We start from the raw sequence: 230,686 nt of genomic DNA on the forward strand, positions 1-230,686 counted from the left end.
CAGCAGCCAGGGCCTGCCGCCGCCGAAGGACCGGGCCCGGTCGGCGCCGAAGGCGGTGTCGGCGGCGGCGTCCTGGCCCGGCGCGCACGGGTAGTGGTCGATGCCGACGACGTCGACCTCGCGGCCGAAGGACCACAGGTCGAGCACCTGGTAGCCGGGAAGCATCAGGTTGGTGGTGATCGGCCGGTCAGCCGTGGTGCGGGCGCGGATCGCGTCGCGCTGCTCGCGGTAGGCGGCCAGCGCCTCGTCGGACCAGAAACGCCGGTAGTCCAGGGCGAGTCCGGGATTGCGGTGCCACTGGGTGGCGCGCGGCGGCAGGACCTCGTCCCAGGAGGCGTAGCGCTGGCTCCAGAAGGCCGTGCCCCAGGCCTCGTTGAGCGCGTCGAGCGTGCCGTGCCGCGCGCGCAGCCACCTGCGGAAGCCGGCCGCCGCGTGGTCGCACCAGCAGACGGTGGCGTATTCGTTGTGGACGTGCCACATCGCGACCGCCGGGTGTTCCCCGTAGCGCTCGGCCAGCGCGGTGGCGATCCCCAGCGACGCCTGGCGGTAGGCGGGGGCTGCCAGGCAGTACGTGTCGCGGCTGCCGTGCGTGAGGCGTACGCCCTCGGCGGTGACCGGCATCGCGTCGGGGTGGGCGAGGGTGAACCACGGCGGGGGCGACGCGGTGGGCGTCGCCAGGTCGACGGCGACACCGCCGGCGTGCAGCCGGTCCAGGTGCGCGTCGAGCCGGCCGAAGTCGTAGCGGCCCTCCTCGGGTTCGAGCAGCGCCCAGGAGAAGACGCCGACCGTGGCGAGGTTGACGTGCGCCCAGCGCATCAGCAGGCCGTCCTCCTTCCAGACGGCCTCGTCCCACTGCTCGGGGTTGTAGTCGCCGCCGAAGGCGAGCCGCCCGCCGAGCCGTTCGGTGAGCCCGCGGGTGTGCTGTCCGGTCACGACTCGTCCGCGGTGATCGGCAGCACCGCGCCGTCCCGCAGGAACAGCGGGATGCGGTCGAGCGGCGCCGCCGCGAGCACCGTCGTGCCGCCCTCGTGGGCCGCACCGGTCCACGCGTCGGTCCAGCGCGCGCCCGCGGGCAGGTGGACCTCCCGCTCCCGCGCGCCCGCCGTCACCACGGGCGCGACCAGCAGGTCGGGCCCGCACAGGAAGGAGTCGGCGGCTGTCCAACTGCCCTCGTCCTCGGGGAAGTCCACGAAGAGCGGCCGCATCGGCGGCAGTCCGCTCTCGGCGGCGGTCCGCATCTGCTCCATCAGGTAGGGGCGCAGCCGCTCCCGCAGCAGCAGGTAGCCGCGCAGGATGCCGTACGCCTCCTCGCCGTAGGACCACACCTCGTTGGGCAGGCCCGTCATCGACGGTTCCAGCACCTGCTCGGGGCCGCGGAAGCCGTGCAGCCGGAAGAGCGGGCAGAAGGCGCCGTATTGGAACCAGCGCACCAGCAGTTCCCGGTAGGCGGGGTCGTCGGGGTCGCCGCCGTGGAAGCCGCCGATGTCGGTGGTCCACCAGGGGATGCCGGACATCATCACGTTCAGGCCGGCGGCTATCTGGGTGCGCAGCGACGCGAAGGTGGTGGCGATGTCGCCGGACCACAGCGCGGCGCCGTAGCGCTGGGCGCCCGCCCAGGAGGAGCGGTTGAGCGAGACGACCTCGGTCTCGCCGGCCGCGCGCAGGCCGTCCCAGACCATCCGGGCGTTCTCCCGCGGGTAGAGGTTGCCGACTTCGAGCCCGGGACCGGCGTGGTAGCGCAGGTTGGCCGGGTGGCCGGGCTTCAGCTCGGGCTCGCACGCGTCGAGCCAGAAGACCTTCACGCCGTGCGCCAGGTAGTTGTCCCGCAGCCGGTCCCAGACGTACGCGCGCGCCTCGGGGCTGGTGGCGTCGTAGAAGGCGACCTGCGCCGAGTAGGCGCCGAGGCCCTTGTCCGGCCAGTCGGCGTGCGCCAGCGGGCCGTATTCGGTGCCGACCAGCAGGCCGCTGTCGCCCATCGGGTGGTAGTTCTCGCTGGCCGGGCTGACCGACGGCCACACCGAGACCATCAACCGCACGCCCATGGCGGTGAGTTCGTCGACCATGGCCTGCGGATCCGGCCATTCCGCGGGGTCGAAGCGCCAGTCGCCCAGGTGCGTCCAGTGGAAGAAGTCGCAGACGATGACGTCGAGCGGCAGGCCGCGCCTGCGGTATTCGCGGGCCACTTCCAGGAGTTCCCCCTGGGTGCGGTAGCGCAGCTTGCACTGCCAGAAGCCTGCCGCCCACTCGGGCAGGACGGGGGAGTGGCCGGTGGCGTCGGCGTAGCGCCGCAGGACGTCGGCGGGGCGGCCGGCGGTGACCCAGTAGTCGATCTGCCGGGCGCTGTCGGCGACCCACCGGGTGCCGGTCGCGGCCAGCTCCACCCGGCCGATGGCGGGCGAATTCCACAGCATGCCGTAGCCGCGGCTGGAGACCAGGAAGGGGATGGTGACCTCGGCATTGCGCTGCACCAGGTCGATGACGGCGCCCTTCTGGTCCAGCATGCCGTGGGTGTGCTGGCCCAGGCCGAAGAAGCGCTCGCCGTCGTAGGCGCGGAAGCGCTGTTCGAGGCGGTGGTAGCCGTTGCCGGTCGCGGTGTGCAGGCGCGGGCCCGGCCACCAGAAGTGGTGCGGCTCCTCGGCCAGCAGCTCGCTGCCGTCCGCGGTCCGCAGACACGTCAACCGGCCCGCCGCGGCCGGCAGGTCGGGGGTGAGACGCCCCTCGGTGCCGGCGTCGACGCGTACGGTCAGGCCGCCGTTGACCAGCGTCGCGGTGTGGTCGCCGATGGTGATCACGGGCCCGCCGCCGGGAGCCGGGGCCTCCGGCAGCAGCGCGCCGGGCAGCCCGTCGAGCAGCTCGCCGCCCGCGACGGCGCGGACCCGCACGGCGTCGGGACCCCATGCCTCGACGCGCAGGGTCTCGCCCCTGGCCCGCCACTCCAGGGCGTGGCCGAGATCGCGGAAGAAGGTGGGCATGCGGCGGCTCCCGGTGCGGCTCGGTGAGAGGTGGAGGGGGATCTGCGGGCAGGACGGGTCGGCGGGCAGGCGGGTCAGCGGACCGGCGCGGGGCCGCTGCTCTCGCGCGGGGTGAGCACCGGGGTGAGCAGGCTGACCTCGGCGGTGGGCCGGTCGTCGAGCCGGTCCATCACCAACGCCACGGCCTGCCGCCCGAGTTCGTGCGCCGGGCCGGTCACCGCGGTGAGCCGCGGCGAATACTGCTCGGCCAGCGGTTCGGGGCACAGCGCGACCACCGAGGCGTCCTCGGGCACGACCCGGCCGCTGGTGCGCAGCAGGCTCAGCAGCGGGCCGATCGCGCCCTCGTTCTGCACCACGAAGCCGGTCGTGGCCGGGCGGTCGGCGAGGATGCGGGACAGCGCGCCGGCAGTGCTCTCGTAACTGCCCTCGCAGGGCCGGTGCAGCACCCGCAGGCCGCGCTGGGCGGCCCGTTCGCGGAAGCCGCTCAGCGTCCGCTCGGCATAGCCCGCGTGCCGCTGGTAGACGCCGGGCGCGTATCCGATGAAGGCGATGTCCTGGTGGCCGAGGTCGGCGAGGTGCTCGGCGCACAGCGCGCCCGCCCCGGCGAAGTCGTGGTCCACGCAGGCCAGTCCGCGGGTGTCGGCGGGCAGGCCGATCAGCGCCGCGTGCGTACCCGTCTCGCGCAGCACCGGGATGCGGGCGTCGTCCAGCTCGACGTCCATCAGGATCACCCCGTCGGCCAGGCCGCTCGCGGCGACCCGGCGCAGGCCCTCGGGGCCCTCGTCGTTGGTGAGGAGCAGCACGTCGTAGCCGTGGCTGCGGGCCGCCACCGTCACCGCGATGGCGATCTCCATCATGATCGGCACGTAGACGTCCGTCCTGAGCGGGACGACCAGCGCGATGATGTGCGACCGCTTGCCCGCCAGCGCCCGGGCGCCTGCGTTGGGGTGGTAGCCGAGCTCGCTGATCGCCTTCTCGACCCGGTCCCTTGTCGGGGTCGAGATCGAGCGCTTGCCGCTGAGGACGTAGCTCACGGTGCTCGCGGAGACGCCCGCGTGCTTGGCCACCTCAGCCAGTGTCACCATGCTGGTGAACCCTTCGTTCGTGCCGCAGTTCGGTTCTGTGGGGCCGGCCCCGTCACGCAGCGGGGGATGGGCGTGCGGGACCGGCCCTGTCTGTGGGGGGTTCAGCCCTTGATCGCCCCGGTAAGCATGCCCTTCGCGAAGTGCTTCTGCATGAAGGGGAAGACGAGCATGATCGGCAGCAGGGTGAGCACCACGACCGCCATCTGGAGCGACAGCGGCGCCGTCTGCGAGTGGCCCGACACGCCGAAGCCCGAATTCACCTGGCCCGGCATGTTCATACCCAGGTTGACGTATTCGTACAGCACGTACTGGAGCGGCCACTTCTGGCTGTCGGCCGGCATGTAGAGCATCACGTTGAAGAAGGTGTTCCAGTAGCCGACCGCGTAGAAGAGGGTGATGACCGCGGTGACCGCGCGCGAGGTCGGCAGCACCACCGACCACAGGATGCGCCACTCGCTCGCGCCGTCCATCCGTGCCGCGTCGATGAGTTCGGCCGCGGTGCTCGAATAGAAGCTGCGCAGCACCAGGATGTTGAAGACGCTCACCGCGCTCGGCAGGATCAGCGACCAGTACTTGCCGTAGCCGCCCAGCTCGCTGACCACCAGGAAGGTCGGGATCAGGCCGCCGCTGACGAACATCGTCAGGACCAGCAGCATCAGCAGGAAGCGGTGGCCGAGCGAGCGGGAGCGCGACAGGCCGTAGGCGCACAGCACCGAGACGACCATCGAGATGGCCGTGCCGACCACGGTGATGGCCAGGGTGACCACCAGCGCGCGGCGCACCGGGCCGCCGCTGAGCATCGTCGTGTACGGGTCGAGGGTGATGCCGTCGGGGACCAGGACCAGGCCGCCGGCCCTGTTGATCGAGCCCGGGGTGGAGATGCTGGTGAGCACCACGCAGTAGACCGGGACGATGATCAGCAGCACCACGGTGCCCAGCGTGAGGCCCTTGGCGGTCTGGCCGACCGCGGTGGGCGGCTCCTCCCACGCGGGCCGGTCGGGGTTGCGCGGGCGGCCGCGCCCGCGGACGGGGGGTGCGGTGAGGGTGGTCATTTCCGGTACAGTCCGTCCTCGCCGAAGCGGTGGGCCAGCTTGTTGGCACCCCAGATGAGCAGCAGCGAGATGACGCTCTTGAAGATGCCCGCGGCCGCGCCGTAGCTGTAGTTCTGGGTGCCGATGCCGTAGTAGAAGGAGAAGGTGTCCAGCACGTCGGCGGCGTCGTGGCCGACCGCGAAGCGCTGGATCAGCAGCTGCTCGAAGCCGACGGAAAGGGCGTTGCCCAGCCGCAGCACCAGCATCAGCACGATGACGCTGCGCATACCGGGCAGCGTGATGTGCCACAGCCGCCGCCAGCGGCCCGCGCCGTCGGACGCGGCGGCCTCGTAGAGGTTCTGGTCGATCGCGGACAGCGCGGCCAGGAAGACGATGATCCCCCAGCCGGCGTCCTTCCACACCACCTGCGAGGTGACCAGCAGCGAGAAGGTGTGCGGGTCGGTCATGAAGTCCCAGGTGCCCGCGTCGTGCCGGCGCAGGAACTGGTTGAGCAGGCCCGCGCCGCCGATCATCTGCTGGAAGAGGGTGACGACCAGCACCCAGGAGTAGAAGTGCGGCAGGAAGGTGATCGCCTGGATCACCGACCTGATACGGGAGTTGAGCACCGAGTTGAGCAGCAGCGCCAGCAGGATCGGGATCGGGAAGAACAGCACCAGCTGGACGGCGCTGATGTAGAGGGTGTTCTCCATCGCGTGCCAGAACAGCGGGTCGCCGAACAGCTGGCGGAAGTTGGCCAGGCCGGCCCACTGGCTGTTGCCGATGCCGTCCAGCGGGTCGTAGTACTGGAAGGCGGTGATGGTGCCGACCATCGGCAGGTAGTTGAAGACCAGCAGCAGCCCCACGGCGGGCAGCGTCATCAGGATCAGCGACTTGTCGCGGCGCAGCCGCACCCGCCAGTTGAACCGGTCGACGCGTGGCGTCGTGCCCGCCGTGCTCGCGGTCGTACGGCCGGCACCCCCGTCGCCGGCCGGGCCCCCGCTCCTGTCCTGCTCGTCCTCGTCCTCGCCCTGCTCGGCGACGGTCGACACCATCGTTCCCTCCTCGGTGACGCGTCCGGCCTGACCTACTGGCCGGTGCCGAGCTTGTCCATGACGGTGGTCTGGTACCACTGGACGAGGGCGTCGCCGCCGCCGCTGCCCTTCCAGGTGCTGAGCGCGTCCTGGTAGGCGGAGACCGGCTTGATGCCGTGGTAGACGTCCTTGATCGTGTCCTCGACGGCCTGCGCGGCGTCGGCGGTGGCGTAGCGCTGCGGCACGGTGATGTTCATGTTCCAGAACACCGGCTTGTACGCGTACGTCGCCGCGAGCGCGTTCCAGGCGCAGCGGTCCTTGGTCACGTCCGGGTAGTCGGGGTTGGAGATGACGTTGACCGGGGTGGCGAGGAAGGGGAAGGTCTGCGCCTGCACGTTGGCGAGGCCCGACTTGGTCGGCGTCGGGCCGTTGGCGCCCATCGTGTAGTCCGTGCCCTCGACACCGAAGTTGACCAGGGTGTATTCGGCGCTGCCGTAGGGGGCCGCCAGGTAGTTGGCGATCCGCAGGCACTCCTCGATCTGAGCCGGCTTGAGGTTGGCGTTGAGGTAGCTGAACTCGCCCGCCGAGGCGTTGAGGAAGAGCCGCGGCGGCTTCGTCCCGTCGGCGGAGAAGGGCTTGAAGGACTCCCGGCGGTAGCTCTTGTCCGCCGCGCCGCCGGCCAGCGCGTCCGCCTCGTTCCAGGCACCGGTGCCGTCGGCGGTGATCAGGACCTTGCCCGCGTAGAAGCGGGTCTTGGCGTCGTTGTTGTTGCCGGCCAGCGCGTCAGGGTGCACGTAGCCCGACTTGGCCACCTTGTAGCACCAGTTGAGCGCCTCGATGAATTCGGGCTGCTCGTATTTGTGCACCAGCTTGCCGTCGGTGACGGTGAACTTCAACGAGAAGTCGAACATCTGGAAGATGTACGGCCACAGGTCGTCGAAGGCCCACACCCCGCCCTTGGCGTCGGTCAGTTCCTTGCCCAGGTTCAGCAGGTCGTCGCAGGAGGTGATGTCGTCGGCGTTGATGCCCTTCGACCGGAAGACGTCACCGCGGTAGAAGTACTGGCCCGGCAGGCCGAAGCCGCTGGCGAAGCTCGGTATGCCGTAGAGCTTGTCCTGCCACATGCCGGCCGTCCAGGCGCCGGTGGGCTGCGCGGCCAGGTTCGGATACTGCTTGGCCTTGTCGCCGGCCAGGTAGGGCGTGAGGTCGGCGAGTTGCGTGCCGCACAGCTCGCCGACCTTGAACTGCGAATTCCACCAGCCGGGCAGCTGCACCCAGTCGGGCAGCTTGCGGGCCGCGGTCAGCGTCGGGATGGTGTTGGCGTAGGTGACGCCGTTGGCCGGCTTCATGGTCAGCGTGGCGCCCAGGGCTTTGTTCACGGCCTGGTAGAAGGCGTTGCCCGCCGCCGGGATGGTGCCCCACAGCGGGGTCAGCGCGGTGTAGCGGCCGCCCGCGCCCGGCACTTCGGGCACCGACTTCACCGGGCTCGCCGGATACTTCAGGAAGCCCGGGTCGGTCACCGCGCTGCCCGAACCGGTGGCCGAGGGGATGTCCGCCTGCACGGCGGTGTTCGCGACGTACGTGGGCAGCGCGGCCGCCGCGCCCTTCTTGCTGTTCGTGCCGCCCTTGCGCCGGGTCTCGCTGTTGCCCCCACCTCCGCCGCACGCGGACAGCAGCGGGGACACGGCGGCGGCGCCTGCGACGGCGACCGCGCCGCTCACAAAGGATCTGCGGTTCAACTCGATGCTCATGATGGGGCGGCCCTTCGCCTGAGAGGTTCCGTGACGAGCGTCGTGCAGGTGGGGGAAGTCCTGGGCGTCGCAGCGACGGATGCCGTCCACATCAATCGAAGCGCTTCGACGTTGCGGCGAGACTAGCCACGGCCTATCGGTTCGACAAGTGGTTGCGCAGAAAGAATTCACGGCTGGGGAAGGTGCCCTGGTGGGACCATATGACCTGGTCAGACTGGGGAGTTGGGAGTCGGAACCGTTTCCGGGCGACGTAACGATCATTCCCGGTGACATGGTTGACACGGCCGTGATTCCCATGTCAGCGTCGAAGCGTTTCACCATCCGGTGGGGGTGCCGGGCGTCGGTGCGGTCCTTGTCCGGGTCCCGCACCACCGGTGGCCCGCGCCTCGCGTGTCCCGCACCGGCCGCGTACCGCCGCGTGCCCGGCCGCGAACGTCCCGCCTGTCCCGCCCGCCCGTGCCAAGCGCCGCCAAGCGCCGGCCCAACGCCGCACTCTGCAAGGGGTTTCCCGCTGTGAGTACCGTCTCCGTGCCCGCCGAGCTGCCCGCCGAGCCGCCCGTGGACCAGCTGCCCTTCCGCGACCCCGCCCGCCCGCTGGCCGAGCGCGTCGACGACCTGCTGTCCCGGCTCACGCCCGACGAGCGGATCGCGATGCTGCACCAGTACGGTCCCGCGATCCCGCGGCTCGGCGTGGAGCCCTTCCGCACCGGCACCGAGGCGCTGCACGGCGTCGGCTGGCTCGGCACCGCCACCACCTTCCCGCAGGCCGTCGGCCTCGGCGCGACCTGGGACGACGAGCTGCTGCACGCCGTCGGCACCGCCACCTCGACCGAACTGCGGGCCTTCCACCAGCACCGCAAGCCGGCCCTGGGCACCGGGCGGCACAGCCTCCAGGCCTGGGCCCCGGTGGTCAACCTGCTGCGCGACCCGCGCTGGGGCCGCAACGAGGAGGGCTACTCCGAGGACGCCCTGCTGTCCGCGAGCCTCGGCGACGCCTTCTGCCGCGGCATGTCCGGCGACGACCCCGAGCAGCTGCGCACCGCCCCGATCCTCAAGCACTTCCTCGCCTACAACAACGAGGACGAGCGCTACACGACGTCGTCCGGCGTACGCCCGCGGGTGCTGCACGAATACGACCTCGCCGCTTTCCGGCCGGCCGTCGCCACCGGTTCTGCCACCGGCGTGATGGCCGCGTACAACCTCGTCAACGGCCGCCCCTGCCACGTCAGTCCGCTGCTGGAGAGCGAACTGCGGCGCTGGGCGCTCCCCACCGGCCACGAGCTCTTCGTCGTCAGCGACGCCGAGGCGCCGTCCAACCTGGTCGACCTGGAGCACTACTTCGACGACCACGCCGCCTCGCACGCCGCCGCCCTCAAAGCCGGCATCGACTCCTTCACCGACCACGGCGAGGACACCCGCACGACCTTCGGCCGGATCAGCGAGGCCCTCGCGCGCGGGCTGCTCACCGCGGACGACGTCGACCTGGCCGTACGGCGGCAGCTGTCGATCCGCTGCCGGCTCGGCGAGTTCGACCCGGGGCGGGGGCCGTTCGGCGACACCCCGTGGGAGGTGGTGGACTCGCCCGAACACCGGGCGCTGGCGCTGCGCGCGGCGACGGAGTCGATCGTGCTGCTCAAGAACGCCGGCGCCGGTGCCGCGGTGACCGGGCGTACGGAGAGCGCGCCCGCAAGTGCGCGGCCCCTGCTGCCGCTTGCCGTCGAGGGGCGGCGGGTCGCGGTTGTCGGGCCGCTCGCCGACAGCCTCTTCGAGGACTGGTACAGCGGCACGATGCCCTACCGGGTCACCGCGGCGGACGGCCTGCGCGCGGCCGTCGCCGCCCGCGGCGGGGAGACCGTCGTGGTCGAGGGCGTCGACCGCATCGCGCTGCGCGCCGCGTCCACCGGCGGGCTGCTCACCGCGGGCGCCGACGCCCGCCTCGCCGTGGCCGACACCGAAGTCGGCGACGACGCGGCCCAGTTCGACCTCTTCGACTGGGACCTCGGCGTCCTGACCCTGCGCAATGCGCGCACCGGCCGCTACGCCGGGCTCGTCGACGCCGACCAGTCGCTCGCCGCCGACCGCGTCCAGCCCGCCGGCTGGGACGTCCACGAGACCTTCCGGCTGGAGCCGGCCGGCGACGGCAAGGAGGCGCTGCGGTCCGTCTGCACGGGCCGCTACGCCGTGGTCGACCCGGCCAGTGGCGCGGTGGCCGTCACCGCACAACACGCCGCGGACGCCGAGCACTTCACGCGTACGGTCGTACGTGACGGCGTCGCCGAGGCCGTCGCCGCCGCCGCGGGCGCCGACGCCGTCGTGCTCGTCGTCGGCAACGACCCGCACATCAACGGCCGCGAGACGCAGGACCGCGCCGGAATCTCCCTCGCGCCCGCGCACGAAGCGCTGTTGCGGGAAGTCGTCGCCGCGCGGCCCGAGACGGTGCTCGTCGTCATGAGCAGCTACCCCTACGCCGTCGACTGGGCCGACGCCCACGTCCCCGCCGTGCTGTGGACCTCCCACGGCGGCCAGGAGACCGGCCGCGCCCTGGCCGCGGTGATCCTCGGCGAGGCCGACCCCGCGGGCCGGCTGCCCCAGACCTGGTACCGCGGCGACGACGAGCTGCCCGGCCGGCTCGACTACGACATCATCAAGGCCGGCTGGACCTACCAATACCACCGCGCCGCCCCGCTCTACGCCTTCGGCCACGGCCTGTCCTACACCGACTTCGCCCTCACCGACCTCGCGCTCTCCCACATCCGCACCCCGCAGGACGGCACACTGACGGCGACCGTCACCGTCACCAACCGCGGGGCGCGCGACGGCACCGAGACGGTCCAGCTCTACGTACGGGCCGTGGCCGCGACCGGTTACGAGGCGCCGCGCCTCCGTCTGGCCGGCTACCGCAAGGTGCGCCTCGCGGCGGGCGCGTCCGCCTCCCTCAGCTTCCCGCTGGCGGCGGCCGAGGCGCTGGCGCACTGGTCGGTGGCGTCGGGCTCGTTCGCCGTCGAGGCCGGCGCGTACGAAGTCCTGGCGGGGCGCTCGGCCGCGGACCTCCCGCTGTCCGCGACCCTCACCGTCGACGGGCCCGCGCCCGCGCCGCGCGGGCTCGGCGCCGTGGTCCGGGCGGTGGACTTCGACGACTACGCCGACATCGAACTGGTCGACGGCGACGCCGTCGCGCCCTCCGCCGCCTCGGCCACGCTGCACTACCGCGCCCTCACCCTCACGGGCGCGCGCTCCTTCACCGCGGAGGTCTCCTCCCGCACCTCCGCGCCCCCCGCCGACCTGGAGGTCTGGGCCGGCCCCACCCTCCTGACCACCCTCCCCGTCCCGCCCTCCGCCTGGACGACGGTCTCCACCCCCCTGTCCGCCCCGCCCGGTGTCCACGAGGTGCGCCTTGTGCTGCGCGGCGAGCAGCGCGTGCGAAGCTTTCGCTTCGAGGGTTAGCGGGATCGGGGCGCGAGCAGCCGTCGACGGCTGCACGTCGTCACCGGCCGTGGGGGGCTGTTGCTGTCGCCTCCGGACCGCCGGCCGGTGGTGGGCCTGTCGCGCAGTTCCCCGCGCCCCCGAGTGGCTCGGCTCTGCCGCAGAGGGCACCCACCAGGGGCGCGGGGCTGCATCTGATCTGCGGCCGGGGCCGCGTGGGCGCGACCAGCCCTCGACGGGCTGTACTTCGTCACGGGCCGTGGGGGGCTGCTCGGTCCGTGCCGGGCCACCGGCCGGCGGGGGTGGCCGGGTCAGGGGACGAGGCAGTAGGGGACGTTCGCCGGGAGGGTGAGGGAGCGGGTGGTGCCTGGCCCGCGGTCGTACGCCGAGGGGTCAGGCGCCGGGGCGGGCCAGGAGCAGCTCGGTGTTGTGGTCGGCGGAGGCGCCGAGCTTGGCCGCGGGGGTGGCGTAGGGGTCGTTGTACGACAACTCGCGGTAGTGGGCGGCCAGGCCGCGTTCCGAGATGTCGGCCGCGTCGGTGGCGTAGGGGGCCGAGGACTCGATCAGGGTGGTGAAGAGGGACAGGGTGCCGTCGGCGTTGTCGGCGACCTCGATGATCCGGGCGTGCTGCGGGTAGTCCACGTGGGAGGCGGTGTTGATCTCCCAGAAGGAGCGCTCGGCGACGGCGTGCGCGTGCGGGGTGATCTGGTTGGCGTGGGTGTGGCCGTTGACCCAGGCCAGCACGTTCGGGTAGCGCTGGAGCAGGGAGACCAGCTCGGCGCCGGTGTGGCGGCCTTCGAAGAGGTGGTAAGGGTCGGGCAGCGTGTTGCCCATCGTGGTGCTGGTGTGGTGGCTGAAGATCAGCACGTACTGGTCCTGCGAGCCGCGCCGCACCACATGGCCGGCGGAGTCGTACCAGTGGGTGCTGTACGACTGGAGCACCGACTCCAGCCAGTTCAGCTGCGCGGTGCCGATCGAACCGTCCGCCCATCCCGCCCGGTTGGTGGTGTCCAGGCTGATGCCGAGGACACCCTCGGAGACCGGGAAGGTGTAGTAGAGCTTGCCGCTGGAGGCCGCGGCCTGCGTGAAGCCGTGGCCGTACGGACCCGCGCCGGTGTAGGCGGAGTCGAGGTGGGCGGCGGCGAACTGCTGCGGTGTGAAGGGGGCGCGGCGCGGGTCGGGGGTGATGTGGCGTACCGGGGCGCCGCCGGTGAGGAGCCGGGCGAGCAGCGCGACCGCGGCGGCCGGGTCGTGCTGGAGCGCGTCGGCGAGCTGCGCGGCGGTCGCCGCGTCGACGCCCTCGATCTTGCTGCCGCCGGTGTAGAGGGACGAGAGCAGGCCGAGGTCGGGCAGGGTGCCCTCGATGCTGTCGTCGTGGTTGCCGACCGTGGTGTACCAGGGGGTGCGCAGGCCGGCCGCGGTGAAGGGGCGGCCCGCGGCGGACAGGAAGCCGGGGATCTGCGGGAAGCCCGCGGTCTTGTACTTGTCCTGGAAGGACGACTCGGGATTCCAGTAGTTCGCGGACCCGGAATTCTGCACGCCCTCGTAGCGGGTCGGGTCGCCGGTCGACGGGGTGATGGCACCGCCGCTCATCACCGAGAGGTACCAGTCGAGTTCGACCAGCTCGTGGTTGTCGGTGTTGTCGCCGGTCGCCATCACCAGCGAGAACGGGTTGCCCGTGTAGGGGCCGCCCGCCAGGGAGTTGACGCGGTCGACGAGAGAGGCGGCGCCGCGCACGGTCAGCGTCTCGTGCGGGCGGTGCGCCGAGTCGATCGAGCCGGCCAGGTATTCGAAGCGGACCGGCGACTCGGTGTCGGCCAGGTGCAGGTCGGTGAACTGCACGAAGGAGGCGAGCCCGGTCCGCCGGTCGTCGCGCCCGGCGGCGCCCGCGGCCAGCTCGGAGCGCACCACGAGCGGCCAGCCGGGTCCGGCCTGCAGCCGTACGTACGGACCGGGTCCGGTGGGTGTCGCGACCTGCTCCAGGGTGGTGCCCGCGACGCGCACGGCACGCGCGGCGGTGGCGGCGAGCGCGCGGTCGTAGGCGGCGGCGGAGGCGTACGGGCTGTCGGCGAGGGTCAGCCCCGCGGCGACTGCGGCGGCTCCTGCGACGAACTGGCGCCTGCTGTAAGAGGGCATGCCAATCTCCTGACGCGGTCGGTCGTCCTACCGGCTGGTAATGAGACGTGCGTCAGCATCATGGCAGCCGCTGGACGTGGCGTGAACACGTCGTAACGAAGCGGCGGCGGCAGGCCTTACGCCTGCCGCCGCCCCGGGAGGGGAATCGGCTACTCCAGCGTCCCGTTGAGCAGGGCCGCCGCCGCGCACTGCGTCGGGGCCGCGGCGGCACCCGCCGGAGTGCCCGGCCGGCGGCAGGACACGGTGATCGTCACCTTCTGGCCCTCGGCGGCCAGGATCGCCGAGGCCCAGTGGAAGTCCAGGTCGCGGAAGTTCTCCAACGCCGGTGCCAGCACCGTCCTGCCGCCCACCGAGATGGTCAACGTGCCCGAGTCGCCCTGTGGGTTCTCCAGCAGCAGGTCGGTCATCCGCAGCGTCTTGCCGGGCGGCACCGGGTACGAGGCGCTGCCCGTACCGCCGCTCCCCGCCCCCGCCGTGAGCCGGGTCGAGAACAGCTGGGCGCTCGACGGGGCGTCCGGACCCTGACCGGGGGCGGCGGGCGTCGGCGTCACACCCAGCTTCTCCAGGCTCTTCGTCGCGCCGTCCGCCGCGTTCTTGGCGTCCTGCGCCTTCTGGTCGGCGCTCGCCGCCCGCGTCGCGGCCGTCGCCACCGGGCCCTTGACGGCCTCCTTGGCGGCGCTCCGCACCGCCGGCCGCAGCAGCCCGTACCAGATCCCGAGCAGGATGCCCGCGAGTGCCGCCACCGCGACCAGCGCCCGCAGCAACGTGCCGCTCAGCAACGGCTGTTGCGTGTACGTGCCGTCCAGTACGACCGGCTCGACGGCCACCTCCCGCGAAGCGGGCGTCACTGTCAGCTGGAAGGCGTGCGGCACGGCGACCCCGCGCCACAACCGCCGCTTCGCCCGCACCGGGACCTGGACGAAAGCGGCCCGGCCCGGGTCCACCCGCGTCGGGGCCGACGGGAGGCCGAAGGCCAGCGCCTGCGAACGGTCCGTGCCCGTGAAGCCCACCGCCACCGGGTGGTTGCCCCGGTTGTCCACCGCGACCTGGAACCGCGCCCGCCCGCGCGCCTGCACCATCTTCGGCGACAGCTCCGCGCCGACCTCGGCGTACGGCAGCACCTCCAGCGTGCCCTCCGGCACCGTCGCGGTGTCCGGCCGCTCCTGCGGCAGCACCCGTACGGCCAGCGGCAGTTCGCCGGGCGGCACGGTGGTGTCCCGCGGTGGGCTCGCCACCAGCGTGACCTGGCCCGCGGTGTTCGGATACAGCGACAGCTCAGCCGGCTCGACCACCGTCCACGCGGCGGGCGCCCCCAGGACCTCGAAGGTGTACGCCTCGACGATGGTGCCGTTGTTGCGCACCTCCAGGACGATCCTGGCCTGCTCCCCCGGAAGCACGGGGACCGCGGCCGCGTCCAGATGAGCGGATGTGGTCATGGCAGGACCGTAGAGACACCGCCGACCGCTGACCGGCACCGGAGGGACACCCTCGGGGGCAGGCTGCGCTGCCCGTTGAGTCCATGTGAAGTGCCTGCTGACTGCCCCGGTGTTCACTGGTACCGCGATCCGGTGTGCGAAGGGGCACCCCGGATGCCCGGCTTGACCGGCCGGTGGGGGCAAGGGGGACACAACACATGCAATTCCAGGGGGGTAGCGGTGCCGTGCGGATTCCCGTCCGGCTGACCGCGCAGGACCCGATCACCCAGGCGGGGCTGGCCGGCCAGCTCAGAACCCGCCACGAACTGCGGCTGCTCGGGGAGGGGGAGGACGACGAAGCCATCGACGGCGTCATCGCCGTCTTCGCGGCGGACCGCGTCGCCGAGACCGAACTCCAGGTGCTGCGGCGCTTGCAGCGCGGCGGCGAGGGCCGAACGGTGCTGGTAGCGACGGAGTTGGACGACAGCGGCCTCGTCGCGGCCGTCGAATGCGGTGTCGTCGGCGTCGTGCGCCGCGCCGACGCCTCGGCGCAGCGGCTCGCCGACACGATCACCGCGGTGGCGCGGGGAGAGGGCAGTGTGCCCGCGGACCTCCTCGGGCGGCTCCTCGACCAGGTCGGCCGCCTGCAACGCCAGGTGCTCGACCCGCGGGGCCTGGCCTTCACCGGCCTGTCCGCCCGGGAGATCGACGTCCTCCGCCTTGTCGCCGACGGCAAGGACACGGCGGAGATCGCCAGGACGCTGGCCTTCTCGGAGCGGACGGTGAAGAACATTCTTCACGACGTGACGACGAGGTTGCAGTTGCGGAACCGGTCCCATGCGGTGGCTTACGCGATGCGCATGGGTTTCATCTGAGAGCACGCCCTCACCGGGCCGAGGTATCGATCCCGGCGGTCAGCTCTTTCACGACGGCCCGTCGTGGCTTGGCTCGCAGTTCTCCCCCAGGGCTTCGCCTGGGGGTACCACGCGAAGCCCTGGGGGAGAACTGCGCGACAAGCCACCCACACAGCGCAACTGTGGAATCCGTAACAGCCGCCCGCAGGGGCTGGCTGCCCGTTGGGGCAGTGGGGGGTACCCCAAGTGGTGCCCCGGGCTGGGGTGATGGAGGGGCGGGGGGAGGGCGAGGGTGGGGGGAACTGTCGGGGGAGAGGGCGGGGCGGGTGGTGGGAAGAGTCAGGGCGCCGCGACTGGCGGCACTGCTGCCGGTCGCCGGACTGATCGCCGCAGTGGCCATCGCGGTGACCGGCGGGTCGAGAACGGCATCCGCCGACCCGGCCGCACCGGCCGACGACCCCGGCCGGCTGGCCTACGTGGCGAACGGCGTCCACCACAGCCTCCAGGTGGTCGGCCCGAACAGGGACCTGAGCCCCTACCTCCCGGAGGGACTTGCCGGGGAGGACTGCCAGCCCTCGGCCCGCGGCGACGACATCGTGTGGGTCAGCGACCGCTCCGGCGACGGCCAGGGCATCTACCGGCGTACGGGCGGCGGCCCGGTGACCACCGTGCTGCTGCGCCCCGGTTGGAGCGTCATCTCGCCCAAGCTGTCGCCCGACCGGCAGTGGGTCGCGTTCGGTTCGCTGGAGGACCCGAACGGCGACCGCCGGTGTGCGGGCAACCGCGTCGAGCCGGAGGGCATTTCGCTGTGGGTGGTGCGTACCGACGGCACGGATCTCAAGAAGGTGGCCGAGCGCGGGGGTTCGCCGGACTGGTCGCCGGACGGCAGCCGGCTGGCGTACACCGACGGCGGTATCGCGTACACGATCCCCGCCGCGGGCGGTGCCCTGCCGCAGCGCGTCTCGCCGACGGACGCCGGCACGGTGTCGACCCCCGCGTGGGAGCCGAACGGCGACCGCATCGCCTATGTCGCCGAGGACACGGCCGACGACACGCAGGAGCTGGCGGTGGCGCCGGCGAGCGGCAACGGCGGGCAGACGGTGATCGCGGAAGGCGAGTGGCCGGGCGCGGAGCGCGACGTCGAATGGTCGCCCGACGGCTCGCGGCTGGCCTTCCTGTCGGGCCACTTGTACGTCGTCGACCCGGCCGAGGACTGCGACGGCGCCTGCGAGCCGTCCCCGCTGCTGCCGGACACCGTGGACGAGGGCTGGGCCTTCCAGGACGTGACCTGGTACACACCGGCGGGCGGCGAGCCCACCCTGCTGATCGGCCGGCAGGACACGCGCAACGCCATCGAGGGTGTCCGCGCGCACACCCCGGTCGACCGGTTGCTGCTGCGGCCCGCCATCGGTGACGAACTCGACGTGGACGAGCCCGCCTACTCGCCCGACGGGCACCAGATGGTCTTCACCACGCGGAAGCCCATCGCGGGCACCGCCGTCCGCCTGTCGTCGCTGATGCTCGGACCCGCCGACCGGCTGTCCGAGGCCGTCGTGGTGAACACCGGGTTCGGCACACCGCAGAACTACGGCAGGGCCGCCTGGTCGCCGGACGGCACGAAGCTGGCCGTCGCCCACTGGGGCAACCAGTCCGACGCCCCGGCCAGTACGGACGCGTCGATCTCCGTCTTCGACGTGTCCGGCGGCGCGGCGGCCGCCCGCCTGCTCTTCACCGTGCCGTGGCCCGCAGTACCCGACGGCTACGCGGGCTGCACGACCGACGACCGCGACCCGGCGTGGTCGCCGGACGGCGGCCGGATCGCCTTCTCCCGCTACCGCGACTGCTGGAAGGTGATCATCAAAATCGCCCCCGGCGACTCCGGGCGGAAGGCCGCGGCGACCAGGTCGCCGAGCGGCAGCAACACCTCGCCGGAGAGCGCGAGTTCGCCCGCGCGCGCCTCCGTGGCCGCGCCCGTCGCGGCGCCGGCGCTGGCGCCGGACAAGGAGGTCCGGCACATCTGGACGGTCGACGCGACGAACGGCGCCTACCTGTACGACCTGACGGCCAACGCCTGCCGCTCCGAGTGCGAGGTGCAGGACGTGCGCCCCGCCTACCGCCCGGACGGCAGTGGTGTCGCCTTCACCCGGCGCGGCGACGCCAACCCGCCGACATCGGGGTCCCCTTCGCCGTCCGGCGGATTCGTCCGGCCACGGCTCGCCGAGGCGGCTCCCGCGGTCGCCGCGTCCGGATACCCGGACAGCATGGTGCTGTTCGTCCGCACGGACGGCGACGGATGCCGCGGCCTGGTGCCGGTGACCGCGGACTGCCCGCTCGTGCCGTCCCGCCCGGCGCCCGGCGCCCCGCTCTTCAACGCCGACGACGCGGCCTGGTCGCCGACCGGTGACCGGCTGGCGGTCGACGCGGAGTCCTGGCTGGGCGACCGCAACGGCGAGACGATCGCCGTGCTCGACCCGGCCACCGGCACCGGCGAGGTGCTGCCGAGCACGCACTTCGCCTCCCAGACCAAGCCGACCTGGCAGGCCGGCGCCGACCTGACGGTCACCATCGCGGGTCCCACCGTGCCCGTCGTCACCGGCGACACCGCCGAGATCACCCTGCACGTCACCGACAACGGCATCGCCGACGCGGTCGGCGCGACAGCCGACATCACGCTGCCCGCGGGCCTGGTCGCGGTCGGCGACGCCGTCCCGACCCAGGGCACCTGCACGGCCGCGGCCACCGGGCCGCACTGCGACCTGGAGGACATACCGGTCGGCCAGAGCGTCGACGTCAAGGTGACGGTACGTGTCACGGCCGCCGGTACGTTCACGGTCGCCGGCACCGCGGCCAGCGGCCTGCTCGACCGCAACCCGCAGGACAACTCCGCCTCCGTGGCGGTCGTCGCGGCAGACCCGCTGAAGCCCGACCCGGCCGTGACCGTCACCGTGACCCCGCCGAGCGTGCTCACCGGCGACCCCGCGACCGTCGTCTACACCGTCACCAACCGCGGCGACGGACCCGCCACCGGCGTCGAGTTGACCATGTCGCTGCCGCCGGGCGTCACGGTCGGCAGCGCCAATCCGGCCTGCCCCAACCCCACCTGCGCCCTCGGCGACCTGGCGGCCGGCGCGACGACCACCGTGACCCGGGTCGTCACCTCGGCAACAGCCTTGAGCGGCAATGCCGTCGGGACGATCAGCTCGGAGTCGACCGACGCGGACCCGGCCAACAACACGGCGACGGCGCCGCTGACCGTACGCGACCGGCCGGTCGTCACCACCCCGCCGACGATCACCCCGCCGGCCACCACCCCGCCGGCCACCACCCCGCCGACGACCACGCCCCCCGCCACCGCGCCGCCCGCGCCGCGAAGGAACGCCGACCCGGCGGTCGGCCTGACCCTGTCACCGTCCACCGCCTACACCGGCGGCACCGGCACCACCGCCCAGGTCACCGTCCGCAACCTCGGCAAAGGCAAGGCCACCGGGCTGACCCTGGCGCTCACCGCACCGCCCGGCGTGGTGCCCGACGCGGCCTCGCTCTGCGCGACCGCGGCAGGCTGCCCGATCTCCGACCTCGACCCGGGCGCCTCGACCACCGTCACGGTCGTGCTGGCAACCCCCGGCGCCCTCACCGGCATCGTGACCGCCAACCTCAGCACCACGGGCAGCGACACCGACACCCGCAACGACACCGCGACCGCCGCGCTCACCGTCCGGGCACCCGCGGTCGTCCTGAACCCGGCGGTCGGCCCGCCCGGCGCGGTCACCCAGGCGCTCGGCCACGACTTCCCGCCCGGCGCGGTGCTCCAACTGCGCTGGAGCCAGGGGGTGACGGTGGCCGCGGCACCCGTGAAGGTCGCCGCGAACGGCACCTTCAGCGCGCCCCTGCTCGTCCTCGTCCAGGACACCCTGGGGCCACGGCAGTTGCTCGTCACCGACCTGGCGGCGGTGCCGCGCTTCGGCGAGGTGCGGGCCGACTACCTCGTCGTACCCGGAGTGCTCCAGCCGTCGCACTTCAAGTGGCGCCGATGATCCACGAGGTGGACGACTCCCTGCGGGAACTCGTCAGGGCCGCGCTGGGCACCCCCGAGATCGAGGTCGTCTTCGACGCGCCCACCCGCGACTGGGCGGCCCGCCGCAACGCCCCCACGGTCAACCTCTACCTCTACGACATCCGCGAGGACCTGCGACGCCGCTCCCGCGGCCGGCGCAACGTCTACGACGAGCAGGGCGCCGTCGTCTCCCGCACCCTGCCGCCGCGCTACTTCACACTGTCCTACCTGATCAGCGCCTGGACCCAGCGCCCCGAGGACGAGCACCGCCTGCTGTCCTCCCTGCTGCACTGCTTCCTGCGCCACGACGCCCTCCCGGCCGCAGGCCTGGGCCCCGAACTGTCGGCCTCCGGCCTGCCCGTCCCGGTCACCGTCGCCCTCCCGCCGCCGGAGGACCGCGCCTTCGCCGACGTATGGGCGGCCCTGGGCGGCGAGTTGAAGCCGTCCCTCGACCTGGTCGTCAGCGCCCCCGTCACCGCCGCCCCCCTCTACGACGCCGGGCCCCCCGTCGGGGAAGGCGGCATGGTCCTCCACCTCGGCGACGACCCGACTCCACCGCAGCCGTCGCCGCCTGCGGTACGCGCTGACGGCGCGGTGCGGCGCCGGCGGAAGAGGTGAGCGCTCCCGTGCGGGGCGCCTCGGGCGCCGGACTCGGAAGCGAGAGCCGGGTGTCCGGGGACGCGGGCCCGGGGACGGACGGCGGTGACGCCGGGCTCGACCACCTCATGGCGCGGCTCGCGCTCGTCGAGCAGCGGGTGCGGCGGGCCGTGGCCGCCCGCAGGGCGGGGGACCCCGAGCCGGACGATCCCTTCCGGGGGATCTACCTGTCCGACGACGCCGTACGCCGGCTGCTGGACGACCCGGCGGCCGTACCGGAGCCCGACCCTTCCGACCGCGAGCGGCGGGCCGAACTCGACGCCCGCGCCGCCGCCGACCCCACCCTGCGACTCGTCTCCCTGGAGCGGGACTTCGGGCTGCTGCCGCTCGACACCGAACTGCTGCTCATCTCCCTCGCACCCGATCTCGACCGCCGCTACGAGCAGTTGTACGGCTACCTCAACGACGACGTCACCCGCCGCCGCCCCACCGTCGGCCTCGCGCTCGGCCTGTGCGGCGTCCCCCCGGCCTCCGCGGGCGCCCGCGCCCGCCTCGCGGCCTCCGCACCGCTGCCGGCCCGCGGCCTGCTGGTCGTCGAGGACCGCGAACGCCCGCTCCTCAGCCGGGCCTTGCGCGTACCCGACCGGGTCAGCGCGCACCTGCTCGGCGACGACACGCCCGACCCCGGGCTGCTCGACCTGCTCGCACCGCTGCACCCCGCCGCCGCACCGCCCGGCCACGAGGAGCCCGCGCGGCGGCTCGCCGCCGTACTGCTGCGCGGAGTCGGACCCGTCTACCTGCGCGAAGCCCCTGGCGGGGCCGCCCGATCGCTCGGCGCGCAAGCGCTGTCCGCGGCCGGGCTGACCGCCTACGGCCTCGACCTCGCGCGGCTCGCGAGCCGCGCCGACCCGGCGGAAGCGGTCGCCGCGGCCGGACGGGAAGCCGCCTTCGCCCGCGCGGGCCTGGTCGCCGCACCCGTCGAAGCACTCGCCGAACGTCCCGAACTCCTGCGGGTGCTCGCCGCGTTGCCCGTCCCCGTGATCCTCGCCGGGCGCGCGTCCTGGGACCCCGCGTGGGCCGACCGGGTCCCGCTGCTCGCCGACGCCGTACGCATCGGCACCGACGCCCGATCCGCCCTGTGGCGTACCGCGCTCGCGGCCACCGCCCCCCAAGGCGCCACCGGGCTCGACACCGTACGCCAGGACGCCGCGGCCGTCTTCCTGCTCTCCCCCGAACAGGTCGAACGCGCCGCCCGCACCGCCCACCAGCAGGCCCTGCTCTCCGGCGGCCCCCTCACCGACGCCCACCTCCTGCAAGGCGCCCGCGCGCAGAACACCTCCGGCCTCGAACGCCTCGCCCGCCGCATCGAACCCGCCGTCGGCTGGCCCGACCTCGTCCTCCCCCCGGCCGTCCTGTCCCGCCTCCACGAACTCGCCGCCCGCGCCCGCCACCGCGACCGCGTACTCGGCGACTGGAGCATGCGCCCGGGTGGCGGCCGCGGGCGCGGCGTCATGGCCCTCTTCGCCGGCGACTCCGGCACCGGCAAGACCATGTCCGCGGAAGTCATCGCCGGCGCGCTCGGCCTCGACCTCTACACCGTCGACCTCGCGACCGTGGTCGACAAATACGTCGGCGAGACCGAGAAGAACCTCGAACGGATCTTCACCGAAGCGGCCGGCGTCAACGCCGTCCTGCTCTTCGACGAGGCCGACGCCGTCTTCGGCAAGCGCTCCGAGGTCAAGGACGCGCACGATCGCTACGCGAACGTCGAAAGCGCGTATCTGCTCCAGCGGATGGAGAGCTTCGACGGCCTCGCCGTCCTGGCCACGAACCTCCGCGCGAACCTCGATGAAGCCTTCACCCGGCGGCTCGACCTCGTGGTCGACTTCCCCCTCCCCGAGGCCGACCAGCGCATCGCGCTGTGGGACCGCTGCCTCGGCCCCGCCGTGCCCCGCCGCCCCGACCTCGATCTCGCCTTCTGCGGGCGGTCCTTCGAACTCGCCGGCGGCGACATTCGCTCCGCGGCGGTCACCGCGGCGTATCTTGCCGCGTCAGCGGGGCGGGGGGTGGGGATGGCGGAGCTTGTCGCGGCCGTCGCCCGCGAATACCGCAAGCTGGGGCGCTTGTGCCTTCCGAACGAGTTCGGCCCGTACATGTCCTACACCTAGCCCCCTGCGGCGGCGCCCCTACGAGCTCACCCGCGCCCAGGTGTTGGGCTTGCCTCGCAGTTCTCCCCCCGAGCTTCGCCTGGGGTACCCCCACGCGCCCCTGGGGTGCTTCCCCTTGCGGTGCGTTGCTTCCCTGCGGCCCGGTGGGGGCTGGTCGCGCAGTTCCCGCGCCCCTGGGTGGCTGCCTCGTTCTGTTGCGTTCACAGGTGCGGTCCGCTGTGGCGGGGCGCGCAGTTCCCCGCGCCCCTTTTGGCCTGCGTCCTCTTACGTCCGGCCTTCGCCCCTGGTTTTTCAGGCGCGCGGGGAACTGCGCGCCCGCCGGAGAGGCGGGGAAGAAAGCAACGCCACCGCAAGGGGCAATCACCCAGGGGCGCCTGGGGGTACCCCCACGCGAAGCTCTGGGGGAGAACGGAGCGACCAGCCGCCCACCCAGCGGCACCGTGGGAAAGGCGAAGGCACCCCGCAGGGGGTGGTGCCCGAAGGGGCGGGGAGGGGTGCCCCGGGTGGGGTGGTCGGGTGCGGGTGGGGGGTGGGAACGTGGGAGCCAGGCGGAGCGAGGGGGCACGCGGATGCGCGGGCACGAGCACGAGCAGCAGGCAGAAGGCGAGTTCGCGGCGCCGCGCCAGGCGGAGGCGGCCGTCCCGGACGCGCTGCTGATGAAGGCGGCCGCGAGCGGCCGCACGGACGTACTGGGCGCAGGCGGCATGCTGCGGCTCCAACGCGCGCTGGGCAATGGCGCGGTGACGGCCCTGGCCGAGGACGAGAGCCCGGTCCACGACGTGGTCGGGAGCGGCGGCAGGCCGCTGGAGCCCGAGGTCCGCGGGGACATGGAGGCCCGCCTCGGGCAGGACTTCGGCGACGTCCGCATCCATACGGACAGCGCCGCGCACGAGTCCGCGCAGTCGGTCAACGCCCACGCGTACACGGTGGGTTCGCACGTCGTCTTCCAGCGGGACGCGTACGACCCCGGCTCCCACCAGGGACGTACGACGCTGGCGCACGAGCTGACGCATGTCGTGCAGCAGCGCAGCGGACCCGTGGACGGTACGGACGCCGGCGGCGGTGTGCGGGTCAGCGATCCGTCGGACCGCTTCGAGCAGGAGGCGTCGGCGACGGCCGCGCGGGTGGTGCAGCGCGAGGAGGAGCCCGTCGAGGAGGAGCCGCTGCCTGAGTGACCTCGGCGGCACGGCGTCGGCCTGCCCGAAGGGGCACGCTCGGGTTCCCCCCGGGCCGTCCGGGAGGCCGTGCCCCGCGCCGGAGGCGGGCGGCACGCTTGGGCGGGCCAGTGCTGTCCCAGGGGAGGACCGAGGATGCCGTCGTACAAGTCGCCGGGCGTCTATGTCGAAGAGGTCGAGGCCGGGTCGCGGCCCATCGAGGGCGTCGGGACGGCCGTCGCCGCCTTCGTCGGCCTCGCCGCGGACGGTCCGTACAACGCGGCGACGCTGGTGACGAACTGGAGCCAGTTCACCCGGACTTTCGGCGACTTCGTGGACGGGGCGTATCTCGCGCACGCCGTCTACGCCTACTTCCTCAACGGCGGCGGGACCTGCTACGTCGTGCGGATCGGCGAGCCCGCCGACGACGCCGACAGCGGGGCCGCGCCCGCCAGGTCCGCCAAGTCCCGTGGCAAGTCGGCCGCGCCGCTCCCCGCCGGGCCGCGGGCAGCGCTCGGCGGCTTCCAGGTGGCGGCGGTCGAGGGCAGTGGCGAGGGCCTGACCGTCGAGGTCGCGGACGCCGGCGGCGAGGGCGCGGCGGAGGACACGTTCACGCTGGTGGTGCGGCGCGGCGAGCAGACCGAGGAGACCTTCGAGGTCTCGGCCAAGCGCAGCCAGCGTACGTACGTGGTCTCCGTCGTGCGTGAGAAGTCCCGGCTGATCGTGGTCGAGGAGCCCAGCGGCACGGCGACGGTGGCCCGCCCCGACAACCAGACGGTGGCGCTGCCGCCCCCGTCGGCCGGCGCGGTGGTGCCCGCCACGCTCACCCCGGCGGAATACGTGGGCGATCCGGCCGACCGCACCGGCTTCGCGGGCCTTGAGGCGGTCGACGAGGTCACCATGCTCGCGGTCCCGGACCTCATGAGCGCGTACGAGCAGGGCGCGTTGGACGCCGAGGGGCTCAAGGCCGTGCAGCTGGCGATGATCGCCCACTGCGAACTCATGGGCAACCGGGTGGCGATCATCGACCCGCCGCCCGGCCTCAGCCCGCAGGAGGTCAAGGACTGGCGCCTCACCGGCGCGGGCTACGACTCCAAGTACGCGGCGCTGTACTACCCGTGGGTCAAGGTCGCCGACCCCTCCACCGGCCGGAACCGCTTCGTCCCCCCGAGCGGCGCGATGGCCGGGGTGTGGGCGCGCAACGACGACACCCGCGGGGTGCACAAGGCGCCGGCCAACGAAGTGGTGCGCGGCGCGGTGGAGTTGGCCGTCCAACTCACCAAGGGCGAGAACGACCTGCTCAACCCGATCGGCGTGAACTGCATCCGCGCCTTCCCCGGCCGCGGCATCCGGGTGTGGGGTGCGCGGACCCTCTCCAGCGACGACGCCTGGCGCTACCTCAACGTGCGCCGGCTCTTCAACTACCTGGAGGAGTCGATCCTGCTCGGCACCCAGTGGGTGGTCTTCGAGCCGAACGACGACGCGCTGTGGGCCCGTATCCGCCGCACGATCTCGGCGTTCCTGGTCAACGAGTGGCGCAAGGGCGCGCTCTTCGGCCTCACCCCCGACGAGGCGTTCTACGTCAAGTGCGACCGCGAGACCAACCCCGCCGAAGGCATCGACGCCGGCGAAGTGGTCTGCGAGGTCGGCATCGCGCCGGTCAAGCCGGCCGAGTTCGTGATCTTCCGGCTCGCCCAGTTCTCCGGCGGGACCAGTCTCGTCAACGAGTGACAGCGCGGCGGCAGTCCGCGGCGAGTGACGGCAAACCCGGTTACACGGAAGGCAGGTAGGCGTTCATGGCACTCCCCGACCTCGACACCTCGGTAGGCCACTCCTTCGGCCTGGAGTTCGACGGCGTCGTCATCAAGCAGATCACCGAGGTGACCGGCCTGAAGATGGAGCAGGACGTCATCGAGCTGAAGCAGAACACCAACGACGGCAAGTACGTCATCAAGAAGCTGCCGGGCCGCCCCAAGGCCGGCGAGGTCACGCTGACCCGCGGACTCACCTCCGACCAGAGCTTCGAGAAGTGGATCAAGGACTCCCGCTTCGGCAAGATGGCCGACTCCCGCAAGGGCGGCGCGATCATCGTCTTCGACTACGAGGGCAACGCGATCAAGCGCTACACGCTCGTCAACGCCTGGCCCAAGAGCCTGGAGATCGGCTCGCTCAAGGCGGGCGACACCAGTGTGCTCACGGAGAAGGTCGTCCTGACCTACGAGTCCATGGACGTTGCGTGAGGCACTGATGCGCCGCCAGATGACCGCCCCACCGGACGTGGACCTCGCGGAGGCGGCGGCCGGGGACATCGCCGCCGCCTCGGCAGCCGAACCCGAGGTCATGCGGACCGAGTTCGCCTTCCGGCTGCCCCGCGGATACGTGGACGACGCGGGCCACGTCCACCGCGACGGCGTAATGCGGCTGTCCACCGCCCGCGACGAACTCGTACCGCTGCGTGACGACCGCGTCCGCGAGAACCCGGCGTACCTCTCCGTGGTGCTGCTCGGCCGGGTCGTGGTGCGGCTCGGCACCCTGCGAGAGGTCCATGCCGGGGTGATCGAGGACATGTTCGCCTCCGACCTCGCCTTCCTCCAGGACTTCTACCGCCGCATCAACGCCGAGGGCCACACCCGCGCCGAGGTGACCTGCCCCTCCTGCGCCACCGCCTTCGCGGTCGACCTGGCGGGTGAGCGCCTGGGGGAATCGTGACGTACGCGACCGACCACCTGTACGAGGACGTCGCGTACGTCGCCTACCACTTCCACTGGCCGCTCGACGCGATCCTCGACCTGGAGCACGCGGAACGGCGACGCTACGTCGCCCAGATCGCCCGGCTCAACCAGCTCGCCGGGGGGCGATGACCGGTGTTCGGGCGGTGGGGGAAGCGAGGGGTCGCCGAGGGAGTGCCAACGCCCGCGTCGGCGGATGCGGTTCGTCCTGCCGCGGGCCCCGCACCTGTTCCCGCGCCGGTGCCCCCGCGGGGGGAGTGGCGCGGACTGGCCGTCCAGCGGCTGACCTTCGGCACGCCCGAGCTGATCTCCGCGCCCGAGGCGTTCGCCGCCGGGCTCGGCACATGGCAGAACCCCTCGCTGAGCGGCGAGTTGGGCCACGCGGTGACACCGACCGCCCCGGCCGGGCTCATCTCGGGCGTTGCCGAGGTCGCGCCACCTGTGGCGCCGCCGCTCGATCCGGCGGTGACGTCGTTCGCACCACGCGCGGCACCGACGCCCGTACGGCCGAGCGCGCCGGAACCGCGGTTGACCGCAGCCCGGTTGGTGGACCTCGACCTGCCGGTACGGGCGCTGGTGCCGGTGACGGCGTCGGTGCCGGAGGCACCGGAGGAGGCCCCGCAGGGGCCGGAGCCTGCTGCGAGCCCGCCGGAGTCGGTAGTCGTCGGTCCTGCTGCCGGGCCGGAGGTGCTGCCGGTGGCGGTGGGACCTGCCGCTGAGCCGCAAGCAGCCCCCGTACAGCGGTCGGTGGTGGCGCCGCTGGTCGGTGGGTCGCCGCCGTTGAGGCCGGGCGGTGAGGCGCCGACGTCCGCGCCCTCCCCGCCGCCCGCGCCTTCCCCGGCCCCGGACTCCTCTCCCGCGCCCGCCCGGCCGCTCGGACTCGGGGCGCCGCTCCCGTCGGCGCCGCCCGTCGTCCAGCGCGTACGCCCCGAGGGCCCGACCCCGCGACCCGGCTTCGTGGGCGAGCCGCTGTCCGCGGTGCCGCCCACTGCTGCGGCCGCGCCCGAGGCGCCCGGCGGCGACGTATCCCCGCCCCTGCCCGGTGAGGTGGTGGCGCCGCTGGTGGGCGACGCGGTGCTGCTGGTCCAGCGGCAGGTCGCGAAGGGTGCGGAGGCTGTCGAGCCGGTGCCGTTCTCCGATGGCGGTGCGGTGGCGGGGCCCGTGCGAGCCTTCGCGTCCGCTCCGGGCGGGGACGTACCGCCGTTGCCGTCCGGTGGGGTGGTGGCGCCGCCCGTCCAGCGGCAGGTCGTGGAGGGCGGGACGGCTTATCCGTCTCCTACGGACGGCCGAGTGGACGCCCCGGGTGGGGACCTGCCGCCGCCGGCGAACGGTGAGGTGGTGGCGCCGCTGGTGGGTGACGCGGTGCCGCTCGTCCAGCGGCCGGCGGTCGGTGGCGGGATGCCTGTCCTGCCCGCTCCGGGCAGCCGGGCGGACGCCCCGGGCGGGGACATGGCGCCGCTGGTCCAGCGACTGGTGCCGGACGCTGGGCCCGGCCCGGCTGTCGGGGCGCCCGTATCGCGGCCGGCTGTCGATGGACGGGCGGCCCTCCCGCTCGCTCCCGGCGGCCCGGCGGTCCGGTCCGTACAGAGTGCGGCCGTGCCGTCCGCCGCGCCGCCCGTGACCGTACCCCCGGCGGCGGAGCCGGTCGCCGGTGAAGCCGACGCCGGGCCGCCGACCGTCCAGCGGGTCGGGCTGCTCGGTGAGCGGGGGCTTGAACTGCGTGCCGCGCCGACGCCGCGTGAGCCGGAGCGGCGGGCGGAAGAGCCGCCTGTCGTGCCCGTCGTGTGGAAGCGCCCCGGTCAACCCGCCCAGCCCGCCGGGGGGTCGGCGGATGCGCCCGTGCAGCGGCTCGCGGAAGAGCCGGCGACCGTGCCGCACTTCGTCCCCGCCGCGCAGGGGCCGGGTGCCGTACCGCTGGTGCAGCCTGTCGGGACGTCCGGGCCGGGTGCGGCCTCGGTGGCTCAGCGTCTCGGGATGCCCGGCCCGGGTGCCGCCACGGTGGCACAGCGCGTCGGGCCGCCGACCGTACCGGGCCGCGCCTCCGGCGCGGGGAGCGTCGCGCCGCCGGCCGCCCACGGCTCGCTGCCGTTCGTGCAGCGGCTCGGCGGGCAGACCGTGACACCACCGGCCGCCGCGCGCACCGCCGGTGCCGGGGACCTCGCCGTCGCGGCCGGGATCGCCTCCCGCGGGGCGGACGGGTCCTACGTCTTCGCGCCGCCGCCCGCGCCCGCCCCGACCGTCCAGCGCGAGCCGGACCCACCGGCGCCAGAAGCCGTACCCGCACCCGCCCCCGCACCGCAGCCGCCGGAAGCGGCACCCGCGACGACGGCCGCTCCCGCGGCGCCGCAGGCCCCGCCCGAGAACACCGACGAGTTGGTACGCCGCCTGCTCGCCCCGCTCACCCGCCTGTTGAGGGCCGAGTTGCGGCTCGACCGCGAACGCGCGGGCATGCGCCTCGACTCTCGCCACTGACACAGCCGACGCCGAACCCGAAAAGGAGCAGTCCATGGCCACCCCCGCAGCAGACGCCGACCCGGCGGTCAGCGTCTGCTTCATCGTCGAGATCGACGACTTCAGCCTGGGCGCCTTCAACGGCTGTGAGGGGCTGGGCTGCGAGGTCGTGATGGAGCAGCGCGAGGAGGGTGGCAACAACGGCTACGTGTGGCAACTCCCGTCGCGTATCAAGTTCTCGAACATCAAGCTGACCCGGCCGGTGACCAAGGACACCGAGAAGGTGACGCGGTGGATCGCCAGCATGGTGTCGGGGGTGACCCGCAAGACCGGGCACATCAGCGCGATGACGGTGGACGGGACCGTCGTCGCCCGCTGGAGCCTGATGGACGTCGTGCCGGTGCGCTGGCAGGGCCCTTCGCTCAGCGTCGACACCCCCAAAGTGGCCACCGAGACCCTGGAGATCGCCCACCACGGCTTCCTCGCCACCGACTGACCCCTCCACCCCGCCCCCCTTGACCCCGTCCCGACGCGAAGGAGAGCCGTACGATGCCGCCACCGTCCTCACCCGTCGCCTTCTCCGCCGCCGCGCCGGGAGGCGCGGGCTCGGCGGCCGGGGCGCGGCCCAAGCTGGAGCGCGCGTATCTGGAGCTGCGGCAGCCGCCCGCCGACGGCGGCAGCGGGACGCCGGGGCCGCAACTGGGACGGGTCGACTTCCAGTTCAACCCCAAGGAGCTGACGCTCGCCAAGTCGGCGAAGTGGGAGCGGAAGACGGCCCGCGGGGCGAGCCGGGCCGGGCCCGCCGAATACACCGGGCCGGAACCGTCGAAGCTCACGCTGGAGATGTTCTTCGACGCGACCGAGGGGCAGAGCGACAAGGTCGTGAAGACGGTCGAGCAGCTGTTCTCCTGCTGCGTGCCGACCGACCAGACGCAGGACAAGAAGAAGGGCACCCCGCCCTTCGTGATCTTCCACTGGGGCAGCCTCACCGGCTTCGTCGGCTACATCAGCCAGGTGCAGGCGAAATACACCCTCTTCACGGCGGGCGGGCTGCCGATCAGGGCGGTCTGCCAGGTCACGATCGAGGAGCTGGCATCCCAACTGCCCGGCCAGAACCCGACGTCGGGTGCGCTCACCGCGCGCCGGGTGCACAGGGTGGTGGACGGGGACACGCTGCCGATGCTGGCCTTCCGCGAGTACGGCGACCCGGCCGCATGGCGGGACATCGCCGAGGCGAACGGCGTGGACGACCCGATGCGGCTCGTCCCGGGCAGCTCCCTGCTGCTGCCCGGCGCCGACGAGATCAGCGCCTGACCACCCCCAACCGCCAGTCGAGGAAGCGAGGAAGAGCGGACCATGGCCGGAGAGACCTTCGCGAACGTGCTCACGGTGGAGGCGGCGGGCCGGCCGCTGCCGCCGGACATCGCGGCGCTGCTGGTCTCCGGCTACGTGGACGACAGCGTGCGGCTGCCGGACCTGTTCGTGCTGCGCTTCCGGGACCCGAACCACCAGGTGCTGGCGAAGACCGGGCTGACGATCGGCTCCCCGCTGAAGATCTACGCGACCGCCGGTGACGACCCGCAGCGCCAGCTCCTGGTGTCCGGCGAGGTCACCGCGCTGGAAGTGGACCTGGACGCCACCGGCACCTTCACCGTCGTGCGCGGCCTCGACCACTCGCACCGCTTCCTGCGCGGCCGCAGGGTCGCCGGCTACCGGCAGATGACGGCGTCGGACGTGGCCGTGCAGGTCGCCCGCAGAGCCGGACTGCCGGTCGGCGAGGTCGACGCGACGGCCACCGTCTATGAGCACCTGGCCCAACCGGGCATCAGCGACTGGGAGTTCCTGCACCGGCTGGCCGATCTGGCGGGCGCCGAGGTGTCGGTGGCCGACGGCCGCTTTCTCTTCCGCGATCCGGCGCGGGCCGCGAAGGCGCCGAGCCCGGCCACGCGGCCCGAATCGAGCCCGTACGTGCTGGAATTCGGGCGCAATCTGCTCCGCTGCCAGGTCGCGGTGACCGGGGCCGACCAGGTGGCACAGGTCGAGGTGCGGGGCTGGGACGTCACGGCGAAGGCCGCGGTGGTGGCGCGGGCGGCCGCGGGCGGCAGCGACCGGCTGGCGCTCGGCATCACCCCGCGCCAGGCGGCGCAGCCGTTCGGCGAGGCGGTCTTCCTGGCCACCGACACCCCGTACGGCACGCAGGCCGCGGCCGACCAGGCGGCGCGGTCGCTGGCGGGCGACCTGGCCGGCTCGCTGGCCGAGTTGGACGCGGTCGCGATGGGCATCCCGAAGCTGCGGGCGGGCACCGCGGTCACGCTGTCGAACGTCGGGCCGCCATTCGAGGGGAAGTACACGATCTCTTCGAGCCGCCATGTCTTCGACCCCGACGTCGGCTACCCGACCTGGATCACGGTCGGCGGGCGCTCCGACCGCTCGCTGTACGGTCTCGCGTCCGGCGGGGGGCGCGGCGGCGGTCCGGGCTCGGCCGACCGGATCGGCGGGCTGGTCAATGCCACCGTGACCGACACCCGCGACCCGGAGGACCGGGGCCGGGTCCGGCTGGCCTTCCCGTGGCTGTCCGACGACTACGTCAGCGACTGGGCGCGCACGGCGGGGCTCGGCGGCAAGGGCGGCGGCGGTGTCTTCGGCCCCGAGGTCGGCGACGAGGTGCTCGTCGGCTTCGAGCAGGGCCGCGTCGACCAGCCGTACGTCATCGGCGGTCTCTACAACGGCCGGGACCTGCCGTCCGCGCACGACGTCCCGCTCACCGACCCGACCAGCGGCGCGGTCAACCGCCGCTCCCTGGCGAACCGTTCAGGCGACCGCTTCGAGCTGCTCGACGCGGCGGGCGGTGGACCGCAGGGCGTACGGCTGTCCACCGGGGACGGCAAGGTCACCCTGCACCTGGACCGGCAGGCCACCAAGGTCGTGCTGCACAGCGACGGTTCCGTCGAGGTCGAGGCGAGGGAGAAGGTGACGGTGAAGGCCGAGCAGGGCGTCAGCGTCGACGCGGGCAGCGGAAAGCTGGAGCTGACCGGCGACTCGGTCAAGGTCACCGCCCGCAGCGGCGTGCAAGTCGACGGCGGGACGGGCGCCTTGCAGCTGCAGACGCAGGGGCAGGTCGCGGTCAAGGGGGTCAGCGTGGGTGTCGAGGGCAGCGCGAGCACCGAGATCAAGGGCGGTGCCACCCTGTCGATCAGCGCGGCCCTGGTGAAGATCAACTGACGGCGGTGCGCGAGGCGTTCGTACGGCCGCCGCCGTCGCCCGTCACCGAGGGCGGGGACCAGCAAGTCGAACAGTGGTGGGAAACAGACCAAGAGGAGCGGTAGGAACGATGCCCCCAGCAGCGAGAGTCGGCGACCCGACCGGACACCCCGGTGTGCTCAGCGCGCCCGGAGTGCCGACCGTGCTGATCGCCGGGATGCCCGCGGCCGTCGTCGGCACCCTGCACATCTGCTCCTTCCCGCCGCCGGCCGTGCACCCGCCGACCCCGGTGCTGCCGCCGGGCTGCCCGACGGTACTGATCGGCGGCATGCCGGCCGCGCGGATGGGCGACCTGACCGGCTGCGGCGCCCCCGTCATCATGGGCGCCATGACCGTGCTGATCGGCGGGTGAGCTGCCGGTGGGAGCGGAATTCATCGGCGCGGGCTGGGCCTTCCCGGCCCGCACCGACCCGACGGGGGCGGTCGCGCTGGTCAGCGGGCGGCGCGAGATCGAGGAGAGCATCCGGCTCATCCTGGCCACCGCGCCCGGCGAGCGCCCGATGCGCCCGCTGTTCGGCTGCGCCATCCACGACTACGTCTTCGCGCCCGCCGACGCCGCGACCGCAGGCCAACTGGCCTACGAGGTGCGGATGTCGCTGGAGCGCTGGGAGCCGCGGATCGAACTGGCCGAGGTCGCGGTGAGCTTCGACACCGCCGACCTCGGCAAGCTCTACATCGACATCCGCTACTCGGTGCGCGGCACCAACGACCCGCGCAACCTGGTCTTCCCCTTCTACGTGATCCCCTCCCACGAGGACCAGGCCCAGGGCTCCGACGCGCCCGCGGTGAGCGGCGGTGAGCGGTGATGGCGCTGCCGCAGCCCAACCTGGACGACCGGCGCTTCCAGGACCTGGTGGACGAGGCCAAGCGGATGGTGCAGCAGCGCAATCCGCAGTGGACCGACCACAACGTCTCCGACCCGGGCGTCACCCTCATCGAGACCTTCGCGCACATGGTCGACCAGCTCATCTACCGGCTCAACCGGGTTCCCGACAAGCACCATGTGGCCCTGCTCGAACTGATCGGGCTGCGGCTCTTCCCGCCGGTCGCGGCCCGCACCGACATCACCTTCAAGCTGTCGGCGCCGCAGACCACGGTGGTGCCGGTGCGCGAGGGCACCGAAGTGGCGACCGGGCGCACCGCGACCGAGGAGGCGGTGGTCTTCACCACCACCCGCGAACTCCTCATCGTGCCGTGCGAGTTGGCCGCGCTCGCGGTACGAGCCGGCGCCGGGCCCGGCTCAGGCTCCGGTGGCGCGGCCGGTCAGGACGGCCGGCCGGCCGTGGACCGCACCTCCGAACTCGCCGACGGGCGGGGCGTGCCGTGCTTCTCCGACGTGCCGGTGCCCGGCGACTCCCTGCTGTTCGGCCTGTCGGCCGCCGCACCGTCCTGCCTGGTCGCCCTGCGTCTCGACTTCCCCGTCAAGGGACACGGCGTGGACCCCGACCACCCGCCGCTGGTGTGGGAGGCCCGGACCGCCGAGGGCTGGACCGCGTGCGAGGTCGAAGCGGACGGCACCGGCGGCTTCAACCGGCCGGGTGACGTCCTGGTCCACCTCCCCGACACGCACATCGCGGCGGCCGAGGGCGGCCGCAGGGCCGGCTGGCTGCGGGCCCGCGTGCTGCCGGTGGACGGAGTGCGCCGGCCGTATTCGGGCACCCCGCAACTGCTGTCCGCGACCGCCTTCACCATCGGCGGCACCGCACCGGCCGCGCACGCCGAGAGCGCCGCCGCCGAGGTCGTCGGCCGCTCCGAGGGTGTCCCGGGCCAGACCTTCACCGTGTCCCGGGCACCCGTCGTGACGGGCCACGAGCCCTTCACCGTCGAGACGTCGACCCCGCAGGGCGTCCACCAGTGGTCCGAGGTCGAGCACTTCGACGGCTCAGACGCCGGCGACCGGCACTTCCGGCTCGACCGCAGCACCGGCGAGATCGCCTTCGGCCCCGCCGTCCGGCAGACCGACGGCACCCTGCGGCAGTACGGAGCCGTGCCGCCGCAGGGCGCCACCGTGCGGGCGCTGCCGTATCTCACCGGCGGCGGCAGGCGCGGCAATGTCGCCCCCGGCGCGCTCAAGGTGCTGCGCTCCTCCATCCCCTACATCGGCCCGCCCGCCAACCGCCGCGCGGCTTCGGGCGGAGTCGACGGCGAGGACGTCGCCAACGCCCGGCTGCGCGGGGCTCTCGCCCTGCGCACCCGGCAACGTGCCGTCACCGCCGAGGACTTCGAATACCTCGCCCGGCAGGCCGCCCCCGAGATCGCCCGGGTGCGCTGCGTCGCCGCCGAATCCGGCCCCGAAGCGGGCGCCGTACGCGTCCTGCTGGTGCCGTGGGCGGAGGACGACGGGGCCGGACGGCTGGCCTTCGAACAGCTGGCTTGTGCGGAGGAGTTGGTAAGCCGGGTGTGCGAACGGCTCGACCGGCAGCGCGTCATCGGCACCCGCCTGGTGGTCGAACCGCCCTTCTACCAGGGCGTCACCGTCGTCACGACCCTCCGCGCCACCCCTGCGTCCGCCCCCGCCCTGGTCCAACAGGCCGCCGCCACCGCCCTCTACCGCCACCTCAACCCCCTCACCGGCGGCACCGACCGCAAGGGCTGGCCCTTCGGCCGCGCCGTCCAGTCCGGCGAGGTCTTCGCCGTCCTCCAACAGGTCCCGGGTGTCGAATTCGTCGAAACCGTCCGCCTCTTCCCGGCCGACCCGGCCACCGGCCGCCGCGGCGACCCCGTCGACCGCATCGACCTCCCCCCGGGCGCACTGGCCTTCTCCTACGACCACCAGGTGCGGGTGAACGCGTCATGAAGGCGGGGGGTGGGCTGCCCGTACCAGGGCTGGGCGCCCGGCGCCGCCCGGCGGGCGATGCGCTCGCCTTGGTTCCGGGACACACCCCGTGAGCCGGCCGGAAGGGCGGCGGTTGGTGCCGGGGCTGGCGACTCGGCATCCGCTCGGGCGGCAACTGCCCGCCGTCTACGCCGGGGACCTGGTCATGCAGGGCATCACCGGGGGCCTGGACGATGTCCTCGCGCCCGTGCTGTGCACCCTCGACAACTTCCCCGCCTACCTCGATCCCGCCCTCGCCCCCGACGACTTCGTCGCACTGCTCGCCGCATGGGTCGGCGCCGACGCGGAAGCGGGCGCGGGCCGCGAGGCGGTCGCCGGAGCCGTCGGCACGCACGCGGTGCGCGGCACCTGCGCCGGGCTGGCCGAGGAGATCCGGCTGGCCTTCGGCGTCACCGCGGAAGTGGACGACGGGGTGGCGGCGTTGGCGTCCACCACCGCGCTGACCCCGCTCCCGCCCGGCGCGACCCCCCACCTGGCCGTACGCGTCCGCACCGCCGAACCGGCCGCCTTCGACACCAGGGCGCTCACCGCGCTGGTCGCACGCAACCGCCCGGCCCACGTGCCCTTCACGGTGGAGGTGCTGGGGCCGGCCGGCTGACCCGTTCGCCCGAAAGGGCACGTCCGGTGGCCCGGCGGCTGCCCCGGCGTGACTGGCAGCGCGGCCCGCCCGGTCGCGACGATGGGCCCGGCACGTGCGGGTGGGGGAAGGGGCGTACCAGTGGTCGAGTGCACGGCGTGCGGGCAGCGCTGCGAGCGTGGCGAGCAGTTCTGCGGGTCCTGCGGGGCGTATCTGGACTGGTCGGCCGAGACCGCGGCCCCGGCCGCGCCGGTTGCTGCCGCGTCGGCCGCCCCGGCGCCGAGCCCGCCTCCGGTCGTCGCCGCTCCGGAGGAGCCGGTCGTGGCCCCCGTACAGCCGCGGGCGGCCGGCCCCGTACCGCCACCGCCGCGGCCCGCGCCCCGGGCGCCCGAGGAGCCGCCGCCCGCACCGGGCGAGCTGGTGTGCGGGCAGTGCGGCGCCGGCAACGTCCCGACCCGCCGCTTCTGCCGCCGCTGCGGCACGTCACTCGCCGACGCGCCCGCCGCCCCCCGGCTCTCCTGGTGGCGCCGCCTCACCACCCGCACCCCCCGCGAGGCGCCCGCCGCGGGCACCCGGCCCGCGCCCGGCCGCTGGCGCCGGATGCGGCGGCCGCGGCTGCTCATACCGACGCTCATCGTCGTGCTCGGGCTCGCGGCGTTCGGCTTGCGCGGGCAGATCGGCGGGGCCACGGACAAGGTGCGCGACCGGGTCGCGAAGGGGTCGCAGATCCACGCGGTAAGGGTCACCGCGTCGACCTCCGCCCCCGGGCACCCGGCCGGGCTCGCCGTCGACGGCACGACGGACCGCTACTGGGCGCCGGCCTCCGGCGGGGCCGGGGCGGGGCAATACCTCGAAGCGACCTTCGACCAGCCCTTCCGGCTGCTCGACGTCGTCATCCACCCGGGGGCCTCCCCGGTCGAGGAGCAGTTCCTCAAGCAGGCGCGGCCGCACGACGTGCTCGTCACGACCACGGACTCCCACGGCGCGTCCACCCCCCACGTCCTCCACCTCACCGACACCCCCGGCCCCCAGAGCTTCCACCTGGCGGTGAGCGACGTGACCCGCATCCGCCTCACCCTCCAATCCGCCTACGCCCCGACCCCTTCCCGCCACGTGGCGGTGGCGGAGGTCGAATTCTTCAAGCGCTGACCCCGCAGGGGCACCGTGGAGGCCGCGACGGCGGCGAACCGCGGGCGGGGGGTCAAACCCCCGTCAAGCCGCGCGGCGGCACATCGAGGGTCGCGAGAACGCGGGCGTGCCGCACGGCCGCCTGATGCGCGGCAGCAGGATCACCGGCTTCGCGGTGCGCGGTGATCAGGAGGCGCCAGATCGCGTCCTGGAAGGGGTCGACGGAAAGGCCCGCGTCCGCCGCGGTGGCGGCCGCGGCGGGGCGGCCGCGGGCGAGTTCGACCTCGGCGAGGGTGTGGGCGGCCCGCACCGCCAGGGAGCGGTAGTGCTCGCGGAGGGGTACGACCCACTCCGCGGGCCCGTCCTCGGGAAGCAACTCACCGGTGTAGAGCCGCAGCGCGAGGTCGAGCGCGTCGGCGGCCTGCTCGGTGCCGGCGGCGCCGTGCGCGGCGGCGCGCAGCCCGGTGGTGACGGCGGCCTCGAAGCGCCGCACGTCGCAGGTGCCACCGGGCGCCAGCGCGAGCATGTACGCCTCGCCGGAGCGGATGAGCAGCCGGGTGCGCCCCCGGTCGGCGCCGGGTTCGAGGAAGGTGCGCAGGGCGGAGAGGGCGACCTGGAGGCCGCGGGCGGCGGTGCGTTCCGGGCTGTCGGGCCACAGCGCGGCCATCAGCCTTTCCCGGTGGACGGGTTGGCCGGCGTGGACGGCGAGCAGCCGGGCCAGCGCGCGAACCCGCGGCCTGGTGCTGCGCCAGTCCAACTCCCGGTCTCCGAAGGTCGCTTCGAAGCGCAGGAAGCACCGCAGGTGCAGTGTGGGCGGCGGGCCGCTGTCGGAGGGTGGCAGCAGGGTGGGCAGGGAGGGTCCGGGCGGTACGACGGGGACGGGCGCGGCCCGCCGCCGTACGTGTTCGCGCAGCAGCGGCACGCAGTCGTAGCGGCCGTCGGCCCGCCGGCGTACGAGCCCGTAGGCGGTGTCGAGTTCGTCGAGGGTGCCGGTCCCGTCGTCGTGCAGCCAGCGGCCGGGCGATGTGCGGCAGACGCGTTCGAAGCCGCGGGTGAGGTCGGCGGGGAGCACCCCGAGGACTTCCCGGTCGAGGTAGCCGCGTACGGCCGCGGAGGCGAGGGTGGTGTCGGCGAGGGCGGCGGCGCCGCGCCCGGCGAGGCGGGGGAGTTGGGCGCACATCCGCAGGGCGACGGGCCAGCCCTCGGTGAGCCGGGTGAGCGCTTCGAGCCGCCCGCTGTCGGCGCCGCCGGGCGCGGACGCGATCAGGACGCCGCGGATCTCGTCGGCGTCCAGGGCGAGTTCGCGCGTGGTGACGACGACGGCCCCTGACAGTTCGTGCCGGGCGAGGTTGATGGCGGGGCGGCGGCGGCCGGCGAGCACGATACGGAGGTTGACGGGGGCGAGCAGTGCCATTTCCTCCAGCGCCGCTTCGACGGGGCTGCCGTGGATGAGGTGGGCGTCGTCCACGACGAGCAGGACGGGGTTGGGCCGTTGCTCGATCGCGGCGAGGACCGACTCGACGGACCCGGCGGTCTCCCATGGCGCGACCTCGGGACCCAGCCCGGGTCCGCTGCCGAGGAGTTGGCGCATGACACGGTTGATCAGGGAGCCGGGGGCGTGGGCGCCGCGGTGCGGGCGCCAGGTGAGGACCTGGCCGGCGTGGGCGGAGGAGTGCTGGGCGAGCAGTATCGACTTGCCGTAACCGGCCGGGGCCACCACGAGGGCCAGCGGCGCGGCCTGCTCTGCCGCGAGGAGTGCGACGACTCGGCCCCGCACCTCGGGGGTCGGGGCCGGTAACTGACCAGGACTCGGCGCTGGTCCTCGGTGGGTCACGACGGTGCGCTCCTTCCCGTGCCCGGGCCAGGACGGAGAGGATGGGGCAAACAGTGAAACAGTGCTCACTGTAGGGAGCGACGGGGTCACCCGCTAGCCGAATCCCCAGGTATGCCCCGCTTGTTCGCCCGCGGGTCACGAAATGCGGAGACCCGGGACCGCCTACCGGACCCCCAGTGCAACTGCGGTACGGAGACGGCCGGGGCGGGAGCCGATTCCCAGTACGGTGCAGCGTATGTGACGGGGCGACGGATGGCAGTGGCTCCGACCCCGGCGAAAGGGATGCGCGCATGTCCGAGGACCTGACCCCGGCGTACGGGGACGACGGCGAGGGAGGCGGCGGTCAGCCGCCGGTGACCGACACGGGCGTCGCCCATTCCGCGCGGGTCCTGGACTACGTGCTCGGCGGCACGGACAACTACCCGGCCGACCGCGAGGCGGCCGAGCGGATGCTGAACGGCTGGCCGCAGCTGCGGACTTCGATGCGGGAGAACCGCAGGTTCATGCACCGGGCGGCCCGTTACGCCGCCGAGCGGGGCCTCGACCAGTTCCTCGACATCGGCACCGGCATCCCGACCTCGCCGAACCTGCACGAGATCGTGCAGGCCGTCACCCCGTCCGCCCGGGTCGTCTACGTCGACAACGACCCGATCGTCTTCACCCACGCCGCCACCCGGCTGGCCGGCACCCCCGAGGGCCGGATCTCCTACCTGCTCGCGGACATGGGCGACCCGGACACGATTGTGCAGGCGCCCGAGGTGGCCGGAACCCTGGACCTGGACCGGCCGGTGGGGCTGTCGATCATCGCGGTGCTGCAGTTCGTGCTCGACGCGAAGGCGGCGTACGAGCTGGTGCGCGGCTACCTCGACCGGCTGGCGCCCGGCAGCATGCTGACGATCACCACGGCCACCTCCGACACCGCACCGGTGCTCGCCGGCTCGGTGGCGGCCGAATACACCAGGCGCGGCCTCCCGGTGCGCGACAGCACGCGGGCCGACGTCGAGCCGTTCTTCGAGGGCCTCGAACTGGTCGACCCCGGGGTCACGTTGATCCACCGCTGGCGCCCGGAGCCGGGCACCGCGGGGCTGGTGGACGACTCCGAGGTCGCGATGTACGCGGGCGTGGCCCGCAAGCCGTAGCCCACGGCCCCCGACGACAGCGGCCCCGGCTCAGCGCCGGGTCGCACCCCGCAGGGACAGGGCGAGCAGCGCGACGACCGCCACCGGCGGCAGCCACCACGCGTTGACGCCCGCCGCCACCAACCCCGCGGTGGCGCCCAGCGCGAGGACGACGCCGAGCGCGATGCGCCAGTCGTCGCCGACCACGAAGTCGTACCAGAAGGCGCAGAAGGCGCGCAGCCGCCGCGTCATGCCGCCGCTCCCGCCGGGTCGTGGCGCCGCAGCAGCGCGGCGCTGCCCGCCGCGAGGGCGGCGACGGCCGGGACGATGACCAGCAGGGACACGTCCGCGCCCGGCCAGTCCGCGCCTGTGCCCTCGGTCGACCAGAACAGGCCGAAGGCGGTGAGCATCGTGCCGACGGCGAATTTCATCGTGTTCTCCGGCACCTTGGCGAGCGGCGCCCGCACCGCGACGCCGACGCCCGCGACGACCGCCACCGCGGCCACCGCGCCCAGGACCGCGACCGGCACGTCACGCTGGTTGGTGCCGAACGTGACCACGATGAAGGCGACTTCGAGCCCTTCGAGGAAGACCCCTTTGAAGGACAGCGTGAAGGCGTACCAGTCGTGTACGACCCCGCGCCCGCCCGCACCGGCCGCCTCGGCCGCGGCGACCTGCTCGGCGTAGCGGACCTCCTCGTCGTGCAGCGCCTTGCGCCCCGACGCGCGGAGTACCGCCTTGCGCAGCCACTGCAGGCCGAAGACCAGCAGCAGCCCGCCGACCGCCAACCGCAGCCCGCCCAGCGGGATCAGCCCGATGGCCGGGCCCAGCGCACCGACGGTGGCCGCCAGTGCGACGAGCGCCGCGCCCGTGCCCTGCAAGGCCGACCCCCAGTGCCGGCTGGTCCCGGCGGCCAGCACGATGGTCAGCGCCTCGACGGCCTCCACCGCGCACGCCACGAACACCGTCGCGAACAGCACCCAGGCACTCATCCGCGCCCCCGTCCCGTCCCGGCACCGCTGCCGGGGCCGCCGTCTACAGCCCTGTAGGACATCCGGCCCCGAGTGTGCCACGACGGGGCCCGCGGGTCGCCACTCTCTGCACGGGGTCGTCGCCGTCGTGGCCGGACCCTGCCGGTCGAGCGCGAGGGGTTCAGTACCCCGCCGGCGGGCCTTCCTGCGGGCCGAGTGTCGGCTCGAAGGCGGCGGTGTAGCGCGCGAAGTGCTCCTTCCACGCGTCGGCGGCGGGGGCCGGGCCGGTGAGCCGGGCGAGGCAGACCTGCCAACCGGCCGCATTGCGCGCGGCGATGGGCGATTCCAGCTCGTCGGTGAGGACCAGCCGCGTACGGCCGTCGGACTCGGGGGTCAGGGTGAAGCGCAGCGTCTCGTCACCCCAGGTGTAAGCCAGTACGTGGGGCTCGTCGGCCTCCAGCACGACGCCGGTGAGCGTCGGGCCGCCCTCGAAGGGGAAGCTGATGGCGGCACCGGGCTTCCAGGCGTCGGTGATCACCCCGCACGGGAACCAGGCCTTCAGCTCCTCGGGATCGGTGATCGCCTGCCAGACCGCTTCCGGCGCCCTGGCCAGGACCCTTTCGAAGCGGACGACGGCCTTGGCGCCCTCGGTGCTCAGCGTGGCGTCGCCGCGGATGGTGGGGTCGTTCATGACGGTCCTTCCTCCAGATGGCGTTCGAGCCGGTCGAGGCTCTCGTTCCAGAGCCGCCGATACGGGGCCAGCCAGGCGTCCAACTCGGCCAGCGGCTCGGCCCGTATCCGGTACAGCCGCCGCTGGGCGTCGACGGTGACGGTCACCAGCCCCGCGTCGCGCAGCGTCCGCAGATGCTTGGAGACCGCGGGCTGACTCAGCCCCAGCCGCTCCACCAGCTCGCCGACGGGCCGCTCCCCGTCCTTGAGGAGGTCGAGTATCCGTCGGCGATTCGTATCGGCGAGCACTGCGATGAGGTCGCCTGCCGGGGTGCTCATGGGCCCAATATGCCTCCGGGGCTATATGCCTGTCAAGGTATATAGTGCCGCCTGCCCCGCCGGGCCGTCTCCGCGAGGGCCCGGCGGATGGGTGAGAGGGGTCGTGAGCCGGCCTACTGCCCGAGTGCGGGCTCTCGGCGGCGTGTCAGACCGGCACCACCATGATGATGCAGCGGTCGGGCGAAACCGCCACGGGTGCCGTGATCGCCGTGTAGTCGGCGGGGCGGACCCACGTGGCGTACTCGGCAGTCGAGTTGGGGGTCGATATCGCTGACTGCGGCACTTGACGTGCCATTGGCATATGCGGGAGGCTTACCGCCGTGGGGAGCGTGGGGTCGACCGTCATGGCTGTGGCGGCGTGACCGGTGGCCGTCCATGCGAGGCAGGCCATGGCCGAGACGGTCATGGTCTGTGACACCTTGTTCATGATGTCCTTTTTATGTAATGGGACAGAGCGGGAGTCACGCTACCTTCGCCTAAAGCGGTCTGCAAAAGAATCGTTTCTGCTGCACCTGAGGCGATAAGATGTCACGTGCGCATGTGTCTGACACGTGACTTCGGCTGTGACCGCGGCCGGGGTCAGTCCGTCAGGCCGTCCTTCAGTTCCGCCAGGCGGCGCCTGATGGCCGCGCTCTCGCGGTGTCCCTGGGCCTGTGCCGCCTCGAATGCGTGGCGCAGCAACGTATAAGCCGTGCGCGGGGCGCCGGACGCGAGATGGACTTCCGCCAGGAGAATCTGCGCCTCCACGACTTCGTCCAGGTCGCGTATTCTCGTGGCCGTCGCCACGGCAGCGGAGAGGTGTTCCGCGGCGGCGGCGAGCCGGCCCGCGTCGAAGTCGATCCTGCCCAGGCCCCGCAGGGCCTCCGCGACCTGGTGTGCCGCGCCGATGTCCCGTGCGACCTGGAGGGCTTCGGTGAGGCAGCCGACGGCCGCCGCCGGCTCGCCGTGCTTCCCGTGCGCCACGCCCATGCTGATGAGCGTGTCCGCCTGGCCCTTCCTGTCGGCCAGCGAACGGAAGACCGGGAGCGCGGCGCGGCACAATTCGAGAGACCTCCCGGTGTCTCCGATTTCGGTGAGGACATCGGCGAGGCTGCCCTGCGCGATGGCCTGTTCGTGCCGGTGCCCGGAATTTCCCAGGCGGACGATGGCCTCCTCGAAAGCGTCGCTCGCCTCTGTGAGATTTCCGGTGCGCGACAGCCAATTTCCGATATTCACCAGGGCGCCCGCCGCCCGCCTTTCGTCGGCGGTTTCCACGAAGCCGGCGCGCGCTTTCTGGAAATGTTCGAGAGCGAGGTCGTTCTCGCCGAGATGGAGCCGGGCCACGCCGATGTTGTTGTGCAGCCGGGAAAGGAACCACACGTCTCCCGACGCTGCTTTCAGGGTGAAGGCCCGCTGGAAATGGTCAAGGGCGATCGTCAGTTCGCCGCGGTGCCACTGGAGCGCGCCGACCGCACAGAGCGCCTCCGCCTCGGCCGCGGTGTCGCCCGTCGCGCGGGCGATGTCGAGCGCGCGCCGGCAGGCGTCGGCCGCGCCCTCGTACCGGCCCGTGTTCGCGAGCGCGTCCGACAGGCCGAGCAGCGCCCGGCACAGGTCCGGTCGCGCGCCGTGCTCCGACCAGTGGGCGACGGCCCGTTGCAGCACGTCGACGGTGTGCTGCCAGTAGCACTCGGCGTTGAGGAAGCCGGCGACGCCGAAGGCGAGCCGGGCGGCGAGGTCGGGGTGGCCCTGGGCCACGGCGAAGCGCTCGACGGACAGGATGTTCTCGCGCTCGCTCGCCAGCCAGGCCGCGGCGGACTCGGCGTCGGGCCATGTCGGAATGCCCGCCGGGTAGTTGGCCGCGGGAACGGCCCCGCGCAACCTGCGCGGATAGGCCGTCCGGTCGGCCTGGCCGACAGCCTGGACGTAGAAGGTGATCAAGCGGAGGGCGATCTGGCCGCGAAGGTGCTCGTCGTCCTCCGCGGTGACCAGATGGTGGGCGTACTCGTGGAGAAGATCGTGGTAGGTGCACCGGTCGGGAACGGTCTCGCGCAGGAGTGCGTACGCCAGCAGGCCTTCCATGACGCGTTCGGCCGCGTCCGGCGAGGTATTCAGGATTGCGGCGGCGACCGGAATGGTGATGTCCGGTCCCGGGTGGAGGCTGAGCCGGCGGAATGCCTGGCGTTGCGCTTTGGTGAGCGTGCGATAGCTGAGGTCGAAGATACGGGTGAGGTCCCGGTCCGCGGTGTCGTGGATTTCGTTGAGGCGCCCGGGGCGGGTCAGGCGGTCCTGCACGGTGGCGAGCGTCCAGACGCCGCGCGCCTGGAACCGGCTGGCGATCAGCTCAAGGGCGAGCGGCAGCCTGCCCAGCAGGTCCACGACGCGGCCGACCGCATCGAGGTCCCGGGTGCGGTCCTCCCCGGCGAACCGGCGGAAGAGCGCGACCGCGTCCGCTTGCGGCAGCACGTCCAGTCGCACGCAACGGGCCGCCGGCAGGCCGGTGATGTGGCGGCGGCTGGTCAATATCACCAGCGACGCGGTGTCGTGCGGGAGCAGCGGGCGGACCTGGTCCGCGTCCACGACGTCGTCCAGGACGATGACGGCCCGGCGCCGGGTCAGCATCGAGCGCCATAATTCGGCCAATTCGTCCACGTCGACCGGGATGTTGTCGGACGGCGTCCCGAGCAGCCGCAGCAGGGCGGTGAGGGCCTCGGCGGGAGTCAGCGGCTCCTGGAGCGCGGAGTGGGCGCGCAGGTCCAGGTAGAGCTGCGAATCCGGGTAGCGGTCGGCGAGCCGGGCGGCCGTGTGGACGGCCACGGCCGTCTTGCCGATGCCGCCCATGCCGCTGACGGATTCCAGGGCGACGACCGGGCCGTCCACCGCGGTGGCGAAGGAGTCGGTGAGGGTGCGCAGTTCCTCGTAGCGGCCGATGAGCGGCGGCTGGCCGGGCAGATTCCGCGGTGCGTGGTCCCCGGCGGCTTCCGGGCGGGGCAGCAGGGTGGCCCGCAGCGGCGTCCCCGACGCCACCGGGGCGGAAGCGGCGGCGGCCGTGTGTACGAGGTCGGCCACGGGGACGTGGTTGAGCACACCCATGTGGAGACGTTCCAGGGCGGGTCCCGGGCGGGCGCCGTACTCCGCCATCAGCACCCGCCGCGCCCTCTCGTACACCCGCAGCGCGTCGGCGTAGCGCCCGCTGCCGTAGTAGGCGAGCGTGAGATGGCCCAGCAGGGTCTCGTCGTCGGGGTGCTGGGCTGTCAACGCGGCAAGCTCGGGGGCGAGTTCCCGGAAGCGGCCGAGGCGCAGGTCGACGGCGGTGCGGGAGACCGCGGCCGCGAGGCGGCGCTCGGCGAGTGTCCCGCGTACGGTCTCGGCCCACAGGCCCGGCAATCCGCTGAGGGCCTCGCCCTCCCACAATTCCTCCGCCCGCCGGAAGACTTCGGCCGCGCGCTCGTCCTCCGCGGTGCCGGCGGCGGCATTCACCAGGCGCTGGTAGCGGTGCCAGTCGACGGCTTCCGGGTCGGCTTCGAGGGTGTAGGTGTGCGAGCGGCTGACGATCCGCGGGGCGTGCGGGGCGGTGCCGGCTCGGAGCAATCGGCCCCGCAGCCGGGAGATGTAGGTGTGGGCGTTCTCCCGCGCGTGCGCGGGCGGTTCGCCGTCCCACAGCCGGCCCACCAGGCTGTGCAGCGCGACGGGACGTCCGACGTCCAGCGCGAGAGCGGCCAGGACCGTCCGCTCCTTCAGCGAGCCGACGTCCAGGCGTTCGCCGCCCACCCGTAACGACACCGGCCCCAGTAACCGGATTTCCACCAGCGCTCCCCTCCCCGCTGGCCCCGTCCCTGATGATGAGCATGACATGAGCATGCGTTCGGCTACCAGGGAGGGAGAACGGCCTGGCCGGATTGCGGCCGTCAAGGCGTGAACGTGCGATTCGTGCAGACGAAGATGACCTTGGCATATGCGCACGGCATGTGGATGTTCGAGGTGCGCGGGCCGGACAAGGGGGCGCAGATGGACGGTTCACCGCACGGCGTGCACCACAACAGCATCTCGGGAGACGCGCAGCTGACCGGCTTCACCATCCAGGCCAGGGATGTGCACGGCGGCGTCCACGTCTACGCCCCGCCCAGACCCGTGCCCCGGCAACTTCCGCCCGTCCCCGGCCATTTCACCAACCGCGCCGCCGATCTCGCGGCCCTGGACCGGCTGCTGGCACGCCCGCCGGCGCGACAGGGCGGCCCGGCGGCCGCCGCCGTACCGCTGATCGTGGTCAACGGGCCGGCCGGCATCGGCAAGACCACCCTGGTCTCCCGCTGGCTCAGCGGCCGCACCGCCGACTTCCCCGGCGGCCAGCTCTACGCCGACCTGCGCGGCCACACCGAGCAGGGGCCTGCGGCGCCGGGCGAGGTCCTGGGACGCTTCCTGCGCGCGTTCGGCGCGACCTCGGTACCCGCCGACCTGGCGGAGCAGACGGCCGAGTGGCGGTCGCAGACGGCGGGCCTGAAGGTGGCGGTCCTGCTCGACAACGCCTTCACGGCAGCGCAGATACGCCCCCTGCTGCCCGCGGGCCCCGGCAGCGTCGCCGTGGTGACCAGCCGCCGGCGGCTGACCGGACTCGCCCTGGACGGCGCCGACTTCCACCATCTCCAGGGCATCGACGCCGCCGACGGGGTCGAACTGCTCGCCCTCGGTATCGGCGCGGACCGCGTGGCCGGCGAACTCGCCGACGCGCAGCGTTTGGTGGACCTGTGCGCGGGCCTGCCCCTCGCCGTGTGCCTGGCGTCCGCGCGGCTGGCTTCCCGCCCGCAGCAGCCCGTCGCGGCACTCGCCGAGGCGCTGGCGCCCGACGCGGACGGGCTCGCGGCACTCGACGTCGAAGGGGAGGTCACCGTGGGCAAGGCCCTGGACGCGTCCTACGCGGTGCTCGACGCCGAGGCGGCACTCCTCTACCGGCGGCTGGGCCAACTCCCGCTGCTGACCGCCTTCGACACCCTGACCGCGGCGGCCGCCTGCGCCAGATCCCCGCGCTGGGCCGCGCACCGCCTCGACGTACTCGTGGAGGCGAACCTGGTGGAGGTCGGCGGCCCCGACACCTACCGCTTCCACGACCTGGTCCGCGTGCACGCCCACGGCCTGGGCGCGGCGGACACCGGGGACGGCAGCCCGGAGGTGACCCTGCGGCGCCTCTGCGACTGGCTCCTGCACACCACGACCGCCGCCGAACAGCGGCTGACGCCGACCCAGTTGATGCTGCCCCGCGACTACGCCTACCCGCCCGACCTGCCGCCGCCCTTCGCCGACGACCCCGGCGCCGTCCGGTGGCTGGACGCCCACCGCCTCGACCTCATGGCCGCGATGCGGCAGGCCGCCGACCGCGGCTGGTACGCCCTGGTCTGGCAACTCGCCAACGCCATGTGGCCGTTGTTCCTCCGCCTGCGCCACTACGACCTGTGGATCGAGGCCTACGACATCGGGCTCGCCGCCGCCCGCAGCGACGGAAACCCGCGGGCGGAACGGCAGATGCTCACCTCCGGCGCCATCGGCCTGAACGCGGCCCGCCGCTTCGACGACGCCGCCGCCCGCTACGAGGAGGCACTGCGGGCCGCCAGAGCCGCGGGCGACAGCCGGGACGAAGGCCAGGCGCTGCTCGGCATCGGCCGCTGCCACCGGGAGGCCGGCCGGCCCGACGCCGCCGTGCCGTATCTACGGCAGGCCATCACGGTGTGGGAGGCCTGCGGCTACCCGCGCGGCGCGGCGCTGGCCCGTACCGTACTCGGCGAACTGGCCCTGGCGGACGGCCGGCCCGACGAGGCCGCGGCCCACTTCGCCCAGGCGCGGGAGGCGCTCGTGGCGGTGAACGACCCGCACGACGCCTCCCGCGCCCTCGCCTTCCTCGGCCGGGCCCGCGCGCTGGGCGGCGACCACGAGGGCGGCGCGGCCCTGATGGCGGAGGCGCTCGCCGTCTTCGCCGCCTCCGGCGCGACGCACTGGCAGGGCCGAGCACTGGAAATGCTCGGCGACAGCGCCCGCGAGAACGCCGACCACCCCCGTGCGGTGGACCTGTTGACGCGGGCGCTTGCCTGCTACGAGATCACCAGCCCGGCGGACGCCCGCCGGGTGCGGGCTCGCGTGGACGAGCTGTGGGCGGAGGCGGGGTCGGAGGCGGGCTCAGGGGAGGGCGCCCAGGCCGCCCCGGAGCGGGACGTCCCGTGACGGCCAGGTCCGCGTTCGCGAGGCGGCCGGGTGAACCGCCCGCCACCAGGTAGGCGTGCAGGCAGGACGGGACCAGCCGATGGTGCTGCCAGGCGCCACCCCGGCCCGTACCCCGGCCGACGGTCAGGCCAGGCGGGAGGCCGGCGCAGGCGACTGCCCATCCGCCGCCCGCCAGGGCCACCGCGCGGAGGGCGGCGCCCGGGTGGTCGGCGAGCAGGCCCTCCAGCCGGCGCCGTGCCTCGCCCTCCGGCCGGGGCAGGCTCGCCGCCACCACGTCCGCGCAGGCCGCCGACCGCCGGTCAGCGCACGTATCGGCGTCCACGGCGAAGTGCTCGTCGAGGACGTGGAGGACGTCCGGGAGGTCGGGGACATCGGGGACACCGGGGACGGAGAGCCCGGGTGCGGATACGGGTGCCGGTACGGTCCCGGGTGCGGCCGTCAGCGCGAGGGCGCGCCGTCCCCACCGCAGCGTGACGTCCAGGCCCGCCGACGGCAGTCCGACGCCAGGGCCGGCCGCACGCAGCGCCACCGTGACGAAGCCGGTCACGCCGATTCCCGTTCCGTGCCCCACACCAGCTCGTCCCACCCCGGCGGTTCCGGCAGCAGCCTGGTCACCGGCGGGTGCGCCGGACTGCCCAGCCCCATCACGCGGTACATCAGCGCGCGCATCTTCCGCGCGAAGAGCCCTGGTTCCGAGGTGATCCTGGCGGCGACGGCCGCGCGCCCGGAGTCCCTCTCGCCGTCCCGCCGTTCGGCGGCCGCGTAGTCCAACTGTTCGAGCAGCGGGTGTCCCGGCGACAGCGCCGGTACGGCGAGGGCGAGCGCGGCGGCGGGGGAGGCCGGGTTGACCTCCTGCGCCGGCGGTCCGGTGAGCAGCAGCGCCGCCTCCGTCAACGTGCCGTACAGCGTGACGGATCCGTGGTCGCCGATGACCACGTCGGCGGCGATCAGTATGCTCCGCCAGTCCGTTTCCGGCGGCACCAGCGCGATACCCGCCTGCCGGCACCGCGCCATCCACGACCTGACCTGCCAAGCGCCGTGGCCGGACCAGATGTTCGGGTGCGTGAGCACGGCCACCCGGTGCGTGTCGCGCGGGATTTCGCTCATCAGCCGCGGCAGCAGCGCGTCGAAGCGGCTGAAGGACGACCACGGCCCCCAGGTGGAGGCGGCCACCACCAGCTTCCGCCCGTCCGACAGGCCGAGCGCCCGCCGGAAGGCCGGGCGCAGCGGCAGGCTCGCCGTGATCCGGTCGTGCACCGGGTCCCCGACGACCTCGGCGCGGGGCACCGCCTCGGGGCAGTGCCGGCGCAGCTCGCGCAGCTCGGCCCGGTGCGGCAGCACGACGGCCGCGGGCAGCCGCCCGCCGGGCATCAGGTCCACCTTGCGCATCCCGGCCACCCCGGGATCCTCGGTGCCGACCACCCGCTTCAGATACGCCGCCCCGTGCGGCATCGTGATGAGCGGCGCCCGCAGCTCCTCGACCCCGAGCCGCCCGGCGGCCAGCACGAGGTCGAACTCCATCCGTACGGCCTCGTCCCACGGCAGCACGGCGCACCCCAGCCGCGCGAGCAGCGCCGGCACCTCGTCCCCGAACACGTGCGGCGGCGCCGTGAAGACCACCTGCACCCTGAAGTCCCCATCCAGCAACGGCAGTACGTCCAGCAGCCGCTGCACGTACGTGACGGTGTGCGCGACCACCAGCACTCTCTTGCACCCGACAACCGTCAGATACTGACGCGTCGCCGCGTCCGGCATCCGCCCGATCGTTCGTAAGGCTGACACGACATCCCCCAGGTATCTTCGCTCCGGGCAACCAACCTGGCGCCCAGCGACGGGATGCCCGAGGGGGCGGACGGATCCCTTGCCGTGCCCTTGCAGAAACCTTGCACGGGCCTGTCGGCGTATCCGGACGCGCATCACGCGGGGCGCGGGCGCCACCTCGGTGGCGCGGGTTCTCCGGGAGGGCGCGGATGACTCGACGCGCCAAAAGAAGGTGGTACCCCCAACGGGATTCGAACCCGTGCTACCGCCTTGAAAGGGCGGCGTCCTGGGCCACTAGACGATGAGGGCTAACCGGCCAGCCGTCAGCGCCTTGCGACGCAGTTCGGGGACGTGAGGAGCATAGAGGATGCGCGGGGGCTTGGCCAAACCCGTTTGGCCAAACGGGTCTGGCCGAGCCGTTTCGGACCGGCGGTTCCGGCGCGCGGGGGGACCTCCGGGGCGCCGCCCGGGACAATGGGGGGCGTGCTGGAGATGAGCCGCGAGGCGTTCGAGGAGCTGGTCGGGGAAGCGCTCGATCGCATCCCGTCCGAATTGACCCGCCTGATGGACAATGTGGCCGTCTTCGTCGAGGACGAGCCGCCCGCGGGCGAGCCCGATCTGCTCGGGCTGTACGAGGGCACGCCGCTCACCGAGCGCGGTGAGTGGTACGCCGGGGTGCTGCCGGACCGGATCACCGTCTACCGCGGGCCGACGCTGCGGATGTGCGAGAGCCGCGAGGACGTCGTGGCCGAGACGGAGATCACCGTCGTGCACGAGATCGCCCACCACTTCGGCATCGACGACGAGCGGCTGCACCACCTCGGCTACGGCTGAGGCGCCCGGGGCCGCACCGCCGGGACGGCCGGGGTGCCCCCCACGGAACCCGGCGCCGGGCGCTGCAGCCGTACGGGCGCGAGCGTGTGTCCTGGCGTGTCCTGCCGGGGCGCGGGGCGTTGGACACGGGGAGACACCGCCCGGTGGCGTACGCCCGCAGCGTGCGCGCGCTCCCGTCACGAACCCCCGAGGTCCGCGCCAGATGCCCCCAGCACACGCGCACGCAGCGGCAGCCGCAGCCGTCCCCGCACCAGAAGCCGAAGAAGCCGCAGCCGCCCCTGAAGCCGCACCCGCACCCGCACCCGCACCCGCGGTCGGCGGCGACCGCAGGCCCGGCGCCCGGTCCCGTGGGGTGCGGTCGGCCGTGCTTGCCGCACTGGTCGCGGCCGCCGTCGCGTCGTGCGTCAGCGCGGGCGGTGAACCCGGTCACAGCGGGCCCGCGACCGCCGGTTCCAGCGGGAGCGCCGCCGCGACCGGCCGGGACCACCCGGCCCCCGGCGGCCCGTGGCGGCCCGGCGCGGGCAAGGACGGGATGTCGCCGTCTCCCGCGGCCCCCGGCGGCTTGCCCTCGCCGGGGACCGCGGGCTCACCGGCCCCGGGGACCACCGGCGGCGCCCGGGGCCCCGGCGGCCGCGCCCTGCCACCCTCGGCGGGCGACCCGTCCGTACCGCAGCCCACCGCGGGCACCCCGCCGACCGCCGAGCCGACCAGCAGCGCGCCGCCGACCGCGGACCCGACCACCCCGCCGCCGGACGACCCGTCCCCGTCCGCGACCGACACGGGCTCCGATTCCGGGACCACCGGCGGACCGCAGCCACGTATTCGCAGGTCAGAGCACCATCGGAGAAGGGATTCGCCAAAGAGGCAGCTGATGCGTAAGCTGGTAGATCGTTTGATCCCCTGATCCCATTGCCTGGCGCCTGATTCGTTGCGCGCCGCGTGGCGCGTTCCTTTTCTCCTGTGGCTGACCGCATCGAGGCGGTTGTAAGCAACCTGCGGAGCTGGCGCGTGCCGTAAGTCTCCGAGAGGTTTTGCTTCCGCATGTCAATTGACAGTGCCGACCGTTCCGCCATGCCCGAGAACGCCGCCGACGCCGCCACAGAAGAGTTCGTCGTCGAGACCGTCGTCGAGACGGCCCCCGAGAGCCCCGCCGAGCCCACCGTCACCTTCGGCGACCTCGGCCTCGCCGAGGCCATCGTCCGCAAGCTGAACCAGAACGGCGTGGTCACCCCCTTCCCGATCCAGGCCGCCACCATCCCGGACGCCCTTGCCGGGCGGGACATCCTGGGCCGCGGCCGTACCGGCTCCGGCAAGACCCTGTCGTTCGGCCTGCCGCTGCTGACCCAGCTGTCCGGCGGCCACACCGACAAGCGCCGCCCGCGCGGCATCATCCTCACCCCGACCCGCGAGCTGGCCATGCAGGTCGCCGACGCGCTCCAGCCGTACGGCGACGTCCTCGGCCTGAAGATGAAGGTCGTCTGCGGCGGCACGTCCATGCAGAACCAGATCTACGCCCTGGAGCGCGGTGTCGACGTCCTCGTCGCCACCCCCGGGCGGCTGCGCGACCTGATCAACCGGGGCGCGGCCATCCTGGACCAGGTGCAGATCGCGGTCCTGGACGAGGCCGACCAGATGTCGGACATGGGCTTCCTGCCCGAGGTCACCGAGATCCTCGACCTGGTGCCGGCCGGCGGCCAGCGCCTGCTGTTCTCCGCCACGCTGGAGAACGAGATCGACAGCCTCGTGAAGCGCTACCTGGTCAGCCCGGTCACGCACGAGGTCGACGCCGCCCAGGGCGCGGTCACCACCATGACCCACCACGTGCTCGTGGTGAAGCCCAAGGACAAGGCGCCGGTCACCGCCGCCATCGCCGCCCGCAAGGGCCGCACGATCATCTTCGTCCGCACCCAGATGGGCGCCGACCGGGTCGCCGAGCAGCTGATCGAGTCCGGCGTGCGCGCCGACGCGCTGCACGGCGGCATGACGCAGGGCGCCCGCACGCGCACCCTGGAGGACTTCAAGGCCGGCCAGGTCAACGTCCTGGTCGCCACCGACGTCGCCGCCCGCGGCATCCACGTCGACGGCATCGACCTGGTCCTCAACGTCGACCCGGCGGGCGACCACAAGGACTACCTGCACCGCTCCGGCCGTACGGCCCGCGCCGGCAAGTCCGGCACGGTCGTCTCGCTGGCCCTGCCGCACCAGCGCAAGCAGATCTTCCGGCTGATGGAGGACGCGGGCGTCGACGCCTCGCGCCACATCATCGGCGGTGCCGGCGTCTTCGACGAGGACGTCGCCAAGATCACCGGCGCCCGCTCCCTCACCGACGTCCAGGCCGACGCGGTGCAGAACGCCGCCGCCCAGGCCGAGCGCGAGGTCGCCGACCTCACCCGCCAGCTGGAGCGCGTCCAGCGCCGCGCCACCGAGCTGCGCGAGGAGGCCGACCGCCTCACCGCCCGCTCGGCCCGCGAGCGCGGCGAGGACCCGGACGAGGCGATCGCGGCCAAGGCCGCGGAAGCGGCGGCGGCCGCCGCCGCGGTGGTGACCGTGCCGGAGCCGCGCGAGGAGCGCCAGCCCCAGCAGTCCTCCTACCAGCGGCGCGACGACCGCGGCAATTTCGACCGCCGCCCGTCCTACGGCAACCGCGACCGTGACGACCGCCGTACGTCGTCCTCCTCGTACGGCAACCGCGACCGCGACGACCGCCGCCCCTCGTACGGCGACCGCGGCGAGTCCCGCCCGTCCTCGTACGGCAACCGCGGTGACTCCCGCCCGTCCTCGTACGGCAACCGGACCGACTCGCGCCCGTCCTACGGCAACCGCGACGACCGCCGCCCGTCGTCCTCCTCGTACGGCAACCGCGGTGACTCGCGCCCGTCGTACGGTGACCGGACCGACTCCCGCCCGTCGTACGGTGACCGGACGGACTCGCGTCCGTCGTACGGCAACCGCGGTGACTCGCGCCCGTCCTCGTACGGCAACCGGACCGACTCCCGCCCGGCGTACGGCAACCGGACGGACTCCCGCCCGGCGTACGGCAACCGCGACGACCGCCGCCCGTCCTCGTCCTCGTACGGCAACCGTACGGACTCGCGTCCGGCGTCCTCCTCGTACGGCAACCGTGACGACCGCGACAGCCGCCCGTCCTACACCCGCGACAGCAACGGCCCGTCGTCGTCGTACAACGACCGCAAGCCGCGCTGGAAGCGCAACGGCTGACCGCCTCTGCTCCACCCCCGAACGGGCCCGCCGCCTGCGACTTTCGCAGGCGGCGGGCCCGTTCCGCTGTCGGCGGCGTGCTGTTAGAGTTCGGCGATTCGCAGGTGACGGCCGGGTGGCCGTCGGGGGGCTGGGGGGCTCACGCAAAGCGACGCGCGTATTGACGCGGCAGTTCACGCTGCCCGCGTCCCCGTCGTGGCGCACTCCTGCGCGCTTGCTGTGCATTCGCTGCTTTTGCCGCACCCGCAACGGAGGCTTTTCTGTGGCACGTTCGACGCCCCGCGCCCTGAACAGGGGTCTGACCAGGGGCGGACTGGCGCTGGCTCTGTCGTGCGCGCTCGCGGCCCCCTTCCTCGGCCCTGCCGCTGCCGCGGGGGCCGCGGCGGACGGCCCGCCGCCCTACGACGTCGTCGTCCCGCCGGTGAACGCGCCCCAGCTCATGGACGACAGGGTGGGACTCGCCGGAACCACCGGCTACGAACGGATGAGGCCGGAAGGCCCCGTGACCTGGGTGCCCTATGACGGCGGGACGCCGGTGGCCGTTCCGCACCCCTCACTGCAGATGGCGATACGCCTCCCCGACGGTTCGGAGCGGATGGCCTCGGTGTCCAGCACCAAGGAAACACTGACCGATACGGGGACGGGGGCGACCACCGACGTCACCCTGCCCGGCAACGGGACCGTCGTGCGCGCGGCAATCGGGACGCCCGACGGCTGGGCCATGCTCACCACCGCCAAGCCGGCGGGCTCCACGACCGGATTCTCGTACCATCTGCTGCGCGTCAACGGCAGCACTGTGACCGACATCCCGCTGACCGGTATCCCGCAGAACGCGACGGTGCACGGCGGGACGCAGACAGCTGAGTCCGGCGGACGGCTGCTGCTGGTGTACAACGTCGGCGACGGACTGGACATCAGCCTGGTGGACCCGGTCACCGGCGCTGTCGACACCCTGCCGGACTTCACCCCCGGGGACGGCGTTCGCCAGGTCGTCATCACCGCCGACTCGATCGGCTGGTATTCGGCGGGCACCGTCCATCTGGCGGCCCTCTCCGACCCGCGTACCGAGACCCGTACGATCACGCTGCCGCCCGAACTCCACGCCGACACGACGAAATACGTCGTCACGCTGACCGACAGCGCGATCCTCGCGGTGCGTTCGGGTTCGGCCTGGAACGACGGACGGAACGACCCGCTCTACTCCGTCCCGCTGACCGGCGGTCCGGCCACCGAACTCCTCCCGGACGCCTCTGATCTGCAGACGTACAACGACGGCGGCGCCGTCGTACGCGGCGGCCCGGACGCGGAGCACTGGAGCGCGTACCGGATCCCGCTCGGCGGAGGTGCGCCAGAAGCACTCTTCCCCATCCGGGAGCTGACCCCGGTGCGCTACGGACTCACGCTCGCCCAGGGCCGGTTGCGCTTCCTGGAGGGCATGCCGGACGCGCGCGACAACTTCACCGAGGGCACGCTCCTTTACCAGTACGAGGGCGTGGCACCGGTCCCCCAGCCGACGTCCGCGCCCCACCTCGGCATCCTGCCCGTACCGCAGCCGGTCAGCCTGTGCGACGACCGACACCACTGCACGGTCAGCCTGGCCGACGGCGGCACGTACGGGGGCGTCACGTACGTGGCACGTGCCGTGAACGGCAAGGACGCCGTCCACGCGGCGAACACGCCCTCCTACCGCGGGGTCACGCTGGACTCCACCGGCGGCCGGATCGTCGACGCGTCCGAGAACTACGCCCTCTACAACAGCGGTTCGAACGGCAAGCAGTACATCGTCCACCTCGGCTACGACTCCGTCGTCCTCACCCGCCCGATCGCTGCGGCGGCCCTGTGGGGCGACACGCTGTGGACCGCGACCGCGACCAGGGGCAAGGTCGACCAGCTGGACCTGCGCAGCCGCTACACCGACGGTCCCGCCGCCCGTGCCCCGGTCACCACCGACGCGCCTTGCGTGATCGAGGAAGTCCAGGCACTGGGCGACTGGCTCTACTGGTCGTGCGGTGCGAACGGCCCGGCCGGCGTCTACGACCGTACGGCCGGGAAGTCCGTCGCCGTACCCGCGGGACCCGCGCTGCTGGGCGACGGCTTCGTCCTGCGGCACGCAGGCGGCGAACTCCAGGTCACCGACAGCAGGACCGGTGCCACCCGTACGGTCGCCGCCCTGCCGGCCCAGCCCGCCCTGTCCGGCGGTGACCGCGGGGTGACCTGGACGGTGGACAAATTCCGCGGCCAGATCGCGTACACCCTGCCCGACGCCACCACCCACCTCATCCCGTCCGGCATCGCACCGTCCCCGCTGACCGCGCAGGAGGAACTGGACCCGGTGACCTCGGTGTCCGGCCGTGTGACCGGCTCGGGCTGGGAGACCTCGCTGCTGCTGTCAGGACCTGCCGCGTCCTGGAAACTCGAAGTCCGCCCGGCAGCGGGCGGCGCAGCGGTCCACACGGCAGGCGGCGGTGTCACCTCGGCGACGGTGTCCACCTCCTGGGACGGGAAGAACAAGGCCGGCCACTACGTGCCCGTCGGCCGCTACACCTGGAAACTGACCGCCGTCCCGGCCAACGGCCTGGGCCCGGACCTGGTCCGCACCGGCCCCCTCCAGCTGCACTACGGGCTCGCCGTAGCCCACGACTACAGCGACGACGGCACCGGCGACCTCCTCGGCGTGACACCGGCCGGCCGCCTCGACGTCCGCAGAGGCAGTGGCACCGGCACCGTGCTCGCCGCCGGCAGCGATCAGCAGAGCGGCGGCTGGCCGACCGGCTCGCGTTACGTGCCGATCGGCGATGTCGGCGCGAACGGCGTCAGCTCCCTGCTGGTCCGCTCCTCAGCCGGCGTCCTGACCCGCTACACCGGCTACGGCCGCATCACCACGTCCTCGCCGCACCTCACGATCGGCGGCGGCTGGAACACCTACAACCTCCTGACCTCCCCCGGCGACCTCACCGCCGACGGCCGCCCCGACCTGGTGGCCCGCGACGCCGCCGGCAAGCTGTACCTCTACGCCGGCACCGACAAGGGCTCCTTCTCCTCCCGGGTCCTGATCTGCGGCGGCTGGCAGGGCTACAACCTGATCGCCGGCGACCCCGCGGGCGGCCTGCTGGCCCGCGACACGGCGGGCGTCCTGTGGCGCTACAGCGCCAACGGCAAGGGCGGCGTCCTCAACCGCGTCCGCATCGGCGGCGGCTGGCAGGGCTACAACGCCCTGGTCCCCGCCGGCGACCTCACCGGCGACGGCGTGACCGACCTCCTGGCCCGCGACACCGCGGGCGTCCTGTGGCGCTACAGCGGCGACGGCAAGGGCAGCGTCACCACCCCCCGAGCCCGCCTCGGCTCCGGCTGGCAGATGTACACCACCCTCCTCTGACCGTCCCACCCCCCTCGGGGTGCCGGGACCTGCACCCCCGACACCCCGTAACCCGGCGGAGTCCCTCCGGGGACACGGTTATGCTGTCGGTGCGGGCCGTTAGCTCAATTGGCAGAGCAGTGGACTTTTAATCCATTGGTTGTGGGTTCGAGTCCCACACGGCCTACTCGGTCCGGCCTCCTTGGAGGCCGCTGACCTGCGGGTTCCGTGCCCCGGTCGCCTTCGGGCGGCCGGGGCACAGCCGTGCCGGGGGGCGTGCGTGAGCGATGCGTGAGCGGGCGTAGCGAACCGGGCCTGCTGACTTCGCCGGTCGTCGGGGTACGTATGGCGGCAAGCTGGGTGTGCTCGACGGCTACGACGATTGCGCACTGCTGCCGGGAAGTTGCGGCGAGCCCTGTTCCGCTCCGATGTCGACTGCTGGTCGGCGGGGCACCTTAAGGGCGACGTGCACGCAGTTGCAGCATGACTCGATGGGTCACCCGTCCATCAGTGCGCTGAGGCGCTCCGAGGGTCGAGTCGTCGCGTCGGGGCGGGGCTCCGCCGTCGGAGTAGTTGTGTCTAGTCTCGCTTGACTTGACGTGTCTAGTGTTACTAGACTTACACTCGTGAAAGTGCCGAGACCTCATCGGCAAGATCCGGAAAGCCGCCAAAGCAAAAGGCGTTCTCTTCGAAATGCAGCGGCAGAAGGGCAGTCATCAGATGTGGACGTGCGGTTCCACGCCCGTCGTCATCCCCAAGCACAGCGAGGTCAACGAACTTACAGCAGCAAGCATCTGCAAGACGCTGGAAACCGAACTCGGAGAGGGGTGGTGGCGATGAGTACATACCGTGTCACGGCACGCCGCAGCGGCGATTGGTGGGCTCTCGAAGTTCCCGACCTGCCCGGAGTTCACAGCCAGACGAAACGACTGGACCGCGCTGCCAGCGAGGCACGGGAAGCCATTAGCTTGATGCTTGATGTCGAAGCTGACAGCATCGAGGTCGAAGTGGAGACCCAGCTCCCTCCGGAAGCGAGGGAAGTACTGCAGGCCGTCGCCAGAGCACACAAGGCCGCGGAAGCAGCCGCGTTGCAGGAGCGCGAAGCCATGGTGCGCGCAGCGTCTGTCCTTACACAAAATCTCAGCCAGCGGGATGCCGGCGAGGTGATGGGCGTGTCCTTCCAGCGGATTTCGCAACTGCTGAAGTCGAACGTGTCTCGACCTTCCGTGTCGCGCGGGAAGCAGAAGGATCGCAAGGAGGATCAGACGCGTGACAGGCGCGCAGCCAAGCGTCACGTCGGCTAGCCAGGCGTAACGACATCACGCCGAAACCAGGTGCCCTCGCCAGAGCGTCTGCGTGAGCGGTGGTCGAGCTTGCGCATCTTCTCCCTCATGCTGGCGGGGACCTCCTCACGGCGGAGCTCCAGATATGTCCGGACTGTTGCGGCGACCAAGTCCTTCTTGGTCATCCCGAGGAAGTAGGCACCATCGGCGATTAGCTCGTCCAACGCTGCATCCACCTTCAAGGGTGCCGTTGTGCGAGTTGCTCGACTTCGCGTTCCTTCTGCGCTCTCCATGTGTCGCCTATTCTTAGACTCTGCGTAGGCGCCTTGTGCTGGGCCTCCTTGGAGGCCGCTGACCTGCGGATTCGGTGTCCCGGTCGTCTTCGGACGGCCGGGGCACAGCCAAGAGACACCCTCTCCTCCCACACACAAATGACCCCGGCCACCGCGGTGGTTCCGCGCCGGTCCTGGTTGGTGAGAGATGCGGGACAGTTCAGTGCATGGCCACCCAGACGAGGCTGCCCGCGAGGAGCAAGCCCCACAGCGAGATGATCGCGGTGACCACCCGTCGGATCGTCCGGGTTCGCTGTCGGGAGACGACGGCGAACTGCTCGGGGTCGTGGGTCAGGGAATCGGGCTTACGCCACTCCGCCGACCCCCACCAGGTCAGCCCCCCGCAACGAGAGCTACGAGAGTCGCCCTGCCCACCCACTCGCCTATCTCGAACGCCGTCATCTGCAGGCACCTTTCTCCAGCACATCGGGACCCTACCGTTCGAGGTGCATCGAACACCGCATAGCGAAGAGCCCCGCCCGTTTCCGACCGGGGCGACGTGGGCTGGGCTCGGCGTCACGCCTGGGCGCGGACCAGGAGCGTGCCAATGTGGTCAGGCTCGGGGGCGTCGAGGACGCGGGCTTGGGCAGTGGTGAAACCGGCCCGAGTCAGCAGGCGTTCCCATACGGGCGGGCGGTAGCTGTAGCGGTAGGTGAACATGGCCTTCCCGGCAAAGCCGCCCTTGTACATGCCCTGCGGACCGTACGCACCGGGGATGGCCGGGGGCTGTGAGAAGACGAAGACGCCGCCGGGGTTGAGGCGCTTCCGGACGAGCGGAAAGAGCTTTGACGGGTCGGTGAACCAGGCGGCTCCGAAAATGGAATACACCGCGTCGTAGGCCTCGGCGGTGGAGCCGAGGTAGTCCAGTACCTCGGCGCAGTGGAACTGCGCACCGGTCGTCCCCCACCGCTCGGTCGTCCTTGCGACCATGACGGGAGACAGGTCCACGCCTGTAGCTTTCACGCCGCGCTGCGCCAAGTGGGCGAGCGCGCGCCCGGTGCCGCAGCCGATCTCCAGCACACTCTCCGGGTCGCCAAGGACTTCGGGGCCTGGGCCGTGGCCGGCGTACTGCGTCCAGTGGAATACCGGTTCGGCGTCCTCTTTGAAGGCGCTGCCGGCGTAGGCATCCCAGAGCTCGGTCTCGGCGGTGATGTCGTGTTGCGCAGGCATCTGTGTCCTCTGCTTGCGGGAAGGTGCTGTGCCCCGCCCCATGATGCCCGCGAGCATCGGAAGGGGCAGGGCACAGTGCCGTTCAGTGGCTGTCGGGGACCTTGTTGTCACACGGCGAGCAGTCCGTTCCGTCGATCGCCCACAGCTCCTCGTCGATGTCGAATCCGATCGAGGTGAGGAAGTCGGCGGTACGCAGGCACAGGCCGTCGCTGCGGCGCTCGATGAACGGGGCGTGGTGCTTGTACCGACCGCCGTTGTAAACGTCGCAAAGGGCGAACCAGACGGGCGTGTCGAGGATGAGTTGGTGGACGCCGATGTCGACGAGCTTGCCGACACCGAGGTGAACGTCCGGATGCTCGATGCAGGCGAGGGTGTACATGACGGCGTTGCCGAGGATCCGTTCGGCCATGTCGCGGACCATGGTGTGGTCGCGCAGCAGGAGGGCGATCTCGCGGTCCCAGAGGGTCATGCCGCTGTCGAGGATGTTGACGGTCAGGTGCGCGATGTCGGGCTGGACGGCGTTGAGGAGTTCCTTCGGGTCCCGAGTGCGTAACCCGATACCGGTGTCGATCTGGACGGCTGTGGTCATGGTGCTGTCCTCCTGTTCTGGGGGTGAGCGGGGCTTCTGGTCCGCCAGCCAGCTGCTGGAGACCCGCACGGCGCCCTGAAGGCGTGACGTCGTGCAGTCCGGACGATCGGCGACATCCACCGGCGCCTGGGCTCGCTGGGGGGCGCTCGCACAGCCGCGTCAGCGGGGGAGGGGTCGGGGCGGCGAGTGTGCCGGTTATGTGCGGCCTCCCGGGCCCGAGGCTGGCGAGCGTTGCTGGGCAGACGGCTGGTGGGCGGCCCAGTCCTCGCGGGCGGCGATGAGCGCGGGGCGCACCTTCTCGTCGAGCAGGTCGGCGTGGGCGTGGAGCTTCGCGGCGACCTCGGCGAGACCGCGCGGGTCCAGGCCGAGGATCCAGCGCCCCACGCAGACCTGGAGGTTGACGACCGGCACACGGAGGGCGGAGTCGGTGTCGTAGGGATTGCAGTCGATGCTGCCCTCGAAGACCGCGTCCTCCTCGACCCCTTCCCATACGTCTGGGGCGGTGAGGGGCAGCATTGGGCCTTCGAAGAAGTTCCGGTGGTTGATGGCGGCCAGCCGTTCCGGGAGCTGGCCCAGAGGTACGTCGGCCTCGGTCGGGTCGTCCTCGGCCCAGGCGGGGAGGTAGCCGTACGTCGCCGGTCCGCTGTCGGTGGTGATCGTCCACTTCCCCGGAGTGCTCCACGGAGGAGGCGTCCCGTCAGACGGCCCGAGTTCGAACCAGACGACCTTCCCCGCCGGGTCGGGGGCGCTTCCCCAAGCGGTTGCCAGGGACTCGACCAGGAGCAGGCCGCGTCCGCCCTCCGCCTCCGGCGAGCTGTGGCGTCGGTGCGGGCGGGCAGGACTCACATCGGTGATCTCGACCCGGACCCGCACGCCGGTCCAGCGCACGGCCACCGCGCAGGAGGAATCGGTGTGCCGGACGGCATTCGTGATCAGCTCGGTGGACAGCAACTCCAGGTCGCCCAAGGTGTCGTCCGGCAGCGGCACGTCCCAGCCCCGCACCAACGCGACGATCTTGCGCCGGGCTTCGGGCACCGCCTCGGATTCGGCTTCGACGCGGAATCCGTACGGGCTCGTGCGATGGCCGGTCATCATCCGCGGCCCTTCACGTGAAGTCGGTCGCGATGGCGCGAAAGTACGGTGCTGGGCATGGCGCTTGACCTTTCATGAGTGCGGCGGGAGGGGTTGGCGACGCACCGTTGCGTCACCTGGAGCAACGGAGCACCCTCAGTAGACGACTGCGTGTCGCACGCAAGAGACTCCAGCGCGTGACCCCAACTTGGAGTCAGCGGGCAAACCCGGGCCGTAGCCTCGGATCAGCCATACGGAAGAAGGTGCTCGTGACCGGAAGGGAGCGGGAGCCGCAGGAGATCGTCGCGGGACTCCTCGCCGATCAACGCCTGCTCGCGGCCTGCGCGGAGCGCGACATGGGCACGCTCTTCCGGCTGCTCAACCACCGCGGGATCAGCACTCGCCGCATCGCCGCGGCCGTCGACATCACCCAGGGACGGCTCTACGACTACATGAACGGCAAGAGCAGGGTCGAGAAGCTGGCCATCTTCGAGCAGATCGCTGACGCCTTCCACATCCCTGGCCACCTCCTCGGCCTGGCGAATCGCCCCTGGGAGCCGGCCGCGCAGCCACCGCCTCCCGCACTTGGCGATCCGCTGCCGGACGGCGACGACATGGCGGCGATGGACGCCTTCCGGACCGCAGACCGACAGGCCGGTGGCGGACGCCTCTACAACGCCGTCGTCCGGCACCTGCGTGACAACATCGGACCGCGGCTTGTCGACGCTGAAGGCACCCCGCACGTCTTCGCCATCGCCGCAGTACTCACCGAGATGGCGGGTTGGATGGCCCACGACTCAGGGCAGGACGGCGTGGCCGGACGCCACTTCACCCGCGCGCTTCCACTGGCTCGCGCCTCGGGTGACACCCCGCTCGCGGCCAGCATCGCGGCGAGCACTAGCCACCTTGCCCTGCAGACCGGCGACCCCGCTGCAGCCGTGCATTGGGCGCGGACAGGCCTCGACTTGGCGTTGGCCGGCCCCGTCGTCCCCACGCTGATTGCCCGCCTGCACACCATGTCCGCCCGAGCCCTGGCCGCAGCCAACCAACCCGATCCAGCTCTACGAGCCCTCGGCCGCGCCGAAGAAGCTCTCGAAGGGGCGGCCGATGCGGAACGCCCCTGGCTGAGTCCGTTCGACGCAGCGGCACTGGCCCTCGAATCCGCCCTCGTCCTGCGCGACCTCCAACGCCACGACCAGGCCCGCGCACGGGCCGAACACGCCATCCGCCTACGTGAGTCGAGCCGCACCCGATCTCTGGCCTTGAGCCGGATCACCCTGGTCGGCCTTCACCTGAGCTGTGATGAGCTGGACGCTGCCGTCACCGTCGGCCACGACGTCCTCGCAGCCGACCCCAACCTCGGCTCAATCCGCGTCCTCCGCCAACTCGACGACCTTCGCGCACTGCTCGCACCCCACCGCAGTCACCCACCAGTCCGCGCACTGCTGACGCGATTCGACGAGACGAGACGGGCGAGAATGCTCTTACTCGCCGACATCGTTCCCCCGTCCAGCAAAGGCGCCACCCTATGAGGCCCACCCCCGCCGACCCCGAAGCCTGGAACGCCTACCTAGCCGAGGGCAACGCCACCCAGGCCCGCAAACGCGTCTCCGCCGATGTCCTCCTCCGCGACGAGCAGGGCCGCGTTCTCCTGGTGAAGCCCACCTACAAGCCGGGCTGGGACCTCCCCGGCGGCATGGCCGAAGCGAACGAGGCCCCCGATGACGCGGCCCGCCGCGAACTCAAGGAGGAGTTGGGCCTCGACGTCACCTTGCACGGTCTGTTGGTCGTCGACTGGGTTCCCCCGCACGGCCCCTGGGATGACCAGCTCGCTTTCATCTTCGACGGGGGGATACTCAGCCGCGAGGAAGTAGGCTCCTTGCGTCCACATGACGACGAACTCGCTGAGACGCGGCTGGTTCTGCCAGAGCAGGCGGCGGCCATGCTTCGCCAACGTTTGGGAGATCGCTTCCGAGCGGCTCTAGCATGCTGCACTCATTCTGTGCCGAGATTTCTGCGTGGAGATGAAGTTGTCGAATAGAATTGCCATTCTGGGCGTCGAGGGTTGGATTAGTGTTACCAAAAGCGACGTTTCCCATTCTTCTTGAACACCTTTTTTGCTTCTTTGGTGAAAGCGGATATTGCCGCATCGTTGATGGTCAATGTGAGAGCGAGTTGTATCCGTACGGGCTGATTTTCGGGCTGCTCAAGGAGGGCGGGAACTCGTTCGATCTCTCTGGCTGCACGGTCGATGAAATCCCGGATGTCTTCTGCGGGCTGGCTTGCCACGAGAGCGGCCAGTGATGCAGCGGTTTTCATGCGCTCCGGGAAGACCGCCCCCCGAATATCGGCCGCCCAGTCGAGGAGATCTTCATAAGCGGATACGACGCGTTCGGCCATGTGGATAATTCTGCCGGGATCTCCGGGTTCGCCGAGTGCGCCGAAAGCATTCAACTGCGCCTCCTCGGTTAGCACGGACATTATTCCTCCCGCAATTCCAATCGCATCGTCCCAAATTCCTTTGAGTCGGGCCATTGCTGCATCCTCATCTAGGTAGACCCCAGTTCTGCGACCATGCCCGCTCTGGTAATCCAGCCATTTTGGCTCAATTTTTTTCCTACCTTGGACTAGTGCCCCGGCGAATAGCAGGTATTCCCAGGCTGGTGGGGCTTGTGCAATCAGAAGATCCTGCTCAGGGCGGCTCTCAGGGATCCTGTTGATTCTGACTTCCTTGGGATCCTCTGAGAGGGACGCAAGCATGTTTGTAATGCCAGATAGCTTATTCATGACGTCGTTCGCTAGGAGATTTGGGAACAATTCTCGTACGCTCGCAAACCTCTGGAGAACTTCGGAAAGGTAAGCTGGCCCACTCCAACTCACGTCGATTCCTGCTGCCTGTCCTGCGGCGAAAACCTGCGCTCCGATTTTCTCTGGAATCGGGTAGTTCGACAGAAAAGTCCAGTGAGCGATGTCCCAGTCTGCTGCCTGTTTTAGTGAAATTGCTTTCCGTAGATCCCCTATCATTTTTGATTGAATCTCACTGTCGAGGCTCTTGTTCTGGATCCGCTTGAAGCAATGCATGGCGTACATGCGCTTTTCGGATTTCAGATATCCATCGTTTCCGCGATCTGCCCGGTCGTCATCGATAGGCAAGAAGTCTGCTCCGTGCTCAGCCATCAGTACGGCATTGCAGAGCCGGGTGAAGTCCTGGGGCGTGGTGATCAGTTCGATTTGAGCTTGAAGGTTCACCTACTCAGGTTAGCGCCTTGACTATGAAGATCGTGGTGCATTTTCTGATACTCCCTTCGCTGTTCTTGGGTCCGGTGAATCCCATGTCTACGAGTCGTACCTGAGAGTTCTGCCCTGACTCCGCCTCAACGTCAGCAGGTTCTCTCGACGGCCGCTGGCGTTTGGGTGGGGCGCGCAGTTCGCGTGAGCGACGCGTGAGCGGACGTGCTGGCACTGGGCGGTGCGGCACGGACAGGGCGGCGACCCCTGTCCGCCTGACCAGTAACTTTCGGATGACGGCTCACCGTCCACCACCGCCAGGCACGTCCTGACCAGGACTTTTAATCCATTGGTTGTGGGTTCGAGTCCCACACGGCCTACGGGGTCCGACTCCTTCGGGGGTCGCTGACCTGCGGTTTCGGTGCCCCGGTCGCCTTCGGGCGGGCGGGGCACAGCCGTGAGGAAGGGGTCGAGACCAGGCGATCGCTCGGTGAACGGGTATTGCTGCAAGGAGGTACGCAGGAGCACCGCAGTGCCACGGGCAGTCGGGACCGTGAACTCGTCGTCGGCGCTTGAGCGAGTGATGTCCACGCGGTAGTCACCGGGCTGGTGATATTCGTCCGTGCACCAGTCGGGCTCAGAGATGGTGACGACTCCGTGGTCGCACGTGGGGATGGTGACCGTTTGCGGTGTGATGTTGCCTTCGTGCATGGCAGAAATCTCGCCGAACGGGCGTCACCTCGTCGTAGGTTGGCGCGAGATCAGCTGTCCGGGTCACTCCTCATTCAGGAGTTCGGCGGCCGCCTTGGGATCCATCAGGGTCGACCAGGCCTGTTCGGCTGGGAGGAGGGAGCGGCTGGGAAGGGCGTACTCGGGGTACCAGTCGGTGGGCTCACACCCCGGGACATGGCGCAGGACGACGGCGGTCAGGTCGTCGGGGACGGAGCCGGTGATACGTACCGCCACGTAGGTCTCATGGCCGTCCTCGGCGCGTACCAGGATGCCGAGACGGAACGTGGCGAAGTCCGCGGCGTGCTCGTGTCCGTCGTGCAGTGACCCACGGGTCAGATCACGGATCGCCGAAGCGAGCCGGCGCACGAGGCGGGTGCCGGCTTCGAGCTGGTAGCGATCACGATCGTCCTGGTCGGGCAGGAGATGGCCCACGTAGGTCTTGCCGGCCAGGGGCTGGCGGTGGTCGACGTTGTAGCGGGCTCGTGCTGCTTGTGCGTTGGTCTCCAGTGCAGAGTAGAAGTCGTCTGACGACCCGTCCTCGCGTTGTCCGGCGGCTATGAGCCAGGGCAGGTCCGGGTCTCTGTCGATCCAGACTGCTCCGCGCCATCTCTGGATCTTGACCTTGAAGAGGATCTCGTCATCGATGGCGCGGATCCGCTCGTGGCTGGTCTCGTCGTCGTTGAAGAGTTCCCGGGCCTTCGTGAGGAGAGGGTGGTCCACCTCGTCGAGCGGCTTCCGCGCCGAGGGCAGCGGAAGCTTCAGGTCGTCGCGGAGAGTGCGAAGGGTGGGGCGAGCGGGCTGCACGGTCAGTCGTCCTCGCCTACGCCGCCCAGTTCCCTTATCCGCTCAGGTGACAGTCCGGTCAGGAGCGAAACGCTCGACTCAACGGATCCGTCGAGCTTGCGCATCTTCTCCCTCATGCTGGCGCGGACCTCCTCACGGCGGAGCTCCAGATATGTCCGGACTGCTGCGGCGACCAAGTCCTTCTTGGTCATCCCGAGGAAGTGGGCACCATCGGCGATCAGCTCGTCCACAGCTGCATCCACTTTCAAGGGTGCGGTTGTGCGAGTTGCTCGACTTCGTGTTCCTGCTGCGATCTCCATGTGTCGCCTCCTGGTACCAGATGGTACTCCTATTCTTCGACCCTGCGTAGGTGCCTGGATCCGCCACTCCCCAGCGTGGTCATAGGTTGCGTGAGCGGCGATGTGGCGGCACTCATTGTTCCCCGGCGGATGTCGTAGCAAGCGGCATCCACCTGACCTGCGAGTTTCGGATGGGGGCCTACCGACCTGGGCTCCACCGTGTTCGCGGGGCCGCAGGGAGCAGGAGCTGGGGCCCTGCTGGGCCCGAGGGTCGGCGATCATGCCCCGCCGGGCGAGCTAGAACGATCCTGAAGTGCCTGCCGGCTGGTTTCAGCCGGGCCCCGGTGCGGCCGGCGGTGCGTCTCCGCCCACCGGTCCACAGCCTGCTTGAGGGCGGGTGCGGGGCCACCGCGGCTTCACGGTGCCGGGCACGCATCTGGGGGTGGTCGGTCGGGTGCCACCCCGGGCCGGGGTAGCACCGGAGCGGTACTCCAAGGAAAGGCTGCGAGACGCCCACGAGACGGACCGGTCTCGGCTTACGCCAGCGACCGGTCGGTGATGACGCTCACCCGCTCCTTGAATACCTTCGCCGCGTCGGGGGTGAGCGTCGCCAGCGCGACCATGCTGCTGAGCATTACGTCGCACAGCTCGTTCTGGACGTCCTCCCACGTGTGGCTCTGCCCCTTGCGGGGGTTGGCGGAGACGGCGCCCATCGCCGCCTGTGCCACCTCGCCGACCTCCTCCTGGACTTTGAGCAGACGCAACAGCCGCGCCTGTGCCGGCGTCGCGTTGTCCTTCTCGTCCAGCCACTGCACGAGCTGGTGGATCTTCGTCCAGATCTCGTCGTTCACGACGGTGGTGCTCCCTGCGTGCGTGCGGATTTCAGATCAGGGGCGACGCTACCGAGCCTCCCGGGCGCGTAGGCCGCTATCTGCTCAGCAATCACACCGGAGGGTGTGGTGCTTGTGTCGATAACGAGGACGGGCACGCCCATGCCGCGCAGGATCACCACCACCTCTGCGTACAGTGCCGACTCGCGTGCAGGGAAGTCCGGCGCCCGGTTGAAGCGGTGTGTGGCACCGCGGACCGCGATTCGGGCGGCGATGCTGTCGGGGTCCGCGTTGAGGATCACCGCGAGGTCCGGCATGCGTATGCCGGCGTTGAGGTCGAGCAGGTACTGCCGCGGGACGCCGTCGAGTGCCTGAACGACGAGCGTGGACGCAAGGTATCGGTCGCTCACCACGGTGATCCCGGACTCCAGGCGCGGGACCACCTCGTGGGCCAGGTGGTGATGCCGGTCGCCGACGACCAGACAGGCCAGCGCCGCCCCGCTGTAGTCGTCCGCGTTCTTGCGGATGAACTGGCCCAGCGTCGAACGGGAAGGTTCGGTCGTCGCGTGGGCCTGCTCCCCGCGGTTCACCAGTATCTGGACCAGGGCAGTGACAGTCGTGGACTTCCCGACGCCGCCAGGGCCGTCGACGGTGATGAAGCGTCCTGGGCGTCCGCTCGTCATGCGGTCACCGCCGAACCCGTGCTACGGGCGTGCTGCTCGCGGGCGATCTGCGCCAGAGCTCCGCGCAGTTGCGGCAGCGGGGTGTCGGCGAACTGGATGCCCACGCTGAACGCAAACTCGTCGCGTTGTCTCATCGCTTCGTCCGCGCCGTGATCTGTCAGGTCGACGTCGGCGTAGGCGGTCATGGCGGCCGGGTCGTAGCCATCCGCCAGGAGCTTGTCCCACACCGGCGACCCCGGATAGGGCCGGAACCCGAATGCAGACGCGCGGAATCCACCGGGCAGCCGGTCGGACAGATCCCACAGGCGCCGGATGTGCGTCAGCGTCGCGGCCAAGTCCTCCGCCCGCTCCGAGGGGTAGCCCAGGATGAAGTAGCCCTTCACGTTCACACCGCGCCGCATCAGCCGTTCGGCGACCCGCAGCGTCATGTCGGCGGTGATCCGCTTGTCCATCGCGGCCAGCACCCGGTCACTCCCGGACTCGATCCCGAGCGCCACCTCCCGCATTCCAGAGGCAGCAAGGGTGTCGAGCATCGCGTCGTCCTCGCGATCCAAGACGTTGATCCGGCCCGTCGCATCCCACACCCACCGCTCTCCGACCCTGTCCGCGGCGAACGCGTCCATCATCGGGTGGATGATGCGGCGCGCACCGAGGAAGAGGTCGTCGACGAACCGGAAGGCGCTCACGCCGTGGCCGTCGGCGAGTTGGTGCATCTCGGCGAGGATGTTGTCCGGCGTGCGGGTGCGGATCGTCAGGTCCGGGTTCTTGCTGACTGCCGCGCCGCAGAACCAGCAGTCGTAGGGGCAGCCGCGCGCCCCGACCATGTTCGCCTCGCGTCGGCCGTCGCTCGCCAGGTACGGGTCCTGCGGCAGGAACGCGCGGTCCAGGGACAGGCCGTCGATGTCCGGGCTCAGCCAATGCCGAATGCGGGCCGGGTCGTGCTCGGTGCCCTCGACGGTCGTGCCGAGGATCCGGTCGCGCCACATCACGCCCGGCAGCTCCGCGCGCCGCCCGACGTCGTCTAGGAGCGCCGCCACGCGGGTCTCACCTTCGCCGACGACCAGCGCGGCAAGGCGGCTCATGCGGGGGTCGGCGATAATGGTCTCCGGCGCGGCCTTGGCGTGGTGGCCACCGACCATCAGCCGTACGTCGTCGCCCAGGCCCGCCGCGATCCTCGCCGACAGCTCGTAGGTGGGCGCCAGGAGGTTCAATCCGGCCCAGCGCGGTGCGGCGTCGTTCGCCAGCCGGATCGTCTCCGCGATCCCCAGGCCGTGCGCCTCGGCGTCGAGAAGGCCGACGTTGTAGCCGGCCTGCGCAGCGTAGGTGGCGATGTACCCCATGCCGATGACCGGCAGGGTGTAGTCGGTCAGGCGCGGCCGTAGCGAGTAGTCCCGCAATGGGGCGTTGATCAGGAGCAGGTCGAGGGGCCGCCCCGGGGCAGCACCGGCGATCAGGTCAGGGACGTGGCGTAACGGGCGGTCGGGCATGGATCCCCCACGCGAGTGTGTAGGTGGTCAGGGCGTGAAGTTGCGGCCGGTCTGGCGCCCATCGGGACCAGGCGGCTTCGAACTCCCGCGGCGATTCGGGCAGCGGCGCCGATGGGGCGGCTTTGGCCGCCCAGGTGCGCACCGCCAGGTCGCCGTGCGGGTAGACGGAGTAGTCGCCGGTGAAGTCCGCGGCGGCGCAGGCAGCGGTCCACGGGCCGATGCCCGGTACCTCCTGGAGGGCCTTCACCATGTCGTCGGGGGCCAGTTGGCTCCAGTCCTCGCCGTGCTCCAGGTAGGCCGCCGCCGCAGCCGGCAGGGCCTTGCGGTGCAGCGCCGCACCGATCGCCGCGAACTGCTCTTCGGCCAGCTCCAGGACTTCGTACGGGCCGGGCACGGTGTGCATCCTTCCGGCCGGTGTGTCCCAGGAAGGGCCGTAGGTGGTGATCCACCGCTGGTAGAGGGCGCGGGCCTGCGGGGCACGGATGATCTTCCGCAGGAGACCGCTGGTGATCGCCTCCCACAGCGTTGGCGACGGCAGGCGATGCACCGTCCCCAGGGGGGCCAGGGCCGTTGTCAGGGGACCCGGGGCTCGGGGCGGCAGATTCACCGGCCATGTCTCGATCGCGGCAACGGTCTTGTCAGCGGCCGAGCCACCCAACTTCGTCGGCACCAGCTCGGTTCCGTCCCACACGACGAACCAGGCGTCAGGGCCGGCCGTGACCAGACGGCAGGTCGTACCGTCCGGACACACTGTCCACGCCGGATGGTCGGTCAACAAAGTGGTTGTGGTCATCGTGATGCCTTCCGTAACGCGTCCATGTAGAGCCCGCTGGGCGTACACGGCAGTCTGCTCGCTCCCCGCTGACGTGCGGGCGTGGACGGGGCTACTGCATCCGCACGGGGGCCGAGTGGCATCAGCCCATGTGGTGTGCTGCGGCCCAGTCGTCGCGGGCGGCGATGAGGGCGGGGCGGACTGTGTTGTCGAGTAGGTCGGCGTGTGCGCGGAGCTTAGTGGCGATGTGGGCGAGGCCTTGCGGGTCCAGGCCGAGGATCCAGCGTCCGACGCTGACCTGGAGGTTGACCACGGGAATGCGCAGGCGGGGGTCGGGGTCGTAGGGGTTGCAGTCGATGCTGCCCTCGAAGACCGAGTCCTCTTCGACGCCGTCCCACAGGTCTGGAGCAGTGAGGGGCAGCATCGGTCCTTCGAAGAAGTTCCGGTGGTTGACCTCTGCCAGTCTCTGCGGCAACTCCTCGACCGGTACGCCAGTCTCTGTGGGATCGTCCTCAGCCCAGGCCGGGAGATGTCCGGAGGTGACGGCACCGTCGGTGGTGGCGATCGCCCACGTCCCCGGCGTACTCCACGGCGGCGGCTGCTCCCGCCGTGCGGGCCGGATGCTGGAGGCGACCTCGAACCAGACCACCTTCCCGGCCGGATCGTAGAAGCTGCCCCAGTCCGCAGCGAGCGCGTCCACCAGCAGCAGTCCCCGCCCGTCCTCCGCATCCGGCGAACTGCGGCACGGCTGCGGACGGACGGGGCTGACGTCGGTGACCTCGACCCGCACGCGCACTCCGGTCCACCGCACCGCCACCGAGCAGGGCGCCTGGGTGTGGTGGATGGCGTTGGTGATGACCTCGGTGGAGAGCAGTTCCACCTCGGCGAACTGCTCCTCCGAGAGGGCGACGTTCCAGCCGCGGACCAGGGAGGTGATCGTGTGCCGGGCCTCCGGCACGGCGCCCTCCTCGGCCTCGACGCGAAATCCGTGGAGGAGGACCGGCGTCCCTGATGGGGTCATCGGGACACCTCGGGGCGGATAGCGCGACGGCTGAGCGGCCTCGCGGGACAGGAGGTGACGCTGGGCGTGACAGTGGGCGGCATCGGGTTGCTCCTCTCGGTGCGTACGGTGAGCAGCAACTGTCAGGCTGTGACGGCAAGGGCGACTTCCCCGGCGCGGGTATACCCATGGTGGGTAGGCTCTTCCGGGCCTGTGTCCCGCACACTCGGTTGAACTGGCAGGACGGGAAAGCGCGATGACCGGATACCGACCAGCGACCGCGTTGCCGCGCGCCATCGTCGAACGCGCGGACATGCAGGCCGCGATCACCGCCCACGACTTCGGAACGGTGTTCCGACTCGCGCGCGAGCTGGCGGGCATCAGCTACTCGAAGATCGCCGCCGAGTGCGGCATCAAGCCCGAACGGGTCGGCTCACTCGCCCGTGGCAGGGGAAGCGTGACCAGCTTCGAGAAGGTCACCTGTATCGCGGACGCCCTGCGTATCCCCGGCCACATGCTCGGACTCACTCCCCGCCCCTGGGAAAAGAGCGAGCCCCTTCCTGCACGTGACCGTACGAGCGAGGAGGACGAGAGTTCCGTGGAGCGCAGGCGATTTCTCCGGGCAGGAACCGGGGCCGGGCTGGCGGCAACCCTGCCCGAGCTGACCCGGCCCGCAACCAGCCGCCGCGTCGGCGCGGAACTGCCCGACCGGCTTCGTCGGCGTACTGCACGCCTGCGCCGCCTGGACCAGGTGCTCGGTGGAGGTGACACGTACCGGGTCTACCTGGGCGAGTACCAGGCGACCAAGGCCCTGCTGCGGGACTCGACGTACTCCGAGCAGACCCGGCACGACCTGCTGTCCGTACTGGCGGAGCAGGCACAACAGGCTGGTTGGGCCGCGTTCGACGGCGGCCGGGCTGCCGACGCACGCGGGCTCTACGAGGAGAGCCACAGCGCCGCCACCGAAGCCGGCGACACCGACCTCGCAGGAAACGCACTGGCCTTCCTCGCCTACCAAGCCGTCAGCGGCAACCAGAAAGCCGGGGTGGAGATCGCCACCCAGTCCTGCGCGACGATCGGCCCCGACGCACCCGCCGGAGTACGCGCCCTGCTGCACGAACGCCTCGCGTGGGCCTGCGCCGTGGCGGGCCTGGCCACCGAATGCGAACGTGCCCTCACCGCCGCTGAAACGGCCCTCGCCTCAGCGGGGGACGCGCCCCAGCCCGACTGGGTCTCCTGGGTCGACACCACCGAACTCCAGGTCATGACCGGCCGCTGCTGGACCGAACTACGCCGCCCGCTGCGAGCCGTCCCCATCCTGGAGACTGCCCTGGCCGCCTACGACGACATCAACGCCCGCGACAAAGCCCTCTACCTGTCATGGCTCGGCGACTCCTACCTGACCGCAGGCGAAGTCGAACAGGCCGCCACCACAGCAGACCGGGCACTCGACCTCGCCGAAGGCGTCGCCTCCGTCCGCCCCCGCGCCCGCCTGACCCCACTCATCACACGCCTCGACACCCACCGCGGGCTCCCTACGGTGGACGCGGTCCTGGAGAAGGCCGCAGCGGTCTGACGCCTACGCGTCCGGTTCCGTGCTGTCCGCGACCCAGCGCAGGTATGCCTCCGAGCCGGCCACGATCGGCACCGCGACGACCTCCGGCTTCTCCCACGGATGGTGCTCCAACAGATGCGCCTCCAACGCGGAATACCCCTCGGCGGTGGTCTTGAGCAGCAACTGCCACTCCTCACCGGTCCCGAACTCCCCGCGATGCCAGAAGACCGACACCACCGGCCCAACCACCTGAGCCCCCGCCGCAAGCCGCCCCCGCACCGCGGACTCAGCCAGCCGAACGGCCTGCTCCCTCGACTCAGTAGCAGTGGACACCTGCACGAACTCGGTCATGCGGCGAGCCTAGCCGGGGCATGCGAATTGGCCGACTACAGATGCAGCGCATGGCCGATTACGCACTGTCCGTGATGATCAACACTCAGTAGTGTCGCTCGTCATGAAGGCGTTTCGCGCGTACTGGGGGTACCTCGCCATCGCTGCCCTGATCGTCTCCTGGGGGCGCGGCGCAGCACCTGCTGTGATCGTTGCATTGTCGCTCGCCGTTTTCGTGTTCGCCGGATTTCAAGCCCCTGCTTTGTGCGGCGCCGTGAACCGTAACGGCACGTACTGCCGAGAGAACGCGTCGGGGCTTCTCATGGGCTGCCACAGGCGACATCACCGACTGCAGAAGCTGAGAATGATCGTTCTGCGCCACCGTGCGGGAACCGTCTCGCGCAGCCTCTTCCCATCGTCAAAGGAGAAGTTTGAGGCGGCTATCGCTGTTGGCGGCCTCCTGTCAGCCGTAGCAGCCGTGGTCGTGCCCGTGATTACTGGTTAGTGGCTGTGACGTCCGAACGTTGAACATGGCACCAGTGACCTCGCCAGGCCAGCAACCGCATCTGGCGTGCGTGAGCGATGCGTGAGCGGACGTGCTGGCACCGGGCGGTGCGGTGCGGACAGGGCGACAACTTCAGTCCGCCTGACCTGCGGGTTTCGGATGGCGGCCCGTCCTCCGGCGGACGGCCGGGGCGCGTCACCGGCCGGGCCGGTCCGTGGGGCACCGCCGCGGCCGCCGCACGGTGCCCGGCAAGAGGCGTACGTGGGGCCTGTCCGCCGCAGTTGGCGGGCAGGCCCCACGTCACGAGTGCCTCAGCGGGTCAGCTGCAGGCGGTTCCGTTGAGAGTGAAGGAGCTGGGCGAGGTGTCGTTTGACGCCCAGGTGCCCTGGAAGCCGAAGTCGATGGTGCCTCCTGGGGCGATGGTGGAGTTGTAGCTGACGTTGGTGGCCTTGACGGTGGTGCCGGACTGGGTGACGGTCGCGCTCCAGGCGTTGGTGATCTTCTGGTCGCCGGGGAAGGAGAAGCCGAGCGTCCAGCCGTTGACGGGTGTGGTGCCGGTGTTGCCGACGACGACGTCGGCGGTGAAGCCGCCCTGCCACTCGTTCTTGGTGTAGGTCACGTGGCAGATGCCGCCCGTGCCGCCGGTGGTGCCGCCGGTGGTGGTGCTGCCGGTGGTGCCGCCGGTGGTGGTGCTGCCGGTCGTGCCGCCGGTGGTGGTGCTGCCGGTCGTGCCGCCGGTGGTGGTGCTGCCGGTCGTGCCGCCGGTGGTGGTGCTGCCGGTCGTGCCGCCGGTGGTGGTGCCACCACCGGCGCTTAGGGCGGCGACGGCGGCGTTGTAGGCGGGCTTGGGCTGGTAGTTGCTGTCGTACATGGTGGCGGCGCCGTAGCCGGGGAAGGTGCCGGGGATCCAGGAGTGGCCGTCGTCCACGCCCCACTGGCTCACTCCCACGCAGCGCGAGACCGCCAGGCAGTCGTTGACCACGGTGCCGTAGTCGTTGGCCTGCTGCTGGAGGTTGGAGCTGTTGGTCGGCAGCTGGATGCGGTCGTCCAGTTCGGTGATGGCGACGTCGAGGCCGAGGTTGGCGAAGCGCTGCATGTTCGCCAGCATCGACGAGGGGACCTGGCCGGCGATGAAGTGCGCCTCCAGGCCGATGCCGCCCAGCGGCACACCTTGGGCGACCATGGTCTGCGCCAGGCTGTAGAGGGCGTTGCTCTTCGCGTTCTCGCCCTCGATGTTGTAGTCGTTGATGTACAGCTTGGCGTTCGGGTCCGCGTTGTGGGCGGTGCGGATCGCGTCGGCGAGGTAGCCGGAGCCCATCGCCTTGTAGAACACGTCCTGGCGCAGGCTCCCGTCCTCGTTGTAGGGCTCGTTGATGACGTCCCAGGCGTAGATCTTGCCCTTGTAGTGGTTGGCCTCGGTGGTGATGTGGGACTCCATCACGCCCTGGACCTGGTTCAGCGGCAGGCTGCTGACCCAGCTGGGCAGTTGGGAGTGCCAGACCAGGTTGTGGCCGCGTACGCGGGCGTTGTGCGCCTGTGCCCAGTTGACGATCTGGTCGCCGGGGCCGAAGTTGTACGAGCCGTTGGACCGCTCGGTGGTGTCCCACTTCATCTCGTTGCCGGGGGTCACCATGTCGAACTGCGTGTTGGCGATGGCCATCTCGCCGCTGATGTTCAGGTCGCCGTCGGTCAGCGCGGTGCCGAAGTACTTGCCCTTGCCCTCGGCCAGCGACCGCAGCGGTGAAGCGGCTTGGGCGGGTGTGGCCGACAAGACGGCCAGGGCCGTCGCGGTGGCCACGGCCAATGTGGCGGTGAGCGCGCCCAAGCGGCGACGTGGTGTTCGGAGCGTACGTATGCCCGATGTCATCGAGGACCTCCATGTCTTCGTTGAGGATCGTGCTTCGGGCACGGGTCCGCGCCCACAGGCAGGCACGGCGGTGCCGGAAGCGGTGTCACACGGTGCCAATAGCGGTCGCACGGCGGCTTCCGCCGTCGGTGCGGGCCGGCTGGGTCCGCTGGGTCCGCTGCGGCCACGGCCACGGCCGCGTCGCCTTGCGCCGACTCGGCGGACGAAGCCGGACGAGGCGGGCGGCACTGGGGGCAGGTTTCGCGTGGCGGTCCTCCGGGGTCGCCGCACGACCGCCACCTTCCCCCGCGGATGTGGCCCTCGGGTCAGCGGTACCGGGTCGGCAGGGCGCCTAGTCCCGGCTTCTTCGTCGGTCTGCGTCCGCTGGGCAGCGTGCCGTCGCACACGGCGGTGGGGCCGCCGGACCGTCCGTCGCCGCCCTTGCGGGCGGGTTGCGACGTCCCGTTGTCCGTCGGCCTCGCGGGCCGGCGCCCGCGGTGTGGCGAGCTCCCGGGCGAAAAAAATGAAGGATGCATCGTTCTGTTCCTCGAAACTGTGGGGGGACCAAGGTGACAGAGAGTGCGTGGCCAACCGAGGCTGACCGTCGGCTGGGAGGTACTGCGGTACGGGGTGTGGGGTACCCCTTCGGTGGACTCTGGCCGCGAATCACGACCCAGCGACATGGGATGAATGTATAGACGGAACCGGGGTGCAGTCCATACCGGTGGACACCGGCGTGGGCTCAGGAGACCGGCGCGGCCGACGCCGCACCCGACTGTGAGGCACACGGTCGTGTCGACGCCCACCCGCACCAACCTGCGCTGTCCAACCGCACCACAGCTCCGGCCGGGGCTTCCGTGATCCGGTCGCCGAGCGGCGACTACTACCGGGCAGGTGGGTTCGGCCCGACCCGTGACGCCGGCCTGTCCACGGTCGACGCCCACGGAAAGGTGTGATCACCTGCGGTCTGGAGTCCGGCCGCTGCCACTGGCACCACTGACCCGCTCACCAGGCGAACACGCCTTCACGATCACCCGGAGGCCGAAAACAGTCCCGGCTTTCGGACAGCAGCCGCGTCGTCTCGCTTTCAGCAGCTCGGAGGACCGATCGTGCGTGAGCGATGCGTGAGGCTTGGCCGCCCCCTGATGCGGCGGCTCGGCCGCAGGGCGCCGTGGACCTCACGCCGTTCAGCCAGCCGTCCCCGCAGCTGATCCAGCGGTGGTTCCGGTGCCGTGGAAGCGGCGCAGGTCAGCCGGACGCGGCGGACAGGATCACGTCCACGAGCCGGTCCGCCGCGTCCGGGCGTCCGTGTGCCCTGGCCCGTTCCGCCATCGCCGTCCGCCTCGCTGGGTCGGTCAGGAGCGGGTCTGCCGCGCCGCGCAAAGTGTCGGCCGTGACCTCGCCGAGCAGGGCGACGGCGGCGCCGGACTCCGCCAAGTGGCTCGCGTTGTGGGCCTGTTCATTTCCGGCCGAAGAAGCCAGCGGGATGAAGACCGCGGGCTTGCCCAGGGCGGTCAGCTCGGCGAGCGTACCGGCGCCGCTGCGGGAGATCACCACGTCGGCGAGCGCCAGGACGTCGGGCAGTTCAGGGCCGACGAATCCCGCCAGGTAGTACCGAGCCGCCAACTCAGGTTGCAGGGCGGCCGCTTGCCGACGCAGGCCGTCGACGTTGGCAGGCCCGCACTGATGGATCACGTTCGCGCGCTCCAGCAGCCACGGCAGCGCATCCCGGACAACGTCGTTGATCTGCTGCGAGCCCTGGGCGCCACCCGTGACGTACACGGTCGGAAGACGCCGATCGAAGCCGTCCAAGCCCAGGGCTTCCACTGCTTTGTCCGCGTGACCGGCCAGCACCTCGGGACGGATCGGATTCCCGGTGACCACCGCGATTCCGCGCACGGAATCCGGCAGGAGCGGTAGCGACGACTCCGATGAGACCGCGATACGCGTCGCCGAGCCGGCGAGCTTGCGGTTGGCGAGCCCCAGGCGCACGGTCTGCTCGTGCAACACCAGCGGACGGCGGCACATGCGGGCGGCCAGGCCCGCGGGGACGGCGACGTAACCGCCCGTGGCGAGAACGACGTCCGGCCGGAAGTCTGCGACGACCTTTCTGGCCTGCGCGACTCCGAGCGGTACCCGCGCCATGTCGCGTACGTTCGCCGGCGACACCATCTTCAGCGGATTGCTGGAACGGCGGATCTTGCCCGTGGCGACGGTGGTGAACGCGATGCCCTCGGCGGGAGCGACCCGCGCCTCCAAGCCGTCGTCGGTGCCGATCCACAGTACGTCGAGCGTTCCGCCGTCGGCGGCGAGTCGGGACTGCAGTGTCCGGATCGCGGTCAGGGCCGGATAGGTGTGGCCGCCGGTGCCTCCTCCCGTGACGATCAGCCGGAAGGTGCGGGGGAGAGGAGAAGCACTGTTCACCTGGCGCACCCTAGCGGCTCTTCGGCGGCGGGACCGGCCGCGCATCCCGTGCAGCCCAGGCACCCGACGCTGCCGGCTGCGCCGCGGAACGCCGCAGCCGGGCCCGGCCCCACGCAGCCCTAAACGGCAGGCTCCTGAACGGGATTCAAGGGCTCCGCGGGGTCCGGATCACCGGCCGGGGCGGCGGCCCGCAGCGCCGCTTCGACCTGGCGGTTGCTGGTCATGGTCGCCGTGACGGCGGTCATGGTGAGGAGGAGGCCGGCGGCGGCGTAGAGCGGGGTGCGTATGTCGTACGTGGTGGCCAGCCAGCCGCCGAGGAAGGCGCCGAACGGGGCGGCGCACATGGCGAGCATGCGGGAGGTGGAGGCGACCCTGCCCATCAGGTCGACGGGGACGATCGCCTGTCGGAGGGAGGGGCCGAGCACCATCGTGGCGCCCATGCCCGCCCCGCAGACGGCGAGCGCCAGGCCGGCCGCGTAGGGGTTCGGGGCGGCGGCGAGGCCCAGGATCGCGAGCCCCTCGACGGCGGCCGTGCAGGTCAGCGCGGTGCCGGTGCCGAGTCGCCGGCCGAGGAAGGAGGCGATGCCCGCGCCGAGCAGGCCGCCGGTGGCCTCCGCCGTGAGGAGCAGGCCGAAGCCGGAGGTGCCGATGCCGAGACGGTCGTGCGCGAAGAGGGCGAGTACGGTCTCCACGGCGAGGAAGGCGATGTTCCCGACCGCCGGACGCAGTGCGAGCCCGAGCAGCAGCCGGTCCCGGAAGACGTACGAGGCCCCGGCGCGCGCCTGCCGCAGCAGCGACTCGCGGGCCTGGGGTACGGGCCGGGGCGTGGCGGGCAGTGACCGTACGAGCAGTGCGGAGAGCGCGAACGACACCGCGTCGGCGAGCAGCGGGACCGCCCGCCCGAGCGCGAGCAGGGCACTTCCCGCAGGCGGTCCCGCGAAGCCGGACGCGGCGGTCTGGGCGCCGCGCAGACGGGAGTTGGCGCGCTCAAGGAGCGCGGGGTCGCGGCCCAGCAGATTCGGCAGATACGCGGTGGCGGCCGTGTCGAAGAAGAGTCCGCCGAGGCCGAGCAGGAAGGCGACGATCGCGAGCAGCGGGACGCTCAGCACGTCGAGCGCGGCGGCCGCCGCCGGTATCGCGAGCAGCACCGCACGCGCCCCGTCCATGACCCACATCGTGCGCCGACGGTCCCAGCGGTCCACCAGCGCACCGCCGAGCACTCCGAAGAGCAGCCACGGCACGGTCCCGGCAGCCGTGACGACGGCGAGTGCCATCGGATCCCGTGTCAGCGTCAACGCCAGCAGCGGCAGCGCGCCGTGCGTCACCCCGTCACCGAGCGAGGACACCGTCTGCGCGGTCCACAGCCGTCCGAACCCGGTCGGCAACTTCCCTGTGTACGAGGTCACTTGGCGTCTCCTTCGGCCTGCTCACGCGATGTCGGGTGGAAGAGTGCGAAGACGAGGGACGCGTCCGGCAGCGACGGGTCGGACAACTCCCGGTATTCGTCCGCGAGCGCCTCCAGCCGCGCCCCCAGCTCCGCGAACTGCTCCCCGGTGAGCCGCAGATGCGCCATCCGTACGTGCCGCTCGCCGTCCACCGGTGCCGCCTCAAGGTCCGCCACCGCGTGCCGCATCAGCACATCCGGCTCCCCCGCCCCCCGATCCGGCAGCGCGATGGCCTGCGCGGCCATGGCGTAGTAGCGCTCGGTGACCCCCCGGACCTTCCGCGTCCGCACGACCTTGACCAGGCCGACCCGCTCCAGCAGCCGCACGTGGTAGCTGGAGCTCCCCTTCGCGACGCCGACCCGCTCGGCGATCTGTGTGATCGTCGCCGGCTCGAAGCGGAGCACGGCCATGATCCGGTGGCGCGTGAGATTGGAGACGGCGCGTAGCTGCTCGTCAGTGGTGACGTGGAAGGTCTCGGGGAGATCGTCGGTTGGCATGCCCACAATGGTCAACACTTCTTGACCATTCGTCAAGGGGGTTCTTCAGGTTCGCTGATCGGCTGTCCGGTTCCACTGGGCGCGGGCCGGCCTCGACCTGGCCGAGGGCTTACCTGGACGCGCTCGAACCCGACCGCGAGCACCTGCTGTTCGGTCCGCTCGTCAGCCACGTGGGGAGGCTGGTTCGCGTGCCGGGGTCGGCTGCTCCGCTGCCCTGCGCCTGCCATCGCCGGGAGCGTCCGCGGGCGCTCGATGTGGTCGTCGCGTCGCTATGGTTTGTACCGGCGGGCCGGGAATGGGTTGATGAGGGGATGTTCGAGGCGCATGCAAGCTTCGTCGCTGAGCAAGGGTGGGAATGCGGCTCTTGAGCCGCGAGCTGTCGCGTTACAGGTAGCGGCGAGGGGGACGCGGCTGGACGTCTCGGCGCTTCTGCTCGGTCCGCACGGCAAGGTCCGGAGCGATGACGATCTGGTCTTCTACAATCACCGGTCGCAGAGCGGCGTGAGTCTCACGGGCGATGCCGTCACCGCTGATCTGCCGCGCATACCTGAGGACGTCGGCACGGTGGTGGTCGTTGCCAGCGTGGATCCGTCCCACCCGGGGGCGGTGTTCACCACCGCGCCGGTCCTTACCGTCGATCAGGAGAACGGCACCCGACTGACCTTCGCCCCGCCGGACTTCGCCGCGGGGGAGACCGTCGTCGTGCTCGCCGAGGTCTATCGGCGCGCGGGCGGCTGGAAGGTGCGGGCTGTGGGGCAGGGTTATGCCTCGGGATTGGCCGGTCTGGCGACCGACTACGGCGTCGTCGTGGACCCGGAGCCGTCGGGAGCCCTGCCGCAGCTGCCCAACCCCGGGACTCCCCCGGGCACTTCGAACGGTGGCCCGCCCCGCCTGTCCGAAGTCGAGGCGCAGGCCCCGGCTCTGCTGGCCGCCACACGCCAGGCGGGTCTGGTGCTGGCCCGCTCCGGAGCAGCCGCCCGGCGCGCGGCGGTGTATCTCATCCTCGACCACGACTGGGCCATGAAGGAGCTGTACGAGTCTTTCGCCGTACAGGCGTTCGCCGAGCGCGTCCTGGCCCTGGCGGTGAACCTCGACGACGACGGCACGGTGCCGGTGATCTTCTCCAGCGGGAACGAGCCTTTCATGGAGGAGATCCGACTCGACAACTACCGTGGCCGGATCGGGCAGTTGCACACGCAGGTCGACTGGGGTTGGGGCAACGTCGGTGCGGCCATGCGTGCCGCGGTCAACCATTACCAGGATTCCGGCGCCGGCGACCCCGCCTTCGTCATCGTCCAGGTCGGAGACGAGCCCTGGGACAAGTCGGAGTTCCGCGCCCTGCTCCAGAACACGGCCGGCCTGGGGGTGTTCTGGCTGTTCGTGGGCTTCGGGCGCGGAAAGCTCGCCTTCTTCAAGAACCTCCACGCCTCGACAGCCGCCAGCTTCACCAACGTCTCCTTCTACGAGGCCAGCAAGAATCCCGGGGCGGTTCCGGACGAGGTGTTCTACGCCGGTCTGGTGGACGCGTTCGGGACGTGGATGAGCCGGTAGGGGCGAATGGAACCTCCCCCGTGCGAGCGACTCACGGGGAGGGTGCCGTGGGGCGGGCCGGATGTGGGCGGCTGCCGGGCAGCGGAACGGGCCCGCGTGGTGAGGGGCGGCGGGCTCGTTCCTGGGTCTGCCGGGGTGGGTCAGGTCAGTGCATCCACAGCAGGTAGTAGCCGTTCGTGCCGTATTCGCAGATGTAGACCGGACCGTGCGCCGGGGCGTAGGCCTGCGCCTGGGTGACGCAGCTCGCGTAGGTGGGGAAGTAGCCCATGAACATGAAGCCGCTGCCCGGCGGCGGGGAGGCCTGGGCGGCTGCGGTGGAGACGCCCAGTCCGAGGATCACGGTGGCGGCGACGGCGGCCGCGCGGGCGAGGACCTTCTCGCGCATGTGGATCACAACTCCTTTCCGTGGCAGGCGGAAGCGCCTGCCGTGTGGCCAGGGGTGTGGTGCAGGGGGACGCGCGCGCAGCCCCAAGCTTGCCCGGGGCCGCCCGTTGCTTCAATAGGTCCAGACCAATTGGTGAGGGTGGGGTCAGTGGGGTGCTGAACAGATGTCCTCAAGGTCGAGGACGATGGCGCATCTGCGCCTGATCGCCCTCGCTCGCGCTCAACCACCGTCTCGACGGCTACCGTTCAGGTGAACGACGGTCTGACGCCACGTCATCGGGCCACGGCTGCGTGGCCCCTCCGACATCAGGGGGAAACGTGAGGAAGAGGGTGGGGGCCGCGGTCATCGCGGTGCTTTCGGCCGGGGGGCTGCTTCTGGGGAACGGGGCCGCGCAGGCCACCTCGTTGGACATCCCCTGGACCTACACGGCGGACCACGACCAGGGTGGGATGGCGAGGTTCGCGAGCCTGGGCGACGACCTCTGGGTCTGCGACAGAGTGTCGGGGGACAGCTACGGCGCCGGCGCGACGCTCTACGAGGCCTCAGGCGAGGTCCTTGAGACGGTCTACGACGGCGTCCCCGACGGTCTCTGCGTCTCGTCCAACAAGAACCTCGACGAACAGCTCGGGGTGTTTCTCGTCGTGTGCCTGTTCAGGGAGAAAGTCGCCTACGAGTGCCAGAGGTCGCACCCCGGCTGGTCCTGATCTCTCCCGCCCGCCGAGGGCGGGAGAGCGAGCGGTCGGTCGGCCATGTGCCGTGCCTGGTAGCCGCGGTACGGCGTGAAGGACGCTTCACGCCGTACCGGGTGGAAAAGAAGCGTCCCGGCCTGTCCCGGCGTCCGGCCGGTACGCCGAGATGCCGACACGCAGGTGGGCTGCCCGCCGCGTAGAACCCCGTATCGGCCCCGCGGCGGGTCGCCGCCGTAGGAACCGAGGGGATGCCGCCGCGGAGTGCCCGAGATCCAGGTCGGCGACGGAGACAATGTGCTGGGCCGCTGCACCACAGTCCGGCCGGAGCCGGGCCGCCGGGATTCGAACCCGGGTCTTCTTTTTTGCAGAAAGAAGTATCCGTTGCCTGCGCACCGGGCACCCCGGCGGCGTGCCGCGAGCGTAGCGCACGCCGGGCACGGGCAGCCGTGAATAAGGCAGGGGCGAGCAAAGGGCCAAAGGGCCCCGCCCCGGGGGCAAAGGCCCCCGGTCCCCGGGGCCTCAGCCCTCCGGCGGGCTCGGCGGGGCTTCGGGGACGGACTCCCGCAGCACCGCGAGCAGTTCGAGCAGCAGCGCCCGCTGCGAAGCGCTGAGGCTGCGGGTCGCGGTGGCCAGCGCGGTGCGGTCGATCTCCTCGGCCTTGGTGTGGGTCGTGCGGCCGAGGTCGGTGAGGGCGAGGAGGTAGGCGCGGCGGTCCGTGGGGTGGCGGACCCGCTCGACCAGGCCCTCGCGCTCCAGGGCGTCCACGAGGGAGGTGACCGTGCGGGGGGCGACGTTCAGCGCCTCGCCGAGGTCCCGCATGCGCAGCGGTTCGCCCTGGGCGGTGGCGAGCGCCCTGAGCAGGCGCAGGCGCGGTACGGACAGGCCCTGGCCGCGCAGTTGGGCGTCGACGTACGTGCGCAGGCGCACCGTCGTCCTGAAGAGGTCGTCGACCAGTACGTCGCTGCTCCGGGTCTGCACCACTGGGTCCCGCCACACTCCTTCTGCGCTCGGCAATTCCGTGCGCGACGTCTTTCCATCTTTATGCGCCGACTCATAGTGAGTAGACTCAGCATATCCTCCCGCCCTGTGGGCGCGGAGGACGGTCGCCGTTGCCCGCGACGCACGCACTACCCGCCGCAGACCGCCCCGGGCGCCCGCCCCCGGGGGGAGGAGGACCATGTCCGGCCACCGCTTGGACCAGCGCCTGGTCGTACCCGTCATGTTCGTCGCCACGTTCTTCCTCGTGGTGATGGACGGTGCCATCACCACCGTGGCACTGCCGTCCATCGCCCACCAGTTCGGCGTGTCGGCGGCCGGGAGCGACAGCGTGGTCGTCGTCTATCCGGTGTGCGTGGGCATCAGCATCCCGCTGTCGGGCTGGCTCGGCGACCGTTTCGGCGGAAAGCCCGTGCTGCTCGCCGCGATGGGCCTGTTCACCGCCTCCTCCGCGCTGTGCGGAATGGCCGGCAGCCTCGGCCAACTCGTCGTCTGCCGGGGACTGCAGGGCCTGGCCGGCGGCCTGCTCACCCCGGTCGCCGCCGCCATGCTCTTCCGCACCTTCACCCCCGCCGAGCGGGTGCGGGCCTCCCGGATCATGACCATCCCGCAGCAGATGGCGCCGGCGGTGGCGCCCATGCTCGGCGGTGTCCTGATCGACGGCCTGTCCTGGCGCTGGGTCTTCTACGTCAACCTGCCCTTCGGTGTCGCCGCCCTGCTCTTCGGCCTGCTCTTCCTCGACAACTCGCGGCACGGGCAGCCCGGCCGCCTCGACATACCCGGCCTGGTGATGTCCGGCGGGGCGATATCGCTGCTGATGTACGGCGTCTGCGAGGGCGCCAGGCAGGGGTGGTCCTCGCCGCTGATCGCCGGCAGCCTGGCGGCGGGCGCCGCGCTGGTGGCGGCGACCATCGTCTTCGAACTCCGCACCGCCGCACCGATCCTGCGGCTGCGCCTGTTCAAGGACGCGCTCTTCCGGGACACGAAGGTGGTCGGCCTGATCGGCGTGGTGCCGTTCATGGGCGCCATGTACGCGGCGCCGCTCTTCATCCAGGAGGCGCAGGGCGGCAGCGCCCTCCACTCCGGCAGCAGCACCTTCACCGAGGCGATCGGCGTCCTGCTCACCGTCCAGGTGGTGGCCAGGTTCTACGACCGGGTGGGCCCGCGGCTGATCATCGCGTCCGGGATCTTCTGCGTCGCCGTCGTGCTCGCGGTGATGACCACGGTGGACGCGGGCACCGGGGCGTGGGCCTTCCGGCTCTACATGTTCCTGCTGGGCCTGGGCATGGGCGCGGTCTTCATGCCCCTGACCGTCGTGTCGTTCAGCACCATCCCGAAGGAGGACATGGGGCAGGCGTCCACTCTCAACAGTGTGACCAGCCAGTTCTCCATGGCGATGGCCCCTGCGCTGGTCGCGACCCTGCTGATCGCCAACACTCCGGCGACCACCCAGACCGCCCCGCCGGCCGCCTACCGGACCGTCTACCTGGTCCTCGCGGTCATGGCCTTCGTCGGGTCCCTGTTCACCCTCACGCTCCCCGACACCCGCCCCAATCGCCCCGACCGCCCCACCCGGCCGGGTACTCCGGCCACCGTGCGGAGGCGCCGCAAGCGGGCCGGCGTTGGTCCAGACTATTGACAGGTCCAGACCAATACGTTGGAGTGTTGCCCCGACCCCACTCAACCCCCATAAGGAGTGGTCACGTTGTCGAGACAGCGTCTCATCGCGTTCCTGGCCGCGCTCGCGGCCGTCGTCGGCCTGGTGGTCCTCGTGCCCCTGGCGTCGCCGGCCTCGGCGGCGACCTGCGCCGCCGCGTGGAATTCGTCCTCCGTCTACACCGGCGGCATGACCGCCTCCTACAACAGCCACAACTGGTCGGCGAAGTGGTGGACCCAGGGCGAGACACCGGGCGCCGCCGACGTGTGGGCCGACCAGGGTACGTGCGGCGGCGGTTCGGGCGGCACCGGCGGCACGACCGGCGGCTCCGGCGGGTGCAGCTACCCGGCATGGGTCGCGGGCCGCTCCTACGTGACCGGCAACATCGTGCAGTACAGCAACGGCCTCGACTACATCGCCACGCACGACAACCCGGGCTACGACCCGACGATCAGCACCTGGTACTGGAGCCCGTACACCTGCTCCGGGTCCGGCGGCACCACCGGCGGCACGACCCAGCCGCCGAGCGGCGGATTCGTGGTCAGCGAATCGCAGTTCAACCAGATGTTCCCGGGCCGGAATTCCTTCTACACCTACGGCGGCCTGACCGCGGCGCTCAGCGCCTACCCGGGCTTCGCCAACACCGGCAGCGACACGGTGAAGAAGCAGGAGGCCGCGGCCTTCCTCGCCAACGTCAGCCACGAGACCGGCGGCCTCGTCTACATCGTGGAGCAGAACACCTCCAACTACCCGCACTACTGCGACGCGAGCCAGCCCTACGGCTGCCCCGCCGGCCAGTCGGCCTACTACGGCCGCGGGCCCATCCAGCTCAGCTGGAACTTCAACTACAAGGCGGCCGGCGACTCGTTGGGCATCGACCTGCTGCACAACCCCAACCTCGTGCAGACCGACTCGGCGATCGCCTGGAAGACCGGCCTGTGGTACTGGAACACCCAGTCGGGACCCGGCACGATGACCCCGCACAACGCCATGGTCAACGGCGCCGGCTTCGGTGAGACCATCCGCAGCATCAACGGCAGCATCGAGTGCAACGGCGGCAACCCCGCGGAAGTGCAGGACCGCGTCAACGCCTACCAGCGCTTCGTGTCCGTCCTGGGAGTGCCCGCGGGCAACAACCTCTCCTGCTGACACCTCGCACCGAGCGACCCCGCCCCCGGCGCACCACCCGGGAGCGGGGTCCTTCCGTGCGGGTCCTTCCGTGCGGGGGCTTTCCGTGCGGGGCGCTCAGCGCGGAGTGCGGATCATGAAGACGTCGACCGGGTCGTCGGCCGTCATGACGAAGCCGTGGCGCTCGTAGAGGCGGCGGGCGGCACTGCCCTGGAGGACGTTCAGGGCCACGGGCACGCGCTGCGCGTCGGTACGGGCCAGCAGCGTACGCAGCACCGCCGAGCCGAGGCCGCGGCCCTGGTGGCGCGGGTCGAGGTAGAAGTGCTCCAGCCACAGGCCGCCCTCGCCCGCACCTTCACCGGGACGGGGGGCGCACTCAGCGGGACGGAGGGCGACGCAGCCGGCGAAGGCGCCGCCGACCGTGATGATCGACGTGTCCCGCGCCCGGAAGGCGTCCCGCAGGCGCTGCCGCACGCGGTGCTCGTCGTAGCGCCCGAGGCGCTCCAGGTCCGGGCGCATCACGACGGCGCGCAGCTCCACGATCGGCTCGACGTCGGCCGCCGTGGCGGAGCGCAGCGCCCAGCCCGCGCCGGGCCCGGGATCGGTGGCGCTGGCGAGGTCGGTCGTCCGGCTTTCCATGCGGCGGATTGTCTCATTCCGGCTCGCACGGGTGTGCGGGCGGGCGGGGCTGCGCGGCCGGGCGCGGCTGGAATACGGCCTGGTCAGCGGTTGCTGTGCGCCGGGCCCACCTGGAGGTTCTGGATGCCGGAGGCGACGCACTCCTGCTTGTTCCACGGGATGTTCGTGGACTCCGTCTGGTTCGGCGGGTAGATGCGGAGGGTGGGGACGGTGGCAAGGCCGCACTGGGCCGCGTCGTAGCCGCCCTGGCCGTTGACGGTCCGCAGGTCGACGTACGCGTGGGCGTTGGGGATCAGCGTGACGACGGGCTTGGCGGCGGGGGTCCTGGCGGCCGCCTTGCCGAGCTGCGCGTTGTGGGCCTTCACGAAGGAGACGCCCGGGTAGCCGTGCAGGGTGCAGGGGGCGCTGCCGGTGTTCTGGAAGGCCAGCGTGTAGAGCGCGCTGCCGGCGGCGCCGCCCATGCTCTGGACGCTGATCTTCAGATCGCCGGTGGCGCAAGCGGGCTGCGTGCCGCCGCCGCCGGACCCGCCCGTCGTGGCGGGACGCTCGGTCACCGGGGGCGTGGCGCCGGTCGTCGGCGCGGCTGTGTCCGTCGCGGACGGGGGCTCGGCGGCGGTCGAGGTCGTCGCGGACGGGGCGGCGGACGTGGACGCGACGGGCGCGGCGCCCGAGTCGTCGGACGGCCCGCAGGCCGCCAGCGCCAGACCGGCGGTGGCGAGCAGCAGCGCCGGTATGGTGCGGCCGATGTTCCTGGTGCCCATGGTGTGCCTCTTTCCTGTCAGCTGGCAGTGCCGGCGGTGAAGCCCCGGTGCCGTAGGCGATCCTGCCCCCGGCAGAGGCCCCTGAGGCTGCGCGTTACCGCTCAGGGACAGAACATCCGACCTGTGCGTACATTCGTTTCCCGCCGTATCCCGCCCGCCGGGGACCGATGACTTCCGCGCCCCGCGGCGGTCCACCCTCCAGCAGCACCCGTACGCGTACCCGTATCCGCACCCGCAGGAGACCGAGATGACCCGGCCGACGAGCACCAGCGCCACCACCACCCCCGCCGCCGCCCAGCGCGGGCCCGCGAGCTACTTCCCCTCCATCGAGAAGAAGTACGGCCGCCCGATCGCGGAGTGGCAGGACCTGATCCGCGCCTCGCCGCTCACCCGGCACACAGAGCAGGTCGGCTGGCTCAAGTCCGAGTACGGCCTCGGCCACGGGCACGCCAACGCGCTGGTCGCGTACACCCGCGCGCAGGACGCGGCGTCCTGACCCGTCCGCCCCGCATCCCGCCGCGCACCCGGGAGGGCTTGCTTCGAGGACACTCCAACGCCCTAGCGTGGCAAGCACGGCGGTGAACGACGGTCGCCGAGACTGAACCTCCGCGCGGGTGCCCGCCGGGTGCCGGAAAGGCCTGAACCACATCATGAGCAATGCCATCGACAAGATCAGCAAGGTCGAACTGGGCGCCCACGGCCCCCTGGTCGGCGTCCAGGGCTTCGGCGCCATGGGCATCAGCTTCGCCTACGGCCGGACGGACGACGAGGCCGCCCGCGACACCCTCGCGGCCGCCGTCGAGGCCGGCGTCACCCTCGTCGACACCGCCGACATGTACGGCATCGGCGCGAACGAGGAATTCCTCGCACCCTTCCTGGCCGCGCACCGCGACGAGATCACGCTCGCCACGAAGTTCGCCATCGAGCTGCGAGCCGGCGACCCGGGCTACCGGGCCATCCGCAACGATCCGCCGTACATCCGACAGGCCGTCGAGGCGAGCCTGCGCCGCCTGAAGGTCGACGTCATCGACCTCTACTACATGCACCGCCGCGACCCCGCCGTCCCGCTCGCCGAGTCCGTCGGGACCATGGCCGAACTCGTACGCGAGGGCAAGGTCAAGCACCTCGGCCTGAGCGAGGTCACCGGCGCCGAGCTGCGCGAGGCCTACGCCGTCCACCCGATCACCGCCCTCCAGTCGGAGTGGTCGGTCTTCAGCCGGGACGTCGAGCGCAGCGCGGTCGGCGCGGCCGCCGAGCTGGGCGTCGCCTTCGTCCCGTACTCGCCGCTCGGCAGGGGCTTCCTGACCGGCGCCTTCAAGGACGCCGCCACGGAGCTGTCCAGCGGCGACTTCCGCCAGTCGCAGCCGCGCTTCACCGGCGACAACGCGAAGGCGAACGCCGCGCTCCTCGAACCGCTGCAGAAGATCGCGGCCGCCCACGGCGCCACCACGGCGCAGATCGCGCTGGCCTGGGTCCAGCAGCAGTCCCAGGTGCACGGCCTGACCGTGGTCCCGATCCCCGGAACGCGCAAGCGCGGCCGCCTCCTTGAGAACGCCGCCGCCACCCGGATCACGCTGACCGCCGACGAACTGGCCCTGCTAGAGCCGATCGCCGGCCAGGTGGCCGGCGACCGTTACTCGGACATGTCCCAGACCTCGGCCGCGCGCGAGGGTTAGGGTCTGTCGCTGCTGCCGGGGTCAGCGGCAGCGGGTGCTGTCGACCGCGATTCCGGTCGCGGCCGCCGGGTCGGTGGAGGCGGTCACGCCGAGGTAGGGCCGGTCCGGATTGTCGTTGTAGGTGAAATTCGACGTGAAGACGTAACTGGTCGACCCCTTGGGGAAGGTGGCGGTCTGCGGCTTCATGGTCGTCGCGCCCCCGGCGCCGTCCGTGGCGTTCCGCCACCACGTGAGCCGGAGCGTGCCGGCCGCCGTGCCGTCGTACTCCACCCGTACGACCGCCGTCGCCGTGCGGCTGTGCGGCGAGCAGGTGAGCGTCGTGAAGATCCCCGAGACATGCGGCCCGGCCACCGGCGGGGTCTTCGTGGGCGTGGCGGAGGCGGACCTGCTCGGGGTGGGGGTGTCCCTCGGCTTGGGCTTGACGGGCGCGTGCGAGGCGGAGGGGCTGGCGGCCGGAGGAGTGGTCGTCGCCGGTGTGCTCGTCGGAGAGGGCGCGGCCGTGGTGGGTACGGGGGCGGGCGCCGCGGCCGAGGTGGACGGCACGGTGGCCGTCGGCGAGGCGGACACGGTGGCGGTGGCGGCGGCGTCGTCGCTGTTGCCGGTCGCCACCGCGGTGACCGTGACCGCGCCCGCGACGATCACCGCTGCCGCGGCGATGGCGAGGATCTTGGCCCGCCGCCCGAACCGCCGCTTCTCGGTGGGCGGTTGGTTCATCGGTACGGCGGCGGCGGGCGCGGGCGGCGGAGGCGGCGGCGGGGGCGCCAGCAACGCGCCGACGAGAGCGCCGAGTTCGTGGCGCCCGCGCGCCTCCCAGTCCTCGCCGTGGGCCGCGACGGCGAAGGCCTCCACCTCGGCCGCGAAGTCGGCTGCGGCCAGCGGCGGTTCGGCCGCGGCCGACCCCCGGTCGAGCAGCGGCCGCACATCCGCCTGTGACGCCGCGCACGCGGCGAAGGTCGCCGTGGCCGCCTGGACGTCGGTGGCCTCCGTCGCCGGCTCGGCCACACCGAGGTCGGCGAGCTTGACGTCGCCCTGGGCGGTGACCAGCACGTTCGACCGCTGGTAGGCCTTACGGTCCAGCCCGGCCGCCTGGGCGGCAGCCAGCCCGAGCAGCGAGGCCTTCAGCACGACGAACCCCGCTTCGGGCCCCGCCGGTATGCCGCCCTCGGTGACCAGCGCGTCCAGGGCGACACCGTCGACGGCTTCCCGGACGATCGCGGCGTTCTGGCCGTCCTCGACATACGCGTACAGCCGCGCCACATAGGGCGATTCGAGCGAGCCCAGCTCGCCGGCCGCCCGCCGGAAGGCCGGCGCGAAGCCCTGCTCTTCCGCTACCGCGGCGGAGACGTAGGTGATCGCGACCGCCGTCCCGCTGCTTTCGTGCCGCGCCCGCACCACCGCGTTCCCGGCCGCGTCCGCCCCGGCCTCGGCCTCGTGGGCGTATCCAGGGACACGCCAGGGCCCGCTCGCGGCGGGAGGGGTGGGCTTTGCCGCGGGCTTCGCGGCGGGTGCCGCGGCCTTCGCTGCCTTCGCCGGAGCCGCCTTCCTGGCGGGAGCCGCCCGCTTGGCCGGCGCGGCCTTCTTGGCCGGCGCCGCCTTCTTCCCCGGTGCGGCGGACTGGGCGGCCTTCCCGGCGGGAGCCTTCCCGCCGGCCGCGCCTGCGGCGGTGCCCGCCGCCTTGCTCGTCCGCGCACCGGTGCGCTTGGCCGCGCTCGGGGTGGCGGGACCGTCCGTTCCGGCGGCTGCGGCGGGGGTTGCGCCGGTGGCGGGTGCCGGGTTCGTGTTCGGGGTGGCGGGCGCAGCCGTTGCGGCGGTTGTGGCCGCCTTCTTGGCCGGGGCCTTACCGGCGGCAGGGGTCGCGCCCGTAGCGGGTGCCGCGTCTGCGGTCGGGGTGGCGTCCGTGGCCGGTCCGGCGGCTGCGGCGGGAGTCGCGCCTGCCTTCTTGCCTGGGGCCGTACCGGCGGCGGGAGCTCCGCCCGTGGTGGGTGCTGCCTCCGTGGTCGAGGTGGCGTCCGCAGGCGTATCCGTGGGGACGGCCGGAGCCGCGGCGGGCTTCGTGGCCGCCGGCGGCGTGGTGTTCGTGCGCTTGGTCGCGCTCGCCGCCTTCGACGGGGACGCCTTGCGGGGCTTCGTCGTGGGGGCGGGGCGGGACGGCGGCTGCTGGGGCGGGGCCGCGGGTGGGAGGGGCTGCTTCGCGGCGGGCTTGCGGGGCGCCGGCTGGGCGTCGGCGGCCGGCGGGCGGTCGCCCTGGGCGGCGGGGGAAGCCGCCTGCGCCCGGCGCGGCCGGGCGGCGTTGGCCTTGCCCGCCCCGGCCGTCGGCTTCGCTCCGGGCGGCTGGGCCGCCGGAGGCTGGTTCTCGTTCGCGCCGGGTATGCCGCCCGTGCCGTCGTGGTCGTGGTCCACCTGATCCCGTCCCTCGCGCTGCCCCTTGTGGCGGAGCCGCTGTTCGCGGCCCCGCGACGCCCGGTTCCGTATTCGGGTTCCACCGGCAGCCGAGCGGATCTGCCGGGGCTCGCGGCGACCGTTGCCCTTTCCTCCACGAGAGGGCCGCGCGTCGAAGACGCGTGCGCCCAGGGGCCGGAGAGGTGGTGCCGTGAGGATCACGAGGGTACTGCCGACCGCCGGAATGCGGGCGTCCGGGGCGGCGTCCGAGCGCACTCCGGGCCCGACCGCCCGGCGGGAGGGGCCCGGGAGCTGCGCCGCTCGCCTCGCGCAGGGCGACGCGCCAGCCTGTCGAGGCGGCCCGACGCGTTGTCCAGCCGTCTCGAACGGGGGCACTGGCGTGGGGGTTACGGCCCGCGTGGCGCGCGCCTGCGTGAAGGCCGGTCAGCAGCCCAGGCACGCGGGCCCGCCCTGGAATGCGGGCGTCCCGGCGTGCTCGGGGCCGCCCGCCTGGCGGGAGGGGCCCGGGAGGTGCCGCTCGCCCCGCGCGGGGCAAGGCGCCTGTCGGAGGAGGGAGCCCGGGAGCCGTGCCTCTCGTCCCCCGCATGGCAGTGAGCCCGCCCGCCCGGGGCGGCCAGGACCCGACGTCCAGCCGTCCGCACCCCCGTGAGCGGCACGGCGCCCGCCTGCGTGAAGGCAGGCCGCCGGCAGGCCCCGGCGCGCGGGATCGACCTTCCGTGGCGGCACGGGTGCGCGGTGTTAGCGTGGCAGGCGCGGCATCGCAGGTGGGTCCGGACGGAGCGACGGAGTTCGACATGACGCATTACCAGGTCATCGCGCATCACCAGATCGCGTCGGACCAGGATCTGGACGAGGTGCTCGCGTTCTATCCGCGGCTTGCCGAGGCGTCCCGGCAGGAGCCGGGCAATGTGTCCTTCCGGGTCTACCGGCAGTTGGACGACGAGCGTGCCGTCGTCGTCATGGAGCGGTACACCTCGCGGGCGGCCTTCGGCGAGCACCAGCGGACCGCGCACTTCGAGGAGATCCTGCTCGGGCAGATCGCGCCGCGGCTGAGCGACCGGACCCGCGAGGCCTACGACGTGCCGCCCGCCGAGTGATCGGCCCCGTGCCGGGGCGGGGCCTCGGCACGGGGCGGGCGGCGGACAGGGATCAGTGGTGGGCAGGGATCAGTGGTGCTCGGCCGGGAGCAGGACGCAGAGCAGGGAGCAGGCCACGGCCGATGACGGGTCGGTGGTCGTGGGGTGGGTGCCGTGGGGGGAGTTGGCGGCGACGAAGCTCGCCGACGCCGTGTTCTTCACCGGGAGCGCCAGCAGGAACGAGTTGCAGTAGACCTGGCGGCTCGCGCCTGAGGCCAGCGTGAAGGTGCCCGCCGCGTGTGAGCAGGACGGTGTGGTCGGGTCGGCGACGGTGACGTCGGCGGCGTCGACCGGGCCCGCGTCGGTGACCGTGATGCGCCAGTAGGCCGTGCCGAGGAGCTGGAGCAGGCCGACGGGGCTGGACTTGACCCAGGGGCCCGCGCCGCCGGGGCCGCAGGCGTGCGAGGAGGTGCCGGCGCAGATCTCCTTGTTGACGGAGACGTGCGGCTGGCACGCGGCGCCGGGCTGCACGGGCACGCTCACGGTGTTGGAGGTCAGGGCGCCGGTGGCGTCGCTGCCGGTGGCGGTGTCGGCGACCTGGCTGGTGGCGCAGTCCGCGGTGACGACGGTGCGCAGGCAGAGCTGCGGGTCGTCGCCCTGGAAGCGCACGGTCAGCGCGGGGTGTCCGCCGGCGCCGAAGTCACTGGTGTCGGTGAGGCTGAACTGCACGGTGACGGTGATCGAGGGATGGTCGGCGGCCGGGATGCCGGACAGGTCGACGGTGCCGGACGGCGAGAGCGCCGGGGTCGCGACGACGGCGCCGTCGGGGTCGGTGACCGAGACGGTCGTGGCGGCCGGGTCGGTGTGGGCGAGGTCGAGGCCGGTCAACTGGGCCTCGGTGTAGGCGGCGGCGTGCCCGGTGCCGCCGTCGCAGTAGAAGTCGGCGGGTGTGAGGGTGACGGAGGCGCCGGTGTGCAGGCAGGGCGAGCCGCCGGTGGCGGGGTCCATCGAGAAGAGGACGCCCGCGTCGCCGAGGCCGATCAGGCAGCGGGTCGTGGCGTCGTACGCGTATCCGTAGTCGCGTGTGGCACCGGAGTTGACCGCGGGGTGCCCGGCGACGGCCGGGAAGCCGGCGCAGGGCTGGGCGTGCGTCCAGCTGTAGCAGACGGTGTCGCCGGCCAGCGGCCCGCCCCACACGGCGAAGTAACTGCGGTTGTCGCCGCCCGCGTCGACGACCTCGGGGTTGAAGACGAGCACCCCGGCGGGCAGCGCGTCCAGGCCGGTCGGCGGTGCGGCCAGCGGGCCGCCGTCCAGCGCGTAGCAACTGGTCGACGGCGAGGCGCCGGTGGTGTCCGCCGTGCAGACGCCGGCCGGGTGGCCCGCGGTGTCGTAGGCGACGAAGGCGTTGTACGTGTACGCGTTCGCGTCGGGTCCCGCCGGGTGGGGGGTCGTCCAGCCCGCGCAGGTCGCGCCGGTGGCCGGGTCGAAGCAGCCGAGTGCCGGGCGGCCGGGGGCGGTCGATCCGCCGGCCATCGGGGCCGAGGAGGCGTAGATCCGGCCGTCGGCGACGGTGAGGGAGCCCTGGTAGAGGGCGGAGGTGTTGCCGGGCAGGTCGTGGTTGGGCGGCACGATCGCGGCGAACGGCTGCCCCGCGCAAGGGGTTCGGCTCGCGATGTCCAGGCACAGCACCCGGCCGGTGCTGGCGACGCCGTAGAGCCTGCCGCCCTGGGCGACGAGTCCGGCGAGCCCGTTGGCGCTGCTCGGGGAGCCGGAGGCGGCGGCGAGCGGGAAGAAGCCGCAGTTGGCGCGGGCGCCGAGGTCCAGGCAGCCGGCGCCGACCGAGCCGTTCGCCACGGCCGGGTAGTAGACGACGCCGGGCCGCCCCGGGTCCATGGCGTACTGCGGGGTGAGGGTGGTGAAGACGTTTCCCGTGTCGCCCGAACCCAGCGGCCCCGGCGTGGTGTTGAGCGGGCGCGGCCACGGGCCGCCGGGGCAGGGCTGGCCGGAGGACAGGTCGTTGCAGACCACCAGGCGGGCGGCGGGGCCGCTGTGGTGGTAGATGTTCCACGCCTCGACGTCACCGGACGGCGCCCGGAAGAGGATCGGTGTGAAGCCGTCGCCGCCGGTGGTGCGGGCCGCGGCCTGCACGGGCGGCAGCAGGTCGCCGCTCACGTCGGTGCCGGCGCCGGTCGCCGCGGGATCGGTGCCCCGCACGACGGTGGTCGCGGCGCCCTGGTCGGTGCCGGTGAAGGTGGTGCCGTCGGTGGACCATTCGGGAGTCCAGCCGGGCGGCACGTGCAGCGAACCGGGGACGTAGGTCTGCCCGGCGCCCGCGGCGCTGATCGGGTCGGTGATGGTCGTGGCGGCCGGCGCTCCGGTGGTCGCGTTGTTGTGGTAGCTCACGGCCCAGTTGAGGGTGTCGGAATGCTGGGCCTGCGCCGTGCCGGGGGTGGTGACGTTCTGCACGGTCTTGACCAGCGCGCCGGAACCGCCGCCGCCCGGGGGGTGGTTGGCGGGGGACGCGCTGCCCTGGATGTGCGGGCCCTGGGCCATGACCGGGGAGAGCGAGCCGGCCGCCGTCGCGAGCAGCGCCGCGAATATGGCGACCGCCGCCCGGCCGGCTAAGCGGCGCGGTCTGCGGGTCGGGGGGTGCTGCGTGGAGCGGGAGAGCAGGAGTCGGAGCATGGATGTCCCCACCTTCGTCTCGGTGCGCGCGGGCGCCGTCCCGGGGGCCCCGCGCCGCGGAACAAGGTAGGTGGGAAAAGGGCCGCCGGTCACTCGAACGGGCGAAAGGGAAGGGTGGTTGAAAGCAATAATTCATATGCTTTCGATAAGGCGCGGAAAGGTGCGGTTTCCGCGGCGTCTTTCCGACCGTGAATGCTCGTGGAGGGGAATGGTGAGCCGGGGCGCGCGACCCGCGCGCATTGGCTCAAGTATGCGCTTCCTTTTCATGTTTGGGGATGCTGATGAGAGGTCGGGGCCGGCGCGGGTCATGGTCCGTGACGAGCGGGATGGATGTGACTCAGAGAGTAAGGAGTGACGGGTGGGGTGGCAGGTGTGTCACGGCACCCCTGCGCCGGGCAGTCCGGCGGTCGGTCGCGGGGCCCGCGGGGCTCGGCCGACTCCTGGCGGCCCCTGCACTGTCCATCAACTGGGCTTTTCCGTAACGCAATTGGAACGGCACCACACGCCTCTGGCATAGTCGGCGACTATGGACACCGACTCCTTCTGGACCCTCCTCGGGGACTCCCGGCGGCATGGATTCGGTGGTGACAAGCGTGATGCCTGGCTGCGCCACGCGCTCGCCAGGCTGCCCGCCGACGAGATCGTGTGCTTTCAGGCCAGGCTCGACCAGATGACGGATGAAGCCTTCACCTGGAATCTGTGGGGCGCCGCCGACCGGATCTTCGGCGGCTGGTGTTCCGACGAGGCCTTCCGCGCCTTTCTGCACTGGGCGATGGGACTCGGCCGGGCCGTCTTCGAGGCGGTGGTGAACGACCCCGACGTCCTCGCCTACGCGCCCGAGGTCCTGCGGCTGGCCGGCCGCCCCAGGGCCGGCTGGCCGGCCGAGGACCGGCCGGGCTGGCCGACCCTCGACACGCTCGGCCTGGAGGCGTACGAGCTGGCGACCGGCCCGTCGGACGACTTCGGCGACGCCTTCTACGCCGCCGTACGCGCCACCCGGCGCGACGCCGCCGACGCCCCCGGGCAGGCCGGGGCCCCCTCGCTCGTGCCGGTCGGCGGCCGCGACCCGTCGGGGCGCCGCTGGACCGCCAGCGACGAGGAGGAGGCGGCCCGGCGGCTGCCCCGGCTCAGCGTCATGTTCCCGCTGGACGGGCCCGCCGGGGGCGGCCAGGGCCCTGCGGGCCTCACACCCCGTTGACCAGCCGGATGTAGCGCACCCAGTCCCAGTTCGGGCCCGGGTCGGTGTGGTCGGTGCCGGGCACCTGGGAATGGCCGATGATGTGGTTGCGGTCCTTCGGGATGCCGTACTTGTCGCAGATCTCCGCTGTCAGCGCCGCGGAGGCGTGGTAGAGCGCGGTGGTGAAGTAGGACGGCTGGTCCACCCACCCCTCGTGCTCGATCCCGATACTGCGGGTGTTGTAGTCCCAGTTGCCCGCGTGCCAGGCGATGTCGCGCTCCCTGACGCACTGGTCGATGGCGCCGTCGGCGGACCGGACGACGTAGTGCGCCGCGGCGGCGTGGGCCGGGTTCTGGAAGAGCGAGATGGTGTCGGCGAAGGTCTCCTGGGTGACGTGGATGACCACCAGCTGGACCGGGTAGCTGGACGGGCGGCTGGAGGCGGTGTAATTCCCGGTGCTGGCCGGGGCCCAGGTGGCTGACGGGTAGTCGACGGCGGCCGCGCGCGGGACGGCGGGGTCGGCGGCGGCACGGGCGGCGCCGGCGGGCCAGAGCTCGGCGGCCAGGCCCGCGGTGGCGGCGGCACCGAGGCCGAGGCTGCCGCGCAGCAGTGAACGGCGGCTGGGCGCGGCGGATGTGGGGCGTTCCATCGAAGGCTCCCTGAGGCGTCATGGGGGGCGGGTGCATGACAAGAACGTCGGGCCCGCCCATCGTGCGGCCCGCGCCCACGGCATGCCAAGCGGTTCGCGCATTGGCACAGGTCCAGACCACTGGTGCCGCTGTGCCGGCCTCGCGGATATCGCCGCCCGCGCCGCGCCGGGTCGGCGCCGCGCCGGGGCGAGCCGGCGCCGCGTCGCCCCGGGCCCGCGCGCTCCGGCGCGCCCCCGTGCGCCTCCGCCTACGCCCTTTCTCGCGGTCGCCCGCGCCCCGCTGCGCCCCGCCGTCGCCGCCTGACCGTCGGTAGCCACGCCGCCCTCCCCGATAACAACTGATGCACACTCACGTCACCGCCCGGCCACGTCGCATGTCCGGTTCATATGCCCTACGCATATCATGTCCGATTGGTTCCCATCCCCAACTCTCCCGTTCGGCTTGGAAAACCTCTCCGGCTCTATTAACGTTCGATAACGCAGCGCGGTCGTCACCGCCGCCGACAGGCGGCACCGTGCGCTTGCCGAATCCCGTCCGCGGGAACCGGGGACCCGCCCTTCCGCTACCGCGGAAGGGGTCCAATGGGGTGAATCGGGCAGCCGTCAGGCCCGTAGGAGACCTTCCTGCTCCGAACCCGTCAGCTAACCCGGTAGGCGAGAAGGAAGGAAAGGAGTGCGCCCCCGTGGCGTCCAACCAGCCTGCCTACGCTCCTTCCCGGGTCGCAGCACCGACCGGGGAGTGGCCCTTCGGGGAGCGGGACGAGCACCTGCCGCCCGCCGACCCCTCCGACGGCCCCGCCGCCTCCCCCTCCCCGTACGGCGTCCTTGACGCGTACGAACCCGGCTCCGATGCCGCGGGCCCGCGCAGCCAGCCGCGCCTTCCCAAGCAGCGCGCCGGCCTCCCGGCCCGCGGCGCCGCGGTCGGTACCGCGGTGCTCGGCATCGCGGCGATGGCGGCGGTCGGCACCGGGGGAGTGGCCGCCGCGGCCGAGGCGCCGCCCGTCGCGCCCCCGATATCGCTGCCCGACGCGCCCGGCTTCCCCGACGCCTTCCCGGCGCCCGCCGTCCCGGCCGCCCAGCCCGAAGTCGCCGTCGGCACACCGTCGTACGACCCCTCAGCCGTCGCCTACGCGACCGCCGCGGCCAAGGGGGCCGACGAGCCCGCGGAGGCCGCCGAGCAGGCCCCTGCCGACCCCGGCGAGGCCCTCCGCACCCGCATCATCGACCAGGTCACCCGGCAGCGCGAAGCCGTGGCGCGGGCGGAGCGCGAGGCGGCGGAGAAAGCCGCCGCCGAGCAGGCGGCCAAGGAGGCCGCGGCCCGCAAGGTGCGCGAGCAGGCCGCCGCCGCGAAGGCGGAGTCCGAGGCGCAGGCCAAGGCCGCCGCCGAGGCGGAAGCGAAGGCCGAGGCCGAGCGGATGGCCCGGCTCGCGGCCTCCTATGTCAAGCCGCTGGCGTCCTACACCCTCACCACCGCCTTCGGCGAGACCGGCAACATGTGGGCGACCCACACCGGCCAGGACTTCGCCGCCCCCACCGGCACCCCGGTCCACGCCGTGCACAGCGGCACGGTCACCTCGGCCGGCTGGGCGGGCTCGTACGGCTACCGGGTCGTCCTGCGCCTCGATGACGGAACCGAGCTGTGGTATTGCCACCTGTCGACGATGGTCGCCACATCCGGCCAGGTCGTCACGGGCGACACGATCGGCCGCGTCGGCGCGACCGGCAATGTGCCCGAGCCGCATCTGCACCTCGAAGTACGCCCCGGAGGGGGCGCGCCCGTCGACCCGGTGCCATGGCTGTACGGTCATGACGCCGCGGTCTGAGGCCCCCCGCCTTCCGCCGAAGAACCAGCAGTAGCCCCCAGGGCCCACGGCCCGCCGCCCCAAGAACAGCCGGCGGCCCCGGCGTACACCCCCCCCGACGCCGGGGCCGTCGGCATGTCGGCCCGACGCGGCCGCCCGCCGCCCGCCTTGCTCAGTCCCCGCTCGCGGCCGCACCGTCCGCTTCCCGCCGGTGGGCGAAGCCGGCCGCGAGGCCCACCAGGGCCACCAGGTCGGGGCTTTCGGTCTCGCCGTCCAGCGCGCGGTATTCGACCGCGGCCAGGATCGCCATCCGCTCGGTCAGCCCCCAGCGCGGGTGGGGGTCTTCGGCGATCAGCTCGGCGGCCAGCACCGGCAGCGGGCGGCCCGCCTTGTGCCCGCGGTGGACGGCGGCGCGCAGGTCGAGCAGGTAGTCGGCGTAGCGGCGGACCTCATCGGGTGCCATGACCGGGCCGTGCCCCGGCACCACCACCCGCGGGCCGCACTCCAGGATGCGCAGGCACGCGCGGTGCACCGCCTCCAACGGCCCTGCCCAGTGCACCGGGTGGTCCTCGTTGAAGACCACGTCGCCGGCGCAGACCACGCCTTCCTCGGGCAGGTGGACGATCAGGTCGCCGGCGGTGTGCGCGGGCCCCACCTCGATCAGCCGCACCGCCACCCCGTCGACGTCCATCTCCAGCTCGCCGCTGAAGGTGCGGGTGGGGTGGACCGCGCTCACCCCGCCGAAGTCCCCGTAGCGCCCGAAGTGCCGCCGCATGTAAGCCCCGAGGGCGGACTCCGGGTCGCTCGTGGCGATCAGGGCGGCCAGCTCGGCGGGCGCGGGCTCGGCGCACAGGTGCTTGCCGTTGGCGTCGGTGGCGACGATCTCGGCGTCGGGGAAGAGGCCGTTGCCGTACGAGTGGTCGCCGTTGCCGTGGGTGTTGACGACCGTGCGGACGTCGGGTCCGGCGCCGTCCGCGGCGCCGAGGCCGGCGATCAGCTCCTGGAGCCGCCGGGTCATGTCCGCGGTGTAGGGCGTGTCGACGAGGAGTGCGGCGCCAGAGCCGCCCTTCCGCCCGGTCACGACGACGCAGTTGGCCAGGCCCCAGGTCGCGTGGCCGTCCGGGAGCCATGCGTGGACGTTCGGTGTCAGCGCCCGCAGCGCGTGCGGCAAAGGGTTGTTCATGGTGCCTCATTGTGCTGGCCAACAGGGCATTTCGCGGTATGCGTGTGTGCGCAGGGCGGCTCCGGCCTCCCCCCGGGCTCCGCCTGGGGGCGTCCCCGTATCGCCTCGCTCGGATCGACGGGCCCGGTCGCGGGCGCCGACAGCGCGGGTGCGTGCTGCGGCTGCTCGCCCTGGTCGAAGAGTACGAACATCAGCCGGCCGCCCGGCACCCCGAAGGGCCCCGCCGTGCACAAGGTCGCCCACCCCGGGCCCCGTTCGGTGTGCAGCAGCGGCAGCGAGCTCTCCGCCCGCGGCCCGATGTACTCCGCCGTCGGGGTGTGCAGATACCGGGCGACCACCGGGTCGAGCCCGGCGTCCGCCTGGAGCTGCGCCAGCGTCCTGTTGTGCGGGTTGGCGACCACCGCGGCACGTAACTGCGGTACGAGCAGCGGCAGCCAGCTCTGCTCCCAGTCCCCGAGGGTGACCCGGGCCTCCGGGTCGAGCAGCATCCAGCGCATCAGGTTGCGCGGCACCTCGCGCCGCCGGAAGATCCCGGCGAAGGCCGAGTTGTAGGCGACCATGCCCCAGGCGGCGTCGTTCACGTACGCCATCTCGCGCGAGCCGCGCAGCACCCGCTGCCACGGGCTCGGCACCGCCTGACCCAGCTGCGGATCGAGGCGGTAGGCCGGCGGCACGCCGGTCGCGTAGAGGACCAGCGCCTCCCACTCGTGGTCCGACAGGTGCAGGATGCGGGCGATGGGTTCGAGCAGCTCGGTCTCGATGGCCGCGAGCCGGCCTCGCTCGACGTAGCCGTACTTGTGCTCGGGCCAGCCCAGCAGCCGCGTCATGTGCTCGTGCGTCAGCCCGGCGACCTTGCGGCCCCGCGGGTCGCCGCGCGGCGCGAGGCCGAACTCCCCCGGGTCGACGCGCGCACGGGCGCGGGCGAGCAGGGTCTGCAGCGCCTCGCGGTCCCGCATGCCGCTCACGGCTCCCTTCCGGCCCGCACGCCCCCCGTGCGCGTGCGGGCCGCACGCCTCACAGGTCCCGCGGGTCGACCTCGCGGGCGAGTTTGTACCCGGCTTCGAAACGGCTGCCGGCATCCAGCCGTTCCATCAGCGCGGTCATCACCGACTGCACGTCCGGTGTGGTGATACCCAGCTTCCTGGCGATCCTGTCATCGCTGTAGCCATTGGTCATCAACCGGATCACCGCCTTCTCCCGCGTGTCGAGTTGGGCGTGGTGCGGCCCCGCCGACGTGAGCGACAGCGGGGTGGCCCGCTGCCAGTACGACTCGTAGATCGCCGCGAACGACGCGGCCAGCAGCGGCCCCCTGACCCGCACCAGCGGCGCCCCGCCGACGGCCGACTCGGCGGTCAGGCAGGCCGTCTGCCGGTCGAAGACCAGCAGGTCGTGCGGCACATGGTCCAGGACCCGCACGCTCACCCCGGCGTCCGACACCCGCCGCAGGTGCGCGGCGTGCAGCGGGACCGCGAGCAACGCCCGCGGATAGACGGCCCGTACGCGCACCCCGCGCCGCGCCATGCCCGCGTCCAGCGCCAGCGCCACCTCAAGCCCCGCCGCGCCCGTCCACTCCCCGCCCTGCCGCAGCGCGTCGGCCGACTCCCGGGCCCCGTCGCTCAGTTCGCGCAGCACCCGCTCGTGCTCCTGCGGCAGCGGGTACTGCTCCACCACCACTCCGGCCGCCGCACCCGACTCCGCCTCGAACGCCGCACCGGGCACCCGGCAGAACCACCCCGCGCCCGGCATCCTCCCGGCCCCCGCATCTGGCTGCACTTGCCCCGGCCCTCCTCGCTCGCCTCGGCGTCCACCACCCGACCGACCACCCGCCGCCGGGCGCGTACGAGCCCCGTGCGCGTGCTGTCGACCCGTCAGATACAGAGTGTTACAGGGGCGTCACGCGTTTTCCAGGTCGAATCCGTCGAGGAAATCAACCACCTCAAAGTGCCGGATCACGGACACCTCGCAGGTCGCCCACACGCCCCCGACGAGGCGTAACGGCCGTCGGCATATGCGTCTTTCGCGCGCAGACCCTAGAGGTGCTTGCCCCGCGGCCGGGCATACCCGGCGTAGGGGTGCTGCTGCGGCCAGTACGCGTACGGGGGGCGGGGGACCGGGAAGGGCGGGGGCCAGGGGGCGGCCTGGAGGAGGGCGGGCTGGGCCAACGGGCGGCCGTGCCACAGGTGGTGGAGCAGTTCGGACTCGCGCGCCGCGAAGTCCGGGGGCGCCAGGCCGCGGGTGGCGGCGGAGCGCAGGAAGGCGAGGTGGGTGGCGTAGGCGGCGTAGTCGCGTACCGCGCGGGCACCCGCGTCGCCGTGGGTGCGGCGGGCCGTGTCGCGGGCGTCGGCGCGGATCCGCATGGAGCCCAGCGCGACGGGCTCGCGCGGGTGGAGCCAGCCGGCGGCGGCGTATACGGCCAGATGCGTGCGGATGGTGCGCAGTTCGCCGGCGCGGGCCCAGAAGGCGAGCCAGACGACCAGGCCGAAGACCGGGATCATCACGGCCACGTAGACGGTCAGGAAGCCGACGGGGGACAGCTGCGACGAGCCGTTCCACGAGCCGTGCAGCACCATCGCGAGCAGCCACCCGCCGACCGGCGCGAGCCAGCGCCAGGGGCGCCCCGGGCGGCTGGAGGCGGCGATCGCGAAGCCGAGGCCGGTCATGGCCGTGAAGAGCGGGTGCGCGAAGGGCGTCATCAGCACCCGCACGAAGAAGGTCGCCGCCGTGGTGGAGTCCAGCACGCCCGCACCCACGGCCTTGTCCTCGCCGAAGGCCGAGCCGAGGTAGAGGATGTTCTCGGTGAAGGCGAAGCCGGTGGCGACCAGGCCGCTGAGCACGATGCCGTCGAGCAGCGACTCGAAATGGCGGCGCCGGAAGAGGAAGAGCAGCAGGATCGCCGTGCCCTTCGCGGTCTCCTCGACCAGCGGCGCCACGAAGACCGCACCCCACCGGTCGGACTGCGTCGGCGTCGCGGACAGGGTCGTGGCCAGCAGTTTGGCGCCGTATTCGTTGGCGAACAGCGCGACGAGGGTCGCCGCGCACGCCCCCCAGGAGAAGGCGAACACGACATTTTGCCACGGGCTGGGCGCGACCCGGTCCAGCCACAGGAAGGCCCACAGCAGCAGCGGCACCGGCAGCACCGCCAGCGCCATGCCGACCAGGAAGGGCTCGGTGCCTATGTGCTGCCGCACCACCGCGAGGATGACGACACCGCACACCGCGATCGCGGTGAACAGCGCACCGGTGCGCACCGCCCGGCTCTCCCAGAACGGCCGCCGGGGCGCGTAGTGCCAGGAGGCGGGGGACACCGGTACGTACATCCGCTCATCCGACCGCCGGCCGTCGGATGGCGAACCGGGGTCGGGCGAGGACGGGTACGAGTACGTTGCCACCAGTCGACAGTACGGCGCGAGCGCCCTGCTCCGCGAGGGTGTGGCGCAGGCGGATACGTGTGCCCGTGCCCGCGCCGGGGGCGTGCGCCGCCCGTGCGGACGACGCCGGTCAGACCCGGGTGAACAGCAGGTCGCGCACCACATGCCCCTTGGCGAGGCCCTGCCGCTCGAACTTCGTCATCGGCCGGAAGTCCGGCCGCGGCGCGAAACCCCCCGCCGCACGGGCGTTGGCCAGACCCGGCGCCGCGCCCAGCACGTCGAGCATCTGCTCGGCGTACGGCTCCCAGTCCGTCGCGCAGTGCACGACCGCGCCGGGCCGCAGCAGCGGCGTGACCATGGCCAGGAAGGACGGCTGGATCAGCCGCCGCTTGTGGTGCTTGGCCTTGGGCCACGGGTCCGGGAAATACACCCGCAGCCCGGCCAGCGACGCGGGCGGCAGCATGTCGCGCAGCAGGACCACGGCGTCGCCGTTCGCGACCCGCACATTGGCCAGGCCCGCGCGGTCGGCCAGCGCCAGCAGATTGCCCTGGCCGGGGGTGTGGACGTCGACGGCCAGGATGCCGGTGCCCGGGTCGGCGGCGGCCATCCGCGCGGTCGCGTCGCCCATCCCGAAACCGATCTCCAGCACCACCGGCATGTCGGCCGAGCCGTAGAGCGCGGCCAGATCCAGCGGGCTGCCGTCCAGCTCCACGCCCCACGTGTCCCAGTGCCGGTCGATCGCGGCGGCCTGCGCCTGCGTGATCCGGCCGCGCCGGGCGTGGAAGGAGCGGATGCGGTGCTCGCCGCGCGAACCCGCCGGATCGGCGGCCGGCCCCGCCGGGAAGCGGGCGCCGGGCACGGCGGGGGCGGGGGCAAGGGGTGACGTGGACACAATGGATCCGATTCTACGGGACCGCGCCGCGGGCCCGCCGCAGGTCACAGCGCCGCGAGCACCCGCCGGGCGATCTCGCGGCCGATCGGCAGCGCGGCCGTCGCCGCGGGCGAGGGGGCGTTCAGCACATGCACGAACGGGGGCGAGCCCGCGAAGCGGAAGTCGTCCACGAGGGTGCCGTCGGGCAGCACGGCCTGAGCCCGTACGCCCGCCGGAGCGGGGCGCAGGTCGGCGGACCGCAGCGCGGGCAGCAGGCGGCGCGCGTTCGCCGTGAAGGCCCGCTTCGACAGCGAGCGCAGCACCTCGCCCGCCTCCTGCCGCCAGTGCCTGCGGGCGATCCGCCAGGTGCCGGCATACGCCGCGGTGCCCGCCAGGTCGCGGGGGCGTACGATCCAGCGGCCGTAGCCCTCCCTGGCCAGCGCGGGCACCGCGTTCGGGCCGACGTGGACACCGCCGTGGACGTCCCGCGTGAGGTGGACTCCCAGGAAGGGGAAGTCCGGGTCGGGAACCGGGTAGACCAGCCCGCGGACCAGGCCCCTGCGGGCCGGCGCCAGCTCGTAGAACTCACCCCTGAAGGGCACGATCCGCATCCCCGGGTCGTCACCGGCGAGGCGGGCGACACGGTCGCTGTAGAGGCCCGCGCAATTGACCAGCACCCTGGTGCGGATCGTTTCCTCAGCGTCGCCCTTCTTCGCGGTCACGGTGACCGTGCCGTCCGCGGCACGCCCGATCGCGGCGACCCGCAGGCCGTACCGCACCGTGCAGCCCGCGTCCGCCGCGAGGCCCGCCAGTGCGGCCGCCACCGCCCGGAAGTCGCAGATCCCCGTCGAGCCGACATGGATCGCCGCCAGCCCGGCGACCTCCGGCTCGTGCTCCGCGATCTGCGCCGGCCCCAGCTCCCGCACCGCGATCCCGTGCTCCCGCCCCCGCTGCACCAGCGCGTGCAACCGCGGCAGTTCCGCCTGCTCGGTGGCGACGATGAGCTTGCCGGTGACCTCGTACGGGATGCCGTGCGCGGCGCAGAATTCCGGCGTCTCGGCGCAACCGGCCAGCGCGTAGCGCGCTTTGAGCGACCCCGGCCGGTAGTAGATCCCGCTGTGGATCACCCCGCTGTTCCGCCCGGTCTGATGCCGTCCGGGCCCCGCCTCCTTCTCCACCACCGCCACCCGCAAGGCGGGCGCGGCCCGCGTCAGCGCGTAGGCGGTCGAGAGCCCGACGATTCCCGCGCCGATGACGGCGACGTCGTACGCCACCACTGCCTGCGGCGTGCTTTTTGGGGGCATGGCGCCACCTCCCGTGCGGGTGCCGGTGATCAACTTACTTCGCCGACCCCCCGCGAGGTGCCCTCTACGGCGGGCGGCGCCACCAGCCCGCCGACGGGGCGCACGTCGCCACCGGCCGTGGGGGGCTGTTGCTGTCGCGTCCGGACCACCGGCGGGTGGGTGGTTGCGCGCGCCGTTCCCCGCGCCCCTTGGGGGTGCCCTCTGCGCGGAGGGTGGGCGTTTTTAGGGGCGCGGGGAACTGCGCGGCCAGCCGTCGACGGGGTGCAGGTCGTCACCGGCCGTGGGGGGCTGTTGCTGTCGCGTCCGGACCACCGGCGGGTGGGTGGTTGCGCGCGCCGTTCCCCGCGCCCCTTGGGGGTGCCCTCTGCGCGGAGGGTGGGCGTTTTTAGGGGCGCGGGGAACTGCGCGGCCAGCCGTCGACGGGGTGCAGGTCGTCACCGGCCGTGGGGGGCTGTTGCTGTCGCGTCCGGACCACCGGCGGGTGGGTGGTTGCGCGCGCCGTTCCCCGCGCCCCTTGGGGGTGCCCTCTGCGCGGAGGGTGGGCGTTTTTAGGGGCGCGGGGAACTGCGCGGCCAGCCGTCGACGGGGTGCAGGTCGTCACCGGCCGTGGGGGGCTGTTGCTGTCGCGTCCGGACCACCGGCGGGTGGGTGGTTGCGCGCGCCGTTCCCCGCGCCCCTTGGGGGTGCCCTCTGCGCGGAGGGTGGGCGTTTTTAGGGGCGCGGGGAACTGCGCGGCCAGCCGTCGACGAGGTGCAGGTCGTCACCGGCCGTGGGGGGCTGTTGCTGTCGCGTCCGGACCACCGGCGGGTGGGTGGTTGCGCGCGCCGTTCCCCGCGCCCCTTGGGGGTGCCCTCTGCGCGGAGGGTGGGCGTTTTTAGGGGCGCGGGGAACTGCGCGCCCAGTCGTCGACGAGGTGCACGTCGTCACCGGCCGTGAGGGGCTGTTCGGTCCTCCCCCAGAGCTTTGCCTGGGGGCACCCCCATCTCGCTTCGCCCGGGACCACCGGCCGGTGGTGGGCTGAGCGCGCCCACGCGGCGCCAGCCGCAGATCAGACGCAGCCCCGCGCCCCTGAGGGGGCCCCGCGGCAGGCGGCACCCCCTGGGTCGTGAGGGAAGCGCGGGCCCCCCGCGGACGGGGGGAGGACTTACGCGGGTGCGGCCAGTAACGGGCGCGCGCGTTCGCGGAGTTCGAGGACGCGCGGCTCGTGGGAGTACGGCTCGAGGCGGTGGAGGAGGTCGCGGACGTATTCGGTGGTGCGGGCGGAGGAGATACGGCCGGCGACCTCGACGGCCTTGACCCCCGCCGCGCAGGCCGCGTCAAGATTGCCGGACTCGAGTTCGGCGACGGCCGAGACGACGAGCCGCAACCCGTGCGACCGCACGAACTCCTCCGTCGGCTTGGCCAGCGCGTGTTCGGTGAAGCGCTGGACCTGGCGGGGGATGCGCAGGTCGCGGTAGCACTCGGCGGCGTCGGCGGCGAGCCGGTCGTAGGAGTAGAAGCCGAGCCAGCTCGGGTCGGCGTCGCCCTCCCTGGCCCGTTCGAGCAGCGCCTCCGCCGCGGCGAGCGAGGCCCCGCAGGCCGCAGCCTCGCCGGCCTTGGCGTGGGCGCGGGCCTCGACGAGGTGGAAGAAGCTCATCGTGCGGGCGGTCGCGAGGCCGCGGTTGCGCTCCAGGGCGGCCTGGGCGAGGTCGACGCCCTCGTCGGCGAAGTTGCGGTAGGTGGCCTGCAGCGACATCGACGCGAGCACGTACCCGCCGAGCGGCACATCCGCGGCGGCGCGGGCGAGCCGCAGCGCCTGGATGTAATACCGCTGGGCGGCCTCCTGCTGGCCGGTGTCGAAGGCCATCCACCCGGCCAGCCGGGTCAGTTCGGCCGTGGCGCCGAAGAGCGCGCGGCCGACGTCGTCGCTGTACGAGCCGAGCAGCAGCGGCGCCGCCTCGACCCGCAGGCACTCCGGCACCATGCCGGAACGCCAGTCGCCGCCCCCGTACTTGGAGTCCCAGCGCCGCGCGTCCTCGGCGGCCTCGCGGAGCTTGGAGACATCGGTGTGCCCGACGTGCGCCATGCCGGGTGCGGGCGCGTCGCGGGCGACCGTCGCGTCGGCCGGAGTGATCAGCCAGCGGGACGCGGGTGTCACGTAAGCGCTCACTGCGAAAGATCCGGCCAAACTCTGCCAGATTCCGGAACCGCCGGGTCCGCGCCGCCCGGCGAGGTCCAGCCGCCACAGATCGGTGGCCGATTTCACCGCCTCGCCGACGTCGCGCGGGAAGGCGAGACCGACCTCCGGCGCGGGATCGGCGTCGGCGAGCCCTATCTCGTGCAGCGGCACGGGACGCCCGAGCTTGCTGCCGATCGCGGCCGCGATCAGATGGGGCGCGGCGCCCTGCGGCACCATGCCCTTGGCGACCCAGCGGGCGACCGACGTCTTGTCATAGCGCAGCGTCAGACCGCGTTGCGCCCCAAGGTCGTTGACCCTGCGGGCGAGTCCGGCGTTGCTGATGCCGGCCAGACCGAGAAGGGTGCCGAGTTTCTCGTTCGGCCCGCGGTGTTCTCTGTTCACTGCGGTTCACCTCGTGATGCCGCTGGGGCAGGCCGGCGGGCCTGGTCGGTCGGTCGGGGCTGCGGGGGTCGCCCTCCCCTGGAGTCCGATTCAGCCACCGCGGGGGCCCGTTGGCGGCGGCCGCGGTGTCTGTGCCGGATACCCGAGCCGCACGTACGGGTGCGAACCGGATGCACCCAGCGTAGTTCGCCGCCTCCCGACCGTTAAGGGTCTCGTGTCGGATGGCGCGAATCCAGCCCCTTACCCGAACGCGGCCGTGGCGCGGAAAGTGCCCCGCTCGAACGTCTCGCGGGGATCCGATGATTGGCGGCCGGCGGCACCCGGCGGGGGGCCGGCGGACCGCCCTTCGGGGTGTGCGGCGTGTGCTCCCGGTATATGTGGCCGTGCGCCCGCCTGTGCGCTCTGTGCCGAGACGGGTGCGGCCGGTTGCATGGTGAGCCGTGGGTCGGCCCGCGCTTCCGCCAGGCGGCTATGGCGGGGTGCGGCGGGCCAGCGAGTTCCGCTGCCACAATCCCCGCGGGTGGCGGACCGGCCCGGGGGGCGTTGAACCGCCCCCCGGGCCGTGTGTCGTGCGCGGGCCGCCCACCCGTTCCCGTGCGCCCGCGGGCCGGAATCCGACGGCCGGACGCGGCCGTCGGCGGTGCCGGGAGCGCGCTGCGCCGTGCACGCGCGGTAGTCGTGCTCGGCTGCCGTCGTCGCTCCCCGTCGCGGCGGCGGTCAGGCGGCGGCGTACGGCAGGGTGATCGGCAGCGTCCCGGACGAAGATCCGCGGCGGAAAACGATCGTCCCCGACTGCCCCTGTTCCCCGGCATATCACCTCCGGCATGTGCCCGGCGTACGCCGCCGCCGCGCCAAAACTTTGGCGCGAACCCGACGTTTCGGCCGGGCGGTGACTCCCGCCCTCCGCGGCTGTCCGCAACGTCCCGATTGCGTACCTCCGGCGGCCGCCGGCGGACATCGTTCTGCCGTTGATCCGTTGCGGATCCGCGTCGATCCGCGTCGATCGGCCTCGGTGGCCGTACTGTTCGGTGGTGGCGGGCAGGTGTCCGGCGCACGAACCGGCGCACCCGGGAGCACTCATGCGCCTCCTTGCGCGTGTCCACGTGGCAGCATGGTCTTTCGGACGTCAGACGTGGCGGCATGGCGGGGCGAGGCGCGCGCGAGCAAGCGGTGGGTCGGATCCTGCGCATCGGCTGTCCACAGCCTGTGGAGGCGACGATGCGGTGGTTGGTGGGGTGGAGCAGTGCCACCGCGGGTCCCGTTCCCGGCGACAGCGGCCGCACCTTGCTGCCGGTGGGCGCCCAACTCCTGTGGGGCGAGCTCGATCCGCTGTGGGCGGTGGGCGACTGGCGCCCTGACGAGGTCCGGGTCGTGCACGCGGACTCCGCCCACGCCGGAGGGACCCACGGCTCGCCCACGTACGGCTCCCGCCCGTCCGGCGCCAACGGCAGCGCGTACGGCGGCGGTTACGGCTCGCGCGGCAACGGCGGCACGGGCGGCTCGCAGGGCCTCGCACGGCTCGCGGTCCTCGGGCGCTGCGGCGCCAGCGACGCCGAATTGCGCCTCGGCCTGGTCGCCGCCCGCGGCGGCGCGCTGCGCCATGTGACGGCCTGGCCGGGCAGTTACACCGCCGTCCTCCAACTGGGCCGCCGCATCACGGTCCTCGGCGACCTCGCCGGTGCCAGGCCGGTCTTCCACACCCGCTTCTCCCGCGGCACGGCCTACGCCACCGCCGCGCTGCCGCTCGCCGACCTCATCGAGGCCGGGCTCGACGTCACCCACCTCGCCGCCATGCTCGCCTGCCCCGACGCGCCCGAGGCCCTCGGCGACGGGACGCCGTACCTCGGAGTGCGCCGCGTCCCGCCCGGCCACGCGCTGACCCTGCGCGACGGCGCCCCCGAGATCACCGGCTACGAGCCCACCGCCTCGCTCGCCGTCGGCCACCAGCCGGCCACCGCCGCGGACGCCGACGCGGCCATCGCCGCGATACGCGACGCGCTCGTCGAATCCGTACGGGCGCGGCTTGCGCAGCCCCGGTTCGTGCCCGACACGGGCGGCCTGGGCGACGAGGACCCCTTCGGCAGCGGGCTGATCCCCGCCCCCGGCATCGGCGCCGACCTCTCGGGCGGCAGCGCCTCCGCCACACTGGCGCTGCTCGCCGCCGGACTGCCCGGCATGCCCGGCACGATCCCCGGGGCGCCCGGCTCGCTGGCCGGCGAACGCCTGCTCGCCGTCACCTTCAACGACCTCACCGAAGGCGGACTGCCCCTGCGGGACGGCGAGTTGGCCAGGGCCGGCGAACTCGCCGCCGACCCGCGGCTGCGGCACGTCGTCGTACCCGGCGGCACCGAGGCGCTGCCCTACGCCGACCTGACCGGCGGCCCGCCCGTCCCGCTCACCGACGAACCCGGCCCCTCGCTCATCGTCGCCGAACGCCACCGGCGCAGGCTCGCCGCGGGCGGCGCCGACCACCTCATCGGCTTCGGCGCCCGGCAGGTGCTCGACGCGCACCCCGCGCGGCTCGCCGACCTCCTCATGGACCGGCGCCGGCGGCATCTCGTCCGGCCCGTCGCCGCACTGACCCGGGCCGGCGGGTCCGCCGCCGCGGGGCCCGCGGTGCTGGTGCCCTTCACCGTGCCGATCACCGTCTACCGGGCCGCGCGGCGGCTGGCCCGCACCCCATACCGGCAGGGTGTGGAGGACGCGGCGGCCCGGCTGCTGCGATACGCCTCCGACGGGTCCTTCGGCCTCTCCCTCGGCGGCTCCGACGGCCCCATCGGGGCGTCGCTCGCCGCGATGGCCTGGGTGCGGCCCGGACCCGCCGCCCGGTGGCTCACCGGCGAGGCGCTGGCCGAAGTGTCGGTCCGGCTCCAGGACGCGGCCAGGCGGCCCTGGCCGATCGAACGCCCCGGCGAGCGGCGGGCCCGAGCCGCGCTCGCCCGGCACGCCGCCGACTTCCGCGTCCTGGAGCAGGCAGCCGCCGTCCCCAGCCAGCGGCTGCACGCGCCGTACCTCGACAACGCCGTCGTCCGCGCCGCCCGCGCCCTGCCCGGCGCCCTGCGCGTCCGGCCCGGGGCGCGCGCCGACATCCTGCGCGACGTGCTCGCCAGCGCCGGCGTCCGCGACCTGCCGGCCGGCTGGGGCGCCGCCTCCCACTCCTCTGCCGCGGCGGCCGCCGCCCGGGTCGGCGTCCGCTCGGCCATCGACCCGCTGATCGAGCTGTTCGAGGCCCCGCTCCTGGCGGACGCGGGCCTGGTGGACGCGCGGGCCGTACGCGACGGGCTCCGGGCGGCGGCGTCCACGCCGGCAGCTCCGCTGGACGGGCTGGGCGAACTGGTCGCGGTGGAGCTGTGGCTGCGGCGCCTGCTGGCGCGGCGGGGTTCGTGCTGGACCGGCACGGAGTCGCCTGGTCGGCGGGCGGTTGCGAGCGGGGTGCAGCGGCTCTCGCTCTGAGCGGGGGGCGCATTTGGCGGGGGCGCTTCGGGCGGGTGCGCCGCTGGTGGGTGCGCCGTTGGCGGGTGCGCCGTTGGTGGGTGCGGGGGTCGGTGCCGCTCCGGGGGTATCTCCTCGGAGTGCGCACCTCGGGCTCTTCCCGAACGCCCCAGCGGGAGTCGTGCGGAGTCCTGCGGGGACACCCCCGAATCGTCCCCTCCTCGCCGTGGGCGTCCGCGAGTCCGTGGGTGGGTGAGGACGGGGGCAGTCCGGGGGCGCCGCCAACGGTGGGTGAGCCCCCAGCCGGACAGGGTATGGCGCCGCACCCCGCCCGCTCACCCCGTCACGCTTCCCCGCCGCATCCGCCACACACGGACGGGCAGCCGTCGACGTCGGAGCGGGCGGTACCGCCATACCGCAGAATGGAAGCTCGCAGCGAAGGGAGTACGCGGTGACCGTATGGGACGACGTGGTCGGCCAGCCCCATGTGGTGGCCGAACTGTCCGCGGCCGCGGCGGACGCCGACGCCCTGGTGACGTCCGGCGGCGCGGGGTCACGTATGACCCACGCCTGGCTCCTCACCGGCCCCCCCGGCTCCGGCCGCTCCACCGCCGCCCGCGCCTTCGCCGCGGCGCTGCAGTGCGTCAGCCCGGACCGGGCGCTGGGTGCCGCCCCCGGGTGCGGCTTCTGCGACGGCTGCCATACGACCCTGGTCGGCACGCACGCCGACGTCGAATTCGTCCGCACCGACCTGCTGTCCATCGGCGTCAAGGACACCCGGGACCTGGTGCGGCGGGCGTCCCTCTCTCCGGCGGGCGGCCGCTGGCAGGTGATCGTCCTGGAGGACGCCGACCGGCTGACCGAGGGCGCCGCCAATGTGCTGCTCAAGGCGGTGGAGGAGCCGGCGCCCCGCACGGTCTGGCTGCTGTGCGCGCCCTCGGTGGAGGACGCCCTGCCGACGATCCGCTCGCGCTGCCGGCTGCTCAGCCTGCGCACACCGTCCGCCGAGGCCGTCGCCGACCTGCTGACCCGGCGCGACGGTATCGACCCGCGGCTCGCGGCGGACGTCGCGCGGGCCACCCAGGGCCACATCGGGCGGGCCAGGCGGCTGGCCACCGACGAGTCGGCGCGGGAGCGCCGGGCGGCGGTGCTGCGGCTGCCACTGCGGGTCGCCGACATCGGCGGCTGCCTGCGCGCGGCGCAGGAACTCGTCGACGCGGCGGCCGAGGACGCCAAGGCGGTCGCCGAGGGCGTCGACGCCAAGGAGACCGAGGAGATGCGGGCCGCCCTCGGCGCGGCGGCGGGCGCGGGCAGCCGGATGCCGCGCGGCACCGCGGGTGTCATGAAGGATCTCGCCGACCGCCAGAAGCGCCGCTCCACCCGCACCCAGCGCGACACCCTCGACCTCGCTCTCACCGACCTCGCCTCCTTCTATCGCGATGTGCTCACCGTCCAGTTCGGTACGGGCGAGCGGATCGCCAATACCGAGGTCGGTGACGGTATCCGGCAGATCGCCGCCACCTCCCGCCCCGAGCACAGCCTGCGCCGTATCGAGGCCGTACTCGCCTGCCGCGACGCCCTCGACCGCAACGTCGCCCCCCTCCTCGCCGTCGAGGCCATGACCCTCGCCCTCCGCGCGGGCTGACCCCCCACCCGCGCCTCCGAAGGCGCGGCACCCCCGTCCCGCGTCCCCCGGGACGCACTGCGGCGTTCGGGTGATCGCGGCCCGGTGAACGCGACGGCAGCCGGGGCTTGGGCCGTCCCCGTTGCAAGGTGCAGGCAGTGGTCCCGTCCGCTTGCCGTCCTGGCGGGGCCGCAGCCGTCCCGAAGGGGTTGCCGTGGCTGACGTCGTGCAGTCCGTAACGATGGTGCTGGCCGGTGCCGCGGCCGTACTGCTCGGGCATCGCGCGCTGCGGCACTGGTGGGCCGAACGGGCCGGGCGGGCGTACGAACTGCCCGTGGACCGTACCGGCACCGCCGTCCGCGCGGGCGCCGCCGGGGCCGCCGCGCTGCTGGCCGCAGCGCTGGCAGTACCGCTCTTCGGCGGCGGCGGGGATGAGGTCGGCACCGGCGCGGCCGCGCCCGCGCTCGTCGCCGTACCGCCGCCGCCGGCCCGCACCCCGGAGCCCGCCCCGCCGCCGCCCGAGGTGCGCACCCTCGGGCATCCGGCAGGCGGCACCCTCGACCAGTTGCAGGAGGGCACCCGGGTGTGGCTGCCCCCGCAGTACGCCTCGCCGAAGGCCGCCGGGATCGGCTTCCCGGTCGTCGTCGCCCACCTGCCCGCCGACGGGGAAGCCGACCTCTACAGCGGCTTCGTCCTCGCCGCCAAGCGCGGGCTCGCCGACCCCTTCGTCCTCGTGCAGCCCACCGACTGCGCGCACGGCTCCGCCACCGCCCTCGCCCAAGCCGCCCGCCGCTACCGCGTACTGGCCGCCCGCACCGCCACCGGCCTCATCGGGGCCGGCGCCGACGCCCCCTGCGCCGTACGCGAAGCACTTGCCACCACGGGCCGCTACGGCGCCGCCGCCGGGATCTCCGGTCTGTATCCACCCCTTGCCCCCTCACCACTGCCACGCCCCTCCTTGCTGCTGGCCCTCGCCACCGACGACACCGCCGCCCGCGCCGCCGCCCTGCGACTGCGCGACGCCCTGCACCCGCACGGCGACGAGGTACGCGTCATCGACGGCATCGCCGCCCGCCGCGAACTCTTCGCCCAGATCGCCGGCTACCTGACGGAGAAGCTCGACGGCCCCGCCAAGACCGTCACCCCGCCGCCGGCCTCCGTATCGCCCGGATCCCCCACATCTCCCACAGCCCCCTTGCTGTCGCCCTCACGGCCCCTGCCGCCCTCGCTCCCCGCCTCCCGCACCCCCACCGCGCTCCCACGGGCTGCCTACCCATCCCACACCGCATCGCAATCCCGCAAATCGTCGCAAAGCTCGTAATCACTCATTAGGGGACACCGCCCCCAGTTGTCCCGCGCGCCGCCAGCTACGCTCGCACTCATCCGACGGGAGGACCTGAGCCGCCGATGCACCCCAAGCACCCCACGCGCCTGCTCCGCTTCCCGGCCGCCGCGATCGCGGTGACCGGGCTGTTGCTGTCCGCCTGCTCAGGCGGCTCCGGCCACCAGGCAGCGGCCTCAGCCCCGGGCTCGCCCACCCCGGCCGCGACCGCGGCGCCGGCCCCGTCCGACACGGCGTCGCCGGCCACCACCGCCACGCTCGCCCCGCTCCCGGCCGCCACCCCCGCGAACCTGGCGCCGTACTACAAGCAGAAGCTCGCCTGGCACTCCTGCGGCGTCCCGGACTTCGAGTGCACGACGATGAAGGTCCCGCTCGACTACGCCCACCCCGTCGCCGCCGACGACCTCAAGCTCGCCGTCGCCCGCAAGAAGGCCGCGGGCCCCGGCAAGCGCCTCGGCTCGATGCTGGTCAACCCCGGCGGCCCCGGCGGCTCGGCCATCGACTACCTGCAGTACGCGGCCACCGGCTACCCCTCCGCCGTCACTTCCCGCTACGACATGGCCGCCGTCGACCCGCGCGGCGTCGCCCGCAGCGAGCCCGTGAAGTGCCTCAGCGACAAGCAGATGGACGCGTACACCGCCGTCGACTCCACCCCCGACAACACCGCCGAGGCCGACAAACTCGCCGCCGCCGACCGCACTTTCGCCGCCGGCTGCAAGAAGATGTCCGCCGACCTCATCGGCCACGTCTCGACCGTCGACTCCGCCCGCGACATGGACGTCCTGCGCCAGCTGCTCGGCGACGCCAAGCTCAACTACGTCGGCAAGTCCTACGGCACCTTCCTCGGCGCCACCTATGCCGGCCTCTTCCCGACGCGCGTCGGCCGCCTCGTCCTCGACGGCGCCATGGACCCCTCGGTGAACGCCCTGGCGAGCAGCCGCGTCCAGGCCGGCGGCTTCGAGACCGCCTTCGACGCCTTCGCCCGCGACTGCGTCAAGCGCTCAGAATGCCCGCTCGGCCGCACCTCCGCCGCCGACGCCGGAACCCGCCTCGACGCCCTCTTCGCCGGCCTCGACAAGCACCCGCTCCCCACCGGCACCAAGCGCCCCCTCACCGAGGCCCTCGGCACCACCGGCGTGATCGCCGCGATGTACGACCAGGAGGCCTGGCCCGCCCTGCGCGGCGCCCTGATCAGCGCGAACAAGGGCGACGGCGCCCCGCTCCTGCAGCTCTCCGACAGCTACTACGAGCGCGACAGCACCGGCAAGTACAGCAATCTGATGTACGCCAACGCCGCCGTGAACTGCCTCGACCTCCCCCCGGCCTTCCGCTCCCCGGCCGACGTCACCAAGGCGCTGCGCTCCTTCCGCGCCGCCTCCCCCCACTTCGGCGCAGCCCTGGCCTGGTCCTCCCTGATCTGCGGCTACTGGCCGCTGCCCGCCACCGGCCACCCCGAACGCATCCAGGCCAAGGGCGCCGCCCCGATCCTGGTGGTCGGCACTATCCGCGACCCGGCCACCCCCTACGCCTGGGCCCAGTCCCTCGCCGCCCAGCTCTCCTCCGGCCACCTCCTCACCTACGACGGCGACGGCCACACCGCCTACGGCCGCGGCTCCACCTGCATCGACACCGCCGTCAACGCCTACCTCCTGTCCGGCACGGTCCCCCCGCCCCACCAGAAGTGCACCTGACCTGCACCCTTCCAAGATCCCCACCCGGTCGGAACCACCCCCCACAACCCTGTAGACTTGCCCCCGCTGCGCCTGCCAGTCTTGGCCGGACCCGCAGCACGCCGCCTTAGCTCAGTTGGCCAGAGCAACGCACTCGTAATGCGTAGGTCTCGGGTTCGAATCCCGAAGGCGGCTCCACGGTGAACCCCAGGTCAGGTCTTTGACCTGGGGTTTCTTGTTTTCGTTGGCCTTGGAATCCAGGCTAATCGGACACATGCGGTCTACGCATCACAATGCGTGGTTCGCAGGTTTACTCGCAGTCGCCGATGAGTGGTCGCAAGGCTGTGACCTGCTATTTTGGGCGGCCGGGCTGCGGAATTCATCTGGTGCACGATGCCTACGGTGGACAGCTGGTGGACAGCTGTGCGTGGTGAAACGTCAGAATCCTTGCGGGGCATCCGAGTCCTGGGACCGGCTGGGTTGTCCGTGGCCTGGGCTTGGCGATCTCGGGCTTGTGCCGTTCTGACAGTTGCCCGTGCCATAGCCTCCCGCGGTAAAGTCCGCCGCCGGCCGAGCCGCGTCGTACGGGTCCGCCCGCCCCTTTGATCCCCATGGCATTCCCTCGTCGGCGGGCAGCCCGCAACGTCTGGGCGCTCAGGTACGGCCCCGCCGCAGTTGCACCGGCCTCCGCCCGGAGGCCGGCCCGGGCAAAGTACCTGAATAGTCGAACGAATGATCCACTTTGAGGGAACCGCGGATCTGGGTCCGTGTTGTGCCTGATATTGCATCAGTTCGGTCAGCCTGCAGGGCTCGTGCGGCGGGCGGGCGAAGGGGTGGAACTGCTGGGGAGGCAGGGCGATTTCAAAGTCGGGTTGATCTTGTAGGCGCGCTGGTCACGGCGGTGTGACGGTGTCCGGCGGGTGCGCTACCAACGCAACGAAGCTCCCGTGCGCGGGCTGCCCACACCAACCGGACTCCTCTGCGTGAAGTTCCCCCGCTGAAGTGGACCACCCGCAAGCTCCAGGACTGCCTGTGGTGGCGCACCTCCAACGCCCGCCACCCGACGTCCTGGCCACCCAATGCCGCGCGAAGGTCCGCAACGAACACCAGCAACGCTGGGGCCGCCTACGCCCCAAAGCTGCCTAACCAACCCCGGTAACGTTCGTGGTCAACGCCTTATCTAGCGGGCGAGTAGTGCGCTGACGGCCTTGCCACCGGGCCTCTGACGGGTGACCGCGGTGGCGCGAGCGAGGCGGTTGACCATGGGCCAGCCGAAGCCTCCGGTGTCGCCATTCAGGTCGGGGGTGCGCATGCGCGGCGCCTGCGGGCTGCGGTCGCGCACGTCCACCTCGATGCTGTTCGGGTGCGCGGTCAGCTCCAGGGTGCAGGTGCCGCCGCCATGGCGCAGGGCGTTGGTGACGAGCTCCGAGACGACCAAGACGACCGTGTCGGCAGCCTCGGCTGCCATCGCCGGCTGTCCGAGCCCGTCGAGGAAGTCCCGGACGCTCTCGCGTGCGCCGGCGACGGATGTCGCGGAGCGGACGGAAGCCACGTTGACGATCATCGCGTCACCTGGTCTCTGGGTCGTCAATGCCCGGTCCTGCCTGCCCCAGGCTTGTGCCCCGGCCTATGGTCCGTTGACCCGGCAACCCGGCGGTGACGGCCTCGCCCTCTCCCATCGCTGTTCGAGGTCGATTACCTCGCTGCCGAACGCGCAAAAATCTATGTTGGCCGGAGTAGACATCAGGCGGTTGCCTGGTTATGGTTTCTCTCGTAGCCGAGATCGAGCAGGGCCCGGCAGGGACGAACTGCCGGGAAGCAGTACAGGCAGGTGAAGTACGCAGGACGGTGCGGTGGTGGAGTTCCGAAGCCAGAGCGGTTGCCTGACGGCGACGGGGCTGACGACCGGACCGGGTGGCCCGTAGTGATCAGGGGCCGCCGTGAGCAGTAGCGCAGTCGCAGTTCAGTGAGTGCAGTTCGCAGTGCCCAGCAGTGAAGTCAAGAGAGCAGTACCTCGGTAAAGGCGTCGGCTGCGGGCGCGCGTACCGGGAGGTTCGGCAGTGGGGTTCCAAGCCAGGGTAGACGCAAGGCAGGCGACGGGGCTGGCTGCCGAAGAGTGGCGCTGTCGTAGGCCACTGAGCAGTTCGCATCACCAGCAGTAGGCAGTGCGCAGTACTCCGTTTGATAAGTGAGTGATTCCAGAGGGAAGAACGGAGGAGCCGAGCGCCATCAGGATCGCCCGGGCGGAAATCTTGAGCCCGGGTACCGCAGGACATCGATAGTGAGGTGGTCTCCGGTCAAGCAACCGCGATCCCCGCAAATGCCGCTACCCCCCCTGCGGCGATGCGGACACAGTAGGCCGGTGCAGTACCAGGGCCGGCAGATGGTGTAGCTGTTCCTTCGGGGCCTTGGTGCCGGTATGGCACCAAGGCCCCTCCAGCGTGTTCCACAGAGAGGTGCGATGACAGCAGACGATTCGTTCAACCGGCTCGATGACGACGACTACCCCGCCTACACCATGGGGCGGGCCGCCGAGATGATCGGCGCCACGCAGGGCTTCCTGCGTGCCATCGGCGAAGCCCGCCTGATCACCCCGCTCCGCTCAGAAGGCGGCCACCGACGCTACTCCCGCTACCAACTGCGCATCGCCGCCCGAGCCCGCGAACTCGTCGATAACGGCTTCCCCATCGATGCCGCCTGTCGCATCGTCATCCTCGAAGACCAACTCGAAGAAGCCCAGCGCATCAACGCCGCACACCGCCGCACCGCATCCGAGGACAGCACCGGCAGCTGACCCACAGCTCGCGGCAATCGCAATCCCACATCCTTCCGATGATTTCCTCACATGAGTGCATGTTCACTGAAGATGCCCAGCCGCCGACACACGGACGGAAGCCCCCGTACCGCTCCGGCGCTACGCCCGACACCCGCCGCACCCCGGCGGCTGATGCGCCTGCCGGCACAACCGGCCGACTGACGGCCGGGCGGACAGCCTCCGGTCTGGAAGCCCGGGTGGAAGGTGCGGTGGAGTCGGCGGCGGCCGCGCTGAAGCCGAGAATGCGCGGCTGGCTGCACGCCGGGGTGTTCCCCCTCTCGCTGGCCGGCGGCATCGTCGTGATCGCCGTTTCGCGCTCGGCGGCGGCAGTGGCGGCCTGCTCGGTGTTCGCACTGTCGGCTTGGCTGCTGTTCGGCACCAGCGCGGTCTATCACCGCGGGGACTGGGGACCCCGCGGGGAGGCGGTCCTGCGGCGGATGGACCACGCGAGCATCTTCCTGATCATCGCCGGCACCTACTCCCCGCTGGCGGTACTGCTGCTACCCACAGGCCCGCAGGTGGTGCTGCTGGCCCTGGTGTGGGCCGGGGCCGGCATCGCCTTCCGCATCTGGTGGATCACGGCACCGCGCTGGCTCTACACCCTGTGCTACATCGCACTGGGCTGGGCAGCCGTCTTCCACCTACCCGACTTCGCGCGCACCGGCGGCACCGCGGTTGTCGTACTCGTCATCGCCGGCGGCCTGCTCTACACCGCGGGCGCAGACGTCTACGGACTCAAGCGCCCCGACCCCTGGCCCCGCTGGTTCGGATTCCACGAGGTCTTCCACACGCTCACCATCGCCGCGTTCACCGCGCACTACACCGCCATCCTCCTGGCAGCCACATGACCAGGCGGGCCACTGGTCTACCGCAAGCCACAGCCGGGGAAGTCCTCCGCGGGCTATGACCCAGCTCGGCTTCACCTGCCACGGCTTTCCCCAGACCGCCGCGGCCTCGCCGCCGTCGAGGCGCCACAGCCTGTGCCCGCCTCCTCTTGAGCGCGCCGCGGCCAGGCCGGGCCCCGCCTCGTTGGCGGTGTTCAGGAAGGCCACTGCGTGGTTGAGTCACAAGGCAGCCGTCCATGTGTCGGCTCGTACATCGGGATGCAATCGGCAGCACCGTCTCCGCCGACGCGATGCTCGCCAAAGCCGTAGGTGACGGATCCGCTCGGGCCGCCCCGCCGGAGTTCCGCGCGCACGTCGCGTCGTTCTTCTGACGGCGCTCAACGCCTCGGCGCTCGGTCCTGAGGCAGCCCGGCGCCGTTGGGCCTACCCGCTCTGGGCGACTCTGTCGCCGGCGCACCAGATATCTGACTTCCCCGTTGCTCGGTGCCGTTCCGCCGGCGATCTCCACCGACGTTTCTACGGGCCGTGGCGCGTGGAGTGGCAGGCGCCGCTGGGGTCCTGCGCCCCCTTCTGGAGCGGAGTGCACCTGGGCGGACGTGGAATAACTGATACCGCGAACACAGAAATACCAGCAGACTGACCGCAGTCTTATATCTCTCTGACGGCACAGCAATCAGAGGTCGGAGGCATAACCGCTGGTGGCATGCTATGGTTTTCCCCAGTTGCAGTTGTGGTTCCCAAAGACTTCAAGTGCCTTCACTGTCGTAAGCAGTGAAAGCACTTTCGTATTTCCGGTGCATTCCGGATGGGGCGATCATCGCGGCGACGCGGAGTCCGCACAGTGCGGGTTCCGGGCACTGCCCCGAAGGAGATTTGACATGGCTACTGGCACCGTGAAGTGGTTCAACGCGGAAAAGGGTTTCGGCTTCATCGAGCAGGACGGTGGCGGCGCTGACGTGTTCGCCCACTACTCGAACATCGCCGCCTCCGGGTTCCGCGAGCTGCAGGAAGGCCAGAAGGTTTCGTTCGACGTCACGCAGGGCCAGAAGGGCCCGCAGGCCGAGAACATCGTTCCTGCCTGACGCTTGACGCGTAGCGTAGGCCGGGGCCCGTACCTTGGGGTGCGGGCCCCGGCCTATTGCTTTCCCCTGTGGCCCCCGATGCACTGTGGTAGCCCGCGCGCCTTTCCGGCCGCCGCCCGCCCGGAGGAGCACCGCCTGCCACACCGGGAAGAACAGCCCCTGGTCCACCATAGGGGCGTGTGAGTACCGCTTGTGTCCGCGGGAACAACCGACAGCTCTTCCTGAGATCCGGTCGGCCGCTTCGTACATTCACTTTCATCGGTTCGTTCTTGTGTTCCTTATGCGGCTCGTGCCGCCGAGGATTCCTCGACGCACCGCATCGAGGAAAGGTTCTCCGTGAACCGCACTGTTCGCTCGACCGACCGCTATTCCCGCACCCGCTCCCCCGGCGCCGACCGCGGTGGTTACCGCGGCCAGGCCCCGAGCCGTTCCGGTGGGCCGTCCCGCTCCGGCGGCTACGGCGGCCGGCGGCCCTCGGCCCCGCGGGGCGAGTTCGCGCTGCCCGTCACCGTCACTCCGGCCCTGCCGCCGGTAGAGACCTTCGCGGAGCTGGACCTGCAGGCCTCGCTGCTGGCGTCGCTGGCCACGCAGGGAATGGCCGTACCGTTCCCGATCCAGGCGGCCACGCTGCCCAATTCCCTGGCAGGACGCGACGTGCTGGGCCGCGGCCGTACCGGCTCCGGCAAGACCCTTGCCTTCGGCCTGGCCCTACTGGCCCGCACAGCGGGTCAGCGCGCCGAGTCCCGGCAGCCGCTGGCACTGGTCCTGGTCCCGACGCGGGAGCTTGCCCAGCAGGTCACCGACGCCCTTGCTCCGTACGCCCGGGCCCTGGGGCTGCGGATGACCACGGTCGTCGGCGGCATGTCCATCGGCCGGCAGATCGGTGCGCTGCGGGCGGGAGCCGAGGTCGTCGTGGCGACCCCCGGACGGCTCAAGGACCTCATCGACCGCGGCGCGTGCCAGTTGCACCAGGTCGGCGTCACCGTGCTGGACGAAGCGGACCAGATGGCCGACATGGGCTTCATGCCGCAGGTCACCGCCCTGCTCGACCAGGTGCGCCCGGGAGGTCAGCGGATGCTGTTCTCCGCCACGCTCGACCGCAACATCGACCTGCTGGTGCGCCGCTACCTGAACGATCCGGTCGTCCACTCCGTCGACCCGTCCGCGGGCGCGGTCACCACGATGGAGCACCACGTCCTGCACGTGCAGAACACGGACAAGCACGCCGCGACGACCGAGATCGCGGCCCGCGACGGCCGGGTGATGATGTTCCTCGACACCAAGCACGCCGTCGACAAGCTCACCGCGCACCTGCTCCACAGCGGTGTCCGGGCGGCGGCACTGCACGGCGGGAAGTCCCAGCCGCAGCGGACCCGTACGCTCGCGCAGTTCAAGACCGGTCACGTGACCGTGCTGGTGGCCACCAACGTGGCGGCCCGCGGGATTCACGTCGACGACCTCGACCTGGTCGTCAACGTCGACCCGCCCGCCGACCACAAGGATTACCTGCACCGCGGCGGACGCACCGCCCGCGCCGGCGAGTCCGGCCGCGTCGTCACCCTGGTCCTGCCCAACCAGCGACGCGAGATGACCCGCCTGATGACGACCGCCGGAATCACCCCGCAGACCACCCAGATCCGGTCAGGGGAAACCGAACTGCACCGCATCACCGGGGCCCGCACCCCTTCCGGCGTGCCCGTCACCATCACCGAGCCGGTCGTCGACCGCCCCAGGCGCAGCACGTCCGCCGCCTCCGCGCGCGGCCGTCGTAGCCGTCCCGCCCAGGCCCGGCGCTCCACCCGTCCGACCCTGGCCACGACGGAAACCTCAGGCCGCCGGCCCGCCCTCCGTCCGGCGGCCTGAACGCTCCTGGAGCGCGCTTGTTCAGGCGAACCGGCTTCTGCCTCATCCCCCTCTCCTCTGCGAGGTCCCATGCGCTGCATCATTGCCCGCTTCGCCTTCGATCTGAGCAAAAGCGGCGTGCAAGCGTCGATGAAGGGCATCAAGCCCGAGGCGATCATGGGTGAGTACGTGATCGTCGGGCGTCGCCACTACCCCGTCAAGCAGGTGGGGCAGGTGGTCACCCGACAGGACCGCCGCGACTTCAGCGCCGCCGAGGTGACCCGCGCCCTTCTCAGGCTCGGCTTCACCTGCCGCAGCGCCGCCCCGGACGCCCCTGCCGCTGCCCCCAGCCCGCTCCGGACAGCGCAGCCGCTGTTCGGTATCCCCATGTCAGCCTGATGCGCGGGGAGAACCCGTTCTTGCGGCACGCGACGTTCGCCTGGCTTCGAGCAGCAGGCGCCCGGATCCCCTTTGCCTCAAGCGCGGAGATCAGTCCTCGGTCTGGCGGAATGCGGGGGAAAGGCTGTGCCGGGCTCCCTGTTCAACAGGTCGCCGACCGTATTCCGCATGCGAACGCTCAGCCCCGTCGGCTGCGGCAGGCATCAGGCCCTACCGGCGGTGCTCAAGGACGGCGATGCGGCAGTCTGCCTCGACGCATGTGCCCGCGTCCGCCGGCCGTAGGCCCGCACCGGCGCGGGGTTGGCAGCGCGATTGACGACTCATTCCCTCCTTGCCACCGGAGTACAGACGAGAAATTGCCCCAGAGATTCCGAGTACGCGAAATCTCTTGCCGCACGCCGAGCGCGCAGGAAGGTACGAGATGGCTACAGGTACTGTGAAGTGGTTCAATTCTGCGAGAGGATTCGGCTTCATCGAGCAGTCAGGCGGAGGTGATGACGTCTTCGCCCACTACTCGAACCTCGTCAACGACGCGCTCCCTGGGCTGACCGAAGGCCAGAAGGTACATTTCGACATCGCGCAGAACCCAAAGGGTCTGTACGCAGAAAACATCACCTTCGACTGATGCCGCGCCACCTGGATTACCTCTGGGGATCTTCAATGGCTGAGGTTACGGCGGCTCGAAGTCAAGGCCGGTCTTGGCGATGAGGCCGGGTCGGTACTGAATCCGATTGACCGCCGCTGCAAGCCCCACCGCACCAACGCGCGCTCGTCGGTCCGGTGTACCTGCGCAAGCACGACACCCTGGCCCAGACAGCTGCCGGCTTCGGCATCTCGGTCGACACCGCCCACGCATCGGGATCTGCGGACGCCAGGGTGTCCCCGTCCTGGCCGACCGTGCCTACCAGGGCGGCGGCCCCTGGGTCACCACCATGCGCAGACGGCCGCCTGGCGGCCAGTTGTCCCCCACACAGCAGACAGTCAACCGGGCACTGGCCGCGTCCCGGGCACCTGTCGAACGGGGTATGGCGCTCTGAAGTCCTGGCGGATACTCCGAAGATCCCGGATCAGCCCGAACCGCATGACGTCAGTCGCCAAGGCCGTCTTCACCCTGGAGAGGCAGCGCTGAAAATGCTCAGTCGGTGCCGACGGCCTAAGCTCCGTGTTGTGGACCAGGATTGCTACAGGTCGGGTGCTCGGAGTGATGCCAGGCGATATGGCTACGCCCGGCGGGTTGGCAGTTACCGACAAGGGTCTCCGCGCTGAACGGCGGGCGGCTGGGAAGCCATCCGAGGGCTGGCTGCCGCGCCTGTGCGATGGGGGCGTGGCCCCGACCGGTGGACAGCCGGTGGACAGACGCCTTTGGACAGTGCAGCACGGGGGAGTACGACCCAACCCGGTGCACCGGTTCTGATCAGCGAAAACATCACGAGGCGGCACCACGCGGCACCACGCAACATGATCGCTCACGGTCTCGTAATGCGTAGGTCAGGTCTCGGGTTCGAATCCCGAAGGCGGCTCCCGAGAAGGCCAGGTCAAATAGCCCGTGACCTGGCCTTTTGGCATTTCTGGGGCATGCCGCGTCACGCGGCCGTGGTGCCGCGGGATGGCTTGCGTGAGCGATGTGTGAGCGGAGCGGTTTTCGATCTACGTTTTGGGCCTCTTCCGTTTGCCCTTCTTCTTGGCTCTGGCCTGGGCTTCCTTCGTCTTCTTGGCGGCCTTTCGCGCCTGCTCCGCCTCGGCCCTGCGATGGTGCCGTCGACCCTCCTTGCGGACGTTGCACTCGCCCACCGCTGGAGCCGACAGCGTGGCCCGCGCCGGCTGCGGATGGCCGGTATCGACGCGACCAGGGGCTGGAGGGCGAGGCTGTCGTGGGTGTTGGCCGCGGAGATGGCGACCGCGACCGGCAGGCCGGACCGGTCGGTGATCAGGTGGATCTTCGATCCGTTCTTGCCGCGGTCGGTCGGATTCGGTCCGGTCAGGGTCCCCCTTTGAGCGCCCGCACGCTCACCGAGTCGACGGCGAAGCGGGACCAGTCCAGCTCGCCGCGTGCGCCGGGTTCGTCCAGGACGACCCGGTGCACACGGGCCCACACCCGCTCGGCGCTCCAGCGCGCGAAGCGCCGGTAGGCAGTCGGCCAGGCCGGCCCGAACACCGGCGGGATCTGCCGCCACGTGCAGCCCGAGGTGGCCACGAACACGATCGCGGCCAGACACTCACGGTCCCCGGCACGCCGGCGACCGCCTCCCTGCGGGCGGGTCGCCACCGTCTCGGGCACCACCCGCCGGAACGACTCCCACATCTCATCCGGAACCAGCCGCTCAGCAAGACTCGTCACGCCCGATGCAACGACCCGAGCCCGCCAAAGGAAAGTACGTCTAAGCGAGCAGTTCCACCACGTCGAAGGAGTAGCCGGGGCTGAGGTAGCCGGTGCCGGTCGAGCCGCTGACCGCGTCGATCCGCAGGACGTTCCAGGCACTGGTGTCGGCCTGCCAGGCGCTCGCAGGCACGTCGTAGCTGTAGGTGTAGTTGTTGCCGCGGTACGAACCCACCGTCAGGGAGCGGGTGGACGGCTCGGTGGCCGCGGCGGGGATGGCCGACGTCCAGTTGTTGACCGTGATCCGCGGCCGGGCGTGGGCGTACGCCGTGGTGATGCCGATGTTGATCGTGTGTGCGGCGGCGGCCTGAGCAGCGGTGAGCTTGAAGTAGATCAGCAGGCCGTTGTTGACGTCCGCCCACTGGTAGCAGGGGAAGCCGCCGGCGGTCGACGTGCCGACGATGAAGTTCCCGGTCCAGGACGCGGCCCGGGGGTCGGAGGGGTGCATGTATGTCATCAGCGAGGCATTCTTGAAACCGGTCGGAGCGCCGTCCCAGTCGCCGATCCGCCAGATCGCCTCGGCGCCGCTCGGATCGCTGACGGTGAGGGTGTGCAGTGCTGTGGTGGCTCCGGCGGTCACGGTGACGCTGGTGGTGTACACGGCCAGTTCGCCCTTGTAGACGGTGAGGGTGTACGTGCCTGGCAGCATCCCGGAGCAGGAGAAGTAGCCGGTGTTCGCGGCCGCCTTCGCCCAGTACTGCGCGGCGCTGTTGGCGAAGCCCACGGTGTAGGCGTAGCCGGACGCCATGCCCGAGATGCCGACCCCGGCGACCCTGCCGCGCCCGCCGCTGCCGACCCAGCCGGCCAGGCCCAGTCCGTCCACCCAGGAGGTGTCGATGGCCGAGTGGTAGAGGGAGGACGCGGGCGCGCCGCCGTCGGTGAAGGCCAGCACGTAGGGGCCCTGCAGGCCGAACCGCTCCGGCTCGGTCTGGTTCTCACCGTAGTAGAGGATCTCGTACAGGCCGGCACCGCCCTCGTTGTAGTGCCGCATCAGCGAGCGGTAGAAGGGGCCGCCGGACGCCTTCTCGTGATTGCTGCGCACCATCCACATGCCGACCGAGCCGGTCGACCAGCCGATGTAGTCGTAATCGATGACGCGCTGCCCGGAGTAGTGCTTGGAGCGGGTGGTGCCGTCCGACTTCCGGTAGATGTCCTGGGCCTCGATCACGGTGTCCGTGGTGGCGTTCCATGAGTCGGGGTTGCTGTTGGGGAAGCGGCCGGGCGGGACGCGGACGATGTAGCGGGTGACGGTCACCGAGTCGTCGGCCTTGTTCGTCCACATGTACACGTTGTTCTCGCCGCTGCGGGCCGCGTAGCAGTGGCGCAGAGTGCCGTGCACCACGGTGATCAAAATCGTTCCCGAGGTCTGGCGGATGCTCACCGACGAGCTGCCCAGTCCTGACTCCACCTGCGAGTTCTGGCCGTTGTAGCCCTGGTACTGGGTGCCCCGGTACACCAGTGAGGTCAGGTCGCCGTTGTTCTTGGCGACCTTGAACACCAGGTTCGCGCCGGTGTCCACGACGTAGTGGGTGCCATCGTCCGACCAGCCGAAAGCCGCCGCGTACGCAGGGGTCGCGGCGCCCGCGGCCAGCGTCCCGCCCAGCCCGAGTCCGGCGGCGCCGGCTCCGAGCAGGAACCGCCGCCGGTCCAGTGGGAGATGTGCGCGTGCCACTTCGTGCTCGCTCATGGTCGATCCGCCTTCTGTGGGGGGAGGTGGCAGAAAATTGTTAACGCTAACATCAATGGCGCCCCGGGTCTCGTGTCATTAGTTACGCCCGCGTGCCGAGGGCTTGTCAATGGAGGAGTTCGGCCAAGGGCGACGACCGCGCAGGGGTGGCGCCGACGCGTTGGGACAGGCTGGTGAAAAGCGGTCCCCCCTTGGGCCGGCTGACCCGCTGGCGACGAGGGACGGGGCCGACCCGCAGCAGCCGGTAGCCCTCTTCCCCCGTCGGCAACCGCCCCCTTCCGTCCGGGCCTGTGGTCCGGAGGGAAGGGGGCGCGGGGTCGACCGCCGATATTGCCTGAGGGACCGCGTACGTCTTCACCAGGGCGGGGACGTCCCGCTGCCGGGTCGGGGACTCGAAGGGGCGCGGTGTGTACGTACGTTGTACGAGGTCGCGGCGCAACTCCGCGCCGCGGCCGCGGTGCTGGATGCGGACCGTGAACTCCCTGTCAGGGGCGTCAGGGCGACGCCCGAGCAACTGCGGGAGATCGCCGGGCACGTCATCGGCTGGAACGTCGGACGGGCACAGCGCCTGGCCGACGTCACGCCCACCAGCGCCGAGCCGGCCTTCCGTTTCCCGCAGTTGCTGAGCATGCTGGTCATCTACTACGGCCAGGACGGCATCGCGCTGGAGGACGACGAGCTCAGCCCGCGCCAGGGCCTCCAGATCCCGACCGACGACTGGCACCCGCGGTGTCTGTGGCACGTTCCGCAGGTGGCCGCGGAATGCCAGGAGGCGCTCACCCTCTTCCAGACCGAGGAGGCGTTGGAGCGGTTCTTCGAGGTGGAACACGTCGTCGGTACCCCCGGCCCGCCGTGGCTGGAGTGGCTGCCGCTGATCATCGACGTCTTCGGCGAGCACATGCGCGCCGAGCACCCGCCGCGCCGGGTGTACAAGAACCGCTGACCCGCCCCGACCTGCGAGAGGCAGCCGATCATGCGTACCCGTACCTCCACCTGTCCCGACCGGGAGACGGATCAATGGTGCACCCAGCAGGTGATCACCCGCAATGAGCAGGTGATCCACCGCCGGCTCGCGCAGGGGACGCGGCAGCGGGTGACGCTGGAGGCCGCGTGGCCGTCGCGGGAGGAAGCGGTGGGGCGGGTGCTGATCGACGCGATGATGTACGCCGGGCGGGAGCCGTTCGACGTGCGGGCCGCGCGGGTCGTGCTGCGGCGGGAGGCCGCGAGCGAGCACGGGTTCGTCGTGCAGGCCACCTTCCCGGTGTATCTGTGAGCCCTCACGCCCCCGTCCGCCCGCACCCGAGGAAGGCCGCTGGTCATGGAGCCGCTGCAACACGACCGCAGCTACGGCGAGTTGGACCAGGTGATGCGCGCGTACCTGGGGCAGCCCGCCGACGACACCGACGACACGCCCGGGGCCGCGCTCCAGGCGTATCTGCGGCACACCTGGCACACCCGGCCCTGGGTGTGGCCACCGCCGAGCGCCAGCTCAGGGAGTACGCGCGCAGTCCGGCCGGGCGGCTGCGGCACGAACCGGGCGAGTTCTACCCGGTGCCCGACACCGGCGTCCCCGGCCCCGGCATCCAGGAATGGCTGCTCCGGCTCGCCGACCACATCGCGCGCAGCGTCAACGAGGGCGCCGTGCCGTCGCCCGGAATGCCCCGGACCCCCTGGGAGGGGCACGCCCGCTTCCCCGAGCTGGGCCAACTTCTCGGCAGCTGGTTCTCGCAGGACATGCCCGACGAGTTCGACGACCATGACGCAGCCCTCGCCGACTACCTGTCCGGCACCCACCCCGCCCTGATCGCCGCCTTGACGGGCGGTGGACACGGGTGCAGACGGCGTGAAGAGCGTTGGACGAACTGAGCGTGTCCGCTTCGGCCTGGCGCTCTCGGATATGGCGGCAACGGAGCTGCGGAGGCTGCTGGGTGCGCGGCCGAAGCGGCCCGCCGGGCGGTCCGGGCCCTGCCCGACTCCGCGGGCCGGTGCGCAGGTCGCCGGGCTGACCGGCATGACCGGCCACCCAGCGGTACCCGGATCATCGTCCGGCGCGAGCGCCCGCACCCCGGAGCACCCCGGGGGCGGCGCGGGCGCTCCCCGGCGCCTCCCGGGGGTCCGGGCCGGCGCCAGGGAGCGGTGGTTCGAGCGGTGGTGCGGTGTGGGTTACCCGCGGCGGGAGGCCGTCACCCCTGGGTCCACTTGTAGGTGGCGATGGCGTGGGCGGCCAGCGAGTCGCTGTACCTCTCGCCGTTCCAGCTCGTGGTGAACGACTGGGTCGAGCCCGAGGTGTTGTACACGACCAGCGTGATCGAACCGTCGGGGTTCTTGAACGCCACGTTGTCCAGGTTCGCCGTGGTGGTCGAGGCGATGCGCTTGGCCCCGGGCACCACGAACTTGCTGAAGTGTCCGACCGAGTAGTAGGCGGCGTTGTAGGTGACGTTCCCGGTGCTCTGGTTGATCGTGACGAGCGGCGTGCAGCTGCTGCAACCGCCGGGGATCACCGGACCGTTGTTCTGGTCCTGGGCGATGTTCCACATCGTGGCGGCCCGTGCCCAGTTGCGGCTGCTCTGGATGAAGGTCTCGATCGCGTTCTGCGGGTCGATGCCGTCGGAGCACTCGGTCTCGTAGTTGTCCTTGGACGGCACGTCCGTGTGCATGGTGGACATGGCGCCGAGGTTGCCCGCGTAGCAGTGCCAGGAGGTGCCGGCCAGGTACTTGCCGGCGGCGGCGTCCTTGATCAGGGGCTCGGCGTAGCTGTTCAGCAGGTTGGTGTTGAAGTCGGTGCCCAGCACCTTCGGTGTCAGATTCGCCTGCGCCAGCGCCGGGCCGAGGTTGTTGGCGACGAAGCTCGCCTCGGCCGGCTCGCTGAACTCCATTCCGGGGTACGCGGTGGCGTACGTCGGTTCGTTCTGCGGGGTGATCGCGTAGATCGGCACGCCCTGGGCGTTGTAGGCCTGGAGGAACTTCACAAAGTACTGCGCCAGCGGGCCATAGCTGGAGGAGAGCAGTGTCCCGGCGTTGTTGAGGTTGTTCATCTGGCCGTTGGCCTTCATCCAGCCCGGCGGGCTCCACGGATTGGCCATGATCTTGATGGCCGGGTTGAGCGCGGTGGCCTGCTTCAGGTCGGGGATGATGTTGGTGAGGTCGTGCGCGATCGAGAAGTTGGCGAGCGCGGGGTCGGGCCGCGTCCACTTCTGGTTGTTCGCGTTGCCGCACGTCCACAACTGGACCAGGGTGCCGTTGGCGGTGCCCGCCCCGCTGGCGTCCAGGCACAGGCCGGACTGCACCGCGGTGATGGTGCCGTTGACGTTGAGTTTCCACTTCTGGTTGTCCGCGCCGGTGCAGGTCCACAGGATCACCTTGGTGCCCGGCGTGGTGCCCTGGCCGTTGGCGTCCAGGCACTTGCCGGCGATACGCAACTCCGACGCGCTGGTGTAGGAGTACTGCTGGTTGGCGTTGCCGGCCGAGCAGTCCCAGATGTACTGCTGCACACCGTTGGCGGTGTTGCCGGTGTCGTCCAGGCAGCGGCCCGAACCCACCCCGACGGTCGTGCCGGTGGAGACCGAGAGGTTGTCGTCGTACGAGTACGGCTGCGCGGTCGCCGAGAAGTCGGACGCGCCCATGGGAACGCGGAGCCAGCTGATGCCGATCCCCTGGCTCGGGCTGAACAGCGCGTTCATCATGTTCGTGTGCGCGGTGCTGTTCAGCTTGGTGGACAGCAGCCAGGCCGAGGAGTCGGTCATCGCGGCGCCGAAACCGTCCATCGTCTGGTACGTCTGCGCGTCGTTGACCGTGATGGTCCCCGCCGCGGACGAGGCTGAGAAGGCGAGGTCGGGCTGCTGCGCCAGGTGCTGGCCGAGGTCCGAGGTGGTCAGCCACTTCTGGACCGGCTCATTGGCCGCCGACGCCGGAGACGCCGTCAGCGTCACCAGCGTCACGATCCCGAGCGCGCCCACCAGAAGGGCGCGGGGTGCTTTTCTTGACGACATCATGGAGCCTCTCTCGATTCGGATGGCGGCGGAGTCCGCACGGCCCTGCCCGTCCGGTCGCCCCTGGCTGCGGACCGGTCGGGGAACATCGCGGCCGCGGGCCGGCGGGTCGCCGTCGCGTCCGCCGGCGCGCCCACGGCACCTTGCGCGGCGGGTTCGCGTGCGGCGGCCGCGCTGTGGGCCGCCGTCCGTGCCCCGCGCCGCAGCCGGCCGTTCCCCTTGGTGTGCGCGGCGGTCAATTCCGCGCGGGGGTCGCGTCGGTTTCACCCCCGCGTTTTCCGCGGTCAGATGGGCCAGGCGTTCTGATGTTCACGCAGCTTCCTTGCGGTGTGTGGGGGAGCAAGGTTTTCGGGTGAATGTGAGCGCTAACAATCGTGTCCGGACGAATCCTCGTCCGCGACGGCGGATATGCTCCAGAACTGACTGCGGCAGCTTGCACCACGTCATCCGCGCTGTCAATAGACCGCGCAGAGGCCCGAGTTGGCCAGTCGAACCCTGCCCGCCGCGTGTGCCCGGCCTTCCGCCGGCCGTGTCGAAGAGCGGTATTCGCTTTTTGCCGACCGCTTTATTGACATCGCGGGGCGGATTTGCTGATCAGGCGTTTCACGGCCCCTTTCCGGGCCTCCCGATTGCCGGATCGGGCTGGGTGCGCGAGCGGGCCTGCCCTGGCTGGACCCACCACACGGCTGTGCCGAAGACCTGTCGGGCGACCGAAACCCCGCCGGCGGGGCCGCTCCCGCGAGCCGGAGAGGAGTCGGCCCGCCGGCAGCGCCAGATCACCGAAAACGACGGACGTGGCCGTCAACGCTCAGCCATGGGCACGCGCGGCCGGTCCGGCCGTTCGGAGCACGCGGGCCGGCCACGCCGCCTCGCCCCCCGAAGGAGGGCTTGCGCGCACGATGGACCGGCCGCCTTGGACCAAAGCCCGTACCGGCCTCCGCGTGGTGGCCGGTGCGGCGGCGCCGCGCGGTGGGATGCCCAAGATGTTCGCCGGCGCCGGGCGATTCAGTGACGGGGGCGGTTCCTGGTGTACGGGGTCGGCCAAGTCAGGGTCGATGGCATTCGAGCGCAGTTCGATGCCTGGCGACAGGAGCTGGAGAACCCGCGTGCGGACAGCACTCGTGCGGAGGCTTCGCGGCCGGATGCTGTGTCTGGAAGAGCAGGAGGGGATCGGCGGGAACATCCGGACAGCGATCACGACCTCAGGCGTTGAGGGTCCCGCGGGGAGCGGCCTTCTTCCTGATGTGCTCCCCGGTATCTGTCGAGGTTCGACAAGAGGTCAGGCGCGCTGTATCGGTGGCCCGAAACCGTCCCGGTGGCCGATCGGTGGCCGGACCGGACGACCTGCCGCCGGAGTGCCCCGGGGACGTGGCCGACGTGGACGCGGCGGCACGGAGCAGGCGGGGAACGGGAGCACGAACACGTGGAGAACGGGCATCGAACGGGCCGAGTGCGCCACCGGCGACCCAAGCGTGTGTTCGTTGACATAGCCGTGTCATATGCTGCGCTCAGCAGCCGCGAACAGCACGCCCGTCCGCACGCACGCACGCATTGCGGCGATCGGCGTAGGAGGTACGCGGCGCTCTCAAACTCCGGCCGTTGCCGGTTTTCCTGTGGGGGGAACACACACTGTGCGTACGCGCAGCATTTCTACCGCGACAGCGCTCGCGGTCACGTTCAGCTCGGTGATCCTGAGCGTCGCCGCGGCGGGTTCCGCCGCCGCGGCGTCGGCAGTGGTCACCTCGCCCGGCGGCATCGTCGTCGACGGCACACTGCACCGGGTCTTCGTCGGCGACCACGCGTCGGGGAAGATCCTGGCCGCCGACTACAACGGCACGCCCGTCGACTCGGTGGGCGGGATCAACGGTGTCTCCGGTCTGACGCTGTCCCAGGACGGGACGGTCCTGTACGCGGCCGCCGAGGGCAACCACCAGATCGTGGCCCTCGACGCCGCCACTTTGAACGTCAAGACCCGCTATCCCGTCGCCACCAACACCGGCCCGCGCTACGTGGCGTTCGCCGCCGGCAAGGTCTGGTTCACGTACGGCGACCAGTGGGACGGCAACCTGGGGTCGGTCGACCCCTCGGTCGACCCGTCCGCCGTCCGCTCGGCCACCTCTTCCGCGGCCCGGTCGATGACCGCGGACCCGTCGGAGACGCCCACCGCGGACCCGGGTGCCGATCCCACGGCCGGTCCGACCGCGGACCCGACAGCCGACCCGACGGTCAGTCCGACCGCGGACCCGACGCCGACGGACACCCCGACGCCCGACCCCACGCAGACGGCGACGCCGGACCCGACGTCGACCGCGACCGCGGAGCCGACGCCGACCGGCACCCCGACCCCGACCCCGACGCCGACACCGGCGAACCCGGTCACGCTCGGGCAGTTCTCTGGCATCTGGGGTCCGGGGATCCTCGACACCAACCCCGCGGTCCCGGGGCTGCTCGCGATCGGCGAGACGGGTATCTCCACGGACTCGATGGCCGTCGTCGACGTCTCCAGCGGCACGCCGCAGCCGACCGCTCGGTACAACCGCGACTACACGCTGAACTCCGGCATCTGGGACATCGACCTGGTCCCCGGCGCCCCGCAGGTGCTGGTCAACGGCTCGCAGCGGGACAGCTACGCGAACGGGAAGTTCAGCCCCGCCGGCACCTACCCCAGCGGGGGGAGCGCCGATGTCGCCGGCGACGGGCTGGTCGCCCAGCTCTCCGGCAGCACCGTGTCGGTCTACCGGCCGAACGCCACCCAGCCGCTGCGCAGGTACAGCCTCAGCGGGACCGGTGCCGCGGTGGCGTGGGCGCCCGACTCCTCACGGATCTTCGCGATCGTGGCGAACGGCACCAGCTACACCCTCAAGGCGCTCACCGACCCGACGAAGAACGTCCCGACCCTGACGGTGGCCGCCCCGGCGAGCGCCGCTCGCGGCAAGACGCTGACCGTGACGGGGAGGCTGTCCTCGACGGTGGCACTGGGCACCGGCATCGCACTCCAGGTCACCCGTGTCGACCTGGCGAGCCCCAGTGGCAAGGTGCTGGGCACCGTGCACACGAAGGCGGACGGATCGTTCTCCTTCACCGACGCCCCGCCGGCCGGCGGCAACGTCAAGTACACGGTGGCGTACGCCGGTGACGCCCTGCACATCCCGGTCTCCGCCTCGGACACCGTCGCCGTCTCGCGCGCGACACCCGTCCTGACGATGACCAACAACGGCAAGGTGTACGACTACGGCAAGAAGGTCGTCTTCACCGCGCACCTCGGCACGACCTACACCAACCGCACCGTCGAGATATGGGCCGACCCCTACGGCACCGACCGGCCGAGCGTGCTGATGCGGAGCGGCAAGGTCGACTCCCACGGCAACATGTCCATCACGCTGGCCATGAACCGGGACACCGCCGTCACCGCCGTCTTCAAGGGCGACGCGCGCTACATCGGCAAGACCGCCAAGTCCACCGCGTACGCCCACGTCCAGGTCTCGGCCGCCCTGTCCCACTACTACCGGACCGGCAAGATCGGCTCCACCTCGTACTACTACTTCCACAAGAACACCGACGCCGTCTCCACCACGTCGATGACCTACTACCGGGGCCGCAGCCAGCTCCTCCAGCTGGAGATCTACTACAAGGGCAAGTGGTACTCGGGAGGCTCCGAGTACTTCGGACTCGGCAGCAGCGGCAAGTCGGCCGTCAACCTCGGCCACGCGGGCGAGTCCGGCATCCGCGCCCGCGTCCGCGCCGCCTACGTCAACGGCGGCTCCGGAGACACCGTCAACACCACCACCTACACGTCCTGGAAGTACTTCATCTTCGTCTGACGGTGGAAGTGCCGCGACCACCCTTCCCGGTCGCGGCACTTCCGGACCCCGCGGCCACAGCGCCGCCGTGGACCCCGGCCGCAACGCGGCCGGGGTCCACGGTGGCACTTCCGGACCCCGCGGCCACAGCGCCGCCGTGGACCCCGGCCGCAACGCGGCCGGGGTCCACGGTCTTCCCGTCCGGGCCGCGCGGAGGGATACGCGGCCGACCCGACCCGGGGCCGGGGTCAGTAACGGGGGAACGGACCTGGGCGGGAGCGGAGTCCGCTGATGATGCCGGGCCGCCAGGACATGAGGTCATCGTTGCGGGTGCACGTGGTGACCCGCCGTCACGCCCCGGATACAGCGGTCCGCGGTGGCCCGGTATGTGGTCGCGCCGAGTCCGGAGGCGTTGGACGCGATCACGCTCGACGGCGACGAGGACATAACGGGCACCCAACCGTCACAATCACCGCAGACCAGCCTCCGAAGGATCGAGGTTTACACGGCATCCGGTAGGGACAGATCGTGAGGTGTCGGGGCGAGGCTGCCACGTGAAGGTGGGCGCCGGGACGTTCCCGACTGAGGCGAAAGAAGATGTGCGAATGGCATCGGGGAACATGCGAAGGGAAGGGGTGAGCCGCAACCCTCTCTCGCCTGTGCGCGATGCCGTGCACGGCCTCATCGACACATCCGACACCGCAGCCGGTTTCGTGTCTCCTGTCATCGACCGCGTCATTCAATCGCGCCCCGTTCAGCGGCTGAGGCGGGTCAAGCAGTTGGGCTTCGCCTCCCACAGCTTCGTGGGAGCGGACCACAGCAGGTACGCGCACGCCATCGGCACCATGCACATCATGCGCAAGCTCCTGCGCCAGGTTGGGGCAGCGGACTCGGAGTTCCTCGCCCAACTCGAAGCCGAGTACAACCGCGTCTACCAACCGGACCAGCCCACCGAGATGGAGTGGCTCTACGAGCACATCCTGATCGCGGCGCTGTTGCAGGACGTGGGCGAACTCCCCTACCAGAGCGCCACTCGAGGGTTCTTCGTCCCCGACGACGACGTCCGCTCCTGGGTCGGTCTGAAGATCGGCCGGGACACCTCGCTCTGGCCGGCCAAGCCGGTCTTCACCCTGGCCTGTCTCTTCGGGCCCGAGATCGATCCCATCCTCGCGCCGCTGAACAGCAACTTCATCGCCTTCCTGATGACGGCCGACTACTGGCCCGACTCCCATCTGGCCGCCGCGTTCCTGCCTGTACGCCACATGCTGGACGGCGAGATCGACGCCGACCGGATCGACTACGTACACCGCGACGCGCACCACACCGTGGGAATGCTCGGAAACTCGGACGACGTCATCTCTGCGGTCATCACCTATGACGACCAAGGCCCCATCTGTTCGGACCCCGCGCCGTTTGCCAACTTCCTGGCGACGCGCGCACACCTGTATTCCACGGTCTATTTCGCACCGCAGAATCGGTTCAGAGTCATGCTGGTCAAGAGCATCCTCAGGGGCGTACGCGAGTCCCAGGAGCTGCGGCAGGCCTTCCCCTTGATCTCGAACCAGTACATGAGTACCGATTCCTTCCTGGAGGTCGACGACGTCCGGTTGGAGGAAGAGATCACCAAGCTCAGTCAAAGCGTCCTCAAGAGCAGGCTGAGCAAGAGATCCGGTTCGGCTCTGGCGGAATTCGCGACGGGCACGAAACTGTACCGGCACTTCTGGCTGCGCGACGTGGAGACAGTGGATGCGCCCGCCACAACGGCTGATGTTCCGGTGCCGCACGATCTCTTCTTCGAGGTCTTCGGGGCCGATGTCCCCCCGAGCAGTGGGGTCCGCTTCTCCATGGAGGGACCCGACGGCGAGGTGGAACTCACGAGCATAGGGGAATGCAACGGCCCTCATTTCGGCGTCACCAGCAATGCACGGGCGACGCTGCCCATCCTCGGCGACGTCCTGGTCTTTTATCCACACAACAGCAAGGGTGAGGACATCAAAGCGGTACGGGCCGCGTACGCCGACCGCACACTGCGAGCCGCCCTGCTGCAGAAGGCCAGGAGCGAGTGGGACGGAATTCCCCCGGACACCAGGAGCCTGAAGGGCTTCCGCGGTCCGACGATCTTCATCTCCTATTGCACCGATGACATCGCGGAGGTGCGGCGCCTGGTCTCGCAGCTGCATCACTTCCGGCGACGCTACTTCGTCATCATGGAAGCGAATCAGGGGATCGGAGGAACGACGGCCCGCAACAGCATCGACGGTGTATTGAGCACCGATTCGGCAATCCTGGTTGCTTCGCGCTCCTATCAGCAGCGGTGCTCCACCCAGCTGAACGGGAACATCATGCACGAGATCCGCACCATGCACGACAGGCGATCCGCGTCCCCCAGCGACTATCCGGTCGTCCCCGTCTCCATCCACCCTCGTCGCGACGTGACCAACATCCCCTGGACGCTGCTCGGGATGGATGCCCCTCCCTTCACGGGGACGGTCATCGGAAACGCCTCCGACACGGAACTGAGAGCGACGGTAGAGGCGGCCCTGGCCGCGATCGACACGGAGATCGGCAGCCGCCCATGATCCAGTGCCCTCAACCCAATGGCCCTCGTACATGTCGCATCGCTTTGTTCGGGCTGCCCGGCTCAGGGAAGAGCACATTCTCGGCACTCGCGCAGGAGTGGGCTGCCAAGAACGATGCCACCGTGCACATCATCACGCTCGCGGAACCGTTGTACCGGGCTCAGGCCGCGGTCTACGAGTCCGCGGGACGTCCGCTGCAGACCGGAGAACGAAGACAGGACGGCGCCCTGCTCAATTTCCTCGGTTCGCACATGCGAAAGATCAACCCGCACGTCCTCGAGGAGCATTTTCTGTCAGAAACGGCGCGTATCCACGCAGCCTGTGAAGGCAGCACTCGGCGTCAGATGGTCATCTGCTCCGATGCCAGGCCGGCCGACCTCCCCTACCTGCGCCAGGGGGGTTTCCATCCCGTGGTGATCACTGTCGACGAAGAGGTGGCCCGTAAGCGGAAGGAAGCGCGAGGCGACCTGACGCTCGGCGACTCCCAGCATGCGACGGAGAACGGGCTGGAACGGATTCACCCGAGCAGCCCGGTGGACAACAACGGCACGCTTCAGGAATTCGCCACTGCCACCGCCGCACTGTTGGATGACGTAGGCAGGTGATTCTGACCGGGCGGCAGATCGAAGCGGCCGTCGATGCTGCGGAGATCGTCATCCGCCCCTTCGACCCGAGTCGTATGAACCCGAACAGTTACAACTACACGCTGGGCAAGCATCTCAAGTTCGCGGAAGGTGCCCTTGATGCCCGCCGTGAGGTGACATGGCACTCGGCCACCATCGGGCACGAGGGCTACGTCCTCGTCCCCGGGCGGCTCTATCTCGCCAGTACGGCTGAAGTGATCGGTAGTGACACCTACGTGACCAGTCTGATCGGTCGGTCGTCGCTCGGTCGGCTCGGGCTCTTCGTCCAGGTGACCGCCGACCTCGGGCATCAGGGAGCGGTTCACTGCTGGACCCTGGAACTCACCGTCGTCCAGCCACTGCGAGTCGTAGCCAGCATGCCACTGGGCCAAGTCAGTTTCTGGAGGACGGCAGGATCTGTCACCTCCTACTCAGGCATGTACGGGCAGACGTCAGAACCGACGCCTTTCTGGCCACCGAGCCTCGCCTGAAAAAGGTGGACTCCCCCTGGGAAAGCGAGCGCACAGTGATATTGACGGGAAAAGAGATCGTCCGCCAGCATCACCTTCAGCGGATCGAAATAGATCCGTTCGACCCCGAACAGGTCAACCCGAACAGCTACGACTTCCGCCTCGGTACGGAATTGCTGACCTATCGGAACAGGGAGCTGGACGTCCAGGTCCAACAGCCCACCGTGCGCACATGGCTGACCGACGCAGGCATCGTCCTGCAGCCGGATCGCGTGTACCTCGGTTCCACCTTGGAAAAGATGGGCAGCGACCACTACGTGCCCATCATCAGGGGCAAGTCGTCACTCGGCAGACTCGGTCTCTTCGTCAACATCACGGCCGATCTGATCGACATCGGCTCCCACAACAACTGGACCTTGCAGTTCCACGCCGTGCAGCCGGTCCGGATCTACCCGGGAATGCGCATCGGTCAAGTCACATTCTGGGTCCCGGTCGGCACCATCAAGCTGTATTCGGGCAAGTACCAAGGGTCTGTGGGGCCGCGTCCGTCCGAAGCCTTCCGCGACTTCTAGCGTGCTGCGCCGCAAATGGCGTGTATAAATTAACGTCATGTCCTCCTGGGGAACCGGCGCCGGAAGTTTCACCTGTTCGTGAGCCTGCTGCTGGGCGCCGCGAGGAGGCCGGAGCGGCGACGAGCCGCTCGAAGAGATCGATCACCTTGCCGGGGTGGAGCCAGGAGCCCGACCTCTGTGTCCCGCGTGAGCCGAGAGGAGACGGAGAGCGGCGTGTCGGATCATCATCGGTGCCGTTGCGGATGATCCGATGTCATTGCCCCAGGACACCCTCGAAGTAACCGATTCGAGGGTCGTCGGGGGTACCGACGAGCAGGGCGCGGTCGAGCAGGATGTTGTTGTGCTCGCAACTCGTCTCCGGCAGCATCACGCAGGCGTGACAGGCCGCCAGATTGATTCCGCCGACGCCGGAGGCCTCGGTCTCCATACAGAGCGGGTCCGAGGAACACCACTCGGCACGGCGGACGGCCGAACGCACCGTATGACCGAGAATCTCCGGTTCACCTTGGGCGACCAGACCACCCAAGCTGCCCGCCGAGTCGCTCGTCGCCGTATAGACGAGTATCCCGGCCATCTCGTCGGCGGCATACAGGCGCTCGCGCAGGGCCGCGGCCGGGTAACCCGCCCCCAGACTCAACTCGTTGATGAGGACATGGGCCAGCGTGTGCAGCAGCACCATCCGGGGGGTGGCGGGGGAGGATACGGCCCTGCTCGGGTCATCGGCCCGCTGTTCGAGCGTCCGTCGATGGGCGGTACGCATCCGCTCGACCCGGGCTGCCACCGCCACGTTGTTCTCCCACACGCCGAGCCGGTCCTCGTCCAATCGGAGGAAGACTCCCTCGCCCCGTACCTCCATGGCCGGGAGCCAGCACAGCGGACGTTCCGACAGCGGCATCTCCGTGGAGTCGGTCGTCGACTCGGCATCGACCAGCCGGGTGAACGCCTTCAGGGCGCGCACCTCGCGAAGCTTCTTGACCAGCATCGGGCCGGTGACGCCGAGAGGGTCGAGCACGCTCTGGTCGCCCAGAGGGCCCTCACAGACGAACTGTTCGTCGCGGGAGTGCTCGCTTTTGTCGTTGCCCGCGCGGAGCCGCTCGTACTCCTTGCTGCGCAGCGCGCGGTAGCGGTGGTCGAAGGTGGGGGCCGTCTCGCTGTCGGGGTCCTCCTCGCGCTCTGCGTCGAGGAGCGCCATCACCTCGTCCAGCGGTACCGGGCACTCCCCCTTGAAAACGCCCCTGAGGTAGATCGCCACGTGGTCGCGCTCGTCGTACTCGCGGAGCGCGTCCCAGTGCTCGGCGAGTGGATCCGCGCGGCCGTCGCTCCAAGGCGGAATGGCGAGGGCCGACTTCAGCACCGGCTGCCACACCGCCGACGAACCACGCTGCAACGTACGCAGGGGGAGTCTGCACTCCTGAGCGAGAGCGGACGCGCCGAGCCACGGGCGGGTGCCTCGGCACGTGAGACCCAAGTCCTTGAGCGCGCGCCTGCGGAAGGAACCCTCCATCGAGACCTCCGGAGCCTGCCTGCAGGTGCAGGAGACGAGAATGGAGCGGAGTGACGAAGTGTGCCCGGTCGTACGCATCTTGAGCTTCCCTCCGCACTGTCCCGCAGCCGTGGCACCACGGTCCGCGGAGCGATGCACCCACTGCCAGTACGGAAACTCGCCGAGGTGTCCGGCCTCGCAGGCGACGACGAAGCGGGAAGGGACCAGGTCGACCTCGCACGTACCGCAGACACTTCTCCCGGCGGGCGGATTGAAGTCGCGGTGCCGTTGCAGGTCGTTGCACTCCGGGCAGGAGTGCATCAGGGGGAATCGTCGGACGCGGAGGCCGTCCCTGCTGGTGTCGTCCGAAGCAGGTGGCAGCCGGAAGTAGTCGACGCCGAGTACCCGGGCCAGTCGCCGTTCGTAGATTCGCGGGGACTCGTCACGGCTCCAGCTCCGCTCGGCCTCGTCGAGACCCGAGACGATGAAGGACTCATGGTCGACGGCGATGAGAGAGCCGACGCCGTACGTGGTGATCGCCTGGGCCCGACGGACCGCACCACGCCGCGGCAGGTTGTGGGCGGGGGCGGCGGCTCCGTTCGCGCCGGTCCGGCGGCGGCGGGCGGGGGGCGGGGTCATCGGGTTCCTTCCATGAACAGGGCGGTCTCGGCATCGACGTCGCGCAGGCTCCACAACGTGGCCCATGCCTCGGCGTCCTGGGACTCGTCGTCGTACGCCTTCAGGAGCGAAGGGGTACGACTGCCCCTCTGAGGCTCGAACAGCAGGCCGTTGTGGATGTCGGCCTCGGCGCACCACCACTTGACGAACTCGTCGAAGGCCTGCGACACGGCACCGGTCTCCTCCCTGGTGACCGCCTCCACGCGCTCCAGGAGGATCGACTTGATACGTCCCCGGAGCACGTCTTCATACGACTCGACCTGGCCGGCGCCCTCGTTGGGGCGGGCGGCGAGGATCAGGGTGCGGGCGAGGGCGACGATCACCGCGTGCAGGCCCCGGTCGCGGGCGCGGGCGGAGAACGGGGTGACGGACGTCGACTCGACCTCGCGGTACAGGGCCGAGTGGAAGTGCTGAAAGCCCTCGTAGTGGGAACGGTCGCGGGACCGGGTCGAGTTGAGCATGACCGCGACCAGGCCGGGGTGCGCGCGGCCGACCCGGCTGGTGGCCTGGATGTACTCGGCGGTCGTCTGCGGCTGGCCCATCACGGCCATGAGGCCGAGGCGGTCCACGTCCACGCCGACCGCGATCATGTTGGTGGCCAGGAGGACGTCCACGGTGTTGTCATCGGGCAGCCGCTTCTCGATGCCTTTGAGGCGGGTGGGGATCTCGCTGGCATCGATACGGCTCGTCAGCTCGGAGTAGTTGGCGACGGACCGGGCAGACAGTCCCTCGCGCTCGGCCAGCAGCTCCAGGTAGGCCACCACGTCGTCATGGACCTGGAGTTCGGCCGCCGACAGCACCCGGAGGCTGTTGAAGTAACCGACGAGACTCCAGTAGGCGTCGCGGACCTCGTCCTCGGCCTTCGCCTGCTTGGCCCGATGCAGCAGGGTGGCATACGTGCGGATCAGGAGGGTGGACTGGCTGGTGCCGGGGGCCAGGAGGCCGACATAGCGGCGGCTCGCCTTCTCCTCACGTGGCGTCTCCACCGCGAACCACGAGTCGCGGGCGTCCAGACCGGCGGGCGGGAACTGCCGCACTTCGCGGGCGAAGAGGTGGCGTCCTTGATCGGCGGCGCGACGGATGGTCGCCGTGGAGGCGATCACCTTGGGTCGATCGGCGAGTGCGTCGACGGCGGTTTCGTAGAGGCCGGTGAGGGTTCCCAACGGACCCGATATCAAATGGAGTTCGTCCTGGACGACCAGTTCCGGGGGTGGGGTGCCGCCGTCCGGGTCGTCGTCGCGGTTGAAGAGAGCGGAGGTCGCGGGACGCCAGGGCATCGACGCGAATTTGTCGACAGTGGCGATCACCAGGGTCGGCCGCGCGTCGTACACCGCCTCGTCGACCAGGTGGACGGGCAGGCCGTCGGCGAAGTCGCAGCCCGCGCCGGGGCAGCGGACACGCATCCGCCTGGCGTCCTCGTCGACCTCGTAGTTCCGTGCGTCGAGACGGGTTCCGCACCAGGGACAGGCGTGCAGTTGGACGGGATTCTCGGTGGCGAGGCGCTTGTCGAGATTTCTCCGCAACTCGTCGAGCCTCGCACCTGCGACGGCCAGCGTGTTGGGAGTGGCCGATCGTCCCACCCACATGCCGACGGAGAACTCCTCACGGCCCAACTCGGGTGTACCGCGCCGCATGTGCTCCATGGCACAGAGCAGGATCGCCGCGCGCTCGAACTGCTGGAGGGTGAGCAGCCGCAGTGTGTAGCGCATGAGGACGGTGACACCGCCGCCGTCCGCGCCCTTGCGGATACGGCGCAGGAACGATGTGAGGGCGATCAGACCGAGGTAGGCCTCCGTCTTGCCACCACCGGTCGGAAACCACAGAAGGTCGGAGACCCGCCGGTCGTGATGTGTGGGGTCGTCGATGCCGGCCAGGCACAGGAGCACGAACGCGATCTGGAAGGGGCGCCAGCGACCGGCGGCCGGGTCGGGGGCGCCGACGCGTCCGTCCTTCACCCAGGCGCTGCGTGCGCGTTGGCCGGCCATGGCCCGATTGGCGAGTCGGAAGGCCCTCATCAGATCGGGCTTGGTCCGCAGCAGTTCGATGCCCTCACGGATGCGGTCGAGCGCCTCGTGGCACGCCGCCACCTGGTCCCGCGCGGGCTTCGCATGCGGGCCGCGTGTCAGAGCGTCGGCCTCGACCGACTTGCGGTCGATCCAGTGTTCGTACCCCGTCGCGAGCCCCTCCAGAGCGGCCAGGACCTCGGCGTCGGACCGCTCGGCCAGTCCCAGCATGGACAGCGCCGAACTGTCGATCTCCGGGTTGGAATCGGTGAGCAGCACCTCAACGGAGGGCACGAACTGGGTCCGCACCTCGGGGACGGCGGGCGTTTCGACTTCGGTCATACCGATCGGCTGCGGAGTCCAGTCCCACTCGGCGGCGCAGCCGTGGCCGACCGCGAAGGTCGGGGCGTGGCGGTGCAGCAACCGACTCGTGGCGATCTCCGGATCGTGAACGGCGGCCGGGGCAGGACGCTCGACGAACGCAGCGGAGCCGTCGGCGGCCCGGACCGACAGGCCGCACTGGAACAGGGAGAAGGCGTCCTGGAGATCCCACTCCCCGACTTTCTGCGTGTTGATCAACGTGACTGTGATCGTGACCGTGCCGTTGGCCTGGTCCGGACGCCGGACGTTGACGTGCAGAGCGGCTCCCGGGGCGAGCGTGATCCTCATCCGCGGATCCGGCCGCGTCACGTCGATGCTCTGGTCCGGGAGAGCAATCTCCTTGCGCCGCCACAGCTCCCGCTGGTCGGCGGTGGTCCGGGCCTCGGCACGGCGGGCAGGGACACGCTTGCCGGCGGCGTCTGTGGGCTCGTAAAGGGCCGCACGGGCCGAGACCACGATCGAAGCGCTTATGGCCGGGCGGACTGCGAAGGTGAGGCCCATCGAGGAGGGACGCCTGTCTCCCGAGGCTCCGACCTCCTGCGCGGTGCCGGACTCCTCGGAGTCTTCCCGGGCGATCAAAGGGGCGACATCCAGCCCTTGCTGTCCGTCGGCGTCGTCGTTCTGCTGCTCCTTCGTGCCCCTGTCCGCAGCACGCGGATACAGCACACCGGTCAGATAGCGGTCGATCGGTGCGTCCTGGGTGAGGATCTCACCCCGATCGTCCGACTCGGAGTCCCAGGCAGGGCCCAGGAGCTCACGGCGGAGCCCCGCCAGGAGAACCTCGTCCCGGACCCGGTAGTGCTCGGAGTGTCGGCCTGCCACCTGCGTCATGCGTGTTGCTCCTCGTAGTCGTCGGCTCTCCGGTACCGGCCGATGCCGGTGATTCGAGGGACGATCCACACGCCTCGCTCCCCGAGACCGGCGTTGGCGCCGGCGGCGGTGCTGCCTGTCACGGTCTCCAGGGTGTCGATCCGCAAGCCGTGGATCTCGTCGGGCCACCAAGGGTCCCAGTCGCGGTTCACCTTCTGCACCTGGAACAGCGCCTCGCGAAAGCTCCGCGACGCCTCGCCGATCTCCCGTCCTTCGTGCACCAGGGCGTACGGCGGGCTCTCCGTCTCGCCCATCGGCAGACTGTGACGCCTGCGCAGCAGCACCTCCCGACCTGGACGAACCTCTTCCAGGAGATAGGCCTGCGTGGCGACGGCGTCCGTCTCCTGGCCGGGTGGGTCGTCCCGGCTCACGTCGCCCGGCTCGGCGACGATCCCGTACCTGTCGTAAGACCGCCACGATCCGAGGTAGCGACGGCCGTTGCGTCGACTCCCCGCCCTTCTGAAGAGCGGCAGGTCGGGAGGGGGCACATGGTAAAGGTCCTGACGGGCACGTGTCATGGCCACGTAGAGCGCGCGGGCCTCGGCAGGCAGGTCCAGCTCGTCCCGGTACCGCTTGTGGAGTGCGGCGAGGGTCGGTGGTGTCAGGACGATCACCCGGTCGAACTCCAGTCCCTTGGACCGGTGCACCGTCGAGACGACGATCCGGGCCGTCTCCGGGTCGGCCGCCTCGTCGGGGAATCCGCCGTGGGCGACCGCCCGGCGCAGCCGATCCAGATCGAGCGCACCGCGTCCCGCTCCCCGCGCGGCTCGACGCAGCACCGTCCACAGGGAGGGGTCGGGTTCGTACGGGAGGGGGATTTCCGTGAGGAGCGTACGAAACCGGTCCTCGGTGAGGACATTCGCCTCCGTGCGGCGCAGCAACTCGGCTACCCAGTAGGGTACCGGGCGCTCCTCCAACGGGCGCCGCAGCCGGTGATCGATGCCGTGTGCGTGCAGCAGGTCGGAGACCACAAGGGCCTGCTGGTTGTCACGGGTGAGGACGGCGCAAGTGTCGGAGAGGTCCCGCAGACTGGTCAGGGTGAGGTCGTCGTCCAGGCTGCCTATGCCGTTCGCCGGATCGAGAAGGAGGTCGCGCAGTTCGTCGTAGAGCGTTCCCGCCTCGTCCCGATCGCTCAGTTGCTGGAGACGCGGGCCGAGCGCCAGCGCGACCCGGGCCTCGGTGGTCGTGGCCCGGAAGTTCCGAGTGAGGTGCAGCTCGACCAAGTCGTCGGGGTAGGAGCAGCGCAGCCAGTCGAAGAACCGACCGGTCTCGTCGGTGCGTTCGCTCAGGTTCTCGATCTGGAAGCCGTACACGGACTGGGCCGCGTCACCGACGACGGTGAAACCACAACTGTCCTGGTACCGGTCGAGAAGGGTCTCCACCAACTCGCGGCGCCCACCCAGCAGGTCCTGCACCTCGTCGATCACGACATGGGCGGGTGGGACCGCGTCTCCGATCTCCAGCGCGCCCTTCTCGATCGCGCGGGTCGCAGCGGAGATCCGCTCGTCGAAGCCGACGGCTCCCCACTCGCCGTCCGGATGCGCCTGGCGGATCACCTCGTAGGCCCATGCGTCGAACGTACGGGCGCGTACCCGAAGGGCTCGCTCCCCGTGCCGAGAGATTCGTTCGCGCAACTCCCGGGCGGCGGACCTGGAGAAGGTGAGCACCAGGATCTCCGCGGCCCCCAGCGCCTGTTCGGGGTCCTCGTGACCGCACAGCGCGTCGAGTCGACGTACCAGGGTGTGGGTCTTCCCGGCACCGGCGCCTGCGCTGACCAGGACGCGAGCGTCCCAAGGCTGCTCGACCACGGCCAGTTGCTCGTCGGTGAGCCGGGGGCTGTCCCGGTAGGCGTCGGTCACTTCCGGCTCCAGAGGTGTTCGAACTCATTGAAGGCCAGATCGGTGTCGAAGTTGGTGACGTTGTCGCTGATGTTGAGGATCAGACAATTTTCCTTGCCTCCGTTCCGTGGTCCGCGCAATCCGCGACCGATCATCTGCTGGTACACGTTGGTGCTGTAGACCGGCCGGGCCACGACCACGGCACGCGTGGCCGGAGCGTCGAATCCCTGGGTGAGCACACCGTAATTGGTGAGAACCCGGATACGTCCGCTTCGGAAGTTCTCAATGCGCGTACGACGGTCCTGTGCACTGGTCGTCGAGTCCACGGCTGCTGACCGGACACCCCGGTCGTTGAGCATGGCCGCCAGGTACTTGGCGTGGTCGACCGAGGTGGCGAAGAGCAACGTCGGCCAGTCGGTGGGGAGTTCGGCCACCGAGTCGACGATGCGCCGACTGCGCGCGTGGTCGTCGGCGAGCCGCTGTTCAGCGGACCGGGAGAGCATGGCCATCCGTTCGGCGTGTGTCTTCTCGTCCCGTGTGAGTTCGATACTGCCGCCCTCAAGGGTGCGATGCTCGACCTGGGCGAGCATCCCCCAGTTCTGAAGATCGCTGTACGGGTCACCCGAGGGGAAGACTCCTTCGTCGAGGCGCCGATTACCGAAGCGGCCGGCCAGACGGCGGGTCTCCTCCTCGTTACGGTTCCGGAACGGGGTGGCGGTCAGACCGAGCAGATGCCGGCCGGTCTCGTACTGGGTGAGTCCCAACTGACCCAGGATCCCGGTGTATCGCTTGGAGACGGCGGTGTGCGCCTCGTCCACGATCACCAGGGCGGCCTGACGCAGCCAGGCGTACTGGTCGGTGCCGAGGCACCGCTCCAGCTTGGCGTCGGTGGCGACCACCAGGTGCGGGTGGTCGACGACATCGCCGACTTCGTTGGTGCTCCACAGGCGACTGATGGTCAGCGGCCGTTCGGCGCCGACCTTGCTCCAGACGAACTTCCAGCTCTGGACGGCCTGCTCGCACAGCTCCTCGGTCTGCGCGATCCACAGCAGCGGACCCTTGAGGTCACCGATCCGTTTCACCCAGCGGATCACGGCCTCAGCGGTGACCCGGGTCTTACCGGCGCCCGTGGGCAGGGACAGCATGCCGCGCTGGGGGGCCAGTCGGTCGAGCATGGTGGAGATGTTCCGAACCAGGTTCTCCTGGTATTCGTGCAGGCTCGGGAAGTCCCGAGGGCCCTCGACGGTCTCGAACGGGGGCGGGGAGGGAGTCCTCGAACCGGCGAAGGCGACAGGCAGCCTCAGTTCCGAGACGAACGCGATGGCCGCCGACGAACCTCCGTACGAGACAGGGGCGTTGGGGAAGCGCGCCTGGATGTCCCGGGCGTGCTGCTGGAGCACGCCGTCCCCGTGCGCGTTGAACGCCATCTGCGCGATCCGGTGCCCGGACGGCTCCACCCCGTTGGTCGCCAGCAGCTCGGCCTCCATCAATCCCTCGGGGAGGCCGAGCCGGAGAGCGTCCGCATCGATCAGCAGCTCGATCTTGGTCACCACGTCCTCAGACTCACGCACCGCCTTCTGCGCCGCTTTCAGCTCGCTGTCCCGAGCCATACGGTCCTGGTGCTCCAGAATCGTGCGGCAACCGGTAGCACCGAGACCCAGATCGAGTTCGCGGTCGATGAGGCGCAGCATCGGTTCGGGGTCCAGAGGAACGCGGACCTTGACGGTGCTGTCCTGGCGCACGGCGTCCAGGGGAGAGGCGTGCGTGCCGTTGGGCGTACGGGTGACCTCCTCCAGCTCACTGCACCTTTGCACCATGCTGTTGCGGTTCCCGCTGTTCAGACGCTGCCGCAGGGCGGGGAACAGCTCGACCAGCAGCACGGGGTCACCTTCCGGTACCTCGCGGGTCTCCCGGCTGATCACGTCGGCGTAGCGGAGCATGCCCCACTTCTCGATCATCAGCTCGGCGTCGTCAGTGGTCGGTACGAGCAGCGCCGGGAGTTGCTCGGCACGCAGCGCCTGGTACTGAGGGGCTCCGACGGCGACGGTGATCTCACCGTCGGGCCGGGTTCCCCAGGCTTCGCCGATCCTGCAGCGGGTCAGGGAGTCCTCGGGGAAGTCCGCACCGAACCGGGTCAGCATCACGTAGGTTGCGCCCACGAAGGAGTCGTCCTCGCTGCGGGTCACCTCATCGAGAAGCGTGTCCCATTGGTCGGCGGGAACTTCGTCGACGGTGGTCGGGAGCCGCAGCCTGCGGGCCTTCTCGGGAGAGATGTCGGCGACCGGCAGCACATCCCGGTAGTCGGCGAGCTGGGGTCCGACAGCCTCCTTCAGCGGCCTGATCCCTTGGGAGGTGGCGATCGTGCCGAACTTCCTCAGCATCCACCGGATCGGCGAGGGCACGGCCTGTCGGGTGTTGGTCTGTGCGCCGATCTGGCGCGTCCAGTTGTCCACCACGGCGTCGTCGGGCAGCACTTTCAGGAAGGCGGCACGGGATTCCTCGGAGAGGGCGCGGAAGAGGTGGAGCGGTCCGCCGATCGCGGCCCCCTCGACCTTCATCCGGTTCAATGCGGGGCGCGGGGCGCGACTGTCCAGGCCGCGCAGGTAGGCGGCGTGGAGGGCTTCACGGTACTCCTCGAACCACACCTCGCCCTCCTGCGGCCGGACGCCGCCGGCCGGTCGTTCCCGCAGGCCGATCTGTGAGAAGAAGGGGGTGTCGTCGGAGTGGAACGCCATGTCGACCGCGATGCTCGGGTCGCGCTTCGCATCGGCCACGACACCCGGCAGCATGCAGTCCTCGATCGGCCGGAACCGACCGTCGGCGGTCCGCACCCGGAGCGTCGAGCGCGCAGCGGGCACCCTCTCCAGGACCTTGTGGGCCAGCCGACGCACCCCCGCCTGACGGAACAGCTCCCAGAACCGCTCCCAGTCCGAGTCGCTGTAGTGGTCGAAGCCCTGATCGAGGATGCTGACGAACCGGCCCTCGACATCAGCCTCCCGGATGCCCAGCACGTTGAGCGCGTGAGCCAGCGATGGGTCCTGGGCGAGCACGTCGACCAAGTACACCAGGGCCTCGCGTAGGCCGCCCTGGTCGGCACGGCGGAACACCTTGCCGTGCACGGGTGCGACGAGACCGTGCTCCTCGGTGAGCACGATGTGGGCCTTGCGGGCCTCCTCGGCATAGGGAGAGCCGTTCTCGATCATGTCCGCGAGGATGCGAACGGCCACTGCCGACGCCTCGGGGGTGCCGCTCTCGACCAGAGCCTCCAGCCATTCCCGGACATCGGTCCGCCCATGCCCGGCCGCGACGACGATGTGTTCGACCTTTCCGGAGCGCAGGGCGTCCGCCTCGGCACTCGGGTGGAGCCAGTTCGAAGGGCGCCCGGGGCACTCGTGCCACATTCGCAGCCAACCGGAGAGTTTTTTCAGGTCCCCGAGGCGCGGGTGGATCCTCAGCGCCGTCGGGACGCGCAGTACGCCGTCCTGGTCGGGCAGCGACGGGTGGTCCGCGGTGCGGGCCCAGATCTCCCGGGTCAGAAACTCGTCCGCCCAGCTGATCGCCTCCTTGACCCGGCCGGGCAGGAGGGGGAGATAGGCGGCAGGGTCTTCGTCGGGTGCAAGGGCATGGAGGGAGTCGACGACCAGCTTCGCCGACACCCTGATCATCTCCTGGTTGAAGGGAGAGGAGTCGAGGAGATTCTGGCGGTCCTCGTTCGTCTTCCAGGCGCCGTTGAGGATGCCGCTCAGCGACATCTCGTACTTGGTCGGGAAGAAGGACCAGAACTTGCCCCGTCCGCGTGATCGCGGGCTGACATACAGACCGCTCTCCGGGTCCTTCTCCAGGGCGGGGACGCCCCAGGCGAGGTCGAGGGAGAGTCGGTCGTGCAGTTCTCCGGCATCCGCGCGGGCGCTCGGACCGGGTTCGTGGGTGGTGGTGAACACGCGCCACCGGTCGGTGGCGACGGCCTTCCCGGTCCGCTCCTCGACGACGGTGTGCAGGTCGCCGGTCTGCCGGGCGGTCAGTGTCCGACGGGCCATGGGCCGTAGCCGGCGGTCCTCCAGCACGACCTTCGCGACGTGCGGCGAGAACAGTTGGAAGCCGGCGGGGAATTCCTCGCGGGGCTCTCCGTGGCTCTTGGCCCGTCCGCCGTGCATGTCGCGGCCCAACCGGTCATCCGCCTTCGGGAGCAGGGGCAGACGAACGACGGTGGTGGCCCAGTTCAACAGCTCGTTCAGAACGTGATCGAAAGCGCGCTCGGCCCGGACGTCGAGAGGTCGAGCCATCCGCAGAACCGGGGCGTCGAACTCCGGGCCGTAGCGCGCCGTCACGCCGGGCACGGCCCTGATCTGCTCGGACGACCAGGTGCGATCGAATCCGAAACTTCCCGTGCTACTGAAGAATTCCGGTGCGTCGGTCACAACGAGAACCGATTTGACGCCCACCCCGAAACGCCCGATCTGGCCGCCACGCTTCTTCGACATGCTCATCCGGAGAATTGTCTCAGCGCCTTCCGGGGTCACCGGATCACCCTCGTTCGCGCAGTACAAGTGGGTTTCCGTGAGGACGATATGAACTCGCCCACCCGACTCGCCAGACATTTCATCTGCTGCGTTCTGAACGAGCTCGAAAAGCTGGCGGTCGCCATATCCGCCCTGGGTGATACGGCGCTCGCCATTGGCATGCTCGGCTACGAGACCAGGGTCCACGGCGTAAGTCTGCAGGACGCGCGAGGATTGTTCGAGGACGGTTTCAATTACCGAAGAGGACGAAGACGGCACTGCTCTGCTCTCCTGGATCGTGAAACTTCGAGCGAAATGTGCGAACGGGGTTGGCGCGCGCCGGCTACAGTGTGAGCCGGCGCGTGCCTGTGTAGTACCGGTTCCTATCGGCTGTGTCGGAAGGGCTGCGGCGTCGAGTGGGGGAGAGAGTCCTGTCGCGAAGAGAGGCTGTGGCCTGGGGATTTCTACTTTTCCTCAGATGGCAGGGGGCTCGTCCGGCGGCAGCCCGGGGACCCTGCCGTCGGGAAAATCCTTCTCGGTGAGGCCGTAATCTTCAAGAATGTTCATAATTTCGGTCTCGGTCTTTGCCGCATGGATGTTCACCTCGAACGAACTCATCTCTCGAGACGACATCAAGTAGTCGTTGTAACCCTGTTCAATCATGATTGGCACACCCCTTATTCAGGCCACGCAGGGGTGTATTTTGATACAGATTCCCCCGGCGAACAGTGAGATTCTTTTCGGTCGATGCACACTAGCGGATGTGGATCCCATGTCGCCAGCCGTTTGTGGAATTGCTAAGTGTGGCGTAGGAGTGGCGGCCTGGTGTGCGGCTCTGTCTCCTGCTCCTGCGGGATTGAATTTGGGTGCACTTCTCCCCCTGCCGCCCATTCCCCCGGGTTCGGGTTCCTCAGCGGGATGGATTTCCCATCGGTATAACGATAGGGCGGTCACGTGGCGGGTGCAAGCCGAACTGCCCCCTTCTTGAGGGGAGTTGATCGTTCCGGTTGTGGAGGGTCCCGCCCCGCGGGGAGATACCGCCCATTGCGGGCAAACTGGGCACCGAGTTGAAGCTGATGTGGCCGATCGAGCCGATCAACTACCGGTTGACGCTGCTGCGCTTGTCAAATTAGCCTCGTGGCGCGCACCATGCGGTCGGCATGGGACGCCGAGGAGAGCAGGTGGGGCGTGGAGACAGGTGAGGAGTTCGGGCCTTGGTTGGCCCGACAGCTCAAGCTCGCAGGAAAGACGCAGGCTGAACTGGCCGACGAGCTCAACCTGACTCGAGCCGCTGTGTCCGCATGGATCACCGGCCGGTCGACGCCTCGCCCGACCGTCATGGCGGACATCGCCAAGGCGCTCGACACGGATGTGGGCACGGTGCACACTCGCACCACGGACACCCAGGCCGGCCTCCCGGTCACCTGGTACCACCGCCCCGGTTACCACGACGGTGGCCGCGACCTGGGTAATGCCGCAGCCTTCGCCTTCGATGCCGACGTGCAGGTGCTCGCGCGAGAGACGTGCCAGAACAGCCTGGACGAGCGGCTGACGGCGAACGGCCGTCCGGTCAAGGTCCGCTACACCTTGCATGAGCTCACCGGCGAAGCCCTGGACGCCTTCCGTGAGGCGATTCTTTGGAACGATCTCTTTCCGCACTACTCCGCCGTCTCGGCGACCGCCGGTAACCAGAAGGTCGGTCGGGTCGTGGACGCCGGTGTCCGCGACATGTACGAGAAGGGCCGCTTGGTCCTGCTGCGCGTCGATGACTACAACGCCTCCGGGCTCATCGGTGACGATTACTCGGACGGCAAGTTCGCCGCCGTGGTCAGACGCCAGTTGGAGAGCCTCAAGTCCGGTCCCGGCGCGGGTGGCTCGTACGGCCTGGGCAAGGCGACGTTGTGGGCCTCCAGCGCCCTCGGGCTCGTGTTCATCAACTCCACTCTCTCCGTGCCTCACGAGGGACGTACCGAGCGACGGGTCATCGGCCGTCTCGAACTGCCCTGGCGTGAGGTCGACGGCGAGTCGTACGCGGGCCCCGCCTGGTTCGGGCGGCCTGATCCCGACTCGCCCGGCGCCATGGTCGCCCGTTCCTGGTGGGCGGACGAGGAGGCCGTGGAGAGCTTGTATCTGACCCGGGAGAACGACGAACCCGGCACGTCCTTCCTCATCGTCGGCGCGCACGATGTGGCCGGCCTCGCGACGAACCTCTCCGACCCTGACGACGTGCCCATCGGCGACGACGAGGGTGATGAGGACACGCGCGACATCAACAGGATGCACACAAGACTGGTCGAAGCACTGGGACGTGACTTCTGGGCCGCCATGACCGGCGGGGGCAGCAGGCTCCCCCTCCTGGAGGTCTCCGTCCGTGCGCTGCGGAACGGCAAGGAGGTCGTGGCGGAGCAACAGGTGGACCCGTCTGTCGAGCAGCCCTCCCGGACCCGCGCCCTGAGGGCGTACTACGAAGGCACCACGGTGAATCGCCTCACCGAAGCCGGGCAGGTGGCGGCGCGGAATGTCCCGCTGAAGCTGCCGTTGTCCGGGGGCGCCCATGGGACGTTCGGTACGCACCAAGCGGTTCTGCTCGTCACCGAGGCCGAGGGGGACGGGGACGGGGCGAAGAACCGGATGCACTCGCTGCGCGGCAACCGCATGACCGTCAAGAGAACCGTGGTTCCGAGGCTGCCGACCAATACCAATCCTTTCCAAGCCGTTCTGCTGGTGGGGGAGGCAGCCGGAGAGACGGCCCCCTTCGCGAAGGAGGCCGAGGAATTCCTGCGTGCGGCAGAACCTCCCGAACACGACCGTTGGGGGCAGACGGAGGAGCTGACGCTGCGGTGGTCGCCGTCCGCGTACCGGCGGATCAACGCGCTGACCGCCGAGGCCAACAACGCGGTGAGAGAGCTTGTCGCACGGCAGAAGCGCAGTGGCGGCGAAGGCGGTGAGGCCCTGCGCAAGGCGTTGACGGTGCGAACGAGGCCCAAGGCCAAGACACCCACCGGCCCGGTGGTTCCGGTTCTGGACGGGCTCGACGCGACGGTCGGCGACGGCGGGGAGTGGCGGATCACCGGCGAAGTGAGCATTCCGCGTGGCGACGAGATCGTTCCGATGGTGCCGGTGGCCCAACTGGACGTGCGCTCGGGGGGTCGTCCCAGGCTGGTCTGGGCGGAACTTGTGGGCGTCGAGGGCTGCGAGGCGGAGAACGGAACGCTGCGCTTCACACCCGGCGCGCGGCGAGCGAAGTTTCGAGGAACCACCGACGTCACCAGCCACGCGGTCAGGACCACTCTCACCCGTCTCGTTGTCGAACTCCGCGCCGGCAAGGGGAGTGACGCGTGAAGTTCTACCCGTACAAGCGGCTCAACCGGCCGGTCACGCTCAGGGTGACCTCGGTCTCCCTCAAGCTCGCCGACGGTACCCGCGACCAGTTGGAGACCACGGCGTACTCGACCCAACAGCAGGCTGTCGCGCTCGGCATCGCGGGCCACACGGACTGGGTGAGCGCCACGGTCGGTCTTTCGGCGACGCTGCCACCCGGGGCGAACGCGCCGGACGCGCCCTGGTCGGATCTGTGCGTCCTCGCCGTGCTGACGGACGGGGAGACCAACGTCCGTACTTCTGCGAATCTCACGCTCGACGCGGAGGGCGGCCGGGACTGGTCCGGCTCGCTGGAGGTGTTCCGTGACGATCACCTGGGTCGGGCCTCCCTCGCCGTGTACGCGGTCGGGACGGTGGACGGAGTGCGTGGACGGTCGATCGCCGAGACCGACCGGAACTGGATCATCGACACGGTTTCCGACGAGCCGGTCCATGGGCTCCGACTGGACGTCCTGAAGGCCTCGTTCAAGAGAAGCTCCCGGGAGTGGCTCCAGGCTTACGCCGACGCTCCCTGGATCGTGGACACCTCGGCCAGAGTCCCCATTGTGTTCGTGAACACCGATGTCGAAGGCGTCGTCGACCTGTTGGACAGCAGCGGCTCGGGTGTGGACAGCAAGGTGCGTGACCTTCTGGTCGCTCAGATGGCCACCGACGTCTGGACCGCGGTGTTTCACGGCGCCATCGGCGATCTGGAGGTGGAGCCAGGTGGCGGGCCGGTCTTCCCCACCGACTGGCAGGGTGAGGTGCTGCGGGAGATGCTCCCGGACGTGATTCCCGGCGTCCACGTAGAGGAGGCCCTACGGCAGGTCCATCGGCGGCGCACCGGCGACTCGGGCTGGGTGGAGCTGCAGACCCGTATCCATTACGCGGCGGTCCGCCGCACCGATGCGACCAGGGCGCTTGCCTTTGTCATCCGCAGTCTCGAACAGATGAACCGCGAGAGTGAGACGTGATCACCCAACCGAACCACGTACCGGAGCGCCTGGGGCTGCTCGCCACCTCCGCCGTCGATCCGTTCCTCACCGAGGAACTGCTCAAGGGCGAACAGGTACACGGCGGCATCGATCTCGCCAAGGTCATCGAGCCGCTCCCCGAGGACGACGCCAGGTGGTGGGTCGAGCCGATCCGGAGTCTGGTGGAAGACGCCATGTTCGAGTTCCGGGAGGAGCGCACCCGAGCTGACGCATGGCTCGCGCCACGACTCCATGCCACCTTGCGCCTGACGCGACGAGAGGCGGCGGACAAGCGCCTGTGGAACCACCTCGCTTTGGCCGTGGCCCCGGATTATGTGGTCTGGCGGAACCTGTCGGAGCCGACGGCGAACAGGCCGGAAAGGCGTGTTGCTGCCGAGCGCTTCCGCGGTCCCGCGGACCGTCAGTGTTTCTCCCGCCTGTGGTGGGCGGCCGAACTCTTCAGGAACGGGTCGGACTACGAGCCGGTCGAGGTCGCCTGCGGAAATCAGGACCTCATCCACACCGTTCTCCGGAGCGAATTGATCGATCACCGTCCCACCGCTCAGGCGTTGGTTCGTCTTCTGAAGAGCGGACAGGTCTCCGGCGGGCGCGAGGTCAACGGCCTCAGCGTCGCGATCAACGCGGCGGGAGCGACCTTGACCTACGACGTCCTCGCGCCGGACCTGCCCCGCGACCCCGCCCGTCTGCGGGACTGGATCGCGGAAGCGGAATCGGCGCCGCCGGTCCAGCGGTACGAACTCCCGAGTGGGCCGGACGAGGACCCTGTCCCAGAGGAAACCGTGGCCACGCTCACCAGCTACTTCGCGGAGCTGTTCGAGACTGCGCCGATCAGGGGCAGGAAGAGCGAGGATTGACCTGGGCCGGGCCCGGACTACTTCACCGATGTCTTCTTGCTCTTACGAGGACGCACGGAGGAAGGCGGCGGCACCTGGTCCGTGGGGCGCGGGCACCTGTCGGTGCAGGCGTCGGCGGCCCCGCAGCCGTTGCTTCGCAGCTTGGCCCGTTGTTCCTCCGTGGCCGGCTGCCACGGTTTCCCCAACGCCTCCAGGTCCCGCTCGGGGAGCCCTAGAGCGGCGCTCAGAAGGTGTGCACCGAACAGGGGTGGTACGGCGTTGCCCACCTGTTGGGCCTGCGCCGTACCGGACCACGGATAGTCCGGCGGGAAGCTCTGCAGCATCCCGGCCTCGTTCATGCTGAACCGCGCGCCCTCGTAGACGATGTTCTCGTCGCGGTGTTGAAAAACTACGAAGCGGCTGATTTTTCCGGTGACGGTAAAGGCGGGCTGCTGGTCGCTTCGTACGCCTCGGCGCCCCGGGTGACTGGAACTGCCGTAATTCGAGCGAACCAGGAACGGAGTGCGGCGCCCTGGATGTGAGCCGGCCGGATTCGCAAGGACATCGCCCATCGACTTCCAGGGAAGTCGGTCCTCGTCGCCTGTCGCCCGGTGTTCGCCGGTGGCGGGTTTCGTGCCGTCGTAGAGGGTGGGCTGGTGGGCCCCGCCCGCCGCCTGGCCGGGTTCGTTCTTCCCGTTCCTTCGGTTCCATTCCTTGGCTTCGTAGGAATGATGGGTCGGGGAGGGGAGGGAGGGCTCGCCGAATCCTTCACGCCGAGCGATCAGCACCGCGCGGGATCGCGTCTGTGGCACACCGTAGGTCTCGGTGTCGAGGACATCGACGACGACCTTGTACCTGGTCCCGTCGGGGAGCCCTGTCTCCTCCAGCACCTTGGCGTAGTGCTTCCACAGCGCCTCGACCTCGCGGACCTGCTCCAGGATGATGACGTCGTACGGGCGGTACTCCCGATTCGGGCTCCTGGTCGCCTGAATCGCATATCGGAGAGGTTCGAGGACCAACGCAGTGCGCGGATCGGTGAGGGTTTGCAGGTCCTCGTCGATCTTCTGGTCAGGCACGCCCGCCGTCAGCCGTTCGATGTACTTCTTGACCCGGTCCAAGGACTGGCGTCCGGCGCCGTGCCCGGCCACCGAGTACGTCTGGCACGGAGGGCCGCCTGCGAGGACGTTTATCTCCGGCGGTAGCGTCTCGAAGGAATTCCTGCGTACCGCGCTCACGTCGGCGTGAAGGGTGTCGAGCCCAGCCGCGTAACGCGTGAGGCACGCACTTCTGTCCCACTCGATACCGAGACTCGGGATGTCGAGTGCGTGCCCGGCGACATCCAGCCCTCCGGGTCCTGCGAAGAGGTCCAGGACAAAGGGCTTGTCGAGGATGGGCTGCTGGTGCGCCGAGCTGGTCATGTGGCCGAAGTCTAGCCGGCCGCGGGGACTCCCGGTTCCGCGTTCAACGCTTCGGCGACGGCTCGTCCCAACGACTCTCCGACCGGCGGCGGGGTCGCGTGCCCGATCTGACGATACCGGGCGGTCTTGAGTCCGGAGATCCGCCACTCTTCGGGGAAGCCTTGGAGCAGGGCGGTCTGGTCCACCGTGATCCTTACCAGCCCGTCGTCCCCGAGCGACGGATCCCACGTGAAGTCGGCGCCCGGTGGCTCGTTCCCGAACGACTTCGTGTAGACCCCCATGCGTCGCCACTTGGCCTTCGTACCGCTCGGCCCGAAATCAGGACCTCCGTGCGCCTTGGATCCGCCCACCAAGGTCGGCGCCACACTCGTCGCCTGGGCCGCCCAACGGTCGGCGTCCGGCCAGCCGCGGGAACGCATCGACGGTGCCAGCGCCTCTCCGACCGACATGTACTCGTGGACGGTGGAGCGGGGCGGTCGGAAGACACTCGCCCACTGCTGCTTCACGGCCACGAGGATGCCTTGCATACGGTCCTGGGGCACTCCGAAGTCGGAGGCGTTCAGGATGAACCAGGTCAGCTCGTAGCCGAGGTGCTCCAGCTCTTTGTGGAGGAAGTCCCGTACAGGCGCAAGGGAATCCTGGTCGACAAAGGTCGGCATGTTCTCGATGATCAGTGCGCGTGGTTGCACGGCGTGGACCAGGTAGGCGGTCGCCTCGATGAGACGCAACTCGGTGTCCGAAGACCGGCGCTTCACCGTCGCGCTCGACTTCACCCTGGGGAGCCCAGCGGCCAGCAGATCGACGTCGTACACCTCAGGGTGGTCCACGGGGTCGAAGTCGAGAAGGTCTGCTTTCAGCACGTTCCAATGCGGCCGGTTGGCTCTGAGCGTGTCGCAGGCAGACGACTCGTTGTCCAGGAGGAGCCGCGGCGTGAATCCCGCTCGTTCCAGTCCCAGAGCGAGTCCACCCGCCCCCGAGCACACGTCGACGAAGCTCAGTCCGCTCAACGATTCCTCCCCCGACCCCGCTGGGTCTTCCGCCGCTCCACCGCCGCCGCCACACGGAGTGCCACGTCTTCCGGTGCTTCATGCTCCCAGAAGCGCAGTACCTCCCAGCCGGCCGCTTCCAGGTGCTCCGTGGTCTCCGTGTCGCGCGCCATGTTGCGGTCCAACTTCTGTCGCCACCACTCTGCGTTCGACTTCGGCTGCGTCGCGTGTTCGGGGCAGCCGTGCCAGAAGCATCCGTCGATCAGGACCGCTACTTCGACCGAGGTGAAAGCCACGTCGATCCGGCGCCGCGCCATTCCTGGCACCGGGTACTCCACGCGATAACGCAACCCCGCCGCATGCATCAGGCGTCGGACCAGCAGTTCGGCGGCCGTGTCTTTGCTCACCTGGCGGCTCATGCGTGCGGAGACGGAGGGCGACGACGGCTTCATCGTGCTCAAAGCGGCTGTGCCTCACGATCGTGGCTCGATCCGAAGACGGTCCAGTCCGTACGGTCGAGTCGCCGGACTACGGCTGTCGCGTCGATTTCATCACGGGGACGGGCGCCGGCGCATGGCATTCCGCCTCGGTCCCAGTTTAGTGGCTGTGTCCACGCCACGCCGGAGGGTCTCGGCGCGCTCTTCCGCCCCATGAGCCACCTCGACCGGTCCCGCAAGGAGCACGGCTTCCCTGTGCGTAGGTCCGGGCCTGAATCCCGGAGGCGGTTCCACGGTGAACCCCAGGTCAGGTATCTGACCTGGGGTTTTTGCCGTCCGCGGCCGGGTGGATGTGCCTCACTTCGACGTGCCGGCTCCGGGGGCACGTCACTGCCTCGAAGTGGCCGATCGGCCCGGTGGTCAGTCGGTCGCGTGGGCGGCCTGCTCGATGAGGGTGGTGACGGTGCCGGGGTTGGTGAGCTGGGCGGCGTGCGGGGTGTTGGCGGTGGTGATGTGGCCGTGGGCGCGGGTGGCCATGAAGCGTTCGGTGGCCGCGGGGATGAGGTGGTCGTCGTTGGACACCAGGAACCACGAGGGAATGGTCTTCCAGGCGGGGGCGCCGGAGCGGTCCTGGAGGGCCTGCAGGGTGATGGGGTGCTGTTCGGCGGCGAGTGCGGCCGATTCCTTCTTGCCCAGGCGGTTGCTCAGGAAGAGGTCGCGGTAGTGATCGGGCTTGGTGTAGAGGTCGAGGCCGGTGGTGCCGTCGGCGGAGGTGAAGGGGACGGCGCTGAGGGCGGTGGGGAGGGGGGCGTCGGGGTCGTCGGTGATGTGGGTGCCGGGGTACTTCGCGGTCAGATCCTGTGCGCTCTCACCCTGGTCGGGGGCGAAGGCCGAGACGTAGACGAGCGCTTTGACGTCGGTGTTGCCGGTGGCGGCGTTGGTGATGACGGAGCCGCCGTAGGACTGGCCGACCAGGACGATGGGTCCCGCGATGGTCTTGAGGTACGAGCTCAGGTAGGCGGAGTCGCCGGACAGGCTGCGCAGGGCGGTGGGCGGGGCGACGACCGGGTAGCCGTCGTTCTGGAGCTTCTTGATCACGCTGTCGAAGCTGTCCGGCTCGGACCAGGCTCCGTTGACGAGGACGACGGTGGGCTTCGGGGCCGAACTGCCGGTGTGGGACGGCGCGGCCGACGCCAGAGTGGTGACGCCGGCGGCGAGTGCGACGCTGGTCGCGCCCAGTACGGCGATGCGGAAAGTGCGGGGCTTGGGCATGTCTGTCTCCTGGACTCGTTATGCGGTGGTCGTCGGGTGGAAGAGGGCGCGTTCCGCACCGCTGGTGCGGAACGACGGTGAGGGGTACGGCGGGGCGGCCGGGAGCCGGCGGGCCGTGGCGGCCGCGGCGGCCGTGTGGAGCAGGACCGCGGCGGCGCCGTGGTCACACGCGGGCGGTGGCGTGTTCCTCCGCCCAGTCCAGGGCGTGGTCGGCGACTTCCTCCCAGCCCTGCTGGCCCACGATGAAGTGCGAGCGCCCGGCGAATTCCCGGTAGTCGGTGACGGCGGGCGACTTCCGGTAGAGGCGCCGGTTGGCCTTGTTCACCTTCGGAGGGACGATGTGGTCGGCCTCCCCGGCGATGAACAGGAGCGGGGCCCGCCGGCTGTTGCGGAAGTTGATCCTGGTGGCAGCCCTGGGGTTGAAGTTGGCGAAGGCTCCCTGAAAGAGAACGCGGGCCGGGCCCGGGGCGGCGTACCGCTCGTAGTGGGCCGCCGACTCGGTCTCGGTGAGGGTGTTGGTGACGGCGTAGTGGAACTGCTCCGCCGTCAGCTGGACCGCCTTCTTCCTGTTGGCGGGGTTGCCCAGGACCGGCCAGGTCGACCTGAGGGTGGACAGGGGCAGCGGAAGCACGCCCTTGACGGCTGCCGAGTCGATGGCGACTCCGGCGCGGCCGAGTCCGCGGTCGAGCAGGATCTGCACGACCGCGCCTCCGAAGGAGTGGCCCATGATGATGGGCGGGTGGCCCAGACCGCGGATGATCGTCTCGTAGTGGTCGGCCACCTCCCGGAGGCCGACCCCGGCGATGCCGGACGGGTCGCGCCGCAGGTCCTCGACCTCGCGGTCGAGGCCGGGCCACGCCGGGGTGATGACCCGGTATCCGCGGGCCTCGTAGTGGTGTCTCCAGCCCTCCCAGCTTCGTGGCGTGACCCACAGGCCGTGGATGAGCACGATCGTGCCCGCCGAGTCGCTGTCTGTGCCGCTCATGCGGATCTCCGTGTCTGAAGGGGTTGTGGTCATTCCGGCGGTGTGCGCGAAATCCGGCGCCGGGGTCTTCACGGCGGCGACGGAGGTTCCCTCCCGCCCGCTCTTCCCGCCTTGCGGGGGAGAGCCGGACCGCCGCGGCCGTGGCCGTGAGTCACTCCCGGCACCTTTTCGGCCGGCCGGTCCAAAGCCGCGACCTCAGAATTCCCCGGCGCGCTCGGCGCCGCATCGGTCGATCGACCACTGCTTTCGCCAGGTGCTCGGCAGTCGTTCGTCCGACCGCCGCATACGCGTGAACTCCCCGCGTACAAGTACGGACCGGCCCCGCCGCCCCCTCCCGGGGAATCGGGTCGCGGCAAGCGCCTCCCGGGCGGTCCGGCTGGGGAGGGACCCCGGGATCCACGTCCCGCGGACAGCTCTCCGAGGCGGGGCGACCTCCGGTCGGCGCCGCGTCCGCCGCCCGGAACCGGTGTCCTCGGGCCGGCTGCGGCGGGGGCCGCGGGAAGCACAGTCAAGACCACCGTCATTCGACGGAGGCGGGTGAACCCGGCCCGCCTCGACGCTGGCGACGTGGTCAGTTGCGTCCCACACGGGCCGAGCGGGCACCGCTGAGGAGTCTGATGTCGAAGATCGTTCTTGTCACCGCGGCATCCACCGGACTCGGGGCGATGACGGCGTTGGCGCTGGCCGGCGCCGGTCACACCGTGTACGCCGGATTCGGGCCCGCCCGCGACGTGCTGCCCGGTGATCTCACCGCGCTGGGGGACCGCGTGCTGTCACAGGACGCGCGGCTCCACCCGCTCGGGCTCGACACCGCCGACCAGCTCTCGGTCTCCGCCGCGATCGGCGAGGTCACCAGGCGTTCCGGCCGTATCGACGCGGTGATCCATGCTCTCGGTCCTGTACCGCGGGGACCGGTCGAATCCTTCACCCCCTACCAGCTGGCGCAGATATACGACGCGCACGTGCTCTCCAGCCAGCGGGTGAACCGTGCCGTACTGCCTGCCATGCGCGAGCGCCAGGACGGGCTGCTCATCTGGGTGGTGCCTTCCCTGCGCCGTGCCGACGCGACGCCCTACCTCGCGCTGCATTCGGAGGCCGTCACAGTGATCGACCACCTGGCGGCGAGCTACGCGAGGGAGCTGGCCGGCTTCGGCATCGAGGTCTCCACCGTCACGTGCGGATCGCTCACAGCCGACATCGGCCGGCACCCGGGTCTGATCCATCCCGACGACACGGAGACGTTCGCCGCCTACGACGTGCGGCATCCCGGTCTTGTGGACAGCGTGGACACGGCCCTCGCGCGCCAGTCCGCCGACGAAGCGGACATCGCCCGGACGGCAGAAGCCATCGTGGAGGTGGTGAACCATCCGAGGGGGAGCGGTGGGCGCCGAATCAGCATCGGCGCACCCCGCCAGTGACCGGCGCACCCCCCTGGACCGGCGCCCCCGCCAGTGACCGGCACACTCCGCCAGTGACCGACGCGCACCGCACCGCCCACGCCACTGGACGACCTGTCCGGCCGCGCCGGCTCGGCGCCCGTACCGGTGGCTACGGGCTGCTTCGCGGCGGGAAAGGGCCGGCGAGAGCTCGCGAGATGCTGCGGGCCGTCGCGCGCACGGAAGGAGCGACGTCCTGAACGGACCGCGTGCCGGATCGGAAGCAGAGGGAGACCGCCGCCGCCACGGAGTCGTCCGGCCCGTAGATCGGCGCGCCCACGCAGTGGATGTCAGGGCCCATCATCCGATCGCTGGAGGAGTAGCCCTGCCTGCGGACCGCGGCCAGAAGGGACCGGTACAGGCCGGGATCCGTGACGGTGCTCCCGGTATAGCGGGGAAGCGGGCCTCTCAGGTATTCCTCGCGTACGTCCTCGGGGGCGTGGGCGAGCAGCACCAGTCCCGCCCCCGTGGCGAAGGTGCCGAAGCGTCCGCCCGCCCGGCTGATGACCTGCGGGGCGCGGGGCGCGCTGAGACGTTCCAGAATGACGACGTCCAGGTGATTTCGCACCGAAAGGTGGATGTGCTGCTGCTTCGACGCGTCGTAGAGATTCTGGAGGAACGGCAGGGCGATATCCCGAATACCGTGGCCGCGCGGAGAAAGGGCGGCCAGCTCCCAAAGTCGCAGACCCACTCTGTAGCGGCGGTCGGGGCCGCGCTCCAGCGCCCCCCAGGCGACGAGTTCGGCGGCACGGCGATGGACGGTGGGAAGCGAGAGTCCCGTCCGCCGCGACAATTCGGTGAGCGTCAGCGCGGGGGTCTCCTGCGAGAAGACTTCCAGCAGGGCCAGAATCTTCCCGGTCACCGACACGCCGCTCTCGCCTGGCACCTTTCCCCGCCTCTCGCGCGTGGTCGTCTTCTTTTGGATGCCCACTCGAAACCCGTGGTCAACGGCGTCGCCACGGCGGCGCCGGAACGCCCCTGAAGCCTCAGGGCAGCTCAATCCTACAACGACACCTTTGCTCCAGCGGTGTGCTGCGGCGGACGGTGGACTCCGCCCCCCGGGGCGTCGAACCCGACTTTCATTCAGTGAAAGTTTTTTTGTCGCCCGGTGGTTCGGGGGTAACATCCGGTCATTCGTCATGTCAATTCGGAACAGAGCAGAGCCGGGCCTCGGTGAAGCTTGCGCACGGTAGCGGCGGTTGACTGGAGCGTGACCGTTGAAGGGCCTTTTCGGGGACAACCCCTCCCATTCCCTGGTGGGGCGTGCGCGCCAAGTCGAAGACATCTGCGACTTCCTCGCCGCCACTCGTCGCGGCGGCGCTCTCCTGCTGTCCGGACACGCGGGAGTGGGGAAAACGGCTCTGCTCGACGCCACGGCGGAAGCGGTGTCCTCGGCGGGGGCGCGAGTCGTGCGTGCCGCCGGAGTCGAATTCGAAGCCGACGTGAGCTACGCCGGCCTCAACCAGCTCCTCTTCCCCCTGGCTGATTTCTTCGGCGAGCTCGACGACGCGCACAGCGGAGCGCTGCGCACGGCGCTGGGCTTCGACAGCGGACCGCCACCGGACCGGCTCGTCGTGTCCAGTGCGACCTTGTTGCTCCTGCGCCAGGTGGCGACCGCGAGCCGGCTGGTCCTCATCGTCGACGACCTGCAGTGGCTGGACCGCATCAGCGCGGGCGTCCTCGCTTTTGTCGCGCGCAGGCTGGAGGGCAGTCGGGTCGGCTTCCTTGGCGCCATGCGGTCGGGGAGCCAGACGCTCTTCCACCGCGTCGGCCTCCCCGAGTACGAAGTTCCGCCGCTGGACGGGATCGCGTCGAGGGAGTTGCTCGACGCCCGGTTTCCCCACCTCGCCGAGCGGGTGAGGGAGCGGCTGCTGGTCGAGGCCGAGGGCAATCCTCTGGCGCTGATGGAGCTGCCGACCGCGCTCAGCGGACCGCAACTCGCGGCCTCGCAGGGCCTTCCGCCCCTGCTGCCCCTCAGCCAGCGGCTGCGGGCCTTGTTCGTCTCCCGGGTCTGCGCGCTTCCCGGCGCCACCCGGAGCCTGCTGCTGCTCGCGGCGCTCGACGGTACCGGTGATCTCGGTGTTCTCCAGGCATCAGCGCGGGAGGCCGGGTGCGACGGCGGTATCGAAGCGCTCACCCCGGCCGAGGAGGACACGCTGGTGCACTTCGACGCGGGCACCAGGCGGCTGGTCTTCCGGCACCCCCTGATCCGCTCGGCCGTGGTGGAGGCCTGCACCACGGCCCAGCGCCGCGCGGCCCATCGGGTCCTTGCCCAGGTGCTGCTGGACCAGCCCGAGCGCCGGGCCTGGCATCTGGGGGAGGCGTCCGTCGAGCCGGACGAGGACGTGGCGATCCTGCTCGAACGGGCCGCCCGCCTCATCTCCGGCCGCGGCAATGCCGGCGGTGCCGTGGCGGCTCTCATACGGAGCGCCGATCTGAGCCCCCGCGGGGAGGACCGGGCCCGCAGGCTGACGGAGGCCGCTTACATCGGCGCCGATGCCACCGGGGATCTGCTCGGTGTGTCGGACCTGCTGGCCCATGCGCGCCGGGCGGACCCGGATCTGACGGACTCCCTGCATTCCGCTGCCGCCGCCGTCTACCTGACCATCAACGGCGGCGGGGACGTCGACACCGCCCACCACATGCTCGTGAGCGCGATCGAGTCCGGCACGCACCGCTACGACGCCAAGGACGCCGCTCTCATCGAGGCGGTTCACCTGCTGCTGCTCCTGTGCTTCTACAGCGGCCGCGCGGAATTGTGGCCTCCCTTCTACGCCGCGCTCGCCCGGCTGCGTCCTGAGCCGCCTCCTCTGCTGTCGGTGGCCGGCAGGACCTTCTCCGACCCGGCCCGATCGGGAGTCGCCGCCCTGGAACAACTGGGGCCCATCCTGGACGGCCTTCCCCACGAGAACGACCCCGGGCGCATCGTGCGGATCGGGACCGCGTCGCTCTACGTGGACAGGTTGGCGGACCTGCGCGAGTCCTCCTGGAGGGTCGTCCTCCAGGGACGGGACGGCGGGCCCCCGCGAAGAACGCTCGGGGCGCTGATGCACTTGTGCCTGGGCGACTACCTGAGCGGTGACTGGGACGAGTGCGATGAACTGGCCGCTGAGGGGCTGAAGCTGTGCGAGGACTCGGGATACCGGTTCTTCGCCTGGTATTTCTGGTACTGCCGAGCCGTCGTCGCCGCCGTGCGCGGTGACGGCGGCTCAGCCGACCGTCTTGCCGACCGGATCACCCGGTTCGCGACACCACGGGGCGTCGGGACGGCACTGCACTTCGCCCGGCACATACGCGCCGTCGCCGACATCGGGCGAGGCGATTTCGAGAGCGCCTACCAGCATGCCGCGGCCATCAGTTCCCCGGGCACCTTCGCCTCCCACGTACCGCACGCGCTGTGGGTGGCGATGGACCTCGTCGAAGCGGCGGTACGTACCGGCCGCCGTGACGAGGCGGCCGCTCATGTACGCGCCATGCAGGACATCGACATGGCGGCGCTCTCACCCCGGCTGGCCCTGCTCGCCGGCGGCTCGGCCGCGCTGTGTGCCGAGAGGGACGAGGACGCGATACGCCTGTTCGGCGAGGCGCTGGCAGTGCCGGGCGCCGAGCGGTGGCCGTTCGATCTGGCCCGGGTGCGGCTCGCCTACGGCGAACGACTGCGGCGGGCACGGGCGAACTCGGACTGCCGGGGACCGCTGAGCCAGGCCAACGACGCCTTCACCCTGCTCAAAGCCCGGCCTTGGACGGAACGTGCTTCCAAGGAGCTGCGCGCCTCCGGATGGACCGCACCGAGAGCCGGCGCGGCGGCGCGTCAGATGCTCACGCCCCAGGAACGGCAGATCGCCGAACTGGCCGCGTCCGGCCTCAGCAACAAGCAGATCGCCGAGCGGCTCTACCTCTCCCACCGAACCATCGGCGCGCATCTCTACCAGATTTTTCCGAAGCTCGGTATTTCCTCGCGAGCCGCACTCCGCGACGCACTTGCCGACTCGGACGATTAATATACGGCGGGCGCACCGGTCCACGGGGGAGCCCCCGGTTTCGCCTAGCGCGAGGAACGGCGGAGTGCACGGCAAGCTGAGCCGATCGATGACCGGCTGCTCCACCGCGGTGAATGTATTTCGCGGATACCTCTGCGGGCGTGCGGGTCCGGCAGCGCCGAACTAAACTCGCGTCCACAAGCGTGCAAAGTTCGAGGTCGCCTTGGTTCTGCCCGGTCCGCTGAAAACGACTTGATACCGATCGCCGGGTTTTCGAACGCCTTTGACGAATCACATGCCAGGTCGGAAGCCGGTTCATGGATCGTCCCGAAGAGTGGAAACCGACAGCTCTCGTGAATTCTGAATCCGTACCCCGTGTGTCATCGGGAGACGGTTCGGAAAACGAAATTACGGCCGGGTGCGGCGCCGCCGGGCTCGCGACGGCGAGTTCGCCAGGAGGGTCGCCGATCGAGCGGGCTTTGCGTGTCCGAGTTCAGCGGATGATCCCCACGAAGGAGAGACTCATCGTGAAGTCCAAGCGACAGCTCAGCCTGCTCGTGCTGGCGACAACGGCAGCAGTCGCCCTGACGGCGAGCTGCGCGTCCGCCGGCGGCGGTCACGCACCCGCCACCAGCGGTCACGCACCCGCCGGTGGGCCCTCGCACGCGGCCACGCCCACGATCGTTCTGGTGCACGGCGCCTGGGCGGACGCCTCCAGCTGGGCAGAGGTGACCGAGCGCCTCCAGAAGCGGGGGTTCACCGTCCTGGCTCCCCCCGACACGCTCCGGGGAGTCGCCACGGACACAGCCAACCTGCGGGCCTTCCTCCAGACCCTCACCGGGCCCGTGGTGCTGGCGGGCCACTCCTACGGCGGCTTCGTCATCACCAACGCCGCGACGGGCCTCGCGAACATCAAGGCGCTCGTCTACGTCGACGCCTTCATCCCCGACAAGGGTGAGACGGTGGGGCAGCTGAGCGCTGCCCAGCCCGGATCGGTGCTGGCCGTACCGGATCCCAGCACGGTCTTCAACACCGTTCCCATCCCCGGCGGCAACGGGGATGTGGACCTGTACGTGAAGCCGAACCTGTTTCCCGGGTTCTTCGCCGCGGGCGTCCCCCTCAACAAGTCCGCGGTACTGGCAGCGGGACAAAGGCCCTTCGCCGCCAGCGCCCTGAACGAGCCGTCCGGGGTTCCCGCCTGGAAGACCATTCCGTCCTGGGCCCTGATCGGCACGGCGGACAGGGTGATCCCCCCGGCCGAACAGCAGATCATGACGGCACGGGCCGGCTCCCACACCGTCAGCGTGAAGGCGCCGCACCTGTCGATGGTGTCCAACCCGGACGCGGTGACCGACGTCGTGATCAGCGCCGTCCAGGGGAGCGACTGAGAATCGAGGCGAGGTTCCCCCGCGGCCTCGGACAGCGAGTGGCCACGCCGCGGGGGTGAGGTCCTGCGTCGGGAGGGCCTGGTGGGGTGGGTGGGAAGGCTATCCGATCGCAACCTTGAACAATCCGGAAACGCGTCCCGTTACGGGCAGGGTTCTTCTACAGTGCTCCTCCAGGCGATCGGCTCACCGTCCACCGGGCAGGTTGGGGGAAGGGGGTGGGGCGGTCTCCGGGGGAGAGGGGAGCCGCCTGTTGAACACACCGATGCCGGTGTTACCCCAGTACAGTCCGGACCTGGTCACCCGGCAGATGTGCGCCACGGCGCACTTGGACGCCGAGTTCGCCCGGGAAGTGCTGGAGGAGTACACCGTCGACCGCGTCCAGTCGGTCGGGCTGCCGTTCGGGGTCAATCTGGTGGCACTGGTGCGGCACGCACTGCTGTCGACGCGGCGCAGGGACGAGCGGGACCGGCAACTGCTGTCGTTACAGGGCCTGTTCGTGCTGCTGATGCTCGCGGCGGTCGGTGCGCTCGGCCAGGGGCAGTCAGGGGTCGCGGGTGGGTTGTGTGTCGCGGCGCTGGCGGTCCTGCCGGTCGGGACGGTCGTCGTCTTCCGCACCGAGTGGGCGGTACGGCAGTCGGTGCTGGACCTCAAGGACAGCGGGCTGTCGGCGCAGCGGCTCGCGCCCGCCGCGGACCCGGCGCTGGAGCAGGAGCTCAAGGGCCTTCGTTCGGCGAACATGGTCGTGTACGGGCTCGACGCGGAGTCACAGAACCCGTTCGTCGGCAGCGGCTGGCGCATCACGGAGTCTGTGTGGAGCCCGTTCGACGTCAGCAAGCCCGCGCAGGCGCCGGGCGGTGGGACGCTGACGCCGGTGCCGTTCACCGCGGCCGACCTGCACCACCACCTGGCCAAGGCGATGCCCCGGGCGACAGGCCTTGACGAACTGAGGGCCCGCAACCGGCTGTACGTACGCGGTCCGAACGTCGCCTCACTCGGGACCGACGCGCTGCCCGACCCGACGCGCAGGCCGCTGGCGTCCATCCCGTCCCGCCTCGTGAAGTCGGGCGCCGTGCACTCGGGCGCCGGTATGGAGACCTACCTGTGTCTGTGGGTCTCCGGCGACGGCGGCCGGGTCCTGGTGTCGATGCACCTCAAGGCGCTGCTCCACCTGCCCGTGCTGTCCTGGGAGGTGGCGGCCTACGTGCTGCCGCCGCTCGGCCCGCGCTTCAAACTGCCCGCCGCGTACGCTGCTTCGGAGAGCCGGCTGCGCTGGGGCGCGGTGCGCGTCGCCGTCCGACTCACCGGCCGCGGCGTGCTCGGCGCCGCCTCCCGGCTGCTGCGCCGGCGATCCCGGGCGGCGGAGCGGGCCCGGACGGTCGAACGGGTACGCCGCGAGATCCTGAAGGGCTACCGCGGCCACGACTACGGGTCGGCGAACAGTCTGCGGGAACGGGCCGCGCACTGGGACGAGATGGGCTACAGCGAACGCCGCGACGCGCAGAAGTACTTCAAGCTGATGGTGCAGGGCGTCCTTGCCTGCACGGCGGAGTTCCTGGAGAGCCGGAACATCGACACGGCCGACCTCACCCACCAGCAGCAGCAGATCGTCAGCCTCCAGACGTACACGTTCAACGGGGCGATCGGCCAGGTCCAGGCCGGCAACCAGAACCAGTTGAACGTCAACCAGGGCGGTCAGCCGCAGGCGCCTGTCGGCGGCGGGGCCGGTGCGGGTGTACCGGCCCCCGGCGGTCCGGCGGGAGCGGTCGCACCGGCCGGTCTCACCTGAGCGACGCGTATCTCCGGTGCCCCGGTGGCCCGACGCCCCTCCCGATCGCCGCGCACGTGACGGCGACTTCGCGAACAGGACGAGGATGAGCAGCTTCAACTTCAACGCGCCCGTCAACGGGCAGATCCAGGTGGGTGATCACACCACCATGAACGTCAACGCCCCCAGCGTCAGCGCCGATTCGCTCCAGTACGGGGACGCGCGGGCAGCCGAGGCCGTCGTGGCGCTGGCGCAGCGCCTCGTCGACGTACTCGCGCAGGAGAACCCGCGGTTGCTGCCGCAGGCGGAGGCGGTGCGCGCGGAGCTGGAGCGCGGCGGTCAGCAGGGCGCGGCGGCTCCGGACACCGGCCGCATCCGGCAGCGGCTGGACCTGATCACCTCCGGGGCGGCGGCCGGGAGCGGGGCGCTCGCCCTGGTCGAGGGGATCATCCATGCGATCGGTGGCTGAACAGCCGTGCGTCTGCCGGTGGTTCGGGGACTGTTCGGTACGCGGCGCGGGGACGGGGACGCGCGCTCGGCCGAGGAGGCACGCCCGGCCGACGGGAGGCATCCGTCCGGCCGGACGCCTCCGGCTCGCGACGAGCACCCGGCTCGGCAGGGGCGCGGGGAAGAGGGCGACACGGTGACGCCGTACCTGCTCCGCTACGAACTGCCGCCCGGAACGCGGCCCGCCGGCCTGTGGGCCGCGCCGGTGCCGGGGCAGCAGCTTCCGCCGGCGGAGATCCTGGACCGGATCAACCTGTTCGTGGCCGACGCGGCGGCCGCGCCGGGGGATCCCGGCTCCGCCGCCACGCTGGGCCACACCCGGCTGCCGGGCGGCGGCGGTACGTTGCTGTGTCGCACGGAGGCGCGACCCGCGGACAGCGGCGACCGTACGCCGCAGCGCGTCACCGCCTGCTACCTGCCGGGCGGCGCGGCGGACCTGCGCGGCCGGCTGCCGGTCGAGCTGTGGCTCGACCCGTTCTGGGAGCAGGAGCAGGCGTCCGCGTGGTCGGAGGTGGACGACCACCCCGAATGGTGCGACGACACGCGCCTCGTGGAGTTCGCCGCCGCGCACGCCGAACGCCTCGAACCCTTTCTCGCCGACGTGCAGCGCCTGTTCGCCTCCCCGGCCGGTCCGCAGATCGTGATCGCCGAACACGACCCGGCGGACGTCGCCCGGTGGATCGCGCTCGCGGGCGCCTCCCTGCCGTACTCCGCTGCCCGGTCGCTGACCTTTCTGCTGCGCACCGACGCTCCGGCGGACGCACCGCACCAAATCGTCGGCATAGGGCCCGGGGCCGATTTCGACCGCGACGACGAGGTCGCGCTGCGCCATCTCCACCGGCTGCACGACGGGCTCGGCGGACCCGGCAGCCCGCCGGAGCGGGGTGTCGACGGGTGGGCGCAAGTGGCCGCCCAGGCATGGCGAAGGGGGATCTCGCCGCGCTCCGCGCCGGCCGGTCCGCAGCAGGTGCACGAGCCGTTCGCCATCGGCCCGCTGGAGAGGGTGCTGCTGCCGCGGGGCCCCGCGCTGCACGGCGTCGAAGCCTGGGCGGCCAGGCCCGGCAACGAGAACGAGTTCGGCGAGGCGGGCCGCGCTCTCCTCGACCACTGCGCGCCCCACGAGCGGGACGAGGACAGCAGCCTGCCCGGCTCCGCCATGACGAACCTCCCCGCCTCCCCACCCCCCACGGGCTCGAATCCGCAACCCGGAGCCTCCGCCGTCCACCGGGAGGGCTCCCGCGACACCCGCGCGGCCGACCGGGTGCGGCCCTACGCCGCCGCCCCGCGGGCCCGTGCCGACGAGGGCGCGCCGCTCAGCTCGCCCGCGCCGGCGAATCTGCTGGCGTGGCTGGGGGTGGGTGTGCCCGCCGGCGGCGGGCAGCACCTGGCGGAGGCGCTCGCGGGGCTCGCGCCGCGGCCGGCGGATCCGGACGGAGCGCAGGGGAGCGACCCGCGACAGCTCGTACGCGAGCAGGCTGTGGTCCGGCTGTGCAGCGCGATCGACGGCCTGCAGACCGAACCGCCCGCCGAATGGGGCGGGTTGCTGGAGCTGCTGCACGCACTGTCGCCGCCAACCGGCAGGGCCGCCGTCACGTCGCCCGGCTCCGAGGCGCCGACGGAGCGGGAGCGGTTCGACATCAAGGTGGCCGCCCGGCTGTCGCGGAGCGTGCTGGACTGGGAGGGCCGCCGGGACAGCCCCGCGACGCGCGCCCTGCTCGAACGGCTGCCGATGCCGTTCGTGGGACTGTTCCTGGAGCAGACGGCGAAGTCCGACCCCGGTCCGCGGCCGACCCGACTGCTGGCCCTGGCAGCGTCACCGCTGGGCAGCTGGCTCGGCCGGGTGGCGGACCGGGCGCCGCTGCGGCTCCGGCTGGTCGTCGAGGCGCACCGGCTCGGTGGGAGCGGCGCCTCCGGGCTGCCGGTGTTCCGCGGACTGGCGGCGCTGCTCCCCGACCCGGCGGAGTGCGAGCCGTCGCTCTACGAACTGGTCTGGTGGCTGGCCTGGCACGACACCGCGCCGACCGCGGCGGAAGCCGCATCCGTGGCGCGCGACTTCCCGACGGGGATGCTCCGGCCGGCAGCACTCGACCTGGAATTGGCCAGGCCGCTGACCGCGCCCGGCCCGATCGCCGACCGGCTCGGCGAACTGGCTCACGCGCTGCTGACGATGGGCGCACAACTCACCGACCAGCAGAGGTCGATCGCACACGTCCTCGACACGGGGTGGCGGCTGACGCAGGGCGGGGTCACACCGACCACCGCGATAGCGCAGATGGACCGCCTGAAGAACTCCGGGTCGATCCGGCAGGACCTGTGGATGTGGTTCGACACCCGGCTCGCGGCGAGGCTGGCTGCCGCCGGCCCGGCGGAGCTGTGCGAGCCGGCCGTACTGGCACGGCTCGGCAAGGCCCTGCACGAGGATCTGCTGCGCCAGTACGTCGCCGCGCAGTTGGCGCCGGAGAACAGGAAGCGGCTGGTCTCCGTGCTGGTGGCGGACCACGGGGCGGCCGCGGCGCTCTTCGTGACGTGGAGCGAGCACTACCAGTGGTGCGGTTCTGAGTGGACCAGCCTCGTGCCACGGCTCGTCGCGGAGGTCTTCGGCGACGTCGCCAAGCGGCTGCGCGACGACGAGCGGGAGCAGGTCGCGTGGCACCTGGACGCCCATCCCGACCCGAAGTGGGTGGGCAAGTGGTGGGAGTTGATCAGATCACTGCCCGACCCGCGCAGCGGGGCCTTCGGCGCGGCGACCGCAAGTCCCTCCCGGCACGAGGAGGGGCCCGATACCGGCCGCGCCTGACCCCGCCCGGCCCCTCCCTTCCGTCCCGCATTTCCCGACCCACGGCAGCACTACACGCGCGGAACCGGACTCACCGACGTCCGGCCGCGGAGAGGACACGCGTGAGCGACATCCCTGGCGGCCCCATGGCCAGCCGTCCCGTCCACTTCATCTGGATCCTCGACTGCTCCGACTCGATGAGCATCATGGGGAAGATCGGAGAACTGAACTTCGCCATCCGCGAAGCGGTTCCCGAGATGCGGAAGGCCGCCTCCGAGAACCCGGCGGCCAGCCTGCTGGTCCGGGCCATCACCTTCGCCCAGTACGCCGCCTGGCACGTCGAAGACCCCACTCCGGTGGACGAGTTCAACTGGAAGGACGTGGGGACCTCCGGATGGACCAGCCTGGGGGAGGCGCTGAAGCTGGCGGCCACCGCGCTCAGCACCCCGCCGATGCCGGAACGCGCGCTGCGCCCGGTGCTGGCGCTGGTCTCGGACGGCCAGCCGACCGACGACTGGCGGGCCGGCCTGCGGGCCATCGACGCCACCCCGTGGGGCAAGCGCGCCGTCCGGGTCGCCATCGCCATCGGGCGGGACGCCGAGAAGAGCGTGCTCAAGGAGTTCCTGGCCAACCCCGAACTGGACCCCATCGAGGCGAAGAACTCCGCGCAGCTGGCCCGTGCCATCCGCTGGGCCTCCACCATGGCGGTACGTGCCTCGTCCACGCCGATCGGCGGCGGGAACGCCGCGCAGAGCAATCTGCTCAAGCAACCGGTGGCCACCCAGCCGCCGGCGTCCGTCGCCGACGACGACGACGAGGTCTGGTGAGGCCGGTCGCGCCTGCCCCCGCCTGGACTCTGCTGCACGACACGGTCAAGGGCCGCAACAAGAGGTTCTCGCAGGACAGTTCGCTGGCCCGGTCGATCGCGGACGGCGGCGTGCTGCTGGCGGTGGCGGACGGGCACGGGGCGAAGGCACATCACCGCAGTCACCTCGGGTCGCGCTGGGCGGTCGAGGAGTTCGCGGCCTGCGTGCAGGTGCTCGCCGAGGACGTGGCGAGTCGGGGGGTCGACGAGACCCGCTGGCCCGCCGTGCTCGCTGCCGCCCGCACTCTGCCGCAGCAGATCACGCACCGCTGGTTGCGCCGGATGGCGCTGTACGAGTCCAACTTCCCCGCGGACGGCGGCGCTTCCCAGCAGCCGGACGCCCGGCCGGACCCGATCCCGTACGGCAGCACGCTGATCGGCGCCCTGCTCGTCGGGCGGCTGCTGCTGTGCTGGAAGCTCGGCGACGGCGACATCGTGCTGGTGGACGAGTACGGCGACGCGTTCGTCCCGCTCTACGACGGGCCGGAGTACGGGGACGAGGCGGACTCGCTGTGCCAGCCGGAGGCGTGGCGGCAGATGCGGTTCTTCTGGCAGCGGCTGCCGGCGGACGGCCGCATCGCCGTGCTGATCTCGACGGACGGGCTGTCCAAGAGCTTCACCGACCACGCCGGTTTCGTCGCCTTCGCCGAGGGGCTGCGGGACCGGGCCCGGGAGCACGGAGTGGGCGCGGTGCAGGCGCAGTTGGCGGACTGGCTGGGCAGGGCGGCGAGTTTCTCGGGAGACGACTCGACGCTCGTCGGCGCGTTCCCCGCCGCACGGTACGCCCCCGGACCGCCGGACGCGCAGCCCCCACCGACCGCAGACGTCCCGTAGGACACGAAAGGATCTCCGAGATGAACGGCATGCTCCCGGACGGGCACCAACTGATCTCCGACAAGGGCGAGAACATCACGGTGAGCCGGCTCTTCGGAGCCGGCGGCCAGGGCGAGGTGTATCTGGCCAGGACCGCGCAGGGCGACCGCGCGGTCAAGTGGTACTACCCCGCGCAGGCCACCCAGATGCAGCGCCACATCCTGGAGGGCCTGGTCCAACTCGGCTGGCGGGACCCGCGGTTCCTCTGGCCGCAGTCCCTGGTCTGGGACCCCAAGGCGCTCAGCGGCGGCTTCGGCTACCTGATGGACGTACGGCCCGACGCGTTCCAGGACCTCCAGGCCCTCTTCCGGCGCGACCCCTCGGTCGGCAAGGTCACCCCGCGCGTTCAGGTGATCACCGCGCTGAACATCGTGGAGGCCTACCACGCTCTGCACGCGCAGGGCATCGCCTACCGCGACATCAACTGGGGGAATGTCTTCTTCAACCCCGTTACCGGCGACGTGCTGGTCTGCGACAACGACAACGCGGTCTTCGAGGGCTCCGAGGCGGCGGTCGCGGGGACCATGGACTTCATGGCGCCGGAGCTGGTGCGCGGCGACCCGGGGGCGATACCCGGCACACAGAGCGACCTGCACTCCCTCGCGGTGCTGCTGTTCATGCTGTTCATGAACCACCACCCGTTCCAGGGCAAGCTCGCCCTGGACATCCGGTGCCTGGACGAGCCCGCGCAGCGGCGCCTCTACGGCACCCGGCCGGTCTTCGTCTACGACCCGGCGAACCGGGCCAACCGGCCGGTGCCCGGTGAGCAGGACACCGTCATCGCGACGTGGCACACCATGCCGGAGGTGCTGCGGGACCTGTTCGTGCAGACCTTCACCCGCGGTCTGGCCGACCCGACCGAGCGGGCCCGCGAGGGCGAGTGGCGGGGCGCGCTGAGCACCGTGCTGGACAACATCCTGCAGTGCGCGCAGTGCGGCAAGCTGAACCTCACCCAGGCGGGCGGCTCGGCGCCGGACTGCTGGAAGTGCGGGCGCAGGCTGGTCCTCCCGGCCCAACTGGAGATCCTCACCGGCGTGGGTGTCGTCCGCCGCAGCCGCACCATCAGCCTGGTGCCCGGCAGTCGCATCTACCGGCACCACGTCGTGGGCGACGTGGACCGGCACGACTTCACCGACGTCGTCGGTGAGGTCACCGAACACCCCAAGAACCCGGGGCGGTTCGGCCTCACCAACCGGTCGTCGAGCGCCTGGCGCTCGCGCCGCCCGGACGGCACCGGCCAACCTGTCGAATCCGGGAAGACGGTGGGGCTGCGGGCCGGTACGACCATCGAGTTCGGCACCGGGACGGAGGGCGTGGTCAAAGCCTGACGGCCATGGGCACAGGGCGGCTGCGGGCCCGTACGACGGGCCGGGCCGCGTCCGCCACCGGGTCAGCCGTGCCCGCGCCGGGCCCGTACCCACTGCCGCAGTCGCCGCGGCGCCCGACGCCACCACGCGGCCGGCTCGGCAAGGGCGGGGTCGAGGGTGGTGTCGAGGGCTGCCCCCACCGCCTCCGGCGCAAACCGCGGGGGCGGCGGCCCTGGCTGGGCGGGGACCGCGGCCGGCAGCGCCGGCACGCTCTCCCTGGCGGAATCGCCGATCACCGCGGCCGCGTCGGGCCGCGGCACGGCGGTGACCGTCACCACGGCCGCGCGGCCGTCCAGCGGGATCTCCGCTCCGTCGGCGCCCATCCGGCTGCGGGCCAACCGCCGTTCGCGCACCCGACCGCCCTGCTCCCAGCGGACCAGCGCCAGCACGGCCGGCTCGGGCCAGCCGAACCGCACCCGGGCGGCGCCGGGCCCGGTGCGCTGTACGGTCAGGCCGGTCACCGCGCGCGGCACCTCGATGAGCACGCTCGGGCCGGCCACCGCGCGGCCGTTCAGTACGCTGACCACCATCATCCGGTTCACCTCGCCCTCGGCCGGCCGCAGCACCACGCGCCGGGCGGCGCCGGCGCCGTCCTCGACGGCCACGTCCGCCTCGGCCTGCGGCAGCCGGCCCAGCAGCGCCGACACGTCCTCGCCGGGCGCCGCCCGCCACGCCCGCCACAACACCGCTCGCCCCGCGCCCCGGGCGGGCGGCGACCACACGATCTCCACCCGGCCGTCGTCGAACACCCGGCGTACGGAGACGTCCGGCACCGGCGTCGGCCACTCCTCGGCGCGGGCCGATACCGTACGGCCCCGCGACCACACCAGGGCGCCGTCCGGCGCGCGGTAGCCGGTACTGACGCGGTACCAGTGGTCGCCGGCCGGCAGCGGGCGGTCGAGCAGGCCGGACTGCCCGCCGGGTACCGGCGGCTCCGTGCCGCGCGCCACCTGGACGGCGGCGGCCCGCCGGTGCGCGCGCCAGCTCAGCGCGACGCCGTCCGGCACGGCTTTCCAGGACAGCCGCGCCACCTCCGGTGTGCACAGCAACGCCTCGCAAGCGTGGGGAAGCTCGACCACGCGGTCCGCGTTCAGTGCCAGCACCGCATACCGCAGCCGTACTCCGGTGGGCACGTCCGCGTCGCGCGCGGTCGCGGTGCCCCCGGTCGCGGGTACCTCGACGGCCTGCTCCGGTGCGCCGTCGGGAAAGCGGAAGGCGGTGTAACTCACCGGGCCGCGGCGCCGCGCCCCGGTGCGTACCGGCTCCCAGTCGAGCATCACCTCGTCCTCGTCGAGGCGTGCGGTCAGCGGGCCGCCGGCGGGATCGGCCGCGTCTGCCCGCGCCGCGGCCAGGCCGAGCAGCCCGGCGCGGGCCCGCGGGTCGTCCACCGAGAGGCGCGCGGCGCCGAGCCAGGCGGTGCCCGCCGACTCCAGCGCCCCGGTCCGCTGGCGCTCGGCCGCGGCGCTGACCAGCGCCTCCACCGCGGCCGTACGGCGGTCCAGGTCGGCCAGCGCGTCGGCGAGCACCGGGTCGGTGTCCGCGCCCGCGTCGCCGCTCCGCAGCACCGCCGCGAGCTCCGCGGCCCGGTGCAGCCGGCGCTCCCGTACGACGTCGGTGAACGTCTCGGCCGCCTCCCGGACCGGTCCGGGAGCCGGGAAGCCGGCCGCGACCGTCGACGCCAGCAGCGCGGACTCCGCCGGGTCCACCCCGAGCTGCTCGGCCGCCGCGGCGGTCGGGCCGCCGGGACCGTCCGCGAGCAGGCAGGACAGTTGGTAGAGCACCACCCGGCGCAGGTGCATGACGTCGCCGGCGGTGTGGCGGCGCAGCCACGCCAGCACCGACCTGATCGCATCGGCCCGCGGTTCCGCACTGCCCTCCCAGCGCTTCCTGCAGTCATTGACGAAGGCCGCGTCGACCCGCAGCCAGTGCCCGCCGCGCCCGGAGATCCACACCCCGTCGAGCACCCGGAACGTCGGGCCCTGTACCGCTGCACCGTCCATGGGCGGCAACTGCCCCGCTTGCGGCGCCCGCAGCATCGGATCGAGCGCGTGCCGGAACCCCAGCCCAGCGAGCCGCAGCCCGAACCCGCCGAACCCGGCCAACCCGGGGAACACCGGCATCCTCGGCCCGGACGGTGCCGCGGTGTCCGCCGTGCCGGCCGGCGCGGACCAGACGCCGGCGTCCGGTGCGTCCGGCGGCGCGGGCCGTACGGGCGGACCCGGCGGCGGGGGGCCCGCTGCCGCGTCCGCTGCCCTGCGCTGCCCGCGAGGGCTCGTGGCCGGTCCGGCCGCCGCGCCGCTCAACGGGGGGTTGTGTAGAAGTAGACCCACACCTTCGCTGTGTTCGACGCGGCCTGGAGATTGAGGAAGTCCTCGGTCGCTGTGTCGCGGTCGAACATGCGGGGGCGGGCGGTCTGGAGGAGGGCGTTGACGCGGCGGGCGTAAGCCGTGCCGTTCTGGGTGCCGCCGAAGGTGAGCACGAAGGCGGCCTGTTGGGTGCCGTGCGAGGCCGTCGCGTTCCTGATCTGGCGGATAAGCGAAGCGTCATCCGTGCCGGAGACCCGGAATTCGAAGCGGCTCTTCATCACCGAGCGAGGGCCGGCGGGGGTGGTGGTCGGCTTCGGCTTCGGCTTCGCGGTGTGCGTCGGCGAAGGCCGCGGCGTCGGGCGCTGCTCGGCCAGCGGGTCGGCCTGGTCGCCCATCGCGACCAGGGCCAGGACGAGCAGGAAGTCCGCGAAGAGCCAGCCGGCGAGTGCGAGCGGGCCCAACCGTGCCCGCCGACCGCTCCGTCGGCGCGGTGCAGGCAGCCGGGTCACCCGGTCGCCCCCGCGCCGTGGGGGGCGGCGTCGGAGGGCTGCGTCGCGCCGGACAGCACCCGGATTCCGGCGTCGAGCCGGGCCGCGGCGTCCAGCCAGTGCGCGGCCGCCGCGTCCCACTGCTCGGACGCCTTGCGCAAGTCCTCGACGGCCTCGCCGGTGCGGTCCGCGCTGCGGACCATGGACTGCGACGCCTCATGGGACGCCCGCAGCGCCTGGTCCGACAGCCCGACGAGCTGCTGCTGCGCCGCGGACACGTCCTTCAGGGCGGTGTCGACGACCAGGGCCGCCCGTTCGATGCGGTCGCCGACCTCGCGCACCGCGGTGACGTTGTCCTGCCCGGTGCGGGTGGTGTGCTCCTGCGCCGTGCGGACGGCCGCGGCGCCGTCGGTCACCGCTGTCTCGATCCGGCCGGCCACGGCACCGAGCGTCGGTACCTCACGTGCCAGCCGGTCGGTGGCGGCCGAAACGCCCTGCGCCGCCAGCTCGGTGGCCTCGGCGACCTGCACCAGCTTGCTGTGCGTCTTGTTCGCCCGGTCCGTCAGCGTCCGCAACTGGCCCGCCGCCTTGGTGAGTTCGGAGGAGAACCGCTGGGGCGAGGCGTTCCGGTGCGCGGCCAGCGCGAGCTGCGTACGGGTCAGCACGGACGTCAGGCGGCCGACCACCAGGACCCCTTCGGCCTCCTGCGCGGCCTGTTCGTTCTCCGCGCGGGTCCGGGCCCAGGCGTGCCACACCGCGAGCAGCAGCAGGACGCCGATGAAGCCGACCGCCGTGAGCGCGACGCTGTCGAACCGTTCGTACGACGACAGGTGGCCGTCGAAGCCGGACTGCCACAGCTGGAGGAACGGCCGGGACGCCTCCTTCGGACTGTCCTTCGCCAGCTTGCCGTAGGCACCGCTGGCGAGCCGCAGTCCCGCCCAGGTGACCAGCAGCGGTATGAAGACCATCACGCCGAGGGCCGCCTCCAGCGGGGCCTCCCGCACATTGCGGACCCAGCTCCACATCCGCTTCCCGGCGGCGCCGGAACCGCGGGGCCGGGCCGCCGTGGCGGCCACCGGCTCCAGCAACTCCGGCCGCGCGAAGGCCTGGAGGAGGTCAAGCTCGGCCCAGGTCTCCAAGTCCCTGCCGTGCTGGAGGTCGTCGGCCAGCGCCTGTAACTCCCGCTTCCGGCCCCCCAGTTGCGGCTGGTCGGCCAAGGACGTCAACTCGCGCGCCAGCTCCGCGGGGTCCACCAACGCCGAAAGCGGCACAGCCTCACTCCCCCTGTTTCCCGTCCTGCGGTCTTTCGCCCCAACCCCCGGGGAGCAGCACTCCACCACGTTTCGCATGCGGGGGCAGCGGAGTGTCCAAGTCGTGACCATCGCGGCCCGCCGCGGGCCGGACTCCTCCCGGGCGGCCCGGGGAACGGCTCAGCCGGCCCGGCCCGGCCACCGGGCCGGAGGACGCTGTGGGGCTTTCGTCACTACGGGCCCCGGGGCCGGACAGGAGCATCTGCCGGCCGGAGTCATGACGAAAGTCTGACGTCCTGCCCTCACACCCTCATCCACGGCCGCGAAGTCCCTACGGTACGACGGGTGACTCCAAGGACCTCCTCTCCGCTCGAAGCCGCTCAGGCCGTCCCCGGCGACGGCGGCAGTGACGCAACTGCCGCCCATGGCAGGCGGTGGGATCTGGTCGCCGGCGGCGCGGCACTCGTGTTCTTCGCGGCGATGGCCGGCATAGGCGGCTACCTGCAGCGCGACAGCTATGTCCTCCGCTCTCCCTTCCCCCCGCTGGAGGGATGGTGGATGCCGCACGTCGGCCCCGGCACTCCGCCGGCGGCGATCATCGCGGTGCTTGTGTGCGTTTACGGACCCGCGCTGGCGCGACGTCTGTCCTGGCGGGCGCTGCTGTGGTCGGCGTGGGCGGGGGCGACGGCGTGGACCTGGTCCCTGGCCCTGGTGGACGGCTGGCAGCGGGGCGTGGCGGGCCGGCTGGAGGCGAGCGGCGAATACCTGGTCGGTGTCCGGCGCTTCGACGAGGCGGGCCCGGCGGTGCGCGGCTTCACCCGGCACATCCTGCTGGGCTCGCCGGACCACTGGCCCGCGCACATCGCGGGACATCCCGTCGGGGCCGTCCTGACCTTCGTGGGCCTGGACCGGATCGGCCTGGGCGGCGGAGCCTGGGCCGGAGCCTTCTGCATCACCGCCGGTACGTCAGCGGTCGTGGCCGTCCTCACGACCCTGCGGCTCCTCACCGGCGAGGACCACGCCCGCGCCGCGGCGCCTTTCCTGGTCCTCTTCCCGGGCGCGGTCTGGGTGGGTGCCTCCGCTGACGGCTACTTCACGGGTGTCGCCGCCTGGGCGCTGGCCCTGCTCGCCCTCGCTGCCACCCGCACGTCCCCCGGGCGTACGGCCGCCGCCGGGCTCGGCAGCGGGCTGCTGTTCGGCGCGGCCTTCTACCTCTCCTACGGGCTGACGCTCCTGGTCGTGCCCGCGGCCGCGATCCTGCTCTGTGCGCGCAGCCTGCGCCCTGTCCCGTACCTCCTGCTGGGGATCGCCGGGGTCGCCGCCGTCTTCACCGCCGCCGGGTTCGACTGGTGGGAGGCCTACGGGCTGCTGCGTACGCGCTACTACCAGGGCTACGGCGGGGTACGGCCCTACAGCTACTGGTTCTTCGGGGACCTCGCCACGGTGGTCGCGGCGGCCGGCCTCGCCTGTGCGGCCGGACTGCGCGGCGCTCTCGCCGCCGTGACGGCGCCCGTGGAGGGCGGGTGGAGGCGGTGGGACCCGCGGACGGCGGCCGCGGTGCTCCTGCCCTGCGGATTCCTGCTGGCCGTTCTCGCGGCGGACCTGTCCGGGATGAGCAAAGCCGAGACGGAGCGCATCTGGCTGCCCTTCACGCTGTGGCTCACGACCGCGGCCGCCTTCCTGCCGCGCCGGGACCACCGCCCGTGGCTGGCCGCGCAGGCCGCGACGGCCCTGCTCGTCAACCACCTGCTGATCACCGTCTGGTGAAGCGGCTCGGGGCGGTCAACGCGGGGTCCCTGATTGCGTAGGGTCTTCCCCGAAGGCGCCCGCGGACGGCGGGTGCCGCGACACGACGACGATCCCACCGGAGGCGGCGGTGCTCCATCTGCGGCTGATCGTCCCGGCGGACCTCACCGGCGAGGTGACCAGGCGCATATCGTCGGCCGTCGGGGCGACTCACCTGACGGTTGTCAAGGGCGCCGCCCTGGATCCGGTCGGCGACCTCGTCACCGCCGACGTCGCCCGCGAGGCCGCCGACGCCCTGCTGGCCGAACTGCGCGGGCTCGGCGTCGACGAACGCGGCTCGATCTCCGCCGACCCCGTCGACCTGTCGCTGTCCAGCAGCGCCGACGCCGCGGAGAAGGCGGCGCCCGGCGACGGAGCGGACGCGGTGCTGTGGGAGTCGATGACGGAGCTGAGCCACGAGGAATCCACCCTCAGCGTCACCTACATGGCCTTCCTGACCCTCGCCACCATGCTCGCCGCCTACGGGGTGATGCTGGACAGCGCCATCCTGGTCGTCGGCGCGATGGCGGTGGGACCGGAGTTCGGACCGCTCGCGGGCTTCTGCACCGGTCTGATCCGGCGGCAACGGAGCCTGGTGCGCCGTTCGTCGATCGCCCTGCTGGTCGGCTTCCCCGCGGCGACGGCGGCGACCGGTGCCTTCAGCGCGCTCATGGACCTCTTCGGACTCTTCAACCGCGCGCGGTTCGACGCCCCGCACCCGGCGACCCAGTTCATCTGGCAGCCCACCGCCGACTCCTTCGTCGTGGCCCTCCTCGCCGGCGTCGCGGGAATGCTCTCCCTCACCTCGGCCAAGTCCGGTGCGCTGGTGGGCGTGGCGATCTCGGTGACCACGGTGCCCGCCGCAGCCGACGCGGCGCTGGCCCTGTCCTACGGTGCCTGGCACGAGGCATTCACCTCTGCCTGTCAGCTGGCACTCAACCTCGCCGGCATCGTGGTGGCCGGCTGCCTCACCCTCCTCGCACAGAAGATCCTCTGGGCGCGAACAGGCCGGGACCGCCGGTCTCCTCGCGACCCGGCGGCCGAGCAGTCACCGCGTCCGGAAGCGGCCGCGGACCCGGTGGCACGGGCACTTCGGCGCAGGGGCACCGCAGTCCGCCCGCATCGGTGACCGACCCCCTGCCCTGGCCCGCCGGCACGCCGACCCGTTCCGCGTCACGGTGTTCCGGAGGCTTCGGCGGCGGCGTCCCCGGGAGCCGCGGGCTGCCGGGGAGAGCGCCGCAGGGCGACGAAGCGGCGGTTCGACGAGGTCCAGGTGTCGGCGGGACGCCATCCCGCGGAGGCGGCGTGGCGGGTCAGCGCGCTGATGCCGACCCGGGACCAGGGGAAATACTGGCTGTGGGCGCCGATGCCGTTGCCGAGCCGGACCTGGACCTTCTCGTCCAGGTCGTCGCCCGCGCCGTCGGGCGCGGTCTCGACGATCAGCGCCGCGGCGGGATGGACGGCTTCGGCGATCCGGGTCAGCAGGGCGGCGGGGTCGCCGCCGATGCCGATGTTGCCGTCGATGAGCAGCCCTGTCCGCCAGTCCCCTTCACGCGGCAGCGGGTCGAACACCGAGCGGGCCAGAGCGTTGCCACCGGCCCGCCGGGCACGGCGGACCGCTTCGGCGCTGACGTCGATGCCCAGCGCGGGGCGGCCCTGCTCGGCCAGCGCGGTGATGAGCCGGCCCGGTCCGCAGCCGATGTCGAGCACCGGCCCCCGGCAGCGTGCGAGCACGGTGAGATCCGCCGCGTCCGGCCGGGAGCACCAGCGTTCGACGTCCAGCGGGAGGAGCCAGCCGTCGGCGCGGTGCAGATAGAGCGGGCCCCGGCCGGTGCGCAACGCGCGGGTGTACGGGTCGGCGCTCCACCAGTCGTGGCGCCGGCTGGTGGGGACCCCGGTGAAGGGCGCGCTCACCGCGCCTCCGCCGGGGCGAGCCGGGCCATGGCGGCGGCGAAGCGGGTGTGCGGCGCCTGCGCCGCGACCAGTTCGGCGTCGAGGGCGGTGTCCACGTCCCGCAGCAGCGGCAGTTCCCCGACGGCCAGGCCCGCGGCGGTGAGCCGTTCGTGCTGCAACCGGCCTGTCTCGCACGTGGACATCGGCACGCCCTTCACCAGCGCCGGATCGGGATCGGCCAGGCCCAGCGCCCAGAACCCGCCGTCCGCGGCCGGGCCGAACCACGCGGAGCACCCCTCCCACGCGGCGGGTTCCAGCGCGGGCCGCAGCAGGGCCGGCGTCACCTGAGGGGTGTCCATGCCGATCAGCAGCGCCGGGCCGTCGCACCGCCCGAACGCGGCTGCCAGCCGGTCGTCGAGCCCGCCCTCCGCCTGCGGTACGACGTCGATGCCCGGCGGCAGCCAGGGGCCGGGCACGCCGTCCAGCACCAGCACGCGGCGGTCCGCCGGAGCGGCCAGGACGGCGGCCAACGTGTCGGCGAGCGCCGCCTCGGCCAACGCGGCCGCCTCCCGCGGGGAATACGGCGGTGTGAGCCGGGTCTTGACGCGGCCGGGCACCGGTTCCTTCGCGATCACCAGGAGCGTCGTCATCGCACGCTCCCGCGCTCGACCGAGGCGTGCGCCGCCGGGCCGGGCACACCGCCCGTGCCGGGTTCCGTCCCGCCGGGCCGGGCCGCTCCCCGCGCGGCGGTGGCGGGCACCGGCGGCGCCGCCAGGACCCCGCGCATGTCGTGGACGGCCTGCCAGGTACCGCGCCAGGTGCCGGTGACCTTGGACTTGCCGGCTCGCGGGAAGTAGGGGACGTCCTGCTCGACGACGCGCCAGCCCGCGTCGGCGGCCCGTACCACCATCTCCAGCGGGTAGCCGCTGCGCCGGTCGGCCAGCCCGAGGCTCAGCAGCGCGTCGCGCCGCGCCGCCCGCAGGGGCCCGAGGTCCCGCAGCTGCAGACCGGTCCGGCGGCGCAGCATCCTGGCCAGTGCCAGGTTGCCGGCCCTCGCGTGGAGCGGCCACCCGGCGTGCCGCTCGGGCCTCCGCCGCCCGAGCACGAGGTCGGCGTCGCGGGCCGCGATCCGTTCGACGAAGGCGGGCAGCAAGGCGGGGTCGAGCGAGGCGTCGCAGTCGCAGAAGCACACGAACTCGGCCTCGGCGGCGAGCAGTCCGGCGTGGCAGGCGGCGCCGAAGCCGCGCAGGGTCTCGCGCACCACGGTCGCACCCAGCCCGGCGGCGATGGCGGCGGAGCCGTCGGTCGACCCGTTGTCGACGACGATCGCCCGCCAGCCGGGCGGGATCCGGCCGAGCACCCAGGGCAGCGCGCGGGCCTCGTCCAGGCAGGGCAGCACGATGTCGGCGATCGGTGGGACGCCGTTACGGCCGGGCATGTCAACTCCCTTCCAGGCGCGGGCCGCTCAGGGCCGGACGCGGGTCGGGACCGCGCGCCGGCCGCAGCGGGGCGCGGGCGAAGCCGGCCACCCCCGCGCCGAACGTGATCCGCGGCCGCCAGCCGAGTTCGGCGCGCAGCCGCTCGGAGGACGCTGTGATGTGCCGGACGTCGCCGAGGCGGTATTCGCCGGTGACCACCGGCGCGGGACCGCCGTACGCGTCGGCCAGTGCCGTCGCCATCTCCCCGACGGTGTGCGGGGTTCCGCTGCCGGTGTTGTAGGCACGGAAGCTCCCGGCCGCCCTGCCGGACGACGCGGCCAGCGCCAGCACGTTCGCCGCAGCCACGTCCCCTACGTGGACGAAGTCCCTTCGCTGGCCTCCGTCTTCGAAGACCCGCGGCGCCTCGCCGCGGGCCAGCGAGGAGCGGAAGAACGACGCCACCCCGGCGTACGGGGTGTCGCGCGGCATCCCGGGCCCGTACACGTTGTGGTAACGCAGCGCCACCGCCCGGCCGTCCACCGCCCGCGCCCACGCCGCCGCCAGATGCTCCTGCGCGAGCTTGGTGGCGGCGTACACGTTGCGCGGATCGGCGGGCGCCTCCTCGTCGACCAGCCCCGGGGCCAACCGCGCCCCGCAGCGCGGGCAGCGCGGTTCGAACCGGCCGGCGGCCAGGTCGGCGGCGGCCCGGGGGCCGGGCGCCACCTGGCCGTGCCGCCCGCAGTCGTAGCGCCCCTCGCCGTACACGACCATGGACCCGGCGAGGACCAGGTCGCGTACGCCCGCCTCGGCCATGGCCGCCAGCAGCGTGGCCGTGCCCAGATCGTTGCAGGCCACGTAGTCAGGGGCGTCGGCGAAGTCCTTGCCGAGGCCCACCATGGCCGCCTGGTGGCACACCGCGTCGACACCGCGGAGCGCCGCCGTCACCGCCGCGGGGTCCCTGACGTCGGCGTGGATCCAGGGCGCCTCGGAGAGCGTCGGCGGCACGGCGTGCGCCGAGGGCAGCAGGGCGTCCAGGACGACCGGCTCGTGGCCGTCGGCGGCGAGGGCGGCGACGATGTGCGAGCCGATGAAGCCCGCGCCGCCGGTGACGAGTACGCGCATGCGGCGACCCTAGGCGCCGATGACCCTGGGTAGGCGTGTTCCGGCCGCGCCACCATCAGTTCGTAAGGACTTCACCCTGCCGACCGCCCCCCGGCCCGGCTCCGGCCCGCCCGGCGCCGCCGCAACCGGCCCGCGGCGAACAGGATGCCGGACAGGGCGAAGAAGGCCGCGGTGAGCAGCAGCCAGCGGGTCAGGAAGACGTCCGCGGCCAGTCCGGTGGCCGAGGTGTAGGACCGGCTGCGGCTCCGGGAGATGAGCGGCCAGTACACCAGGAGCGCCAGCAGCGAGAGGAACGCGGGGACCCTGATGTGGTTGACGAGCGCGGCGCGCGGCGCGGGCGCCGATCCGGGCGCGGTTCGGCCTCTCGCCCCCAGGATCTTGTGCAGCGCCCAGTCGGCACCGCCGTACACCGGGACCAGCACCAGGTCGTGGAGCAACGCCGCCAGCACGATCCACCTCGCCACACCGAACCAGTCGCGGTCCAGGAGCCGGACGGCGGCGTAACCGCACACGGCGAAGGAGGCGAGAAGGACCACCAGGTGGGGCGGGGAGTCCCCGTAGCGCCGCCGGAAGCGTGCCGTGAGCGTCCGGTCCCTGAGCCGGGGGGCTCGGCCGTCGGCGGGTTCGGGCGGCGGTGTCATGCCGGCCTCGTGAAGGTGGTCGCCCCGAAGCTGAGCCGGCCGACCCATTTGGTGTTCATCACGCCCGGCGCGGCGGGGACGATGACGCGGGCCGGGTAGCCGTGGTCGTGGGAGAGCGCCGCACCGTTGACGCGCAGGGCCAGCAGCGAACGCGGGTCGCGAACCTGGTTGTCGCGCAGCGCCACCGCCCGGAAGGAGCCAGCGAGTTGGACCGACTCCACGAACACCCCCGGCGGACGGTCGCCGTAGCCGACCAGCTTCGCCAGGTCGAGCAGCCGGACGCCCTCCCACTCCTGGTTCTCGGTGGACCAGCCCTCCACACAGGCGATCGGCAACGTGGAGCGGTGTCGGGCCAGTCGGTGCAGCTGCGGCAGCGTCAGCGTCGTCTGCCTGCCCCCGCCCCGCACCACGAGCCGCCAGTCGGCGCCGACGTCCTCGGGCCTGATGCGGGCCAGGGCCGCGGTCTTGTTGATCGGGAAGCCGTTGGGTCCGCTGCCCGGGTTCCGGCCGTGCGGGGCGAGCAGGGCGGTCTCCCGCAGCGGTCCGCCGAGGCTCTGCCCTGCCGTCACCGCGAACAGCGTCACCGAGCCGAGCCCCACCATGCCCAGCGCGCCGCGCCGGGACATCGTGGGCTGCGCAGGGTGGGACGACACGAGCCCGCTGCCGTCGGCCGGTTCTGGCCTTGTCCGCGCGGTCGGTGTCCGCAGCTCGGCTCGGAAGTCCCGGCTGCGCAGCGACCGCAGGACGAGCGGCAGGCGGAGCGCCACGTGCGCCAGGAGCGCCCCGAAGAACACCCAGGCGCCGTAGAAGTGCAGCGGGTAGAACGAGCCGGGGAAGACGTAGTCCAGCTGGATGTTGAGCAGACCGGTGAGGAATTCGAACAGCCCGCCGCCGACCAGCAGCAGCAGCGACAGCCGCTCCAGCGCCTGGGCCGCCGAGCGCACCGGCGGGAATACGAACAGCTTGGGCACGACCGACCAGAGCTTGGCCAGCAGCACCGGCACCAGGACGACGCCCAAGGTGACGTGCACGCCCTGGTTGACCCGGTACAGCCAGTACGGATGGGTCGGCCAGGCGAAGAGGTAGAAGCCCAGCAGGCCCTTGTCCGGCGTCTTGTCGTTCACCGGCGACAGCCCGGGATTGTAGGCCGCGTACGACAGCAGGCCGGTGACGAAGAGCAGGGGGACACCGGCCAGCAGCACGAGGCCGAACACCGAGGTCAGCCATGGACCACGGAGCGGGCTGCGCCACGGCCCGTTGGCGGATCGGCGCTGGGTGACTCTCATGGCGGGGGACACTAGGGCGGCTCGCGCGGGTTTCGGCCGCCTGGACCCATGACGGAAGTCTGACGTCACCGAGCGCGAGCGGCCCCGCGTCCCGGCCGAGCGGCTCCGGTCCGGCGTCTGCGCCTGCGGCGGGGACCCGCACCACCGGCCCTGCGTCGACGTCGAATGACACGCGGGAGGGAACGCCCGGTCGGTCTGTGCTGCGACCGTGCGTAACCGGCGGCGGTGGTGGGCAGAAACACACGATGGCTACGGTCGGGGACCTCAAGCGGATTTCCGCGTGGCAGTCGGCCGAACCCGCCACGCACGCTCTCCGACTTCCGGGATCGGGCCTACGCGCCCGCGACATGGAGGGGAGCGTGAAGGTGCCAGGAGCGCCTGCACTTGAGTTACGGTCCGTGCGCCGGGCCTACGGGGTCGGGCCCTCCGCGACGGTTGCCCTCGACGGTGTCGACCTGGTGGTGCGGCCCGGCCGGTTCGTGAGCCTCATCGGGCCCAGCGGCTGCGGCAAGTCGACCCTGCTGCGGCTCGTCGCCGGGCTCGAACGGCCCGACCGCGGCGACGTCCGGGTGCACGGGGTCACGCCGGCCGAGGCGTGCGCCGCGAAGATGATCGGTCTCGTGCCGCAGAGCCCGGCCCTGCTGCCGTGGATGTCCGTACTCCGGAATGTCACACTGCCGCAGAAGATCAACCGCGGCGCCGCCAGGCGCCGCGAGCGCATCCCCGGCTTCACCGGGCGGGAGACCGCGCCGGACACCGCCTCCATGCGGGAACTCCTCGTCAAGGCGGGTCTCGGCGAGGCCGTGCACAAGCTTCCGGCCCAGCTGTCCGGCGGTATGAGGCAGCGCGTCGCGATCGTACGCGCCTTCGGACTGCGACCCGACGTGCTCGTCATGGACGAGCCCTTCTCGGCCCTGGACGAATTCACCCGCGAGAGCCTCCAGGACCAACTGCTCAGTCTGTGGGACGAGTTGAAGACGACGGTGCTGTTCGTCACCCACTCCGTGACCGAGGCCGTCCGGCTCTCCGACGCCGTGGTCGTGATGGCCCCGGGGCCCGGCCGCATCGTGGAGACCATCGAGGTCGAGCTGCCCCGGCCGCGCGGTGAACGCCTCTTCGGGGAGCGCCGCTTCCACGCGTACGAGGACCTGGTCAGAGAGCGGCTGCGCCGCGCCTGGCACAGCGACGCCGCCTGAGTGGGGGGTTCGAGGACATGTCCGTAGCCGAGGAAAGCGGCACAGCGGAGTCCGAGGCGCGGCCGCCGGCCGAGCCGTCGCGATCCGGTCCCGGCCGACCGCGGTGGTCCCTGCCGGCCTGGCTCCGGCCCGCCATGTGGCTGCCCCTCGTGGTGATGCTGGCGGTTCTCGCGGTCCTCTGGCAGTGGGGGGCCAGGAGGCTGCCGTACCTGCTGCCGCCGCTGCCGGACGTCGGCAGGTCGCTCACCGGGAATCCCGGCTACTACGTCCACAACGCCCTGGTCACCCTCGGCGAGGCGACCGCCGGGCTCGGGCTGGGGTTCGCCACCGCCTTCGTCCTCGCGGTGCTGACCAGCGAACTCCCCCTGGTACGGCGGGCGGTGATGCCGATCGCCGTCGTGCTCAACGTCACCCCGATCGTGGCGACAGCTCCCGCCCTGGTCGTCGCCTTCGGCTTCGGGCCGATGCCCAAGCTGATCATCACCGGCCTGATCTGCTTCTTCCCCATCCTCATCAACACCGCGGCCGGTCTGCGGTCCGTGCCGCAGGAGGTGCTCCAGGTGTACCGGACGATCGACGCCGGCCGCGTGGAACTGCTGTGGCACCTGCGCGTGCCCAACGCGCTGCCCTTCGTCTTCGCCGCGCTGCGCATCGTCTTCCCGCTGTCGATCATCGGCGCCGTGGTGGCCGAGATGTCGGCGTCGGGGTCGACCCGCGGCCTCGGCACGGCGATCAGCGTGGCCTCCTCCATGAACCAGCTGCCGGTGGTCTACGCGTCGATCCTCGTCCTCGCGCTCATGGGCGTGACCCTCCTGCTCGCGGTCACGCTGGTCGAGCGCCGGGCTCTGCACTGGCACGACAGCACCCAGGACTGATCCGTTGCCGCCGCGCGCATGGCCCACGCGGGCCGGGCGCTCGGCGATCCATGCCCGCGCCCGCGCCGCCTCCGGCGCCTCGCCCTTCTGGAGTCATCCATGCAGCATCGCCTGATCAGAGCAGGGTTCGCAGGCCTCGCCGCCGTCGTGCTGACCGCCGGCGTCGCCGGATGCGACTCGGGTTCGAGCGGCAAGTCCGCGGCGGGCTCGGAGGGTTCGGCGATCTCCGCCGAGCGCTGCGCCGAGAACAAGGCCGCGGGCAGGATCACGTATCTGTCCGGCTACCAGTACCAGTCGTCGGTGTCGATCCTCGAATACGTCGCCGCCGCCGAACTCGGCTACTTCAAGGACCTCTGCCTCGACGTCGCCCTCAAGCCCGGCACCGGCGACACGGCGCAGAACACCAAGCTGCTGGCCGGCGGGAAGGCGACGGTGTCCGCCGTCGCGGAACAGGACGTCATCCAGGCCCAGGCCAACGGCATCGACATCACGGGCATCTCCTCGTACTCGAACGCGGGCCTCGACATCCTGATGACGAACAAGGACATCACCGCACTCACGCAGCTCGACGGCAAGGTGGTCGGCCACAAGGGCTACGTGCCCGCGGCCGTCGAGGCGATGCTCGTCAAGGCCGGGGTCAGGTGGGACTCGCTCACCCTGGTCAAGGAGGGATACGACCCCTCCGTCCTGCCCCGCGAGCAGGGCGGCCTCGAAGCGCTGACCGGATTCGTCTCCAACGAGCCCAACCAGCTCAAGGCGGCCGGCAAGGACGTCACCGTGTGGCAGCCCGTCGACTACGGCATCCCCAGCTCGATCGGCGCGATGGCCGTGAACCCGGCCTTCGCCAAGGCGCATCCGCACGCGGTCCAGGACGTCCTGCGCGCGGCGCTGCACGCCTACGACTACTGCTCGTCCGGCCAGGAGCACATCACCGAGTGCGTCGGCTACGCGGCGAAGCTGTCGGGCCCCACGTACGACAAGGCGCTGAACGCGACCATCTGGAAGACCGAGACGCGGGTCGTCAAGGACAACCCGACCCCAGGACAGCCGCTGGGCGGCATCGACCCCGCCAACGTCGCGAAACTCGTCGACATGCTCCACCAGTTCGGGATCGTGCCGGCCGGCGTGACCGCCGCCAAGGCCGAGGGGTGGTTCGACACCTCGTTCGCCAGCAGTGTCCACGCCGCCGGCAAGCTCGTCTGGCCTGCCCCGTAGCCGTGCCGGCGCGGGGCGGCCGCGCCGAGCCGGTGCCCGGAATCCCACGGAAAGGCCCACAACGTGTCAGCGAAAGAGTACGGAATCTTCCTGCCCGTCGGGAACGGCGGATGGATGGTGTCCACGACGGCGCCGCACCCCGAGGCGAGTTACGCGTGGAACAAGCGCGCGGCCCTGCGCGCGGAGAGCATCGGCCTCGACTTCATCATGTCGATGGCGAAGTGGCGGGGCTTCGGCGGGACCACCGACCACTGGGGGCGCTCGCTGGAGTCGATGACGCTGATGTCGGCGCTCGCCGAGGCCACCACCCGGGTCAAGATCTGGGCCACCCTGCACGCGAACGTGCACAACCCCGCCATCGCGGCGAAGATGCTCACCACCCTCCAGGACGTCTCCGGCGGCCGGGCCGGCCTGAACATCGTCAACGGCTCCTATGCGGAGGAGTTCGAGCAGTTCGGCCTCTGGGACGCCGAGTTGAGCCACCAGGACCGCTACCGGATGACGGAGCTGTGGACGGAGGCGGTCCGCCGGCTGTGGACCGAACCCTCGGTCACGATGCGCACGCCCTACTTCGACCTCGTCGACTGCGAGTCCCGCCCGCATCCGGCGAGCCGCCCGACCATCATCAGCGCGGGCAAGTCCGAGGACGCGCGCCGCTTCCAGGCCCGGCACGCCGACGGTGCCTTCCTCGCCGCCGAGAGCCTCGACGAGATGCGGGCGCTCTCGGCGGACGTCCACGCGAGGGCGAAGGCGCACGACCGCGTCTGCAAGACCTATTCGATGCTCACCGTGGTCCAGGACGAGACCGACGCGCTGGCCGCGGAGAAGGTGAGGGAGTGGGGCGCGGGACTCGACCGCGAGGCGCTCGCCGACATGCGCCGGGCCTGGGGCGTGCCCGAGGACCAGGCCCGCGCGTGGGCCGAGGGCGCCGAGGGCGAGGCGGCGTTCCAGACCGCGTACGTGGCCGGTTCGGCCGCGACGGTCACCGAGCACATCGGGTACATCGTGCGCGAGGCCGATCTGGACGGACTCATGCTGATCTTCCCGGAGTACGACGAGGACATGCTGCTGTTCGGCCGGACCGTCCTGCCCGCGCTGCGCGCCCGCGACGAGGCGGCGGTCTGATGACCGACCTGTGCGCGGCGCTCGGCCGTCCGACGACGGGCCAGTCCGTCGGATGGCGTCCTGGGCGGCGGCGTGGACGACGTCGCGCTGCACGTCGACCACGACGGGTGCGGGCCTGCTGTCCGGCCGTACGAGGCGGGCGAGTTGTCCGGGGAGCCGGCCGTGCCCGCAGCCGCACCGGCGCCCGGTAGTGTGCTGGGGCATGGGAAGTGGGGGGACAAATGACGGAACGCCCGGGTGTCGGACGATTATGGGGTGGCAGCCCGCCGCCGCGCTCCGACGTCACGTACGACGCCGTCGTCGTCGTACCGGGGCTCATGGGGAGTGAGCTGCGCGACGCCGAGGACGGCCGGTTGTTGTGGGGCATCAGCCCACGCCTGCTGGAGCAGATGTGGCAGAACCCCCTGACGCTCCAGGATCTGCACCTCACGCCCCGGGAGCGCGCCGGGTCCTACGGGCGTGTGCGCGCGACAGCACTGCTCAGGGTGCCGTCCTGGGCGCCGATCTTCCAGGGCTTCGAGCCCTACGCCGCCCTGTGCCGGACGGTGGGGGACGCGGTGGCTGATCCACGTGCCCTCCTCGCGTTTCCCTACGACTGGCGCCTTCCGGTGGAGTACAACGGGGGGCTGCTCGCGCAGGCGGCCCGTCGCCATCTGGAGGCCTGGACCGCCGCGGCCGCGTCCGAACCGGCCCTGCGCAGGCTGTGGGACCGGCCTCCACGGCTGGTCTTCGTGGCGCACTCCATGGGCGGGCTGGTCACCTTGGCGGCCCTGGAACGGCACCGCGACCTCCTGCCGGACACGCGTACGGTCATCACCCTCGGCACACCCTTCCTGGGCTCGGCCAAGGCCGCCGTGGTGCTGAACGGCGACCGGGGCAGCCGGATCCCGCGGCGGGTCGTGCGGCGTCTGCAAGCCCTGGCCGCGACGCTTCCGGGGGTGCACGAACTTCTGCCGGACTTCCGCTGTGTCGACCGGGGGCTGGAGGCCGGCCGCCTGGACCCGCCGACGGTGGAGGCCATCGGTGGCGACAGGGAACTCGCGTCCGCCGTGCAGGCACGCCAGACAAGGATGCGCTCGCCCGGCGCCGCGGCGCTGCCCGACCACCGCGCGGTCGTCGGGGTGGGGCAGGAGACCGTGCAGGGCATCCGCGTCGACGGGGCGGTGGTCACGCCCCGGTTCGAGGCGTTCCTCACCCACTCCGACGGGCACCTGCGGCGGGACGCCCACGGTGTCCCCGAACGCCGTGACCGGCAAGGCGACGGCACCGTCTACCGGGATGCGGCACACCGTGGCGCGGCCGGCCCCGTCTACCTGCCCGTGCAGCACGGAGCCCTCGCGGGGAACGAGACGGTGCTCAGGTACGTCCACGCCGTTCTCACCGAGTACGACGACCGCGTCGGCCCGCCGATGGGGTCCGGCGAGTTGGGCGTGGTGGTACCTGACGAAGGCGTCACCGCCGGGGACCCGTGGGAGGTACGGGTCACCGGCCGGACCGAGGCCGCGGGTGCGAGCTGCGTCCTCACGGACGCGGACACCGGGCGCCAGGTCGCGAGGGGCCGGCTGAGTGCCCGTGACGACGGACTGCGCGCAACCCTTGCCGCGCCCGCTCCGGGGCTGTTCCGGGTGTCCGTCACAGCCGGCGGGGTCGCGCCGGTGACGCAGCTGGTCATGGCTCACGGCCCCGGGGAAGCCGCGGGCTGAGGTACTGAACGTGGCTCTTGACGAATTACCCCGGTTCGGGCTGGAATTCTTCCCCGTCGACATCGGCGGCTACCGGCACCATGACGATCTCGACACCGCCGCCGAAGTCAGATCCGTGGCGGAGGCGCTCGCCTCCTTCGGGCCTGAGACCGCTCCGTGGGAGGTTCCGGAGACCGAACGGGACGCCGGGGCGGTGGAGGACCGCCTGAGTCGCTGGGCACACCCGGCACGTCCCTCCGACACCTTCCTGTACTGGGCCGGCCACGGCGAGAGCAACGACGACCGCGCGCTGCTCGCCCACGCGGCCAGCCCGCGCCCGCTCCTGCACAGCGGTGTCGCGCCCGAGCAGATCCTGGCCTATCTCACGGCACGCCAGGCCCACATCGACAGCCGAGACCACTGGGCGATCGTCGTCATCGACGCCTGCCGCTCCGACCGCTTCGTGGAACTGCTCAGCGCCGCGGCCCATTTGGCCGCGGACCGGCCGCACAACTTCCTGCTCGTGTCCACCTCCCACCGGTCCACCGCCGACCTCGGCTCGTTCAGCCGTGCCCTGGACGCCGTCCTCAACCGGACCTTCGCGGCCGACAGCGCCATCGACCTGCGCGATCTCGCGACGGAACTCGGCCGCAACCTCCGCGACTGCCCGGTGGTGCCCCACGTGTCGACCGGGCGGGCGATGCTGCGCCGCACCGTGCCCGCGGCGGCCGGGGCGATCACCACGACCCTGGACCTCCTCGCCGAGATCCAGGCCGTCATCGACCAGCTGCCGGCCGACGAGCAGCGGCACTTCATTCCCAAGGCGGCGGGCGCCGACCTGGGCGAGCAGTCATGGCACTTCGAGGGCCGCGAGAACGAGCGGGACGCGATCCTGGACTGGCTGAACACCGCCGATCGGGGCCTGCTCACCGTCACCGGTGCGGCCGGCGCGGGGAAGTCGGCACTGCTGGGGCACGTACTCCTGCTGTCCAGGCCCCGACTACGTGAACTGCTGCTGCGCGGCGGCCACCTGAGTCCGCTTCCCCCCGGCGCGCGCTGCCCGGACGACCCCTTCGACGCGGTGCTCCACCTCTCCGGCGCCACGGCGCAGCAGGCCGTCGCCCGCCTTGCCGAGGCCGCCGGATGCGGCAGCCCGCCGAGCGAACTCTCCGTCAGCGAGCGGATCGACTGGCTCGTGGACAGCGTGTCCCGCCGGACCACCCCCTTCACGATGCTGCTCGACGCACTCGACGAAGCCGCCGACCCGCTGCTGCTGGCGGACAGGCTGATCCGTCCGCTCACGGCCCTGCCCCGGGTCCGCGCGATCGTCGGTACGCGCGGGTCCACCCTGGAGGGCCCCGACCTTCCCGCTCCCACCGACCGGAACATCCTCGACGCGCTGTCGCCGCCCGCCGTGAAGGACCGGGGGACGGTCACGCGGCTGGTGGTCGCCCGCGACCCCCACGCCATGTCCCGCTACATCCGCCGCAGGCTGACGCATGCCGTGCAGCGGAACGTCGTGTTCCTCCATCCCTCGCAGATCGAACGAGCGGCCATCGACCTCGGGCACAGCGGGCAGGAATTCCTGCACGCCCGCCTGGCGGTGCACGAGATCCTCCACGATCCGGCGCAGGCGGACGCTCTCGGGTTCCTGCAGACGAGCACCCACCGCGACCTGTTCGCGCGTGCCGTCGACCGGCTCACGAACCGCTCGACCGCCTTCGGTCCGCTGCTCCGGGCGCTCGCCTTCTCACAAGGCCGCGGCCTGCCCATCCGCGACGGGGTCTGGGCGACCGCGGCAAGCGCGCTGAGCCCCGGGGCGGCACCCGTCTCCGACGCGTCCATCCACGCGCTCACCGCTGCCGCGGCGCCCTACCTGGTCCTGGACACGGAGGCGGGGCAGACGGTCTACCGTCTCGCGCACCGCACCTTCACCGAGTTCTTCGCCACGGAATCAGCCGATGTCCGCGACGTGCACAAGGCCGTCGCCGAGGCGCTCACCGAGCGCGCGGACGGGGAACCCGTCGGCATGGTGCTCAATCCCTATCTCGTCGATCACCTCGCGGCGCACATCGCCTTGGCCGGCCAGGACGCGTGGGAGCACGTGGCACGCCACCCGCGTGTGCTGGACCGCGTCGACATCGTCTCGCTGGTGGCCGAATTCATGATGCGCGCCTTCGGGCGGATCGAAGTCCCCCCGGCTGTCGCGGGGGCGATCGCCACCCAGCACAATGCCGCCACCGCGCGGGCCGACGACCGGACCGGACTGCGGGAACTGGGAACGGCACGCACGTCGGGCGCTTTTCACGCGCCTGCTGCCCGTCATGGCGATGCCGAGGCCACGTGGGGTGTGCGGTGGGCGCATCTCGCCCCGCAGCCCCTCCATCTCACCCTGCACGGCCATGAGGGCGGAGTGTGGGCGATCGCGCCGTTCGACTCGCCGAACGGGCGGCTGCTGCTCGCCACGGCGGCCGACGACTTCACCGTTCGCGTCTGGGACCCCCTCACCGGGCAGGCGATCGGACGGCCGATGGTCCACCACGCCCTGGTGGGGACGGTGGTGCCGTTCACCGCGGTGGACGGCCGGCCGCTGCTCGCCACGGCCGGCGAAGCCGAGGTGGTGGAGATATGGGATCCCCTCACCGGCCGACGCACCGCGGAACATGCGACGGGCCACAGTGGTTTCGTGACCTCCATGGCCGCCTTCACCACGGCGGAGGGCCGCTGCCTGCTCGTGACAGGGGGCGACGACCGGACCGTCCGTGTCCGGGACCCGCTCACCGGAGAGGCCGTCGGGGATCCGCTCACCGGCCACGGGGCCGGCGTGCTGTCGATGGCGGTGTTCACCTCTCCGGACGGCAGGCCGCTGCTCGCCACCGGCAGCAGCGACGGCGAAGTCAGACTGTGGGACGTGCTGGAGGGCGCACAGATCGGGAAGCCGCTGACCGGCCACGGGCACCGGGTCTGGGCGGTGGCCGCGTTCCGCGGCCCGGACGGTCTGTTCCTGATCGCCAGCGGGAGCCAGGACCACACCGTGCGGATCTGGGACCCGCTCACCGGAGAGGCCGTCGGGGATCCGCTCACCGGCCATGGGGCCGGCGTGCTGTCGCTGGCGGTGTTCACCGCGTCGGACGGCAGCGCCCTGCTGGCAACCGGCGGCAGCAACGGCCAGGTCCATGTCGGGCCTCCGGTCGGCGGCCGGGATGCCGGCTGGCCGTTGACCGGCCGGCTGGGAACGACGGGCGCGATGGCCGCATTCACCGCCCCGGACGGCCGTCCCCTGCTGGCCACGGGCAGTGAGGACCGGACGGTCCGCGTGTGGGACCCGCAGGTCGGCGAGCCGGTCCGGGAGGCGACCGCGGGCAAGGCGACCAACGTCCTGTCCATGCTCGCCTTCACCGGGCAGGACGGCCGCTCCCTGCTGGTCACCGGGGAGAACGCCGGGGATGTGCGGATACGGGACCCGAGGACGGGCCACACCGCGGGTGAGGCCCTGACCGTCATATCCGGCTCGGCCGGGGCGATGGCGGCGTTCACCGATCCCGGCGGCCGGCCCTTGCTCGCGATCGCTGTGACCGGCCGTACGGTGGAGGTGCGCGACGCGCTCAGCGGGCAGGCCGTCGGCCGGCCCTTGAACACGGACGGTCCTCAGGTGATATCACTGGCGGCGTGTACAGCCCCCAGCGGCCGCCCGCTGCTCGCGGCCGGGACGAGCAGCGGCGAGGTGCGGGTGTGGGACGCCCTCACCGGTCTTGCCGTCGGACAGCCGCTGACCGGCCATCACGACTGGGTCCGGGCGATGATCACGCTGACCGCCCCCGACGGTCGGAGGCTGCTGGCCACCACCGGCAACGACGCCACTGTGCGCGTCTGGGACCTCAAGACAGGTCAGGCCGTCGGGCCTGCGATGGCCGGCCACAGCGCGTGGGTCCGGGCCGTCGTCTCCTTCGCCGGACCTGACGGCCGGCTTCTCCTGGCCACCGCGGGAAACGACAGCACCGTGCGGATCTGGGACCCGCTGGCCGCCCGAGCGGTCGGGCAGCCGCTGAGGGGGCACAGCGGTTCCGTGACCGCCATGGTGACTCTCGCCGGAGCGCGGGGCGGCGTCCTGCTCGCCACGGGGGGCACGGACACCACGGTGCGGGTGTGGGACCACCGATCCGCCACCTCCCGCGTCCTGCCGCTGGGCGTGACGGCCCGCGCCATGGCCGCCGTCGACGACGGTCTCGCGGTGGCCGGACCCGAGGGGCTCGTGGTGGTCCGGTGGCACGACCTCCAGGCGTTCTCGTCCACCGGCGTCCCCTGACGCGGATGACGAGGAGACGCAGGACACCGACCGGCTCACGGAGATGGTCCCACCCAGGATGCGAGGAGCACTGTGGCGACGCTGAACGGCCATGGCGTGGACAGCCACGACTTCGAGACGCTCACGGCTTACGACGGAGCGCTGGCGGACTTCGCCGAGGGCCTCAAACGGCTCCACCTCGAATTCGGCGCGCCTCCCGCGAGCCAGATCGCCTCGGCGTCCGCTGAGCCGAAGCTCACGGTGGCCGACATCGACGAGGCCTTCTCGGGAACCTTCCTGCCCTCGTTGGACGTCGTCATGGAATTCGTCAGGGTCCTGACCGGTGCCCCTGGGCTGTACGAGGGTGTCGCGCCACTCCTCGCCGCCCAGCCGGAGCGGTCGGGGGAATGGAAGGACCGCTGGCGGGAGGTGAACAGCCGGCAGCGCGACGCACAGGACGCGTTGCGGCGCATACGGTACGCCACCAAGGACATCGTCGCGGCGGCAGTCGCCGAGGCCGAGTCGGTGCGCGGACAGGCGCACGAGCACGCCATGGAGGTGCGGCACCGTGCGGCGGTCGAGGCCGAGCGTGCGATCGACCACGCCCGCCGGACCGCGGCCGCCGTGCAGCAGCAGGCGGCCGAACTGTGGTCCTCTGTCGAGACCGAGTTCGAGAGCCTGCCCACGCGGACCTGCGGGGGATCGCCGGAGGGACTGCACAGCGCGGGAGAGCGGATACGGGGCCTCGTGCGGACCGCGGACGACATGCTGTCCGACGCGGAGGCGAAGGCCAGGCTGATCATCGAGGAATCGCGGGCCCACCGGATATGGCCTCCCGAGGCGGGCGGTGCGAGCGCCCTGCGCCAGTTGCAGGACGCCGCGGAGGACCTCGCCAGGCGGAGGCTCCCGGAGATCGTCGCCCTGCTGTCCCAGCCCGACCACCCGGGTATGGACCTGGCGGCCGAGTCCCTGGGCACCTTCTCCGAGCCCGAGGTGGACCAGGTGGCCCGCGCCTTCGACGAGGTCTACCGGGAGGCGGTCCGGCTGGCCGCCGAGCAGGCGCTGCTGCGCGGCAGTGTCAACGCGATGGTCGCCAGCCTCGCGCGCCGCAGCCAGGGCCTCATCCAGCGCCAGCTGTCGCTGATCTCCGAGCTGGAGTCCCGCGAGGCCGACCCGGACCAGCTGTCGTCGCTGTTCAGGCTGGACCACCTGGTGACCCGTATGCGCCGCAACGGTGAGAACCTGCTGGTCCTCGCCGGTGAGGAGCCGGGCCGCCGGTGGACCCGCCCGGTGCCGCTGGTCGACGTGCTGCGCGCCGCGGCCTCCGAGGTGGAGCAGTACGAGCGCATCGAGGTGACCTCGGTGCCGTCGGCCGAGGTCACCGGCCGTATCGTCAACGATTTCGTCCACCTGCTCGCCGAGCTGCTGGAGAACGCGACGTCGTTCTCCTCGCCGCAGACCAAGGTGCGGGTCACCGGTCACGCGCTGCCGGACGGCCGGGTGCTCATCGAGATCCACGACACCGGTATCGGCCTGTCGCCCGAGGACCTGGCCGACGTCAACGAGCGGCTGGCCAACCCGCCGACCGTCGACGTCGCGGTGTCCCGCCGCATGGGCCTGTTCGTGGTCGGCCGGCTGTCCCTGCGGCACGGCATCCGCATCCAGCTCCGCCCGTCGGACTCCGGCGGTACGACCGCCCTGGTCATGCTGCCGGTCGACTGCGTCGCCCTCCGCCTGAGCGGCGTCCGGCCGGGTGGACCGTCCGGGCGGTGACTGCGTCGGACCGAACCGTCGGTGATACGACGGGTCTCCGCGACGGGCATGCCGCGGAGGGGGTCGCGGAATTCTCCCCGGGCGGATGGATTATCCGTAATCGGTGGGTGGCACATTTCGTCCGGCGTGCCGGCGCGGATTCGGCGGACGGGCGGTGAGAGCGGCGGCAGGCCTCGGATTTCCCGGGTGGCGAAAACACCCGGAGCTTCGGCGGCGGGTCCATTGGGGGATATCTTTTTGTCGGCTGATCGGCCGGTGCCGTGCCGGAGGTGGGACCATGTGGGATATGGACGCGGTCGGCAGGAACAACGTGGCGGTCACCGGGCGGCGCGACGGGCCGGTGGTCATGTTGGCGCACGGCTTCGGCTGCGATCAGAACATGTGGCGCCTGGTGCTGCCGGAGCTGGCCGAGCGGTTTCGGGTGGTGCTCTTCGACTACGTCGGGTCGGGGCGCTCCGATCCGACGGCCTGGGACCGGGAGCGCTACTCCTCGCTGGAGGGTTACGCGGACGACGTGCTGGACATATGCGGCGAGCTGGATCTGACCGACGTGGTCTTCGTCGGGCACTCGGTCAGTGCGATGGTCGGGGTCCTGGCCGCGGAGCGGGAGCCGCAGCGGTTCGCCAAGCTGGTGATGGTCGCGCCCTCGCCCCGCTACATCGACGACCCGGCCACCGGCTACACCGGCGGCTTCACCGAGGCCGACATCGACGAGCTGCTCGAATCGCTGGACTCGAACTATCTGGGCTGGTCAGCGGCCATGGCCCCGGTGATCATGGCCAATCCGGAGCGTCCCGAGCTGGGGGAGGAGCTGACCAACAGCTTCTGCGCGACCGACCCGGTGATGGCCGCGGTCTTCGCGCACACGACCTTCCTGTCCGACTCGCGGGCGGAGCTGGCGGCGGTGAGCGTGCCCACGCTGGTCCTGGAGTGCGCGCAGGACGTGATAGCCCCTCGGGAGGTGGGCGCGTACGTGCACGCGGTCGTCCCGGGCAGCAGGCTGGTCACGCTGGACGCCACCGGGCACTGCCCGCAGCTGAGCGCCCCCGACGCCACCGCGCGGGAGATCGTGGCTTTCGCCGGGCCACCCCGGTGAGGTGCGGGACCTCCGGCGACGACGCGGAAGGGGCCACCGGCACAGGCAGAGGCGCAGGCCGAGGCACCGGCACCGGGAAGGAGACCGTGGACGACGCGGAGCGCGCGCAGTTCTCGGCGCTGCTTGAGGACAGTGCCGAGGATCTGTACGAGCACGCGCCGTGCGGCTACCTGTCCACGATGCTGGACGGGCAGATCGCCAAGGCCAACGCCACCCTGCTGGGGTGGCTCGGCTACACCCGCAGCCAGCTGGTGGGGCGCAGGCGCTTCGCCGACCTGCTCACCGTGGGCGGCAAGCTCTACCACGAGACGCACTTCGCACCGCTGCTGGCCATGCAGGGCCAGCTCTCCGGTATCGCCCTGGAACTGCGGTGCGCCGACGGCAGCCGCCTGCCGGTGCTGGTCACCTCCTCCGTCAAGGCCGGCAGCGACGGGCAGCCGCTGCTGATCCGCACCACGGTCTTCGACGCCCGCGACCGCCGTGCCTACGAGAAGGAGCTGCTGCGCGCCAGGAAGCAGGCCGAGCAGGCCGGGGGCGAGGCCGAGCAGGCCCGTGCCGAGGCGGAGGCCGCCCACCAGGGCGTCGAGGCCGAGCGGGCCCGCCTCCAGCGGGTCGTCACCATCCTGCAGAAGAGTCTGCTCCCGCCGGCGCTGCCGCGGATGCCGGGCATGGACGCGGCGGCGTACTACCACCCCGCGTCCGTCGACGTCATCGGCGGGGACTTCTACGACCTCTTCCCCCTCGACCGGGGGCGCTGGGGCTTCTTCCTCGGCGACGTCTGCGGCAAGGGGCCCGAGGCCGCCGCGGTCACCTCGCTGATCCGCTACACCCTGCGTGCCGCGTTCCTCATCGACAGCGACCCCGTCCACACGCTGACCACGCTCAACGCGGCGCTGCACGAGAGCTACAGCGGCAGCGACCCCCGCTACTGCACCGTGGTCGCGGGCATCCTCACCCCCGGCGGCAGAAGCGGCGCCGTCACGGTGCAGCTGGCCGGCGGCGGCCATCCGCCCGCGCTGCTGCTGCGCGCCGACGGCACCGCGGACTTCCTGCCGACTCCCGGCGGCATGCTCCTCGGCGTCCTGGCCGATCCCCACCTCGCCTCCGCCACCACTTCTCTGCGTCCTGGGGACACGATGCTGCTCTACACCGACGGGCTGACCGAGGCCCGCACCCGAGGCGGTCCCCGCTACAGCGAGGAGGACCTGCACACCTTCGTCGACGGCCTGGCGCCTGCCGGCGCGCATGCGACGGTCGCCGCCGTGACCCGCCTGCTGGCCGGTTTCGGCGACGGCCTGGACGACGACACCGCGCTGCTCGCCCTCGGCGTCCCCGCACCCGGGCCCGCGGCCACGAGTCCGGGCGCCGCGTGATGACGGCCGCGATGATCCTCACCAGCGAGCAGATTCCCACCGGTCCGCTGCTGACCGTGGCCGGCGACCTCGACTACGACAGCGCCGCGAGATTCCGCGCCGCCGTGGACGCCCTCGCCCTGCAGGCCGGGCAGCTGCTGACCGTCGACCTGTCAGGCCTGGGCTTCTGCGACTCCAGCGGCATCACGGCCCTGATCAGCGCGCGCAACCGCGCCCGCGCCCACAGCGCGGACGTCGCGCTGGCCGGCGTGCCGCCGGCCACCGCCCGCGTCCTGCGCGTCCTCGGCCTGGACCAGGTCTTCCGCGTCGTCCCCGCCCCGGCCGCGGACCCCGTCCCCGACCCCGATCCGGCGTGACTGTCGCGGCGGTCCGCTGATCCGGCGCAAAGAGGAGGAGGGTGTCGCCCCCTGAGTGGGCGACACCCTCCGATGAATTGTGTGTTCACCGCTACCAGCGGTACCAGCGGCCCCTGCCACCGCTGGAGTGGGTGCCGCGCATGACGAATCCGAGCAGCCACAGCACAAGCACAATGACGGCAATCCACCACAGCAGATGAAGCGCGAATCCCGCACCGAAGAGAAGAAGTGCGAGCAGAAGAACAACGAGCAACGGTCCCATGATTATCAGCCTCCGAGGAGCCGTATGCCCCTGGAAGACACCTGCATGCGACGCGTGTGCGAAAAGAAAGCGCGTGCCCGCCGCCGGTGGAGGGACCGGCCGCGCCCCGGGTCGCGTGGTCCGCGGCCCGGGGCTTTCGGCGGGTGCCGTCAGAGCTGGTGGACCGTGCCGGCGTAGCGGCGGACGAAGCGGGTGCCGGTGGACGCGGTGAGGGTGACGTCGTAGCGGCCGCCGTCGGTCTGCCAGGCCACCTTGGTCCGCGAGCGCGGCTTGAGCTGTACGGTCCTGGTCTCGTCGCGGAAGTCGTTCGCGGTGAGGGCGAAGGTCAGCTCGGTGTCGCCGTCGTTGACCAGGCGCAGTTCGAGCGCGGCGTGCTCGGGGCGGCCGCCGGCCCGCAGGCCGGCGTCGGCCGACGGGAGGGCCACGTCGGTCTGGCCCTCGGGGACGACCGTGCCGGAGAAGCGGCTGACGAAGCCGTCGGCGCCGTAGACCGAGAAGTCGTAGCGCCCGTCGGTGGCCGCGGTGTCCCACACGTAGGTGCGGTGCGCGTGCGGCTGGACGAGGAAGGGCGTGCCGCTGAAGGGGTGCGCGATGTTGGGCAGCACGGTGAAGACGTACGCCGCCTCGCCCTCGTTGGCCATCGTGCAGGTGACCTTGCCGGTGCGGCGGTCCACCGCGACGTCCGCGAACGGGCGGTAGGGCAGGTTGCGGTGCGGGCGGTCGCCCGGCTCCTGCGACGGCATGGCCTGCTTGCCGTCGGCGGGGGCCTGCACCGAGGGCAGGCTGTGCTGCGCGGTCGCCCGCGCCTTCAGCTCGTCGGTGTCCGGCAGCTTCGGGATGCTGAAGTCGGGGCGGGTGAAGTCGAAGCAGGTGGTGAGGTCGCCGCAGACCTCCCGCCGCCAGGCCGAGATGTTGGGCTCGCGCACCCCGGTCACCTGCTCCAGGAAGCGCAGCACCGACGTGTGGTCGAAGACCTGGGAGTTGACCCAGCCGCCGCGCGACCAGGGAGAGCACACCCACATCGGCACCCGGCTGCCCAGGCCGATCGGCACGCCGTCCACGAACTCGTCCTTCGTGCCCGGCTCGGCGTACGGCGGCACGACGTGGTCGAAGAAGCCGTCGTTCTCGTCGTACATGACCAGGAAGACGGTGTTCTTCCACACCTCGGGGTTGGCCATCAGCGACTGGAGCGCCTCGTTGACCCACCACGCGCCCCAGTCCGGGCCCGCGCTCGGGTGCTCGCAGTAGTTGAAGGGCGCCACCAGCCAGGAGACGGTGGGCAGCGCGTTGTTGCGGCAGTCCGCGTCGAAGGCCGTCAGGTCGTACTTCGTCATCGCGTTGACGAACAGCGGCGAGTCCTTCGGCGCCTTCGCGAACTGCTGGAAGTACGACAGGGCGTTGTCGTCGTAGTCGCCGTGCTCGTTGTCCGATCCGTCCGGGTTGTGGTAGACGCGCCAGCTGACGCCGGCCTGCTGGAGCCGCTCGGCGTAGGTCGTCCAGTCGCCGACCGGGTTCTCGGTGACGATCGTGTTGTCGGTGAAGGGGCCGGTGGTGCCGTCCGTGCCGGGGCCCGGCGTGCCCGTCCACAGGTAGAGGCGGTTGGGGTCGGTCGGGCCGTTCAGCGACGTGAAGTACTGGTCGCAGACGGTGAAGGCGTCCGCCATGGCGTACTGGAAGGGGATGTCCTGCCGGGTGAAGTAGCCCATGGTGTAGCGGCCCTTGGCGCCCACCCAGCCGTTCTGGGCGCCGTTGTTGACCGCCTGGTGGCCCGACGACCAGCCATGGTCGAGGCCGCCGAAGTCCTGCGCCTTGAAGGCGGTGGTGTCGAAGCGGAACGGCAGGGAGTAGCCCTCGGCGCGCGCGCTGTCGGGCTGCTGGAAGACGGAGTCGCCGTTGGGGAAGACCACGCCCTGCTTGTCGTCGAAGCCGCGGACGCCGCCTAGCGCGCCCAGGTAGTGGTCGAAGCTGCGGTTCTCCTGCATCAGGACGACGACGTGCTTCACGTCGTGGACGCTGCCGTCGTGGCGGGGGGACGCCTCGGCGGTGGCGGTCGTGCCGGGCAGGCCGGCCGCGGCGGTCGCGCCGGCCGCGGCGGCGGCGCCGACGAAGTGGCGGCGGCTGATCGGGGTCATGGGTGCGAGTCCTTTGGTCGGGCGGTGCGGTCGGTCGGTGCGGGCGGGGTCGGCCCGCGGGGTCAGTGGGCGGGGCGCAGCGCGAAGGTGACGACCGCGGCGGCGTGGTCCGAGGGCCAGCCGTTGGCGGCGGTCCCCGGTACCGGCTGCGGCCAGCCGGTCGTGAGGTTGTGCGCCTCGACGACCTTCAGCGCACCGGCGTACTGGACCTGGTCGATACGGTCCTGCGGCTCCGCGCCGCCGCCGTCGCGCACCGGGCGCACCGGCGACCAGGTGGCGCCCGGGGTCTTGGACGGGTTCGGGTCGGCCTTGCGGAAGGCGTCGGTGAGGCCCGCCTTCTCCAGCGCCTCGGTGACCGGCCAGGCCACCGCGCCGACTCCGGCGTGCGCGGCGGAGGTCCGCCGCGTCCAGTCCAGGTGCGAGGGGGAGGCCAGGCCGGCCGCGAGGATCACCGGGGTGTGCGAGGCGAGGTCGTGCCGCATCGCGGCGGCCAGCGCACGCGCCTGCCGGTAGCGCGCGGTGCCCTGCTCGGCGGCCACCAGCTGGGCCGCGGTCGTGTGCGAGGTGGCGGCGTAGGGGCCGTAGTCCGCCTCGTCGAGCTGCGCGACCCACAGCCGCACGGTGGTGCGGCCGGGCAGCTGGAGGGTGGCCGACAGGGCGGGCAGGTCCGCGGTCGGCTCGGTCACGTCGGCCAGCGGGTGGCGGCTGACGACGCCGAGGCTGCCGGCGCTCTGGTGGACGTACCAGCCCAGCGCGTCGCCGAGCGCCTGGGCCGCGGCGCCGCCGGTCTCCTGGAGCGCGACCACGTCGAAGCCCTGGGTGAGCACCAGCCGGGCCTGCTTCTCCAGCGGTCCTTCGACGTGCGCGCCGGCGTCCCACAGGTTCAGCGAGGCGACCTTGAGCCTGAGGTCGTCGTCCGCGGCGCGGACGGGCACCTGCACCGTCACGGTGTCCTTGCCGCCGGCGCTGTCCTGCACGCCGACGACGATCCGGCCCGGGGCGCGGGGGGCCCGCGCGGGCGCCTTGGCGGTGACGGTGCCGTCCCCTGCCACCACCAGCCAGGAGTCGCCGGAGATCCGGCGGTAGGCGGGGGCGCCCGGCCTGTTGCCTTCGGGGCGGATCCACAGCTTCCCGAGCGGCACCCGGACGGTCTCGCCCGCGGTCGCCGGGACGGTCACCGCGTCCACCGCCTCGTGCGGGGGCTGCACGGGGGTGAAGGCGAAGGGGGCGGTCTTCGCGAGGACCGGGTAGAGGTCGTCGTAGAGCAGGTAGGCGGTGTAGGGGCCGCCCTTGAGGCCGGAGGTGTCCAGGGTGAGGGTGCCGGCGGCGGCGGCGGAGTAGGCCCACACCAGGGCGCTGCCGGTGCCGGGCTGCCGGTCCCCGTCGTAGACGCCGATCCAGTTCTTGGCGTTGGGGGTGGCGGTGGTCCAGGTGAAGGTGAGCTTCTCGCCCTCGTGCGGCGCGAGGCTGCTCGCGGTGAGGCTGTCGGACCCCGCGAAGGTGACGGGCGCGGCCTTGGCGAGGACCTGGTTGCCGTCGTTGAGCAGCAGATACGCCTGGTAGGGGCCGCCGGCCAGGGCGTGGGTGTCGACGGTGGTGCTGCCGGACGCCGCGTTCGCGACGTAGGTCCACACCCACGCGCTGCCGTTGCCGGGGGAGGAGGCCGGACCGAAGAGGCCGATCCAGTTCTTGGCGCCGGGCTGGTCGGTGGTCCAGTCGAAGGTCAGCTTGTCGCCCACGTGCGGTGCAGCGGGTGAGGCCAGGACGAGGCTGCTGGAGGCCGCGTCGGCGGGCAGGGGTGGCATGGGTGGCGGGATCCTCTCCGTCCGCCGGCCGCACGGCGGGCGATGCCTCCGCGTGCCCGGCGTGGGTCAGTTGGCTATACAACTTCGACCCAGTAAGCGCTCCGCCGGGAAATGTTCTGTGAACCGCGCATGGCCGAGGACCTGTCGGTGGCCTGAATTCGCGCCTCCGCCGCCGCCCCCCGGACACGCGTCGGCCCCCGGGCGGCGTCCGGGGGCCGGGTCGGGCCGGGGCGTTACGTGCTCAGTGGGCGCCGTGGATGTTCAGCACCACGACGCCCGCGATGACCAGGGCGATCCCCGCCCACTGGAGCCACCCCAGCGACTCGCCGAAAGCCGCGGCCCCGATGGCGGCCACCGCGGCGGTGCCGACGCCCGACCAGACCGCGTACGCCAGCGACACCGGGATACGGACGAGGGCGCGGCCGAGCAGCGCGAACGACAGCAGGTAGCCGACCGCCACCGCGACCGTGGGCCAGAGCCGGGTGTATCCGTCGGTGAGTTTCAGACAGCTGGTGGCGCAGACCTCGGCGGCGATGGCGAGCGCGAGCAGCACGTAGGGCACGGTGACTCCTGGTCAGGTCCGGGTGGCGGCGAGCGCGGAGAGCAGCACGAGGTCGACGTCCTCCAGGCTGCCGAGCACCACCACCCCCGGTTCCTCGGGGATCGGCACGGTGGACGGGACCGCGACCGCCCGGCACCCGGCCGCGAGCGCGGCGGCCAGGCCGACGGGGCTGTCCTCCACCACCACGCAGTCCCGCGCCGCCACCCCCAGCCGCTCGGCCGCCCGCAGGTACGGGTCGGGCGCCGGCTTGGTCCTCGCGGTGTCCTCCGCCGCCACGGTCAGCGCGAACCAGTCCGCGCCCAGGGCACGCAGCACCACGTCCACCACCCGGCGCGGCGAGGCCGTCACCAGCGCGGCCGGCACGCGGGCGTCCCGCAGTTCGGCGAGCAGCCGCAGCGCGCCCGGCCGGGGGCGTACCTCCTCGGCGACCAGGGCGGCGAAGGCGGCGTCCAGCTCCCGCGTGAGCCGCGCCTCGGCCAGGTCGGCCACTGCCTCGGCGGCGGCCTCTCCCGTCGGCGCGGCTTGCCCGGCCGTCCCGCCGGTCACGCGGAGCAGGTGCCGTGCGGTGTACGCGGCCGGGCGGCCGAGCACGTCCGGCAGGTCGGCGTCGGTCGGCCGGTAGCCCATCCGCAGGGCGGCATCCTCGACGGCCCGCCACCACAGGTGCTCGGTGTCGACGAGGGTGCCGTCCATGTCGAACAGGACGGCGGCGGGCAGGGCGTCAGCGATACGGAGGTGCACGTGGTGCCGTTCGTAGAAGGGGCGGGGGGAGTGGCGAAGTGCGGGGGCTCCGGAACGTGTCGGCGCGCACACGTGACAGGGGCGGGGCCCCGGTGTGCGGACCCGCGCCCGGCCGCGGGGCGCGCACCGCGAGGGCGCGGCCCCGGCGCCGACCGGGACTCGCCCCCGTCGGCGCCGGGTGCGGTCCCGGTGCGGGACATGCCCCGGCCGGTCCCGGGCGCGGGGCACGCCCCGGCCGGTGCCGGCGGTGCGGCTCGGCCCCCGGCCGGGCGGGCGTCAGGGGCGCGGCCCGGCGCCGGGCGCGGCGCGGGTCAGGGCCTGCGGCCGGCCACCAGCACCGGGCGGTCCGGCAGGGTGACCGCCGCGGGGGAGCCGACCGGCAGCGCGGCGGCCTCCTCGGTGGGCAGGTCGGCCTTGGCCTCGGCGCCGTCCGGGAGCCGCACGGTCAGCCGGGTGACCGCCCCGAGGAAGGAGGCGGCCACCACCGTGGCGGCCCCCCGCGGGTCGGCGGACACCCGCAGCGCCTCCGGCCGGACCAGGGCTTCCAGCGAGCCGGCGGCGGGCATCTCGCCCGCCACCGGGAGCCGCCGCCCCAGCACCTCGACCTGGCCGTCCGGCGCCCGCAGCGCCGGGATACGGCTCATCGTGCCGATGAACTCGGCGACGAAGGCCGTCGCGGGCCGCGCGTACAACTCCGCCGGCTCCGCGACCTGTTCGAGCCGCCCGGCGCGCAGCACCGCGACCCGGTCGGCGATCGACAGGGCCTCCTCCTGGTCGTGCGTGACGAACAGGGTGGTGATCCCGAGGTCCTGCTGGAGCCGGCGGATCTCCTCGCGCAGCGCCAGCCGCACCTTGGCGTCGAGCGCCGACAGCGGCTCGTCCAGCAGCAGCACGCGCGGCTGGAGCGCCAGGGCGCGGGCGAGCGCCACCCGCTGCTGCTGCCCGCCTGACATCTGGTGCGGGAAGCGGTCGGCCAGCTGCCCGAGGCCCACCAGGTCGAGCAGTTCGGCCGCCCGGCGCTGCCGCTCCGCGCGGCCGGTGCCGCGCATCTTCAGCCCGAAGGCCACGTTGTCCACGGCCGAGAGGTGCGGGAAGAGGCTGTAGGACTGGAAGACCATGCCGGTGCCGCGCCGGTGGGCCGGCACCTTGGTGATGTCCTCGCCGTCGACCAGCACCTCGCCGGTGTCGGGGTGCTCGAACCCGGCGAGCATCCGCAGCGCGGTGGTCTTGCCGCAGCCCGACGGGCCGAGCAGCGCCAGGAGTTCGCCGGGCCTGGCGGTCAGGTCCAGGCCCTCCAGCGCGACCGTGGCCCCGAAGCTGCGGTGCAGGCCGCGGAATTCGACGGTGGCGCCGGCGGCCGCGCCGAGCGGGGGGCGGATGTCTACTGCGGTCGCGGTCACGGCTTCTCCTGGACGTCGGTCGGTGCCGCTGCGTCGCGGCGGTTTGAGCGCGCGGGACGCTGCGAGCGCCCGCGTCCGGCGGCGGCGAGCAGCAGCAACAGCACCCAGGTGAGCACCAGGCTGAGCACCGAGACCGACACCGAGACCTGGGCATTGCTGCCGCCCAGCGACACGATCCACACCGCGAACGGCTGGTAGCCGAGGATCGAGGCGACGGTGTATTCGCCGAGCACCAGCGCCAGGGTGATGAACGCGGTGTTGAGCAGGGCGCCGCGCAGGTTGGGCAGCACCACCTCGACGACGGTCCGCGGCCAGCTCGCCCCGCAGTTGCGGGCCGCCTCCACCAGCGTGGCGAGGTCCAGCGCGCGCAGCCCCGCGTCCAGCGTCCGGTAGGCCAGCGGCAGCGCCATCAGGACGTACGCGAGCAGCAGCACCACCGGGAAGTCCGGGTTCTGGATCTCGTTGAAGGTCTGGAAGAGCGGGGTGTTCGCGAAGTCGTCGGGGCCCCACCGCAGCACCGAGCTGATGCCCGCGGTCAGCGCCACCGCGGGCACCACCAGCGGCAGCGAGCAGAGCACCTCCACCAGCACCCGCAGCCGAGGCGCGGTCAGCCGTACCGCGACCAGCGCGGGCACGAGCAGCAGCAGCGTGACCGCGATGGTGGCGCCGGCCAGCTCCAGGGACAGCCGCACGCTGGTCCAGAAGCCCTCGGTGCCGAAGATGCCGGTGTACGAGCTGAGCGTGAAGCCCTCGCCCGGCACGTCCACGGTGAAGAGCACCGAGGCGGCCATCGGCCCGAGGAAGTAGACCACCGCGACCAGGCCGACGAGGCCGCGCCACAGCCGGGGGCGGCCGCGGCGGCGGGCAGCGGCGGGCGCGGCGGTGTCCGGCGCGGTGGCGGACGGGGTCAGCGCAGCCATCGCGCGCTCCTTCGCTGCAACGGGATGTAGACGGCCATCACCAGGCCGGCGATCACGATCATGTCCAGGCTCAGCGCGAGCGCCACATTGCCCTGGCCCGCCAGGACGTTGCCGGACAGGGCGTTGGCGATCTGCAGGGTGATCAGCGGCACCGAGCTGCCGACGATCGCGGCGGCGGTCGCGTACGCGGCGAAAGCGCTGCCGAACAGCAGCACGAACCCGCCGGCCAGTGACGGCGCCAGGACCGGCAGCGCCACGTGCGTCCAGTACTGCCGGGTGGTCGCGCCGCTGTTCTGCGCCGCCTCGCGCCACTGGGCCCGCAGGCCGTCGAGGGCGGGCGTGATGGTGAGCACCATCAGCGGCACCAGGAAGTACAGGTAGACGAGCGTCAGGCCGGTGAAGGAGTAGAGGCTCCAGCCGTGCGAGGTGAGGTCGAGCGAGCGGGTCAGCTCGCCGGAATTGCCGAGGGTGGCGACGAAGGCGAAGGCCAGCGGCACCCCGCCGAAGTTGGCGAGCACCCCGGAGGCGGCGAGCACGGCCTCGCGCAGCGCGCGGAAGCGCGAGGTCACCACCGCGTGGGCCAGCGGCAGTCCGAGCAGCACGCCGAGCGCGGCGGTGAGGGCGGACAGCTTGACGCTGCCCCAGAGCGCGGTGAGGTAGGCGCCGTGGACGGACCGGCTGATGTTGTCGGTGGTCCAGTGCACGCCGTCGGGCGAACCGGGCGCGGTCTTGAACGCGTTGGTGACGATCGCGAAGGCCGGCAGCCCGAAGACGACCGCCACGAAGACGATCAGGGGCAGGACGGCGAGCCAGCCGGTGGCACGCGGCCTGCGGCGGACGGCGCCCGAGCGCGGGGCGGGGGTGGCGGCAGCCGGGCCGCCGCCGGCCTCCTCGGGGGAGGGGCCGGCGGCGGTCGACGGCGTCGCGGCGCGAGCCGTGGTCATCTCGCGGTCAGCTCACGGCCTTGGCCCAGCCGGCGAGCACGGCCTTCTGTGCCGCGTCGGTCTGGGCGGAGGTCGGGAAGACCGGGGTGCCGGTCACCGCGGGGAGCGCCGCGGCGGCGGTCTGGTCGATGGTGCCCTTGGCGGCCATCGCGGTCATCTCGACCGGGCGCGAGAAGCCCTGGAGCCACAGGTTCTGGCCCTCGGGGCTGTAGAGGAACTCCTCCCACAGGCGGGCGGCGGCCGGGTGCGGGGCGTACTTGTTGATCGCCTGGCTGTAGTACTGGGCGTACTGGCCGTCGGAGGGCACCGAGACCTTCCAGTCCAGGCCCTTGGCGGCGAACTCCTTGGCGTAGCCGGCGTTCAGGTAGTCCCAGTCGATGCTGATCGGGGTCTCGCCCTTCTCGACGGTCGCCGGGGTGGACTCCACCGGGTTGAAGTTGCCGCTCGCCTTGAGCTTGTGGAAGAAGTCCAGGCCGGGCTGGATGTCGTCCAGCGAACCGCCGTTGGCGAGCGCCGCGGCGAAGACGCCGCCGAAGGCCGAGCCCGACTTGGTCGGGTCGCCGTTCAGCGCGACCTTGCCCTTGTACTCGGGCTTGAGCAGGTCGGCGAAGGTGGCGGGGCAGACCTGGACGTGCTTGGCGTCGCAGCCGATCGAGACGTAGCCGCCGTAGTCGTCGTAGCGCAGGCCGGTCGCGTCCTTCTGGCCGGCCGGGATGTCGTCCCAGGTGGTGACCTTGTAGGGGGCGAGGATGCCCTGCGAGGCGGCGCTGAGCGCGAAGGAGTTGCCGAGGTCCACCACGTCGGGGGCGCGGTCCTGGCCCTTGCGGGAGGTGATGGCGTTGATCTCGTCCTGGCTGGCGCCGTCGGGGTTCTCGTCGGCGACCTTGATGCCGTACTTCTTCTCGAAGGCGGCGATGAGGGCCTTGTAGTTGGCCCAGTCCGGCGGGAGGGCGATCGCGTTGAGGGTGCCCTCCTTCTTCGCGGCGGCGACGAGCGCGTCCATGCCGCCGAGGTCGGCGGCGGACGTCGCGGTCGCCGCGCTCTTGCCTCCGCCGGCACCGGAGCCCGCGGTGCCGGAGGAGGAGGACCCGCAGGCGGTCAGGGCGAGGGCCGCGGCGGTGAGTCCGACGGCCACGGCAGCGGCGCGGACACGGGGGGCAGTCACGGGAGGTTCCTCCTGAGGGAAACGGTCTTCGGGCAGCAGGGATGCGCCCGGCCGCCGTTGAATGCCAAAGGTTGGCTGTACAACTTCCGCCAGTACGCCCGACGCCGGTGGCGGGAAGATGAACGGCGACACTCCTGCCGGTGCATGGGGCAGGAATGTCGCCGTCCGGTTGCGGCCGGTCCGCTACGGGATGCCGCCCGGTGTCCACGAGCGGGTAGGGTCCAGCGGGGCGTCGGTGCGCCACCGTGTCGAGTCGGCCGAGGAGGGACCTTGCAGGGTGGCAGTGCGGGGCCCGTGAAGGGCACCCTCTACCGCGAGGTCGCGGCCGATCTGCGTCAGGCCATCGCCGCCGGCGCCTACGGCTCGGGCGGCCGGCTCCCCGCCGAGAGCACGCTGGCCGAGCGCTACGGCGTCTCGCGCGGCACCGTCCGGCAGGCCCTGGGCGCGCTGCGCGCCGACGGCCTGGTCACCTCCCGGCGCGGCACCCGGCGCGTGGTCCTGGGCACCACGCCGGTGCAGAGCTTCGCCGAACTCGTCAGCTTCACCAGCTGGGCCCGCTCCCTCGGCGAGGAGCCCGGCGGCCGGGTGGAGCGGCTGGAGCGGCGCCCCGCCGACGCCCGCGAGTGCGAGCAGCTGCGGGTGGAGCCCGGCGCGCAGGTCGTCTTCGTGCTGCGCGTACGCACCCTGTCCGGGCGGGCGGTGATGGTCGAGCGGACGGTCTACCCGCTGTGGATCGGCGAACTCGTCGCCCGCATACCGGCTGACGCCGTGTCGCACACCGAACCCCTCCAGGAGCAGGGCGTCGTCTTCGCCGACGCCGACCACACCATCGACCTCACCGCCGCCGACGGCGACGACGCGCGGCTGCTCGGCTGCGACGCGGGCGACGCGCTGCTGCGCGAGCGCCGCCGCAGCACGGACCCGGTCGGGGCGCCGGTGGAATGGTCGGAGGACCGCTACCTGCCCGGCACCGTCGCCTTCACCGTGCACAATTCGCTGGCGGCCTCCGCGCTGGGCCGCCGCCACCGCAGGCCGCCCGGCGCCCAGGAGATCTGAGCGCCGGGCGGGATCGTCGTGTACGGGCGGGCGTGTGCCCGGACGGGCCCTGCGTCCGCGTGAGGGCGGCCGGTCGGAGGGCGACCGGTCGGAGGGCGGCCGTCAGTCGCCCCGGAGCAGGGACGTGAGCAGCGGGCGGAAGTGCGCGAAGTCCGGGCCGTCGGCGCCCGGTTCCTTCGCGGCCTCGTCCCAGCGGCGGACGGCCACCGCGTCCCGCGCGTGCGGCAGGCGGGCGAAGGCCGCCGCCTCCTGCGCGGTCATCGGGCCGCCCTGCACCTGGAGGGTGTATTCCGAGGCCGCCGAGAGCCGCTCCCGGTAGCCCGGCTCGACCGCGCACAGGTACCGCTTGGCGGCCACGTGCAGCCGGACCGGCTCGGTGACCTCCGGTCCGAACCAGCGCGCGAGCAGGTCGGCGCCGCTGTGGCTGTGCCGGTTGTCGTTGCCGGCCATCAGCTCGGCGCCCGTCACCTCCGCACCGTCGAAGTGGCCGATGTCGTGCAGCAGCGCGGCGGCCACCAGGTGCGGCGCCGCGCCCGCGGCCTCGGCGAGCGCTCCGGCCTGGAGCATGTGCTCGGCCATCGTCACCTCCTCGCCCAGGTATTCCGCCGCGCCCGAGCCCGCGAACAGCTCGGCCAGCGGGTCGAGCGTGTCGGCGCGGCGCAGGACGGCCAGCGTGCTCGCGACCGCGTCCAGGTCGGCGTAGCAGCCCTGGAGGTGCCGGGACGCGCTCCCCTCGAAGGCCGTCCTGGCGTGCAGCAGCCGGGTGTTGTCGAAGATCAGGCAGTCGCCGGGGGCGAGCCGGAAGTCCAGTTGCAGGCCGGGCCGCAGCAGCAGCTCGCCGAAGGCGCGGTAGGCCGCGTAGAAGGCGTCGAGCTGCTCGGCGGGCAGCCGCAGCGTGCCGATCGAGCGGTTGTTGAACCGCACCTCGCGGATACGCCCGAGGCCGTCCACGCCGATCAGCGGGCGGTCGGCGCGCAGCTCGGTCCGCGCGTCGCGGAAGACGAAGGGCACCGGCACGCGGGTCAGCACCTCGAAGGCGGCCGGGTCCTCGGCCCGCAGCAGCGCGGCGGCGGCGAAGCCGTCCACCAGGCCCGAGTCGCCGCCCTCCGCGGCGTTCTCCAGGCAGTGCAGCAGCTGCACGGTGGGGACGGGGTCCCGGTAGGGGTTGTCGGTGTGCGGGGTGATCCGGGCGGAGGTGAAGGCGAGGTTGTTCGGGTCGGGCTCCACCCGGACGTCGAAGAGCCGGCCGTAGTTGGTCTCCCGGACGAAGCCGAAGGTCCCGGCGACCGCGAGCACCTGGCCGTCCCGCCGCGGCACACCGTGCAGCAGCGCGAAGCCCAGCCGCTGCACCGCGGCGAGCACCCGGGCCCGCTCGGCGGGCGCGGCCTCGTACGTGTCCCAGTCCGCCGCGGGGATCCGGCCCGCCAGGTCGGCCGCCCGCCACAGCTCCTTGCCCGCCTCGGTCCTGTGGTCCGAGCTGCAGGCGGGGCCGGGGCGGTTGGCGTGCAGCCAGCGCGCCGGATACCGCGAGCGGTGCCCGTCGGGCGCCCACTCCACCTCGACGGCGCCCTCCGCGTCCCGCGCCGTTCGCACCGCGAGCCCGGCGGGCAGCTCGGTGACCTGGAAGAGCTTCTGCCCGGAAAGCGGGTCCCGGCAGTCCCCGCACGGACAGTTGTCCCGCAGCCAGATCGCGGGCAGGGAGCCGACGGGGGCCGCGGCCCCCGGTTGTGCCGTCATGGTGCTCTCTTCTCGTACGCCAAGTTGTATAGCCAACTTCTCCCTTCCGGGTGAGCCGCCGGTGAGCCGCGCCCCATCCCCGGGTGACGGGCGGGTGAAGAGGAGGCCGCCGTGCCGGAGCCGTCGCCGGAACCCGGGGGTGGCTGTATCGTTTTTCGATAACATCGATAAACGATATGGGGGCGGTCATGGCGAGGGTGCGCAGTCCACTGGAGCCCATGGCGGGCGCGGTCAGGGCCATCGTGACGCTGTTCGCGGTGCTGGCGGTCGGGGCGGTCCTCGGATCGGTGCTCGTGCACGGCGCGCATCCGCGCTTCCTCGGCATCGGCGACAGCTCCTTCTGCGTCCCGGACACCTCCACGACGGTCGGCGGCAACGACCCGGCGCTCCGGGAGCTGGCGCACGCGCCGGGTGCCGTGGTCGTCGCGGACGCTCATCCGAGCTACTGCACCGACGACCCCGGCACCGCCCAGAGCCTGCTCCACGTCGCGAAGCAGCTGCCGCCCTTCGTCTTCACTGTCGGAGCGCTGCTGCTGGTCTTCCGGCTGATCAGGGGCGCGGAGGGGGCCGACCTCTACACCACGCGGACCGCGCAGCGGCTGCGGGCGCTGGGCTGGTGGCTGCTGGCCGGCAGTGTGCTCAGCGCGATAGCGGTGTCGGTCGCCGGGCAGGCGCTCGTCGACTCGCTGGACCGGGGCGGCCACGCCGGTATCGTCGGCGCACTCATGTCGTGGGACGTTCCCTTCATGGCGATCCTCACCGGCCTCGGCGTCCTGTCCTTCGCACGGGTCATGCGCGTCGGCGTCACCATGCGCGAAGACCTCGACGGAACGGTCTGATGTCCGAGGACAAGGAGGAGCACGCGATCGAGGTCCATCTCGACCGCCTGCTCGAAGAGCGGGGCATGACCCTGGCCGAACTCGCGGAACGGGTCGGCGTCACGCACGTCAACCTGTCGATCCTCAAGAACGGCCGGGCCAGGGCGATGCGGTTCACCACCCTGACGCGGATCTGCGAGGTGCTGGAGTGCCAGCCGGGGGATCTGCTCAGCCACCGACCGGACCCGGGGGCCTGAGGAGGGGGCGGTCAGCCGGGCAGGAGCTGCTGGCCGCCGTCGACGTCGTACGTGGCGCCGGTGAGCGCCTCGTTGCCCATGATGTGCAGGGCGAGGGCGGCCACGTCCGCGGGGACGACGACCCGGCGGATCGGCAGGGTGCCGCGCAGCTCCTCGCGCCGGGCTTCGAGCCGGTCGCCGAGCAGGGCGGCGGACAGCGGGGTGTCGACGAAGCCCGGGGCGATGAGGTTGGCCCGGATCGGCGCGAGTTCCAGGGCCAGGTTGGCGGTGAGGGCGGGGAGGGCCGCGGTCATGGCGGTCACGACGGACAGGCCCGCGCCGGGGCGGCGGCCGCCGGTGCCGCCGACGAAGAGCAGCGAGCCGCCGGGCCTGATCTTGTCGCGGGCGGCGAGGGCCACAGCGAGGGTCATCGCCATGCGCTGGGCGAAGGCGCTGGTCACATCGGCGATGTCCAGATCGTCCAAGGGGGTGTACGCCGGGCTCCCCGCGGTGAGCAGGACGTGGTCGATCGGCCCCGGCAGCTCCTGGAAGAACCGCGTGAGGCGGTCGGTGTCGTTCGCGTCGAAAGCGGCCGTGCCGACGGGCCGGAGTTCGCGGGCGGCCTTGTCGAGCCGTTCGGGATTGCGGCCGACGAGCACCACGTCGCCGCCTCCGGCGCGTACCTGGCGGGCCGTCTCGAATCCGATGCCCGCGCTGGCCCCGATCACCACGACGGTCTGGCCGGCGATGGCGGACGGGACGGACGTTCCCTGCACTCCTGGCTCGGTGGCCATGGCTCTCCTCCGCGCTCGCGTGACGCCTGCGGTCCGGTCCACCCCATCCTTGCGCGCGGGGGCGGCGGCCGCCTGTCGGCGGACCCGGCGGCGCGGGCCGCCGCTGTCCACTGAAAGGGGGAATCGCGGCCGCACGGCCCCGGGGAATCGCGGCGGCCGCGGGGCCTGCCCCTACGGTCGGGCCATGAGCGACGACGCGCAGTTCCAGGTGCAGGAGGTGTCACCCTCCTACTGGCAGGTGACGTTCACCAACGGGGAGGTCAATCTGTACGACGTCGACAGCGTCGAGCAGCTGGCGGACCTGGTGACCCGTATCGAACAGGCCGAGGACCTCACCGTCGTGGTCTTCCGCAGCGGCAATCCCGACTTCTTCATGGCCCACTGGGACATGCTCTCCGACCAGGCGCGGGTGGCGGCCATGCGCCCGGGGCCCACCGGACTGCACCCTTACGCGGACAACCTGGTCCGGCTGAGCCGGGTGCCCGCGGTGACCGTCACCGCGATCGACGGGCGGGCCCGGGGGGCGGGCAGCGAGTTCGTCCTGGCCACCGACATCCGCTTCGCCGGGCCAGGGGCCGTCCTCGGGCAGTTCGAGGTGGGCGTGGGATCGGTTCCCGGGGGCAATCCGATGGGGCGGCTGGCCCGCCTGGTGGGTCGCGGCCGGGCGATGGAGATCATGCTGGGCGCCGACGACTTCCCGGCCGGGCTGGCCGCCGCGTACGGCTACGTCAACCGGGTCCTGCCGGCCGGCGAGCTGGACGGCTTCGTCGACGCCTTCGCCCGGCGCGTCGCGGGCTTCGACAAGGTGGCGGTGGCCGAGGCCAAGGCCCTCCTCGACGCCAGCGTGCCCGTCCCCGACGAGGAGTCCGCGGCCAGCCTCGCGACCTTCTTCCGCACCTCGGGCCGCCCGGAGAACGCCGACCGGGTGCGCCGCCTCTTCGACCGCGGGCTGCAGCGTCCTGACGGCGCCGAGATCGACCTCGGCCGGCAGGTCGCCGAGCCGGCCTGACCCCCCCGGGGGGGCGGCCGCGCCGTGGGGAGACCGGGCCGGGACTGCCGCCCGGCGGGCGTGCGCGGACCGCCAAGCCGGGGCCAATCCGGGTCGGCTTCCCGGGCAATAGGCGCGGCCTAGGATGCGTTCCGCGGTCCGGCGACCACCGCCGGGACGGCTGCACCGTTAAGGAACTGCCCCAACGGAGGTGACCGCCGTGGAGAACGTCGTAGTCGAACTGCCGCCGGACCTTGCGCAGTTGGAGGTGCCGGGGCCCGGGACGGCGCAGTCGGCGGCGCCGCCGCCGACCGCCGCCGACGAGGAGGCCTGCGCCAGGCTGCTGGCGCGCGTCGACCGGCGGATCGAGGACCTGCTGAGCGCCGAGGCGGCGCGCTGGGGGGCGGTGGACGCCCGGGTGGCGGTGCCCGTCGCGGCGGTCGCCGAGCTCTACGCGGCCGGCGGCAAGCGGCTGCGCCCGCTCTTCTGCGCCATCGGCTATCTGGCGGCCGGCGGCACCGCCGACGGCAGCGGCGCGGACGCGGTCGTCGACGCGGCGGCGGCCCTTGAGCTGCTCCAGGTCTTCGCGCTCATCCACGACGACATCATGGATAATTCCTCCAGCCGGCGCGGCGCCCCGACCGTCCACGCGCGGCACGCCGACGTCCACGCCCGGCACGGCTGGGCGGGGGAGTCCCGCCGGTTCGGCGAGGGCGTCGCCATCCTCGCCGGGGACCTGGCGCTCACGTACGCGAACCGCTTCGCGGGCCGGCTGGACGGCCCCGCCGCCGAGGTGTGGCACGAGCTGGTCACCGAGATGATCACCGGCCAGCAGCTGGACATCGCGCTGGCCGCCGAGGTGGAGCCGGACCCGGTGCTGGCCCGCTGGGTCGCCGTCGGCAAGTCCGGCCGCTACACCATCCACCGCCCGCTGGCCCTCGGCGCGGCCATCGCCGGACGCCCGGGGCTGCACGCGGTCTTCGAGGCGTACGGTGTCGCGGCCGGCGAGGCCTTCCAGCTGCGGGACGACCTGCTCGACGCCTTCGGTGACGAGGCGGCGACCGGCAAGCCGACCGGTCTCGACCTCAGCGAGCACAAGATGACGCTGCTGGTCGCGCTGGCCGCGGCCAAGGACCCGCTGGTCGCCCGGCTGGTCGGGGACGGGCGCCGCGCCGGATGGGACCCGGTGCGGCTGCGCCAAGCGCTGCTCGCCTCCGGCGTCCGCGCGGACGTCGAGGAGCAGATCGACGCGCTGGTCGCGGACGCCCGCGCGGCGCTCGCCGACTCGCCCGTGCCGTACGGCTGGCGGCTGCGCCTTGAGGAGCTGGCCCACAAGGTCGCCTACCGCGACCGCTGACGACGGGCCCTGAGGGCTGTCCCGTAATCCGCGGTGGACCCAGCGCGCGGCGTCAGATGCGGTAGATCGCAAGGCGAAGGGTCGCCCTCGTACCGGGTCGTGTTCGGACGAGCCCGACAACGCGGCGAGGCGCCGTGGCTGTCGTCGCGCGCCCGCCGGGGATTAACGGGACAGCCCTCAGACGGCCCCGTGGTACATCACGCCGAGCACCAGGGCGGCGATCGCGGTGGCCAGGAAGACGATGCCGCCGACGATGTCACGCGAGCCGACCCGCAGGTGGGCGATGATCGCGCCGATGAAGTAGAGGATGAGGCCGCATGCGGCCAGGGTCCCCAGGATCGGCACCCGGAAGCCGGCCACCAGGCCCAGGGTGCCCGCCGCGAGCAACCCGCCCAGCACGGGGACGTACTTGCGGGGCAGGCCCTTCATGTCGGCCTGGGTCTTGGGGTATTCGTGGCCGATCAGGTAGGTGACGGCGGCGGCACCGTTGAAGACCGCGCCGAGGATGGTCACCGTGACGTAGGCGGCGAACACGATTTCTCCGCTTCTGTGGGAGCAGTCGGCATCGGAAAGCTGCCTGCGTGTCGATGATCGTAGCCGCTTGGGCAAGCGTGACCCCAGGTCGGTCCGGTGGCCGTAACCGGGTTGTAATCAGCGGCGATCGGCGTTGGCGCAAGAGCGGAACCGGTCGCGCGGGCTTTGCGGAATCCGGGCCCGGGAGAGCTTTCCCTCCGTTCGCCCGGCCACGTTTCCCTGGCGCTTGTGTGAGGCAACCATACGGTGATGAAACGGAGTTGGGCGTTGATACTTATGGGGGGCACTCATGCCGGCGCGACCGCGTGCACCGGTCATCAGCGCACCTGAAGTACCTGTATAGGTCGTGTATGGCACGCCCTGGCAGGGTGGCGCGACTCGCCCCACCCAGCGAACGCCCGTGGAACCCGACAGGAGCGACCTTGTCCGAACCGCAGACCACCGCCCCCGCGGACCGGCGCGTCGTACTCAACAGCGAGGGGCAGTACTCGATCTGGTGGACCGACCGCGAACTGCCGGCGGGGTGGCGGGCCGAGGGGACCGCGGGGTCGCGGGAGCGGTGCCTGGTCCGCATCCAGGAGTTGTGGGCCGACCTGCGGCCGGTGAGCCTGCGCCGGCGAGCGGAAGCGGAAGGGGGGGATGCGGCGGAAGCGGAGGGCGAAGCGGCGGCGGATCGGGACCGGGCAGGTGCCGCCTGCGTCCCCGGGCTCGTCGGACGGCAGGCGCGGCGGAACCCGGATGCCGTGGCCGTGGAGGGCGACGGTTTCGCCCTGTCCTACGGCGGGCTCGACGCCGCGTCCAACCGCTGGGCCCGGTACCTGCGGTCGCGGGGCGTGGGGCGCGGCGCGCTGGTGGGGGTGCTGCTCGGCCGGGGCGCCGAGCTGCACGCGGTGTCGCTGGGCGTGTGGAAGGCGGGCGCCGGGTGCGTGCCGCTGGACCCCGAATTCCCCCCGGCCCGGCTGCGCTGGCTGCTCGCCGACGCGGGGGCGCGGGTGCTGGTCACCGAGGCGGCCTACGGGCCGCCCGACGGGTTCGAGGGCCAACTGCTGTGCGTGGACGACCCGGAGGTGTGCGGCGAGCTGGCCGGGCACCCGGGCGGGCCGCTCGCCGTGGCGCCCGACCCGGACGACGTGGCGTGCGTGGCCCACGTGCCCGCGGCGGCGGGGCGCCCGCACGCCGTGGCGGTCACCCACCGCGGCCTGGCACACCATGTGGCCTGGGCCGAGCGGGAGTTGGACAGGACGGGCAGCGGCGGCACCGCGGTCTTCGGCTCGGTCGCCTCCGAGATGACGGCCACCGGGCTGTGGGCGCCGCTGTGGTCCGGGCAGCGGGTGCTGCTCGCCCCGCAGGCCCTTGACCCGACGCGGCTGGGCGAGTGGCTCGCGGCCGCGGGGCCCTTCGGCTTCCTGAAGCTCACCCCAGGCCATCTCGACCTGCTCATCAGGCAGTTAGGCGACGAGGCGGTCGCGGCGCTGGCCGGGACCTTCGTGGTCGCCGGCGGCGAGCCGGGTCCTGCGGCGGAACAGCTCGCCGAACTGCTCGGCCCCCGGCGGCTGGTCACCTCGTACGGCACGGCCGAGACGTCCTACGGCGCCTTCCTGCACCCCGTGCCGCCCGGTGAGGACGCGCAGATACGGGTGCTCGACGAGGCCTGCCGGCGCGTACCTGCCGGCGCGGTGGGCGAGCTGTACGTGGCCGGGCCCGGGGTGGCCCGCGGCTACGACGGCCGGGCCGCGCTGACGGCGGAGAGGTTCCTGCCCGACCCGTACGGCCCCGAGGGGACCCGGATGTTCCGCACCGGGGAGCTGGCGCGCAGGACGCCGGCCGGCGAGGTGGAGCTGCTCGGCCGCACCGACCGGCAGGTGTGGATCCGCGAGCACCGGGCCGACCCGGCGGAGACCGAGGAGGTGCTGCACGACCACCCGTACGTCCGCGAGGCCGTCGTCATCGGAGTGCAGGCCGCGCCCGGCGACGTCCGGCTGGCCGCCTACGTGGTGCCGCGCCCCGGCGCGCAGGGCCTGGACGCGGCGGCGCTCGCGGCCCACTGCAGGCGGCGGCTCCCCGGGCACCTGGTGCCCGCGAGCCTCGCCCTGCTCGACGAGGTGCCGCGCGCCGCCGACGGCCGGCTGGACGTGGCGGCGCTGCCCAGCCCCGGGTGGTACGGCCAGGGCGGGGCCCAGGGCCCCCGCGGGCGCACGCCCTTCGGCGGGCGCGCCTTCGCCGAGATGGTCGCGGCGTGCCGGGTGCCGGGCGCCTCCGTCGCCGTCATGGAGGGCGGCGACCTGGTGGCGGTCGAGGCCGCGGGAACCGACGGGGAGGGCAGGGCGGTCACCCCGCGCACCGCCTTCCCGGCGGGCGCGCTGAGCCGGCATGTCGCGACGCTGGGCGCGCTGCGCCTGGTGGACGAGGGAGTGCTGGCCCTGGACGCCGAGGTCGAGGGCGGCACCCCGGCCACGCTGGCCGATCTGCTGGGCCAGCCCGACACGGACCCCGGCTCCGACCGCCTCCCCGCGCTGCTCGAGGACGCCACGGGGGAGCCCTTCCGGCTGCTGATGCGGCGCCTGGTGCTCGGGCCGCTCGGCCTGGACGACAGCTGGTACGGCGAACCGCGGGGCGCGCACAGGACGGGGACGACCGGCTCCCCCGCGGCGCGTGTCGGCCACGACGCCGGCGGGCACCCGCTCTGCGGCGCCGGCCCGGCCGCGGGCCCGGCCGAACTGTGGACCACCGCCGCCGACCTGGCCGAGGTGGCGCTGGAGATCCGCCGTTCCGCGCTCGGCGCCCCGCTGGCCCTGCTCGGCCGGGAGACCGCCGCCCGCATGCTCACGCCCAGCCCGGACAGCCTCTACGGCCTCGGCACGATGGTCGACGTCCTCGGCTCCGACACGGAGTTCGGGCACGAGGCCGCCCAGGCCGGGTACTACGCGGCCTCCGCGATGCGCGTGCGGACCGGTCGCGGCCTGGTCGTGCTGGCCAACGGCCGGTCCGGTGAGCGACTACGCAAGGAGATCGGCTGCCGCCTGAGGGAGATACGCCAAACGACGGAGAGGCGTTGGCCATTGGGTGACTGACAGTGGCGAGGCGCGGAAGACACGCAGGGAACGGGGTGAAATACCGGTACGTAGCGTGAGAGGTTCGCAACCATGTTGTCCGGACCAGGCGTAGTACACACAATGACTCTGCAATGTCTCCCGCGGGGGGGCGGGGCGTGCGCCGCCCCGGGAAGGGGACGGTGTGTCACCCTGGCTATCTTTTCAGGTGCTGGGCCCGCTCAAGGTGAGCGTGGACGGCAGGTCACTACTACTACGCAGCGCGCGGCAGCGCACGATTCTGGCCGTGCTGCTGCTCACACCGGGACGCGTCGTCTCGGTGGACTCACTGGCGGAGGCCGTCTGGCACAGCGAGCCGCCCGCCACAGCGCGCAACCAGATCGCCATCTGCGTGTCCGCGCTGCGCAAGATATTCCGTGACGAGGCGGGTGTGGACGGCCTCATAGAGACCGTGCTGCCGGGCTACGTGCTGCACACGGCGGGCCATTACGTCGACGTGGTCGACCTGTACGAATCGGCGGCGGCCGCGGGGGCCGCCGCGGAGGCAGGCGACCCGGACGCGGCAGCGGCAAGGTTCGAGGACGCGCTCGCCCTGTGGTCGGGACCGGTGCTCGACGGCATGGACGGCGGCGCCCTCACCGGGGCGGTGAGCCGGCTCACCGAACTGCGCATCGACCTGGCGGAGGAGTACGCCGCCGTGCAGCTCCAGCAGGGCCGCTACCGGTCGGTGGTGGCGAACCTGTCCCCGGTCGTGGCCGAGCACCCGCTGCGCGAGCACGCGCGTGCCGTCCTGATGCGGGCCTACGACCAGTTGGGCCGCCGCTCCGAGGCGCTCGACTGCTTCCGTGAGGGCCGCCGCATCCTCATCGCGGAACTGGGCGTCGAACCCGGCCCCGAGCTCCAGGAGTTGCACCGCAAGGTGCTGGAGGGCGACGGTCCCGCCCCGGTGCGCACGGCGCCGCCCCGGCCCGTCGCCGCGCCCGTGCCCGCTCCCGGTGTCGTACCGCGGCAACTGCCGCTGCCGCCCGAGCCGTTCGTCGGCCGGGAGGCCGAACTGGAGCTGCTGGAAGGGCTCGTGCAGCCGGCGCCCGGCCAGGGCGGCGGCCTGCCGGTGCGGATCGCGGCGGTCTGCGGCGCGGCCGGCGTCGGCAAGAGCGCGCTCGCCCTGCACTGGTCGGACCGGGTCGCGGAGCGCTTCCCCGACGGGCAGATCTACCTGGACCTCCAGGACCTGCCGGGCAACGGCGGCCCCGTCACACCGGAGGCGGCCCTGGACCGGGCGCTGCGCGCGCTCGGTGTGGCGGGACCGTCGATCCCGGCCGGCCTCCAGGACCGGGCCGCGCTCTACCGCAGCACCCTGGACAGCAAGCGGCTGCTCGTCGTCCTGGACAATGCCGGCTCCCTGGAACAGATCCGCCCGCTGCTGCCCGGACGCGGCCCCGCTCGGGCGCTCTTCACCAGCCGCGACCCGCTCAACGGGCTCGCGGGCGCCTTCGCCGCGGTCCGCGTCGAGCTGCACGTGATGAGCCCGGCCGAGTCGCTCGGGCTGCTCGCCGCCACCATCGGCGACCAGCGGGTGGCGGCCGAACCCGCCGCGGCCCAGCGGCTGGTGGACCTGTGCGACCACCTGCCGCTGGCCCTGCGGATCGTGGCGACCCGCTTACTGTCCGACAACCAGTGGTCGCTGCGCAGGATGGCGGCCCGCATGGAGGACCGCCGCGAGCGGCTCGACGTGCTCAGCACGGGGGAGAGCGGCGTCCGCTCCGGCCTCTGGCTCAGCTACCGCGCCCTGTCCGTACAGGCGGCCCGGCTCTACCGGCAGTTGAGCATGCTGGAGGTGCCCGACCTCCCGGCGTGGATCGGCGCCCCCGTCCTCGGCGTGACCCCCGGTGACTCCGAGGAACTGCTCAACCAGCTCGCCGCCGCTCAGCTGCTGGAGACCTGCCCCGCGCCGGGCGGCGGCACACGCTTCCGCTTCCAGGACCTGATGCGGCTCTTCGCCCAGGAGCGCTGCCTGGCCGAGGACAGCGCGCAGGAGCGCGAACAGGCCCTGGACCGCGTCCTGTCCGCCATGCTCACCCTCGTCTACGCGGCCCAGGAGCAGCTGTACGGCAAGGGCGAGGTGGCCCCGCACGTCCCGGCGTACACCGCCGAGATCCCCGGCGGGACGGTCAGCGAGCTGGTCGCCGACCCCATCGAGTGGTTCGAGGGCGAGCGGGAGGTGCTCGGCTCGCTGGTGGCGCAGGCCGCGCGCGGCGACCAGGCCGGCCGCGCCTGGGTCCTCGCGGTGGGCTCCGTCTCCTTCTTCGAGACCCGCAACCACCTGGAGGACTGGCAGCGCACGGCCGAGTGCGCGCTGGAGGGCGCGCGGCGCGTCGGCGACGTCCGCGGGGCCGGCACCATGCTCCGCTCGCTGGGCACGCTGGCCATCTACCAGCGCCGCTACGAGGAGGCGCGGGAGCGCCTGGAGACCGCCCTGGTCCACCTGGAGCAGACCGACGACGTCCAGGGCCGGGCCATCGTGCGGCGCAACCTCGCGGTGTGCGCCCGCTTCTCCGGCGACCTCGCCGAGGCGGCCCGCCGCTGCGAGGAGGCCCTGGTGCTCTTCCGGCAGGCCGGGGACTCCTCGGGGCTGTCGCACGCGCTGGGGCTGCTGGCCCAGATCGAGATCGAGCTGGGCAATCCCGAGCGCGGTGTGGAGCTGAGCAACCAGGCCATCGAGGTCAGTTACGAGGCCGGGTCGCTGCGCAGCCGCACGCAGAATCTCTACCGCCTCGCCGAGGCGCTGCTCAGCGCCGGGCAGTCGGCCCAGGCGGTGGGGGTCTGCCACGACGTGGTGGGCCTCACCCGCGGCCAGGGCGACCGCCTGGGCGAGGCCCACGGGCTGTGCGTGCTCGGCGAGGCGCAGTGGCGGCTGAACGAGCCGCACAAGGCGCGCGCCAGCCTGCTGCGCGGGCTGCGCGCCGCGGAAGAGGTCAACGACCGCTTCCTGCAGGCCCGTATCACCACCAACCTGGCCTGCGCCGAGGCCATCACCGGTGGCACCGGCGCCGACGCGCCGCTGGAGTGGGCCCAGCAGGAGTTCCGTACCCTCAACGCCCCGGTGTGGGTGCGGCGTGCGGGCCGGCTGCGGGAGGCGCTGGAGTCGCATGACGCGGACGGCCCGATCGAGGGGCTGGTGCTGGCCGAGCTGCTGCACGGCTGCTGATCCCGGCCCGCGGGCCCGACCTGCCCTGGACGAGAGTCACGTCCAGGGCAGGTCGTTCGTGCCCATGCTGTTGCCGAGGGCGAGGAGCAGCGGAAGGAAGAGGAGCGCGGTGGTGAGGAACGCCGCTGCGACCGAACGGGGCTTTCGCATGGATGACTCTCCTATGAGTTCTCGGTAATTCCTCCGGACGGCTCTTGGCTCGAACCCTAGGCGCGGCCGCTTTTGGCGCGGTTTCCCGGCGATTTCGCGTGCCCGAAATCGACTCGATAATGCGGAGAAAGAGTCGGCGGATACCGTCACGGACAGATTTCGCCGGGATTGTTCGTGAGACGGGACCGCACTGTGCTGAACTCTGGGGGAGTGGCCGTCAGGACCGCCGACGGGCCCGCTGACGGGCCCGCCGACGGTCCTGCCGACCGTGGCGACCTGCACGCGGAACCACCGCATGCGCTCGAATTCCGGCTGCTCGGGCCGGTGTCGGTGACCCGGGCGGGCACCGCGGTGCCGCTGCCGGGGGCGAAGATCCACACCGTACTCGCGGTGCTGCTGCTCGCCCGCGGCGCCCTGGTCGCCGACGGCCGGCTGAGCGCCGCACTGTGGGGGGACGCGCCGCCGCCCACCTCGAACTCCCAGATATACACGTACGTCTCCCGGCTCAGGAAAATACTCGGGGACGACGCGGAGCGGATCTCAAGGAAAGGCCCGGGATACGTACTCGACGCCCGCGGCGCCGAGGTCGACCTCTTCTCCTTCGAAAGGCTCGACCGCCTCGGCCGCCAGGCCCTGCGGGAGAACCGCCACGAGGAGGCAGGGCGGCTGCTCGGCAGCGCGCTGGACTGCTGGAGCGGCCACGCCCTGGACAACGTGACCGAGCACCTGCTCCAGTCCGAGCGGCCGCGGCTGGAATTCCTGCGGGCGGAGGCGCTGGAGCGACGCATCCAGGCGGACCTGGAGACCGGCAGGCACCGCTCCCTGGTGCCCGAACTGCTCTCCCTGGTGGCGCGCTTCCCCATGGAGGAGAACCTGCGCGCCCACCTCATCACCGCGCTGCACCGCTGCGACCGGCAGGCCGAGGCCGTGCAGGTGTACACCGAGGGCCGCCGGATACTCGACGAGCAGCTCGGGGTGGTGCCCGGCCAGCAGCTCAGCAAGGCCTACCTGCGGATGCTGCGCGGCGAGGGCGCCGCGCAGCCGCGCAGGCCGCTCGTCGTGCTGCCGGTGCGGGCGGCCGCCTTCACCGGGCGCAAGGCCGAGGCGGCACGGCTCAGGTCGCTGCTGCTGCGCAGGCCCGCGGGCCCGGTCTCCCGGCTCAGGGCGGCCCTGGTCACCGGGATGCCCGGCAGCGGCAAGACAGCACTGGCCGCCGAAGTGGCCCACGGCTGCGCCCAGTCGTTCCCCGACGGGGTGGTGCACGCCGACCTCCAGGACGCGCGGGGAGCCGCCCGCGCCCCCGCGGCCGTGCTCGCCGAGATCCTCTCCGCGCTGGGCGACACCGCGGAGGCCGGGCAGCGGGACGGGCACGACCAGACCGACCTCGTACGCCGCTACCGCGCGCTGACCGCGGGCTCACGGCTGCTGGTCGTGCTGGACGACGCGTCGAGCGACGCGCAGCTGACCCCGCTGCTGCCCGCGAGCCCGGACACCGCGCTGCTCGTCACCAGCCGCAGACGGCTGGTGACCGTGCCGGCCGCCTGCACGGTCCCGCTGGAGCCGCTGGGCGACCAGGACGCGGTGGCGCTGCTCGCCGAGACCGTCGGCGCCGACCGTATCCGTGCCGAACTCCCCGCGGCACGCGACCTGGTGCGCTACTGCGCCGGGCTGCCGCTCGCCGTGCGGATCGCGGGCGCCAGGCTCGCCGCCCGCCCGCACTGGACGGTGGCCCGGCTCGCGGCCCAACTCGCGGACCCGCGAGCCCGGTTGGCCGCCCTGTCGTACGGCGACCTCGACCTGCCGCGCACCCTCGACCGGGCGCTGTCGCGGCTGAGCCCGATCACCGCGGCCGTGCTGCCCTGGCTCTCCGCGGTCGGCCCGGGGCCCTTCACCGCCCGGCTCGCCGGCGACGTGATCGGCCTGGACGGGGTCGAGCGCGCCCTGGAGGAACTCGTCGACGCCTGCCTGCTCACCTCCGAGCCGGACAGCGCCGCACTCGGCGAGGACCGCTACCGGTTCCACCCCCTCTTCCTGCTGCACGCAGGCGAACTGCCCAGAAGGGAGCTCCCCCGGTGACCCCGCGCCAAGCGGACGGCAAGTCCGGTGACAGGTCTGTTCAAGATGGATGGCTGAGGCTGGCCGCCATGAATCCCAAGGATGGTGAACGCCATGAGTGAGGCGGCCCCGGCCACTCAGGAAGGCGCGATCAAGGCGCTGCACTCGGCCATCGAGGAAGCAGCCGGACTGCTGGAGGTGGACTACGCGCGCGACAAGGTGCGGCGCATCCTCGACCTCTACGGCGGGGACCTCGCCCAGGGCGTGGTCGCCTTCCGGGTGTCGACCGGCGCGCGGCGCGCGGGCGAGCTGGACTGCCGCTTCACGGTGCCGCACGACACCGACCCCTACGAACTCGCGTTGAAGAACGGCCTGTTGGAGGAGACGGACCACCCCGTCTCCCGGCTGCTCGCGGACATCAGCGAGAACTGCCCCGTCGACGGCTACGGCATCGACTTCGGTGTCGTCAAAGGGTTCAAGAAGATCTGGGTGGTGCTGCCCAGGACCGAACTCCAGCCCGTGGCCAAGCTCGCGGGCATCGCCTCGATGCCGCCCAGCCTGGGCGCGAGCCTCGACTTCATCGCCCGGCACGGCCTCGGCGACACCGTCGGCCTGCTCGGCATCGACTACGTCGGCCGTACCGTCAACATCTACTTCGGCGAACCGCCCGAGGGCGGCATCGCCCCCGGGTCCGTGCGCTCGATGCTGCGCGAGATCGACCAGGCCGAGCCCTCCGAGCAGGCGTTGCGGCTCGGGCAGCAGGCCTTCGGCGTCTACGTGACCCTCAGCTGGGACTCCCCGCGGATCGAGCGGATCTCCTTCGCCGTGGCGACGACCGACCCCGGCAGCCTGCCCGTCGAACTCGACGACCGGATCGACCTGTTCGTGCGGCACGTGCGCGCCTCCGACCCGGAGACGAAGTTCGTCTACGCGGTCGCCTCCCAGCCCGACGGCGAATATTACAAGCTCCAGTCCTACTACCGGTGGGGCTCCGGCGTGCCGGAGATCATGCAGCTGCCCGAGGGAGTCCTCGCGGACCCGGTGTAGCCCCGCCCCCCTCGCTTCCGCCGCCTGAATGGCGTCGCTCGTTTTCTCGAACTCCTCATG

At 71.8% G+C, this 230,686-nt stretch carries 170 protein-coding genes, 4 tRNA genes, 3 pseudogenes and 1 riboswitch (1 of these 178 only partly in view); of the genes and pseudogenes, 92 read left to right on the plus strand and 85 right to left on the minus strand.

The features are described 5' to 3' along the window. From OG900_23165 to OG900_23190, 6 genes are all read right to left on the minus strand, one after another. A protein-coding gene (locus tag OG900_23165; protein WUH92720.1) for a beta-galactosidase crosses the window boundary here: on the minus strand, positions 1-933 show its beginning. Its footprint begins 1,089 nt before the window's first position; the window shows 933 of its 2,022 coding nt (coding positions 1-933); it begins with the start codon at positions 931-933; its stop codon lies off the left edge, out of view. Beyond that, positions 930-2,972: a family 31 glucosidase gene (locus OG900_23170; GenBank protein ID WUH92721.1), complete on the minus strand. Its 2,043-nt coding sequence runs from the start codon at positions 2,970-2,972 to the stop codon at positions 930-932. Before OG900_23170 ends, OG900_23165 begins: the two co-directional genes overlap by 4 nt. Before the next feature lie 74 nt (positions 2,973-3,046). Then, on the minus strand, positions 3,047-4,057 hold the full coding sequence (locus OG900_23175; protein WUH92722.1) for a LacI family transcriptional regulator: 1,011 nt from the start codon (positions 4,055-4,057) through the stop codon (positions 3,047-3,049). A 101-nt stretch (positions 4,058-4,158) separates the two neighbouring features. Then, entirely contained in the window at positions 4,159-5,109 is a 951-nt protein-coding gene (locus tag OG900_23180) for a carbohydrate ABC transporter permease (protein WUH92723.1), read from the minus strand. Continuing rightward, a complete protein-coding gene (locus OG900_23185; GenBank protein ID WUH92724.1) occupies positions 5,106-6,140 on the minus strand; it encodes an ABC transporter permease subunit in 1,035 nt (344 codons plus the stop codon). Before OG900_23185 ends, OG900_23180 begins: the two co-directional genes overlap by 4 nt. Positions 6,141-6,172: 32 nt before the next feature. After that, positions 6,173-7,870: a Tat pathway signal sequence domain protein gene (locus OG900_23190; GenBank protein WUH92725.1), complete on the minus strand. Its 1,698-nt coding sequence runs from the start codon at positions 7,868-7,870 to the stop codon at positions 6,173-6,175. A gap of 513 nt (positions 7,871-8,383) precedes the next feature. Between OG900_23190 and OG900_23195 the strand changes: the two genes are divergently transcribed. Beyond that, a complete protein-coding gene (locus OG900_23195; protein WUH92726.1) occupies positions 8,384-11,314 on the plus strand; it encodes a glycoside hydrolase family 3 C-terminal domain-containing protein in 2,931 nt (976 codons plus the stop codon). A gap of 372 nt (positions 11,315-11,686) precedes the next feature. Here the strand turns inward: OG900_23195 and OG900_23200 are convergent, their stop codons facing one another. Together OG900_23200 and OG900_23205 are read right to left on the minus strand one after the other, a co-directional pair. Then, positions 11,687-13,429, minus strand: a complete 1,743-nt coding sequence (locus OG900_23200) for a TIGR03767 family metallophosphoesterase (GenBank protein ID WUH92727.1) — start codon at positions 13,427-13,429, stop codon at positions 11,687-11,689. 149 nt (positions 13,430-13,578) lie between these two features. Continuing rightward, positions 13,579-14,865, minus strand: a complete 1,287-nt coding sequence (locus OG900_23205; GenBank protein ID WUH92728.1) for a hypothetical protein — start codon at positions 14,863-14,865, stop codon at positions 13,579-13,581. A gap of 224 nt (positions 14,866-15,089) precedes the next feature. Here OG900_23205 and OG900_23210 point away from each other — a divergent pair, with 224 nt between their 5' ends. From OG900_23210 to OG900_23295, 18 genes are all read left to right on the plus strand, one after another. Continuing rightward, complete coding sequence (locus OG900_23210) at positions 15,090-15,719, plus strand: response regulator transcription factor (GenBank protein WUH92729.1); 630 nt, start codon at positions 15,090-15,092, stop codon at positions 15,717-15,719. 308 nt (positions 15,720-16,027) lie between these two features. Beyond that, entirely contained in the window at positions 16,028-19,732 is a 3,705-nt protein-coding gene (locus OG900_23215; GenBank protein WUH92730.1) for a hypothetical protein, read from the plus strand. Beyond that, positions 19,729-20,370 (plus strand): DUF4255 domain-containing protein, encoded by a 642-nt coding sequence (locus OG900_23220; protein ID WUH92731.1) that lies wholly within the window; start codon positions 19,729-19,731, stop codon positions 20,368-20,370. The genes OG900_23215 and OG900_23220 overlap by 4 nt, the downstream gene beginning before the upstream one ends. Positions 20,371-20,477: 107 nt before the next feature. Further along, positions 20,478-22,517 carry an ATP-binding protein gene (locus tag OG900_23225; GenBank protein ID WUH95883.1) on the plus strand — a complete coding sequence of 680 codons (2,040 nt, stop codon included), beginning with the start codon at positions 20,478-20,480 and terminating at the stop codon, positions 22,515-22,517. Between the two features lie 569 nt (positions 22,518-23,086). Continuing rightward, positions 23,087-23,692 carry a DUF4157 domain-containing protein gene (locus tag OG900_23230; protein WUH92732.1) on the plus strand — a complete coding sequence of 202 codons (606 nt, stop codon included), beginning with the start codon at positions 23,087-23,089 and terminating at the stop codon, positions 23,690-23,692. A 135-nt stretch (positions 23,693-23,827) separates the two neighbouring features. Beyond that, a complete protein-coding gene (locus tag OG900_23235; protein WUH92733.1) occupies positions 23,828-25,402 on the plus strand; it encodes a phage tail sheath subtilisin-like domain-containing protein in 1,575 nt (524 codons plus the stop codon). A gap of 65 nt (positions 25,403-25,467) precedes the next feature. Further along, positions 25,468-25,911 (plus strand): phage tail protein, encoded by a 444-nt coding sequence (locus tag OG900_23240; protein WUH92734.1) that lies wholly within the window; start codon positions 25,468-25,470, stop codon positions 25,909-25,911. Between the two features lie 7 nt (positions 25,912-25,918). Beyond that, positions 25,919-26,380 carry a hypothetical protein gene (locus tag OG900_23245; protein ID WUH92735.1) on the plus strand — a complete coding sequence of 154 codons (462 nt, stop codon included), beginning with the start codon at positions 25,919-25,921 and terminating at the stop codon, positions 26,378-26,380. Then, complete coding sequence (locus OG900_23250) at positions 26,377-26,532, plus strand: hypothetical protein (GenBank protein WUH92736.1); 156 nt, start codon at positions 26,377-26,379, stop codon at positions 26,530-26,532. The genes OG900_23245 and OG900_23250 overlap by 4 nt, the downstream gene beginning before the upstream one ends. A 108-nt stretch (positions 26,533-26,640) precedes the next feature. Next, positions 26,641-28,872, plus strand: coding sequence for a hypothetical protein (locus tag OG900_23255; protein ID WUH92737.1), 2,232 nt, complete (start codon positions 26,641-26,643; stop codon positions 28,870-28,872). Between the two features lie 34 nt (positions 28,873-28,906). Continuing rightward, positions 28,907-29,347 (plus strand): phage tail protein, encoded by a 441-nt coding sequence (locus OG900_23260; protein ID WUH92738.1) that lies wholly within the window; start codon positions 28,907-28,909, stop codon positions 29,345-29,347. A 53-nt stretch (positions 29,348-29,400) separates the two neighbouring features. Beyond that, entirely contained in the window at positions 29,401-30,165 is a 765-nt protein-coding gene (locus OG900_23265) for a LysM peptidoglycan-binding domain-containing protein (protein ID WUH92739.1), read from the plus strand. 42 nt (positions 30,166-30,207) lie between these two features. Further along, positions 30,208-32,073 carry a VgrG-related protein gene (locus tag OG900_23270; protein ID WUH92740.1) on the plus strand — a complete coding sequence of 622 codons (1,866 nt, stop codon included), beginning with the start codon at positions 30,208-30,210 and terminating at the stop codon, positions 32,071-32,073. 109 nt (positions 32,074-32,182) lie between these two features. Further along, positions 32,183-32,464 (plus strand): PAAR domain-containing protein, encoded by a 282-nt coding sequence (locus OG900_23275; protein ID WUH92741.1) that lies wholly within the window; start codon positions 32,183-32,185, stop codon positions 32,462-32,464. 7 nt (positions 32,465-32,471) lie between these two features. After that, positions 32,472-32,918, plus strand: coding sequence for a GPW/gp25 family protein (locus OG900_23280; GenBank protein WUH92742.1), 447 nt, complete (start codon positions 32,472-32,474; stop codon positions 32,916-32,918). Next, complete coding sequence (locus OG900_23285; GenBank protein ID WUH92743.1) at positions 32,918-34,909, plus strand: putative baseplate assembly protein; 1,992 nt, start codon at positions 32,918-32,920, stop codon at positions 34,907-34,909. The genes OG900_23280 and OG900_23285 overlap by 1 nt, the downstream gene beginning before the upstream one ends. A gap of 88 nt (positions 34,910-34,997) precedes the next feature. Beyond that, a complete protein-coding gene (locus OG900_23290) occupies positions 34,998-35,546 on the plus strand; it encodes a phage tail protein (protein ID WUH92744.1) in 549 nt (182 codons plus the stop codon). Between the two features lie 120 nt (positions 35,547-35,666). Beyond that, entirely contained in the window at positions 35,667-36,674 is a 1,008-nt protein-coding gene (locus OG900_23295) for a zinc ribbon domain-containing protein (GenBank protein WUH92745.1), read from the plus strand. Between the two features lie 52 nt (positions 36,675-36,726). Here OG900_23295 and OG900_23300 read toward each other — a convergent pair whose 3' ends face one another. Next, complete coding sequence (locus OG900_23300; GenBank protein WUH92746.1) at positions 36,727-38,487, minus strand: winged helix-turn-helix domain-containing protein; 1,761 nt, start codon at positions 38,485-38,487, stop codon at positions 36,727-36,729. 290 nt (positions 38,488-38,777) lie between these two features. Between OG900_23300 and OG900_23305 the strand changes: the two genes are divergently transcribed. Then, positions 38,778-39,626, plus strand: coding sequence for an SAM-dependent methyltransferase (locus tag OG900_23305; protein ID WUH92747.1), 849 nt, complete (start codon positions 38,778-38,780; stop codon positions 39,624-39,626). Between the two features lie 30 nt (positions 39,627-39,656). Here the strand turns inward: OG900_23305 and OG900_23310 are convergent, their stop codons facing one another. The 6 genes from OG900_23310 to OG900_23335 form a co-directional block, all read right to left on the minus strand. Continuing rightward, a complete protein-coding gene (locus tag OG900_23310) occupies positions 39,657-39,857 on the minus strand; it encodes a hypothetical protein (GenBank protein ID WUH92748.1) in 201 nt (66 codons plus the stop codon). Further along, entirely contained in the window at positions 39,854-40,597 is a 744-nt protein-coding gene (locus OG900_23315) for a hypothetical protein (protein WUH92749.1), read from the minus strand. Before OG900_23315 ends, OG900_23310 begins: the two co-directional genes overlap by 4 nt. 160 nt (positions 40,598-40,757) lie before the next feature. Beyond that, complete coding sequence (locus OG900_23320; GenBank protein WUH92750.1) at positions 40,758-41,267, minus strand: SRPBCC domain-containing protein; 510 nt, start codon at positions 41,265-41,267, stop codon at positions 40,758-40,760. Next, positions 41,264-41,584 carry a metalloregulator ArsR/SmtB family transcription factor gene (locus OG900_23325; GenBank protein ID WUH92751.1) on the minus strand — a complete coding sequence of 107 codons (321 nt, stop codon included), beginning with the start codon at positions 41,582-41,584 and terminating at the stop codon, positions 41,264-41,266. The genes OG900_23320 and OG900_23325 overlap by 4 nt, the downstream gene beginning before the upstream one ends. 145 nt (positions 41,585-41,729) lie before the next feature. Then, a complete protein-coding gene (locus OG900_23330) occupies positions 41,730-42,011 on the minus strand; it encodes a hypothetical protein (GenBank protein ID WUH92752.1) in 282 nt (93 codons plus the stop codon). 152 nt (positions 42,012-42,163) lie between these two features. Further along, positions 42,164-45,367 (minus strand): tetratricopeptide repeat protein, encoded by a 3,204-nt coding sequence (locus OG900_23335; protein ID WUH92753.1) that lies wholly within the window; start codon positions 45,365-45,367, stop codon positions 42,164-42,166. Positions 45,368-45,568: 201 nt separating this feature from the next. Here OG900_23335 and OG900_23340 point away from each other — a divergent pair, with 201 nt between their 5' ends. Then, positions 45,569-47,770, plus strand: a complete 2,202-nt coding sequence (locus OG900_23340) for a tetratricopeptide repeat protein (protein ID WUH95884.1) — start codon at positions 45,569-45,571, stop codon at positions 47,768-47,770. Between the two features lie 543 nt (positions 47,771-48,313). On the opposite strand, the gene OG900_23345 is transcribed toward OG900_23340, so the two are convergent. Both OG900_23345 and OG900_23350 read right to left on the minus strand, forming a co-directional pair. Next, positions 48,314-49,525, minus strand: a complete 1,212-nt coding sequence (locus tag OG900_23345; protein ID WUH95885.1) for a hypothetical protein — start codon at positions 49,523-49,525, stop codon at positions 48,314-48,316. Positions 49,526-49,764: 239 nt separating this feature from the next. Further along, positions 49,765-49,840 (minus strand) — tRNA-Glu (locus OG900_23350). Between the two features lie 174 nt (positions 49,841-50,014). Between OG900_23350 and OG900_23355 the strand changes: the two genes are divergently transcribed. Next, positions 50,015-50,365, plus strand: coding sequence for a metallopeptidase family protein (locus OG900_23355; protein WUH92754.1), 351 nt, complete (start codon positions 50,015-50,017; stop codon positions 50,363-50,365). Between the two features lie 426 nt (positions 50,366-50,791). Here OG900_23355 and OG900_23360 read toward each other — a convergent pair whose 3' ends face one another. After that, entirely contained in the window at positions 50,792-51,166 is a 375-nt protein-coding gene (locus OG900_23360) for a hypothetical protein (protein ID WUH92755.1), read from the minus strand. A 240-nt stretch (positions 51,167-51,406) separates the two neighbouring features. Between OG900_23360 and OG900_23365 the strand changes: the two genes are divergently transcribed. From OG900_23365 to OG900_23380, 4 genes are all read left to right on the plus strand, one after another. Continuing rightward, on the plus strand, positions 51,407-53,584 hold the full coding sequence (locus OG900_23365; protein WUH92756.1) for a DEAD/DEAH box helicase: 2,178 nt from the start codon (positions 51,407-51,409) through the stop codon (positions 53,582-53,584). 262 nt (positions 53,585-53,846) lie between these two features. Continuing rightward, positions 53,847-56,960, plus strand: a complete 3,114-nt coding sequence (locus OG900_23370) for a hypothetical protein (GenBank protein WUH92757.1) — start codon at positions 53,847-53,849, stop codon at positions 56,958-56,960. A gap of 93 nt (positions 56,961-57,053) precedes the next feature. Further along, positions 57,054-57,126, plus strand: a tRNA-Lys gene (locus tag OG900_23375). A gap of 649 nt (positions 57,127-57,775) precedes the next feature. Continuing rightward, positions 57,776-58,243: a type II toxin-antitoxin system HicB family antitoxin gene (locus OG900_23380; protein ID WUH92758.1), complete on the plus strand. Its 468-nt coding sequence runs from the start codon at positions 57,776-57,778 to the stop codon at positions 58,241-58,243. Positions 58,244-59,070: 827 nt separating this feature from the next. Here OG900_23380 and OG900_23385 read toward each other — a convergent pair. The 3 genes from OG900_23385 to OG900_23395 all read right to left on the minus strand — a co-directional run bounded on the left by OG900_23385 (position 59,071) and on the right by OG900_23395 (position 61,408). Then, complete coding sequence (locus OG900_23385; GenBank protein ID WUH92759.1) at positions 59,071-59,724, minus strand: class I SAM-dependent methyltransferase; 654 nt, start codon at positions 59,722-59,724, stop codon at positions 59,071-59,073. Between the two features lie 82 nt (positions 59,725-59,806). Then, entirely contained in the window at positions 59,807-60,313 is a 507-nt protein-coding gene (locus tag OG900_23390; protein ID WUH92760.1) for a hypothetical protein, read from the minus strand. Between the two features lie 195 nt (positions 60,314-60,508). Then, complete coding sequence (locus tag OG900_23395) at positions 60,509-61,408, minus strand: ATP-binding protein (GenBank protein ID WUH92761.1); 900 nt, start codon at positions 61,406-61,408, stop codon at positions 60,509-60,511. Positions 61,409-61,653: 245 nt separating this feature from the next. Between OG900_23395 and OG900_23400 the strand changes: the two genes are divergently transcribed. Together OG900_23400 and OG900_23405 are read left to right on the plus strand one after the other, a co-directional pair. Next, positions 61,654-62,916 (plus strand): helix-turn-helix domain-containing protein, encoded by a 1,263-nt coding sequence (locus OG900_23400; GenBank protein ID WUH92762.1) that lies wholly within the window; start codon positions 61,654-61,656, stop codon positions 62,914-62,916. After that, positions 62,913-63,425: an NUDIX hydrolase gene (locus OG900_23405; GenBank protein ID WUH92763.1), complete on the plus strand. Its 513-nt coding sequence runs from the start codon at positions 62,913-62,915 to the stop codon at positions 63,423-63,425. Before OG900_23400 ends, OG900_23405 begins: the two co-directional genes overlap by 4 nt. A 35-nt stretch (positions 63,426-63,460) precedes the next feature. Here OG900_23405 and OG900_23410 read toward each other — a convergent pair whose 3' ends face one another. From OG900_23410 to OG900_23445, 8 genes are all read right to left on the minus strand, one after another. Then, positions 63,461-64,633 carry a hypothetical protein gene (locus tag OG900_23410; GenBank protein WUH92764.1) on the minus strand — a complete coding sequence of 391 codons (1,173 nt, stop codon included), beginning with the start codon at positions 64,631-64,633 and terminating at the stop codon, positions 63,461-63,463. 753 nt (positions 64,634-65,386) lie between these two features. Beyond that, complete coding sequence (locus OG900_23415; GenBank protein ID WUH92765.1) at positions 65,387-66,148, minus strand: hypothetical protein; 762 nt, start codon at positions 66,146-66,148, stop codon at positions 65,387-65,389. Between the two features lie 2 nt (positions 66,149-66,150). Further along, positions 66,151-66,378 carry a hypothetical protein gene (locus OG900_23420; GenBank protein WUH92766.1) on the minus strand — a complete coding sequence of 76 codons (228 nt, stop codon included), beginning with the start codon at positions 66,376-66,378 and terminating at the stop codon, positions 66,151-66,153. A gap of 584 nt (positions 66,379-66,962) precedes the next feature. Further along, positions 66,963-67,277, minus strand: a complete 315-nt coding sequence (locus OG900_23425) for a MazG-like family protein (protein WUH92767.1) — start codon at positions 67,275-67,277, stop codon at positions 66,963-66,965. Beyond that, positions 67,274-67,939, minus strand: a complete 666-nt coding sequence (locus tag OG900_23430; protein ID WUH92768.1) for a dTMP kinase — start codon at positions 67,937-67,939, stop codon at positions 67,274-67,276. The genes OG900_23425 and OG900_23430 overlap by 4 nt, the downstream gene beginning before the upstream one ends. Continuing rightward, the gene (locus OG900_23435; GenBank protein WUH92769.1) at positions 67,936-69,426 is read right to left on the minus strand and encodes a B12-binding domain-containing radical SAM protein; all 1,491 of its coding nucleotides are present in this window, start codon (positions 69,424-69,426) and stop codon (positions 67,936-67,938) included. The genes OG900_23430 and OG900_23435 overlap by 4 nt, the downstream gene beginning before the upstream one ends. After that, on the minus strand, positions 69,395-70,219 hold the full coding sequence (locus OG900_23440) for a hypothetical protein (GenBank protein WUH92770.1): 825 nt from the start codon (positions 70,217-70,219) through the stop codon (positions 69,395-69,397). The genes OG900_23435 and OG900_23440 overlap by 32 nt, the downstream gene beginning before the upstream one ends. Positions 70,220-70,340: 121 nt before the next feature. Further along, a complete protein-coding gene (locus tag OG900_23445; protein ID WUH92771.1) occupies positions 70,341-71,219 on the minus strand; it encodes an ATP-binding protein in 879 nt (292 codons plus the stop codon). A 235-nt stretch (positions 71,220-71,454) separates the two neighbouring features. Between OG900_23445 and OG900_23450 the strand changes: the two genes are divergently transcribed. Beyond that, positions 71,455-72,774 carry a helix-turn-helix domain-containing protein gene (locus OG900_23450; GenBank protein ID WUH92772.1) on the plus strand — a complete coding sequence of 440 codons (1,320 nt, stop codon included), beginning with the start codon at positions 71,455-71,457 and terminating at the stop codon, positions 72,772-72,774. Between the two features lie 3 nt (positions 72,775-72,777). Here the strand turns inward: OG900_23450 and OG900_23455 are convergent, their stop codons facing one another. Then, positions 72,778-73,104 (minus strand): divalent-cation tolerance protein CutA, encoded by a 327-nt coding sequence (locus OG900_23455; protein ID WUH92773.1) that lies wholly within the window; start codon positions 73,102-73,104, stop codon positions 72,778-72,780. Positions 73,105-73,195: 91 nt separating this feature from the next. Between OG900_23455 and OG900_23460 the strand changes: the two genes are divergently transcribed. Next, the gene (locus OG900_23460; GenBank protein WUH92774.1) at positions 73,196-73,588 is read left to right on the plus strand and encodes a hypothetical protein; all 393 of its coding nucleotides are present in this window, start codon (positions 73,196-73,198) and stop codon (positions 73,586-73,588) included. A 319-nt stretch (positions 73,589-73,907) separates the two neighbouring features. Here OG900_23460 and OG900_23465 read toward each other — a convergent pair whose 3' ends face one another. The 4 genes from OG900_23465 to OG900_23480 all read right to left on the minus strand — a co-directional run bounded on the left by OG900_23465 (position 73,908) and on the right by OG900_23480 (position 79,800). Then, positions 73,908-75,386: an endo-1,4-beta-xylanase gene (locus OG900_23465; protein ID WUH92775.1), complete on the minus strand. Its 1,479-nt coding sequence runs from the start codon at positions 75,384-75,386 to the stop codon at positions 73,908-73,910. Between the two features lie 1,296 nt (positions 75,387-76,682). Beyond that, entirely contained in the window at positions 76,683-77,858 is a 1,176-nt protein-coding gene (locus OG900_23470; GenBank protein ID WUH92776.1) for a UDP-N-acetylglucosamine--N-acetylmuramyl-(pentapeptide) pyrophosphoryl-undecaprenol N-acetylglucosamine transferase, read from the minus strand. A 119-nt stretch (positions 77,859-77,977) separates the two neighbouring features. After that, a complete protein-coding gene (locus OG900_23475; GenBank protein WUH92777.1) occupies positions 77,978-79,264 on the minus strand; it encodes an MFS transporter in 1,287 nt (428 codons plus the stop codon). After that, a complete protein-coding gene (locus tag OG900_23480) occupies positions 79,261-79,800 on the minus strand; it encodes a helix-turn-helix domain-containing protein (GenBank protein ID WUH92778.1) in 540 nt (179 codons plus the stop codon). Before OG900_23480 ends, OG900_23475 begins: the two co-directional genes overlap by 4 nt. 324 nt (positions 79,801-80,124) lie before the next feature. On the opposite strand from OG900_23480, the gene OG900_23485 reads away from it, so the two are divergent. Beyond that, positions 80,125-81,351 carry a VWA domain-containing protein gene (locus OG900_23485; protein ID WUH92779.1) on the plus strand — a complete coding sequence of 409 codons (1,227 nt, stop codon included), beginning with the start codon at positions 80,125-80,127 and terminating at the stop codon, positions 81,349-81,351. Between the two features lie 145 nt (positions 81,352-81,496). On the opposite strand, the gene OG900_23490 is transcribed toward OG900_23485, so the two are convergent. After that, positions 81,497-81,736 (minus strand): hypothetical protein, encoded by a 240-nt coding sequence (locus tag OG900_23490; protein WUH92780.1) that lies wholly within the window; start codon positions 81,734-81,736, stop codon positions 81,497-81,499. 317 nt (positions 81,737-82,053) lie between these two features. Here OG900_23490 and OG900_23495 point away from each other — a divergent pair, with 317 nt between their 5' ends. Next, positions 82,054-82,440: a hypothetical protein gene (locus OG900_23495; GenBank protein ID WUH92781.1), complete on the plus strand. Its 387-nt coding sequence runs from the start codon at positions 82,054-82,056 to the stop codon at positions 82,438-82,440. A gap of 312 nt (positions 82,441-82,752) precedes the next feature. On the opposite strand, the gene OG900_23500 is transcribed toward OG900_23495, so the two are convergent. Then, a tRNA-Cys gene (locus OG900_23500) sits at positions 82,753-82,829 on the minus strand. A 115-nt stretch (positions 82,830-82,944) separates the two neighbouring features. Further along, positions 82,945-83,406 (minus strand): MarR family transcriptional regulator, encoded by a 462-nt coding sequence (locus tag OG900_23505; protein ID WUH92782.1) that lies wholly within the window; start codon positions 83,404-83,406, stop codon positions 82,945-82,947. Positions 83,407-83,602: 196 nt separating this feature from the next. Between OG900_23505 and OG900_23510 the strand changes: the two genes are divergently transcribed. Together OG900_23510 and OG900_23515 are read left to right on the plus strand one after the other, a co-directional pair. Continuing rightward, entirely contained in the window at positions 83,603-85,060 is a 1,458-nt protein-coding gene (locus OG900_23510) for a DHA2 family efflux MFS transporter permease subunit (GenBank protein WUH92783.1), read from the plus strand. 66 nt (positions 85,061-85,126) lie between these two features. After that, positions 85,127-86,227: a chitinase gene (locus OG900_23515; GenBank protein WUH92784.1), complete on the plus strand. Its 1,101-nt coding sequence runs from the start codon at positions 85,127-85,129 to the stop codon at positions 86,225-86,227. Positions 86,228-86,323: 96 nt separating this feature from the next. On the opposite strand, the gene OG900_23520 is transcribed toward OG900_23515, so the two are convergent. Together OG900_23520 and OG900_23525 are read right to left on the minus strand one after the other, a co-directional pair. Next, positions 86,324-86,845: a GNAT family N-acetyltransferase gene (locus tag OG900_23520; protein WUH92785.1), complete on the minus strand. Its 522-nt coding sequence runs from the start codon at positions 86,843-86,845 to the stop codon at positions 86,324-86,326. Between the two features lie 83 nt (positions 86,846-86,928). Continuing rightward, positions 86,929-87,606, minus strand: coding sequence for a DUF4232 domain-containing protein (locus OG900_23525; protein WUH92786.1), 678 nt, complete (start codon positions 87,604-87,606; stop codon positions 86,929-86,931). 247 nt (positions 87,607-87,853) lie between these two features. Between OG900_23525 and OG900_23530 the strand changes: the two genes are divergently transcribed. Continuing rightward, positions 87,854-88,102 (plus strand): DUF4287 domain-containing protein, encoded by a 249-nt coding sequence (locus tag OG900_23530; GenBank protein ID WUH92787.1) that lies wholly within the window; start codon positions 87,854-87,856, stop codon positions 88,100-88,102. A gap of 154 nt (positions 88,103-88,256) precedes the next feature. Beyond that, positions 88,257-89,282, plus strand: coding sequence for an aldo/keto reductase (locus OG900_23535; protein ID WUH92788.1), 1,026 nt, complete (start codon positions 88,257-88,259; stop codon positions 89,280-89,282). Between the two features lie 21 nt (positions 89,283-89,303). Here OG900_23535 and OG900_23540 read toward each other — a convergent pair whose 3' ends face one another. Then, positions 89,304-91,682 carry a hypothetical protein gene (locus tag OG900_23540; protein ID WUH92789.1) on the minus strand — a complete coding sequence of 793 codons (2,379 nt, stop codon included), beginning with the start codon at positions 91,680-91,682 and terminating at the stop codon, positions 89,304-89,306. A gap of 794 nt (positions 91,683-92,476) precedes the next feature. Here OG900_23540 and OG900_23545 point away from each other — a divergent pair. Next, the gene (locus tag OG900_23545; GenBank protein ID WUH92790.1) at positions 92,477-92,779 is read left to right on the plus strand and encodes an antibiotic biosynthesis monooxygenase; all 303 of its coding nucleotides are present in this window, start codon (positions 92,477-92,479) and stop codon (positions 92,777-92,779) included. A gap of 69 nt (positions 92,780-92,848) precedes the next feature. Here the strand turns inward: OG900_23545 and OG900_23550 are convergent, their stop codons facing one another. Next, positions 92,849-95,443: a hypothetical protein gene (locus OG900_23550; GenBank protein ID WUH92791.1), complete on the minus strand. Its 2,595-nt coding sequence runs from the start codon at positions 95,441-95,443 to the stop codon at positions 92,849-92,851. A gap of 526 nt (positions 95,444-95,969) precedes the next feature. Between OG900_23550 and OG900_23555 the strand changes: the two genes are divergently transcribed. Next, on the plus strand, positions 95,970-96,641 hold the full coding sequence (locus OG900_23555; GenBank protein ID WUH92792.1) for a DUF4240 domain-containing protein: 672 nt from the start codon (positions 95,970-95,972) through the stop codon (positions 96,639-96,641). Here OG900_23555 and OG900_23560 read toward each other — a convergent pair. Further along, positions 96,628-97,269: an N-acetylmuramoyl-L-alanine amidase gene (locus OG900_23560; protein WUH92793.1), complete on the minus strand. Its 642-nt coding sequence runs from the start codon at positions 97,267-97,269 to the stop codon at positions 96,628-96,630. The two genes, OG900_23555 and OG900_23560, sit on opposite strands and share 14 nt — an antisense overlap. Positions 97,270-97,781: 512 nt before the next feature. Beyond that, a riboswitch (cyclic di-AMP (ydaO/yuaA leader) is annotated at positions 97,782-97,941 on the plus strand. 11 nt (positions 97,942-97,952) lie between these two features. Between OG900_23560 and OG900_23565 the strand changes: the two genes are divergently transcribed. Then, positions 97,953-99,092 carry a M23 family metallopeptidase gene (locus OG900_23565; protein ID WUH92794.1) on the plus strand — a complete coding sequence of 380 codons (1,140 nt, stop codon included), beginning with the start codon at positions 97,953-97,955 and terminating at the stop codon, positions 99,090-99,092. A gap of 151 nt (positions 99,093-99,243) precedes the next feature. On the opposite strand, the gene OG900_23570 is transcribed toward OG900_23565, so the two are convergent. From OG900_23570 to OG900_23600, 7 genes are all read right to left on the minus strand, one after another. Continuing rightward, positions 99,244-100,254, minus strand: a complete 1,011-nt coding sequence (locus OG900_23570) for an MBL fold metallo-hydrolase (GenBank protein WUH92795.1) — start codon at positions 100,252-100,254, stop codon at positions 99,244-99,246. Beyond that, positions 100,251-101,210, minus strand: coding sequence for a helix-turn-helix transcriptional regulator (locus tag OG900_23575; GenBank protein ID WUH95886.1), 960 nt, complete (start codon positions 101,208-101,210; stop codon positions 100,251-100,253). Before OG900_23575 ends, OG900_23570 begins: the two co-directional genes overlap by 4 nt. Positions 101,211-101,268: 58 nt before the next feature. After that, positions 101,269-102,027, minus strand: coding sequence for a LuxR C-terminal-related transcriptional regulator (locus OG900_23580; protein WUH92796.1), 759 nt, complete (start codon positions 102,025-102,027; stop codon positions 101,269-101,271). A gap of 257 nt (positions 102,028-102,284) precedes the next feature. Further along, positions 102,285-103,571 (minus strand): PrsW family intramembrane metalloprotease, encoded by a 1,287-nt coding sequence (locus OG900_23585; GenBank protein ID WUH95887.1) that lies wholly within the window; start codon positions 103,569-103,571, stop codon positions 102,285-102,287. A 181-nt stretch (positions 103,572-103,752) separates the two neighbouring features. Next, the gene (trmB, locus tag OG900_23590; protein WUH92797.1) at positions 103,753-104,514 is read right to left on the minus strand and encodes a tRNA (guanosine(46)-N7)-methyltransferase TrmB; all 762 of its coding nucleotides are present in this window, start codon (positions 104,512-104,514) and stop codon (positions 103,753-103,755) included. 44 nt (positions 104,515-104,558) lie between these two features. Then, the gene (lhgO, locus tag OG900_23595) at positions 104,559-105,797 is read right to left on the minus strand and encodes an L-2-hydroxyglutarate oxidase (GenBank protein ID WUH92798.1); all 1,239 of its coding nucleotides are present in this window, start codon (positions 105,795-105,797) and stop codon (positions 104,559-104,561) included. A 1,144-nt stretch (positions 105,798-106,941) separates the two neighbouring features. Then, positions 106,942-108,357 (minus strand): MFS transporter, encoded by a 1,416-nt coding sequence (locus OG900_23600; protein WUH92799.1) that lies wholly within the window; start codon positions 108,355-108,357, stop codon positions 106,942-106,944. Positions 108,358-109,575: 1,218 nt separating this feature from the next. On the opposite strand from OG900_23600, the gene OG900_23605 reads away from it, so the two are divergent. From OG900_23605 to OG900_23625, 5 genes are all read left to right on the plus strand, one after another. After that, positions 109,576-111,810, plus strand: a complete 2,235-nt coding sequence (locus OG900_23605; GenBank protein ID WUH92800.1) for an asparagine synthase — start codon at positions 109,576-109,578, stop codon at positions 111,808-111,810. A 430-nt stretch (positions 111,811-112,240) separates the two neighbouring features. Continuing rightward, positions 112,241-113,434, plus strand: coding sequence for a DNA polymerase III subunit delta' (locus OG900_23610; GenBank protein ID WUH92801.1), 1,194 nt, complete (start codon positions 112,241-112,243; stop codon positions 113,432-113,434). Between the two features lie 193 nt (positions 113,435-113,627). Beyond that, complete coding sequence (locus tag OG900_23615) at positions 113,628-114,734, plus strand: hypothetical protein (GenBank protein WUH92802.1); 1,107 nt, start codon at positions 113,628-113,630, stop codon at positions 114,732-114,734. 86 nt (positions 114,735-114,820) lie between these two features. Next, on the plus strand, positions 114,821-116,446 hold the full coding sequence (locus tag OG900_23620) for an alpha/beta hydrolase (protein WUH92803.1): 1,626 nt from the start codon (positions 114,821-114,823) through the stop codon (positions 116,444-116,446). Between the two features lie 100 nt (positions 116,447-116,546). Continuing rightward, positions 116,547-116,623: transfer RNA gene (locus tag OG900_23625), tRNA-Thr, on the plus strand. Between the two features lie 982 nt (positions 116,624-117,605). On the opposite strand, the gene OG900_23630 is transcribed toward OG900_23625, so the two are convergent. Beyond that, positions 117,606-117,989 (minus strand): ATP-binding protein, encoded by a 384-nt coding sequence (locus OG900_23630; protein ID WUH92804.1) that lies wholly within the window; start codon positions 117,987-117,989, stop codon positions 117,606-117,608. A gap of 897 nt (positions 117,990-118,886) precedes the next feature. Here OG900_23630 and OG900_23635 point away from each other — a divergent pair. The 7 genes and pseudogenes from OG900_23635 to OG900_23665 all read left to right on the plus strand — a co-directional run bounded on the left by OG900_23635 (position 118,887) and on the right by OG900_23665 (position 124,537). Beyond that, positions 118,887-119,219 carry a helix-turn-helix domain-containing protein gene (locus tag OG900_23635; GenBank protein ID WUH92805.1) on the plus strand — a complete coding sequence of 111 codons (333 nt, stop codon included), beginning with the start codon at positions 118,887-118,889 and terminating at the stop codon, positions 119,217-119,219. Positions 119,220-119,482: 263 nt separating this feature from the next. Beyond that, positions 119,483-120,088, plus strand: coding sequence for a hemolysin III family protein (locus OG900_23640; GenBank protein ID WUH95888.1), 606 nt, complete (start codon positions 119,483-119,485; stop codon positions 120,086-120,088). An 875-nt stretch (positions 120,089-120,963) separates the two neighbouring features. Next, positions 120,964-121,167: a cold-shock protein gene (locus tag OG900_23645; GenBank protein WUH92806.1), complete on the plus strand. Its 204-nt coding sequence runs from the start codon at positions 120,964-120,966 to the stop codon at positions 121,165-121,167. A gap of 336 nt (positions 121,168-121,503) precedes the next feature. Beyond that, a complete protein-coding gene (locus tag OG900_23650; GenBank protein WUH92807.1) occupies positions 121,504-123,030 on the plus strand; it encodes a DEAD/DEAH box helicase in 1,527 nt (508 codons plus the stop codon). A 69-nt stretch (positions 123,031-123,099) separates the two neighbouring features. Beyond that, positions 123,100-123,408 carry an SCO5918 family protein gene (locus OG900_23655; GenBank protein WUH92808.1) on the plus strand — a complete coding sequence of 103 codons (309 nt, stop codon included), beginning with the start codon at positions 123,100-123,102 and terminating at the stop codon, positions 123,406-123,408. Positions 123,409-123,829: 421 nt separating this feature from the next. Then, positions 123,830-124,033, plus strand: coding sequence for a cold-shock protein (locus OG900_23660; protein ID WUH92809.1), 204 nt, complete (start codon positions 123,830-123,832; stop codon positions 124,031-124,033). A 119-nt stretch (positions 124,034-124,152) separates the two neighbouring features. Then, positions 124,153-124,537, plus strand: a pseudogene (locus OG900_23665) (transposase). A gap of 670 nt (positions 124,538-125,207) precedes the next feature. Here the strand turns inward: OG900_23665 and OG900_23670 are convergent. Both OG900_23670 and OG900_23675 read right to left on the minus strand, forming a co-directional pair. Beyond that, positions 125,208-125,710: pseudogene (locus tag OG900_23670) on the minus strand (IS5 family transposase). A gap of 76 nt (positions 125,711-125,786) precedes the next feature. After that, positions 125,787-127,472 carry a polysaccharide lyase family protein gene (locus tag OG900_23675; GenBank protein ID WUH92810.1) on the minus strand — a complete coding sequence of 562 codons (1,686 nt, stop codon included), beginning with the start codon at positions 127,470-127,472 and terminating at the stop codon, positions 125,787-125,789. Positions 127,473-127,890: 418 nt separating this feature from the next. Between OG900_23675 and OG900_23680 the strand changes: the two genes are divergently transcribed. The 3 genes and pseudogenes from OG900_23680 to OG900_23690 all read left to right on the plus strand — a co-directional run bounded on the left by OG900_23680 (position 127,891) and on the right by OG900_23690 (position 129,293). After that, complete coding sequence (locus OG900_23680) at positions 127,891-128,415, plus strand: hypothetical protein (protein WUH92811.1); 525 nt, start codon at positions 127,891-127,893, stop codon at positions 128,413-128,415. 30 nt (positions 128,416-128,445) lie between these two features. Continuing rightward, a complete protein-coding gene (locus OG900_23685; GenBank protein WUH92812.1) occupies positions 128,446-128,745 on the plus strand; it encodes a hypothetical protein in 300 nt (99 codons plus the stop codon). Positions 128,746-128,784: 39 nt separating this feature from the next. After that, a pseudogene (locus OG900_23690) lies at positions 128,785-129,293 on the plus strand (contact-dependent growth inhibition system immunity protein). Positions 129,294-129,655: 362 nt separating this feature from the next. Here OG900_23690 and OG900_23695 read toward each other — a convergent pair. Continuing rightward, complete coding sequence (locus OG900_23695; protein ID WUH92813.1) at positions 129,656-131,464, minus strand: ricin-type beta-trefoil lectin domain protein; 1,809 nt, start codon at positions 131,462-131,464, stop codon at positions 129,656-129,658. 1,628 nt (positions 131,465-133,092) lie between these two features. On the opposite strand from OG900_23695, the gene OG900_23700 reads away from it, so the two are divergent. The 5 genes from OG900_23700 to dcd all read left to right on the plus strand — a co-directional run bounded on the left by OG900_23700 (position 133,093) and on the right by dcd (position 139,505). Next, positions 133,093-135,282 (plus strand): Ig-like domain repeat protein, encoded by a 2,190-nt coding sequence (locus OG900_23700; GenBank protein ID WUH92814.1) that lies wholly within the window; start codon positions 133,093-133,095, stop codon positions 135,280-135,282. A 614-nt stretch (positions 135,283-135,896) separates the two neighbouring features. Beyond that, a complete protein-coding gene (locus OG900_23705; protein ID WUH92815.1) occupies positions 135,897-137,840 on the plus strand; it encodes a hypothetical protein in 1,944 nt (647 codons plus the stop codon). Positions 137,841-137,962: 122 nt separating this feature from the next. Next, complete coding sequence (locus tag OG900_23710) at positions 137,963-138,445, plus strand: hypothetical protein (GenBank protein ID WUH92816.1); 483 nt, start codon at positions 137,963-137,965, stop codon at positions 138,443-138,445. Then, positions 138,442-138,954, plus strand: a complete 513-nt coding sequence (locus OG900_23715) for a deoxycytidine deaminase (GenBank protein ID WUH92817.1) — start codon at positions 138,442-138,444, stop codon at positions 138,952-138,954. The genes OG900_23710 and OG900_23715 overlap by 4 nt, the downstream gene beginning before the upstream one ends. A gap of 35 nt (positions 138,955-138,989) precedes the next feature. Continuing rightward, entirely contained in the window at positions 138,990-139,505 is a 516-nt protein-coding gene (gene dcd / locus OG900_23720) for a dCTP deaminase (GenBank protein WUH95889.1), read from the plus strand. Positions 139,506-139,758: 253 nt separating this feature from the next. On the opposite strand, the gene OG900_23725 is transcribed toward dcd, so the two are convergent. The 5 genes from OG900_23725 to OG900_23745 form a co-directional block, all read right to left on the minus strand. Beyond that, a complete protein-coding gene (locus OG900_23725) occupies positions 139,759-141,627 on the minus strand; it encodes a DUF1998 domain-containing protein (protein ID WUH92818.1) in 1,869 nt (622 codons plus the stop codon). Continuing rightward, positions 141,624-144,881, minus strand: a complete 3,258-nt coding sequence (locus OG900_23730; GenBank protein WUH92819.1) for a helicase-related protein — start codon at positions 144,879-144,881, stop codon at positions 141,624-141,626. The genes OG900_23725 and OG900_23730 overlap by 4 nt, the downstream gene beginning before the upstream one ends. Further along, positions 144,878-146,779 (minus strand): UvrD-helicase domain-containing protein, encoded by a 1,902-nt coding sequence (locus OG900_23735; GenBank protein ID WUH92820.1) that lies wholly within the window; start codon positions 146,777-146,779, stop codon positions 144,878-144,880. Before OG900_23735 ends, OG900_23730 begins: the two co-directional genes overlap by 4 nt. Beyond that, on the minus strand, positions 146,776-151,239 hold the full coding sequence (locus tag OG900_23740; protein ID WUH95890.1) for a DEAD/DEAH box helicase family protein: 4,464 nt from the start codon (positions 151,237-151,239) through the stop codon (positions 146,776-146,778). The genes OG900_23735 and OG900_23740 overlap by 4 nt, the downstream gene beginning before the upstream one ends. Before the next feature lie 492 nt (positions 151,240-151,731). Next, on the minus strand, positions 151,732-151,920 hold the full coding sequence (locus OG900_23745; GenBank protein WUH92821.1) for a hypothetical protein: 189 nt from the start codon (positions 151,918-151,920) through the stop codon (positions 151,732-151,734). Positions 151,921-152,445: 525 nt separating this feature from the next. On the opposite strand from OG900_23745, the gene OG900_23750 reads away from it, so the two are divergent. Genes OG900_23750 through OG900_23760 form a run of 3 tightly spaced genes read left to right on the plus strand, consistent with a single transcriptional unit; the run spans position 152,446 to position 156,466 of the window. Then, positions 152,446-154,599: a helix-turn-helix domain-containing protein gene (locus tag OG900_23750; GenBank protein ID WUH95891.1), complete on the plus strand. Its 2,154-nt coding sequence runs from the start codon at positions 152,446-152,448 to the stop codon at positions 154,597-154,599. After that, positions 154,596-155,591 carry a hypothetical protein gene (locus tag OG900_23755; protein ID WUH92822.1) on the plus strand — a complete coding sequence of 332 codons (996 nt, stop codon included), beginning with the start codon at positions 154,596-154,598 and terminating at the stop codon, positions 155,589-155,591. The genes OG900_23750 and OG900_23755 overlap by 4 nt, the downstream gene beginning before the upstream one ends. Beyond that, positions 155,588-156,466, plus strand: a complete 879-nt coding sequence (locus tag OG900_23760) for a DUF6339 family protein (GenBank protein ID WUH92823.1) — start codon at positions 155,588-155,590, stop codon at positions 156,464-156,466. The genes OG900_23755 and OG900_23760 overlap by 4 nt, the downstream gene beginning before the upstream one ends. Before the next feature lie 17 nt (positions 156,467-156,483). On the opposite strand, the gene OG900_23765 is transcribed toward OG900_23760, so the two are convergent. From OG900_23765 to OG900_23785, 5 genes are all read right to left on the minus strand, one after another. Further along, positions 156,484-157,863, minus strand: coding sequence for a DNA cytosine methyltransferase (locus OG900_23765; protein WUH92824.1), 1,380 nt, complete (start codon positions 157,861-157,863; stop codon positions 156,484-156,486). Between the two features lie 11 nt (positions 157,864-157,874). Continuing rightward, the gene (locus tag OG900_23770; GenBank protein ID WUH92825.1) at positions 157,875-158,870 is read right to left on the minus strand and encodes a DNA cytosine methyltransferase; all 996 of its coding nucleotides are present in this window, start codon (positions 158,868-158,870) and stop codon (positions 157,875-157,877) included. Then, entirely contained in the window at positions 158,867-159,268 is a 402-nt protein-coding gene (locus OG900_23775) for a very short patch repair endonuclease (GenBank protein ID WUH95892.1), read from the minus strand. Before OG900_23775 ends, OG900_23770 begins: the two co-directional genes overlap by 4 nt. A gap of 438 nt (positions 159,269-159,706) precedes the next feature. Continuing rightward, on the minus strand, positions 159,707-160,558 hold the full coding sequence (locus OG900_23780; GenBank protein ID WUH92826.1) for an alpha/beta hydrolase: 852 nt from the start codon (positions 160,556-160,558) through the stop codon (positions 159,707-159,709). A 163-nt stretch (positions 160,559-160,721) separates the two neighbouring features. Further along, entirely contained in the window at positions 160,722-161,543 is an 822-nt protein-coding gene (locus OG900_23785) for an alpha/beta hydrolase (GenBank protein WUH92827.1), read from the minus strand. Positions 161,544-162,160: 617 nt separating this feature from the next. Here OG900_23785 and OG900_23790 point away from each other — a divergent pair. Continuing rightward, complete coding sequence (locus tag OG900_23790) at positions 162,161-162,961, plus strand: SDR family NAD(P)-dependent oxidoreductase (protein WUH92828.1); 801 nt, start codon at positions 162,161-162,163, stop codon at positions 162,959-162,961. A gap of 130 nt (positions 162,962-163,091) precedes the next feature. Here the strand turns inward: OG900_23790 and OG900_23795 are convergent, their stop codons facing one another. Continuing rightward, positions 163,092-163,910: an IclR family transcriptional regulator gene (locus tag OG900_23795; protein ID WUH92829.1), complete on the minus strand. Its 819-nt coding sequence runs from the start codon at positions 163,908-163,910 to the stop codon at positions 163,092-163,094. A 325-nt stretch (positions 163,911-164,235) separates the two neighbouring features. Between OG900_23795 and OG900_23800 the strand changes: the two genes are divergently transcribed. The 8 genes from OG900_23800 to OG900_23835 all read left to right on the plus strand — a co-directional run bounded on the left by OG900_23800 (position 164,236) and on the right by OG900_23835 (position 176,461). Continuing rightward, a complete protein-coding gene (locus OG900_23800; GenBank protein ID WUH92830.1) occupies positions 164,236-166,980 on the plus strand; it encodes an AAA family ATPase in 2,745 nt (914 codons plus the stop codon). Positions 166,981-167,486: 506 nt separating this feature from the next. Beyond that, positions 167,487-168,347, plus strand: coding sequence for an alpha/beta hydrolase (locus tag OG900_23805; GenBank protein ID WUH92831.1), 861 nt, complete (start codon positions 167,487-167,489; stop codon positions 168,345-168,347). A gap of 262 nt (positions 168,348-168,609) precedes the next feature. Continuing rightward, positions 168,610-170,133 (plus strand): hypothetical protein, encoded by a 1,524-nt coding sequence (locus OG900_23810; GenBank protein ID WUH92832.1) that lies wholly within the window; start codon positions 168,610-168,612, stop codon positions 170,131-170,133. 85 nt (positions 170,134-170,218) lie between these two features. Continuing rightward, positions 170,219-170,581 carry a hypothetical protein gene (locus OG900_23815; protein WUH92833.1) on the plus strand — a complete coding sequence of 121 codons (363 nt, stop codon included), beginning with the start codon at positions 170,219-170,221 and terminating at the stop codon, positions 170,579-170,581. 174 nt (positions 170,582-170,755) lie between these two features. Continuing rightward, positions 170,756-173,416, plus strand: coding sequence for a GTPase-associated protein 1-related protein (locus OG900_23820; GenBank protein ID WUH92834.1), 2,661 nt, complete (start codon positions 170,756-170,758; stop codon positions 173,414-173,416). Positions 173,417-173,541: 125 nt separating this feature from the next. Further along, positions 173,542-174,222, plus strand: a complete 681-nt coding sequence (locus OG900_23825) for a tellurium resistance protein (GenBank protein WUH95893.1) — start codon at positions 173,542-173,544, stop codon at positions 174,220-174,222. After that, a complete protein-coding gene (locus OG900_23830) occupies positions 174,219-175,094 on the plus strand; it encodes a protein phosphatase 2C domain-containing protein (GenBank protein ID WUH92835.1) in 876 nt (291 codons plus the stop codon). The genes OG900_23825 and OG900_23830 overlap by 4 nt, the downstream gene beginning before the upstream one ends. Positions 175,095-175,114: 20 nt before the next feature. Further along, positions 175,115-176,461: a protein kinase gene (locus tag OG900_23835; protein WUH92836.1), complete on the plus strand. Its 1,347-nt coding sequence runs from the start codon at positions 175,115-175,117 to the stop codon at positions 176,459-176,461. 62 nt (positions 176,462-176,523) lie between these two features. On the opposite strand, the gene OG900_23840 is transcribed toward OG900_23835, so the two are convergent. The 3 genes from OG900_23840 to OG900_23850 form a co-directional block, all read right to left on the minus strand. Then, on the minus strand, positions 176,524-178,500 hold the full coding sequence (locus OG900_23840; protein WUH92837.1) for a hypothetical protein: 1,977 nt from the start codon (positions 178,498-178,500) through the stop codon (positions 176,524-176,526). Positions 178,501-178,799: 299 nt separating this feature from the next. Next, positions 178,800-179,267: a hypothetical protein gene (locus OG900_23845; GenBank protein WUH92838.1), complete on the minus strand. Its 468-nt coding sequence runs from the start codon at positions 179,265-179,267 to the stop codon at positions 178,800-178,802. Positions 179,268-179,311: 44 nt separating this feature from the next. Further along, positions 179,312-180,565, minus strand: a complete 1,254-nt coding sequence (locus tag OG900_23850; GenBank protein ID WUH92839.1) for a hypothetical protein — start codon at positions 180,563-180,565, stop codon at positions 179,312-179,314. 444 nt (positions 180,566-181,009) lie between these two features. On the opposite strand from OG900_23850, the gene OG900_23855 reads away from it, so the two are divergent. After that, a complete protein-coding gene (locus OG900_23855; protein ID WUH95894.1) occupies positions 181,010-182,311 on the plus strand; it encodes a hypothetical protein in 1,302 nt (433 codons plus the stop codon). Between the two features lie 109 nt (positions 182,312-182,420). Next, the gene (locus OG900_23860; GenBank protein WUH92840.1) at positions 182,421-183,458 is read left to right on the plus strand and encodes a DUF389 domain-containing protein; all 1,038 of its coding nucleotides are present in this window, start codon (positions 182,421-182,423) and stop codon (positions 183,456-183,458) included. A gap of 44 nt (positions 183,459-183,502) precedes the next feature. On the opposite strand, the gene OG900_23865 is transcribed toward OG900_23860, so the two are convergent. The 6 genes from OG900_23865 to OG900_23890 form a co-directional block, all read right to left on the minus strand. After that, positions 183,503-184,243 (minus strand): methyltransferase domain-containing protein, encoded by a 741-nt coding sequence (locus OG900_23865; GenBank protein ID WUH92841.1) that lies wholly within the window; start codon positions 184,241-184,243, stop codon positions 183,503-183,505. After that, on the minus strand, positions 184,240-184,872 hold the full coding sequence (locus OG900_23870; protein WUH92842.1) for a DUF2064 domain-containing protein: 633 nt from the start codon (positions 184,870-184,872) through the stop codon (positions 184,240-184,242). Before OG900_23870 ends, OG900_23865 begins: the two co-directional genes overlap by 4 nt. After that, entirely contained in the window at positions 184,869-185,660 is a 792-nt protein-coding gene (locus OG900_23875) for a glycosyltransferase family 2 protein (GenBank protein WUH92843.1), read from the minus strand. Before OG900_23875 ends, OG900_23870 begins: the two co-directional genes overlap by 4 nt. A gap of 1 nt (position 185,661) precedes the next feature. Then, entirely contained in the window at positions 185,662-186,762 is a 1,101-nt protein-coding gene (locus tag OG900_23880) for an NAD-dependent epimerase/dehydratase family protein (GenBank protein WUH92844.1), read from the minus strand. Positions 186,763-186,833: 71 nt separating this feature from the next. Then, positions 186,834-187,403, minus strand: a complete 570-nt coding sequence (locus OG900_23885; protein WUH92845.1) for a hypothetical protein — start codon at positions 187,401-187,403, stop codon at positions 186,834-186,836. Next, positions 187,400-188,689 (minus strand): molybdopterin-dependent oxidoreductase, encoded by a 1,290-nt coding sequence (locus OG900_23890; GenBank protein ID WUH92846.1) that lies wholly within the window; start codon positions 188,687-188,689, stop codon positions 187,400-187,402. The genes OG900_23885 and OG900_23890 overlap by 4 nt, the downstream gene beginning before the upstream one ends. Positions 188,690-189,048: 359 nt before the next feature. Between OG900_23890 and OG900_23895 the strand changes: the two genes are divergently transcribed. From OG900_23895 to OG900_23940, 10 genes are all read left to right on the plus strand, one after another. After that, positions 189,049-189,885 carry an ABC transporter ATP-binding protein gene (locus OG900_23895; GenBank protein WUH92847.1) on the plus strand — a complete coding sequence of 279 codons (837 nt, stop codon included), beginning with the start codon at positions 189,049-189,051 and terminating at the stop codon, positions 189,883-189,885. Positions 189,886-189,902: 17 nt separating this feature from the next. After that, on the plus strand, positions 189,903-190,760 hold the full coding sequence (locus tag OG900_23900) for an ABC transporter permease (protein ID WUH92848.1): 858 nt from the start codon (positions 189,903-189,905) through the stop codon (positions 190,758-190,760). Between the two features lie 99 nt (positions 190,761-190,859). After that, complete coding sequence (locus OG900_23905) at positions 190,860-191,975, plus strand: ABC transporter substrate-binding protein (protein WUH92849.1); 1,116 nt, start codon at positions 190,860-190,862, stop codon at positions 191,973-191,975. 63 nt (positions 191,976-192,038) lie between these two features. Next, positions 192,039-193,100, plus strand: coding sequence for an LLM class flavin-dependent oxidoreductase (locus tag OG900_23910; protein WUH92850.1), 1,062 nt, complete (start codon positions 192,039-192,041; stop codon positions 193,098-193,100). A 221-nt stretch (positions 193,101-193,321) separates the two neighbouring features. Then, positions 193,322-194,803, plus strand: coding sequence for a hypothetical protein (locus OG900_23915; protein ID WUH92851.1), 1,482 nt, complete (start codon positions 193,322-193,324; stop codon positions 194,801-194,803). Positions 194,804-194,813: 10 nt separating this feature from the next. Then, positions 194,814-199,088 carry a WD40 repeat domain-containing protein gene (locus tag OG900_23920; protein ID WUH92852.1) on the plus strand — a complete coding sequence of 1,425 codons (4,275 nt, stop codon included), beginning with the start codon at positions 194,814-194,816 and terminating at the stop codon, positions 199,086-199,088. A gap of 72 nt (positions 199,089-199,160) precedes the next feature. Further along, positions 199,161-200,840: an ATP-binding protein gene (locus OG900_23925; GenBank protein WUH92853.1), complete on the plus strand. Its 1,680-nt coding sequence runs from the start codon at positions 199,161-199,163 to the stop codon at positions 200,838-200,840. A 286-nt stretch (positions 200,841-201,126) separates the two neighbouring features. Continuing rightward, on the plus strand, positions 201,127-201,936 hold the full coding sequence (locus OG900_23930) for an alpha/beta hydrolase (protein ID WUH95895.1): 810 nt from the start codon (positions 201,127-201,129) through the stop codon (positions 201,934-201,936). 86 nt (positions 201,937-202,022) lie between these two features. Beyond that, positions 202,023-203,309: a SpoIIE family protein phosphatase gene (locus tag OG900_23935; protein ID WUH92854.1), complete on the plus strand. Its 1,287-nt coding sequence runs from the start codon at positions 202,023-202,025 to the stop codon at positions 203,307-203,309. Next, positions 203,309-203,665, plus strand: a complete 357-nt coding sequence (locus OG900_23940; GenBank protein ID WUH92855.1) for an STAS domain-containing protein — start codon at positions 203,309-203,311, stop codon at positions 203,663-203,665. The genes OG900_23935 and OG900_23940 overlap by 1 nt, the downstream gene beginning before the upstream one ends. A gap of 91 nt (positions 203,666-203,756) precedes the next feature. Here the strand turns inward: OG900_23940 and OG900_23945 are convergent, their stop codons facing one another. From OG900_23945 to OG900_23985, 9 genes are all read right to left on the minus strand, one after another. Beyond that, positions 203,757-203,927: a DUF5670 family protein gene (locus tag OG900_23945; GenBank protein ID WUH92856.1), complete on the minus strand. Its 171-nt coding sequence runs from the start codon at positions 203,925-203,927 to the stop codon at positions 203,757-203,759. 149 nt (positions 203,928-204,076) lie between these two features. Beyond that, the gene (locus tag OG900_23950; protein WUH92857.1) at positions 204,077-206,059 is read right to left on the minus strand and encodes a phospholipase C, phosphocholine-specific; all 1,983 of its coding nucleotides are present in this window, start codon (positions 206,057-206,059) and stop codon (positions 204,077-204,079) included. Between the two features lie 62 nt (positions 206,060-206,121). Next, on the minus strand, positions 206,122-207,864 hold the full coding sequence (locus tag OG900_23955) for a hypothetical protein (GenBank protein ID WUH92858.1): 1,743 nt from the start codon (positions 207,862-207,864) through the stop codon (positions 206,122-206,124). A 241-nt stretch (positions 207,865-208,105) separates the two neighbouring features. Further along, positions 208,106-208,426 (minus strand): multidrug efflux SMR transporter, encoded by a 321-nt coding sequence (locus OG900_23960; protein WUH92859.1) that lies wholly within the window; start codon positions 208,424-208,426, stop codon positions 208,106-208,108. A gap of 12 nt (positions 208,427-208,438) precedes the next feature. Beyond that, positions 208,439-209,167 carry an HAD family phosphatase gene (locus tag OG900_23965; GenBank protein WUH92860.1) on the minus strand — a complete coding sequence of 243 codons (729 nt, stop codon included), beginning with the start codon at positions 209,165-209,167 and terminating at the stop codon, positions 208,439-208,441. A 311-nt stretch (positions 209,168-209,478) separates the two neighbouring features. Continuing rightward, positions 209,479-210,567, minus strand: coding sequence for an ABC transporter ATP-binding protein (locus OG900_23970; GenBank protein WUH92861.1), 1,089 nt, complete (start codon positions 210,565-210,567; stop codon positions 209,479-209,481). After that, positions 210,564-211,358 (minus strand): ABC transporter permease subunit, encoded by a 795-nt coding sequence (locus OG900_23975; protein ID WUH95896.1) that lies wholly within the window; start codon positions 211,356-211,358, stop codon positions 210,564-210,566. The genes OG900_23970 and OG900_23975 overlap by 4 nt, the downstream gene beginning before the upstream one ends. A gap of 116 nt (positions 211,359-211,474) precedes the next feature. Beyond that, positions 211,475-212,431 (minus strand): ABC transporter permease, encoded by a 957-nt coding sequence (locus OG900_23980; protein WUH92862.1) that lies wholly within the window; start codon positions 212,429-212,431, stop codon positions 211,475-211,477. Between the two features lie 7 nt (positions 212,432-212,438). Continuing rightward, positions 212,439-213,596, minus strand: a complete 1,158-nt coding sequence (locus OG900_23985) for an extracellular solute-binding protein (GenBank protein ID WUH92863.1) — start codon at positions 213,594-213,596, stop codon at positions 212,439-212,441. Between the two features lie 270 nt (positions 213,597-213,866). On the opposite strand from OG900_23985, the gene OG900_23990 reads away from it, so the two are divergent. After that, positions 213,867-214,652 (plus strand): GntR family transcriptional regulator, encoded by a 786-nt coding sequence (locus tag OG900_23990; protein ID WUH92864.1) that lies wholly within the window; start codon positions 213,867-213,869, stop codon positions 214,650-214,652. A gap of 102 nt (positions 214,653-214,754) precedes the next feature. Here OG900_23990 and OG900_23995 read toward each other — a convergent pair whose 3' ends face one another. Next, a complete protein-coding gene (locus OG900_23995; protein WUH92865.1) occupies positions 214,755-216,389 on the minus strand; it encodes a TauD/TfdA family dioxygenase in 1,635 nt (544 codons plus the stop codon). A gap of 197 nt (positions 216,390-216,586) precedes the next feature. Here OG900_23995 and OG900_24000 point away from each other — a divergent pair, with 197 nt between their 5' ends. Together OG900_24000 and OG900_24005 are read left to right on the plus strand one after the other, a co-directional pair. Next, positions 216,587-217,228: a DUF2975 domain-containing protein gene (locus OG900_24000; protein WUH92866.1), complete on the plus strand. Its 642-nt coding sequence runs from the start codon at positions 216,587-216,589 to the stop codon at positions 217,226-217,228. Continuing rightward, the gene (locus tag OG900_24005) at positions 217,228-217,464 is read left to right on the plus strand and encodes a helix-turn-helix transcriptional regulator (GenBank protein WUH92867.1); all 237 of its coding nucleotides are present in this window, start codon (positions 217,228-217,230) and stop codon (positions 217,462-217,464) included. Before OG900_24000 ends, OG900_24005 begins: the two co-directional genes overlap by 1 nt. Positions 217,465-217,475: 11 nt before the next feature. On the opposite strand, the gene OG900_24010 is transcribed toward OG900_24005, so the two are convergent. After that, the gene (locus tag OG900_24010; protein ID WUH92868.1) at positions 217,476-218,237 is read right to left on the minus strand and encodes an SDR family oxidoreductase; all 762 of its coding nucleotides are present in this window, start codon (positions 218,235-218,237) and stop codon (positions 217,476-217,478) included. 184 nt (positions 218,238-218,421) lie between these two features. Here OG900_24010 and OG900_24015 point away from each other — a divergent pair, with 184 nt between their 5' ends. Continuing rightward, positions 218,422-219,246 (plus strand): enoyl-CoA hydratase/isomerase family protein, encoded by an 825-nt coding sequence (locus OG900_24015; protein ID WUH92869.1) that lies wholly within the window; start codon positions 218,422-218,424, stop codon positions 219,244-219,246. A 199-nt stretch (positions 219,247-219,445) separates the two neighbouring features. Then, positions 219,446-220,582, plus strand: coding sequence for a polyprenyl synthetase family protein (locus OG900_24020; protein ID WUH92870.1), 1,137 nt, complete (start codon positions 219,446-219,448; stop codon positions 220,580-220,582). 177 nt (positions 220,583-220,759) lie between these two features. Here OG900_24020 and OG900_24025 read toward each other — a convergent pair whose 3' ends face one another. Next, entirely contained in the window at positions 220,760-221,116 is a 357-nt protein-coding gene (locus OG900_24025) for a DoxX family protein (GenBank protein ID WUH92871.1), read from the minus strand. 422 nt (positions 221,117-221,538) lie between these two features. On the opposite strand from OG900_24025, the gene OG900_24030 reads away from it, so the two are divergent. The 4 genes from OG900_24030 (at position 221,539) to OG900_24045 (ending at position 230,626) form a co-directional block, all read left to right on the plus strand. Continuing rightward, positions 221,539-224,187, plus strand: coding sequence for an AMP-binding protein (locus tag OG900_24030; GenBank protein WUH92872.1), 2,649 nt, complete (start codon positions 221,539-221,541; stop codon positions 224,185-224,187). A 211-nt stretch (positions 224,188-224,398) separates the two neighbouring features. Further along, positions 224,399-227,374 (plus strand): winged helix-turn-helix domain-containing protein, encoded by a 2,976-nt coding sequence (locus tag OG900_24035; GenBank protein ID WUH92873.1) that lies wholly within the window; start codon positions 224,399-224,401, stop codon positions 227,372-227,374. A gap of 360 nt (positions 227,375-227,734) precedes the next feature. Continuing rightward, complete coding sequence (locus OG900_24040) at positions 227,735-229,600, plus strand: NB-ARC domain-containing protein (protein ID WUH92874.1); 1,866 nt, start codon at positions 227,735-227,737, stop codon at positions 229,598-229,600. Between the two features lie 93 nt (positions 229,601-229,693). Then, on the plus strand, positions 229,694-230,626 hold the full coding sequence (locus OG900_24045) for an aromatic prenyltransferase (protein WUH92875.1): 933 nt from the start codon (positions 229,694-229,696) through the stop codon (positions 230,624-230,626). The last annotated feature ends 60 nt before the right edge of the window (positions 230,627-230,686 follow it).

Source organism: Streptomyces sp. NBC_00433 (genome assembly GCA_036015235.1).
Classification (GTDB): domain Bacteria; phylum Actinomycetota; class Actinomycetes; order Streptomycetales; family Streptomycetaceae; genus Actinacidiphila.

What these genes read in the sequence shown, in the direction of transcription:
- OG900_23170 (WUH92721.1), bottom strand. Translation starts at nt 2,972, where the DNA reads ATGCCCACCTTCTTCCGCGATCTCGGCCACGCCCTGGAGTGGCGGGCC.
- OG900_23175 (WUH92722.1), bottom strand. Translation starts at nt 4,057, where the DNA reads ATGGTGACACTGGCTGAGGTGGCCAAGCACGCGGGCGTCTCCGCGAGC.
- OG900_23180 (WUH92723.1), bottom strand. Translation starts at nt 5,109, where the DNA reads ATGACCACCCTCACCGCACCCCCCGTCCGCGGGCGCGGCCGCCCGCGC.
- OG900_23185 (WUH92724.1), bottom strand. Translation starts at nt 6,140, where the DNA reads ATGGTGTCGACCGTCGCCGAGCAGGGCGAGGACGAGGACGAGCAGGAC.
- OG900_23190 (WUH92725.1), bottom strand. Translation starts at nt 7,870, where the DNA reads ATGAGCATCGAGTTGAACCGCAGATCCTTTGTGAGCGGCGCGGTCGCC.
- OG900_23200 (WUH92727.1), bottom strand. Translation starts at nt 13,429, where the DNA reads ATGCCCTCTTACAGCAGGCGCCAGTTCGTCGCAGGAGCCGCCGCAGTC.
- OG900_23205 (WUH92728.1), bottom strand. Translation starts at nt 14,865, where the DNA reads ATGACCACATCCGCTCATCTGGACGCGGCCGCGGTCCCCGTGCTTCCG.
- OG900_23220 (WUH92731.1), top strand. Translation starts at nt 19,729, where the DNA reads ATGATCCACGAGGTGGACGACTCCCTGCGGGAACTCGTCAGGGCCGCG.
- OG900_23225 (WUH95883.1), top strand. Translation starts at nt 20,478, where the DNA reads ATGGCGCGGCTCGCGCTCGTCGAGCAGCGGGTGCGGCGGGCCGTGGCC.
- OG900_23230 (WUH92732.1), top strand. Translation starts at nt 23,087, where the DNA reads ATGCGCGGGCACGAGCACGAGCAGCAGGCAGAAGGCGAGTTCGCGGCG.
- OG900_23235 (WUH92733.1), top strand. Translation starts at nt 23,828, where the DNA reads ATGCCGTCGTACAAGTCGCCGGGCGTCTATGTCGAAGAGGTCGAGGCC.
- OG900_23240 (WUH92734.1), top strand. Translation starts at nt 25,468, where the DNA reads ATGGCACTCCCCGACCTCGACACCTCGGTAGGCCACTCCTTCGGCCTG.
- OG900_23245 (WUH92735.1), top strand. Translation starts at nt 25,919, where the DNA reads ATGCGCCGCCAGATGACCGCCCCACCGGACGTGGACCTCGCGGAGGCG.
- OG900_23260 (WUH92738.1), top strand. Translation starts at nt 28,907, where the DNA reads ATGGCCACCCCCGCAGCAGACGCCGACCCGGCGGTCAGCGTCTGCTTC.
- OG900_23265 (WUH92739.1), top strand. Translation starts at nt 29,401, where the DNA reads ATGCCGCCACCGTCCTCACCCGTCGCCTTCTCCGCCGCCGCGCCGGGA.
- OG900_23270 (WUH92740.1), top strand. Translation starts at nt 30,208, where the DNA reads ATGGCCGGAGAGACCTTCGCGAACGTGCTCACGGTGGAGGCGGCGGGC.
- OG900_23275 (WUH92741.1), top strand. Translation starts at nt 32,183, where the DNA reads ATGCCCCCAGCAGCGAGAGTCGGCGACCCGACCGGACACCCCGGTGTG.
- OG900_23285 (WUH92743.1), top strand. Translation starts at nt 32,918, where the DNA reads ATGGCGCTGCCGCAGCCCAACCTGGACGACCGGCGCTTCCAGGACCTG.
- OG900_23305 (WUH92747.1), top strand. Translation starts at nt 38,778, where the DNA reads ATGTCCGAGGACCTGACCCCGGCGTACGGGGACGACGGCGAGGGAGGC.
- OG900_23310 (WUH92748.1), bottom strand. Translation starts at nt 39,857, where the DNA reads ATGACGCGGCGGCTGCGCGCCTTCTGCGCCTTCTGGTACGACTTCGTG.
- OG900_23315 (WUH92749.1), bottom strand. Translation starts at nt 40,597, where the DNA reads ATGAGTGCCTGGGTGCTGTTCGCGACGGTGTTCGTGGCGTGCGCGGTG.
- OG900_23320 (WUH92750.1), bottom strand. Translation starts at nt 41,267, where the DNA reads ATGAACGACCCCACCATCCGCGGCGACGCCACGCTGAGCACCGAGGGC.
- OG900_23325 (WUH92751.1), bottom strand. Translation starts at nt 41,584, where the DNA reads ATGAGCACCCCGGCAGGCGACCTCATCGCAGTGCTCGCCGATACGAAT.
- OG900_23330 (WUH92752.1), bottom strand. Translation starts at nt 42,011, where the DNA reads ATGAACAAGGTGTCACAGACCATGACCGTCTCGGCCATGGCCTGCCTC.
- OG900_23340 (WUH95884.1), top strand. Translation starts at nt 45,569, where the DNA reads ATGGACGGTTCACCGCACGGCGTGCACCACAACAGCATCTCGGGAGAC.
- OG900_23345 (WUH95885.1), bottom strand. Translation starts at nt 49,525, where the DNA reads ATGCCGGACGCGGCGACGCGTCAGTATCTGACGGTTGTCGGGTGCAAG.
- OG900_23365 (WUH92756.1), top strand. Translation starts at nt 51,407, where the DNA reads ATGTCAATTGACAGTGCCGACCGTTCCGCCATGCCCGAGAACGCCGCC.
- OG900_23380 (WUH92758.1), top strand. Translation starts at nt 57,776, where the DNA reads ATGAGTACATACCGTGTCACGGCACGCCGCAGCGGCGATTGGTGGGCT.
- OG900_23385 (WUH92759.1), bottom strand. Translation starts at nt 59,724, where the DNA reads ATGCCTGCGCAACACGACATCACCGCCGAGACCGAGCTCTGGGATGCC.
- OG900_23390 (WUH92760.1), bottom strand. Translation starts at nt 60,313, where the DNA reads ATGACCACAGCCGTCCAGATCGACACCGGTATCGGGTTACGCACTCGG.
- OG900_23395 (WUH92761.1), bottom strand. Translation starts at nt 61,408, where the DNA reads ATGATGACCGGCCATCGCACGAGCCCGTACGGATTCCGCGTCGAAGCC.
- OG900_23405 (WUH92763.1), top strand. Translation starts at nt 62,913, where the DNA reads ATGAGGCCCACCCCCGCCGACCCCGAAGCCTGGAACGCCTACCTAGCC.
- OG900_23430 (WUH92768.1), bottom strand. Translation starts at nt 67,939, where the DNA reads ATGACGAGCGGACGCCCAGGACGCTTCATCACCGTCGACGGCCCTGGC.
- OG900_23435 (WUH92769.1), bottom strand. Translation starts at nt 69,426, where the DNA reads ATGCCCGACCGCCCGTTACGCCACGTCCCTGACCTGATCGCCGGTGCT.
- OG900_23440 (WUH92770.1), bottom strand. Translation starts at nt 70,219, where the DNA reads ATGACCACAACCACTTTGTTGACCGACCATCCGGCGTGGACAGTGTGT.
- OG900_23445 (WUH92771.1), bottom strand. Translation starts at nt 71,219, where the DNA reads ATGACCCCATCAGGGACGCCGGTCCTCCTCCACGGATTTCGCGTCGAG.
- OG900_23450 (WUH92772.1), top strand. Translation starts at nt 71,455, where the DNA reads ATGACCGGATACCGACCAGCGACCGCGTTGCCGCGCGCCATCGTCGAA.
- OG900_23455 (WUH92773.1), bottom strand. Translation starts at nt 73,104, where the DNA reads ATGACCGAGTTCGTGCAGGTGTCCACTGCTACTGAGTCGAGGGAGCAG.
- OG900_23480 (WUH92778.1), bottom strand. Translation starts at nt 79,800, where the DNA reads ATGCCAACCGACGATCTCCCCGAGACCTTCCACGTCACCACTGACGAG.
- OG900_23485 (WUH92779.1), top strand. Translation starts at nt 80,125, where the DNA reads ATGCAAGCTTCGTCGCTGAGCAAGGGTGGGAATGCGGCTCTTGAGCCG.
- OG900_23490 (WUH92780.1), bottom strand. Translation starts at nt 81,736, where the DNA reads ATGCGCGAGAAGGTCCTCGCCCGCGCGGCCGCCGTCGCCGCCACCGTG.
- OG900_23510 (WUH92783.1), top strand. Translation starts at nt 83,603, where the DNA reads ATGTCCGGCCACCGCTTGGACCAGCGCCTGGTCGTACCCGTCATGTTC.
- OG900_23520 (WUH92785.1), bottom strand. Translation starts at nt 86,845, where the DNA reads ATGGAAAGCCGGACGACCGACCTCGCCAGCGCCACCGATCCCGGGCCC.
- OG900_23525 (WUH92786.1), bottom strand. Translation starts at nt 87,606, where the DNA reads ATGGGCACCAGGAACATCGGCCGCACCATACCGGCGCTGCTGCTCGCC.
- OG900_23530 (WUH92787.1), top strand. Translation starts at nt 87,854, where the DNA reads ATGACCCGGCCGACGAGCACCAGCGCCACCACCACCCCCGCCGCCGCC.
- OG900_23535 (WUH92788.1), top strand. Translation starts at nt 88,257, where the DNA reads ATGAGCAATGCCATCGACAAGATCAGCAAGGTCGAACTGGGCGCCCAC.
- OG900_23545 (WUH92790.1), top strand. Translation starts at nt 92,477, where the DNA reads ATGACGCATTACCAGGTCATCGCGCATCACCAGATCGCGTCGGACCAG.
- OG900_23550 (WUH92791.1), bottom strand. Translation starts at nt 95,443, where the DNA reads ATGCTCCGACTCCTGCTCTCCCGCTCCACGCAGCACCCCCCGACCCGC.
- OG900_23555 (WUH92792.1), top strand. Translation starts at nt 95,970, where the DNA reads ATGGACACCGACTCCTTCTGGACCCTCCTCGGGGACTCCCGGCGGCAT.
- OG900_23560 (WUH92793.1), bottom strand. Translation starts at nt 97,269, where the DNA reads ATGGAACGCCCCACATCCGCCGCGCCCAGCCGCCGTTCACTGCTGCGC.
- OG900_23570 (WUH92795.1), bottom strand. Translation starts at nt 100,254, where the DNA reads ATGAACAACCCTTTGCCGCACGCGCTGCGGGCGCTGACACCGAACGTC.
- OG900_23575 (WUH95886.1), bottom strand. Translation starts at nt 101,210, where the DNA reads ATGCGGGACCGCGAGGCGCTGCAGACCCTGCTCGCCCGCGCCCGTGCG.
- OG900_23585 (WUH95887.1), bottom strand. Translation starts at nt 103,571, where the DNA reads ATGTACGTACCGGTGTCCCCCGCCTCCTGGCACTACGCGCCCCGGCGG.
- lhgO (WUH92798.1), bottom strand. Translation starts at nt 105,797, where the DNA reads ATGCCCCCAAAAAGCACGCCGCAGGCAGTGGTGGCGTACGACGTCGCC.
- OG900_23605 (WUH92800.1), top strand. Translation starts at nt 109,576, where the DNA reads ATGCGGTGGTTGGTGGGGTGGAGCAGTGCCACCGCGGGTCCCGTTCCC.
- OG900_23620 (WUH92803.1), top strand. Translation starts at nt 114,821, where the DNA reads ATGCACCCCAAGCACCCCACGCGCCTGCTCCGCTTCCCGGCCGCCGCG.
- OG900_23630 (WUH92804.1), bottom strand. Translation starts at nt 117,989, where the DNA reads ATGATCGTCAACGTGGCTTCCGTCCGCTCCGCGACATCCGTCGCCGGC.
- OG900_23635 (WUH92805.1), top strand. Translation starts at nt 118,887, where the DNA reads ATGACAGCAGACGATTCGTTCAACCGGCTCGATGACGACGACTACCCC.
- OG900_23640 (WUH95888.1), top strand. Translation starts at nt 119,483, where the DNA reads ATGCGCGGCTGGCTGCACGCCGGGGTGTTCCCCCTCTCGCTGGCCGGC.
- OG900_23645 (WUH92806.1), top strand. Translation starts at nt 120,964, where the DNA reads ATGGCTACTGGCACCGTGAAGTGGTTCAACGCGGAAAAGGGTTTCGGC.
- OG900_23655 (WUH92808.1), top strand. Translation starts at nt 123,100, where the DNA reads ATGCGCTGCATCATTGCCCGCTTCGCCTTCGATCTGAGCAAAAGCGGC.
- OG900_23660 (WUH92809.1), top strand. Translation starts at nt 123,830, where the DNA reads ATGGCTACAGGTACTGTGAAGTGGTTCAATTCTGCGAGAGGATTCGGC.
- OG900_23675 (WUH92810.1), bottom strand. Translation starts at nt 127,472, where the DNA reads ATGAGCGAGCACGAAGTGGCACGCGCACATCTCCCACTGGACCGGCGG.
- OG900_23685 (WUH92812.1), top strand. Translation starts at nt 128,446, where the DNA reads ATGCGTACCCGTACCTCCACCTGTCCCGACCGGGAGACGGATCAATGG.
- OG900_23695 (WUH92813.1), bottom strand. Translation starts at nt 131,464, where the DNA reads ATGATGTCGTCAAGAAAAGCACCCCGCGCCCTTCTGGTGGGCGCGCTC.
- OG900_23725 (WUH92818.1), bottom strand. Translation starts at nt 141,627, where the DNA reads ATGACCCCGCCCCCCGCCCGCCGCCGCCGGACCGGCGCGAACGGAGCC.
- OG900_23730 (WUH92819.1), bottom strand. Translation starts at nt 144,881, where the DNA reads ATGACGCAGGTGGCAGGCCGACACTCCGAGCACTACCGGGTCCGGGAC.
- OG900_23740 (WUH95890.1), bottom strand. Translation starts at nt 151,239, where the DNA reads ATGTCGAAGAAGCGTGGCGGCCAGATCGGGCGTTTCGGGGTGGGCGTC.
- OG900_23745 (WUH92821.1), bottom strand. Translation starts at nt 151,920, where the DNA reads ATGATTGAACAGGGTTACAACGACTACTTGATGTCGTCTCGAGAGATG.
- OG900_23765 (WUH92824.1), bottom strand. Translation starts at nt 157,863, where the DNA reads ATGACCAGCTCGGCGCACCAGCAGCCCATCCTCGACAAGCCCTTTGTC.
- OG900_23775 (WUH95892.1), bottom strand. Translation starts at nt 159,268, where the DNA reads ATGAGCCGCCAGGTGAGCAAAGACACGGCCGCCGAACTGCTGGTCCGA.
- OG900_23780 (WUH92826.1), bottom strand. Translation starts at nt 160,558, where the DNA reads ATGCCCAAGCCCCGCACTTTCCGCATCGCCGTACTGGGCGCGACCAGC.
- OG900_23785 (WUH92827.1), bottom strand. Translation starts at nt 161,543, where the DNA reads ATGAGCGGCACAGACAGCGACTCGGCGGGCACGATCGTGCTCATCCAC.
- OG900_23790 (WUH92828.1), top strand. Translation starts at nt 162,161, where the DNA reads ATGTCGAAGATCGTTCTTGTCACCGCGGCATCCACCGGACTCGGGGCG.
- OG900_23810 (WUH92832.1), top strand. Translation starts at nt 168,610, where the DNA reads ATGCCGGTGTTACCCCAGTACAGTCCGGACCTGGTCACCCGGCAGATG.
- OG900_23815 (WUH92833.1), top strand. Translation starts at nt 170,219, where the DNA reads ATGAGCAGCTTCAACTTCAACGCGCCCGTCAACGGGCAGATCCAGGTG.
- OG900_23825 (WUH95893.1), top strand. Translation starts at nt 173,542, where the DNA reads ATGGCCAGCCGTCCCGTCCACTTCATCTGGATCCTCGACTGCTCCGAC.
- OG900_23835 (WUH92836.1), top strand. Translation starts at nt 175,115, where the DNA reads ATGAACGGCATGCTCCCGGACGGGCACCAACTGATCTCCGACAAGGGC.
- OG900_23840 (WUH92837.1), bottom strand. Translation starts at nt 178,500, where the DNA reads ATGGACGGTGCAGCGGTACAGGGCCCGACGTTCCGGGTGCTCGACGGG.
- OG900_23870 (WUH92842.1), bottom strand. Translation starts at nt 184,872, where the DNA reads ATGACGACGCTCCTGGTGATCGCGAAGGAACCGGTGCCCGGCCGCGTC.
- OG900_23875 (WUH92843.1), bottom strand. Translation starts at nt 185,660, where the DNA reads ATGCCCGGCCGTAACGGCGTCCCACCGATCGCCGACATCGTGCTGCCC.
- OG900_23880 (WUH92844.1), bottom strand. Translation starts at nt 186,762, where the DNA reads ATGCGCGTACTCGTCACCGGCGGCGCGGGCTTCATCGGCTCGCACATC.
- OG900_23885 (WUH92845.1), bottom strand. Translation starts at nt 187,403, where the DNA reads ATGACACCGCCGCCCGAACCCGCCGACGGCCGAGCCCCCCGGCTCAGG.
- OG900_23890 (WUH92846.1), bottom strand. Translation starts at nt 188,689, where the DNA reads ATGAGAGTCACCCAGCGCCGATCCGCCAACGGGCCGTGGCGCAGCCCG.
- OG900_23900 (WUH92848.1), top strand. Translation starts at nt 189,903, where the DNA reads ATGTCCGTAGCCGAGGAAAGCGGCACAGCGGAGTCCGAGGCGCGGCCG.
- OG900_23905 (WUH92849.1), top strand. Translation starts at nt 190,860, where the DNA reads ATGCAGCATCGCCTGATCAGAGCAGGGTTCGCAGGCCTCGCCGCCGTC.
- OG900_23915 (WUH92851.1), top strand. Translation starts at nt 193,322, where the DNA reads ATGACGGAACGCCCGGGTGTCGGACGATTATGGGGTGGCAGCCCGCCG.
- OG900_23930 (WUH95895.1), top strand. Translation starts at nt 201,127, where the DNA reads ATGGACGCGGTCGGCAGGAACAACGTGGCGGTCACCGGGCGGCGCGAC.
- OG900_23940 (WUH92855.1), top strand. Translation starts at nt 203,309, where the DNA reads ATGACGGCCGCGATGATCCTCACCAGCGAGCAGATTCCCACCGGTCCG.
- OG900_23945 (WUH92856.1), bottom strand. Translation starts at nt 203,927, where the DNA reads ATGGGACCGTTGCTCGTTGTTCTTCTGCTCGCACTTCTTCTCTTCGGT.
- OG900_23950 (WUH92857.1), bottom strand. Translation starts at nt 206,059, where the DNA reads ATGACCCCGATCAGCCGCCGCCACTTCGTCGGCGCCGCCGCCGCGGCC.
- OG900_23955 (WUH92858.1), bottom strand. Translation starts at nt 207,864, where the DNA reads ATGCCACCCCTGCCCGCCGACGCGGCCTCCAGCAGCCTCGTCCTGGCC.
- OG900_23975 (WUH95896.1), bottom strand. Translation starts at nt 211,358, where the DNA reads ATGGCCGCCTCGGTGCTCTTCACCGTGGACGTGCCGGGCGAGGGCTTC.
- OG900_23980 (WUH92862.1), bottom strand. Translation starts at nt 212,431, where the DNA reads ATGACCACGGCTCGCGCCGCGACGCCGTCGACCGCCGCCGGCCCCTCC.
- OG900_23995 (WUH92865.1), bottom strand. Translation starts at nt 216,389, where the DNA reads ATGACGGCACAACCGGGGGCCGCGGCCCCCGTCGGCTCCCTGCCCGCG.
- OG900_24005 (WUH92867.1), top strand. Translation starts at nt 217,228, where the DNA reads ATGTCCGAGGACAAGGAGGAGCACGCGATCGAGGTCCATCTCGACCGC.
- OG900_24010 (WUH92868.1), bottom strand. Translation starts at nt 218,237, where the DNA reads ATGGCCACCGAGCCAGGAGTGCAGGGAACGTCCGTCCCGTCCGCCATC.
- OG900_24015 (WUH92869.1), top strand. Translation starts at nt 218,422, where the DNA reads ATGAGCGACGACGCGCAGTTCCAGGTGCAGGAGGTGTCACCCTCCTAC.
- OG900_24045 (WUH92875.1), top strand. Translation starts at nt 229,694, where the DNA reads ATGAGTGAGGCGGCCCCGGCCACTCAGGAAGGCGCGATCAAGGCGCTG.